This window comes from Vreelandella andesensis, from assembly GCF_003989795.1.
In the GTDB taxonomy this organism is placed as follows: Bacteria; Pseudomonadota; Gammaproteobacteria; order Pseudomonadales; family Halomonadaceae; genus Vreelandella; species Vreelandella andesensis.
In genome coordinates, this window is sequence record NZ_RZHG01000003.1 from 1 (window position 1) to 229139 (window position 229139).

200 protein-coding genes, 10 tRNA genes and 3 pseudogenes are annotated in these 229139 nt (G+C 52.0%); 96 read left to right on the forward strand and 117 right to left on the reverse strand.

Going from position 1 to position 229139, the window contains the following annotated elements; genetic code table 11:
* Positions 1-400: 400 nt before the first annotated feature.
* From ELY33_RS01300 to ELY33_RS01315, 4 genes are all read right to left on the reverse strand, one after another.
* Complete coding sequence (locus ELY33_RS01300; protein ID WP_126942786.1) at positions 401-2206, reverse strand: acyl-CoA dehydrogenase C-terminal domain-containing protein; 1806 nt, start codon at positions 2204-2206, stop codon at positions 401-403.
* Positions 2207-2495: 289 nt separating this feature from the next.
* Positions 2496-3263: an SDR family NAD(P)-dependent oxidoreductase gene (locus tag ELY33_RS01305; protein WP_126942789.1), complete on the reverse strand. Its 768-nt coding sequence runs from the start codon at positions 3261-3263 to the stop codon at positions 2496-2498.
* 16 nt (positions 3264-3279) lie between these two features.
* On the reverse strand, positions 3280-4950 hold the full coding sequence (locus ELY33_RS01310; RefSeq protein ID WP_126942792.1) for an AMP-binding protein: 1671 nt from the start codon (positions 4948-4950) through the stop codon (positions 3280-3282).
* Between the two features lie 189 nt (positions 4951-5139).
* Positions 5140-5703 carry a TetR/AcrR family transcriptional regulator gene (locus ELY33_RS01315; RefSeq protein WP_126942794.1) on the reverse strand — a complete coding sequence of 188 codons (564 nt, stop codon included), beginning with the start codon at positions 5701-5703 and terminating at the stop codon, positions 5140-5142.
* 141 nt (positions 5704-5844) lie between these two features.
* On the opposite strand from ELY33_RS01315, the gene ELY33_RS01320 reads away from it, so the two are divergent.
* The 8 genes from ELY33_RS01320 to ELY33_RS01355 all read left to right on the forward strand — a co-directional run bounded on the left by ELY33_RS01320 (position 5845) and on the right by ELY33_RS01355 (position 12268).
* Positions 5845-7032 (forward strand): acetyl-CoA C-acyltransferase, encoded by a 1188-nt coding sequence (locus ELY33_RS01320; protein ID WP_126942797.1) that lies wholly within the window; start codon positions 5845-5847, stop codon positions 7030-7032.
* Between the two features lie 215 nt (positions 7033-7247).
* Complete coding sequence (gene arsH, locus ELY33_RS01325) at positions 7248-7967, forward strand: arsenical resistance protein ArsH (RefSeq protein ID WP_126943304.1); 720 nt, start codon at positions 7248-7250, stop codon at positions 7965-7967.
* Between the two features lie 15 nt (positions 7968-7982).
* On the forward strand, positions 7983-9053 hold the full coding sequence (gene arsB / locus ELY33_RS01330; protein WP_126942800.1) for an ACR3 family arsenite efflux transporter: 1071 nt from the start codon (positions 7983-7985) through the stop codon (positions 9051-9053).
* Positions 9054-9064: 11 nt separating this feature from the next.
* Entirely contained in the window at positions 9065-9733 is a 669-nt protein-coding gene (locus tag ELY33_RS01335) for an NADPH-dependent FMN reductase (protein WP_126942803.1), read from the forward strand.
* A 46-nt stretch (positions 9734-9779) separates the two neighbouring features.
* Positions 9780-10187 carry an arsenate reductase (glutaredoxin) gene (gene arsC / locus ELY33_RS01340; protein WP_126942806.1) on the forward strand — a complete coding sequence of 136 codons (408 nt, stop codon included), beginning with the start codon at positions 9780-9782 and terminating at the stop codon, positions 10185-10187.
* A 33-nt stretch (positions 10188-10220) separates the two neighbouring features.
* Complete coding sequence (locus ELY33_RS01345) at positions 10221-10514, forward strand: CC/Se motif family (seleno)protein (RefSeq protein WP_126942809.1); 294 nt, start codon at positions 10221-10223, stop codon at positions 10512-10514.
* Between the two features lie 115 nt (positions 10515-10629).
* Positions 10630-11976: a permease gene (locus ELY33_RS01350; RefSeq protein WP_208644181.1), complete on the forward strand. Its 1347-nt coding sequence runs from the start codon at positions 10630-10632 to the stop codon at positions 11974-11976.
* A 58-nt stretch (positions 11977-12034) separates the two neighbouring features.
* On the forward strand, positions 12035-12268 hold the full coding sequence (locus ELY33_RS01355) for a thioredoxin family protein (protein WP_126942812.1): 234 nt from the start codon (positions 12035-12037) through the stop codon (positions 12266-12268).
* Between the two features lie 30 nt (positions 12269-12298).
* Here the strand turns inward: ELY33_RS01355 and ELY33_RS01360 are convergent, their stop codons facing one another.
* Positions 12299-12817, reverse strand: a complete 519-nt coding sequence (locus ELY33_RS01360; RefSeq protein WP_126942815.1) for a DUF2867 domain-containing protein — start codon at positions 12815-12817, stop codon at positions 12299-12301.
* A gap of 119 nt (positions 12818-12936) precedes the next feature.
* Here ELY33_RS01360 and ELY33_RS01365 point away from each other — a divergent pair, with 119 nt between their 5' ends.
* Positions 12937-13869, forward strand: coding sequence for a TIGR01777 family oxidoreductase (locus ELY33_RS01365; RefSeq protein WP_126942818.1), 933 nt, complete (start codon positions 12937-12939; stop codon positions 13867-13869).
* On the opposite strand, the gene ELY33_RS01370 is transcribed toward ELY33_RS01365, so the two are convergent.
* A complete protein-coding gene (locus ELY33_RS01370; protein WP_126942821.1) occupies positions 13851-15299 on the reverse strand; it encodes a DUF2867 domain-containing protein in 1449 nt (482 codons plus the stop codon). The genes ELY33_RS01365 and ELY33_RS01370 overlap by 19 nt on opposite strands.
* Positions 15300-15611: 312 nt before the next feature.
* On the opposite strand from ELY33_RS01370, the gene ELY33_RS01375 reads away from it, so the two are divergent.
* The 7 genes from ELY33_RS01375 (at position 15612) to ELY33_RS01405 (ending at position 22993) form a co-directional block, all read left to right on the forward strand.
* Positions 15612-16796 (forward strand): thiolase family protein, encoded by a 1185-nt coding sequence (locus tag ELY33_RS01375; protein WP_126942825.1) that lies wholly within the window; start codon positions 15612-15614, stop codon positions 16794-16796.
* Positions 16793-17344: a sigma-70 family RNA polymerase sigma factor gene (locus ELY33_RS01380; protein WP_126942829.1), complete on the forward strand. Its 552-nt coding sequence runs from the start codon at positions 16793-16795 to the stop codon at positions 17342-17344. The genes ELY33_RS01375 and ELY33_RS01380 overlap by 4 nt, the downstream gene beginning before the upstream one ends.
* Before the next feature lie 89 nt (positions 17345-17433).
* Entirely contained in the window at positions 17434-18444 is a 1011-nt protein-coding gene (locus tag ELY33_RS01385) for a permease (RefSeq protein ID WP_126942831.1), read from the forward strand.
* A gap of 14 nt (positions 18445-18458) precedes the next feature.
* Entirely contained in the window at positions 18459-18695 is a 237-nt protein-coding gene (locus tag ELY33_RS01390; protein WP_126942835.1) for a thioredoxin family protein, read from the forward strand.
* A gap of 226 nt (positions 18696-18921) precedes the next feature.
* A complete protein-coding gene (locus ELY33_RS01395) occupies positions 18922-19443 on the forward strand; it encodes an arsenate reductase (azurin) small subunit (RefSeq protein WP_126942838.1) in 522 nt (173 codons plus the stop codon).
* Positions 19444-19458: 15 nt separating this feature from the next.
* A complete protein-coding gene (locus ELY33_RS01400; protein ID WP_126942841.1) occupies positions 19459-21936 on the forward strand; it encodes an arsenate reductase (azurin) large subunit in 2478 nt (825 codons plus the stop codon).
* A gap of 157 nt (positions 21937-22093) precedes the next feature.
* Entirely contained in the window at positions 22094-22993 is a 900-nt protein-coding gene (locus tag ELY33_RS01405; RefSeq protein WP_126942844.1) for a cation diffusion facilitator family transporter, read from the forward strand.
* A gap of 267 nt (positions 22994-23260) precedes the next feature.
* On the opposite strand, the gene arsA is transcribed toward ELY33_RS01405, so the two are convergent.
* The 5 genes from arsA to ELY33_RS01430 all read right to left on the reverse strand — a co-directional run bounded on the left by arsA (position 23261) and on the right by ELY33_RS01430 (position 27643).
* On the reverse strand, positions 23261-25000 hold the full coding sequence (gene arsA / locus ELY33_RS01410; protein ID WP_126942847.1) for an arsenical pump-driving ATPase: 1740 nt from the start codon (positions 24998-25000) through the stop codon (positions 23261-23263).
* A complete protein-coding gene (locus ELY33_RS01415) occupies positions 25001-25174 on the reverse strand; it encodes an arsenic metallochaperone ArsD family protein (protein WP_126942850.1) in 174 nt (57 codons plus the stop codon). It lies immediately after the preceding gene.
* Between the two features lie 54 nt (positions 25175-25228).
* Positions 25229-26038, reverse strand: coding sequence for a universal stress protein (locus ELY33_RS01420; protein ID WP_126942853.1), 810 nt, complete (start codon positions 26036-26038; stop codon positions 25229-25231).
* A gap of 72 nt (positions 26039-26110) precedes the next feature.
* Positions 26111-27196 (reverse strand): ACR3 family arsenite efflux transporter, encoded by a 1086-nt coding sequence (gene arsB / locus ELY33_RS01425; RefSeq protein ID WP_126942856.1) that lies wholly within the window; start codon positions 27194-27196, stop codon positions 26111-26113.
* 96 nt (positions 27197-27292) lie between these two features.
* On the reverse strand, positions 27293-27643 hold the full coding sequence (locus tag ELY33_RS01430; RefSeq protein ID WP_126942859.1) for an ArsR/SmtB family transcription factor: 351 nt from the start codon (positions 27641-27643) through the stop codon (positions 27293-27295).
* Positions 27644-28011: 368 nt separating this feature from the next.
* Here ELY33_RS01430 and ELY33_RS01435 point away from each other — a divergent pair, with 368 nt between their 5' ends.
* A complete protein-coding gene (locus ELY33_RS01435) occupies positions 28012-28902 on the forward strand; it encodes a bile acid:sodium symporter family protein (protein WP_126942862.1) in 891 nt (296 codons plus the stop codon).
* Positions 28903-28990: 88 nt separating this feature from the next.
* Here the strand turns inward: ELY33_RS01435 and ELY33_RS01440 are convergent, their stop codons facing one another.
* Positions 28991-29413 carry a hypothetical protein gene (locus ELY33_RS01440; RefSeq protein WP_126942865.1) on the reverse strand — a complete coding sequence of 141 codons (423 nt, stop codon included), beginning with the start codon at positions 29411-29413 and terminating at the stop codon, positions 28991-28993.
* A gap of 190 nt (positions 29414-29603) precedes the next feature.
* Here ELY33_RS01440 and ELY33_RS01445 point away from each other — a divergent pair, with 190 nt between their 5' ends.
* The 6 genes from ELY33_RS01445 (at position 29604) to ELY33_RS01470 (ending at position 36835) form a co-directional block, all read left to right on the forward strand.
* Positions 29604-30668 (forward strand): 4Fe-4S binding protein, encoded by a 1065-nt coding sequence (locus tag ELY33_RS01445; RefSeq protein ID WP_126942868.1) that lies wholly within the window; start codon positions 29604-29606, stop codon positions 30666-30668.
* A gap of 94 nt (positions 30669-30762) precedes the next feature.
* Entirely contained in the window at positions 30763-33249 is a 2487-nt protein-coding gene (locus tag ELY33_RS01450; RefSeq protein ID WP_126942871.1) for a molybdopterin-dependent oxidoreductase, read from the forward strand.
* Positions 33250-33290: 41 nt separating this feature from the next.
* The gene (locus ELY33_RS01455; protein WP_208644182.1) at positions 33291-34052 is read left to right on the forward strand and encodes a 4Fe-4S dicluster domain-containing protein; all 762 of its coding nucleotides are present in this window, start codon (positions 33291-33293) and stop codon (positions 34050-34052) included.
* Positions 34049-35254 (forward strand): NrfD/PsrC family molybdoenzyme membrane anchor subunit, encoded by a 1206-nt coding sequence (gene nrfD / locus ELY33_RS01460; RefSeq protein ID WP_126942874.1) that lies wholly within the window; start codon positions 34049-34051, stop codon positions 35252-35254. The genes ELY33_RS01455 and nrfD overlap by 4 nt, the downstream gene beginning before the upstream one ends.
* 64 nt (positions 35255-35318) lie before the next feature.
* Entirely contained in the window at positions 35319-36263 is a 945-nt protein-coding gene (locus tag ELY33_RS01465; RefSeq protein ID WP_126942877.1) for a molecular chaperone TorD family protein, read from the forward strand.
* 92 nt (positions 36264-36355) lie between these two features.
* Entirely contained in the window at positions 36356-36835 is a 480-nt protein-coding gene (locus ELY33_RS01470) for an FKBP-type peptidyl-prolyl cis-trans isomerase (RefSeq protein ID WP_126942880.1), read from the forward strand.
* A 75-nt stretch (positions 36836-36910) separates the two neighbouring features.
* Here ELY33_RS01470 and ELY33_RS01475 read toward each other — a convergent pair whose 3' ends face one another.
* The 9 genes from ELY33_RS01475 to ELY33_RS01515 all read right to left on the reverse strand — a co-directional run bounded on the left by ELY33_RS01475 (position 36911) and on the right by ELY33_RS01515 (position 47084).
* The gene (locus tag ELY33_RS01475) at positions 36911-38074 is read right to left on the reverse strand and encodes an MFS transporter (protein ID WP_126942883.1); all 1164 of its coding nucleotides are present in this window, start codon (positions 38072-38074) and stop codon (positions 36911-36913) included.
* On the reverse strand, positions 38071-39282 hold the full coding sequence (gene arsJ, locus ELY33_RS01480) for an organoarsenical effux MFS transporter ArsJ (protein ID WP_126943314.1): 1212 nt from the start codon (positions 39280-39282) through the stop codon (positions 38071-38073). Before arsJ ends, ELY33_RS01475 begins: the two co-directional genes overlap by 4 nt.
* A 16-nt stretch (positions 39283-39298) precedes the next feature.
* A complete protein-coding gene (locus tag ELY33_RS01485) occupies positions 39299-40330 on the reverse strand; it encodes an ArsJ-associated glyceraldehyde-3-phosphate dehydrogenase (RefSeq protein ID WP_126942886.1) in 1032 nt (343 codons plus the stop codon).
* 168 nt (positions 40331-40498) lie between these two features.
* A complete protein-coding gene (pstB, locus tag ELY33_RS01490; protein ID WP_126942889.1) occupies positions 40499-41338 on the reverse strand; it encodes a phosphate ABC transporter ATP-binding protein PstB in 840 nt (279 codons plus the stop codon).
* A gap of 25 nt (positions 41339-41363) precedes the next feature.
* On the reverse strand, positions 41364-42530 hold the full coding sequence (gene pstA / locus ELY33_RS01495; RefSeq protein ID WP_126942892.1) for a phosphate ABC transporter permease PstA: 1167 nt from the start codon (positions 42528-42530) through the stop codon (positions 41364-41366).
* Between the two features lie 15 nt (positions 42531-42545).
* A complete protein-coding gene (gene pstC, locus ELY33_RS01500; RefSeq protein WP_126943317.1) occupies positions 42546-43802 on the reverse strand; it encodes a phosphate ABC transporter permease subunit PstC in 1257 nt (418 codons plus the stop codon).
* A gap of 168 nt (positions 43803-43970) precedes the next feature.
* Entirely contained in the window at positions 43971-44981 is a 1011-nt protein-coding gene (locus tag ELY33_RS01505) for a substrate-binding domain-containing protein (RefSeq protein WP_126942895.1), read from the reverse strand.
* A 125-nt stretch (positions 44982-45106) separates the two neighbouring features.
* Positions 45107-45838 (reverse strand): sulfite exporter TauE/SafE family protein, encoded by a 732-nt coding sequence (locus ELY33_RS01510; RefSeq protein WP_126942898.1) that lies wholly within the window; start codon positions 45836-45838, stop codon positions 45107-45109.
* A gap of 52 nt (positions 45839-45890) precedes the next feature.
* Positions 45891-47084, reverse strand: coding sequence for a Bcr/CflA family multidrug efflux MFS transporter (locus ELY33_RS01515; RefSeq protein WP_126942901.1), 1194 nt, complete (start codon positions 47082-47084; stop codon positions 45891-45893).
* Between the two features lie 177 nt (positions 47085-47261).
* On the opposite strand from ELY33_RS01515, the gene tal reads away from it, so the two are divergent.
* Entirely contained in the window at positions 47262-48200 is a 939-nt protein-coding gene (tal, locus tag ELY33_RS01520) for a transaldolase (RefSeq protein ID WP_126942904.1), read from the forward strand.
* 175 nt (positions 48201-48375) lie between these two features.
* On the opposite strand, the gene ELY33_RS01525 is transcribed toward tal, so the two are convergent.
* The 8 genes from ELY33_RS01525 to ELY33_RS01560 form a co-directional block, all read right to left on the reverse strand.
* A complete protein-coding gene (locus ELY33_RS01525; protein ID WP_126942907.1) occupies positions 48376-48891 on the reverse strand; it encodes an STAS domain-containing protein in 516 nt (171 codons plus the stop codon).
* Positions 48881-50074 carry a PP2C family protein-serine/threonine phosphatase gene (locus ELY33_RS01530; protein WP_126942910.1) on the reverse strand — a complete coding sequence of 398 codons (1194 nt, stop codon included), beginning with the start codon at positions 50072-50074 and terminating at the stop codon, positions 48881-48883. Before ELY33_RS01530 ends, ELY33_RS01525 begins: the two co-directional genes overlap by 11 nt.
* A gap of 8 nt (positions 50075-50082) precedes the next feature.
* Positions 50083-50883 (reverse strand): MlaA family lipoprotein, encoded by an 801-nt coding sequence (locus ELY33_RS01535; protein ID WP_126942914.1) that lies wholly within the window; start codon positions 50881-50883, stop codon positions 50083-50085.
* A 75-nt stretch (positions 50884-50958) separates the two neighbouring features.
* On the reverse strand, positions 50959-52080 hold the full coding sequence (locus ELY33_RS01540; protein WP_126942917.1) for a beta-ketoacyl-ACP synthase III: 1122 nt from the start codon (positions 52078-52080) through the stop codon (positions 50959-50961).
* Positions 52081-52187: 107 nt separating this feature from the next.
* Complete coding sequence (gene hrpA, locus ELY33_RS01545) at positions 52188-56099, reverse strand: ATP-dependent RNA helicase HrpA (protein WP_244208550.1); 3912 nt, start codon at positions 56097-56099, stop codon at positions 52188-52190.
* 201 nt (positions 56100-56300) lie between these two features.
* On the reverse strand, positions 56301-57971 hold the full coding sequence (locus tag ELY33_RS01550) for an AMP-binding protein (RefSeq protein WP_126942923.1): 1671 nt from the start codon (positions 57969-57971) through the stop codon (positions 56301-56303).
* A 200-nt stretch (positions 57972-58171) separates the two neighbouring features.
* Positions 58172-58957 (reverse strand): class II glutamine amidotransferase, encoded by a 786-nt coding sequence (locus ELY33_RS01555; protein ID WP_126942926.1) that lies wholly within the window; start codon positions 58955-58957, stop codon positions 58172-58174.
* A gap of 33 nt (positions 58958-58990) precedes the next feature.
* The gene (locus ELY33_RS01560; RefSeq protein WP_126942929.1) at positions 58991-59416 is read right to left on the reverse strand and encodes a hypothetical protein; all 426 of its coding nucleotides are present in this window, start codon (positions 59414-59416) and stop codon (positions 58991-58993) included.
* A gap of 62 nt (positions 59417-59478) precedes the next feature.
* On the opposite strand from ELY33_RS01560, the gene ELY33_RS01565 reads away from it, so the two are divergent.
* Positions 59479-61575: a S9 family peptidase gene (locus ELY33_RS01565; RefSeq protein WP_126942932.1), complete on the forward strand. Its 2097-nt coding sequence runs from the start codon at positions 59479-59481 to the stop codon at positions 61573-61575.
* Between the two features lie 138 nt (positions 61576-61713).
* Complete coding sequence (locus ELY33_RS17770) at positions 61714-61881, forward strand: hypothetical protein (protein ID WP_167470026.1); 168 nt, start codon at positions 61714-61716, stop codon at positions 61879-61881.
* Between the two features lie 53 nt (positions 61882-61934).
* Here the strand turns inward: ELY33_RS17770 and ELY33_RS01570 are convergent, their stop codons facing one another.
* The 8 genes from ELY33_RS01570 to grxD form a co-directional block, all read right to left on the reverse strand.
* Positions 61935-62393 carry a YcgN family cysteine cluster protein gene (locus tag ELY33_RS01570; RefSeq protein WP_126942935.1) on the reverse strand — a complete coding sequence of 153 codons (459 nt, stop codon included), beginning with the start codon at positions 62391-62393 and terminating at the stop codon, positions 61935-61937.
* Positions 62374-63003, reverse strand: coding sequence for an acyl carrier protein phosphodiesterase (locus tag ELY33_RS01575; protein ID WP_244208539.1), 630 nt, complete (start codon positions 63001-63003; stop codon positions 62374-62376). The genes ELY33_RS01570 and ELY33_RS01575 overlap by 20 nt, the downstream gene beginning before the upstream one ends.
* 52 nt (positions 63004-63055) lie before the next feature.
* Positions 63056-63349: a YcgL domain-containing protein gene (locus ELY33_RS01580; RefSeq protein WP_126942938.1), complete on the reverse strand. Its 294-nt coding sequence runs from the start codon at positions 63347-63349 to the stop codon at positions 63056-63058.
* Entirely contained in the window at positions 63349-64479 is a 1131-nt protein-coding gene (gene rnd / locus ELY33_RS01585; RefSeq protein WP_126942941.1) for a ribonuclease D, read from the reverse strand. Before rnd ends, ELY33_RS01580 begins: the two co-directional genes overlap by 1 nt.
* Positions 64480-64531: 52 nt before the next feature.
* On the reverse strand, positions 64532-65137 hold the full coding sequence (gene recR, locus ELY33_RS01590; RefSeq protein WP_126942944.1) for a recombination mediator RecR: 606 nt from the start codon (positions 65135-65137) through the stop codon (positions 64532-64534).
* A gap of 3 nt (positions 65138-65140) precedes the next feature.
* Positions 65141-65467, reverse strand: a complete 327-nt coding sequence (locus ELY33_RS01595) for a YbaB/EbfC family nucleoid-associated protein (protein ID WP_009722726.1) — start codon at positions 65465-65467, stop codon at positions 65141-65143.
* A gap of 55 nt (positions 65468-65522) precedes the next feature.
* The gene (gene dnaX / locus ELY33_RS01600) at positions 65523-67490 is read right to left on the reverse strand and encodes a DNA polymerase III subunit gamma/tau (protein WP_126942947.1); all 1968 of its coding nucleotides are present in this window, start codon (positions 67488-67490) and stop codon (positions 65523-65525) included.
* Between the two features lie 152 nt (positions 67491-67642).
* Positions 67643-67993 carry a Grx4 family monothiol glutaredoxin gene (grxD, locus tag ELY33_RS01605; protein WP_126942949.1) on the reverse strand — a complete coding sequence of 117 codons (351 nt, stop codon included), beginning with the start codon at positions 67991-67993 and terminating at the stop codon, positions 67643-67645.
* 221 nt (positions 67994-68214) lie between these two features.
* Here grxD and argF point away from each other — a divergent pair, with 221 nt between their 5' ends.
* Positions 68215-69135: an ornithine carbamoyltransferase gene (gene argF / locus ELY33_RS01610; RefSeq protein WP_126942952.1), complete on the forward strand. Its 921-nt coding sequence runs from the start codon at positions 68215-68217 to the stop codon at positions 69133-69135.
* A 128-nt stretch (positions 69136-69263) separates the two neighbouring features.
* Here the strand turns inward: argF and ELY33_RS01615 are convergent.
* Positions 69264-69339, reverse strand: a tRNA-Ala gene (locus ELY33_RS01615).
* Between the two features lie 207 nt (positions 69340-69546).
* On the opposite strand from ELY33_RS01615, the gene uvrY reads away from it, so the two are divergent.
* The 7 genes from uvrY (at position 69547) to nadB (ending at position 75168) form a co-directional block, all read left to right on the forward strand.
* Positions 69547-70197 (forward strand): UvrY/SirA/GacA family response regulator transcription factor, encoded by a 651-nt coding sequence (gene uvrY / locus ELY33_RS01620; RefSeq protein ID WP_126942955.1) that lies wholly within the window; start codon positions 69547-69549, stop codon positions 70195-70197.
* Positions 70198-70243: 46 nt separating this feature from the next.
* The gene (uvrC, locus tag ELY33_RS01625) at positions 70244-72058 is read left to right on the forward strand and encodes an excinuclease ABC subunit UvrC (RefSeq protein WP_126942959.1); all 1815 of its coding nucleotides are present in this window, start codon (positions 70244-70246) and stop codon (positions 72056-72058) included.
* A gap of 97 nt (positions 72059-72155) precedes the next feature.
* Positions 72156-72704, forward strand: coding sequence for a CDP-diacylglycerol--glycerol-3-phosphate 3-phosphatidyltransferase (pgsA, locus tag ELY33_RS01630; protein WP_126942962.1), 549 nt, complete (start codon positions 72156-72158; stop codon positions 72702-72704).
* Between the two features lie 83 nt (positions 72705-72787).
* Positions 72788-72862, forward strand: a tRNA-Gly gene (locus tag ELY33_RS01635).
* An 87-nt stretch (positions 72863-72949) separates the two neighbouring features.
* A tRNA-Cys gene (locus tag ELY33_RS01640) sits at positions 72950-73023 on the forward strand.
* Between the two features lie 42 nt (positions 73024-73065).
* Positions 73066-73152: transfer RNA gene (locus ELY33_RS01645), tRNA-Leu, on the forward strand.
* A 357-nt stretch (positions 73153-73509) separates the two neighbouring features.
* The gene (gene nadB, locus ELY33_RS01650) at positions 73510-75168 is read left to right on the forward strand and encodes an L-aspartate oxidase (protein ID WP_126942965.1); all 1659 of its coding nucleotides are present in this window, start codon (positions 73510-73512) and stop codon (positions 75166-75168) included.
* On the opposite strand, the gene ELY33_RS01655 is transcribed toward nadB, so the two are convergent.
* On the reverse strand, positions 75145-75456 hold the full coding sequence (locus tag ELY33_RS01655) for a hypothetical protein (RefSeq protein ID WP_244208540.1): 312 nt from the start codon (positions 75454-75456) through the stop codon (positions 75145-75147). The genes nadB and ELY33_RS01655 overlap by 24 nt on opposite strands.
* Positions 75457-75502: 46 nt before the next feature.
* Positions 75503-75796, reverse strand: a complete 294-nt coding sequence (locus tag ELY33_RS01660; RefSeq protein WP_126942968.1) for an FAD assembly factor SdhE — start codon at positions 75794-75796, stop codon at positions 75503-75505.
* Positions 75797-76001: 205 nt separating this feature from the next.
* Between ELY33_RS01660 and ELY33_RS01665 the strand changes: the two genes are divergently transcribed.
* The 3 genes from ELY33_RS01665 to lapB all read left to right on the forward strand — a co-directional run bounded on the left by ELY33_RS01665 (position 76002) and on the right by lapB (position 77936).
* Positions 76002-76298: an integration host factor subunit beta gene (locus ELY33_RS01665; protein ID WP_126942971.1), complete on the forward strand. Its 297-nt coding sequence runs from the start codon at positions 76002-76004 to the stop codon at positions 76296-76298.
* Positions 76299-76430: 132 nt separating this feature from the next.
* Entirely contained in the window at positions 76431-76736 is a 306-nt protein-coding gene (locus ELY33_RS01670) for a lipopolysaccharide assembly protein LapA domain-containing protein (RefSeq protein WP_009722714.1), read from the forward strand.
* Entirely contained in the window at positions 76737-77936 is a 1200-nt protein-coding gene (gene lapB, locus ELY33_RS01675) for a lipopolysaccharide assembly protein LapB (RefSeq protein WP_126942974.1), read from the forward strand.
* An 11-nt stretch (positions 77937-77947) separates the two neighbouring features.
* On the opposite strand, the gene pyrF is transcribed toward lapB, so the two are convergent.
* On the reverse strand, positions 77948-78646 hold the full coding sequence (gene pyrF, locus ELY33_RS01680) for an orotidine-5'-phosphate decarboxylase (protein WP_126942977.1): 699 nt from the start codon (positions 78644-78646) through the stop codon (positions 77948-77950).
* Positions 78647-78934: 288 nt separating this feature from the next.
* On the opposite strand from pyrF, the gene ELY33_RS01685 reads away from it, so the two are divergent.
* On the forward strand, positions 78935-79219 hold the full coding sequence (locus ELY33_RS01685) for a ComEA family DNA-binding protein (protein ID WP_126942980.1): 285 nt from the start codon (positions 78935-78937) through the stop codon (positions 79217-79219).
* A gap of 167 nt (positions 79220-79386) precedes the next feature.
* On the opposite strand, the gene prpF is transcribed toward ELY33_RS01685, so the two are convergent.
* The 5 genes from prpF to ELY33_RS01710 all read right to left on the reverse strand — a co-directional run bounded on the left by prpF (position 79387) and on the right by ELY33_RS01710 (position 86269).
* Entirely contained in the window at positions 79387-80577 is a 1191-nt protein-coding gene (prpF, locus tag ELY33_RS01690; protein ID WP_126942983.1) for a 2-methylaconitate cis-trans isomerase PrpF, read from the reverse strand.
* A gap of 148 nt (positions 80578-80725) precedes the next feature.
* The gene (gene acnD / locus ELY33_RS01695; protein WP_126942986.1) at positions 80726-83365 is read right to left on the reverse strand and encodes a Fe/S-dependent 2-methylisocitrate dehydratase AcnD; all 2640 of its coding nucleotides are present in this window, start codon (positions 83363-83365) and stop codon (positions 80726-80728) included.
* 33 nt (positions 83366-83398) lie between these two features.
* Positions 83399-84526: a bifunctional 2-methylcitrate synthase/citrate synthase gene (gene prpC / locus ELY33_RS01700; RefSeq protein ID WP_126942989.1), complete on the reverse strand. Its 1128-nt coding sequence runs from the start codon at positions 84524-84526 to the stop codon at positions 83399-83401.
* A gap of 59 nt (positions 84527-84585) precedes the next feature.
* Positions 84586-85482 (reverse strand): methylisocitrate lyase, encoded by an 897-nt coding sequence (prpB, locus tag ELY33_RS01705; RefSeq protein WP_126942991.1) that lies wholly within the window; start codon positions 85480-85482, stop codon positions 84586-84588.
* A 43-nt stretch (positions 85483-85525) separates the two neighbouring features.
* Positions 85526-86269 (reverse strand): GntR family transcriptional regulator, encoded by a 744-nt coding sequence (locus tag ELY33_RS01710; RefSeq protein ID WP_126942993.1) that lies wholly within the window; start codon positions 86267-86269, stop codon positions 85526-85528.
* A 252-nt stretch (positions 86270-86521) separates the two neighbouring features.
* Between ELY33_RS01710 and pabB the strand changes: the two genes are divergently transcribed.
* The gene (gene pabB / locus ELY33_RS01715; protein WP_126942996.1) at positions 86522-87880 is read left to right on the forward strand and encodes an aminodeoxychorismate synthase component I; all 1359 of its coding nucleotides are present in this window, start codon (positions 86522-86524) and stop codon (positions 87878-87880) included.
* Between the two features lie 115 nt (positions 87881-87995).
* Positions 87996-88616 (forward strand): phosphoadenosine phosphosulfate reductase domain-containing protein, encoded by a 621-nt coding sequence (locus tag ELY33_RS01720; RefSeq protein WP_126942999.1) that lies wholly within the window; start codon positions 87996-87998, stop codon positions 88614-88616.
* Positions 88617-88778: 162 nt separating this feature from the next.
* On the opposite strand, the gene cysB is transcribed toward ELY33_RS01720, so the two are convergent.
* Positions 88779-89753: an HTH-type transcriptional regulator CysB gene (gene cysB / locus ELY33_RS01725; protein WP_126943002.1), complete on the reverse strand. Its 975-nt coding sequence runs from the start codon at positions 89751-89753 to the stop codon at positions 88779-88781.
* Between the two features lie 298 nt (positions 89754-90051).
* Between cysB and trxA the strand changes: the two genes are divergently transcribed.
* Positions 90052-90435, forward strand: coding sequence for a thioredoxin (gene trxA, locus ELY33_RS01730; RefSeq protein WP_126943005.1), 384 nt, complete (start codon positions 90052-90054; stop codon positions 90433-90435).
* A 96-nt stretch (positions 90436-90531) separates the two neighbouring features.
* Here the strand turns inward: trxA and ELY33_RS01735 are convergent, their stop codons facing one another.
* Positions 90532-91632 carry an AI-2E family transporter gene (locus ELY33_RS01735; protein ID WP_126943008.1) on the reverse strand — a complete coding sequence of 367 codons (1101 nt, stop codon included), beginning with the start codon at positions 91630-91632 and terminating at the stop codon, positions 90532-90534.
* Positions 91633-91823: 191 nt separating this feature from the next.
* Here ELY33_RS01735 and ELY33_RS01740 point away from each other — a divergent pair, with 191 nt between their 5' ends.
* Positions 91824-92657: an SIMPL domain-containing protein gene (locus ELY33_RS01740; RefSeq protein WP_126943011.1), complete on the forward strand. Its 834-nt coding sequence runs from the start codon at positions 91824-91826 to the stop codon at positions 92655-92657.
* Here the strand turns inward: ELY33_RS01740 and serS are convergent.
* Positions 92596-93873: a serine--tRNA ligase gene (gene serS, locus ELY33_RS01745; RefSeq protein WP_126943014.1), complete on the reverse strand. Its 1278-nt coding sequence runs from the start codon at positions 93871-93873 to the stop codon at positions 92596-92598. The two genes, ELY33_RS01740 and serS, sit on opposite strands and share 62 nt — an antisense overlap.
* A 229-nt stretch (positions 93874-94102) precedes the next feature.
* On the opposite strand from serS, the gene ELY33_RS01750 reads away from it, so the two are divergent.
* Both ELY33_RS01750 and ydiJ read left to right on the forward strand, forming a co-directional pair.
* Positions 94103-94225: a DUF4202 domain-containing protein gene (locus ELY33_RS01750; RefSeq protein ID WP_244208542.1), complete on the forward strand. Its 123-nt coding sequence runs from the start codon at positions 94103-94105 to the stop codon at positions 94223-94225.
* A gap of 88 nt (positions 94226-94313) precedes the next feature.
* Positions 94314-97418, forward strand: a complete 3105-nt coding sequence (gene ydiJ, locus ELY33_RS01755) for a D-2-hydroxyglutarate dehydrogenase YdiJ (protein ID WP_126943017.1) — start codon at positions 94314-94316, stop codon at positions 97416-97418.
* A 31-nt stretch (positions 97419-97449) separates the two neighbouring features.
* Here ydiJ and trpC read toward each other — a convergent pair whose 3' ends face one another.
* The 5 genes from trpC to ELY33_RS01780 form a co-directional block, all read right to left on the reverse strand.
* Positions 97450-98253, reverse strand: coding sequence for an indole-3-glycerol phosphate synthase TrpC (gene trpC, locus ELY33_RS01760; RefSeq protein WP_126943020.1), 804 nt, complete (start codon positions 98251-98253; stop codon positions 97450-97452).
* 9 nt (positions 98254-98262) lie between these two features.
* Positions 98263-99282 carry an anthranilate phosphoribosyltransferase gene (gene trpD / locus ELY33_RS01765; protein WP_126943023.1) on the reverse strand — a complete coding sequence of 340 codons (1020 nt, stop codon included), beginning with the start codon at positions 99280-99282 and terminating at the stop codon, positions 98263-98265.
* 36 nt (positions 99283-99318) lie between these two features.
* Complete coding sequence (locus ELY33_RS01770; protein WP_126943026.1) at positions 99319-99924, reverse strand: anthranilate synthase component II; 606 nt, start codon at positions 99922-99924, stop codon at positions 99319-99321.
* A 95-nt stretch (positions 99925-100019) separates the two neighbouring features.
* Positions 100020-102827, reverse strand: a complete 2808-nt coding sequence (fdhF, locus tag ELY33_RS01775; RefSeq protein ID WP_126943029.1) for a formate dehydrogenase subunit alpha — start codon at positions 102825-102827, stop codon at positions 100020-100022.
* Positions 102824-104563: an NADH-ubiquinone oxidoreductase-F iron-sulfur binding region domain-containing protein gene (locus ELY33_RS01780; RefSeq protein WP_126943032.1), complete on the reverse strand. Its 1740-nt coding sequence runs from the start codon at positions 104561-104563 to the stop codon at positions 102824-102826. Before ELY33_RS01780 ends, fdhF begins: the two co-directional genes overlap by 4 nt.
* 276 nt (positions 104564-104839) lie before the next feature.
* Here ELY33_RS01780 and ELY33_RS01785 point away from each other — a divergent pair, with 276 nt between their 5' ends.
* Positions 104840-105757, forward strand: a complete 918-nt coding sequence (locus ELY33_RS01785) for a metal ABC transporter solute-binding protein, Zn/Mn family (protein ID WP_126943035.1) — start codon at positions 104840-104842, stop codon at positions 105755-105757.
* A gap of 15 nt (positions 105758-105772) precedes the next feature.
* Here the strand turns inward: ELY33_RS01785 and ELY33_RS01790 are convergent, their stop codons facing one another.
* Entirely contained in the window at positions 105773-106441 is a 669-nt protein-coding gene (locus ELY33_RS01790; RefSeq protein ID WP_126943038.1) for a phosphoglycolate phosphatase, read from the reverse strand.
* 124 nt (positions 106442-106565) lie between these two features.
* Here ELY33_RS01790 and ELY33_RS01795 point away from each other — a divergent pair, with 124 nt between their 5' ends.
* On the forward strand, positions 106566-107864 hold the full coding sequence (locus ELY33_RS01795) for an NAD(P)/FAD-dependent oxidoreductase (RefSeq protein ID WP_126943041.1): 1299 nt from the start codon (positions 106566-106568) through the stop codon (positions 107862-107864).
* 9 nt (positions 107865-107873) lie between these two features.
* On the opposite strand, the gene rpe is transcribed toward ELY33_RS01795, so the two are convergent.
* Positions 107874-108575, reverse strand: coding sequence for a ribulose-phosphate 3-epimerase (rpe, locus tag ELY33_RS01800; RefSeq protein ID WP_126943044.1), 702 nt, complete (start codon positions 108573-108575; stop codon positions 107874-107876).
* A gap of 219 nt (positions 108576-108794) precedes the next feature.
* Between rpe and cysP the strand changes: the two genes are divergently transcribed.
* Genes cysP through ELY33_RS01820 form a run of 4 tightly spaced genes read left to right on the forward strand, consistent with a single transcriptional unit; the run spans position 108795 to position 112614 of the window.
* Positions 108795-109832, forward strand: a complete 1038-nt coding sequence (cysP, locus tag ELY33_RS01805) for a thiosulfate ABC transporter substrate-binding protein CysP (RefSeq protein WP_126943048.1) — start codon at positions 108795-108797, stop codon at positions 109830-109832.
* 9 nt (positions 109833-109841) lie between these two features.
* Positions 109842-110696 carry a sulfate ABC transporter permease subunit CysT gene (cysT, locus tag ELY33_RS01810; RefSeq protein WP_009722676.1) on the forward strand — a complete coding sequence of 285 codons (855 nt, stop codon included), beginning with the start codon at positions 109842-109844 and terminating at the stop codon, positions 110694-110696.
* Complete coding sequence (gene cysW / locus ELY33_RS01815; protein ID WP_009722675.1) at positions 110696-111523, forward strand: sulfate ABC transporter permease subunit CysW; 828 nt, start codon at positions 110696-110698, stop codon at positions 111521-111523. Before cysT ends, cysW begins: the two co-directional genes overlap by 1 nt.
* Entirely contained in the window at positions 111520-112614 is a 1095-nt protein-coding gene (locus ELY33_RS01820) for a sulfate/molybdate ABC transporter ATP-binding protein (RefSeq protein ID WP_126943051.1), read from the forward strand. The genes cysW and ELY33_RS01820 overlap by 4 nt, the downstream gene beginning before the upstream one ends.
* Positions 112615-112689: 75 nt before the next feature.
* Here the strand turns inward: ELY33_RS01820 and ELY33_RS01825 are convergent, their stop codons facing one another.
* Entirely contained in the window at positions 112690-113304 is a 615-nt protein-coding gene (locus ELY33_RS01825) for an alpha-ketoglutarate-dependent dioxygenase AlkB family protein (RefSeq protein ID WP_126943054.1), read from the reverse strand.
* A gap of 223 nt (positions 113305-113527) precedes the next feature.
* Between ELY33_RS01825 and ELY33_RS01830 the strand changes: the two genes are divergently transcribed.
* The gene (locus tag ELY33_RS01830; RefSeq protein WP_126943057.1) at positions 113528-114121 is read left to right on the forward strand and encodes a YajG family lipoprotein; all 594 of its coding nucleotides are present in this window, start codon (positions 113528-113530) and stop codon (positions 114119-114121) included.
* A gap of 149 nt (positions 114122-114270) precedes the next feature.
* On the opposite strand, the gene ELY33_RS01835 is transcribed toward ELY33_RS01830, so the two are convergent.
* The 3 genes from ELY33_RS01835 to ELY33_RS01845 all read right to left on the reverse strand — a co-directional run bounded on the left by ELY33_RS01835 (position 114271) and on the right by ELY33_RS01845 (position 116043).
* A complete protein-coding gene (locus ELY33_RS01835) occupies positions 114271-114903 on the reverse strand; it encodes a thiopurine S-methyltransferase (protein ID WP_126943060.1) in 633 nt (210 codons plus the stop codon).
* 53 nt (positions 114904-114956) lie between these two features.
* Positions 114957-115628 carry a TIGR04211 family SH3 domain-containing protein gene (locus ELY33_RS01840; RefSeq protein ID WP_126943063.1) on the reverse strand — a complete coding sequence of 224 codons (672 nt, stop codon included), beginning with the start codon at positions 115626-115628 and terminating at the stop codon, positions 114957-114959.
* 85 nt (positions 115629-115713) lie between these two features.
* On the reverse strand, positions 115714-116043 hold the full coding sequence (locus ELY33_RS01845) for a DUF1820 family protein (protein ID WP_126943066.1): 330 nt from the start codon (positions 116041-116043) through the stop codon (positions 115714-115716).
* Between the two features lie 235 nt (positions 116044-116278).
* Between ELY33_RS01845 and ELY33_RS01850 the strand changes: the two genes are divergently transcribed.
* Genes ELY33_RS01850 through ELY33_RS01860 form a run of 3 tightly spaced genes read left to right on the forward strand, consistent with a single transcriptional unit; the run spans position 116279 to position 120416 of the window.
* Entirely contained in the window at positions 116279-117502 is a 1224-nt protein-coding gene (locus tag ELY33_RS01850) for an ATP-grasp domain-containing protein (protein WP_126943069.1), read from the forward strand.
* Between the two features lie 36 nt (positions 117503-117538).
* Positions 117539-119566, forward strand: coding sequence for a hypothetical protein (locus ELY33_RS01855; RefSeq protein WP_126943324.1), 2028 nt, complete (start codon positions 117539-117541; stop codon positions 119564-119566).
* 40 nt (positions 119567-119606) lie between these two features.
* A complete protein-coding gene (locus ELY33_RS01860; RefSeq protein WP_126943072.1) occupies positions 119607-120416 on the forward strand; it encodes a TlyA family RNA methyltransferase in 810 nt (269 codons plus the stop codon).
* Positions 120417-120487: 71 nt separating this feature from the next.
* Here the strand turns inward: ELY33_RS01860 and mscK are convergent, their stop codons facing one another.
* Positions 120488-123838 carry a mechanosensitive channel MscK gene (gene mscK, locus ELY33_RS01865; RefSeq protein WP_126943075.1) on the reverse strand — a complete coding sequence of 1117 codons (3351 nt, stop codon included), beginning with the start codon at positions 123836-123838 and terminating at the stop codon, positions 120488-120490.
* 177 nt (positions 123839-124015) lie between these two features.
* Between mscK and ELY33_RS01870 the strand changes: the two genes are divergently transcribed.
* From ELY33_RS01870 to ELY33_RS01885, 4 genes are all read left to right on the forward strand, one after another.
* A complete protein-coding gene (locus ELY33_RS01870) occupies positions 124016-125035 on the forward strand; it encodes a phospholipase A (protein ID WP_126943078.1) in 1020 nt (339 codons plus the stop codon).
* Positions 125036-125115: 80 nt separating this feature from the next.
* Complete coding sequence (locus ELY33_RS01875) at positions 125116-125448, forward strand: ElaB/YgaM/YqjD family protein (protein WP_126943081.1); 333 nt, start codon at positions 125116-125118, stop codon at positions 125446-125448.
* Entirely contained in the window at positions 125448-125852 is a 405-nt protein-coding gene (locus ELY33_RS01880; protein WP_126943084.1) for a phage holin family protein, read from the forward strand. The genes ELY33_RS01875 and ELY33_RS01880 overlap by 1 nt, the downstream gene beginning before the upstream one ends.
* A complete protein-coding gene (locus ELY33_RS01885; RefSeq protein ID WP_126943087.1) occupies positions 125827-126126 on the forward strand; it encodes a YqjK-like family protein in 300 nt (99 codons plus the stop codon). The genes ELY33_RS01880 and ELY33_RS01885 overlap by 26 nt, the downstream gene beginning before the upstream one ends.
* Positions 126127-126223: 97 nt before the next feature.
* On the opposite strand, the gene ELY33_RS01890 is transcribed toward ELY33_RS01885, so the two are convergent.
* Positions 126224-127408, reverse strand: a complete 1185-nt coding sequence (locus tag ELY33_RS01890) for a BaiN/RdsA family NAD(P)/FAD-dependent oxidoreductase (RefSeq protein WP_126943090.1) — start codon at positions 127406-127408, stop codon at positions 126224-126226.
* A 192-nt stretch (positions 127409-127600) separates the two neighbouring features.
* Between ELY33_RS01890 and ELY33_RS01895 the strand changes: the two genes are divergently transcribed.
* Together ELY33_RS01895 and ELY33_RS01900 are read left to right on the forward strand one after the other, a co-directional pair.
* Complete coding sequence (locus tag ELY33_RS01895) at positions 127601-128668, forward strand: efflux RND transporter periplasmic adaptor subunit (RefSeq protein WP_126943093.1); 1068 nt, start codon at positions 127601-127603, stop codon at positions 128666-128668.
* A complete protein-coding gene (locus tag ELY33_RS01900) occupies positions 128668-131808 on the forward strand; it encodes an efflux RND transporter permease subunit (RefSeq protein WP_126943096.1) in 3141 nt (1046 codons plus the stop codon). The genes ELY33_RS01895 and ELY33_RS01900 overlap by 1 nt, the downstream gene beginning before the upstream one ends.
* 70 nt (positions 131809-131878) lie before the next feature.
* On the opposite strand, the gene ELY33_RS01905 is transcribed toward ELY33_RS01900, so the two are convergent.
* On the reverse strand, positions 131879-132292 hold the full coding sequence (locus tag ELY33_RS01905; protein ID WP_126943327.1) for a DUF3617 domain-containing protein: 414 nt from the start codon (positions 132290-132292) through the stop codon (positions 131879-131881).
* Positions 132293-132504: 212 nt separating this feature from the next.
* On the opposite strand from ELY33_RS01905, the gene ELY33_RS01910 reads away from it, so the two are divergent.
* On the forward strand, positions 132505-132714 hold the full coding sequence (locus tag ELY33_RS01910; protein WP_126943099.1) for a zinc ribbon domain-containing protein: 210 nt from the start codon (positions 132505-132507) through the stop codon (positions 132712-132714).
* A 10-nt stretch (positions 132715-132724) separates the two neighbouring features.
* Here the strand turns inward: ELY33_RS01910 and ELY33_RS01915 are convergent, their stop codons facing one another.
* The 4 genes from ELY33_RS01915 to ELY33_RS01930 all read right to left on the reverse strand — a co-directional run bounded on the left by ELY33_RS01915 (position 132725) and on the right by ELY33_RS01930 (position 136888).
* Positions 132725-133567 (reverse strand): ABC transporter permease subunit, encoded by an 843-nt coding sequence (locus ELY33_RS01915; protein WP_126943102.1) that lies wholly within the window; start codon positions 133565-133567, stop codon positions 132725-132727.
* A complete protein-coding gene (locus ELY33_RS01920; protein WP_126943106.1) occupies positions 133567-134475 on the reverse strand; it encodes an ABC transporter permease subunit in 909 nt (302 codons plus the stop codon). The genes ELY33_RS01915 and ELY33_RS01920 overlap by 1 nt, the downstream gene beginning before the upstream one ends.
* A gap of 31 nt (positions 134476-134506) precedes the next feature.
* A complete protein-coding gene (locus ELY33_RS01925; RefSeq protein WP_126943109.1) occupies positions 134507-135691 on the reverse strand; it encodes an ABC transporter ATP-binding protein in 1185 nt (394 codons plus the stop codon).
* 93 nt (positions 135692-135784) lie between these two features.
* Positions 135785-136888, reverse strand: coding sequence for a polyamine ABC transporter substrate-binding protein (locus ELY33_RS01930; protein ID WP_126943112.1), 1104 nt, complete (start codon positions 136886-136888; stop codon positions 135785-135787).
* A 345-nt stretch (positions 136889-137233) separates the two neighbouring features.
* Here ELY33_RS01930 and ahpC point away from each other — a divergent pair, with 345 nt between their 5' ends.
* On the forward strand, positions 137234-137791 hold the full coding sequence (ahpC, locus tag ELY33_RS01935; protein WP_479694250.1) for an alkyl hydroperoxide reductase subunit C: 558 nt from the start codon (positions 137234-137236) through the stop codon (positions 137789-137791).
* A 229-nt stretch (positions 137792-138020) separates the two neighbouring features.
* Positions 138021-139577: an alkyl hydroperoxide reductase subunit F gene (gene ahpF, locus ELY33_RS01940; protein WP_126943118.1), complete on the forward strand. Its 1557-nt coding sequence runs from the start codon at positions 138021-138023 to the stop codon at positions 139575-139577.
* 120 nt (positions 139578-139697) lie between these two features.
* Here the strand turns inward: ahpF and ELY33_RS01945 are convergent, their stop codons facing one another.
* From ELY33_RS01945 to hemA, 5 genes are read right to left on the reverse strand one after another with little or no spacing between them, the layout of a single operon-like run.
* Positions 139698-140453 carry a HesA/MoeB/ThiF family protein gene (locus tag ELY33_RS01945; protein ID WP_126943121.1) on the reverse strand — a complete coding sequence of 252 codons (756 nt, stop codon included), beginning with the start codon at positions 140451-140453 and terminating at the stop codon, positions 139698-139700.
* A 4-nt stretch (positions 140454-140457) separates the two neighbouring features.
* Entirely contained in the window at positions 140458-140958 is a 501-nt protein-coding gene (locus ELY33_RS01950; RefSeq protein WP_126943124.1) for a winged helix-turn-helix transcriptional regulator, read from the reverse strand.
* A 33-nt stretch (positions 140959-140991) separates the two neighbouring features.
* Positions 140992-141852, reverse strand: a complete 861-nt coding sequence (gene prmC / locus ELY33_RS01955; protein WP_126943127.1) for a peptide chain release factor N(5)-glutamine methyltransferase — start codon at positions 141850-141852, stop codon at positions 140992-140994.
* Positions 141852-142940 carry a peptide chain release factor 1 gene (gene prfA / locus ELY33_RS01960; RefSeq protein WP_126943130.1) on the reverse strand — a complete coding sequence of 363 codons (1089 nt, stop codon included), beginning with the start codon at positions 142938-142940 and terminating at the stop codon, positions 141852-141854. Before prfA ends, prmC begins: the two co-directional genes overlap by 1 nt.
* On the reverse strand, positions 142937-144247 hold the full coding sequence (hemA, locus tag ELY33_RS01965; RefSeq protein WP_126943133.1) for a glutamyl-tRNA reductase: 1311 nt from the start codon (positions 144245-144247) through the stop codon (positions 142937-142939). The genes prfA and hemA overlap by 4 nt, the downstream gene beginning before the upstream one ends.
* Before the next feature lie 320 nt (positions 144248-144567).
* On the opposite strand from hemA, the gene ELY33_RS01970 reads away from it, so the two are divergent.
* The 8 genes from ELY33_RS01970 (at position 144568) to ELY33_RS02005 (ending at position 151831) form a co-directional block, all read left to right on the forward strand.
* Complete coding sequence (locus ELY33_RS01970) at positions 144568-146358, forward strand: tetratricopeptide repeat protein (RefSeq protein ID WP_244208543.1); 1791 nt, start codon at positions 144568-144570, stop codon at positions 146356-146358.
* A gap of 79 nt (positions 146359-146437) precedes the next feature.
* Positions 146438-147091: a lipoprotein insertase outer membrane protein LolB gene (gene lolB / locus ELY33_RS01975; RefSeq protein ID WP_126943136.1), complete on the forward strand. Its 654-nt coding sequence runs from the start codon at positions 146438-146440 to the stop codon at positions 147089-147091.
* A 17-nt stretch (positions 147092-147108) separates the two neighbouring features.
* A complete protein-coding gene (ispE, locus tag ELY33_RS01980; RefSeq protein ID WP_126943139.1) occupies positions 147109-147969 on the forward strand; it encodes a 4-(cytidine 5'-diphospho)-2-C-methyl-D-erythritol kinase in 861 nt (286 codons plus the stop codon).
* A gap of 80 nt (positions 147970-148049) precedes the next feature.
* A complete protein-coding gene (locus ELY33_RS01985) occupies positions 148050-148991 on the forward strand; it encodes a ribose-phosphate pyrophosphokinase (protein WP_208644183.1) in 942 nt (313 codons plus the stop codon).
* Positions 148992-149087: 96 nt separating this feature from the next.
* On the forward strand, positions 149088-149735 hold the full coding sequence (locus ELY33_RS01990) for a 50S ribosomal protein L25/general stress protein Ctc (RefSeq protein WP_126943142.1): 648 nt from the start codon (positions 149088-149090) through the stop codon (positions 149733-149735).
* A gap of 161 nt (positions 149736-149896) precedes the next feature.
* The gene (pth, locus tag ELY33_RS01995; protein WP_126943145.1) at positions 149897-150478 is read left to right on the forward strand and encodes an aminoacyl-tRNA hydrolase; all 582 of its coding nucleotides are present in this window, start codon (positions 149897-149899) and stop codon (positions 150476-150478) included.
* A gap of 109 nt (positions 150479-150587) precedes the next feature.
* Positions 150588-151679, forward strand: coding sequence for a redox-regulated ATPase YchF (ychF, locus tag ELY33_RS02000; RefSeq protein WP_126943148.1), 1092 nt, complete (start codon positions 150588-150590; stop codon positions 151677-151679).
* Positions 151680-151754: 75 nt separating this feature from the next.
* A tRNA-Met gene (locus ELY33_RS02005) sits at positions 151755-151831 on the forward strand.
* 75 nt (positions 151832-151906) lie between these two features.
* Here ELY33_RS02005 and ELY33_RS02010 read toward each other — a convergent pair.
* Positions 151907-153211: a M18 family aminopeptidase gene (locus ELY33_RS02010; RefSeq protein ID WP_126943151.1), complete on the reverse strand. Its 1305-nt coding sequence runs from the start codon at positions 153209-153211 to the stop codon at positions 151907-151909.
* Positions 153212-153349: 138 nt separating this feature from the next.
* Here ELY33_RS02010 and ELY33_RS02015 point away from each other — a divergent pair, with 138 nt between their 5' ends.
* Positions 153350-155449, forward strand: a complete 2100-nt coding sequence (locus ELY33_RS02015) for a carboxy terminal-processing peptidase (protein ID WP_126943154.1) — start codon at positions 153350-153352, stop codon at positions 155447-155449.
* A gap of 78 nt (positions 155450-155527) precedes the next feature.
* On the opposite strand, the gene ELY33_RS02020 is transcribed toward ELY33_RS02015, so the two are convergent.
* From ELY33_RS02020 to ELY33_RS02035, 4 genes are all read right to left on the reverse strand, one after another.
* On the reverse strand, positions 155528-155890 hold the full coding sequence (locus tag ELY33_RS02020) for a metalloregulator ArsR/SmtB family transcription factor (RefSeq protein WP_126943157.1): 363 nt from the start codon (positions 155888-155890) through the stop codon (positions 155528-155530).
* Between the two features lie 213 nt (positions 155891-156103).
* A tRNA-Asn gene (locus ELY33_RS02025) sits at positions 156104-156179 on the reverse strand.
* A gap of 39 nt (positions 156180-156218) precedes the next feature.
* A tRNA-Asn gene (locus tag ELY33_RS02030) sits at positions 156219-156294 on the reverse strand.
* Positions 156295-156363: 69 nt separating this feature from the next.
* Positions 156364-156439, reverse strand: a tRNA-Asn gene (locus tag ELY33_RS02035).
* 197 nt (positions 156440-156636) lie between these two features.
* Between ELY33_RS02035 and miaB the strand changes: the two genes are divergently transcribed.
* The 5 genes from miaB to lnt all read left to right on the forward strand — a co-directional run bounded on the left by miaB (position 156637) and on the right by lnt (position 162173).
* Positions 156637-157980: a tRNA (N6-isopentenyl adenosine(37)-C2)-methylthiotransferase MiaB gene (gene miaB, locus ELY33_RS02040; RefSeq protein ID WP_126943160.1), complete on the forward strand. Its 1344-nt coding sequence runs from the start codon at positions 156637-156639 to the stop codon at positions 157978-157980.
* An 86-nt stretch (positions 157981-158066) separates the two neighbouring features.
* Positions 158067-159146, forward strand: a complete 1080-nt coding sequence (locus ELY33_RS02045) for a PhoH family protein (RefSeq protein ID WP_126943163.1) — start codon at positions 158067-158069, stop codon at positions 159144-159146.
* The gene (ybeY, locus tag ELY33_RS02050; RefSeq protein WP_126943166.1) at positions 159143-159604 is read left to right on the forward strand and encodes an rRNA maturation RNase YbeY; all 462 of its coding nucleotides are present in this window, start codon (positions 159143-159145) and stop codon (positions 159602-159604) included. Before ELY33_RS02045 ends, ybeY begins: the two co-directional genes overlap by 4 nt.
* Positions 159605-159784: 180 nt before the next feature.
* The gene (locus tag ELY33_RS02055) at positions 159785-160678 is read left to right on the forward strand and encodes an HlyC/CorC family transporter (protein WP_126943169.1); all 894 of its coding nucleotides are present in this window, start codon (positions 159785-159787) and stop codon (positions 160676-160678) included.
* Positions 160679-160715: 37 nt separating this feature from the next.
* Positions 160716-162173, forward strand: a complete 1458-nt coding sequence (gene lnt / locus ELY33_RS02060) for an apolipoprotein N-acyltransferase (protein ID WP_126943172.1) — start codon at positions 160716-160718, stop codon at positions 162171-162173.
* A gap of 195 nt (positions 162174-162368) precedes the next feature.
* On the opposite strand, the gene ELY33_RS02065 is transcribed toward lnt, so the two are convergent.
* Positions 162369-163850, reverse strand: coding sequence for a metal-dependent hydrolase family protein (locus tag ELY33_RS02065; RefSeq protein WP_167470027.1), 1482 nt, complete (start codon positions 163848-163850; stop codon positions 162369-162371).
* Between the two features lie 298 nt (positions 163851-164148).
* Here ELY33_RS02065 and ELY33_RS02070 point away from each other — a divergent pair, with 298 nt between their 5' ends.
* The 4 genes from ELY33_RS02070 to ELY33_RS02085 are packed head-to-tail and all read left to right on the forward strand — an operon-like array spanning position 164149 to position 168929.
* The gene (locus tag ELY33_RS02070; RefSeq protein WP_126943175.1) at positions 164149-165570 is read left to right on the forward strand and encodes a TolC family protein; all 1422 of its coding nucleotides are present in this window, start codon (positions 164149-164151) and stop codon (positions 165568-165570) included.
* A complete protein-coding gene (locus tag ELY33_RS02075; RefSeq protein WP_126943178.1) occupies positions 165567-166580 on the forward strand; it encodes an HlyD family secretion protein in 1014 nt (337 codons plus the stop codon). Before ELY33_RS02070 ends, ELY33_RS02075 begins: the two co-directional genes overlap by 4 nt.
* Positions 166567-167712: an ABC transporter permease gene (locus ELY33_RS02080; protein ID WP_167470028.1), complete on the forward strand. Its 1146-nt coding sequence runs from the start codon at positions 166567-166569 to the stop codon at positions 167710-167712. Before ELY33_RS02075 ends, ELY33_RS02080 begins: the two co-directional genes overlap by 14 nt.
* Positions 167712-168929 (forward strand): ABC transporter permease, encoded by a 1218-nt coding sequence (locus ELY33_RS02085; protein ID WP_126943184.1) that lies wholly within the window; start codon positions 167712-167714, stop codon positions 168927-168929. Before ELY33_RS02080 ends, ELY33_RS02085 begins: the two co-directional genes overlap by 1 nt.
* A gap of 119 nt (positions 168930-169048) precedes the next feature.
* Here ELY33_RS02085 and phaC read toward each other — a convergent pair whose 3' ends face one another.
* The 5 genes from phaC to prmB form a co-directional block, all read right to left on the reverse strand.
* Positions 169049-170902: a class I poly(R)-hydroxyalkanoic acid synthase gene (phaC, locus tag ELY33_RS02090; protein ID WP_126943187.1), complete on the reverse strand. Its 1854-nt coding sequence runs from the start codon at positions 170900-170902 to the stop codon at positions 169049-169051.
* A 93-nt stretch (positions 170903-170995) separates the two neighbouring features.
* Positions 170996-171406 (reverse strand): phasin family protein, encoded by a 411-nt coding sequence (locus tag ELY33_RS02095; RefSeq protein ID WP_126943191.1) that lies wholly within the window; start codon positions 171404-171406, stop codon positions 170996-170998.
* A gap of 155 nt (positions 171407-171561) precedes the next feature.
* On the reverse strand, positions 171562-171978 hold the full coding sequence (locus ELY33_RS02100; RefSeq protein ID WP_126943194.1) for a hypothetical protein: 417 nt from the start codon (positions 171976-171978) through the stop codon (positions 171562-171564).
* 60 nt (positions 171979-172038) lie between these two features.
* The gene (gene aroC / locus ELY33_RS02105; RefSeq protein WP_126943197.1) at positions 172039-173130 is read right to left on the reverse strand and encodes a chorismate synthase; all 1092 of its coding nucleotides are present in this window, start codon (positions 173128-173130) and stop codon (positions 172039-172041) included.
* Between the two features lie 13 nt (positions 173131-173143).
* A complete protein-coding gene (gene prmB / locus ELY33_RS02110) occupies positions 173144-174103 on the reverse strand; it encodes a 50S ribosomal protein L3 N(5)-glutamine methyltransferase (RefSeq protein ID WP_126943200.1) in 960 nt (319 codons plus the stop codon).
* Positions 174104-174326: 223 nt separating this feature from the next.
* On the opposite strand from prmB, the gene ELY33_RS02115 reads away from it, so the two are divergent.
* A complete protein-coding gene (locus ELY33_RS02115; RefSeq protein ID WP_126943203.1) occupies positions 174327-174893 on the forward strand; it encodes a Smr/MutS family protein in 567 nt (188 codons plus the stop codon).
* An 18-nt stretch (positions 174894-174911) separates the two neighbouring features.
* On the opposite strand, the gene ELY33_RS02120 is transcribed toward ELY33_RS02115, so the two are convergent.
* Positions 174912-175955 carry a patatin-like phospholipase family protein gene (locus tag ELY33_RS02120; RefSeq protein WP_126943206.1) on the reverse strand — a complete coding sequence of 348 codons (1044 nt, stop codon included), beginning with the start codon at positions 175953-175955 and terminating at the stop codon, positions 174912-174914.
* 34 nt (positions 175956-175989) lie between these two features.
* Positions 175990-176868 carry an alpha/beta fold hydrolase gene (locus ELY33_RS02125; RefSeq protein WP_126943209.1) on the reverse strand — a complete coding sequence of 293 codons (879 nt, stop codon included), beginning with the start codon at positions 176866-176868 and terminating at the stop codon, positions 175990-175992.
* 531 nt (positions 176869-177399) lie between these two features.
* Between ELY33_RS02125 and ELY33_RS02130 the strand changes: the two genes are divergently transcribed.
* Together ELY33_RS02130 and ELY33_RS02135 are read left to right on the forward strand one after the other, a co-directional pair.
* Positions 177400-177840, forward strand: coding sequence for a LexA family protein (locus ELY33_RS02130; protein ID WP_126943339.1), 441 nt, complete (start codon positions 177400-177402; stop codon positions 177838-177840).
* Complete coding sequence (locus ELY33_RS02135; protein ID WP_126943212.1) at positions 177837-179183, forward strand: Y-family DNA polymerase; 1347 nt, start codon at positions 177837-177839, stop codon at positions 179181-179183. The genes ELY33_RS02130 and ELY33_RS02135 overlap by 4 nt, the downstream gene beginning before the upstream one ends.
* Here the strand turns inward: ELY33_RS02135 and ELY33_RS02140 are convergent.
* Together ELY33_RS02140 and ELY33_RS02145 are read right to left on the reverse strand one after the other, a co-directional pair.
* Complete coding sequence (locus ELY33_RS02140; protein WP_126943215.1) at positions 179145-180608, reverse strand: sodium-dependent transporter; 1464 nt, start codon at positions 180606-180608, stop codon at positions 179145-179147. The two genes, ELY33_RS02135 and ELY33_RS02140, sit on opposite strands and share 39 nt — an antisense overlap.
* 147 nt (positions 180609-180755) lie before the next feature.
* On the reverse strand, positions 180756-181979 hold the full coding sequence (locus ELY33_RS02145) for a YbfB/YjiJ family MFS transporter (protein WP_126943218.1): 1224 nt from the start codon (positions 181977-181979) through the stop codon (positions 180756-180758).
* A gap of 186 nt (positions 181980-182165) precedes the next feature.
* On the opposite strand from ELY33_RS02145, the gene ELY33_RS02150 reads away from it, so the two are divergent.
* Positions 182166-183506 (forward strand): M20/M25/M40 family metallo-hydrolase, encoded by a 1341-nt coding sequence (locus ELY33_RS02150; RefSeq protein ID WP_126943221.1) that lies wholly within the window; start codon positions 182166-182168, stop codon positions 183504-183506.
* A 322-nt stretch (positions 183507-183828) separates the two neighbouring features.
* Positions 183829-184650: a MipA/OmpV family protein gene (locus ELY33_RS02155; protein WP_126943342.1), complete on the forward strand. Its 822-nt coding sequence runs from the start codon at positions 183829-183831 to the stop codon at positions 184648-184650.
* 97 nt (positions 184651-184747) lie between these two features.
* Here the strand turns inward: ELY33_RS02155 and ELY33_RS02160 are convergent, their stop codons facing one another.
* Entirely contained in the window at positions 184748-185434 is a 687-nt protein-coding gene (locus tag ELY33_RS02160; RefSeq protein ID WP_126943224.1) for a type 1 glutamine amidotransferase domain-containing protein, read from the reverse strand.
* Positions 185435-185572: 138 nt separating this feature from the next.
* Between ELY33_RS02160 and ELY33_RS02165 the strand changes: the two genes are divergently transcribed.
* Entirely contained in the window at positions 185573-186355 is a 783-nt protein-coding gene (locus tag ELY33_RS02165; RefSeq protein WP_126943227.1) for a CLCA_X family protein, read from the forward strand.
* Between the two features lie 307 nt (positions 186356-186662).
* Here ELY33_RS02165 and ELY33_RS18005 read toward each other — a convergent pair whose 3' ends face one another.
* The gene (locus ELY33_RS18005) at positions 186663-186782 is read right to left on the reverse strand and encodes a CcdB family protein (protein WP_244208544.1); all 120 of its coding nucleotides are present in this window, start codon (positions 186780-186782) and stop codon (positions 186663-186665) included.
* A gap of 178 nt (positions 186783-186960) precedes the next feature.
* Between ELY33_RS18005 and ELY33_RS02170 the strand changes: the two genes are divergently transcribed.
* Positions 186961-188241 carry a tyrosine-type recombinase/integrase gene (locus tag ELY33_RS02170; RefSeq protein WP_244208545.1) on the forward strand — a complete coding sequence of 427 codons (1281 nt, stop codon included), beginning with the start codon at positions 186961-186963 and terminating at the stop codon, positions 188239-188241.
* A 331-nt stretch (positions 188242-188572) separates the two neighbouring features.
* Here the strand turns inward: ELY33_RS02170 and ELY33_RS02175 are convergent.
* Positions 188573-189353, reverse strand: a pseudogene (locus tag ELY33_RS02175) (Abi family protein).
* A gap of 145 nt (positions 189354-189498) precedes the next feature.
* Here ELY33_RS02175 and ELY33_RS02180 point away from each other — a divergent pair.
* A pseudogene (locus ELY33_RS02180) lies at positions 189499-189849 on the forward strand (RNA-guided endonuclease InsQ/TnpB family protein); the annotation flags it as partial.
* Positions 189850-190147: 298 nt separating this feature from the next.
* Here ELY33_RS02180 and ELY33_RS02185 read toward each other — a convergent pair.
* The 6 genes and pseudogenes from ELY33_RS02185 to ELY33_RS02205 all read right to left on the reverse strand — a co-directional run bounded on the left by ELY33_RS02185 (position 190148) and on the right by ELY33_RS02205 (position 197971).
* Positions 190148-190807 (reverse strand): hypothetical protein, encoded by a 660-nt coding sequence (locus ELY33_RS02185; RefSeq protein ID WP_208644187.1) that lies wholly within the window; start codon positions 190805-190807, stop codon positions 190148-190150.
* A gap of 101 nt (positions 190808-190908) precedes the next feature.
* Entirely contained in the window at positions 190909-193950 is a 3042-nt protein-coding gene (locus ELY33_RS02190) for a two-partner secretion domain-containing protein (RefSeq protein WP_167470029.1), read from the reverse strand.
* 18 nt (positions 193951-193968) lie between these two features.
* Positions 193969-194103 (reverse strand): annotated as a pseudogene (locus ELY33_RS18350) (ESPR domain-containing protein); the annotation flags it as partial.
* 65 nt (positions 194104-194168) lie between these two features.
* Positions 194169-195863, reverse strand: a complete 1695-nt coding sequence (locus tag ELY33_RS02195) for a ShlB/FhaC/HecB family hemolysin secretion/activation protein (RefSeq protein ID WP_208644188.1) — start codon at positions 195861-195863, stop codon at positions 194169-194171.
* A gap of 384 nt (positions 195864-196247) precedes the next feature.
* Positions 196248-197525 (reverse strand): Y-family DNA polymerase, encoded by a 1278-nt coding sequence (locus tag ELY33_RS02200; protein WP_126943236.1) that lies wholly within the window; start codon positions 197523-197525, stop codon positions 196248-196250.
* On the reverse strand, positions 197522-197971 hold the full coding sequence (locus tag ELY33_RS02205; protein WP_126943239.1) for a LexA family protein: 450 nt from the start codon (positions 197969-197971) through the stop codon (positions 197522-197524). Before ELY33_RS02205 ends, ELY33_RS02200 begins: the two co-directional genes overlap by 4 nt.
* A 153-nt stretch (positions 197972-198124) precedes the next feature.
* Between ELY33_RS02205 and ELY33_RS02210 the strand changes: the two genes are divergently transcribed.
* The 6 genes from ELY33_RS02210 (at position 198125) to radC (ending at position 201884) form a co-directional block, all read left to right on the forward strand.
* Positions 198125-198463 (forward strand): hypothetical protein, encoded by a 339-nt coding sequence (locus tag ELY33_RS02210; RefSeq protein ID WP_126943242.1) that lies wholly within the window; start codon positions 198125-198127, stop codon positions 198461-198463.
* An 87-nt stretch (positions 198464-198550) separates the two neighbouring features.
* Positions 198551-199519: a DUF932 domain-containing protein gene (locus tag ELY33_RS02215; RefSeq protein WP_126943245.1), complete on the forward strand. Its 969-nt coding sequence runs from the start codon at positions 198551-198553 to the stop codon at positions 199517-199519.
* Between the two features lie 124 nt (positions 199520-199643).
* Positions 199644-199838: a hypothetical protein gene (locus ELY33_RS02220; RefSeq protein WP_126943248.1), complete on the forward strand. Its 195-nt coding sequence runs from the start codon at positions 199644-199646 to the stop codon at positions 199836-199838.
* Positions 199839-199901: 63 nt separating this feature from the next.
* Positions 199902-200651, forward strand: a complete 750-nt coding sequence (locus ELY33_RS02225; RefSeq protein ID WP_126943251.1) for an ERF family protein — start codon at positions 199902-199904, stop codon at positions 200649-200651.
* Between the two features lie 33 nt (positions 200652-200684).
* A complete protein-coding gene (locus ELY33_RS02230; protein ID WP_126943254.1) occupies positions 200685-201296 on the forward strand; it encodes a lambda exonuclease family protein in 612 nt (203 codons plus the stop codon).
* Positions 201297-201470: 174 nt separating this feature from the next.
* Positions 201471-201884 (forward strand): RadC family protein, encoded by a 414-nt coding sequence (gene radC, locus ELY33_RS02235; RefSeq protein ID WP_479694251.1) that lies wholly within the window; start codon positions 201471-201473, stop codon positions 201882-201884.
* A 234-nt stretch (positions 201885-202118) separates the two neighbouring features.
* On the opposite strand, the gene ELY33_RS02240 is transcribed toward radC, so the two are convergent.
* The 14 genes from ELY33_RS02240 to ELY33_RS02300 form a co-directional block, all read right to left on the reverse strand.
* Entirely contained in the window at positions 202119-203201 is a 1083-nt protein-coding gene (locus ELY33_RS02240) for a sensor domain-containing diguanylate cyclase (protein WP_126943260.1), read from the reverse strand.
* A 219-nt stretch (positions 203202-203420) separates the two neighbouring features.
* On the reverse strand, positions 203421-207140 hold the full coding sequence (locus tag ELY33_RS02245) for an EAL domain-containing protein (protein WP_126943263.1): 3720 nt from the start codon (positions 207138-207140) through the stop codon (positions 203421-203423).
* A 71-nt stretch (positions 207141-207211) separates the two neighbouring features.
* Positions 207212-208903, reverse strand: a complete 1692-nt coding sequence (locus ELY33_RS02250; RefSeq protein ID WP_167470030.1) for a methyl-accepting chemotaxis protein — start codon at positions 208901-208903, stop codon at positions 207212-207214.
* 536 nt (positions 208904-209439) lie between these two features.
* Positions 209440-211161 carry a methyl-accepting chemotaxis protein gene (locus ELY33_RS18185; protein WP_279629860.1) on the reverse strand — a complete coding sequence of 574 codons (1722 nt, stop codon included), beginning with the start codon at positions 211159-211161 and terminating at the stop codon, positions 209440-209442.
* 710 nt (positions 211162-211871) lie between these two features.
* Positions 211872-212591 carry a M48 family metallopeptidase gene (locus ELY33_RS02260; protein ID WP_244208546.1) on the reverse strand — a complete coding sequence of 240 codons (720 nt, stop codon included), beginning with the start codon at positions 212589-212591 and terminating at the stop codon, positions 211872-211874.
* Positions 212588-215740 (reverse strand): type I restriction endonuclease subunit R, encoded by a 3153-nt coding sequence (locus ELY33_RS02265; protein WP_126943268.1) that lies wholly within the window; start codon positions 215738-215740, stop codon positions 212588-212590. The genes ELY33_RS02260 and ELY33_RS02265 overlap by 4 nt, the downstream gene beginning before the upstream one ends.
* A 41-nt stretch (positions 215741-215781) precedes the next feature.
* Positions 215782-216270 (reverse strand): PIN domain-containing protein, encoded by a 489-nt coding sequence (locus tag ELY33_RS02270; protein ID WP_126943271.1) that lies wholly within the window; start codon positions 216268-216270, stop codon positions 215782-215784.
* On the reverse strand, positions 216245-217336 hold the full coding sequence (locus ELY33_RS02275) for a helix-turn-helix domain-containing protein (RefSeq protein WP_126943274.1): 1092 nt from the start codon (positions 217334-217336) through the stop codon (positions 216245-216247). The genes ELY33_RS02270 and ELY33_RS02275 overlap by 26 nt, the downstream gene beginning before the upstream one ends.
* A gap of 93 nt (positions 217337-217429) precedes the next feature.
* On the reverse strand, positions 217430-218749 hold the full coding sequence (locus ELY33_RS02280) for a restriction endonuclease subunit S (RefSeq protein WP_126943277.1): 1320 nt from the start codon (positions 218747-218749) through the stop codon (positions 217430-217432).
* Complete coding sequence (locus ELY33_RS18025) at positions 218742-219878, reverse strand: N-6 DNA methylase (RefSeq protein ID WP_244208547.1); 1137 nt, start codon at positions 219876-219878, stop codon at positions 218742-218744. Before ELY33_RS18025 ends, ELY33_RS02280 begins: the two co-directional genes overlap by 8 nt.
* Positions 219808-220491 carry a type I restriction-modification system subunit M N-terminal domain-containing protein gene (locus ELY33_RS18030; RefSeq protein ID WP_244208548.1) on the reverse strand — a complete coding sequence of 228 codons (684 nt, stop codon included), beginning with the start codon at positions 220489-220491 and terminating at the stop codon, positions 219808-219810. Before ELY33_RS18030 ends, ELY33_RS18025 begins: the two co-directional genes overlap by 71 nt.
* 139 nt (positions 220492-220630) lie before the next feature.
* Positions 220631-221290: an inovirus Gp2 family protein gene (locus tag ELY33_RS02290; protein WP_167470031.1), complete on the reverse strand. Its 660-nt coding sequence runs from the start codon at positions 221288-221290 to the stop codon at positions 220631-220633.
* Between the two features lie 313 nt (positions 221291-221603).
* A complete protein-coding gene (locus tag ELY33_RS02295) occupies positions 221604-221801 on the reverse strand; it encodes an AlpA family transcriptional regulator (RefSeq protein ID WP_208644189.1) in 198 nt (65 codons plus the stop codon).
* Positions 221802-221880: 79 nt separating this feature from the next.
* Positions 221881-223491, reverse strand: a complete 1611-nt coding sequence (locus ELY33_RS02300; protein WP_126943283.1) for a helix-turn-helix domain-containing protein — start codon at positions 223489-223491, stop codon at positions 221881-221883.
* Between the two features lie 284 nt (positions 223492-223775).
* Between ELY33_RS02300 and ELY33_RS02305 the strand changes: the two genes are divergently transcribed.
* Positions 223776-224528 (forward strand): hypothetical protein, encoded by a 753-nt coding sequence (locus ELY33_RS02305; protein WP_126943286.1) that lies wholly within the window; start codon positions 223776-223778, stop codon positions 224526-224528.
* A gap of 325 nt (positions 224529-224853) precedes the next feature.
* On the opposite strand, the gene ELY33_RS02310 is transcribed toward ELY33_RS02305, so the two are convergent.
* From ELY33_RS02310 to ELY33_RS02340, 7 genes are all read right to left on the reverse strand, one after another.
* Positions 224854-224941: transfer RNA gene (locus tag ELY33_RS02310), tRNA-Ser, on the reverse strand.
* A gap of 93 nt (positions 224942-225034) precedes the next feature.
* Positions 225035-225553, reverse strand: coding sequence for a YiiD C-terminal domain-containing protein (locus ELY33_RS02315; protein ID WP_126943289.1), 519 nt, complete (start codon positions 225551-225553; stop codon positions 225035-225037).
* 5 nt (positions 225554-225558) lie between these two features.
* On the reverse strand, positions 225559-226119 hold the full coding sequence (locus ELY33_RS02320) for a nitroreductase family protein (RefSeq protein WP_126943292.1): 561 nt from the start codon (positions 226117-226119) through the stop codon (positions 225559-225561).
* 46 nt (positions 226120-226165) lie between these two features.
* Positions 226166-226999, reverse strand: a complete 834-nt coding sequence (queF, locus tag ELY33_RS02325; protein ID WP_126943295.1) for an NADPH-dependent 7-cyano-7-deazaguanine reductase QueF — start codon at positions 226997-226999, stop codon at positions 226166-226168.
* 75 nt (positions 227000-227074) lie between these two features.
* Complete coding sequence (locus ELY33_RS02330; RefSeq protein WP_126943298.1) at positions 227075-227848, reverse strand: ABC transporter permease; 774 nt, start codon at positions 227846-227848, stop codon at positions 227075-227077.
* Positions 227845-228807, reverse strand: coding sequence for an ABC transporter ATP-binding protein (locus ELY33_RS02335; RefSeq protein ID WP_126943301.1), 963 nt, complete (start codon positions 228805-228807; stop codon positions 227845-227847). The genes ELY33_RS02330 and ELY33_RS02335 overlap by 4 nt, the downstream gene beginning before the upstream one ends.
* 164 nt (positions 228808-228971) lie before the next feature.
* Positions 228972-229046, reverse strand: a tRNA-Gly gene (locus ELY33_RS02340).
* Positions 229047-229139: the final 93 nt, after the last annotated feature.

Sequence of the window (229139 nt, forward strand, 5' to 3'; positions counted from 1 at the left end):
GCGTATTCTACGCATTTCCTGGTGTTTGTCAATCACTGTTTTAGTGAAGGGAGCGAGAAAATTGACGAAGCGAGCGAAGCTTGTAGCCCGCAACCGTATTTCTAACCCTCTGACAAACCAAAGGTTTTCACCTTTGAACTAACAAATAAACACCGCTGGTAACGCTGTGCGTCCCCGGCAGCGGATGCGTACTCTACGGATTCGCCGCCGCGTTGGCAAGTGGTTTTGCGAAATATATTGAAATAAAAAAGCGGCAGACATTGTTCTAAGGTCAAAGCTGCCGCGAACCACCGATCAGAACGCCTGAACAAAGAGTATTCAGTTACCGATACTTATTAACTGTCTTTTCAAAAAAGCGTGCTAAAGACCGGCCTTAACGGGCATCTCAAATATAAAGCGGTTAGATCTCAAAACCCAAGCCAAAGTCATCGCTTGAGATTGCCATCAGACTTCCAGCGCCTGCTTGGATCATCTGAGCATGCGCTTTCGTACGTGGCAATAGCCGCTGATAGTAGAAGCGTGCAGTATTCAATTTAGCGGCATAAAACGCCTTATCGTCGCCATCTATCGAAACTAACGACTGCTTAGCAGCCCGCGCAAAAAGGTAAGCTAACGTGACATAGCCGGAGTACATCAGATAGTCGACGCTGGCCGCCCCTACTTCTTCACGATCCTGCATGGCTTTCATGCCCACACCCATCGTCAGTTCGCCCCACTCGGCATTCAGCTTCGCTAGTGGCTCAACAAATTCTTTTAACGCAGCATTATCGGCTTCCGTCTTGCAGAACTTATGAATTTCTTTGGTAAATGCTTTTAGCGTCTCACCCTGGCTCATTAGCACCTTACGACCAAGCAGATCTAGCGCCTGAATACCGGTAGTACCTTCATAAAGGCGAGTAATACGCGCATCGCGCACTAGCTGCTCCATACCCCACTCTTTAATAAAGCCGTGCCCACCAAAAATCTGCACGCCCTCATTGGTGCACTCAAAGCCCACTTCAGTAAGAAATGCTTTCACGATAGGCGTTAGTAGACCGAGCAAGGTTTCAGCATGTTCTTTCTCTTCACCCGGCTGACCATACTCAACGATGTCGAGCATTTGAGCGGTATATAGCACTAGCATACGGCCACCCTCGGCAAATGCCTTTTGGGTTAGCAGCATGCGGCGCACATCCGGATGCACAATAATAGGGTCTGCTGCTTTATCAGGTGCCTGAGCACCAGACAGTGCACGCATTTGCAACCGATCACGTGCGTAACTCAGTGAGTTTTGGAAACTGGCTTCAATTAAGCCTAGGCCTTGAATACCTACCCCGAGACGCGCTGCGTTCATCATAGTGAACATGCATGCTAAACCTTTATTGGGCGCCCCAACTAAATAGCCGATCGCTCCGTCAAAGTTCATCACGCAGGTAGCATTACCATGGATGCCCATTTTGTGTTCAAGTGAGCCACAGGTGACACCGTTACGATCACCAGGATTGCCTTCAGCATCGGGCAAAAATTTAGGCACTACAAAAAGTGAGATCCCCTTCGACCCCTCAGGCGCATCAGGTAGCTTTGCCAATACAAGGTGAACGATGTTTTCTGCCAGATTATGGTCACCAGCAGAGATAAAGATTTTGGTACCCGTTATAGCATAAGCACTCTTGTCGTGAGGCACCGCCCGCGTTTTGATCAAGCCAAGATCTGTACCACAGTGCGGCTCAGTAAGACACATCGTACCCGTCCAAACACCCTCTACCAACTTAGTGAGATAGGCTTCTTTTTGTTCGTCAGTACCATGGTGCCTAAGCGCATCGGCAGCACCATGGGAAAGCCCTGGGTACATACCCCATGCCAAGTTAGTGCCACAGATCATTTCAGACAGCATCATCGCCAATGAAGGTGGGAGGCCTTGTCCACCTTGCTCAGGGTCTGCCGCCAAGCTCGGCCAGCCACCTTCTACATATTGCTGATAAGCCTCTTTAAATCCTTGCGGCGCTTTCACTTCGCCACCCTCTAACAGACACCCCTCTTCATCACCACTTTGATTAAGCGGCAGTAGCACGTCACGAGCAAAACGCGCGCCCTCTTCAAGAATCGCATTCACAACGTCTGGAGACGCGTCATCACCACACGGAAGTGCCGCATAGTGGCGGGGATAGTCAAACATTTCGTCGGTTACGAAACGCATATCACGAAGGGGGGCTTGATAGCTGGGCATGATGTCACTTCTCCTAAACAGGGGGCTGAAAGCGGCTTATGTTTTCGAAACAGCACAAATCTCAAAAAAACACGAGTTTTAAAAATAATACAAATTTCGAAAATCAGCTTTCAAACGAGTGTTTGAAAGCTAGCGCGCACCCAGCTTATAGTCAAGCGGTCGTTTGAATATAACATTCAAAATCACTACAACTTTGGTCGCCTATACGCTAAGGCTTTATTTTTAGATTAAAAAAACCTGCCAGCAAAATGCTGGCAGGTTTTTTGGTGAAACACACTTTCTGACCTAATTATTGCATTCGAATGCCGCCATCCAGCCGAATCACTTCACCGTTCAACATCGGATTAGTGATGATTTGCTCAGCCAATTGGGCAAATTCATCAGGTTTACCCAACCGCTTTGGAAACGGTACCGCGGCGGCCAGAGCTTGAGCCGCTTCGTCAGGAATTTCACTCATCATGGGTGTTTCAAAAACGCCTGGCGCAATCGCTATAACGCGAATGGCATGGCGCGATAGCTCTCTAGCCGCTGGCAGGCTCATTCCCACTACACCCGCTTTCGAAGCGCTGTAAGCACATTGGCCCACCTGCCCATCAAATGCCGCTATAGAGGCTGTGTTAATGATCACGCCACGCTCGCCGCTTTCATTAGGAGTATTTTTAGCCATGGCAGCCGCTGCCAAGCGCATGACATTGAATGTGCCCACTAAATTGATATTGATCGTTTTTGCGTAGCTTTCCAAATCTGCGGGGTTGCCATTGCGATCAACCAGCTTGGCCACGCTCACTACGCCAGCACAGTGAATAACACCAGAAAGGCCGCCAGCACCTCCCATCCTAACTGCTTCATCAATTGCCTGTTGCATTTGCTCAGCAGAGGTAATATCGGCTATGCAGGCCGCTGCACAGTCGCCTAAGCGCTCAGCGTGTTCTGTCACGCTATTATTCATATCGCACAGCACAACGTTGCCACCAGCAGCCACTAGACGCTCTGCTGTTGCTGCGCCTAGCCCTGAAGCAGCCCCTGTAATTAAAAACGTACAATCCTTTACCTGCATTTCATCTTTCCTTTCATTATTTGTCGTTGCGTGCCTGCTCAGTTGCTTGGGCACGAAGCTTGAAGCGTTGGATCTTACCGCTAGGCGTTTTTGGCAGCTCATCGACAAACTCAATGACCCTTGGAAATGCATGAGTAGAAAGACGTTCACGCACTTGCTGACGTATTTCATCGGCAAGCGCATCGCTAGCTTCATATCCCTCACGCAACACGATATAAGATTTAATGATCTCACCACGAATGTCGTCTGGCTGACCAACCGCTGCAGACTCAGCGACCGCTGGGTGAGCCATCACACTGTTCTCAACATCTGTAGGGCCAACCCGGTAACCTGCTGTGGTGATGATATCGTCATCACGTCCCGCAAACTGAAATGACCCATCCTCATTGCGAATAACCACATCACCTGTTAGATAGTAACCGTTCACAAACGGGTCTTTTTCTTGCCAGGTATATCCTTGGAAGAAGTGGGCAGGTGAGTTTTTAATATCCACTGCAAGTACACCCGGCTCGCCGGGCGGGAGTTCGTTATATTCGGCATCCAAGATGGCCAAACGGTAGCCAGGCATTGGCACACCCATCGCACCCGCATGTTTGGGGTGGTCAAGGGAGTGATGGTTATTACAGGTCATACCGGTTTCTGTTTGACCATAGTGATCCATAACTGGACATCCCAACGACTTCTCAACCCAAGTCACTACTTCTGTATTTAGAGGCTCGCCTGCTGAGCTTGCCGCGCGGAGCTCCAGCGTTTGGTGAGCATCATCGAAGAGCCCTGACGCTTTCATTAAACGATAAGCCGTAGGCGCAGCAGCGAAGTTAGTAATATGATGGCGCTTCATGAAGGCTAAGGCACCCTCAGCACTGAAACCGGCCTCACAAAAGTGCGTGGTAACACCTAAAAGTAGCGGCCCAGCAATCGCGTAATACAGCCCGTATGCCCAACCAGGATCAGCCATATTCCAAAAACGGTCGTCGTTACGAAGATCTACTGCCAACTCCATGTAAAGCGCAAACGCGGTCATACCGGAAAGCGGCACGGCCACACCTTTTGACTTGCCTACAGTGCCGGAAGTAAACATCTGAAGAAAAGGTTCTTCGGGGGCAAGACGAGGTGGTTTTCCGCTCATTGACGTATGCGTCAACGCAGTCTGCCAATCATGGTCATCAGGGTGCTCACTTGTGGCACCACCTACCGCTAAGACAGGAGGGCACTGGCTTAGCCCATCAAACTTATAACGGTTAATATGATCGGTAATTACCAGCTTAGTGTCAGCGCGTCCCAACCGATAATCCACCGCGTCCGGGCCAAACGCGGTAAATAGCGGTTGATAAACCGCACCAATTCGCCATGTAGCAAGAACAGCCACCAGCAGCGCTCTTGAACGCGGTAGCATGCAGGCAATACGATCTCCTTCGCCAAGTCCTTGCGCTTTAAACCAGCCAGCAAGCTTGCCACTCTGCTCATCTAGCTCTGCGTAAGTCATTGTATGGGTTTCCCCATTAATGTCTTCGTGCACTAGCGCAAGCACATCACCTCGCCCCTGGCGCACATGACGACCACAACAAGCCTCAAAGGCGTTGAGACAACCATCCTGATGGTCATCCAGCCTGGCAATCATGGTGTCAACCGTAAAACTTTCCAGGAATGTCGTATATGTTGGTAATGACGCTGATGTTGCTGTCATGGTGGCTCTCTTATGTTGTTAGTCGTGAGCAGTTGTACGCAAACAGACAGGCCAGGGTTCCGATTTTATGCATTATTATTGTCCGTTTACGTTAACGGAAACCTTGCAGTTAAACTAACGCTAAAAGTATTTACGCAGTAGCGCAAGCAATCAGCGTCGCAAACGGATTAGACGTTGGTCGAGCGAGTATTAACGAGCCATAATCATGGCGACCAGTTCATCGGCTAAATCATCAGGTGTACGCGGCCCACTAGGGTCATACCAGCGCACTGTCCAATTTAGCGCACCCAGTATAAATCGTGACACCAGAAAGCGGTCACCGTGAATAAGTCCTGCGGCCAACGCATCGTCGATAACGTCTACCCAAAGTGCTTCGTAAGCATCCCGTAAATGGCTTAAGTGAGCACTCGCATCAGGGTCTAGCCGCCGCCATTCAAATAGTGCGACCACATGAGCATTGCGATCAGCGAAAAGCGTTTCCAGATGCGCCCGAGCCATAGCATGCAGGCGCGCCTCAGGATCATCATCACATTCTTGCAGCGCTGCTTTAGCAATATTGAGAGCATTCTGAGTGCCCTCCTCTATTACCACGGCCAAGATTTCCTGCTTATCTTTGAAGTGATGGAACAAGCTGCCAGACTTGATACCCATTTCTTGTGCCAACATACGCACCGTTGTGCGATCAAAGCCTTCTTGGACGAATAGCTGAGCCGCTAAACGTGTCAATTCCTTGCGGCGGGGAGAAGCATTCATTACATTCATGTCATTTACACTAGCGCTTGCTTGGTTACTAAGGAGAAGACCACAGCCCCGCCGATGGGTCAACGCATCACTCGTTCTTAGCCAATAATGACAGGCAAGATAATCACAACAAATCCGTCAGGAGACGCAAAAATGAATAACACCACCGAGGTTGTATTTTTATCCGCCACCCGTACCCCAATGGGCGGCATGATGGGTAGCCTTTCCAGCATGACAGCCCCCGAACTTGCAGCCGTTGCAATTCGCGCAGCTATAGAACGCGCTGGCATCGAAGCATCGGCTATTGAAGAAGGCATTATGGGCTGTGTTCTGCCCGCCGGCGTAAAGCAAGGGCCAGCCCGCCAAGCCATGCGTCAGGCAGGCATTCCCGACGCTAATGGCGCAACCACCATCAATAAATTGTGCGGTTCTGGCATGAAAGCCACCATGCTAGCTCACGATTTGATCAAAGCAGGAACAGGCGAAATCCTGCTCGCAGGCGGTATGGAATCGATGTCTAATGCCCCACACGTACTCACTAAAGCGCGTAGTGGCTACCGCTTGGGTCATGGCGAGTTGAAAGACCACATGTTCCTAGATGGCTTAGAAGATGCAGAAACTGGCAAACTGATGGGCGTCTTCGCTCAAGATGTTGCTTCAGACCGTGGCTACACTCGCGAGCGCTTAGACGACTTCGCTATTGCTTCCTTAGAGCGCGCCATGGACGCCACCAATAACGGCCACTTAGCAGCTGAAATGGCACCGGTAACGGTAACCACTCGCCAAGGTGAAACACTGGTTGAGCATGACGAACAGCCCTTCCAAGCCAAACTGGATAAGATCCGCCAGTTGCGCCCTGCGTTTGCCAAAGACGGTACCATTACTGCCGCCAACGCCAGCTCAATTTCCGACGGCGCATCAGCGCTTATTTTAGCAAGCCATGAGGCCGCAAAGCGCCATGGTGTGAAGCCACTGGCAAAAATGCTTGGCCATACCACCCACTCCCGCCATCCAAGCGAATTTACTATTGCGCCGGTAGGTGCCATTGAAAAGCTGATGAAAAAACTTGGCTGGAGCGTTAACGACGTTGATCTCTTTGAGATTAACGAAGCGTTCGCGGTCGTCACGTTAATAGCCATGGATGACTTAGGGCTACCCCACGATAAAGTCAACGTATTTGGCGGTGCTTGTGCTCAGGGGCACCCAATTGGCTCAACAGGCTCGCGTGTCATTGCAACGCTCATTCATGCCCTGCGTACCAAGGGGGGCAAGCGCGGCATTGCCAGCTTGTGTATTGGTGGCGGCGAAGCCACCGCCGTCGCCGTTGAACTCATCGATTAATACCATCAGCCCCTCCGCGCCTTGTGCCTAGTTGCAGGCACGAGGCGCATAATCGTAGGCATTAACCCTCGCCTAACGACCTATGCAGCGCACGCATTCATCAACGATAACCTAAAAAGTTAGTTTCAGGCTGAGTCGTATCGCTAGAAATATACGAAAAAACATATATCATGAGCATCAGCAATTTCCCCTTCGATGTGAAAGAGACACCTCTAATGGCATTACTTGACGATTTACCTAACGTGGACAGCAGCCTGTTTAAAGCACCCAATCATGAAGCGCTAATGCTTCCTCCAAGCGACCAGCCAGCGCCCAAAATACTGCTACTCTACGGCTCCCTGCGTGAACGCTCGTTTAGCCGGCTGGCAGTTGAAGAAGCCGCTCGACTACTCACTGCTATGGGCGTTAACACTGCGATTTTTGACCCTCATGGCTTGCCTCTACCTGATGCTGAAGACGCTAGCCACCCTAAAGTGGAGGAACTGCGCACACTGGCGCAGTGGGCCGATGGTATGGTGTGGTGCTCACCTGAACGACACGGTGCGATGACCGGCATTATGAAAGCACAAATTGATTGGATTCCTCTTTCGCTAGGCGGCGTTCGCCCCACTCAAGGTAAAACCCTTGCTGTAATGCAAGTATGCGGCGGCTCACAGTCGTTTAATACGGTGAATCAGCTGCGCATTTTAGGCCGCTGGATGCGCATGGTGACGATTCCAAACCAGTCATCAGTGCCTAAGGCCTTTATGGAATTTGATGACAACGGCCGCATGAAACCTTCACCATTTTATGACCGCATCGTTGATGTTATGGAAGAGTTAGTGAAATTTACCCTACTGGTTCGCGAGCGCAGCGATCTTCTAACCGACCGTTATTCTGAGCGTAAAGAGAGCGCTGAGGAAGTCTCAAAACGCGTCAATCAACGTGCCATTTGATCAGGGAGTTGTTTTATGACGACCCAGAGCAATTCTTCACCCACCAGCGCCGATATGGGACTGTTTGAACGCTACCTTTCTTTATGGGTAGCCATTGCCATTGTCGCTGGAATTGCGCTTGGGCAGTTCGCACCAGCGGTACCCGACGTATTATCGCGCTTTGAGTACGCTCAAGTGTCCATTCCTATTGCCGTACTCATCTGGGCAATGATTTTTCCCATGATGGCGCAAATCGATTTCAGTGCGATTGCTGGGGTTCGTCGCCAGCCCAAAGGCCTGACCATTACCACCACAGTTAACTGGTTGATAAAGCCCTTTACGATGTTTGCTTTGGCTTGGCTGTTTTTCATGGTGATTTTTCGGCCTTTTATTTCTGAGGAACTGGCCAGCCAATATCTGGCGGGTGCCATACTCCTGGGTGCTGCGCCTTGCACTGCCATGGTATTTGTATGGAGCTACCTCACCCGAGGAGACGCAGCCTATACCCTTGTTCAAGTGGCGCTGAATGACTTGATCATGCTGTTTGCCTTCGCGCCGCTTGTGGTGCTGTTACTAGGCATCTCAAATATCCAAGTGCCGTGGGACACGGTTATTTTATCCGTGGTGCTGTACATCGTGATCCCACTTGCAGCTGGTTATTTCACCCGCAAAACATTGATCGCCAAACACGGTGCCGAATGGTACGACAACGTGTTTATGAAGCGCGTCGGCCCAATCACGCCCATTGGTTTAATCATTACCCTGGTACTACTATTTGCCTTTCAAGGCGAAGTCATTCTGAATAATCCATTGCATATCGTATTGATCGCTATTCCACTGATTATTCAAACATTTTTAATCTTCTTCATTGCCTATGGCTGGGCTAAAGCGTGGCGTGTGCCGCACAATATCGCTGCCCCAGGCGCAATGATCGGTGCTAGCAATTTTTTCGAGCTGGCAGTCGCCGCTGCCATTGCGCTGTTTGGCTTACAGTCAGGCGCCGCGCTCGCTACTGTGGTCGGCGTTTTAGTTGAAGTGCCACTCATGCTAGCGCTGGTGAGAATTGCCAATAAAACCCGCCATCACTTTCCAGTCAACTCGCAATAGGAGCTAACGAAATGGCACATTACTTAATTTTCCTCGGTTCAATTCGCACCTCTACGCCACCCGCCCCTGCTCGCCTAGGCGAGCGGGTAGCCCAAGCATGCCTACGCCTGCTCAGCTCGCTACCCGATACGACAGCAGAAATAATAGACCCGCTAACGTTAGACCTTAACGGCCCTTTTAAACCACACTTTGCTTATGCAAAAGCAGTGGTTCCCGACGACCTTGACGCCCTAGCCGATAACATCGAGCAAGCCGATGGCTACGTGATGGTCAGCCCCGAATATAACCACTCCATGAGCCCGGCACTGAGTCATTTGCTGAATCATTTTGGCGCATCACTATTTGCGTTTAAGCCCAGCGCCATCGTGACTTACTCTATGGGGCAATGGGGAGGTGCACGCGCCGCCGTTAGCATGCGCGCATTTCTATCTGAGCTTGGCTGCTTGCCAGTGTCAGCCATGATCCATATACCCAAAGCTCAAGAAGCGCTGCACGACGATGGCCAATTTGCCCAGGAGCAAGAGCGCTGGGAAAGCTATTTTGGGCGCACGCTAGGCCAATTAACGTGGTGGGCAGAAGCAGCCAAGGCGCACAAAGCCGAGCAAGACCCCACGATGTTATCACCCGCTTTTAATACATCTCCTGCTCAGCGCAACGCACCTGCGACTAAAAAATCTTAACAATAGCCTGTTATCACTCCTTCAATTTACCGAGAGAAAATCCATCATGTCAGTAACGATCTACCACAACCCTAACTGCGGTACTTCGCGTAATACGCTGGCAATGATCAAAGCGTCGGGCGAAGACCCCGAAGTGATTTACTACTTAAAAACGCCACCCAGTCGAGAGCGTCTGGTTGCGCTACTAGCGATGATGAACATATCGCCAAGAGAACTTCTGCGCCGTAAAGGCACGCCCTATGATGAGCTTAACTTGGATGATCCCTCTTTCAATGATGATCAGCTCATCGACGCCATGATGGCGCACCCGATTTTGATCAACCGCCCTATCGTCGTTACGCAAAAAGGTGCGCGACTATGTCGTCCATCAGAGCAGGTATTGGATCTACTAGAACAGCCTGTTGCACACTTTACCAAAGAGGATGGCGAAACCGTCTACTCTCGAGCACGTTAATGCAAATGCCAGAACCACAATACGGGGGGAGCAATGAGCAATGTTATTGATATCGACAGCAATGCCGTCGCCTTCATCAAACAACAAGGCGGCGTCGTCACTGTTCGACTATCCCCCCGCCACGTATGCTGCGGAGGCATCGCCAATCTGGCAGTTGCTGAAGCGCGACTCCCAGATAATACCCAGCACTTTCAACATCATATTCAGGATGATATTTCGGTCTATATTACCCCTGATCTAGCGGCTCAGGGGCTGCGCATTGGCGTTGAAGGCTGGTGGAAGTTGCGCCACCTTTATGTGGATGGTGCCGCCATTCAATCAAGCTAAATAACGCACAAATAAAGTAGCAGCATCACACTAACAGCCAAATTGAACTGGATAACATACGAATATCCATATATTTTTATAACCATATCGCTTTCAGGCCTATACGAGGTATCCCATGTCGGAGCCTAGCCCATCTTCCTCCTTCGCCGGTCGCCTACTTACCCTTGCCAAGGAGAACCCCACCCAAGTGCGCTGGCTTGCTGCTGTTGTAGGAATTTTCCTGCTGATCTATTTCCTACCCGCAGGAACAGCGCGCTTCGATAATGCCGTGCTGGAGGGAATCCGGCTGACACACTGGTATGCGCAAGAACACGTTATCCTTTGCTTACTGCCGGCTTTTCTAATCGCTGGTGCAATGGCTGCTTATCTGAGCGAAGGCGCTGTAATGCGCTACCTTGGGCCTAATGCTTCCAAGCCTGTCGCCTTTGGTATGGCCTCGGTTTCTGGCACGCTGCTGGCCGTTTGTTCTTGCACAGTGTTGCCGCTTTTCGGCGGCATCTATCGCCGGGGCGCAGGCCTGGGGCCTGCGATTGCCTTTCTCTATTCAGGTCCAGCCATCAATATTATGGCCATTGTGGTGACGGCCAAAGTACTTGGATTGGAACTTGGCTTAGCCAGGGCAATCGGTGCGATTGTATTCGCCGTGGTTATCGGGGTTATCATGCATTTCATATACCGTCGCGAAGAGCAAACTCGGGCAACTAAAAACAGTCGCGGCTTCAGTGGTGAACTTTCCCGCCCCCTAGGCCAAATTGGAATATTTTTCGGTTTGATGGTGGGCATCCTGGTCTTTGCCAACTGGGCAGCAGCCGACAACGCTGCCTGGATGACCATTTATACCTATAAATGGCATATCACTGCCGTACTTTCTGGGCTTTTCGCTCTGCTACTGATTCGCCGCTGGAACTGGCCGCTTCATCAAGTAGCGGTGCTGGCAGGTGCTGTAGCCATCGCTGCCTTACTAATGCCCAGCGTACCTGAGCTGGCGTTCGCAGTCGGTATTATTGGCCTTATGCTGATTGCCACCCTGCGAGATGACGACCGCGAGTGGGCAGTGCAGAGCTGGGAGTTCACCAAACTGATTATGCCACTGCTACTGGTTGGGGTATTCGTGGCTGGGCTGCTTCTGGGCCGCCCAGGTGAAGAAGGGCTGATCCCCTCAGAATGGGTAGTACTCGCAGTGGGTGATAACGGTTTACGCTCTACCTTCCTCGCCTCGCTGTTGGGAGGCTTCATGTATTTTTCAACCCTTACCGAAGTGCCCATCGTTCAAGGCTTGATAGGTAATGGTATGGGCAAAGGCCCCGCACTGGCACTGCTGCTGGCAGGACCAGCACTATCACTGCCCAACATGCTGGTGATTCGCACCATCATAGGCACCCAGAAAACCCTCGTTTACTGCACGCTGGTCATAGTGATGGCGACGCTGTCCGGCTATCTTTACGGTCAGTTATGGCCTTGAGAAATACCACCACTAACCTTGTTACAGGGTCAGTGTTTAAACAAAAGGAGTGGATTCCATGAAACTCAAGATATACGGCAGCGGCTGCAAGAAGTGCCAGCAACTTACCGCCAATGCAAAGGAAGCCGCCGAGGCACTCGGCTTAACAGTAGACATCGAGAAAATTACCGACGTGAACGCCATCATTGACGAGGGCGTAATGCGTACACCTGCGTTGGGTGTCGATGACAACATAGTAATTGAGGGTAAAGTAGCCAGTGCGGAGGAGATTCAGAAACTGCTAAAGACATAGCTCTTTATTCAACCCTTGACGGTGCTGTGGTTAGGTGTAGAAACGCTCATCGAGGTGCGTCTGCTCGGCACGACGGCAAATCTCGCCAGTCAGGCGTTTGAACAGCACAAGATGTGCAGGCATCATCGCCATCCAATAGATTTGCCCCGCGATACCGTCAGGGTTCCAGAAGGCAGTCGCGGTTACTTGAGTGCCGCTGACCACAGGGGCGATGCTGAACTCCAGCACGCCACACCCTGGTGCCTTCATGCCAAATTCCAACGCCAGCAGTGTCGGCGCATCAGCAACTCGCACCCGCCAGCTATCAATGTGATCCCCAGCTTTAATCGGGCGGCCTAGTGGTCGACCACGGCGTCTGCCTGGCCCGCCCACTGCGGAGTCGAGCCACTCGCGGATGGTCCAGAGCCCGTTCATAGCGTAATAGCGATTGTCGCCGCCGATGGCCGAGACAACCCGCCACACGGCATCCTTCCCAGCGCGTGTGACGGCGTCGCCACCCGCATGAAGAGGATAGCGACGATAATTATAACGCGGCGTTTCATCTAGCATTAGAAAACCCTTACAAAGTGTACTTGTGCCGATCAGCTATATTAGCACTAAGGCTGGCTTGAATTGGTCCAGGCAAATTACTCTATACGTTCATCGAAAAGGCACATAACCAGTGGCATATGACCCAAAATAAAATAGTCATTACCGGAGCGACGGGGTTAATTGGCAGCCGCCTCACAGAAAAGCTGGCAGAACGTGGCACCCCGGTGACGGTGCTAAGCCGGCACCCGCGAGCTGCCAATAACCGATTTCCTTCCGCTCGATTTCCAAATGTTACGGTGACGGGCTATGTCCCTTTTAATCCTGACACTATCGCGCCTGCGCTCTCAGGTGCATCAGCGGTCGTACATTTGGCGGGAGAGCCTATTGCAACTCGCTGGACACCAGAAGTGCGTGCCGCTATTCGTAACAGCCGCGAAATAGGCACTCGTGCGCTTGTCACGGCGATCGCAGGTATGAACGACCGACCGGCGGCGTTAATCTCAGCCTCCGCCTGCCGCTATTATGGGGTAAACGCCCATGCACGTTTTGCCGAAGACAGCCCTCCCGGCCCAGCGGGTGACTTTCTAACCGACACCACGCATCGCTGGGAAGCCCAAGCGCAACGCGCCTCAATGTTCGATGTTCGCGTGGTCATTTTGCGTTTCGGGATCACGTTAGCGGTGACTGAAATGGGACGCGCTACCCTCAAACGACTGCATCCGTTTCTGGGTGGGCGTGTCGGTTCTGGACAACAATGGGTTAGTTGGATTCATCGCGAAGATGTCGTTGACATTTTGTTGCGTGCGCTTGATATGACCGAAATGCGCGGAGCTTACAACGCAACGTCCCCTAACCCCGTAAAGATGACTCAGGTGACGGATGCTTTCGGACACGCGTCACGTAGCTTCTTTCGCGTGCCGGTTCCCTCTATGGTGATTCGGCAACTTCTCGGCGACGGTGCGACCGTTATTCTTGACGGTCAGAAAGTACATCCCGATCGGTTATTAGCAGAAGGATTCCACTTTCGCTTTCCACAGATCGGCCCAGCGATCTATGACATCCTGTCCTGAGTCGCGGCTCGCGCTAAGCCGTTTAAAAGTGCACGCAGCATGACCATGTGCACCGGCCAGGACAAAAACCAGTACAACAACCCCCACACCCCGGCAGGATGCCAATGTAATACCAGCGTAATGCGTGATCCGTCGGTTGTGTTGGGCGCAACGGCGATTTCCATCCCGCCCTTGCCTAGCACGCACAGCTGCGAGGTCAGAATCAGCCTTACGCCAGGTTGTACGCTATGCACACGCCAAACGTCGAAAACCTCTTCTTTAATAAATGCCCGCGCCTGCCTACGCGGCCCTGGATGTCGACGGCCCATCAATCGGTTTACTGCTGCACGCAGCCGCCAAACAAGTGGCAGGGCAAAATGTCCTTTCCCCTGAGCAGTGAAACCTTCAAGTGCCCGCCATACTGATTGTGGCGGCGCTGCACAGTCCCGCGTTAGTGTCATGCGCTTACCGTAAAAACTGATGTCATGGCGATAGCCACGCAGATCGAAAGCGCCCTCTCGCCACTGCTCGCCAGACAATATTTGACGCTCAGCTGACAACGCTGCCGCCACCGCAGCATCGAAACCCAGGCATATCCGCGGCACGAGTGCTCGAAGGCTTGTGTCATCAGCATACAGGTCATGCCTAAGACCCCCAATCAATGCGCGCGCTAAAGGCGCGGGCACGCCAGTGACCAAACTCATCCAGTAACTTGACAGTTTCGGGGTCAGCAGTGGCACAGGCACAATTAACGGTTTGCGCCGCCCAAGCGCTTGGGCAAGCTGGCCCATCATAGCCGCATAGGTCAGTCGTTCTGGCCCGCTGGTTTCGAATACCTGGCCTTCTGCCTCAGGCCGCTGCGCAAGCTCCGTAAGATCGTTAAGCAGGTCGCCCAATGCCACTGGCGGCGATGAAACACTTACCCAGCGCGGCGCTACCATGATTGGCAGATGCGCCACCAAATCACGCATTACCTCAAACGCGGCCGAGCCAGGCCCGATGATGATACCTGCCCGCAGTTCAATCACTGGCACCGAACCCGCGCGCAAAATTTCGCCGGTTTCGACCCGGGAGGCTAGGTGCTCCGTATCGGCGCGTTCGGGTGCAAGACCACCCAAGTAAACAATGCGTTTAACACCCGCCGCTGCGGCTGCCTGAGCGAAATTACCGGCTGCCTCCCGGTCACGCGTAGGAAACCCACGTCCTCCCGCCATTGAATGAACAAGATAAAAAGCCACCTCAACGCCTTCAAGAGCCGGGGCCAACGTAACAAGATCAAGCGCATCCGCACGCACCTGATCGACACCACTCCATCCCTCGGCATCCATTGATGAACATCGCCGTGCAGCCGCACGCACGCGCCATCCTCGTGAAATAAGGTGCACTACCATGTTACGACCAACATAACCGCTTGCCCCGAAAACAAGCCAGAGCGGGTTAGGCGCGCTCATGCGGATCTTTAGACGTCGTTTGCCATGTAACGGGAACCGAAACAAGCATTGCCATCATCCACCTTTTAGGTAAAAAAGAGACTCAACATCACTGCACTCATTACACCACTACCCGAGCGCCGGAAGGAAACCTTTACGTACGTAGTTCACTACAAGTTGATCTCTACACTCGCCCTAGGGCTGGGTTGCTTCTCGCAAGCTAGACGAATCATCAATGGATTTGAAGCGTATCGCAGATAAATTACATATGGCGTGCTATATATTAAGGTGTATGAGCTTATGCATTTCACTTATCGACACGAGGAGTTCGACATGCCATCTCGCGACGTCGTTATCTGTCATCCCGTTCGCACTGCTATCGGCACCTATGGGGGTAGTCTCAAAGACACGCCTGCACCCGACCTCGGCGCACGAGTTATTCAGGAGACCCTTTCCAGGTCAGGGCTCAGCGCCGACAAAGTGCAATCATTGATCATGGGCCATGTTCTTCAAGCGGGATGCCGCATGAACTCTGGCCGCCAGGCGGGCATTGGCGGCGGGCTTCCTGTGGAAGTACCTGCGCTTACCGTCAACCGCGTCTGTGGCTCCGGAGCTCAGGCCGTCGCGAGCGCCGCCATGGAAATTTGGAGCGGCATGGCCGATTGTGCTATCGCCGGCGGCATGGAGAACATGGATCGAGCGCCCTATGTGCTTCCCCAAGGCCGCTGGGGCGCGCGTATGGGTGACGTCACCATGTACGACACCATGCTCCTCGATGGCCTCAATGATGCTTTCAGTGGCAAGCACGCCGGCTGGCACACCGAGGATTTAGTCAGCCGCTACAATATTTCCCGCGACGACCAGGACGCTTGGGCACTGCGCTCCCAGCTGAATTTTTCCAAGGCCCAGGAGGCCGGCCACTTCGACGCAGAAATCGCCGCGGTGGAACTCACCAGCCGCAAAGGCACCACGATGTTCACCCGTGATGAGCACAACCGTGGTGATACTACCGAGGAATCTTTAGCGAAGCTCAAGCCTGCCTTTCGCAAAGACGGCACCATCACCGCCGGCAACGCCCCCGGCCTGAACAGCGGCGCGTCGGCGATGATCGTCGCCGAACGCGACTGGGCTGAAAAACAGGGCCTCACGCCCATGGCTCGCTTGGTGGCTTTCGGCATTGGTGCCGTAGAGCCCGACTACTTCGGCATTGGCCCAGTGCCAGCGGTGAAGCAGGCACTTGAGCGCGCTGGCTGGTCGGTGGGCGACCTGGATCGGGTAGAGATCAATGAAGCCTTCGCCGCTATTGCCCTGGCCTGCCAGCGAGAACTTGGCCTGCCCGAAGAGATCGTTAACGTGGAGGGAGGTGCCATTGCCCACGGCCATCCTATCGGCGCTAGCGGTGCGGTGCTGACCACACGCTTGTTGCATGCCATGCAGCGCAACGGCGAACGTCGCGGCATCGTCACTTTGTGTATCGGCGGTGGTCAGGGCATCGCGCTGGCGCTGGAAAGCCTATGACGGCCAAGTCTCAACGATACCCCTGTATCGAGACCGCCTGGCAGACTCACCGAGATGAACTTCGTGGCTTTCTGCTCAAGCACAGCGGTGATCGCGATGACGTCGACGATCTCCTTCAAGGGATCTATATCAAAGCGCTGACCCACCGCACCCGCTTTTGCGAGTTAGACTCACCGCGAGCTTGGCTTTTCCGTGTAGCCCGACATCAATGGATCGATGACCAGCGCCGCGCAAGGCGCTGGTCAGGCGGAGAGCCACCCGAGATAGCTGAGGAACTGCAGAAGACATCACCGCTGGAGAGCCTCGCTGACTGCATCTACCGTGCGCTGCCAGACTGCTCCCCGGAAGATGCCGATATTATCCAGCAGTGTGACTTGGAGGGTACGCGGCAGGCCGACTATGCAACACGTCACGGCCTGGGCTTGCCTGCCACTAAGGCGCGGCTGCGCAGGGCACGGCAACGGCTGCGTGAGCGACTGATTGAACAGTGCGATATTATCTTTGATGAGCAAGGACGCGTCTGCTGCCATGGCGCTCTTCGAAAATAGGTAATGTTTTTCGCATCAAGGCTGCATCTTTTTGCCTCCTGCTGCGTCTTCTTGTGTGACAACGCCTATCACACAGGGAGCTGATTGAAATGTTGGAGGTTTTTACCTGGCTGGCCGATTGGCTGGTCTACGGGGTCGCAGGCCTGAACCCTGAGAGCAAACTCGGCACCTCACTACACTTTTTCGTTGAGGACACCACCAAAATATTCGCGCTACTGGTGGTGATGATTTACGTGATCGCGCTAATGCGCGCATCGCTGGATCTCGAGCGTGTAAGGCACTATATCCAGCAGAAAAACCGCTTCGCCGGCTACGGCCTGGGCGCCGGTTTTGGTGCCATAACGCCCTTCTGCTCCTGCTCAAGCATCCCCCTGTTTCTGGGCTTTACCAGTGCAGGGATTCCGCTGGGCATCACCATGGCCTTTCTGTTCACCTCGCCGATCATCAACGAGGTGGCGGTGATCATGCTATGGAGCCTGCTCGGCTGGGAGTTCACTCTGGTCTATATTGCCATCGGCATGGGGGTCGGTATCGGTGGCGGCATGATCCTCGATGCCCTTAAAGGTGAGCGCTGGTTGAAGGATTTCGCTGCCAAGGCCTATCAGCAAGCCGCTGAGGCACCGCTAAGTGACGAGCCGGCACCCGAGGCGCCAACGCTGACCATGAAGGATCGCCACACGTTTGCCTGGAACGAACTCAAGGAAATCGTCGAACGGATTTGGAAATGGGTCATCATCGGCGTCGGCTTAGGTGCCGCCCTTCATGGCTTCGTGCCGGACGGCTGGTTTGCCGACAACCTGGGCAGCGGTCAATGGTGGAACGTACCTGTTGCCGTGCTGGCCGGACTACCGCTCTACTCTAACGCCACCGGTGTCATTCCAGTGATGGAGAGTTTGATACTCAAGGGCCTGCCGGTGGGCACCACCTTGGCCTTCTGCATGAGCACCGTAGCGGCCAGCTTCCCCGAGTTCATCATGCTCAAACAGGTCATGAAGTGGCGTCTGCTGGCCATTATTTTTGTCATCCTACTGGTCAACTTCATGATTGTTGGCTGGGTAATCAACCTGCTGAGCCCCTGGCTATTCAGCGGATTTCACTAAACGGGAGAGAGACCATGAAGAAAATCGAAGTATTAGGTACTGGTTGCAAGAAATGCGTAACAACCGCCGAGCAGATAGAGAGCGTGGCAGGCAAGTTGGGTATCGAGATTGAGGTGGAGAAGGTGACCGATCCTGCTGCCATCATGGGCTATAAGGTCATGTCGACTCCGGCCGTCGCCATCGACGGTAAGCTCGTTCACAGCGGCAGTGTGCCTGATAGTGGCAAGATCGAAGCCATGCTTAAAGCCTGAGCACAACACCACGGGACCCGCGGCGATACATCATTAAGCGGGTCCTCTTTCCAAGACATTTCCCAAGACACTTCCCAAGACATTTCCCAAGACACTTCTCTAAGACCATCAGGCCTTGCAGGCCCATCGGGATGAACTAATCTGAAAGTATTTCAAATATAGATATATCACTCTTGAAACGCCCCAGATTCAGGCTTTCCTAACAACAACACCGGAGTGCCAAACAATGTCACAGTTGAGTCGCCGTAACTTTCTGAAGTTGACAGGTAGCAGTGCCGCTCTCGGCACTCTCTCGCTATCACCCATTGCTCAGGCGCAGCAAGAAAGCCCTTCCTCCCCCGCTGGCAGCACTACCCTTCCCTATCCGCGGGACGTGGTCGCACAGCTCAGCGAATTGAGCGTCAACCAACCTGTTTATTTCAACTATCCCGACGACCGTTCGCCCTGTGTGTTGATCCGCAAGGGCCGCGAGATCAAGGGAGGAGTGGGCCCGGACAGAGATGTAGTCGCCTATAGCACCCAGTGCACGCATATGGGCTGCCCGGTCAATTACGATCAGGAGGCAGAGACCTTCAAGTGTCCCTGCCACTACAGCATTTTCGACCCAGACAACAGCGGTCAGATGGTGATCGGGCATGCCACTGAGAGTCTTCCCCAAATCGTCCTGGAGTACGATGAAGCCGAAGACGCACTGCTTGCCGTATCAGTCAATGGGTTGATCTATGGCCGCCAGGCCAACATCATCTGAACCGGGAGAATAACAATGACACAATTTAAAGACCGCATCCCCCTACCCCCAGCGGATGCCCAAAAAACCAATATGGCCTGTCACTTCTGCATCGTTGGTTGTGGTTATCATGTCTACAAGTGGCCCGCCAACCAGGAAGGGGGCCGGGCTGCTGACCAAAACGCGTTAGGGCTCGATTTTACCCGCCAACTTCCTCCCATGCAGATCACTATGACGCCAGCGATGGTCAACCAGATCCAGGATCATGATGGCCGCCAGCACAACATCATGATCCTCCCCGACAAGGAGTGCAGCGTTAACAAGGGGCTATCTTCGACGCGCGGCGGCCAGATGGCCAGCGTGATGTACTCAGAAAAAACCCCAATCGGCGAGCGGCGGCTTAAGTATCCATTGGCGTATAGCGGAGATGACTGGTCGGAAACTAACTGGGAACACGCTATGGCCCTGTATGCCGGCTTAACTCAGCGTATTCTCGACAACGACGGACCTGACCAGCTTTACTTCAACCTCTTCGACCATGGCGGCGCAGGCGGCGGTTTCGAGAATACCTGGGCAACCGGCAAGCTGATTTTCAGTGGCATGCAGACAAAGATGGTGCGGATTCACAACCGCCCCGCCTACAACTCTGAATGTCATGCCAGCCGCGACATGGGTGTCGGCGAGCTCAACAACAGCTACGAAGACGCGGAAGTCTGCGATGTTATTTTCTCCATCGGCGGCAACTCCTATGAGACCCAGTCAAACTGGTTCCTTGCTCACTGGGAACCAAACCTAAGAGGTTCCAACGTCGCCAAGAAGCGGGAATGGTTTCCTGATGAAACGGTCGGCAAGGGTAAAGTCATTCTGGTCGACCCGCGACGAACGCCCACTGTGGCTATCTGTGAAACCGTTGCCGGGAAAGACAATGTGCTCCACCTCGCCCTCCAACCGGGCACCGATACCGCCCTGTTCAACGGGCTGCTGACCTACGTGGTTGACCAGGGTTGGCAGGACCAGGGGTTTATTGACGAGCACACTAGCGGCTTCGATGAGATGCTCGCCGCCAACCGCATGGAACTCGATGAGTGCAGCCGCATTACCGGCGTGGATCGAGCCGATATCATCAAGGCCGCTGAATGGGCTTACAAGCCGAAAGCCAGCGGCCATGCCCCGCGCGCCATGCACGCCTACGAGAAGGGAGTGATCTGGGGCAACGACAATTACCGGATTCAGTCCGCCATTGTCAATCTTGCTGTCGCCACCCACAACGTTGGCCGTCGCGGTACCGGCGTCGTGCGCATGGGCGGCCACCAGGAAGGCTATACGCGTCCGCCCTACCCAGGCGGACGCCCTGCCCCCTATATTGATCAAGAACTGATCAAAGGCAACGGCATGATGCTGACGGTCTGGGCCTGCAACGCCTTTCAGACCACCATTAACGCCGAAACCTACCGTCAGGTCATCAAGCGTCGTGCTGCGATCGTCAACCAAGCATTGGCCGAGGCGCGTGGCGCTTCCACCGATGAGTTGATCGATATTGTCTATGACGCTGTCAAAAACAAGGGCGGGCTGTACATCGTCGATATCGACCTCTACCGCACCAAGTTCGCCGAATATTCGCATCTGGTACTGCCGGCGACCCACCCCGGCGAGATGAACCTGACCTCTATGAACGGCGAGCGTCGGCTGCGGCTGTCCGAACGTTTCATGGACCCTCCCGGCATCGCCAGGCCAGATTGGCTGATTGCGGCCAACATGGCCAACGCCCTCAAGCAGCGCTATGAGGAGACAGGCAACGTCGAGATGGCTGAGCGTTTCGCCGGGTTCGACTGGACGACCGATGAAGACGCCTTTAACGACGGTTTCCGCATGGCCCACGAGAAAGAAATTGACAGCCAGGGTGGACCGACCGGGCACCTGGCTACCTACGAGCGACTGCGCGCAGCGGGCAATAACGGCGTGCAATTGCCCATCAAGGCGTATCAGGACGGCAAACTCGTAGGCACCGAGATGCTCTACACCGACAATAACTTCGATACCGATGACGGCAAGGCACATTTTCAACCATCGCCCTGGAACGGTTTCCCCGAGGTGATTGAGCGCCAGAAGGAGCAGTACGACTTCTGGATCAACAGTGGTCGAACCAACCAAATCTGGCAGTCTGCCTACCATGACCAGCATCTAGCCTTCCGCAAGGGCCGCTACCCCATGGCGCCGATCGAAATCCACCCCCAAGATGCCGATTCTTTGGGTATCGCCAACGGCGATATTGTCGAGGTTTACAACGACTACGGCGCAACCACTGCCATGGCCTATATAGAACCCGACTTGAAGCGAGGCCACGTCTTCATGATGTTTGGTTATCCCAACGGTGTTCAGGGCGACGTTATCAGCGAATGGACGGATCGCAACCATATTCCCTATTACAAGGGAGCCTGGGCTAACCTTCGTCGGATCGGGGCGAACCCGGCCTATCTTCGGGATGTGTCCTTCAAGCGTCGACGCTATTCATGAGGTCTGTACACTTTTGCCGATAAGCAAGGTGTTAGGGCGAGAACGAGGAACGATTTGATATGAGTGAACTGCTGGTCAGTGAGGAAAGTGGGATACCTATGCCCCGATGCAGATTTAATGTGGTTCACAATGGTGGTCTGGTCGCTGAGTTACAGGCATGACGGATTCCCACGAACACAACCCAATCAGTTTCGGTAAGGCGTTTGTCATCGGCATAGCACTTAACGTGGGCTTTGTGCTTATTGAAGCTTTCTATGGCTGGAAGACTGGTTCCCTAGCGCTACTAGCCGATGCTGGCCACAACCTGAGTGATGTAGGGGGACTGATGCTGGCATGGGCGGCCTTTGGTGCCGCTCGCCTTCCTTCAAATGCCCGCCACACTTATGGGTGGAAGAGAGGCTCGATCCTAGCTAGCTTCACCAACGCCATCATCCTTCTGGTGGCGATGGGAACATTAGCCTGGGAAGCCGTGCAGCGACTGCAACTGCCTACCACCATAGATGCAGGGACAGTCATGGTAGTTGCGGGAATCGGGGTGGTCATTAATGCTGTGACGGCCTGGCTATTTCTTGCGGGGAGTAAGCATGACCTAAATATTCGCGGTGCGTTTCTTCACATGGCTGCTGATGCACTGGTATCGGTGGGCGTAGTAGTGGCTGGTGGTCTTTATCTTTGGCAGGGCTGGAGCTGGATTGACCCCGTCGTCAGCTTGCTGATCGCGCTCGTTATTGTGGTAGGCACCTGGTCTTTGTTGCGCCGATCGCTGCACTTATTGTTCGATGGAGTGCCAGATGGCATTGATACAGAAGCAATACATCAAACTCTGTTGGGGCTTCCCGGCGTGGTTGGCGTCCACGATCTGCACGTTTGGGCAATGAGTACGTCAGACAATGCACTTACCGCTCACCTAGTGATCGACGATAACCTACACAACCACGATGCCCTACTGGAAAAAGCCACCACGATGCTGCATGACTGTTTTGAAATACGCCATTGTGTGCTGCAACAAGAATCCAGAGTCTACGCAGCAAACTGCCCCATTAAAGAGCAGTGCTAGTAGCTTTCCGCCACTGACCTGCATCGAAATCCAGACGGTGCAGCCGAGTATATTGAGCATGGCATTGGGCCAACAAGCGGCACGCCGCTTACGACTACCCAATGCCCACATAAGTGCTATGACCGTTTAAAGTGCTATGACCGTTGAAAGTGCTGTGACCGTTGAATTCAGCGGTCAACAGCCAGTGTCGTCATGAACGGTCTAGCGATCCAAGCCCCCTCTTGAGTCGAGTCACTACTCGCAAACAGGTGGGTGCTACCCGAGCAGCTAACCCGCCACAAGCGCTCGCAGCTTGTTTGCACCCACAGGATCCTCCGCCAGCATAGGTACAACGGCATAACGGAGGCTAAGCGCTTCTTGCACACGCGTAATCTCCGAAGCCTCCGTCGCGGCCCGAGCAACAAGGAGCGGGTGTGTCGTTTCGGTAGCAGCAAGACTAGCGTTGACTACCCAAGCGTAGGGCGTAATCTCCGCTCTCTTGAGGTCTTCCTGTAACCGCGCCGCTTCTAGCACCGGGGTGGTTTCCGGCAACGTTACAATAAGCACCTTCGTCTGCGACGGGTCTTGCAGCCGCATCATTGGTGTGACCATACGTGCACTTGTTTCGCTCGCATGGCGCAAAATATCCCGGTGGTAGGAACCCGTTGCATCAAGTAGCAACAGCGTATGGCCGGTAGGCGCCGTATCCATCACCACAAATTTGCGTCCGGCTGCACGAATTACTCTTGAAAAGGCCTGGAATACGGCAATCTCCTCTGTACAAGGCGAACGTAAGTCCTCTTCCAGCATCTTGCGGCCCTGTGCATCAAGGCTGGCACCACGGGTCGCCATAATGTGATCGCGATAAACCTGCGTTTCCACTTCGGGGTCAATGCGACTAACCTCTAAGTTGTCGATATCGCCCGCCAGGGTTTCGGTCAGATGCGCGGCCGGGTCGGTGGTGGTCAGCAATACCTCGTGGCCACGGGCAGCCAGTTCCACGGCAACGGCCGCTGCAATGGTGGTTTTGCCCACGCCGCCCTTGCCCATGGTCATCACTAGGCCTTTACCGTCGGCCTCAATGTCGTCAACCAGGCGGGACAAGGGTGGCAGATTGTCCAGGGCGCGCCTGGGTGCGTCGGAGCGCAGGGTTTCAACCGGCTGATTCATCCGCCGCAGGGCATCCAGTCCTACCAGGTTTTCAGGGCGCAGATAAAAACGCGTTTGCGGTAAGCTCGCAAGCGCCGTACTGATTCCATTGATAGCGTCTACTTCTCGACCAATCATACTGTCGGCAAGCGGATCGACCAGTGCATCCTCCGGCATTACACCGTTAATCGCTAAATGCTGATTTTGGATGCCAATATCGGCCAATTCGCGGTACGTTCTCGCCGCCTCGGATAATGAGCTAGTACGTGGCCTAGTAACGAGGATTAGTCGCGTCAAGTCAGCATTCGAGAGACTTTCCACCGCTGTAACATAACGCTCACGTTGCTTTTCCAGCCCAGCTAGTGGCCCAAGACATGAGGCATCACCACCGGATTCCAAAAATCCGCTCCAGGCGCCAGGTAACTTGAGCAGCCGGATGGTGTGGCCGGTCGGTGCCGTGTCGAAAATGATGTGGTCGTAGCGCTCGATTAGCGCTTGATCGGTCAACAACGCCGTAAACTCATCAAACGCCGCAATTTCCGTGGTACAAGCGCCTGACAACTGTTCTTGAATACTGGCGAGCGCTTTTTCAGGCAGAGTATTGCGTATCGGCCCGATGATCCTTTCGCGGTACTCTTCTGCGGCTGCCTCTGGATCTATTTCCAGTGCCTCCAGGTTAGGCACATCGGCGATTAACGTGATGTGATTGCCTATCTTGATGTCGAACACCTGACCAACGTTCGAGGCGGGATCGGTACTGACCAGTAAAACCCGCTTTCCATCGTCAGCGAGATTAACGGAGGTAGCACATGCCAATGAGGTTTTACCGACGCCCCCCTTTCCGGTAAAGAAGACGAATTTAGGCAGATTTTTGAACATTTACGTCACCCTTAGCAGCAGGAGCTTTTCGTGTTGGATGAGCCGCACCGTCACGCCCTGGCTCTTCAGCCAATCCAAATCAGCGGCAAACGTTATTAGCTGTTGATCGACGTCGGCGCCGCAAACGCCGGTTGCGCAACACATGGGTGGGTCATAAACCGTTATCGTGGTCATACTAATATCGCCTATTAAAATCTGAATAGTAAGAAATGGCGGTGGCTCGACGGCTTATGATTCAGGCTTGCTCGGTACGACCAGTACGGGACAATGGGCATCACGCGCAATGTTCTCGGCGGTACTGCCGAGCAAAAACTCATGAATCCGATTGCGCCCCCGCTTCCCAATGACCACTAAATCGGCAGCTTCCCGATCCGCTTCAGCGGTAATCACATTGCGCGGATCGCCATCAAGAATTCTCGTTTCTAACCCCTCTATTTGTTCGGCGAGAGTGTTCAGGTGGCGCTGAGCATCTTCAATCTCACGGTCACATCCTTCAGAAGCACAGGCGGCAGTCACCGCGAGGGTGCGTTGGAAGTACGCAGCGAGCTTGCCCGCCATTTCTTCGGCCCCTGTAACCGCTTGGGAGCCGTCTGTTGCTAACATCATCAGCCGAAAATCTCGGCTGCCCTGATCTTCGGCAATCGGTTCTAGCCACAGAGGACGCTGTGTAAGGCGGGCAGCATCCAGTGCGGTACTACCCAAGAAAAACTCATGCCAACGGCTATATCCACGACAGCCCATTAATACCAAGTCAGCGTTCAGCTCTTGCGCCGCTTCAGCAATCACGGCACCCGGCTCACCGGAGCGAACCTGACTCTCGATACTCAACGCCGGAGTAGCCAGTTCACTGGTTAGATCAGCCAACTTAGCTTCATAGTGGGCGCGATGGGTTTCCTCAGGACTGGCTGGATATCGCGTACTAAGGACATACATTAGTGTGACGCGGTTAGTGCCCCAGGCAGTCAGCTTTTCAAGACGCTGCCTGAGCAAAGGCCATGCGGGAGAAAAATCGACGGCAACGAGGATATGTTTGAACATGAGTTACTCCTTACGACTGTTGTGCACGCGTATTTATAGGCACAGGCAAGGGTTACCCGTGCACTTCTTTGATCAGGTTTTCACCTCTTCAGCCTCAGGGAAATAATGGCGCGTTTTATTGGCGATGCGCACTAAGGCCAGCATGATCGGCACTTCAACTAATACACCCACTACGGTTGCCAGGGCCGCACCGGATTGAAGTCCGAACAGTGCGATCGCCACAGCTACCGCCAGTTCAAAGAAGTTGCTGGCACCGATCATGCCAGCTGGCGCGGCGATGTTATGCGGTACCTTCCATGCTTTGGCCCAGCCATACGCGATAAAAAAGATAAGGAAGGTTTGGATGATCAGCGGAATCGCAATTAGCAAAATGTGCAACGGATTGGCGATGATCACGTCTCCTTGAAAAGCAAACAGCAGTACCAAGGTGATAATCAAACCGATAGGCGTCACTGGCGCTAGGCGCTTCATAAAGACATTATCGAACCATTCAATACCGCGCCGTTTAATGACCGCCTGACGCGTTAGGTAACCAGCACCTAAAGGAATCACGATATACAGCACGACGGACAAGATAACGGTGTCCCAAGGCACCTGGATATTCGATACACCAAGCAGAAAGACTACGATGGGCGCGAAGGCAAACAGCATAATCAGGTCATTCAAGGCAACCTGCACCAGCGTGTAGGCAGCATCGCCGCGGGTAAGATAGCTCCATACAAACACCATCGCCGTACAGGGCGCTGCGCCCAACAGGATCGCGCCCGCTAGGTATTCGCTGGCCTTATCAGCCGGGATGAACGGCTCAAACACCACCATCAGGAAAAACCAAGCAATCGCAAACATGGTGAAGGGTTTGATCAACCAATTAACCACCGTTGTAATCACCAAACCTTTGGGCTGTCGGCGCACCCCCAAAAGAGAAGTGAAGTCGACTTGAACCATCATCGGGAAGATCATCGCCCAAATTAGTATAGCGACAGGTATCGATACCTGTGCGTATTCGAAGCGTGAAAGGGTTTCGGGAACAGCGGGCGCGAACTGACCCAGTAGGATTCCCGCAACGATAGCCAATGCTACCCATAAAGAGAGGAAACGCTCAAACAGCCCCATACCCTCTGTGGCACTTGGGGCTTGTGAAACCTGCTTCGTACTCATACCACTACTCCACTTCAAATTAGCTTACGTTAATCGCCAGCATTAGCGTGATTTTCTACATTAGGGCTGTGATAGATCAAAAGCGGCTTGGCCAACTCATGACTCATTCACTAACGGTGAGCAGTTGCTCAAGGAGGATGCGATTGGCTCGCAAACATCAGGATGGCCAAAACAACAGTCATGTACCAAGAACTGAATCATCACCTGCATGTGGCTCATGTTGGCTCGATAGATAATCGAACGGCTGTGGCGCCTAGAAACCACCAACCCTGCCTGAGACAGCACAGACAAATGCGCAGACATTGTGTTATGCGGCACGTTTAGCTGCTTAGCGATCTCGCCTGCCGGAAGTCCTTCTGGCTCATGTTGAACCAGCAGCCGGAATGCCTTCAGGCGAGTTTCCTGTGAAAGCGCAGCAAAGCTTTCTATTGCGTTTAATGAGTCCATATGTCTAAGATTATGGACATATAACATTTTTGTCAATGAATATAATCGCTGAAACCATTCTCGTAGAAATAACAACCAACAAAACAGGCCCTACCGCGGTATGCTGCAGCTGCGCACATAGTGCTAAAATCTAGATGGATTTTTTCTCATACACCGCACCGATCTACTTTAGAATATTTGACGTGTGTCGGTGACATGCCCTTTTTATGGCGAAATGTTACTTTCCAATTCTTCTGATCGTTTATTTTAACTAAAATGCTCAGCATTAATTTTGCTTACTTTGACTGAAGATTACTAAAAAGGCTTTTAACACGCAGGTTATCCTCTGGCTCATGCTCTTATATTAAAAATGCTTATAAGGATTCAGAATGTCTCCTGAAGGGTTGTCACAAATAGTACTTCCATGGGTGCTAGCCAGCGTGATGGCAGCTATGGGACTTAGCCTTACGAAAAATGACTTTTCTCAAACATGGCGTCAACCACGTCGATTATGGCTTGGCACGGGTTTACAAATTATTGCCTTACCATTGTTAGCCTGGGGCGTTGTGGCCTTACTTCCCCTCTCTCCCTCGGCTGCGGCTGGGTTGCTTTTAGTGTCTTTAGTACCAGGAGGAGCAACCTCGAATATGTTTAGCTACCTAGTTCAAGGGGATCTCGCTTTATCAGTCAGCTTAACAGCTATTGCCGCTTTTTTAGCTCCTTTTACCCTACCCCTGATCATGGGCTGGAACTTGGAAATGCTAGGATTGAGCACTCCAGAACTAAACCTCCCTTACTGGCCAACCGTCGGTAAACTTCTACTAGTAACGCTGGTACCTGTAATGGCGGGCATGCTACTAAGGCAAATAATAGGAACCCCATTGCTAGAGTGGTTGCTACCTAAAATAAGAAAAGTAACAGGCGCGGCCATGATTGGGGTTATCATCGCGCTCTTTGTCAGCTTTTCGCCACGTTTGCCTTCATTATTTAGCATTGAAACGCTATCGGTATTGCTACTTTGCATAGTGAGCATGACGCTAGGTCATATAGTTGCAAGCTCCTTACGCCTTCCTAAGGCTAGCGCAAGAGCTATCACCGTCGAAATAGGTGTGCAAAACGCGGGTGTAGCAATGATGGTGGCCTTTAACATATTAAAACAGCCAGAAATTGGTTTGGTGCCACTACTTTACGGCTTGTTAATGAATATGCCGGTTATTGTATGGATACTCACCTGCTTGTGGATTGACAAACAGCGAAGCTGCACTCTGAAACGTACATAATTAAGCGCACTATCCGTATGACATTTTTCACACGTTGCATTGCAAAGTGATTAGTGGAGCACCGCGAAACTATTATTTTGCACCTTACTTAATTACCAAACTGCTCGGTCAATGATCCTTGATATCGCCACCCTTCAGGCACTCGTAATTCATGACGTTGACTGTTTACCAAGCGGCACATAGCCACCTCTGGTGGCGTGCCACCAATACCGATATTAGCCGTCTCGAATACTAGCCAGTCACATTGCGTGATGAGCCCACGTTTCTGGTCCGCGAAAGCGATATCTTCAAAATGCCCATCCCACGTAAACCCTAGCCCAAGCGCGGCTAGTTTATCAGCTAACTGACGAACCTCAGCGGGTTCAATCAAGCTGATGCCTACCAGTTCATTATCTGAACTGACGTCGCACGACGGCAAAGCCGCTTTAAAAGTCTCCCATCCACCTACGACCTTTTCATCTATCGCTGAACCTCGAACAAGAATCGTCGTTGCCTCGACCAATACCGCCATTTTTGTGCTCCTACCGAACTTCAGAATTTATGTGAGTAACAATCAAAAATTGATCCAAATCAAGTTTCCATATTTTGCTGCGCTAAGTTCGACTAATGTTGATGGCTGCAAATCTAGACATATGCCAAAGTGAATATGAATATATTAACCATAACAAAAAAATATTATTCATCGATGACCAACGGTACGTATGAAACACTCAGAAATGTCGCTCTTCAAGCAATTCACTAGAATCGGCCCAGGTGTCGCTGTCTTAGGTTGGCTCCCGTCTCGCTGCCTAAAAACGCCGCCCCATCCGCTTGAATGCGATAAGTGTACAAATGCCTGTCCTGTTAGCGCGATTGTTTTTCAAGATATTGAGAACAGTGGCGAACTCACACTTACTATCAGCGACAACTGCCACGGCTGCTCGCAATGTGTGCCTGCGTGCCCTACCGAGGCTATTTTTAGTGCGGAAACCACCGCTCTGATATCTAAACAAAAAGCACATCAAACGCTAGATTTAACTTGCCATCGCGCCGTGAACCAAGACAACAGCGGGCATCACATACACTGCCTGCGTTCTCTTGGTGAGGATGTTTTAGCAGAGCTTGGCGCGAACGCCCTTCCCGAAATTGTGACACTCTATATTCCTGATAATTGCAGGGGTTGTGATGCAGCGCCCATCGAGCCGAACGATGACTGGCTGGAAAATGCAAACGCAATATGTCATCTCACTAATGTGGCCGCACAAAGCCCCTACCAACCACCGCGCAGTGCGATAAGTCGTCGAGACCTGTTGCTTGGGAGGCCTACAGCAAGTTTGCCCAACATCCCTTTTGATGATGCAGCGCCTAAAGCCCGACGCTTGCAACGTCAAGCAAACGCCGCACAAACACTTGGCCCCCACGCATCGCCTTCCTATTTAAACGTGTTACTCGATACGGACGCATGTGTTGCCCATGGCGTTTGCTCAAAAGTGTGCCCAACCCAGGCTTTGACAGAGGATGACGGTGCACTGGTTTTTAATCCACCGGAATGTATCAGCTGTGGTCACTGCGTATCCGCCTGCCCAGAAAAAGCGCTAACAGCCTCCAGTAGCGTCAATGGCAACATCGTGACTCTTCGACAATCTGAACATCCGACTTGTCGCTCATGCGGTCATCTATTTCAACAACGCAACACATCAAACAATGAAAACACGATGCTGACCTGCCCCGCTTGCCAACGTGAAGCCATGCTTATGCAGGAAAGTTTCCATGATCTTTTCCATTAATGATTACACGCTAACAGCTACTTATCCTTAAGCACTGGTGGCTTTGCGATAAGACTCGCACTGATACAGCGAGCCGTACCCTGAGGGAGACTCCATGAAATTATTTGAAACGCTGGTAAACCGGCGGCGGTTTTTGCAATCATCAGCCGCCGTTGGGGCTTCTGCCGGGGCCGTCACTACAGGCATTACCGGGTTAAAGGGGTTTAGCGCAGTGAGTGAAGCGCGAGCACAAGCACCGCGGGGCGAAACCACTATTACCAAAAACGTTTGCGCACAATGCCCTGCTCGATGTGGTATCGACGTTTACACCACAAATGGCCGCGTGCATGGCATTTATGGCGATACCGGTAACCCTATCGCGAATGGCAAACTCTGCCCCAAAGGACATTTGGGCAGCTATTTTCTTTACGACCCTGACCGCTTCAAAGGCCCGATGAAGCGCACCAACCCTAATAAAGGCCGCGACGAAGACCCTGGGTTTGTTCCGATCTCTTGGGATGAAGCACTGGATACTGTCGCCGGTCGTTTGAACGACCTTCGCCGCAGAGGGGAGTCACATCGTTTTTCGATGTTTTATGGTCGTGGATGGGGCGCTTCTGACGCTGGAATGCAAGGTGACTTTGGGAAGCTATACGGCACACCCAATGCGGCCATCGGCCACTCATCCATGTGTGCGGATGGATCTAAAAAAGCCAAGCACGCAACCGATGGCAACAAGTCTTATAACTCCTACGATTACCGCAATACCAACTATTTGCTCATTGTAGGGGCTAGCTTTCTTGAAGCTTTCCGCCCCTATAACAACGTTATGCAAATGTGGGGGGAAATGCGTAGTAAAAGCCCCAAGACGCGCGTTACTACCGTCGATGTACGCATGAGCCCCACCATGGCGGCATCAGATCGGGCGCTTTATATCAAACCAGGCACCGACGGCGCGTTTGCCTTAGCCGTTGCCCATATCATTTTAAGTGAAGGGCTTTGGGATCGCGAGTTTGTCGGAGATTTCAGAAACCCTAATATGCGATTTATTCCCGGGCGGCGTATTGCTGCTGCCAGCTTCAATGAAAAATGGGTGCATGGCATTGCCGACTGGTGGAATGAAGAATTAATCGATCGCACCCCCGAATGGGCAGAAGAAGTTACTGGCATCAGTGCCAATGACATACGCAAAACCGCGATTGAATTTGGCTCAACGCGTCCTGCCGTCGCCCTGTTTGAACGTGGCGCTACCGGTCACTTCAACGGCACCTACAACGGTATGGCGATTCATAGCTTGAATGCGTTAGTCGGTTCACTATTTGCTGAAGGCGGCCTGGGTTATCAGCAAGGGCCTTCCTATGGCGCGTTACCTGCCGACGCCAATAATTACCTTGATGATTATGCCCGCAACGGCGCATGGAAAGAACAGCCACGCATCGACATGAAAGGCACTGATCGCTGGCCCATGGTGGACAACATGATGCAGGAGGTTGCGCCCAACCACCTCGCAGGCGACCCCTATAAAATCGACACGGCGATGTTCTTCTACACCAATCCTATCTGGTCGGCACCGAATCCAAAGGTATGGGAAGAAGCACTCAAAGACGTTTTTATTATCGACACATCACCCTTCCCGGGTGAAACCGCTATGTACGCCGATATTGTGCTTCCAGACAGTACCTACCTGGAACGTCTGCAAGACATTCCCACTTATCCCTTTGAAGGCTGGCCGATGGCGGCGCTGCGCGTTCCTGCCGTTGAGCCGATTCACGATACGAAAATGTACGGCGACGTCATTATCGAGCTGGGTAAACGTATCGAGGGCCCTACGGCAGATTATTATCACGCGCTGGGGAGTATTGAAAATGTGGTTCGTCACCTGGCCGCCGGCTTTGCAGACGATCCTGGTGACAACGGCGTTGATAGCTTTGAGAGTTGGAAAGAGAAAGGCGTGTGGTACAAGAAACCTTATAAGTGGCGCCAGATCCGTGGCGAATTCTATGAATGGGATGGCCAACGCTATAGCCGCCAGTTAAGTGAAGCGGAGGTACAAGAACACCTCTTCAAAACGCCATCCGGCAAGTTTGAAGTGCGCTCAGGCTACCTGGAACAACACGCGGCTTATATTGAGCGTGAAATGGGCATCCCAAGTGAGCGTGTTGGATTGGTTCAGTGGGTTGAGCCGAGATACAGCGGCGGTGATGGCGACCTGCATTTTATTACGCCCAAAACACCGCTACACGCTGAAGGGCGTGGTGCCAATATTCCCCAGCAAATGATGGTTCACCAGCCCATTGTGGGTGGCCGCAATACGGTTTATTTAGAAGTCCACCCACAAACCGCAAAAGATCGCGGCATCCGTAACGGTGACCGTGTACGCGTTACTTCCGACATCGGCAGCATCGAGGCCGAATGCCGCTTTGTGGCCGCGCACCGACCGGACACTTTGGTACTTCCCTTTGAGTATGGCCATTGGGCGCAAGGGCGTTGGGCTAAAAACCGAGGCCCTGGCAATTCCAGCGAAATCACCACCAACCAGTCAGATCCCATCTCCGGCCTGGCAAGCTATTACACCGGCAAGGTAACGCTTGAGCGCGCCTGATACCAATAACCCTGACCGAATAGATTGAGAGGAGAACGACTATGGCAAAGTGGGGAATGGTCATCGACCTGGATAAGTGTACTGGCTGCCAAGCATGTACCACCGCGTGCTCGATGGAGAACAATACGCTACCAGGAGAAACCTGGCAGGACGTTCTCTTTTACAACGCTGGCGAATATCCGAGCGGCCAAATGAAATGGTTACCGCGGCCATGTATGCAGTGTGAAAACCCCTCTTGCGTACATGTCTGTCCAACTCGCGCGACCTATAAAGATCCTGATGCAGGCGGCATTGTCTTTGTTGACTGGAACAAATGCATTGGTTGCAAATACTGCATGATTGCCTGCCCCTACGGCGTGCGCTTTTATGCTGATGAAAAACCACTGATTGAACCAGATATCCGCGACGTTTTTCCGGGTGAAAACGCCCAGTTATGGAGTCCTCCCTACCAGAGTCCTGATGAAGACTGGCGCCGTGGGATTGGAATCCAGCCAAAAGGCGTAGTGTCCAAATGTACTTTCTGCTACCACAAGGTAAAAAACGCGCCTGAAGGAACCGCGGATCTCGACGAAGACAATCCTGACGTTAAAGAATACGTTCCTGCTTGCGTGCGCACCTGCGCACCTAAAGCGCGTTATTTTGGCGATCTTGATAATCCGGAAAGCCACGTTAACCAGCTAATTGGTGACAAGCACGGTGTGCGCCTTAAAGATCATACCGGTAATAAACCGCAGGTCTATTACCTGGGCGCTGGCGCGGGCGTACCTGCCTTTACACCTGCAGACAGGGAGAATGACGCATGACCACACAACAACACAAAAATGCCCTCCAAGGCCCACTAGGATGGGGGCTTTTAGTCGTTGCAATGGCAGTGCTACTGATTAGCTTGGGTTATGCATTTTCTCAAATCATCGCGAATGGCCATACATCATTCAATACAAGCTCTGCTCTACCCTGGGGCCAACCCATTGCTACTTATGTTTTTTTTGCACTCGGATCATCTGGTCTGGGGCTAATTGCATCTTTACCGTTAGTATTCGGTTTTAAGCAGTATTACCCGATCGCGAAACGTTGCGTATTCCTAGCCTTTGCACTGCTCATATCAGGAATGATCGTACTAGCACTAGAGCTTGGCCACGTGTTCCGTATGTTGTGGGTCATACCTGCAAACCTGCAGGTGCAATCCGCCATGTTCTGGATGGGGGCTTTCTACGCACTCGACTTACTGTTTTTGCTATGGAAGTTCAGCAAACTTCAAGGTGGCCACTGGGATAGTAAAACAGCAAAACAGGTAGGTATTGCGTCGTTTGTTGGTGTTCTACTGGCTAGCGGTAACCTAGCGCTCATCTTTGGCATGATGAGCATGCGTCCTTTTTGGTTTGATCCGCTTATGCCCGTTTACTTCTATGTCACCGGTATCACCACCGCTGTCGCAATATTGGTGCTTCTAACGTACTTAGCTTATGCCTTCAAACAGACACGTATGCCCGCTCCACTGCAGGCACTTTTAACAGGTCCGCTTCCCAAATTATTTGCAGCATGCGTGGGGGTTACGCTTTTGCTCATCGCCGTCCGAGCCATCACCGGCTTATATAGCAATAATCCTGAAATTAACGTTGTATGGACCGATTACTTATTTAAGTCAGGTGTATACATTGCCGCATTGCTGATTGGTCTTTTGCTGCCTTTTGTTATCTTGCTTAGCAAACTACGTAACAGCATGGGTATACAAGTAGTTGCTGCATTGCTAGTGACAGTCGCTATGTTTGCAGAACGGCTCTACTTTGTGGTGGGTGGTCAGGTAGTCCCGCTTTTCAAGGGCACATGGATACCTGATCTCATTAGTTACACGCCCTCTGCAACGGAGTGGTCATTGACCTTTATCGGCTTTGCGTTGTGCTTTGTGATTTACCTGCTAGGTGAAAAGTTTTTAAATTTAGGTGATATGCCAAGCCAAATGATTGATCACACAACGCCGCGAAAACCCATAGAAGCCACGGCATAAATCGTTCATCGCAATAAACACGGGAGAAGAGGCAGCTTATTTTTAATAAGCTGCCTTTACTATAATGAAATCAACAACCTTTCCTGACTTGATACCCCATGCAGAGTTTGCTCTGTGCATGGCTCGCGCGACTCAATGCCATTTTGCCAATATCACACTCGCTGAGATGCAAGGCCCACTTATCGAGGATTTGCGACAGCTCTCAAATGTGCTGCCTACGCTTGAAGCTGGGCAGATTGACGCTCTTGAGCATGCTTTTAACGCCTTGACAGGTACCCAGCAGCTACTGCTCGGTTACAGTAAGCTTTTTCTTGCGCCGCCTGCTCCGGCACCCTTAAATCTTGGTGCCTACCTGGACGGCAGCTTAATGGCGCGAAGTGTACAAGCAATGGAAATGCTTTATCGGAAGTATGGGTTGGAGCGAGATAGTCACTTTCGTGAACTCCCTGACCATCTATCGCTTAACCTGCAATGGCTTGCCTGGGTGTTTAGCGAAATTGCCGAATCTGAGCAGCACAATGCACACAACGTAACGGCCATTAGTGATGCGGCGGCCATGCTACGCGACTTTAGCCTGCCTGCGCTTGAGGGTATTCGACGTAAAGTGGTTGCTGCTTCTGGCGATACCGTTACTCAACCTTGGCGCCTATTGGTTGAGCTGATCCAGTCTCAGTTAACAAATGATCTGAATATCTTGGCGCCATATACCGCTCAGTCCATTGCTAACACATCTATTGCTAACACGTCCCTTGCAAAAGAAACACTCGACAGCGATCTATCAATGGCGCAAGTGCATACATTTGAAACCAGCGACGCCCCCAAAGAACAGCTAATTTGTCGCAGCTGTGGCTCATCTTTTGAAAGCTCCCCCGTCCTTGCCGAGATGCGTAAACGCCTTCAGGAGGCAGGTGTCAGCGCTGACCACATGAGCCTTTGCTCGCGCTGCCAAAACAGCGATAACAATGCAGCCATGAAGCCACCTGGTTCCAATATCAAGGCGTGGCAATAGCGAGTCATATCCGACAACTCAGTCAACCTTAACTGGTGGCTTGGCAGATTTATGACATTATCAAGCAAATCGACGCTGAGACCTGTGTAACCATGAATTCCATACACCCGCACTGCGAAGTTATCGCTGCATATACGCTAACCGATGCCAACGGCGATACGCTTGCCGCATCCACACCGGAAACCCCGCTACGCTATATACACGGTGCTGGACAGATGATCGCGGCGCTAGAGACCGCAATATCAGGACATCAAGAAGGGGACGAGCTTAACGTGACGCTCACACCCGAGCAGGCTTACGGCCATCATCGCCCTGAACTTGTTTTTGAAGCAGTGCGTGAGAACCTGCCAGCTGGCAAAGCGATTCACGTCGGCATGACATTGACACCAGGCGGCCAACAAGGGAAATTTTCATTAAAAGTGGTAGCGCTAACTGAACGAGGCGCTATCCTCGATGGGAACCACCCGTTAGCAGGTAAAACCGTCACTTGGCAGATCAAAATATTAGCCGTTAACCCATCAAAAAAAGACTGGCAAGAAGAGCACCAGCCGATCAAGTGGGTCAATGTATAAAAGAGTCATTCGCTGTGATCAAAAACTTAGAATTATCTGCCAAATCTAACCATCAACATTGAGCAATGGTCGACACTACACCCCTTGCCCACGTGGAACGCGAACAAACAGTAGCACTAGCGTCGCCCCTAGCATTAACAGAGCCGTCAGCCACAGCGCACTAGCACCACTTTGTTCAATTAGCAGGCCAAACAGTAACGGCGCGAGTGCTTGTGAAGCACGCGCGGGGGCAATAATCAGCCCTTGTCGTTGGCCGAATCCCTTGGGGCCAAATAACGCCAGTGGCAATGTGCCGGAAGCAATGGTCATCATGCCATTGCCCGCGCCATGTAGTAACGCAAAACCGGCAGCGGGCATACCAACTGCCGTAAATAATGCCGCGCCTAAGGGGTGTAGCGTTGTTGCCACACGCGCTGCCACCAGCGGATGACAATGCCTTAGCAAGATAAATTCACCCATGCGGGCTGCCACTTGCGCAGGCCCAACCAGCGCAGCCGCAGCAACCGCGACGGAGAGTGACGCACCGCTCTCTTGTAGAAGTCTGGGAAGGTGCGCCGCCATGGCCGTAGAAACAAACCACCCAGCAGCAAACACATAGGCTAACAGCAACATGGTTAAGCGAGGACGACCAGGCATCGGTGCACGTTGATCAGCCTCATTAACGTCGGCAATACTGGCCGCTTTAGGCAGGCGAAAATTCAAAGGAATGCCGATCAACAAATGCGCCACTGCCCAGCTAGCACAGGCAACTCGCCAGCCTCCTTCGTTTTCTAACCAAGCAGTAAGCGGCCAGCCAATCGTACTGGCAAACCCAGCGACCAATGTGACGCCAGTAATCGATGCCCTGGCTTGACGGCCCAGTAACCGACCCAAGGTGGCAAACGCGGCATCGTATAACCCCATCGCCATTCCAATCCCCGTCACCAGCCAGGCAAGCATCAGCGAGCGTATGCCCTGAGACATGGCCATCATGCCAAGTCCCAGGGCCATGACGCCATTTGAGGCCATCAACACGCCTCGTCCGCCCTGCCTGTCGATCCAACGGCCAACGCTAGGCCCAAGTGCCGCAGTAAGTAGCAAGGCAGCGGAAAACGCGCCAAATATCCAGTTGGTTGAAAGCCCCAATTCACGCGCCATCGGCACGGCAAGAATGGCGGGTAGATAATAACTAGAGGCCCAAGCGAGGGTTTGAGCACTGCCTAACGTGAGCGTTAAACCAAACCTGGACGAAAGAGTCATGCGGTTTGTCTAGGCAGCGCCAATGCCATCGCTGAACTGGCTGCCACTAAGGCTGCCGATACCCAAAGACAGGCGCTCAGCCCGTATGCCATGTACAACCAGCCTGACAGCAATGTTCCCACCAAACGTCCCATGGCGTTAGCCATATAGTAAAAACCGACGTCCATAGAGACGCCATCGGCACGGGCATAATGAACAATCAGGTAACTGTGCCAGCTGGAATTAATCGCAAACAGCACCCCGAAGGCGAGCAACCCGACGACTAACCAGCCTACTTGGGCTAAGGGCAGCATCGCTAACAGAACTGCCAGCACCGCCAGCGCCGCCGCCCAGCCAGCGGTTAGCGCACGGGCATCCCCTTTAATTAACCGAGTCAGCTTAGGTGCCTGGGTTTGCACACCGCCGTAGCCAATAATCCACGCTGCCAGCAACCCCCCTACCGTCCAGTGGGTCCAGCCGTGCTGATCATATAAAAACACCGGCAATGCCACTACAAACCAGACATCCCTTGACGCGAACAGGCAAAAGCGCGCCGCCGAAAGCACGTTGATGGCACGAGATTTGGAGAAAATCTCCGAAAACTTGGGCTTTACTTTCTGGCGCCCAAGATCTGCTTTTAGACGCCATAATGAGACCAGTAACACTGCGCCGAGCATTACCGCCATGACAATCACCGCACCACGGAAACCAATCAGCGTCAGCAGTACCCCACCAATGAAAAAACCCAGGCCCTTTAGTGCATTTTTAGAGCCGGTAAGCATCGCTACCCAACGGTAAAGCGAGCTATTGGCGTTAGCACTGTCTTTGGGCACCAGTACTTTGACCGCACTTTTAGCGCTCATTTTATTTAAGTCTTTGGCAATCCCAGACAACGCCTGAGCCGCCATTACCCAAACTACCGTGAGCATGCCCGCAGGCACCATCAGCATCGCAAGCGCTATAATCTGCAGCCCTAATCCCACATTCATCGTGCGGTTTAAGCCTAGCCGCGCGCCGAGCCAGCCACCGACCAGGTTCGTTACCACGCCAAAAGCTTCGTAGAACAGAAACAGCATGGCGATTTGCAGCGGCGAATAACCTAGCTGGTGGAAATACATCACCACCAGCATTCGCAGCGCGCCATCGGTAATGGTAAACGCCCAATAGTTACCGGTGATGAGCATGTACTGGCGCACCTCGAAAGGTAACGCCTTTACTCGGGCCTGCATTTTCAACAACGGCGAATCAGCCACGGTTCACCTGCGCACTACCCACCATCAGCGCCAGTTCGGCCGTACGGTTGGCGTAGCCCCACTCGTTGTCATACCACGCGTAAAGCTTAAGCTGGGTACCGTTAATCACCATGGTGGAGAGCGCGTCAATAATCGAACTGCGGGGGTCGGTGCGATAATCAATAGAGACCAGCGGGCGCTCTTCATAGCCTAAAATACCGGCAAGTTCTCCCTCTGCGGCTGCCTTCAGCGCTTGATTAACCTCTTCCACCGTGACATCACGCTCAAGTTCAAACACCATATCGGTGAGCGATGCGTTGGCCAGCGGCACGCGAATGGCGTGACCATTCAGCTTACCTTCCAGCTCAGGGAAAATTGCGGTGATCGCTTTCGCAGAGCCCGTCGTTGTCGGAATCAAACTCATACCGCAAGCACGGGCACGACGCAGGTCTTTATGCGGCGCATCCAGAATTGTTTGAGTGTTAGTAATGTCGTGTACCGTGGTCATTGACCCGTGGCGAATACCGAAGGTTTCTTGGATCACTTTAACCACTGGCGCCAAGCAGTTAGTGGTGCAACTGGCAGCGGTGACGATTTTATGCTGAGCAGGATCGTAAAGATGGTCATTAACGCCCACCACCACGTTCAGCACACTGGCTTCTTTCAACGGCGCACTGACCACCACGCGGGCAACGCCCTGATCAAGAAATGCTTGAAGCTTGGCGGTGTCTTTCATTTTACCCGAGCACTCGATGACCACGTCACAACCTGACCAGTCACTATCAGCAATCGCTTTGTTGGCGCTAAACGCGACTGATTTACCGTCCAAAACAATTGCGTCATTAGAAGCGGTAATTCCTTTGCCGGGCGACCAGTGGCCGTGTACTGAGTCAAACTCAAGCAGGTGAGCGAACGTTGCTGCATCGCCGCCAGGGTCGTTAATACGCACAAGTTCAACGGCCCCTGCTTCAACCTCAGCCCATAGACTGCGCAGCGCCAGCCGACCAATACGCCCAAATCCGTTAATACCAATACGAAGTGCCATGGAAACTCCCTCTCAATAGTCAGTGCAAACACTAGTCAGTGCAAACACTAGTCAGTGCAAACACTAGTCAGTGCAAAAAACCTTAACGCTAACATGCGAAAAATCATATATTTAAAGCAAAAAAAATACCTGCAGAATAGCGCGTGCTAGCCTGCAGGCAGTGCTTGGTTAACCGTAGCGACCGGAGATATAGTCTTCGGTTTTCTTCTGCGCAGGCGTTGAAAACATCACCTTAGTATCGTTGTACTCAATAATTTCCCCTAGGTGGAAAAATGCCGTGTAGTCCGCTATACGTGCCGCCTGCTGCATATTATGCGTCACAGTGATAATGGTGAACTGCTCTTTCAGCTTATCCATTAGATCTTCGATCGTCGCTGTTGAGATCGGATCCAATGCTGAAGTAGGTTCATCCATTAAAATCACGTCCGGCTGCACCGCAATGGCGCGGGCAATGCACAAACGCTGCTGCTGACCACCGGACAATGAGGTGCCTGGCTCTTGTAGCTTATCTTTCACTTCGTTCCAAAGACCTGCATCACGCAGTGCTTTTTCAACAAGCTCGTCCTGCTCGGCCTTGCGACTTACTAAGTCATGCATACGCGGTGCATAAGCAACATTTTCGTAAATCGATTTCGGAAAAGGATTTGGCTTTTGAAAGACCATACCAACACGACGGCGCAGGGCCACTTCATCCATTTTGGCGGCATTAACATCACGGCCGTCGATTTCCACCAAACCTTCTGTATGAACACTGGGGATCAGGTCATTCATGCGGTTTAAGCAGCGCAAAAAGGTTGATTTACCGCAGCCTGAAGGGCCAATCAACGCAGTAACATTTTTCTGAAAAAGATCAATATTTAGATCTTTTAACGCTTGTGTTTTTCCATACCACAAGTTGAGATCACGAACACGAATACTAAGGTCGTGACACGCTTTATCGTTACGCGTGTAGGGCTGACCAATGTCCGGGTTCGTCTTATAAGTTACGTCGGGCATTTGAGCACTCATAGTAAATTCCTTTGAAACGGCAGCCTTACCAGCGGCGTTCGAATTTCTTTCGCAGTAAAACAGCGGAAGCATTTAGAGAGATTAGCACGGCCAAAAGCACTAGAATGCCGCCCGCCGTTTTTTCAACAAAGGCATGATCAGGCTCATTGGCCCAGGTAAACACTTGCGCAGGCATCACCGTTGCAGCTTCTGTAAAAGAGGCCGTGACATCGGGAATAAACGCCACCATACCCACGATAATCAGTGGCGCGGTTTCACCCATAGCCTGTGCCAAGCCAATGATGGAGCCGGTCATAATTCCTGGCATAGCTAGCGGCAGTACGTGGTCTTTCACCACTTGCCAGCGCGAACAACCGACCCCAAACGCCGCATGACGAATTGACTCAGGAACACTTCGCAGCGCTGTACGTGTCGAGATAATGATTACCGGCAGCGTCATCAATGCCAACGTCATACCGCCAACTAACGGTGTTGAACGCGGCACACCGAAAAAGTTAATAAAAATAGCAAGGCCAAGCAAACCGAACAAAATGGAAGGTATAGCAGCCAAGTTATTGATGTTGATTTCAATTAATTGAGTAAGACGGTTATCGGGCGCAAACTCTTCCAGGTAGATTGCTGTCATCACACCGATAGGAAAGGCAATAGCAAGAGTAACGATCATGGTCATCACCGTACCGACCACTGCTGACATGATCCCGGCCAGCTCTGCCATTTTAGAATCACCGCGAGAAAAGAAACCAACGTTAAACTGCTGCTCGATTTTGCCTGTTTCAACCAGCCGATCAATTCTCTCCATCTCCTCATCATCAAGGCGAACGCGGTTCCCCTTGAGATACTGATCCACTTCACCACTGGCCAGCACCCAACGCTGCACAGTTGTACCCAGCAGGGTGGGATCGTTGCGCATTTCAAGTGGAATTGTACGCACCACGCTGCGACTGATCAGCGTTGAGAAGTCTCGATTAACGGCAGCTCGCCCAGATTTTGCGGCATCTTCGCTGTAGTTAATTTCTACATTGATCATCGCCTGCTTGAAGGCTGGCAAGCCCTTATTCAGCATGTCAGCAAAGAAGATCAACAAAAATGCTGCGGCTAACGCTAGCGCCCCCATTGAGTAGTATTTCAAGCGCATTGACTTGCGGTGGCGACCTTTGAGCTGCTGGCTGATCTGATCGAATGAATCGTTCATTGAGATATCCTAGCGTTACAGATTATTGACGCGGTATTTTTCGCGGAAGCGACGAATCATGATGACTGACACAAGGTTTAATGACAGCGTCACCACAAACAACACCAGACCCAACGCAAAAGCGGATAGCGTTTCGGCGCTCTCAAACTCCAAATCACCGGTCATAGCAGCGACGATTCGCACCGTAACGGTCGTCATTTCTTCTAACGGATTGATGGTGAGATTGGGTCGCATACCCGCAGCCATGACCACAATCATCGTTTCACCCAGCGCCCGAGACATACCCAGTAGTGAAGCAGAAATGATGCCCGGCAAGGCAGCGGGGATAACAACATCGCGAATGGTTTCACCTTTGGTCATTCCCAGTGCCAATGACCCTTGGCGCATACTGTCGGGCACTGCGTTAATAACGTCGTCAGAAAGCGATGAAATAAATGGAATGATCATGATGCCCATGACGATACCGGGCGCTAACGCGTTATTAAAGGAAGCATCTAAGCCAACGGTTTCAGCCACGCGAACAATAAAAGGTGCCACCGTAATCGCCGCGAAAAAGCCATAAACAACCGTGGGAATACCCGCAAGAATTTCCAGCATAGGCTTGGCAACTGCTCGTACTCGACTAGGAGCATACTCCCCCATATAAATGGCTGAAAGCAGGCCTACCGGCACAGCCACGGCCATGGCAATGGCCGTAATCATGAAAGTACCCGCAAACAGTGGCACCGAACCAAACTCAGCGCCGCCGCTAGCACCATCGCCGCGACCTGCAGCCATTAGAAAGCTGTTACCGGGTGCCCAGGTGGTTCCAGTAATAAAGTCCCAGAAGCTATGCATCTGGAAGAAGTTAAGCGCCTCACCAACGATCGATATCAAAATACCGAGGGTGGTCAGAATCGAGATAGTGGCCGCCCCTGCCAGCACCCAACGTATCACCCGCTCGATGGCCTGGCGTGCATGGAAGTTGGCGCGAACCAACACCATACCCACCGCAAGACCGATGGCGGCTAACACCAGACTTGCCAAGAGTAATGGAAAAGTCGGGATATCAGCCCCGATCAGCAACATAACAAAAGCGCCCAACGCACTCAGCAAGATCGCAGGACCTGCGGTTGCGACAACGGCGAACCAGGCATACTGGTCAGGCTGAGAAAACATGGCGGTGCCAGAGGCGCGAACTTGAGTCGCTTTTTTACGCGCGATAAAAAAAGCCATTAACCCAAGCAGCAAAAGCACGCTACAAAAGATCAAAAAGGGGTGATTGGTCAGCATCATGGGTGTCTCTGGTTAGACAATGAATCAACTCAGCGCATGGTGAGGCATAAAGATGACAGCAATATGACAGAGCAACGACGATACAAAGGAAAGCCGCCAGAATGATGGCCTAAAAAAAGAAAACCGACGCCACTTGGCGTCGGTTTTCACATTTATCGCAACCGCTTACTTGAGCATATCAACGGTCAGTTGCTTACGATCAGCCAGGTCAGCCTGAACGCGCTCCAATGCCTCAGCGGTCGGCAGAATCAGACCGATATCCTTCAACAGGCCACCCTCGCCAATCATCATGTCAGAAACAAACATTTCGGCGTAGTCATACATGACCGGAACGTCATCCGCGTGCTGATTCTTAATATAGAAGAACATGGTACGCGCGACCGGGTACTCTTCAGAGGCGATGGTGTCGGGCGTCGGGTCAACACCGTCGATGCTGGAACCAATTAGTACATGGTCGTTTTCTTCCAGGAAGGAGTAACCGAAGACACCGAACGCCGTGCTGTCTTGCGTTAGGCGTTGAACAATCAAGTTATCGTTTTCGCCACCGTCGATCCAACCACCGTCGGTACGCAGGTCAGAATACGCTTCACCATATTCCGGGAAACTCTCGGAAGCAGCTTCCATGACCAGCTCATCAAAAGAATCACGGGTTCCAGAAGTCGTCGGTGGCCCCACAATCACGATTTCACGATCCGGAAAAGAAGGATCAATCTGATTCCAGTTGGTGTAAGGGTTTTCAACTAACTCCCCATCAACGGGCACTAATTGAGCGGCGGCCAGAAAGATTTGCTCACGGGTAACCGGCATCGGCTCGTTATCAGCCGTTTGCGCGAAGGCTATACCGTCACTTCCGATGAAAACTTCCGTGATGTCAGTTACGCCATTTTCTTCACAGCGCTCAAACTCGGATACTTTCATGCGGCGAGACGAGTTTGTAATATCCGGCGTACCTTCACCGACACCATTACAGAACAATCGCATGCCGCCACCTGAGCCTGTACCTTCAATGACTGGTGTTGGGTAGTTGGTAGTGGCGCCGAACTCTTCAGCGACAAAGCTGGAAAACGGATAAACGGTACTGGAACCCGTAATGTTGACTTGTTCACGGGCTTGAGCAACACCGGCAACGCTCATGATGGCAGCTGCTAACACGGTAGTTTTTAGAATACGGTTCATGCGAAATACTCCTGTCGATGTAAGGTTTTGGCCTTCGCAAGACGTACTTTGCACCGCTTCGATGACAGCTTTGTGACACAGCATGCAATCACATAATTTTTTCTAAGGACAACTTTGCACTCGTATTAAATTAATAGCCCCAACGCTGCCAGCATACATAGCCCAAGCGTAACGCCTTGCAGCAAGCGCCTATCCAACCGATGCGCAACCGCATGTGCCAGCATATTACCAATCAGCACCGCCGGCAGAAACGTCAACGCCAATTTAAAATGCCAAGCCGACACTTGGCCTGCAAGCGCTAGCGTGGTGAGCGTTAAAAGCGACGTCAAAATGAAGAAAGCGGCTAAATTGCCGCGCAGTTGGCCTAGCGGAAAGCCATGCATTAGCAAGGCGATGGGTGGGCCACCCATGGCTGCCACCGTGCCGAAGATGCCTGAAAGCACGCCTGCAATGAACAGGGTCAGACGGTTCACTGGCGGGTGAAAACGAAACAGCGTTACTACCACGGCAAAAAGCACAATCGCGGCAATCAGTTTTTCAAGCACTACGATCGGGGCCGCCAGTAATAACCAAACACCCAGCGCATTCCCCGGCAAGCAGCCAATCAATGCAACGCCAATTGCACCCAGGCGAATTTCTTGCCAGTAATGGCGCACCATCAGCAATGAAACAGTGAATACAAACAGCACCAGAACAACCGGCACCAAACGCGGCTCTAACATCAATAATAGCGGTGCCGCAATAATCGCCAAGCCAAAACCGGTTGCACGCTGTACAAATGCACCCAGCATTAATGCGGCCGAACAGGCCAACCACACATTAAGCGGCATGTTAATCCACGCCTGTAAACTATGCATTTGAATCGATCATTTTGGCCTTTCGAGTGAGCAAATCTATCAGAACGAGCCATCAGTACGAATCATCGTAGACGGGTTTTCTTGTCAGTTTTCGGACGCCGATATTACCCAGCAGAGCGGCGCCTAACATGGTAAGCACCATTGGCCAAAGGTGTTCTACTTGAAACAAGCCCACCATTACGCCTGCAATTGCCCCGCAGCTAAACTGGATACCACCTAGCAAGGCAGTCGCTGTGGCACTGATATGCCCGAAATAATCCAACAACGCAGAAATGGCATTAGGCGTGATCAAGCCAATCATGCCGGTAAACAGCATAATGAGAGGAACCACAACATATAGCGACGCCAAATTAAGTGCCGTTGCAATAACTAGCCCCACCGCTGCAATTAATTGAATCGTTAACCCCAATCGTAAATTCTGTTGTGGCGAGCGCTTGCGCAGCAGATGAATATTGACGCGATTGGATAGCGCAATCACAAGGACATTAAGGCCAAACACCATTGGGTAAACGCTAGGCGATAGTGAAAAGTAGTCTAGGTATAAAAATGGCGAAGCGGTTACAAAAGCAAACAGCCCAGCGAATGAAGCGGCAACGGCGCAAATGTAGCCCATCCCCTCTTTATGACGCAGTACGCTGGCATAGTTACGGATAACTTGCCGTGGCGAAGCAGCGGGCAAGTTAATATCTCGCGTTTCGGGTAAGCGCGTACCTAACAGCCAAAGCAAAAAACCTGCATAGGCAGCCAAAAATACAAATATCAGCCACCACCCCGCAATGTGTAGCAAAATACTGCCCACAGCAGGTGCCACCAACGGCGCAAGCATCATGATCATGGCCATCGTCGACATCACTTTAGCCGCTTCGCGTCCGCTGAAGCAGTCACGCACTATCGCTGCAGAGTTCACCACACAAGCACCGCCACCAAGTGCTTGAATAAATCGCCATACCAGCAAAGAGGACAAACTATCAACGGTCGTAATCATTAAGCTCGCGAGCATAAACACCACCAAGCCGCTGAGCAAAACGGGCTTACGACCTACCCTGTCCGATAACGGCCCGAAGCACAGCTGACCTATGGCGAAGCCAAATAAAAACATACTGATAGAGAGCTCAGTATGATGAATACTCGCGTTGATATTTTCTGCCAGTATCCCCATGGCTGGTAAATACGCATCAATCGCAAACGGCGCAAGCGCTGTATTGGCCGCCACCAACAGCGCCACCCGACGAGGATTAAGTTCCATAAACACCCTTGAAGTAGGCATTAAACAGCGGAGAATGCCGCTGAATAGATAGGCCGCTAATCATAATCGATTTCAATTCATTTGTCGGTCTCTGTTCGTCGTGCAATGCCCTTGCTAAAGTACCCTAACGACAGCTATCTCAACGACAACTATCTAAAGACAACTAAGGAGCAATGCATGGCCGCTAGCCTATTAACCCAATTAAAAGAGATGACCACGGTTGTCGCTGACACCGGTGACCTTGAGGCTATCCGCCGCTTTCAGCCGCAAGATGCCACCACCAACCCCTCGCTCATCTTGCAAGCTGCCCAGCAAGAAGAGCGTCGTGCGCGTCTTGCCAGCATTGCTAAAGAAAGCACCGACTTAGAAGATGCTGTCGATCGCGTCGCGGTCGATATCGGCAGCGAAATCAGTGAGCTGGTGCCTGGCTACGTTTCAACTGAAGTCAGTGCCCGACTATCATTCGATCGTGATGCCACCATCGCCAAGGCGCACTCGCTGATTGAGCGGTACGCCCAGCATGGCGTAGGCCCGGAGCGCATCTTGATCAAAATGGCATCGACCTGGGAAGGTATTCAAGCCGCTCGCCAGCTTGAACGCGACGGCATTCGCACTAATTTAACCTTGTTATTTGGCTTTGCCCAGGCACAGGCCTGTGCAGATGCTGGCGCAACGCTGATTTCACCGTTCGTAGGCCGTATTCTCGACTGGCATAAAGCCAAAAACCCTGATGAGGACTTCAGCGGTGCCAATGATCCAGGCGTGCAATCTGTTAAGCGCATTTACGACTACTACAAGGGCCACGGCTACCCCACCATCGTGATGGGCGCAAGCTTTAGAAACGTGGGTGAGATTCAGGCACTAGCCGGCTGTGATCGTTTGACGATTTCCCCTGCCCTGCTCAACGAGTTAGACGAGTTGCAGGGTGAGTTACCGCAACAGCTCATTCCCAAAGCGGCTAGCAGCGCACCAAGTGAAGCATTATCGCAGGCAGATTTCCGTTGGGCGATGAACGAAGACGAGATGGCCACAGACAAGCTGGCGGAAGGTATCCGCAAGTTTATGGCTGACCAACGAAAACTCGAAGAACTGCTGAGCAAGCTTCGCAGTAGCTAATTCGATTTCGCAGCAACTCATTGGATTACTTTCGCCTCAGCCGGGCTGATCCAGATTTATACGGCAAGAAAGCAAAAAGGCCCTCTAAGATCTTTTCTTAGGGGCCTTTTCTAGCTCTAGTAGACGCATAGTTCTTGAAACATAGCCCTTGAAACATACGGTTCACTGAAGCGCCTTAATGAACCCTTGAGTTTTGCGCTTCGAGCATTTCGACCAGCGGTTGAAACTGTTCGCGGTTATGATCGTTCATGTGCATCAAAATTCGATGGGCTTCTAGAATACGGTCACGCAGGCCTTCTTCATCCGCGGGCTCAGCGGGCAAGTCTTCTAGTGCCGACGTTAGTCTCGACGCTTGCTGCAAAGGCGCTTCCATTAGCGTGAAAAAGCGCGCGAACCCCATCACATCGAGCATTTGCCGTACATCTGGATTATCAGCAATGATAGTGGGGGGATGCGCTAAGCGCCCTTTTACCGCCATCGCTACTTTGGCGAGAAAGCCCAGCGCAGTTGAATCAACATTCGTTGCTTCGCGCAGGTCAATCATCACCGCCGTTAACCCAGGCGTTTCTGCCAAGCGCTGAGCTTGGCTATCAAGCGTGGCGCACAGCGTTAAACGCACGTCACCACATAATTTTAAAACAAAAACACCGGAATCGAACGCCGCCTTGATGCGGCCCTCTTCAATCAGCATGACCAAATCCGCTCACCATCATGATTGTCAGGTCATCGGGTAAAGCACTGCGGTCTTGGTTAGCCTCTTCATCCGCGTCGTCTTCAATAAGAAGGGAGTTAGTGTTGGCTAGCCGGTCGCGCAACTGCTCAAGCGTGACACTTTCGCTTACTAATTGCTCAAGTTCCTTGAGCCGCGTGTCGAGTGTCTTACCCGGCAAGCATTCCAATACACCATCTGAACACAGCCATAAATGAAAATCGGCCGGTAAAGCACAGCTGAGTGAAGGATACTCTACATCTGGAAAAAGACCTACTGGCATTCCCTCACCTACCAGACGCACTAGCTTACCACCTGACACAAGCAATGGCATTGGAAGTTGCGCGCCGAGGGAATAGTGAAGTGTTCGCGCCTCATGGTCAATGACACCAACAAACAGCGTTGCGTGTTTGCCAATATCGGTATCCTGCAATTCTCGATTTAATGCCGCCAACCAGTTTGGAGCCAGCCGTTCTGGCGATTGACCATCCCATTCATTAAGCCACCGGTTACAGAGATATTTGAGCAACACAGTAACAAACGCAGAGGATGCTCCATGGCCCGACACGTCCGCAAAATAGAAGGCGCTATAGCGATCGTTATAGCGCTGATAGTCAAGAAAGTCTCCCGACAAATACAGCGATGGGGCAAACCAATAGTCGTAGTAAACACCGTTGATTATTTTGGGATGAACAGGCAGTAAACGGCGCTGAATATGGCCACCGCTCTGTTGATCCATCCGCAGCAATGCTAGGTGCGTTTCCAGGCTTTCATTTAATTCTGCCAGCCGCTCTCTATCTCGGTCTCGTTCCTGAGCCAATGTATGAAGCTCAATGGCTTTGCGAATCATGCGGCGCAACAATTCCGCGTGGCGCAGCGGGTGAACAATGTAGTCAACCAAGCCAACATCAACGGCCTTGATTAAGTCCGCATCCTGACGAGAATCACTAACGACTAAGGTAGGCAGGCGATGCGTTAATTGCGACCACTGCTGACGCGGCACCGACCTTGCATGAGCTACAATAAGTGCGGTGTCAGCAGGCAAATTATCAATATTTTCCGCTGCAAATACCCATAAGCCATCACACGTAATCGCTTCTGCTAGCGCGTCACGCTCTTTTCCCGGCTCATCGATCACCGCGATCAACTGCTTGGAATGATCCATATTAAGCCTCAATCGGCGAAATCGTCGTCACCAAAGTCGGTACCGTCAAATTCAAAATCGTCCATGGCAAATGGGTCATCCCCAAGCTCACCATCCTTGATTTCAAACTGGCGGCGTTGTAAGAAGGCATCACGGACAAATCGGTAGCGGTCGCCACTAATTAACGCTTCTTGATCAAGTAGCCTTGCGCGAATGTGGATAATATCCAGTGCCGTCAAGCCAGCTCTAAGTGTGTGGTCATCCATATAAGTAATCGGATGAGCTGCAATATCAAAGGGTAGCCCCGTGGTATCTCTTAATGTCCCAGGGCCGAGCAGCGGTAACACTAAATAGCGAGAGTCATTCCACCCCCACACCGCCAACGTTTGACCGAAATCTTCCTTATCAGCATTAATTTCCATCAAGGTGGCGTAATCCAGCAACCCACCAATACCCACGGTTGAGTTGATTAAAAAGCGCGAGGTGGCAAGCCCTGCATTAGCCGGTTTGCCCTGAAGCAGGCTATTTAATGCGGTACGCACTTCACCAAGGTTGGAGAAGAAATTACTCACTCCGGTTTCCACGGGATCGGGTGTTACTATCTGATAACCTTTCGCCAATGGCTTTAGTGTGTAGCGGTCTAATACGTCATTGAACGTAAACACGCGACGATTAAACCCTTCCCAGGGGTCTTCAAGATTGGCTTGTTCGCCAACATTAGCCCCGGAACTAGCACAGCCACTCATGCTTAATACGGCTAGCAGCAAGACAGGCAGTCCCTTGTGGCGCCAGCTTAACGCGCCTTTATGCTTTGCTAATAACCCAAGCATGATAATTCCTCTTTCAACATGTGTGGCGTGCAACTCGTCGCGTCTCACGCCTTAAAACAATAAACAAAAGCACTGTTATTTCCGGCGTACAACAATGCTACCTGCGCTGTAACCTGCGCCAAACGAACAAATCACACCAATATCGCCACTTTCCAACTGCTCACGATGCAGGTGAAAGGCAATAATCGAACCCGCTGAGCTAGTATTAGCATAGCGATCAAGAATAATAGGCGCTTGGGATTTGCTAGGCTCAGTACCCAGCACCTTACGTGCGATCAGATCATTCATATGCTGGTTAGCTTGGTGCAACCACATACGCTTCAAGTCGCTTCCAGAAAGTTCTAAAGAAGCCAAATGATTCGAAATCAGTTGAGCCACCATAGGGCACACTTCCCGGAAAACCCGTCGCCCCTCTTGTACAAATAACTTGTCTAACGCTAGTGGGTCACTGTCAGTGACGCGATTCAAAAAGCCAGCGTTGTTACGAATCGCATTCGAGAACTTGGTAACCAAGCGCGTACCTAATAGTTCGTACTGCTCATCAGCCACGGCGCAATCACTGCTTTCCAGCACCATTGCGGTACACGCATCGCCAAAAATAAAGTGGCTATCGCGATCTGTAAAGTTAAGGTGTGCCGAACAGATCTCGGGATTTACGATAAGCGCCCGCTTTACACTACCAGACTTAATCGCATTGGCCGCTGTTTCAAGCGCAAACGTGGCAGAGCTGCAGGCCACGTTCATATCGAAACCGTAACCGCTAGTCCCTAACACTTGCTGAACTTCGACGGCAACGGCTGGATAGGCACGCTCTAGGTTTGAACACGCCACGATGACAAGCTCGATATCAGTGGCATCGACGTTCGCCGCCGATAACGCTTGTTGTGCCGCTTGAGTAGCCATATCACATTGGATAGACGTTTCGTCATTGCTGCGTGCTGGAAGTTTAGGCCGCATACGCATCGGGTCAAGAATTCCCGAAGCATTCAACACATAACGACTTTTAATACCCGATGCCTTTTCAATAAACTCACTACTGGAGTGTGACAACGGCTCTCGTTCACCACGGGCGATGGCATCAGCATACTGAGCATTTTGGCTGTCTACCCACATGTTAAATGCTGTTACCAGCGACGCGTTATCAATGGCGTGTTCCGGCGTATAGAGTCCTGTACCGGTAATCACCACATGTGTCATGCCTATCTCCTTATAGCGGCTTGCTGAGAGTCGCTGACTGTCAATCGATATTGTCATTTTGGTGCATTTGCTTAAAGCGTGAGCCTATTATCGTATTACAGCATGCGTTAAACGCTAATAATCTCTTCCCAACGCTTTTCAAGGCGCTTCACAGAGACGGGCATTTTAGTACCCAATTGCTGGGCAAACAGCGATACTCTGAGCTCCTGAATCCACCACCCAAATGCCACTAACTCTGGGTCTTCCGCGTCGCCTCTACGTTCGCTTTTACGGCGCGCGTCGAACCGGGTTTCTAACGCTTGGACATCGTTCATCAGCATTTGGTCGCGACTTCGCTCGCGCGCTGCTTTTTCAAGTCGAATCAACGCAGCTTCTGTATAGCGAGGATACTCCGTTAACCACTCGCCTGCATCGCGAATGAAACCAGGGTAAACCAAGCGCTGCATCTGCGCGCTGACATCGCTGTACACAAGTGCCAACGCAAAGTTGAGTTTCCCTTTTAAAATCTTAGTCACTGCCAAATGCCCTTTCAGCGCGGCCTCGACATCGGTCAACAGCGTTTGCGCATGTGCCAGCAAGTTTGCTTCAGAGGTTTTCAACCGCTCTTGAAGGGCGTTCTCTGAACGCGGCAGAGGATGCTGAGCCACTACTTGAGTAAACACCGCCAGTAGAAGATCATCAACCAACGCATCTTTGCTACCTACCTTCGCAAACAACAGCGCGCATTTCTCCACGCCAGGCAACCGCTTAATAGCTTTCACCTGTTCCGGCAGTTGAGAAATCGCCAAACGAGCTACGCCCATTTGATGAGCCGCTGCCGCTTTTGCGGGATGGTCGAAAAGCGCCACTTTAAAGCGCTCGTCTTCTGCAACCAAGGCTGGATAAGCCTCAACACGGATACCCGCCTGGGTCGTCACCCGAGATTCAGGAAGCGGCTCGCTCGGCAGACCTTCAAGCGCCGGGGCCTGACTAGCCTGCTCTGATAACGCTTGGGCACCCATACTGGCAGCTTCTTCAAAGCGTCTTTCCAAGGCACGCACGTCGCGCCCTTGGCCCAGCGTTTTGCCTACGTGATCAACAACGCGTAGGTTCATGATCAAATGAGGTGCTATCAGGTCTAGCCGCCAGTCGTCAGGGTGCACTCGCGTGCCCGTCCGCTGCCGAATAAACTCACCAAGCGCCTCAGTTAGAGGGCGCTTATCAGGCACTAGCATTTCCAGCGCCGCATCAACCCAGTCGGGAATAGGAACCACTTGGCGACGAATGCTTTTCGGCAGTGATTTAAGCAGCGCAATACACTTTTCACGCAGTAAGCCCGGCACTAACCACTCAAGGGCATGCACAGGCAACTGAGGCAACATAGCAGCGGGCACCGTCAGCGTAACGCCATCGTCTTCTGCATCAGGGTCAAAGTGATAGCTAACCGGGTAGGCAACGCCTGCCAACACAAGGTGGTCAGGATACTGCGCCTGCGTAACGTCGTCGGTATCCCGCGCTTTCAGCGCATTAATATCGAATTTTAATAAATCAGGAGACTCGCGCTCCGCTTGTTTACGCCAGTGCTCAAACCCTTTGCCATTAACAATATCGTGAGGGAGTCGTTCATCGTAAAAAGCAAATAACGAGTCCTCGTCGACCAGGATATCACGCCGCCGCGCACGGTCTTCCAGCGCTTCGACCTCTTCGATCAGCGCTCGGTTGTGGGCAAAAAACGCCCCTTTGGTCTGAAACTCGCCTTCTACTAACGCGCGGCGAATAAACAGCTCACGGGACTCTTGAGGGGCAATGGGGCCGTAATGCACTCGGCGGCGGGCAACAATGGGCAGACCAAACAGCGTTACTTGCTCAAACGCGACCACCTGGGCACGCTTCATTTCCCAGTGAGGCTCGCAGTAGCTGCTTTTCACTAAGTGCTGCGCTTGAGGCTCAATCCATTGGGGGTCGATTTTCGCCACCGTACGGGCGAACAGTTTAGTGGTTTCAATTAACTCAAACGCCATTAGCCATTTCGGCGTTTTCTTTGCCAGCCCTGAACCAGGGTGAATCATAAACTTGCGATTGCGCGCGCCTAGATATTCACGATTTTCCAGCAGTGTCCCCAGATTAGAAAGCAACCCAGATAATAATGCTTGATGCAGTTTACCGGACGTTTTGCGGCGCACTTGCTTGGCCTGCTCTTCGCTTTCGTCTTCATTTTTGGGCGGTGGCGCAGGGACGTTGATGTCCATATCGCGCAGCAGCTGACGCAACTGGCGAAACGTGTCGTGCCATTCACGCATACGGAGATAGTTAATATAGTGCTCGCGGCACCAGCGACGCAGCTGGTTGCCAGAGAGTGCTTCACGGGCATTTTCGATGCCGTGCCAAAGGTTGAGGAGCGCGACAAAATCGGAATCAGGGTCATGCCAGCGCTGATGCGCCTGATCTGACGCTTGGCGTTTATCGGCAGGCCGATCGCGTGGGTCTTGTATTGCTAGTGCCGATACGACAATCAACACATCGCGTAGGCTGCCTCGTTCAGCACCTGCTAGCACCATGCGCGCTAAGCGTGGGTCGATAGGTAGCTTGGCCAGCTTGCGCCCCAGCGGGCTAAGGCGATGCTGATCGTCTACTGCACCCAGTTCAAACAGCAAGCGAAAGCCATCTTTTACAAACCGACTGTCAGGCGGGTCAACGAAGGGAAATTCTTCAATACTGCCAAGCTTCAGCGCCAGCATGGAAAGAATAACCGACGCCAAATTGGTGCGCTGGATTTCTGGATCGGTAAACGCCGGCCGCGATAGGAAGTCTTCTTCATCATAAAGACGAATGCACACCCCTTCCGCGACACGCCCACAGCGACCTTTACGCTGGTTAGCGCTGGCCTGGCTAATGGGTTCAATCGGTAACCGCTGTATTTTTGCACGGTAACTGTAGCGGCTGATGCGTACCAAGCCCGGGTCAATCACGTAGCGAATCCCCGGCACCGTGAGCGACGTTTCAGCCACGTTAGTTGCTAACACAATTCGCCGCCCTCGGTGAGCGGCGAAGACACGATTTTGCTCTTCGTTGGAAAGCCGCGCATAAAGCGGCAATATTTCAGTGCCTGTTAAATCGACTCGTCGCAGGGTATCGGCCGTCTCACGAATTTCACGCTCACCGGGTAAAAACACCAGCACGTCACGCGGACCATGCAGCCAGCCCTTTTCACGCTCGATGGTTTCGATTTCACGCACTGCATGCAAGATACCTTCTTGAAGGGTGCGGTCATCTTCATCCTCTTCGCTGCGCGCCAGCGGTCGGTAATGGACATCGACAGGAAACGTGCGACCTGATACTTCCACCACGGGCGCAGGGGTTTTAATACTGCCAAAGTGGGCAGCAAAGCGGTTCACATCGATGGTGGCGGAGGTAATAATGATTTTTAGATCAGGACGTTTCGGCAGCAGGCGCTTTAAATAGCCTAGCAAAAAGTCGATATTAAGGCTGCGCTCATGAGCTTCATCGATGATTAGCGTGTCATAACGTAGCAGCAATGGGTCATGCTGCGTTTCTGCCAGCAAAATACCATCCGTCATCAGCTTTACGAGCGTGTTAGGAGAACTTTGATCATTAAAGCGTACTTGGTAGCCCACCTGCTCGCCAAGCGGGACGCTCATCTCTTCAGCTAACCGACCGGCAACGCTGCGTGCCGCTAACCGACGTGGCTGGGTATGCCCAATCATCCCTTTGCGGCCACGGCCAAGCTCTAAACAAATCTTAGGCAGCTGGGTGGTTTTACCCGACCCCGTTTCTCCCGCTACGATCACCACCTGATGGTCACGGACAGCTGCTAGGATATCCTCACGCCTTTCTACGACGGGCAGCTCGGCAGGGTACTCCAGCGCTACCTTTAATGCTTCGCGGTTGGCAAGCAGGCGCTTAGCTTTTTCAAGATCGCGCTGAACCTGCTGAACACCGTGGTCAATCGGCTTACTGTCTCGTTGCCGCCGCTTAAGACCTGCCACACGACGCGCAAGCTGCTGTGCATCACGCAGCATGACATGGCTTATCTCCTCATCTAATACGGTGAGTGAATAAGCGTTTTGGGCGTCAGCATGGGAAGATTGCGTGTCGGTGGTCACGTTAGGCTCGGTTTCCGTCTCAGAATAAAATCGGCCCACTGCATGAGTGGGCCGACTAGTGTAACGCTTTCGATAACAGGACGCCTAACAGCCACCGATCGCAAATCCATTAAGCGCTTAAGTGTTGTTCATTTCCTGATCGCGGAGCTGCCGCCGCAGTACCTTGCCAACGTTGGTTTTGGGAAGCTCGTCACGAAATTCTACGTACTTAGGAACTTTGTAGCCGGTTAGCTCTTTTTTGCACCACTTGCGCAGCGTCTCAGCATCTAACTCACTGTTTTTAGTAACAACAAATAGTTTGATCGCCTCTCCTGCATCTTCATCTGGCACGCCAACGGCCGCCGACTCCAACACATCGGGATGCGCTGCCACCACATCTTCTATCTCATTTGGGTAGACATTAAAGCCGGATACTAAAATCATATCTTTTTTACGATCGACGATTTTGATATAGCCATCCTCTTGCAATACGGCGATATCACCGGTGTGGAACCAGCCATTTTCATCAATGGAATTGCGTGTTTCATCTTCACGCTGCCAGTACCCTTTCATCACCTGAGGCCCTTGCACGCAAAGTTCACCAGGCTCTCCCATTGCAACATCATTGCCGTCTGCGTCTATGACTTTTACAGCCGTACCTGCTACCGGTATACCAATAGTACCTAGCTGTATAGCGTTAGTGGGGTTAAAGCTAACAATGGGTGATGTTTCTGTCAGCCCGTAGCCCTCAGCAATCGGGCAACCTGTCGTTTCTTCCCAGCGTTTAGCAGCCGCTTTGGTAAGCGCCATACCGCCCGAAATAGTCAGCTTCAGCTTCGAAAAATCGAGCTGCTTAAAGTCATCTCGGTTACACAGCGCATTAAACAGCGTGTTCAGACCAATAAACCCGGTAAACGGCAAGCCTTTAAGCTCTTTAACAAAGCTTGGTAAGTCGCGGGGGTTAGTAATCAATAGCGAGTGGTTGCCTGTTTCCATCAAGAACAAACAGTTAACGGTAAACGTGTAGATGTGGTAGACCGGCAATGGCGCAACAATCAGCTCTTCACCATCGGTAAGATGCTCACCGATAGCGACACGCGCTTGGAGCATATTGGCCACTAAGTTCTGATGAGTCAGCATCGCGCCTTTGGGCATGCCAGTGGTGCCGCCCGTGTACTGTAATGCAGCCACATCATCCATGGTGCGTTGCACCTCAGTATGATGTAACGACGCGCCTTTTTTTAGCGCATCGCGGAAGCCAACGGCGCTGGGTAGCGAATAGGCAGGCACCATTTTTTTAACGTGCTTAACTACGGCATTAATCAGCCAGCGCTTTGGCACATCATGCAAGTCGGCAAGCTGGGTGACCAAGACGTGTTGGATATCCGTTTTATCCAGCACCTTCTCTAGCTTATCTGCCATATTGGCCAAAATCACAATGGCTTTGGCATTTGAGTCTTTAAACTGGTGCGCCATTTCCCGTTCGGTATACAGCGGATTAGTATTAACGACGACAAGACCAGCCCTAAGTGCTCCAAACACCGCAACGGGAAACTGGAGTACGTTGGGCAATTGAATAGCTATTCGGTCGCCAGGAACCAAATCGGTTTCATGTTGCAACCAAGCAGCGAAATTGGCAGACAAACGATCAAGATCGGCAAATGTTAGGGTTTTGCCCATGCAGCTAAATGCAGGTTTGCTGGCAAAACGTTTAACTGCTGAATGAAAGACATCCGTGACTGAGTTGTACTGATCCAAGCCTTCAAGCGCTGGGCCACGAAGTACGTGGGCATTGGCGTGTTCGCTCATGGGCAATCTCCGCTATCCGTGTCGATATTTGACCGACCTTGTTATTGTTGCGTGACTTATTGTTGCGTGACTAAGTGGCAAGCCTAAAAAGCCAACCATATACGACAGACAGCGTGCTGTAAAACGATCGATTGAAACTGGCGTTTCAACTTTAGCTCAACACAAGTCTCTACTGCTGTCGCTCACGCTATGTCGCCGCCCTATTTGCTGTGGCCGTAACTCGCTTCGATTTCTCCATCGCGCCATACCAGTAATTCGCCAGGAACCATTCGCTGCCACGCTTCATTTTGGGTAAGGGGTTCAGTGGCAATCACAGAAACGATGTCGTTAGGCGTTGTGTGCTCGATGAAGTTAACCGTCATCTCAGCATCAGAAAGTTCAGCCTCACCAAAGGGCGCGCGGCGGGTAATATGCGCCAACTTGGTCGAGCAATAGCTGTATAAGTAAACGCCATCAGATAACAGTAGGTTAAAAACACCTAGCCCGCGTAACGCTTCGCATAGCCCGTGCAGACGCTCCCATAATAAGTCAGGAGACGCAGGCGGCGTGGGAAAGCAACGACGCAGTTCGCCCATTAGCCAGCAGAAAGCGTGCTCACTGTCCGTATTACCTACCGGGGTGTACGCACCTAATGGCAGCTGCTGCCAATCGCTCAATTGGCCATTATGGGCGTAGCACCAGGGTCGCCCCCACATTTCACGGGTGAACGGATGTGTATTTGCCAGCCGCACACCGCCTACATTTGCTTGGCGAATATGGCTAATTACGACATTGGACTTGATGGGATATTCACAGATTAAACGGGCGATGGGGGAGTCAACCGAGGGGTGGGGGTCACGAAACTCACGATAACCGCCCTCCTCGTAAAACGCGATACCCCAACCATCGCGGTGAGGCCCGGTGCCCCCACCGCGGTGTAAAAAGCCGGAAAAGCTAAAACAAATATCGGTAGGTACATTGGCGCTCATGCCTAGTAATTCACACATCGGCTGGCTCCATCATCATTCCTTGACCACGCATCAGTTAATCACTGGTTCTCGGCGGCGGGCTGGTTGAGCATCTTCTTCCTCAGACTGATGCTGATTTACGGTTTCATACGGTTCGGGCCTGCGCCACCACCACAGCGCAAGGCCAATGCACGCACCTAAAGCAACGCCTAAAATCAACCACAGCAAACCGCCACTTAATGCGCTAACGTTACTTTCAAGTAAAGCAACCGCAGACACCATGGCTGCCGGCGCCCAGCCGGTATAAAATTCACCCTCTTCTATCAACGGCAAACGATAGCTTGCAGGCATCCACATGGCGCCCGCCACACACCAGCTAATTAACAATCGCAGTAGACGAGGCAAAAAAGCCAGCGCAAAGTAGACAGCGACCAACGCAAACAGTGAAAGCGCGTAATAACTTAACCACAGCAGTGACATTGAGTCTTCAAACAGCATAATACCCCTCATGTGGGTGAAGCCACCCGACGTTGATTTCCCGTTATGGTACCTATCAATTTATGAAAGCACAGCCAGGTATGCACAAAGGCTCGCCTGTCGCGGAGCATTATCGCGCTAATTCCCCAGAATGGCACTGGTTAGAAGAGCGTGACGCGCCCGATGTATCGCTTTTTTTAGAAGCCGCTAACCGTCAGCATGATGAATGGTTTGCCCCTTTAAAGCCGCTGGCTGAAACACTTTACCAAAGCCACTTAGCGCGTCGTGAATTGGCAGTGACCAGCATTAAGACAGCGCTTGATCACTTTACGTTCTGGAGCAACACCGGCGCCGAGGACGATTACCCTTGCTGGTGGCGCCATCCTAACAACCAACCCGATGCTCATGAGTGTTTTCTTGACGTACGTGAGCGCGCCGCTGACCAGCCTTTTTATGACATGGGCGACATGGCACTTTCTCCTAATGAACAGTGGCTTGCCTGGACAGAAGATACCCAAGGGGATGAACGTTTCACACTGTGGTTAAAAGCGTTACCCGACGGTAAACCGCAGCACTTACTTAGCGATATTGGCGCTAGCGTGTGTTGGGCAGAAGATCAAACAACCCACGGCGCAACGCTGCTATTTACACGTTTTGATGACACTCAACGCCCAGACTCTATCTGGCGTGCGTGGGTTTCATTTGCCGAACCAGAGCGCCTTGCTGAACCGACATTAGTCATGCGTGAGAACGACTCGGAATACTGGATTGGAATTGGCAAAACACGCTCGAGGGCGTGGCTATTGATTGAAAGCGGTTCGAAAGACACGACAGAGATTCATGGCGTGCCCGCAGATCAGCCCCACGCACTACCGGTGTGCCTGCATGCACGAGAGCCCGGCATTGAAGCGAGCATCGATCACCGCCCTGGGACATTTTATCGCTTACAAAATTTATCAGGCCCACATTTTCAGCTCGATTTCAAAAGTGAAGCTCAACAAGCTAACAACGCTTCAAAGTGGCAACCATTGATCGCTCACCGAGATGACACCACCTTAGAAGGCGTCGATGCATTTGATTGGGGGCTGATCATCGCTGAGCGAAGCCATCATGATGCCCAGGTCATGTTACGCCGCTTAGTGCTGGATAAAGACCATAACCTGACGTTAGATAACCATATCGAACTACCTGAAACGCCCTGCTCGCAGTTGCTGGAAGATTCGCCTCACTTCGATGCCAACACGGTACATCTTCGTGAAGAATCGTTTACTCGCCCTCCTAGTTGGTATGCGCTAAACCTTGATAGCGGTGAGCGGACGTTGCTCAAGCAAGTAGCCGTTTACGGCCAATTATTGCCCGACCAACTTGTCAGCCGTCGAATATGGGCAACTAGCACGGATGGCGAACGCGTTCCGGTATCCATCGTTATGCGCGCCGACTTAGCCGGCCAACCATTACCCACGCTGCTATACGGCTACGGTGCCTACGGCGAAGCGCTTGACCCCTGGTTTTCGATTGCTCGGCTTGAACTACTGGAGCGCGGCGCTGCGTTTGCAGTCGCCCACGTACGGGGCGGCGGCGAACGCGGCGAACCCTGGTATCTAGATGGCAAAATGGCTCATAAAGAAAACAGCTTTAACGACTTTTTAGCTGCCCGCGAGGCGCTAGTAGACGAAGGGTTCAGCCAGCCAGCGCGGATGGTGGCTTACGGCGCAAGCGCGGGCGGATTATTAGTCGGCACCTGCATTAATCGCAAGCCTGAGGCGTTTTGCGCAGCGGTATTAGATGTGCCGTTCCTGGATGTACTCCGCACCATGCAGAATCCAGAGTTACCGCTTACCACCGCCGAATACAGTGAATGGGGCAATCCTGAAGATCCAGAAGTTGCCAAGCGTATCGCTGGCTACTCGCCTATCGACAACATTCGCCCCCAGCACTACCCAGCCCTATGGATAGAAGGCAGCTGGTTTGATACACGCGTTAGTTACTGGGAACCTGCTAAGTTTTATGCCCGCGTTACCCAGGCACAGCAAAGCAATGCTCCCGTGCTACTGCATACCGACATGAGCAGCGGCCATGGTGGTGCATCAGGCAGGTTCAAAGCCTGGCGAGACACAGCCCGCCAAGATGCGTTTGTTCTGTGGGCACTTGGGTTAGCCGAATTAGTCGAAGGCTCCTAATGAAAGAAGCAGCGTCCAGGCGCTGCTTTTTTTGCAAGAAATTAATTTATGGAAATACTTTCCATAAATTAATTTCTACGCCATACTGCTCATACGCTATGTAGACAAATGTCTAATTAAAAGGCCTAGGAGCAAATCATGAACTATCAAGAACAGTTTCCAACCATTTGGGATACCCAGCCAAAAGCATTAGCGTTACCCCGTCAGTCGGGCACGCGTGAAAGTACCGCAAAGCCACGACCCTCTCCGTTCAAAGAAGCGTTTTTAACCATTTGGGATAGCACTAAAAGCAAAACCGCCAACTAACGTTTTACCATTAGCTAGCGGTTATTAAGTGCCAGGGAGGGCTACTGCCGAGTTTAGGACATCGGCAATACAGCAATAATATGTTCTTCCAGTAAGCGTTCTGGTACGTCGTCCTGAGAAACTGCAAAGCTTCTTACGCTTACGCCTTTACGGTGAACGCGCTCAGCATCATTACTCAGCAGCGGATGCCATCCAGCTAGCTTGCGTCCCTCGGCAACACGCCGATAGCCACAGGTCTGTGGCAGCCAAGTAAACTCTTTAACGAGTTCAGGCGTTAGCTGAGTACAGTCGGGTACGCTATCGAAGCGATTTTCATAGTCACTGCACCGGCAACTGTGAATATCCAGCAACCGGCAAGCAACGTTAAGAACCGCCAATTCTTGCGTGTCATCGTCGTGGAGCTTCAACAAGCAACATTGGCCGCAGCCGTCGCATAACGCCTCCCACTCTTGAGGTGTTAGCTCTTCCAGTGAATATCTTTCCCAAAAGCGCTCACGCATAGCGGTCACCATTACTGCTTCCCTTTACTTTCAACATGTCGGAACAATTTCCCTCAGTGCCACCGCTGCTGGTTAGTGTGTCACGACACTCTTGCCATAGCACTGTGAAGTCGGCTGATAAGCAAGGGTAGTCTTCGTAAAGCCAAGGCACTAACTCAGCTAAGCGGTTAGGCCCCGATAGCCGCTGACCAACACCCGCTACTGCACGACAGGTAAAGTCAAAATCAGCGTAACGGTGCAACCAATCATGCTTAACCATCAACGGCATCATAGTAGATAGCCGCTGCGGCGCAGGCCAAGCCTGTAACAACTGATAGCAACGCTCGATTAGCTGATGTTGCTGCTCACCCGCCTGCTGGCGAGCAAGGAAATGATCCCACACAATGTCTAACGCGATACCAACATAGCGCCGTTGAGCTGCTGGCGCACGCCGCTTTGCCTCTAAAACGTTAGGGTGTCGATCAATCCAAGCATCTACCCGGCGATGATGACGGATGCCACCAGCAACGTCTGGCGGCCAAGCCGTCAAGTCCTGCCCCTTCACACCGTCAGCAATCAGATTTCCGTAAAGAAACTCATCACTACCAGGATGGGAAAGCCAAGCATGGGCAAGAAAGTTCATAGCAAAGAGTTCATAGCAAAGGGTTCATAGCAAAGAGTTCATGACAAAACGTTCATTCGCGGTTAGCCGCCAGTGCGCGATGAACGTCTAGTAAATAGGGCTCTTTAGCAGGCGGCATCTGCAGGTAAAAGCCTTGCTCTTGAATGGATGCCATCACATCGGCAACGTTAACCCGAGCTAACGTCTTTTCGGCCGTCAGTATCATAGTAAGTACTGGCACTGGCTTACCGAACGTTTCCATCAATGCTTCTGGCACTGACGACATTCCTTTGCGCTTGTCAACGTAGAGATACATTTCGTCTTTACGTGAGCTTTTAAAAATCTCACAAAGCAGTTTCTCACTCATTACGATGACTCCTCCAGCGCCTGATGAATTTCTTGAGTTAAATACGCATGGCGCCAACCACCAGGAGTGGTTAATGGCTGATTAGCGAGCTGCTGCATCACAAGCGCCTCAATATCCCGACGCCGCAGCAACATCTCAGGCGCGACTTGCAGCTCAGCCGCTTTCTCTGTCACTACTTTTTTAAGTGCTTTAAAGCGCCGTTTAAATGAAGGGTGCATCGGGTCTGGCCAGCGCGCTGGCAAATCATCGTTAGAACAATGCTGAGCCTGCTTAACCAATGCCAATAGCGTATCGCCCTCTTTCTTAACCAGCGGCGGCTTAACACCCTCAATCTCTGCTAGCTCATAACGATTTTTAGGCATTTTTTCTGCCACAGCAAACAGCAGCTTATCGCTAACTAACCAATTACGCGGCAAATCCCGGCGGCGGGTTTCCCCTTCACGCCAAATGGTCATTAAGCGATAAGCTTCAAGCTGATGAGGCTCAAGGCGCCACAGCTGCCGCTGGCGGGTATACCATTGACCATCGCTTTCGACACTGCGGCCCGCCTGCTCGATAAGGCTAGCGCACTCATCGTCAAGCCATACGCGCCGTCCCAGCTGCTCAAGCTTTTCAGCTTGAAATCCCCAAACCTTCAGTAAATAGATAACGTCTAACGCCGCATATTCACACTGGGAAGGCGTTAAGGGACGCTCTAACCAGTTTGAACGCGTCTCCTCTTTAGGTAGCGTTTCCCCCATCCAGTGCTCTACCAGTTTTTGATAGCCCATGCCGGGGATTTCACCTAAAAAGGCCTGCGCTACTTGCGTGTCTACAAGGGGCGCCGGCAATACACCAGCCCAATGCTGGAAAACCTCTAAATCTTCGCTGCAAGCATGCAGTAGCTTGATTGCACTGTTTTGCAACAAATCGCGAAAAGCTTCGGTGCAAGGCGTACTTAACGGATCAACTAAATACGCCATCTCACCGGTGGTGAACTGGATAAGTGCTGGCACCGGGAAAAACGTGTTTTCACGGAAAAATTCCGTGTCTAAGGCAATGACATTGGCACCGGCGACTTGCTTGCAAGCAGCATCTAAGGCATCGGCACTATCAATCCACTGATACAACGAGGGGGCTAAAGAGGACAAAGCAAGCTTCCGGGTTGGCACAATCGCAAAAGCGCTTGCGTTTTTATAAGAGTCAATCGCTGGCGAAAGGCTGGCGACCATTAAAGGCGCGGCTTAGCGTACCACCGTCTACATACTCAAGCTCTCCGCCCATGGGCACACCATAGGCGAGACGAGAGAAAGAAACGCCATAGTGAGCAAGTTGGGCGGCAATAAAGTGCGCCGTCGCTTCACCCTCCACCGTGGGATTGGTGGCAAGCACCACTTCGCGAATGTTGCCTTCCGCAACGCGGCTTTCCAGCAAATCCAGACCAATCGCATCGGGGCCAATGCCATCCAACGGAGACAGATGACCGTGCAACACAAAGTAGCGCCCCTGGAAGCCACCCGCCTCTTCAATAGCCAACTGATCAGCAGGTGACTCCACAACACACAAGAGTGAATCGTCACGGCGAGCGCTTTCACACAGCGCGCAGGTTTCCGCTTCGGTCAACGTGCGGCAGCGCTGGCAATAACCAACTTCTTCAATGGCCCGCTGAATTACCGCGGCCAACCGCTGCCCGCCTGGGCGCTCTCGCTCTAACAAGTGCATGGCCATTCGTTGGGCCGTTTTCGGACCGACACCTGGAAGTACGCGAAACGCGTCCATCAGTTGTTCAACAAGCGGGGAAAAGCGCATGGTTTAGAACGGCATCTTAAAGCCGGGCGGCAAGTTTAAGCCTGCCGTTGCTTCTTCCATCTTCGCTTTGGAGTTTGCTTCCACTTTGCGAACAGCGTCATTCACGGCAGCAGCCAGAAGGTCTTCCAAAAGCTCTTTGTCTTCTTCAAGCACGCTAGGATCAATGGTGACATTGGTAACATCGTGGCGACCATTCATGGTGATTTTCACCATACCGGCACCCGCTTCGCCATGCACTTCAGCTTTCGCAGCTTCTTCTTGAACCTGCTGCATCTTCTCCTGCATTTCTTGGGCTTGTTTCATTATGTTGCCCATTCCACCTTTAAACATGCGGTTATCTCCTAAAGAAACAAAAATATAAGAATCGCGAGTCAATCATCCAAGACTAGGAACGTCTGTCAGACGCGGGTTTAACGGTTGACTCAATGAGAGTAGCCCCAAATGCCTGCTGCAGCTTCTGTATATTGGGGTCGCGGTGTAATAGATCAACAGCCAATGAATGACGCTCTTTCTGCTGGCGCTCTTCTTGCTGACGCGGTGTTTCAAGTTCAGACACCAAGTCAGCCACGACGAACTCGATACGCCGAGGTAGACCATAACTGCTTAGCGCTCGTTCAATACGGCTGTTGTGCACATCGGCCTGCATAGCAGATTGGCTTGGGTCGAGGCGCAGCACTAACGTATGGCCATCATCACTTTCAAGCTGACAGTGCGCGGCTAGATTACGCGTAAGCCCCCCCAGTCCAAGGGCACTGAAGCATGCCAGCCATCCCACATGGTCGAGGCGATCACCAAGAGCTTCCTGAGTATTGGCAGCATTAACAGAATTATTAGAAAAATCTGGCTCTGGCTCTGGCTCTGGCTCTGGCTCTGGCTCTGGCTCTGGCTCTGGCTCTGAAGAAAGCATGGCGGCACTCTCTACTTCGTCAAGCGACCAGGGTGGCGCTTGGCTGGAAGAAATACCGTCAGGCTTGTTTAACTCTTCGGCTGGAGCAGGGGCTGCACCACTCGCCTGCACCGCAGCTGACTCAGGCGTTGTTACCTGATTGCTTGGCAGTGCAGGCTCAGGCTTTTTTGCCGCTGGCTCGTGGGTAGAGGCCGGCTCAGCTGCGCTGCTATTGTCAGAAACAAGTGTTTGCGAAACAGCTTCGTGTGAGGCCGCTTCTTGTTGAGAGACCGCTTCTTGAGATTCAGCGTTACCGGTGGGTTCGCGGCGCAGTGGAAGTGGCGTGGCAGACGGTTTGGGTACGCCTTGGGGGCGAAACGCCAACATACGCAACAACGTCATTTCCAGTGCGCTGCGCAGGTCAGGTGCATGCACCATGTCACCACGCCCTTGAATGCCAATCTGGTAATAAAGCTGAATATCCTCAGCAGTAAAGCGGCTGGCTAACTGCTGAATCAGCGCTCGATCACCGTGACTGTTATCCACCGCATCTGGCACCATCTGCGCCACCGCCAAACGATGCAAAACGGCGCTTAATTCATCCAACACTGCGGCGAAATCAGGCCCTTGCTCCGATAACTGCGCAACCTCGGTTAGCAGCCGTTGAACATCCACATCAGCTAATGCTTCCACCAGTGCCAACACATGGCGATGATCTAAGGTGCCGAGCATAGCAGCAACATCCGCATGCCGAATCGCCCCTTGGCCAAAGGCAATCGCTTGGTCAGTTAAGCTCATCGCATCGCGCATAGAGCCTTCTGCGGCCTTGCCTAACAGCCACAGAGCACTCTCATCATATTCAACGCCCTCCTCACCCAGCACATAGGTTAAGTGCTCAACCACCCGCTCAGGGGGCATATGCTTAAGCGTGAACTGCAAACAGCGGGATAGAACGGTGGCAGGCAGTTTCTGCGGGTCTGTGGTAGCCAGCAGAAACTTCACGTGGGGTGGCGGCTCTTCCAGTGTTTTAAGCAGTGCATTAAAACTGCTGGTCGACAGCATGTGTACCTCGTCAATTAGGTACACCTTATAGCGCCCTTGCGTTGGCGCGTACTGCACGTTGTCGAGCAGCTCACGGGTATCTTCAACCTTGGTGCGCGAAGCAGCATCAACCTCAATCAAGTCAACGAACCGACCTTCATCAATCGCCCGACAGCTGTCGCACTGACCACAAGGCGTTGAGGTAATTCCTTCATCACCGCGGCCATTCGCGGTGCAGTTAAGGCATTTGGCCAGGATACGCGCAAGGGTAGTTTTGCCCACACCGCGAGTACCCGTAAATAGGTAGGCATGATGAAGACGGCCCTGGTCGAGGGCATTGACCAAGGCGCGCTGAACATGGGCCTGGCCCACAAGCTCGTGGAATGTACGCGGCCGCCATTTGCGGGCCAGAACCTGATAGCTCATTGAGCACTACTTCCTTTGGCGGGCTAACTGTCGATGCGAAAAAAGACACCATTCTAGCGGCTGTGCTGCAGCCCGCCAACCGCTCAGCCCAATAGACCGGCAACCCACTAGACCGGCAACCCACTAGACCAAGCGGTGTAGCGCAGTAAACGTTATGCGTTGTCGCCACTTTCGGCAGTGCCTGCACGCTGAGCGGCTTCTTTAATCAGCTTCTCAAGCTCACCGCTTTGATGCATTTCAATCACGATATCGCAACCACCAACCAATTCGCCTTCCACCCAAAGCTGCGGAAAAGTTGGCCAGTTAGCAATTTTCGGTAGCTCAGCGCGAACATCTGGATTGTCCAGCACGTTAACAAAGGCAAAACGCTCACCGCAGCCCATTAACGCCTGTACCGTTTGTGCAGAAAAACCACACTGCGGCAACTGAGGCGTACCTTTCATGTAAATAAGAATGGGGTTTTCACTAATTTGGCGCTGAATATTTTCGGCAGTCGTGCTCATGATGTGCTCCTAAAACAAGTGATGTTATATCGCCAGTTTACGCAATTCGTTAACTAGCTTTAACCCTACTAGCCGAAGATTACCTTTTGTAGCTGCGCACGCTAATACTTGAGCAAACTACTCGGCTTTACCATGTGGGACCTCATTCTACGCATGCCGAGCGCGTTGCGCATCCCCTGCTGCATCGCTAGGATAGTGTTTTTGCGCGGAGAGATACCATCATGGCGACACGCCATTTCTTAACCTTGCTGGATTTAACCCCAGATGAGCTGGCGTACCTGATTCAGCGTGCGATTAAAATCAAGACCGAGCTCAAGGCTTACGGCCCCATCTATACGCCTCTGCCCAACCGCACGCTGGCGATGATTTTTGAAAAATCATCTACACGTACCCGAGTATCGTTCGAAACCGGCATGGCACAGTTTGGCGGTCACGCACTGTTTCTCTCTCCCCGCGACACCCAGCTAGGGCGCGGAGAACCGATTGAAGATACCGCCCGCGTGCTGTCCGAAATGGTCGATGCAGTGATGATTCGCACCTTTTCACACGCAGGTTTAGAAACTTACGCCAGCGCCAGCAGCGTGCCCGTCATTAACGCCTTAAGTGATGACTACCACCCCTGCCAACTGCTGGCAGATGTGATGACGTGGACTGAGCTGCGTGGCAGCATCGAAGGACGCACGGCTGTTTGGGTTGGCGATGGCAATAACATGTGTCACTCCTGGATTAACGCTGCACGCCAGTTTGGCTTTCAACTGCGCGTTTGCTGTCCGAAAGGTTATGAACCTCGTGCCGATATTATGGAAGCCTCTGGAGACTGCGTGACGTTGATTCACGACCCCATTGCGGCTGCCAAAGGAGCAGACTTAATTACTACGGATGTGTGGGCATCCATGGGACAAGAAGAAGAGCAGGCTAAGCGCGAAGCAGACTTTGCAGGCTTCCAGGTCACCGAAGCAATGCTTGATAGCGCGCAACCTGATGTGCTTTTCTTACACTGCTTACCTGCCCACCGCGGCGAAGAAATCAGCACCACCCTCTTGGATGATCCGCGCGCTGTCGTATGGCAAGAAGCGGGGAACCGACTGCATGCCCAGAAGGCGTTGATCGAGTTTTTACTACTGGGTAAAATATCAGCTTAATAGTCTGTTAGAACGAGCTTCCATCCGCAGAAGCGTCCAAACAAAACGCCCCGTTACCTAGTGGTAACGGGGCGTTTTGTTTGAATTCTGAGTTTTTTTTAAAAATTTACAGGGCAAGCCTATAAAAATGGTGGAGCCTAGCGGGATCGAACCGCTGACCTCAACACTGCCAGTGTTGCGCTCTCCCAGCTGAGCTAAGGCCCCACGTGCGTAACTCTTCACTTCTTCAATTACTTACCGAAGCAGGGGGCAAAATATTACGCTAGTATTTTGCTTAGCGTCAAGCTAATGATGAACAAACATCAACTAAATTCTCCTTTGGTGAGAGCTGTGGCACTCTATGTCGTGCAACATGTCGTGCTAAGCGGCGTTCGCCCACCACTACGATGATTTTATGCAGGAGCCAGCACCTTGATCAAAGTTTTAATCGCCGATGATCATCACCTGGTGAGATCCAGTATTGCTCACCTGCTAAACGAAGAGCGCGATATTAAAGTCGTGGGTGAAGTTGACGATGGCGAAAACGCAGTAGCTCAGTGCCGTCGCTTAAAACCTGATATTGTCGTAATGGATATCCGCATGCCCGGCATCGGTGGGCTTGAAGCTACTCGCCGTATTCATAGAACAATGGAAGACGTAAAAGTACTCATCTTAACCGCTCACATGGAAGACAGTGCCTTACGGCTAATGCTAGAAGCAGGTGCGATTGGCTTTCTTAGCAAAGGGGCTGACCCAACGGAAATGACCGACGCTATCCGCCAGGTCTTTCATGGCAGGCGCTACGTCAGTAAAGAAATCGCTCAACGATTGGCGCTTTCCCATTTTACTGACGAAGACAATCCGTTTAGGCACCTGTCGCATCGAGAGCTACAAATCGCCCTTATGGTTGTCAATTGCCAGCGCGTTCAAGACATTTCAGACCGCTTGCACCTTAGTCCCAAAACAGTGAATACCTATCGCTATCGGCTATTTGACAAACTACATGTTGCCACGGATGTAGAACTTACCCATTTGGCACTGCGCCATGGTTTGGTCGAGGGCTTTGACGCCAACCTGGGATAGACCTACCATCGCAGCTTCTGTTGCCTAGAAGCGCCGATACCCAGCCATGACCTTTGATGCCAAGCAGTTTTTAAGCTCTGTCAGTGCCTCGCCCGGTGTTTACAAGATGCTGGACGAGCACAGCAACACTCTTTATGTTGGCAAAGCCAAGCGCCTGAAAGCTCGACTTGCCAGCTACTTCCGTGGCCAGCTTAATACTAAAACCCAGGCGATGGTGGCGCGAATTGCCGACATTCAGATCACCGTTACCCGCAGTGAAACCGAAGCACTCCTGCTAGAGCAGACGCTCATAAAAGAACTGCGTCCGCCGTATAACATTCTGTTGAGAGACGATAAATCCTATCCTTTCGTATTTGTGACCGACCGACACGCCTACCCTGCGCTTGAATACAAGCGTGCGCGGCAGCGCAGAGGAGATGGCCGCTACTTAGGTCCTTATCCAAGTAGCGGGGCGGTAAGAGAAAGCCTAGCGCTGATGCAGAAAATCTTTCGCATCCGTAACTGTGAAGATAGCGTCTTTGCCCACCGCTCTCGACCATGTTTGCAATACCAAATTCAGCGCTGTAGCGCGCCCTGCGTCGACTACATTTCAGAAACGGATTACCGCCGCGATGTTGAACATGCGGTGATGTGCCTAGAGGGCAAAAGCGAGCACGTCACTCAGCTGCTTAGCGAGGAAATGGAAACAGCCAGCCGCGCATTAAATTTTGAAGAAGCAGCCAGGCTGCGCGATCAGATACAACAGCTGCGCCAGTTACAGCAACGCCAGTTTGTCGATAATGAAAACGGTGATGCCGATGTCTTTGCATTAGCCCAACGGCCAGGCGCGTTAGGCGTATCAATACTTAGTGTCCGTGATGGCCGCTTATTGGGCGCTCGCCATCACACCCCTAAAAATGACCTCGATCTGCCACCTGACATGCTGCTGACAGAGGTCGTTAGCCAGTATTATTTTGGCCAACCGCACAACGTACCAAGTGAAGTAATTACCAGCCACCCACTTGAAGATAGTGCGCTGATCGCCGAGGCGCTTTCACAGCAAGCAGGCAAACGGATTCGCGTTACCAGCCAAGTTCGCGGCCATCGCGCTCAGTGGCAGCATCTGGCCATGACGAACGCCGAACAACAACTTGCTTCGCAGCTGGCTAACAAAACACAGCTGACGCAGCGCTTTGAAGCACTGCAAAAAGCACTTTCGTTAGACAAAATGCCCGAGCGCCTAGAGTGTTTTGACATTAGCCACAGCCATGGAGAAGCAACCGTTGCTTCCTGTGTGGTATTTGATCATCAAGGCCCTCGCAAGAGTGACTATCGCCACTTCCGTATTGAAGGCGTTGCCGCCGGCGATGATTATGCGGCTATGCAACAAGCACTAACCCGCCGTCTCAAACGTGTGAAAAGTGGTGAGGCAGTAGCACCTGACATTTTGATCGTCGATGGCGGCAAAGGTCAGCTAAACATGGCTCGCAGCGTGTTAACCGAACTGGCCGTTACCGATATCGTTTTACTCGGCGTTGCCAAAGGATCCACCCGTAAAGCGGGGCTAGAAACGCTTTTTCTGGAAACCACCGACAACCCCTTACCCCTTGACCCCGCTTCGCCTGCATTGCATCTAATTCAACATATTCGCGATGAATCTCATCGTTTTGCCATTGCAGGCCACCGCGCCCAACGTGACAAAGCGCGCCGCACCTCAACACTGCAAGACATTCCCGGCATAGGCCCAAAAAGACGGCGCGAACTCTTACGCTTCTTCGGCGGCTTGCAGGGCGTTCAGAAGGCTAGTCGCGATGAGTTGGCACGCGTTCCCGGCATCAATGCGTCGCTCGCTGAAATAATTTACCAATCTCTTAATGGATAAACCTACTGTTACCATGGATGCTAAGCATCAAGGGGGATAGAATGGCCCCCACTGTACTCCGTCTCCCATGATTCTCCGGCAAGGATCGCGCCCTGCGATGAACATACCCAACATACTTACTCTGGCAAGGATCGTTTTTATTCCACTGTTGGTAGTGCTTTTTTACCTACCATTCAACTGGAGTATGCCAGTCGCTGCAGGCTTATTCGCCTTGGCATCTATCACCGACTGGTTGGATGGCTACTTAGCTCGCCGCTGGAATCAATCAACGCCATTTGGCGCGTTTCTTGATCCCGTGGCGGATAAATTGATGGTCGTCGTTGCACTGGCGCTGCTCATTGAGCGCTTTGACACACTGGTATTAACACTGCCTGCACTGGTCATCATCGGCCGCGAAATTGTCATTTCAGCATTGCGGGAATGGATGGCCGAAATGGGCAAGCGAGGCATGGTCGCAGTTTCTTGGATTGGAAAGCTTAAAACAACGCTGCAGATGGTTGCCCTGCTCATACTCCTGGCCTTCTCCCCCGGACATCAGTTTGCATTTATTGGCATCGTGGTTCTTTACGCTGCAGCTATTCTTACGCTGTGGTCAATGGCGCAGTACCTTAAAGCGGCCTGGCCTCACTTGAGCCGCTCAATGTAATCAACTCTCTACACAACTAACCTTCAGATAAATTCATTAATTGACAAGCTCGTAGCGATGCGTATAATTCGCCATCGAGTCGAGCGGGAATAGCTCAGTGGTAGAGCATCGCCTTGCCAAGGCGAGGGTCGGGAGTTCGAATCTCCTTTCCCGCTCCAACTTGGATAGCGTGGTAAAGCAAGAGAGGGTCGTGAGCTGGAACGCCAGTCCGATCGAATCTCCTTTCCCGCTCCAACGACTTGTAAGGCTGGATGGCAGAGTGGTTATGCAGCGGACTGCAACTCCGTGTACGCCGGTTCGATTCCGACTCCAGCCTCCATTTTGAGTATGGCGATGAATAGTAATATTCCCGCAATACACTGCCCGGATGGCGAAATTGGTAGACGCAAGAGACTTAAAATCTCTCGGAGGTAACTCCGTGCCGGTTCAAGTCCGGCTCCGGGCACCATAGCTTGTTAGCATCTCCCCAACCTGTCTATATTTTAAAGCAATTATGAATGTCATGCGTTTAAATTGCTCTGAAAGCACATAACAGCATTTCTTTTCGCTCTCTTCTCAGCACTTCTAGTTTATTAATTCTCGCATTTTATCCGTTAATTCAATAGCTCGATCCGCTGCACATTAGCTCCCCTCTAAACATCACACCACAATTCTTAACCGCTATCTATATACGCTTAAAGCAATTTCTCGCATACTCTCATCGCCAATCCACAGCAGTCACGCTATGATGCCTTACGCTGTTGTTTACAGCGTGTTAAGCGTTTAGCACCTATTGCGTTTGAATGTGAAAAGAGGAACTGGCCCCATGAGCACGCCAACATCCGACGTACTTATTATCGGCGGCGGCGTCGCCGGCCTAACCTTAGCCCTTGAAGTTGCTGACCACCTTTCGGTGACTCTGGTTAGGCCTGCTCTGGACGACCAGGGAGCCAGCCGCTGGGCGCAAGGCGGAATAGCCGCTGTACTCTCGCCAGACGACGATTTAGACGCTCATGTGCGGGATACCTTAATTGCTGGCGATGGCCTTTGTGATGAGGACGCTGTTCGGTTTACAGTGACTCACGGCCCAAGCGCCATTCAGTGGCTAATCGATAACGGCGTCCCTTTCACGCCAGACCCAGACCCGAGCGCTCGTTACCCTTATCATTTAACACGGGAAGGTGGCCACAACGCGCGCCGCATTATTCATGCTGACGATGCGACTGGCCGCGCGGTAGTCGACACGCTCCACGAAAAAGTGGTGGCTCACCCTAATATTTTTCAGCGTAGCGACTTAACTATCCTGCACTTAATCAGCGATACTGAAGGCCGCTGTGTTGGCGCGAAAGGCATTGATCACCAGCAACACCAACAAGCACTTCTTGCTAAGCACACCGTACTGGCAACAGGCGGTGCAAGTGGCCTTTATCGCCACACCACCACCCCCTCGCCAAGTAGCGGAGAAGGCATGGTGATGGCTGCTGAACTGGGTGCCAAACTCATGAACCTTGAGTTTCAACAGTTTCACCCTACCTGCCTATTTGATCCAGAAGGCCCTGCTTTTTTAATTAGTGAAGCTGTCCGAGGCGAAGGCGGGCATCTGCTAAATGAGGCCGGACACCGGTTTATGCCCGATATTGATGCTCGCGCCGAACTGGCACCCAGAGACGTGGTTGCCCGAGCCATCGACTCACAAATTCAGCAAAGTAGCCAAGGACATGTGTGGTTAGACATCAGCCACCTTGGAGAAACAGCTATCCGTCATCACTTCCCGACTATTTTAGCTCACTGCGCTTCTCGAGGGATTGACATCGCACGCCAACCGATTCCAGTGGTTCCTGCTGCCCACTACAGTTGCGGCGGTGTTGCAACCGACCATCACGGGGCAACCAGCGTCACCAACCTCTACGCGATTGGTGAGGTTGCATACACAGGGCTGCATGGCGCAAATCGCATGGCCAGCAATTCATTGCTGGAATGCCTGGTATACGCTAGAAGCTGTGCAAAGTACTTGCTAACACCAGAGCAGCGGGCAAAGACGGCACCAGAACAGCCCGACTGGCTACAAAGCGACTGTCTACAAAGCGACTGTCTCGATACTATGCCGCTTTTAAACCAAGATTCATCTATTTCTTTGGCAACCCTCGCTAGTGTTCGTAGCCAACTGCGCGCCACCATGAGCCAGTACGTTTCCATTGTTCGTAGCAACCAGGGGCTAACCATTGCTCGGGATGAGCTGAATGAACTTGAGACCCAGCTTAACGACGTGTTCAAGGACGGACTGGAGAAAACTACTGGGAAGCGTCACCCTGAAAGCGTTCGTCTGCAACAAGCGCTTTGGCTTGCAAAGTTGACGGTATTAGCAGCACTTCAGAGACACGAGTCACGCGGGTTGCATTACTCTATCGACTGGCCTGAACATCAGAAAAACACAGCGGCTTCGGAGATATCACTAGAACATCTATCGCCCAGGACTATGGCATAAACGGCGCAGCGCCCGCTGATCGTGTGCTGACAAACTATCGGGCCACAGCCAAAGCCGCTGCGGCCCGATATGAAGCCCGATTAACCAAGGGCCTACGTAATCAGCTTGAACGGGATGTTCATTCTCAAGCTCTCCCTCTGCTGACAACCACTGAGCGCTTAACTGGTAGCCGTTTTTTATAACCCGCAACTCACCAGTAGGTTGATAGCGATACTCTTGCCGTAGCAGCAGTACTGCTGCTACGGCCCCAAGTATTGCTATCAATGGGTCAACAAGCCATGCCGTCACTGCACACAATCCAAATGCCAACAATGTGTGGAAAGTGCATTGAATTCTAGAGCGTGCGATAAGCAGAGTTATCGGTATTTTCTGCATGTTCTACGATCATCTGTACGATGCGCTTTAACGCTGGCTCCTCGGGCCATTCACGACGCATCAGCCATCCAAAAAGATCCTGATCCTCTTCCTCGATTAAACGTTGATAAGCTAACTGCTCATCTTCACTCAACTCATCAAAGCGGTGCTCAAGAAACGGAATCAGCAGCAGGTCTAGCTCCCACATGCCACGGCGAGAGTGCCAATAAAGCCGTTTGCGCAGTACGGCTGCGGGGGAAGTATCGTCGTTCAACGTCAGCCTCTCCGATAACAAAATGAACTGCCAGTATACCTAAGCCACAGGGTCGCGCCAGCGCCTCACTTCGCCTATGCTGATATTCATTCTAGAACCTTGTTTTATCTGAATTGTTTTATGCTGTTATGCGCAGTATGCTGAGTCTGTTGTTATCGAGGTCGCAAGCGTATCACGGCCTTTAAAGTTCGCAGGGAGCCAACCGATGACCAAATCTGAATTAATCGAACAAATTGCGATGCGTCAACCGGAGCTATCCGCCAAAGAAGTAGAAACGGCGGTGCGTATTATTCTAGAGGATATGACCGATGCTCTTGCTAGCGGGGGACGAGTTGAGATCCGAGGGTTCGGCAGCTTTTCGCTACACTACCGAGAACCGCGTGTTGGGCGCAATCCCAAAACAGGGGATCCGGTAGACTTGGACGGCAAGTACGTACCGCACTTCAAACCTGGCAAAGAGTTGCGCGAGCAAGTAGATACAAGCCGTGCACTTGGCTATTAATGAACTAAACGAGGCTACACAACCACGGCGTTTTTAGCAGCATATCTGGTTACCTGACTTATACGGGATGACGCCGCGCCACGACTCATACACAATAGAGCCATTATGAATGTCACTGACTAGGAAACTCTCATGCGTTGGATCAAAGGGCTGATTCTAGCCGTCATATTGCTGGTTGTTCTACTGGTAGGCATTTTATTTGCCGTCAACAATCAACAAACCATTGCCTTAAACCTGATTTGGGCAGAACTGCCACCTGTTTCACTCTCTGTATGGCTGCTAGCAACGTTAGCTCTCGGCGTTATCTTAGGCATGCTTGCCATGCTAGGTGTTTATGTACGCTTGAAAGCGCAACTAGCACGAAGCGAACGTCATAATAAGCAACAACGTAAAGAGTTAGACCGCTTACGCACCCAGGAGCTTAAGGAACTGGCTTAAATGTATGATGCCGTGTTGCTAGGCGTTCTGTTGGCAGCCATTGCAATCGGCTTTGGCCTGGGTGTGCATTACGCTTCCCGCCGCCGCCAGCACACACACGACTCTCGTTCACCGGATTTATCGAGAGAATACTTTGTCGGGCTGAATTACCTGCTTAATGAGCAGCCCGACGAAGCCATCAACACCTTTGTTAATGCTCTGGACATAAACAGCGATACGGTAGAAACCCACATCGCGCTTGGCAAACTGTTTCGTGCACGAGGAGAAGCAGACAAAGCCGTCAGCATTCATCAGAATCTACTTGCTCGTCCAGCCCTCTCCACTAGCACAAATGAACATGTTCAGCTTGAGCTAGCACGTGACTTTATGGCGCTGGGCGTGCATGACCGCGCTCAGCGAATGCTAAGAGCGCTACTGGATAAATCAGTCAATGAAATTTACCGCCAGGAAGCTAAGCGGCTACTAATTGATTTACTTGAGCGCGAAAAAGACTGGCAGGAAGCGCTCGACGTAGCGCAATCGCTGTTAAAACAACAGCCGGCTATGTGCAGACCCGCAGCTCACTGGCTATGTGAGCTCGCTCAGGAAGAGATACACCAAGCAAGTCGAGCCCTCGCCCGCAAGCATTTAAAAAGAGCACTTCAGCTGGATGAGCGATGCGTCCGCGCGACGTTGCTCCTGGCCGACCTGGAGATGGATAATGGGCATTACACACGCGCCATCGAGCGTCTGAACCATATTCCCCAGCAGGATGTTGCACATATTCCCACCATGCTGCCCGCCCTTAAGCATGCCTATGAGCGCAATAACGATACTCAAGGATTTGAAACGCACCTTTATCAACTGCTGGGACAGGCGCCATACACTAGCATTATTATCGCTTTAGGAGAGCATGTTCATCAAAGAGACGGCGTAGATAGCGCCATTGAACGAACGGGCGAGTGGCTTAGAGAGGCCCCAAGCTTAGGGGGGCTAGATTACTTAATCGATCTTTATCATGAAAGCCAACGCCTAAGCGGGAAAAACCCACCAGACACGCGTTTGCTGCTGTTAAAGCACCATACCAATGCGCTTTTAGAAGGTAAGCCTCGTCATCGCTGCCGCCGCTGTGGCTTTGCCAGCGATGGCCTTGCGTGGCAGTGCCCTAGCTGCCGTCGCTGGGGCACCATCAAGCCTATTACCGGGGTTGATGGCGAGTAAACTAATTACTATCAGCCCGCCAATTCGGCTTCAATGGAGGCTAACGCCATCATTGGCTCTTTGGCCTGGGTAATCGGTCGCCCAATCACTAAGTGTGTACTGCCAACACGCATTGCATCGCTTGGCGTCATAATACGCTCCTGGTCATTAGCCGCAGCAAAACTAGGCCGTATTCCTGGGGTTACCTTCAAAAAATCGTTGCCAAAGAGCGACTTGATTTGCGCAGCTTCTTGAGCTGAACAAACAACGCCGCCTAGTCCGCTCTGCTGAGTTAATGCGGCTAAACGTAAGACATGCGCTTCTGGCGTGTCATCAATGCCCGTCTCACGTAGGTCCTCAGCTTGCATACTGGTTAACACGGTAACAGCGATAAGATGTGTGCTTAATCTATGATCATCTAAACGCTTGGCGGCCGCCTCCATCATCTTGCGGCCACCGCAAGCATGAACATTAACCATCCACACGCCTTGCTCTGCCGCCGCCTGCACCGCGCCTGCCACCGTATTGGGAATGTCATGAAATTTTAAGTCTAAGAAAATTTCAAAACCACGACCATGCAAAGCTTCCAGCACCGCGGGGCCACTGCGGGTAAACAGCTCTTTCCCCACTTTTACCCGACAGCGCTTAGGATCAAGCTGGTCTGCCATGCATAAAGCCGCATCAAGAGAAGAATAATCCAAAGCGATAATCAAAGGGGAATCAGTAGCCACTGCGCTTAACTCCATGTTTCATTTGGCAGCATTATAACAGTCATCCCACCCCTGCTGTGTAAGCGATTAACCATTATCAGAGAGTAAAAATCTTACAAACATCATGGTTAATGTCTTACAGCACTTCTCCTGTAAACGTATTAGTTTAACCAAGGCAAAGGGACATGGAAGAAACAGGGAGCCTCTTTGCTTACGCAAACCGCTGCAACCTATCACTACTTAAGACAACTACCCTGCATAACTATCTATAGGTAGGCGGCTCCAGGGAAATCTATGAGGATGCTAATAATGCAAACAACGCTAAAAGGACTATTTGCTGCACTGCTATTCAGCTTGAGCCTAGGTATTTCGAGCCTCGTTTTGGCACAAGACATAGCACCTATTAATGTGAACACAGCGGATGCTGAGCTACTTGCCGAACTACCTGGTATCGGCCCCAGCCGCGCAGCAGCCATCATTGAAGAGCGCGAAGATAATGGTGCGTTTGCTGATGCAGATGACCTTACCCGCGTAAGCGGCATTGGCCCTGCCACGGTTAATCGTATGCGCGATCAAGTGGCAGTTGAAGAGTAAGTCGCTAAAGAGTTGCTAAAGAAGAGATAAGCGTAAAACTCATATCACATCACACTGAAGCCGCCGCTTGGGGTCTCCTAGCGGCGGTGAACGCTACAAAAATGTGTGTGATTCAATGCTTTTGAAGTCTGCCTCCCTGCCCCGAAGAAACCCCGCGTTAGCGCTATTTAAACATTCATTAAAAAGCTATCACCGGGTATTCGTACGGAACCTTCCATTAACACCCGTGCGCTTCGGCTCATCACGGCTTGATCGATCTGCCAGCGCCCGTCTGCCAAGCTAGCTTTTGCACCGACGCGCAATGCGCCTGAAGGATGCCCAAAGGTAACGGCTTCACGCGCTTCACCACCTGCGGCCAAATTGACTAACGTGCCTTGAATAGCTGCTGCTGCACCAATGGCAACCGCTGCAGTTCCCATCATTGCGTGGTGTAGTTTACCCATCGAGAGCGCTCTCACAACAAGATCAATGTTATCCGCGCTTACCGCTTTGCCGCTGGAGGCCGTATAGCTAGCAGGCGGAGCAACAAAGGCTACCTTCGGCGTGTGCTGGCGACTGGCCGCTTCATCAAGGTGCTTAATCAAGCCCATACGCACGGCACCATGAGCACGAATCGTCTCGAACATAGCGAGCGCTTTAGTGTCGCTATTAATTGCCTCCTGAAGCTCACAGCCGGTATAGCCAATATCCTGAGCGTTAATAAACACGGTGGGGATACCAGCATTAATCAGCGTGGCTTTCAGAACGCCAACGCCGGGCACCTCCAAATCATCAACCACGTTGCCCGTTGGGAAAATTGCCCCCTCCCCATCAGCAGGCTCCATAAAGGCTACGGGGATTTCAGCGGCAGGAAAAGTTACGCCATCTAACTCAAAATCGCCGGTTTCCTGAACCTGACCATTAACAATAGGGACTTGAGAGACAATGGTCTTGTTGATGTTGACCTGCCAAATACGCACCTCAGCGATACCGTTTTCCGGTATTTTAGCGGGATCAATTAATCCATTGGCAATCGCATACGGGCCTACTGCTGCTGACAAGTTACCGCAGTTACCGCTCCAATCTACATACGGCTTATCAATAGAGACTTGGCCAAACAGGTAGTCCACATCATGATCTGGCGACTTACTTTTAGAGAGAATCACTGTCTTGCTAGTGCTGGACGTTGCGCCCCCCATGCCATCAATTTGTTTTTCATAGGGATCAGGACTGCCAATCACCCTCATTAATAGTTTATCTCGCGCCGCCCCCGGCACTCTAGCCGCCTCGGGTAAGTCATTCAGGGTGAAGAAAACCCCTTTACTGGTGCCCCCGCGCATATACGTAGCAGGAATACTAATTTGTCCAACATGAGACATAAACAACGCTCCCCAGCCATTCTTAATGGCTATTCTCAATAACCATGCTCAATAACCATGTTCAATAACAACATGCCGAAAAAAGAGCCCGGCGCTTAGCGACGGGCTCTTTCAGTTATCGCCTTGGCGCTAGTAAACGCCTGCTTGGCTACGCCGCGGTGGACTCAAGAAAGTCCTGGGCGAAACGCTGCAATACTCCACCAGCGGAGTAAATCGTCACCTCTTCGGCAGTATCAATGCGACAGATCACCGGTACACGCTCGGTCGTACCGCTCAGGCGATGGATAATCAGCGTTAGCTTGGCTCCTGGCTGAGGCGCACCTTCCACGTCAAAAACTTCAGTACCGTCTAATTGCAACGTTTTACGCGAAGTACCCTCTTCAAATTGAAGCGGCATCACTCCCATGCCAATTAAGTTGGTACGGTGAATACGCTCAAAGCCCTCGGCCACAATGGCCTCAACACCCGCCAGTGCAACGCCTTTGGCCGCCCAGTCCCGCGAAGAGCCCTGGCCATAGTCGGCACCCGCAATAATGATTAGCGGCTGCTTACGCGCCATGTAGGTTTCAATGGCTTCCCACATTCGCGTCACGGTGCCTTCGGGTTCAACACGTGCCAGCGACCCTTGCAGAACACTACCCTGCTCATCGTGTACCATTTCGTTAAACAGTTTGGGGTTCGCCAATGTAGCCCGCTGGGCGGTTAGATGATCGCCGCGATGGGTCGCGTAGGAGTTAAAGTCCTCTTCGGGCAGGCCCATCTTATCCAGGTACTCACCTGCGGCGCTGTCCAACATGATCGCGTTAGAGGGCGACAAGTGATCGGTGGTGATGTTGTCCGGCAAAATCGCCAATGGGCGCATGCCTTTCAAGCCGCGCTCTTTCGCCATATTGCCTTCCCAATAGGGCGGGCGACGAATATAGGTACTTTGGGGCCGCCATTCGTAAAGCGGGCTCACCTGAGTGCGGGCACTTTTGTCGAGGTCAAACATTGGGATATAGGTTTGACGGAACTGTTCCGGCTTCACAGAGGCCTTCACAATCGCATCGATTTCGCTATCGTCGGGCCATATATCTTTCAGCGTGACAGGGTTACCGTCATGATCGATACCCAGCACGTCTTTCTCAATATCAAAGCGAATAGTGCCCGCAATCGCGTAGGCAACCACTAATGGTGGCGATGCCAAAAATGCCTGCTTGGCATACGGGTGAATACGTCCGTCAAAGTTACGGTTACCAGAGAGCACCGCCGTCGCATAAAGATCACGGTCGATAATCTCTTTCTGAATCGTCGGGTCCAGCGCACCCGACATACCGTTACAGGTCGTACAGGCGTAAGCCACTACGCCAAAGCCAAGGTTTTCAAGCTCATCCATCAACTTGGCTTCTTCTAAATACATTTTGACGGTTTTCGAACCAGGCGCCAGCGACGACTTTACCCACGGCTTACGGGTTAGCCCTAAGCGATTGGCATTGCGGGCAATTAAGCCTGCCGCCACCATGTTGCGCGGGTTAGAGGTATTCGTACAACTGGTAATAGCAGCAATGATAACCGCGCCGTCTGGCATTCTGCCCGCCTGCTCGTCTGCACGCGCTTTATCCAGATCGATAGCAATACCGCGCTGAGCCAGCTCCGAGGTGGGCAAATGCGCATGCGGATTTGAAGGCCCTGCTAACGTGCGGGTAACGCTTGAAAGATCAAAACGCAGTATCCGACCGTACTCAGCCGTTTTTAAGCTATCGGCCCACAGCCCCGTATGTTTTGCGTAGGCTTCGACCAATGCAACCTGCTCATCTTCACGCCCTGTGAGCTTGAGATAATCAATGGTTTGGTTGTCGATGTAGAACATCGCCGCCGTGGCACCGTACTCTGGCGTCATGTTGGAAATGGTCGCTCGGTCGCCTACGGTTAACGCGTCGGCACCTTCACCGTAAAATTCCAGGTAGGCACCTACCACGCGCTCTTTACGCAGGAATTCGGTAATCGCTAACACCATATCGGTGCTGGTGATGCCTGGCTGCAGCTTGCCGGACAGTTCTACACCGACGATATCAGGCAGGCGCATCATCGAAGCACGCCCAAGCATGACACTTTCGGCTTCAAGACCACCAACGCCGACGGAAATGACACCGAGCGCATCGACCATCGGCGTGTGGCTATCGGTACCGACACAGGTATCGGGGTAAGCAATACGCACGCCTTGTTCATCAGGGCGGCACTGCACCACCGGCGACATTTTCTCCAGATTGATCTGGTGCATTATGCCGTTGCCTGGGGGAATTACATCGACGTTCTCAAAAGCCACTTTGGTCCAGTTGATGAAATGAAAGCGATCATCGTTACGGCGATCTTCCACCTGGCGGTTTTTCTCGAAGGCGTCTTTCTCGAACCCAGCGTGCTCAACGGCCAATGAATGGTCAACGATCAGCTGCGTAGGCACCACAGGATTTACTTTAGCTGGGTCACCACCCTTCTCAGCAATAGCATCCCTAAGGCCAGCGAGGTCAACCAACGCGGTTTGCCCCAAGATGTCGTGACACACGACGCGTGCCGGGTACCAGGGGAAATCCAAATCTTGTTTACGCTCGATGAGCTGCTTCAATGCGTCGGTTAACAGCGCTGGGTCGCAGCGGCGAACCAGCTGCTCAGCCAACACTCTAGAGGTGTAGGGCAGCGTCGCGTAGGCGCCGGGCTTGATATCTTCAACGGCTTGGCGCGCGTCGAAAAAATCTACCGGAGCCCCTTCTGCCGTCACGCCTGGCAGCGGCTTGCGATAATTCGTGTTCATAATGCCTCTCACTTAATCACGGCCCGTTGAGGGTTAGTCACGCGCCTCGATAGGTACCCACTCGCTCTTCTCAGGACCAGTGTAGTCGGCGCTGGGACGAATGATGCGGTTATTGGCGCGCTGTTCAAACACATGGGCTGCCCACCCCGTCAAACGGGACATCACGAAGATAGGCGTAAACAGCTTGGTCGGAATATCCATGAAGTGGTAAGCACTGGCATGGAAAAAGTCCGCGTTGCAAAAGAGTTTTTTCTCCCGCCACATGATCTCTTCACAGCGCACAGAAACCGGATATAGCACGCTGTCGCCTACGTCATCGGCTAGCTTTTTCGACCACTCTTTGATGATTTCATTACGCGGGTCGGACTCGCGATAAATCGCATGGCCAAAGCCCATGATCTTCTCTTTGCGCTCAAGCATACCGAGCATTTCGCGCTCGGCTTCTTCCGGCGATGCCCAGTTTTCGATCATCGCCATGGCCGCTTCGTTAGCCCCCCCATGCAGCGGGCCGCGCAGTGAACCAATCGCACCAGTAACACACGAATGCATGTCAGAAAGCGTCGACGCGCAAACCCGTGCCGTGAAGGTAGATGCATTGAACTCATGCTCGGCGTATAGAATCAGCGATACATTCATTACCCGTGCATGTAACTCAGAGGCAGGCTCACCGCGCAGCATATTCAGGAAGTGACCGCCTACCGAGGCATCGTCGGTTTCGGTATCAATGCGAACGCCGTCGTGGCTGAAACGGTACCAGTAGCAAATAATTGAGGGCAGCACCGCTAACAGCCGGTCAGATACGTCCTGCTGCTGGTCGAAGCTCTCTTCTGTTTCCAGGTTGCCAAGCATAGAAGTACCGGTGCGCATAACATCCATCGGATGCGCGTCCTTCGGGATTTGCTCTAGTACGGTTTTCAGCGCATCGGGTAAACCGCGAAGTCCCTTCAACTTGGTAATGTAGCCATCAAGCTCAGCTTGGTTCGGCAGCTTGCCTTTCAATAACAAATACGCAACTTCTTCAAACTTCGCCTTTTCGGCCAATTCTTTAATATCAAAACCACGGTAGGTTAATCCGGAACCCGTTTTTCCTACCGTGCATAGCGCCGTAGCACCAGCGCTTTGACCACGGAGTCCTGCGCTATTTTGTGGTTTATCAGCCATGTCGTGTCTCCCTTTAGCTCTTTTTGTATGTTTTACGTTATTGATTATATTAGTAACTATTAAGCGTCTTTCTGCTCGACAAAGAGCGCGTCGAGCTTTTGCTCGAAATCGTGATAATTCAAAAAGTCGTACAGCTCATCGCGGGTCTGCATGAGGTCGACGACCTCTTTTTGGTGACCGTTATCCAAGATGCTTTGGTACACCTTCAGAGCGGCAGCATTCATGGCGCGGAAAGCAGACAGCGGATAGAGCACCATCCGACAGCCCACCTCGCCCAGCTCCTGCTGGGAGAACAGCGGCGTCGCACCAAATTCAGTAATGTTAGCCAGAATCGGCGCATTGACGCGCGAACAGAACGCACGATAATCATCCAGCGTATGTACGGCTTCGGCGAAGATTGCGTCTGCCCCTGCTTCCACGCAGGCATTAGCGCGATCGATGGCAGCGTCTAGGCCCTCTTTCTGAAACGCATCGGTACGGGCGATCAGGTAAAAATCAGAATCTAATTTGGCATCCGCAGCGGCTTTGATGCGGTCCACCATTTCCTGCTGGGAGACAATGGCTTTATTCGGGCGATGGCCGCAGCGCTTTTGAGCCACTTGGTCTTCCAGATGAACAGCAGCAACACCTGCGCGCTGCATCTCTTTAACGGTACGAGAAATATTAAAAGCACCGCCCCAGCCCGTATCGATATCCACCAGCAACGGAAGGTCGGTAGCGCCGCAGATACGATGCGCATCTTCCACCACGTCGTTCATGCTGGTCATACCCAAGTCCGGCAAGCCAAAAGACGCGTTAGCCACGCCGCCGCCCGATAGATAAATTGCTTGATGCCCCACTCGATCGGCCATCATCGCGGTATACGCGTTAATCGTGCCTAGAATCGGCAGTGGGCGGTTCGCTTCTAACGCAGCACGAAAGCGAGCACCTGGCGTGAGAGTAGTTGAAGTGGACATTGGCATGGCTCCTTTAAAAGGCTTGGCGGATAGGCGTATCGAACTAATCCGCTGATGGTGTTGATTGTTGTTCAAGAATAGCGGCGTAACGGTCGGCGACGTTGGCCCGAGAAGCACTAACGTGGCGTCGCATCAGCAGCTCAGCAAGCTCAGCATCACCAGCTTCAATAGCATCCACAATGCGGTGGTGCTCTACAAAGGCGAGTTGGGGCCGCTTACCGCTGGCGCTGAATTGGGTGCGGTAAAGACGCACCAGGTAGTAAAGATCATCGCAAAGCAAGTTCATCAGCATCTTATTATGGCTGCCTTGAACAATGCGATAGTGGAAGTCGAGATCGCCTTCGCGCTGATAATAAGCTTCGCCACGCTTGAGATCTGCCTGCCTTTCATGAAGCGCAAGCACTTCTCGCAGCCCCCTGATCTCTTCAGCAGACATATGCTCGGCAGCCAAGCGTGCGGCCATGCTCTCAAGCGCTTCGCGCACATCAAACAATTCAAGCAGCTCTTTCATAGAAAGCTTAACGACTCGCGCGCCCACGTGTGGAACACGTTCAATTAAGCGGTGCGCTTCTAAACGGCGCATAGCTTCGCGCAGCGGCCCACGAGAAATACCGTACGTTTTAGAAAGCCCCGGCTCGGTAATTTTGCTACCCGGCGCCAGCTCTCCACGCACAATGGCATCTTGCAGCTGATGAAAGACCCGTTCAGCCAACGTTCGAACTTCTGGGGAGACCCGATCATTGGGCGTATCAGCAGTAGAACGAGAAAAAGTAACAAGTGAGCTCATGGTTAATTGTCGACAATTATGAAGTGAGAGAACTTTAGCTTGTCACATTTATGCCGTCAACTGGTCAAAATGGTCGATTTTATTCGCCTTTCGTGTAACTCAATTATTTATTCTTGGCTTAATGTCAACAATCATCCTTTTTTCGTTAAATATATTAAAACTATCGTGAGAAAGGCGTCAGCACTGGGCACTGGTGTGATCAATTAACGACCTCTAGAATGCGATGCCTTACATTGGCTAGGCGTTTGTTTCATGACATCGGCATTGACCATTAAAGCCATGCCCTACTTTTCTACGCCACTGGAGACCTTTGCTCGCCTGCGAAAGCGTCATGGTGCGGTGTTGCTTGATAGCGGCCGCCCTTCAGCGAATGGGCGTTACGATATTATTAGTAGCGATCCGTTAGCCACGCTAGAAGTCATGCCAAACGGGCAAACCCACTTCACGTCAGCGCAACTTGAACTTCCTGCAGCACTCGCAGGCGATATGACCGCCCAGCAGCAGTGGATGCTCGAACAGCTGCCCAATGCAGACAACACTAGCGATCTGCCGTTTTTAGGCGGCCTGATTGGCTACTGGAGTTATGACCTAGGACGCAATCATCTTGCGATACCCAGCCGCCAGCCCAGTGTCACTAATTTGCCTTTAGCACGCCTTGGGCTATACGACTGGTGCATTACCTTCGATCACGAAATGCAAACCGCATGGCTCATTGCATCAACGTCACGCCAACAACAGGTTCTGAAGTGGCTTACTCGCTCACCTGCCAGCTTTGAAAAAGACTTTCAACTAAGCAGCCCCTTCCAGGCTGAACTTAGCCAAGCGGATTATACCGAACGTTTTAATGCAGTTCAGCGCTACATTCGCGCTGGCGACTGCTATCAAATTAACCTTGCTCAGCGATTTACAGCGCGTTACGAGGGCGATGAATGGCAAGCTTATCTACGCCTGCGTAAGGCAACACCGACGCCCTTTTCAGGCTTTATGGCATGGGAAAACCAAGCGGTGCTGTCACTTTCCCCTGAACGCTTTATACAGTGCAGAGACGGGCAAGTGGAAACACGTCCAATCAAAGGCACACGACCAAGAGGCGGGTCGCCGGAAGAGGATATCGCCCTAGCAGAACAGCTATTAAGCAGCACCAAAGACCGCGCCGAAAATGTCATGATTGTGGACTTGCTGCGCAATGATTTGGGGCGAGTTTGTGCCCCTGGGTCTATTCGTGTACCGCAGCTGTGTCAGCTGGAGAGCTATCCCAACGTGCATCACCTGGTAAGCGTCGTACAAGGCCAGCTCGCCACACACCACTCGCCACTGTCTCTTCTTACCGCCGCCTTCCCTGGTGGCTCTATTACTGGCGCACCTAAAATACGCGCCATGCAAATTATCGACGAGCTGGAGCCTTGTCAGCGTAGTGTTTATTGCGGAAGCCTTGGCTACATTGATAAACGAGGCAGCATGGACACATCCATTGCTATACGCACCATGGTGGCAGATGCAGGCAGGTTGCATGTTTGGGGTGGGGGTGGATTAGTCGCCGACTCCAAAGCAGACGAGGAATACACGGAGACATTGGACAAAATCTGCCATCTTATTAGCGCTCTGGAATAAAACGCATCTTTTTTAAATCAAAAAGTAATATAAAAGCCAAACCAAACGGTATTGGGGCTAAGCCCACTCACTTTGGTAGCCTAGTGTCATAATCGTTCTTATGACAGGAGGCAGCATGTCCTCAGCGCTTGACAACATTAACCGTGATTTTGCCAATAATCCCCAAGGCCTGATTGAATGGGCGTTTAGCCAAGGCAAGCGCCCTATTTGCACAACCAACTTTCGGCCATTTGAAGCAGTGATTCTGCATATGGTGACCCAGGTACGCCCCGACATCCCCATCATTTGGATGGATAGTGGCTACAACACTGAAGCCACCTACCAATTCGCCGATGCCTTAATCCAGCGGCTGAACTTGAACATGGTCAGCTTTATTCCAAAGCGAACTCGCGCCCACCGTGAAGCACTAGAAGGGGCAATGCCTACTATTGACGACCCACGCCATGCGGCCTTTACCGAAGAAGTGAAAATTGAGCCGTTTGAGCGCGCTCTGCGGGAAATGCAGCCAGACATATGGTTCACCGCCCTAAGGGCAGAGGACACACCAGAGCGGGCTAAAATGCAGCCTGCCAGCCGTAACAGCGGTGGCTTGTTGAAAATCGCCCCGCTGCTTCAGTGGACAGCAAAAGATATGCACTACTACCTTGAGGCTCACGACCTACCTAACAACTTTGACTACTTTGACCCTACCAAAGTGGAAGATAAACGTGAGTGCGGCCTTCACTTACAGCACTGATATTGATAAAACGCACAGCGCTTATTAGTAACACTGTTTATTAACCACAGCTCTTATCAAACAGCTCTTATCAAACAGCTATTATTAAACAGTATGGTATCGAACAGTGAATAGCGCCCAGGCATTAAGATTAAGCGCTATTCATTGTCTATCTGGTTGCTCCTAATGTTCAGGAAGCTCGACTCCCTCAAACAGCCCGTGCTCAAAGCGTGGGCCAGCTAACAAGGCCTCGTCTACCAACTCCCGGGTAAGATGCGGTGCAAAGCGAGCCAAGAAGTCGTACATGTAGCCGCGCATAAAGGTGCCACGTCGGATACCAATTTTAGTCGTAGAGCTAGCGAACAAGTGGCTTGCATCCAGCGCCACCAAATCCTCATCTAACACTGAATCAATCGCCATGTGGGCAACGATACCAACGCCCATTCCCAGCCGCACATAGGTTTTAATCACGTCGGCATCGGCGGCCGTTAACACCACATTCGGCGTTAGCCCCTGGGCCTTAAACGCATCATCTAGCTGCGATCGGCCTGTAAACCCAAACACATAAGTCACCAGTGGATGTTCGGCCAGCGCCTGAAGGGTTAGCGGCTTATTAATCGATGCCAGCGGGTGACCTTTAGGCACTAAAACGCAGCGATTCCAGCGGTAGCAAGGTAGCAACACCAAGTCAGTAAATAATTCTAGAGACTCTGTGGCAATCGCAAAATCGGCCTGACCTTCGCTAACCATCTGAGCAATTTGCTTCGGTGTGCCCTGCTGCATATGTAGTGCAACATCAGGGTATTTAAGCGTGAACTCACTGATGATGGGGGGCAGCGCATAGCGTGCTTGGGTGTGAGTGGTCGCAATCGACAAACTGCCTCGACACTCATCGCTGTGCTCTTGAGCTACTTGTTTGATATTTTCTGCCAGTTTTAACACCTGACCTGCCAGCTCAATAATTGACAGCCCAGCTGGGGTTACGCGGGTAAGGTGTTTTCCGCTGCGGGCAAAAATCTCAACACCTAGCTCATCTTCGAGCAAGCGTATTTGTTTAGATATACCTGGCTGCGAGGTAAACAAACTCTGCGCGGTTGCTGACACATTCAGGTTATGTCGATTGACTTCCCAGATGTAGCGAAGTTGCTGTAGCTTCATATCCTCACCTTATTATCTATGCAGGAAGCACGTTAAAGCGCATCCTCGCGCCGCTGCTGACTTGCACCATCCGCGAAGCACTTTGAGGTCACGTACTTGGGGATGAAACGCCTCATGCACATAATTTTGAATAAAAAATAATCTTATAATTCACTTATAGTATAAAAATTAGACGCTACGAACACCCCTTTATTTTTCATACTGGCTGTCAAAACGTCATAGGAAATTTGCCAGCACCTTCCACGCCCGCTAACATCTGCCAACTTGGCGCAGTAAACGCGCGCTAGTAAAATACGTAATGACCGTTGCTCCATTTGAGGCAACGAAACAGCAAGAGCAACGCAAACGGGAGAAACAAATGGCTAACAATGTTGATGTCACCAACGCCAATTTTGAGCAAGAAGTCCTCAACGCCGAACAGCCAGTCCTACTGAAGTTTTGGGCTCCCTGGTGCGGTCCCTGTAAAGTAATGGCGCCTGTGGTGGATGAAGTTGCTGTCGAGCGTGGTGATAACCTGAAAGTGGTTAGCGTGAACGTTGACGATGCGCCTGAAATTGCTGCAGAGCAAGGTGTACGCGGCGTTCCGACAGTGATGCTATTTAAGTCAGGCACGAAAGTGGCTTCGCTGGTAGGTGCTCAGTCTAAATCTCAGCTGACCCAATTTATCGATCAAAATGCCTAACCCGCGTTAAGGTTACCGCTGGCCTTGCCAGCGGTAACTTTTTACACGTCATTTTCTGAACGTCCCCCTTTCCTTTTATTATTGACGCTTCGGCGACTAGCTCTCTCTGCGCTTCCACGGTGGACGACGTGCATCGCCAAGACGCGTGCGTTTCTGCCCTCCCGGCCCCAGCAAATGGGCAATCCAGCGAGTCTGGGGATGGCTATCCAAGGCAATTTTTAACGTCATTGTCAGAACGACTGATAACAGCATCCCTGCAGCACCAAAGATCCAGCCCCACACCACCAATGAAAGAAACGCTACAAATGTCGACAGCCCCAATGCCTGCCCCATCACTCGCGGTTCAATTAAATTACCCAAGACAAAATTAATCACCAAATAGGCAGATGCTAATAAAAGCGCCTGCAGTGCGCCGCCATCCTGGGAAACCAGCAATAGTAATACGGGAGGAATCGCCGCCAAGGCCGAACCGATATTGGGAATAAAGTTAAGCGCAAACGCCAGCACCCCCCACAGCAGCGGAAATTCTACGCCTACTATTACACAGGAAAGCCACACTAAAACCCCAGTGGTCAAGCTGATAACGGTCTTCACTGCTAGGTAGCGTTTTAGCGTTAAACTAAACTCGCTAAACCGCTTTAGACTCGGTGCTGGATTCTCAAGAGCGCGCGACACTTTATCTCGGAAATTTAGCGTTTCGAACAGCATGAAAATGACTAATAATCCGATAATACTGCCCTGCATAAAGAGATTGCCGAGCTCACCTAATAGCGCCGTCACCCAAGACCCATCGTCTTTCATGGCAAACACATTACTAAGCTGATCAGGATCAATAGCTAGCCCACGGCGAGAGAGCGCGTTCAGCAGATTCCAATAATGTTCATACAAACGCGATTCGATATCCGGTAGCGTCTCAACAAAAGTGCTAAAACTGTTTACTACCAACAAGCCAATTAAGGGAATAAATCCCAGCAGCACCATTAATGTCAAAAAAGCAGAAGCACGCATGCTTAAGCCGCAGCGGTTTAGCCACTGAACAGGCGACGTACATACAACAGCAATAAATACCGCTAATAAAAGGGGCACCAGAAGATCCGCCCCCGCCTTCATACCCGCAATAATAACCACGAGCGCGGCAAGCGCCAGGGTCGCATTCAAAGGAATACTACGATAATCCTCATCCGATAGCTTCGACATAGTCCTTTCCTTAACGTGTTATCTGCACACCATGGCTGCTCGCAAAATATTGCACACACCGTGACAATATTAAGCAACTATTTTCATCTACTCTAAGCAAATGAACTTTATTGTGCTTCGCTCTTCCAAGCAGCGTCACACTCTACGTTAGTTAACTCTCATCATTGGCTCTCTCGGTAAGGTAGTCACCTATGAACTTGGCAACTCCACATCTGAAACGTTTACGCTACGGCTTACTCGGTAGCGCGCTTCTCACCCTCCTCGCAACATCTGCGGCTCTCGCTGCACCACCCACCCCACCCAGCCTGCATGTCCAAGCACAGTCATGGGTGGAAGTAGCGCCTGATAAAGCGACTCTCTCTGCACGGCTATGGGAAAACACGCCAGCGGTTTCCACTTTGGAAGACACCGACAGTGTCGCACTGAGCGACGCCCGCAAACGGCTTGAAAATCGAGCCAGCGAGCTAATTAAAGCGATGGAAAACATCGGCATTGAACAACGCGCTATCAATGCAGGTTCACTTAATGTTTATCCTGAACACGTTGCTGGCCCGCGCAACGATGAGGGTGAACAAGAAACACTGATGCGCACCCGCTTAGAGCGCCCTTTCAATGTTGAGCTTACCAATATAGACCAATTGGGCGAGGTATTTGACGCATTGATAGGTGCTGGCGTAAACACGCTGGACGGCGTTCAGTTTGATCTTCAAGACCGTGACGCGGCCACCGATGAAGCGCTAACCAAAGCACTAGCAAAAGCCCGCCATAAAGCGGACTTGATGGCCAGTACGCTAGGCGTAAGGCTTGGCCAAGTGCAGCGCATTGAAGAAACTCAAGCCCCCATTTTCCAACCCCGCATGATGGCCATGCGCGCTGAGAGCGATGCGATGGGCAGTGGCTCAGCTAGCGACTACCGCCCCGGCACCATTCGTATCGATGCCGGGGTTAACGTCGAATGGACGCTTAGAGGGCAAGACGCTCGAGCCCGCCCAGGTAGGGTTGCAGAGGAGCAGGAACCGCAATAGAACCATCTGCCTGCTGATGGTTTTCAAGCACCGCCAGCAGGCACCGGCCCACCGCCAAGCCCGAGCCGTTCAGCGTGTGCAGTAACTGTGGTTTTTTAACCTCCGGATGACGGAAGCGAGCTTGCATGCGACGCGCTTGGAAATCTTCGCAATTAGAGACCGAAGAAATTTCCCGGTATGTTTCTTGGCTGGGCAACCATACTTCTAAGTCGTAGGTCTTCGCCGCCCCAAAGCCCATATCGCCAGTGCACAGCGTCACTACCCGGTAAGGTAATTCTAATGCTTGAAGAATCGCTTCGGCATGGCCGCGCATCTCTTCCAGGGCTTCATAGCTCTTTTCTGGCTCAACAATCTGCACCATTTCTACTTTATCGAACTGATGCTGGCGAATCATGCCGCGCGTATCGCGCCCATGGGAACCTGCTTCACTGCGGAAACAAGGCGTATGGGCAGTCAGCTTCATGGGCAATGCCGACTGATCCACAATCTCATCCCGCACGAAGTTAGTTAGCGGCACTTCCGACGTTGGTATCAGATGGTATTCCCGCTCGTCATCCAACTTGAACAAGTCTTCACCAAATTTCGGTAGCTGGCCGGTGCCCATCAGCGAATCGCGATTCACCATATACGGCACATAGCACTCTTCATAACCGTGCTGCTGAGTTTGGGTGTCAAGCATAAACTGCGCCAGCGCCCGGTGTAGGCGCGCAATCGGGCCGCGCATAACCGCAAAGCGAGCGCCTGTCAGCTTAGCCGCCAGCTCAAAGTCGAGATAGCCAGACTTCTTGCCAAGATCAACGTGGTCAAGCACCTCAAAATCAAATTCTCGCGGCGCCCCCCAACGGTGAAGTTCAACGTTATCGTTTTCACTTTTGCCCTCTGGCACGCTTTCATGGGGAAGGTTGGGAATACCGCTGATAGCATCGTCCCACTCTTCCTGCACCTCGGCCAGTTCCTTCTTGGCGTTATCCAGGCGCTCGCCTAAATCGCTCACCTCATCCAGCAACGGCTGAATATCGTCACCGTTAGCCTTCGCTTTACCAATCGCTTTTGAACGCATATTGCGTTCGTTTTGCAGCTGCTCAGTTTGGGTTTGCAACTCACGACGGCGCGACTCCAGCGCTTGCAGTGCCGCTTTATCAAGTTCGAAGCCCCGCCGGGCCAGTTGTTGCGCAGCCGCATCAAGATCACCGCGCAGCAGTTTTGGATCGAGCATGAGTTATCCCTTGGCCTGAAATCAGTGGAACACGGCGTACACTACCCGTGATAAGGGAGCCTATTGTAGGCAAAAGCACGGCAGGGGGCTATCGGGATTCAAACTGTGCGTGGTCCCCCTGTGCGGCTAGGTTGTTCAAACGATTATTACAGTGGCGCTGTTCAGTCTGGCATCGTAAGCAAAGTACAGCCGCGAAAGCTGAGTAGCGGGCGAAACGACTGCACAGCTGATGCGCGACACTGGTTATTGCGCCGCTGACGCCGAACGAACCGCAACAATTATCCGCAAGGGAAGTCTTGGTCGCGACTCCGATGTGCAAGCGCTAGTAAAAGAAGCGTTTGGCAGCGAATAAAGCGCACCACCAAGATGCAGAGCCGTGGTAGCTGCGGTAAAGTAGTGTCATCCCCTATCCGCTCCCAGCAGTGACGGCTTGATCAACTATGATTGCATCTTTGGATTCTCGTACGGCCCCGTTTAAACGCCTAAGCACCCATTATGTGCGCTTTCTCGAAGCCTTGCGCGCCCGCGGCTTTGAAGGCGAGATTGCCCCTGATTACGCCAACCGTACCGTGCTGGCGACGGATAACTCGATTTACCAGCGCCTGCCTCAAGCGGCGGTGTTTCCGAAGCATGCAGAAGATCTTGAGCGTCTGGCCAAGCTGGCGGCGGAACTGCCCCACCGCGATATTGTGCTCACGCCGCGGGGGGGCGGCACGGGTACCAATGGCCAGTCGTTGACCGACGGAATCGTGGTCGATGTTTCCCGTCATATGAATCAGATTCTTGAGATCGATGTAGAGGCACGGCGGGTACGCGTTCAGGCAGGCGTAGTGAAGGATCAGTTGAACGCCGCCTTAACGCCCCACGGGCTGTTTTTTGCCCCGGAGCTATCGACCTCTAACCGCGCTACCATCGGCGGCATGATCTCCACCGATGCCAGCGGTCAAGGCAGCTGCGAGTACGGTAAAACCCGTGACCACGTGCTGGAATTGGATACAGTTCTGCTGGGTGGTCAGCACTTGCACAGCCGTGCGTTAACGTCGGACGAAGAGCAGTCTGAGTGCCAGCAACCAGGTATTCTCGGCCGCGTGTACACCACCGCCGCCACGATTATTGACCAGCAGCGCGAGCTGATTGAGGCGAAATTTCCGCCGCTTAACCGCTGCTTGACCGGCTACGACTTGGCTCACCTGCGGGAAACGGACGGCCAGCTGAATTTGAATAGCCTGCTGTGTGGTTCGGAAGGCTCGTTAGGCTTTTTGAATGAAGCAGTGCTCAATGTACTGCCGATTCGATCGTTCTCCACCCTGGTTAACGTGCGTTATGCCAGCTTTATGGAGGCGCTGCGCGATGCCAAAGCGCTAATGACCGCTAGCGCACGCCCTACCTCAATTGAAACCATCGATGACACCGTGCTGCAGCTGGCCATGGAAGATTTTGTTTGGGACAGCGTGGCAGAGTTCTTCCCCGCCACCAGCAGCACGCCAATTCGCGGCATTAACCTGATTGAGTTTAACGACGATGATGAAAGTGCCCTTGCTGAACGCGTTCGTTCCTTTACCGAGCACCTTGGCCGCGATGCGACCGTCGAGCGTTTAGGTTATACCTTGGCCGAAGGCCGCCCGCAGATTCAAAAAGTTTACGCCATGCGCAAGCGTTCGGTGGGCTTGCTGGGGAACGTGCAGGGTGAAAAACGCCCGATTGCGTTTGTAGAAGACACCGCCGTACCACCAGAACATCTGGCTGATTTTATTGCTGAGTTCCGCGCCGCGTTAGATGCTCGACAGCTTTCCTACGGGATGTTCGGCCATGTGGATGCGGGGGTGCTCCACGTGCGCCCAGCGCTGGATATGAAAGATCCCGAGCAGGAAAAACTGATTCGGGAGATTTCCGATGAAGTAGTGGCACTCACTCAGAAGTACGGCGGCTTGTTATGGGGGGAGCATGGCAAAGGCGTACGTTCAGAGTACGGCCCTAAATTCTTTGGCGAGCTGTACCCCAGCCTGCAGCGGGTCAAAGCCGCGTTTGATCCACATAACCAATTAAACCCGGGCAAAATCGCGTCTCCCGCCGAAAGCAATGACCTGATCGCCAAAGACAGCGACCCTGAGCTGTTAACCGTCGATGGCGTTCCGATGCGTGGCCAGTTGGACCGCACCATTGATGAGCGTGCCTGGCAGGCTTACGACGCGGCGGTGTATTGCAACGGCAACGGTGCCTGTTACAACTACGATGTTGACGACCCTATGTGCCCTTCCTGGAAGGCCACCCGCGACCGGGTGCACTCGCCCAAGGGCCGTGCCAGCCTGATGCGTGAGTGGCTGCGCCTGCAGCAGGCGGCAGGTATTGATGTGGTGGAAGAGTCACGCAAGAAAAAAGCTGAGCGTACCTGGGGCTTTATCAAAAGTTTCCCTAAACGTGCCATGAACACCGTTAGCACACAGCAACACCACGACTATTCCCATCAGGTGTATGACGCCATGGCAGGCTGTTTGGCGTGTAAATCCTGTGCGGGGCAATGCCCGATTAAAGTCAACGTGCCGCAATTCCGCTCGCAGTTTTTAGAGGTCTACCACGGCCGCTATTTACGCCCGCTGCGCGATTACATAATCGGTGGCACCGAGTTCATGCTGCCGACACTGGCCAAGGTCGCGCCGTTGTACAACAGCCTGCTCAACCAGCGCTGGGTGGATAGCCTGATGCGTAAAGGGCTGGGAATGAGCGACTCTCCGCTACTCTCCCGTGCCAGTGTGAAGAAACAGCTGCGCGCCTGGGGCGTCGCAGAAGCCACGCCCACCTCGCTGGTACTGCTTACTGAGCAGCAGCGGGCTAACAGCGTGATTATCGTTCAAGACGCTTTCACCACGCACTTTGAAGCCAAGCTGGTGATGGATGTGGTGGAGTTGCTCTCCCGGCTTAATCTGAGGGTATTTGTGATGCCGTTTTCCGCCAACGGAAAGCCGCTGCAGGTACAGGGATTTTTGGGTGCCTTTGAGCATACGGCGGAAAAGCAGGCCAAGCGCCTGCGGGCGTTGGCCGAATTTGAGGTGCCGATGGTGGGGATCGACCCGGCGATGACGCTGACCTACCGCCAGGAGTACGTCAAAGCCTTAGGTGCCGAGCAGGTGCCCAGCGTGCTGATGCTGCAAGAGTGGCTGGCCACCCGTACCAATACGTTAGCGCCTAGCCAGCTCACGCTCACCGACCCAGGCTTTAAGCTGCTGTCTCACTGCACCGAAAAAACCAACGCCCCAGGCAGCCCCAAAGCATGGCAACAGGTGTTTGCGGCATTTGGCTTGCAGCTTGAGTTAGCCACCACAGGCTGTTGCGGCATGTCCGGTACCTACGGGCATGAAACCCGTAACGTCGAAACGTCGAAAACCATTTATGCCCAGTCCTGGCAACCTCAGGTGGAAGCAGACGACAACGCGGGCAGGCTACTGGCAACAGGCTACTCCTGCCGCAGCCAGGTGAAACGTTATTCGGCGCAAACGTTGCCTCACCCGCTTCAGGCACTGCTTACGTTCCTGAAGCAGGCAAGTTAATAAACGTAATAAACGTTTCAAACACCGTTGATTAAAAAAATAGCCGTTTGAGGGCCAGACCTGGGTCCTCTTCGCGCATAAAGGCTTCGCCGACCAGGAAGCCATTCACCTCGTGGTCACGCATAAGTTCTACATCATCGAGGGTATGGATACCGGACTCCGTGATAACTGTCACACCCTCGGGGATGCGTGGCAGAAGGTCCAGCGTGGTGTTAAGGCTAGTCTCGAAAGTATGCAGGTTGCGATTATTGATACCAACCAATTTTAGATCCAGCGCCAGGGCTCGCTCTAGCTCAACAGCGTCGTGCACTTCGACAAGCACATCCATGCCCAGGTCATTGGCCTGCTGATGCAGATCACGCAGTTGAGTATCGTCTAGGGCAGCCACAATCAGCAAGATGCAGTCTGCTCCGATAGCACGGGCTTCGGTTACTTGATAGCGATGGGTGATAAAATCTTTACGAATGACAGGAAGGTCACAGGCGTCTCGGGCAGCGATCAAAAAATCCTCATGCCCCTGGAAAAAATCCGCATCGGTCAACACTGATAAACAAGCCGCGCCGCCCTCGGCATAACGTTTAGCGATCTCATCGGGATGAAAATCTTCACGTATCACGCCTTTGGAAGGCGAAGCTTTTTTGATCTCAGCGATGACTGCCGCGTCGCCTGCGGCAATCCTGGCATTTAGCGCATTAATAAAGCCACGCGGGGCACTCTGTTTGTCGGCCAGCGCCAGCAGATCGGCTTCAGATACTGCCTGTTGGCGCTCGGCTACTTCTTCGTCTTTACGCGCCAAAATACGCGTTAAGATGGTTGGTGTTGTCTGGTCAGTCATTAGATTTTTTTACCCTTTAAAGACGCTAGTAAAGTGTGAAAGCTCTCGAAGCTTCTCTAGCGGTAACTTTGAGGCTTGGGCATCCTGAGCAACCATCACACCCTCTTTTAAGCTATCCGCCACACCAGAGCAGTAAAGTGCTGCCCCAGCGTTGAGCGCTACTATATCTGCCGCAGCACCCTCACCACTCAATGCGGCTTTCACTAATCTCAGGCTGTCTTCAGCACTGTTCGCTTTTAGTGGCGCTAAGCTTTGGCGCTCAATTCCTAGCTCTTCCGGGGTAATGGTGTACTCAGTAATTTCGCCATTTTGTAGTTCAGCCACGCGCGTCGGTGCCGCCAGCGAAATTTCATCTAACCCGTCTTCAGAGTGCACCACCAGTACGTGCCGACTACCAAGCTTTCGCAGCACTTCGGCCATCAACGGCACCAATTCAAGCGAATAAACACCCAGCACTTGGTTAGGCGCACTGGCGGGGTTAGTCAATGGGCCAAGGATGTTAAACAAGGTCCGCACCCCCATCTCTCGGCGTGGACCAATCGCGTAGCGCATGGCCGGGTGGTGATTAGGAGCAAACATAAAGCCCACGCCCACCTGCTCGATACAACGAGCCACTTGCTCAGGCTTAAGGTCAAGATAAATACCCGCAATATCAAAAAGGTCTGCACTGCCCGACGACGATGAAACGCTGCGATTACCGTGTTTGGCAACATGTGCGCCCCCGGCAGCGGCCACAAAACTGGCTGCCGTAGAGACATTGAACAAGTTAGCTCCATCGCCGCCAGTCCCCACGATGTCCACCACGTTATCGGTCTGTAACTCAACACGTTTCATTAAATCGCGCATGACTTGAGCGGCGGCGCTGATCTCCACAGCACTTTCGCCTTTCATGGCAAGGCCCACCAGCAGGCCGCCAATTTGCGCCTCGGAAGCTTCGCCGGTCATAATCTGGCGCATTAGCGTGTGCATCGCATCGAAAGAGAGGTCTTCGCGGCGCATCACCGCGTTAATTGCATCTCGCATTTGCATGAACAGAAAAGCCCCTAAAGCGTAAAAAGTTGGCAATCAGCCGCGTTGTAAAAAATTGGCCAATAACGCATGGCCCTGGCGTGTGAGTATTGATTCAGGATGAAACTGAACGCCTTCCACATCCAAAGTGCGGTGCCGAAACCCCATAATTAACCCCGGGGTGACGTCATCATCTGCCGTCCAGGCGGTGATGTCGAAGCAATCAGGCAGGCTTTCTTGTTCCACCACTAACGAGTGGTAACGGGTGACTTCAAGGGGATTTTCCAAACCGTTAAACACACCCTGCCCAAGGTGGATCACTGCCGAGGTTTTGCCATGCATCACCTGAGGCGCCTGTACCACTTTACCACCGTAAACCTGTCCAATCGCCTGATGCCCAAGACAAACTCCCAAAATAGGCAGCCTACCCGCGAAGTGGGCAATAGCCGCCAGCGATATGCCCGCTTCATTAGGGGTACATGGCCCAGGCGAAATAACCAAATGGGTAGGCGCTAAGGCGTCAATTTGTTCAAGGGTAAGCTCATCGTTGCGATAGGTCACTACTTCAGCTCCCAGCTCACCCAAGTACTGGACGATATTGAATGTGAAGCTATCGTAGTTATCGATCATCAACACACGCTTCACTGCCTGCACTTGCGCCATCGCCCCACTTACTCCGTCACATTAATAAAACCACTTTGTGGGGATGATACCCCATGCTAAGCATCACTTGCAGAGCTAAGGACTCGCTGACACATTCACCTTTCATTTAAAGGCGCTAACCGACAAGCCGCGTATTTGAACGCCGGTATTTTACCGTAGGGGTCAAGTGCTGGGTTGGTCAGTAAGTTGGCCGCTGCTTCAACATAAGCAAACGGCACAAACACCATACCCTCGGGTATTTTCGAATCCATTCTGGCGGTTAGCGTAATCGTTCCTCGTCGCGTTGTGATCGTCAGCTTTTCTCCTGGTGCAACGCCTAGACGGTTTAGTTCACCTGGAGAGAGGCTGGCTACGGCGTCGGGTTCTAGCGCGTCTAACACGTGGCTACGTCTTGTCATGGAGCCTGTATGCCAGTGCTCTAGCTGTCGACCGGTGGTTAATACCGTGGGGTAGGCATCATCCAACGGTTCATCCGGCGGCAAGGGGTGCGTAGGGGAGAATTTGGCTAAGCCACCGCTGCGTGGAAAAGCGTCGCTAAACACCACGTCCTGGCCAGGCAAATCATCCGCTGGGCATGGGTAAGTAACCGAACCTTCCCGCGCCAGCCGCTCCCAGGTGATGTGATTAAACGAGGGCATGCCTTGCTGCATTTCTACGAACACTTCCTGGGGGTGGGCATAGTTCCAACCTAGCCCAAAGCGCTTGGCAATCTCCTGGATAATCCACCAATCCGGCTTAGCGTCTCCCGGTAACGGCAGCGCCGCGCGGCCTAACTGCACTTGGCGGTTGGTGTTAGTCACGGTGCCATCTTTTTCAGGCCAGGCTGAAGCCGGCAGAATGACATCAGCAAACTGGGCGGTTTCAGTGACGAAAAGATCCTGCACTACCAAGTGCTCCAGCTTGCCAAGCGCCGCCCTGGCATGGGTCAGGTCCGGGTCAGACATCGCTGGGTTTTCACCTAGGATATACATTCCGCGCACCTCGCCAGCGTGGATAGCGTTCATTACTTCCACCACTGTCAGCCCGGGCTCATCGCTAAGCGGCGAGTTCCATAGCGCTTCAAAGGCGGCTCGCAACTGGCTATCCCCCACCGGCTGATAGTCAGGCAGCACCATGGGAATCAGCCCAGCATCCGAGGCACCCTGCACATTGTTCTGCCCGCGCAGTGGATGCAGGCCTGTGCCTGGACGGCCTGTGTGGCCACAAGCCAGCGCCAGTGAGATCAAGCAGCGGGCGTTGTCGGTGCCATGGGTATGCTGAGAAATGCCCATACCCCAGAATATCATGGCTTTCTCGGCGTTGGCATAGCGCCGCGCCACCTCTCGAAGAGTATCAGGCGCAACGCCACAAAATGCGCTCATGGCTTCAGGAGTGCTGTGGGCCACGCTCTGTTTCAGCGCTTCAAAGCCTTCCGTGTGGGCGTCAATGTAGGCTTGGTTATAGAGGCCTTCAGCAATGATCACGTGAAGCAATGCGTTGAACAACGAAACATCGGCACCCGGTGTAAAACGCACGCTTAGGCTGGCATAGGCATCTAATGCCTGCCCGCGAGGGTCGAGAATAATAATCTCAGTGCCGCGTTTAGCGGCTTGTTTGAAAAATGTGGCGGCCACTGGATGATTGACTGCAGGGTTACAGCCGGTAAGAATCACGACGTCTGCTTCTAAGGCTTGCATAAACGATGCCGTCACCGCCCCAGACCCCAGGCACTCCATTAGCGCAGCCACCGAACTGGCGTGACACAGCCGGGTGCAGTGATCAACGTTATTGCTGCCAAACCCTGTACGCACCAGTTTCTGGAATAGCCAAGCTTCTTCATTGGAACACTTGGCACTGCCAAAGCCTGCCAATGCTTTCGGGCCATGGGCAGTTTTAAGGTTGATTAAACCGCTCGCTGCAACCTCTAGTGCTTCTTCCCAGCTGGCCTCCCGGAAGTGACTAAGCGGCTTAGCAGGATCAAAACTCGCGTCGAGAGCCTTTGGCACACCAGGTTTACGCAGCAGCGGTTTGGTGAGCCGTGCCGGATGGCTGACATAGTCAAATCCAAAGCGTCCTTTCACGCATAAACGGCCCTGGTTGGCAGGTCCATTGCGCCCTTCCACGTAAGCCAAGGAGTCGTTATTAATATGGTAAGTAAGCTGGCAACCCACGCCACAGTAGGGGCAAACGGAATCAACCTGACGCTGACTTTCTGAATCACCGTGCCCAGCCGCATTTACCAGCGAAGCAGGCATTAGCGCACCCGTCGGGCAAGCCTGGACACACTCGCCACAGCCCACACAGGTGCTGTCGCCCATCGGGTCGTTAAAATCAAACACAACGGTGGCGGACGCGCCGCGCTGAGCCAGACCAATCACGTCGTTGCTTTGCACCTCACGGCAGGCACGGACACACAGGTTGCAGGTAATGCAGGCGTCTAAATTAACCTGCATAGCCGGGTGGCTGATATCCGGCTGGTGGATAGAGGGAGCCGCCGCCGCGTGAGTCACTGGGACTTTACGGCGCGGCGGAAGCCATGCTTTCACGGCATCGTCATTAACCGATAATTGCTCAGCCATCGCCCAAAAATGGCTCGAGCGGTCAGGACTTTCCGCTCGGGTTGGCTGGTCTGCCATGAACAGCTCCAGTACGGTTTCACGAGCCTGCACTGCGCGGGAAGAACTGGCGCTGCGCACCACCATGCCCGGCATTGCGTCCCGTATACAGCTGGCGGCTAAGGCGCGCTCGCCATCAATCTCGACCATACAAACCCGGCAGTTACCGTCGGCACGGTAACCCGGGGCCTCTTTGAAACAAAGGTGGGGAATAGTTTCTCCGGCACGTTTGGCAACCTGCCATAGAGTCTCACCGGGATAGGCAATAACCTCGTGGTCATCCAGGATAAGCGAAAACTCAGTAGTCATGGCGCGTCCCCTTCAGCCGCATCGCTGACAATAATCTGCTGTTTAGCAAGGATGGAGCGAAAATCTTTTAGCAGCCCAAGAACTGGGTTCGGTGCGGCTTGGCCTAAACCGCAAATCGACGCGTCCTGCATAACCTTGGCAAGCCGCGACAGTGCTTGCACATCCCAATGATCGCCCTCAAGCAGGGTCAACATCTTTTCAGTACCAACCCGGCAGGGAGTGCACTGCCCACAGGATTCATCTGTAAAAAAAGCCAACAAATTAGTGGCAACGGCCTGTAAATTATCGTGCTCGGAAAGCACCACAATAGCCGCCGAGCCAATAAAGCAGCCGTGCGCATTGAGGGTGTCGAAATCTAACGGAATATCCGCCTTGCTAGCAGGCAAAATACCTCCGGATGCTCCGCCGGGAAGGTACGCGGCAAGCACGTGCCCCTTAGCCATACCACCGCAATACTCATCAATTAGCTCACGTAGCGTAATACCTGCAGGCGCAAGATAAACACCAGGTCGATTTACCCGTCCGGAAACAGAAAAGCTGCGCAGGCCACTTCTGCCATTGCGCCCCTGCCCAGCAAACCACTCAGCCCCCTTCTTCCAAATGAGGGGTATCCAGTAAACCGTTTCAACGTTATTGACCAATGTCGGGCGGTCGAATAACCCTTGTTGGGCGACATAGGGAGGCCGGTGGCGAGGCTTGCCGGGTTTACCTTCAAGCGATTCAATCAGTGCCGACTCTTCGCCACATATGTAGGCCCCTGCGCCACGACGCATGACAATAAACCCAGGTGATACCAGCTGGGCTTCTTCCAATTCGGCAATCGCCTCATGTAGCACGCGATGAAGCCCTGGGTACTCATCGCGCAGGTAAATATAGAGCCGCTCGGCCTCTATCGCCCAGGCACTAACCAATGCTCCTTCCAAAAATTGGTGTGGGGCTTTTTCAAGGTAGAAGCGATCTTTGAAAGTGCCAGGCTCACCCTCATCCGCGTTAATCACACAGTAACGCGGCCCAGCCCCTTGGCGCACTGCCTGCCACTTTTTGAAAGTGGGAAAGCCAGCCCCACCAAGCCCGCGAAGCTGGGATTTTTCTAACAGTGTGCTCAGCGCATTGACGCTTACGTGACCATTATGGCATTGCGCTAGCAATTGAAAGCCGCCCTCTTGCTGATAGGCGGCTAGACGCTGCCAAACAATCGCTTCTGGGTGAAAGTGGCCAGTATCGACCACAGCCTCGACACCGTCCGCCGTGGCATAAAGCACGTGGTGGTGCCCGACTTCGGCAACCGGCGCATGGTTACAACGCCCCATGCAGGGAGCACGAATGACACGTACGCAGTCAGGGTCAACGCGCGCTTCAAGTGCTTGATGCAAAGCACTCGCGCCAGCCAACTGACAAGAAAGCGAATCACACACGCGAATAGTAGTATCGGGAGGAGGCACTTGGTGGTCATGAATCACATCGAAGTGAGCGTAAAACGTAGCGGTCTCGTACACCGCCGCCATAGGCAGGTTCATGTACGTTGCTAAGGCACGCAGTTCGACCAGGGATAAATAGCCGTGAGCATCCTGGATAGCGTGCAAATGTTCGATTAATAAGTCGCGGCCCTTAAGAGCCGGGAGGCGACGCTCGTCACCTAATAGTTCCCGTAACGCCGCCAGCGCTACGGGTGCCACGACGCGCCCCTGGGGGAAACCACGACGTCGGCGTGAGGTCACACCAATTTGAGAAGTCATTGCACACTATCCAAAAGAGCTGTTTATAAGAGCTGTTTTTAAGCGCTAGGTTAGATCATATAAGGGCTAAGCTTGTTGTTAGATGGGTGCCCTATGAGCTGCTGTTTTTGTTTGCAGACCTTTTAACAGCATAAAGGTTAACCCCGCATGGCGAAACTGCAGACGACATCTACAAACGCGCCAATGGTTCAAACGGTTTGGCATCACAATGAAACTGGCAACAGGCCTATACTATCTTTATTATCTGCCGACTTTTTAACGCGTTAGGAGCGTGACATGAACAATCGAGCACACTGGATAATCACGCTCGTATTGATGACGACTGTCAGCAGTACTCACGCGCAGGGGAACACCTCATTTAACGTTATCGCTTCGTTTTCAGTCATTAAAGATTTAATAAAGCGCGTGGCGGGAGACAGCATCAGCATTACAACCATTGTGCCAGCAGGTGAAAACGTTCACCGATGGGAGCTTCAACCGCCAAATGTCTTGGCCATTGAGAAAGCTGACATTGTTTTCTACAACGGATACGGACTTGAACCATGGATACGGCATATTGAAGCGATGGCAGACGATTCGCTCACGCTGACAGCCCTTGCAGAAAGCGCCGATTATGAGCCGCTAATGATACCGGTAGGTCAATATAAAGATGATTCTGACCCGCATATGTGGATGGACCCAAAGGGGGCAGCTGCTTATGTTGATGTGATAGAAAAAACCCTTATTAAGCACTACCCCGAGTACGCTGATGCCTTTACCACACGGGCTACTGAGACTCGTGAAGCATTGGCGCTATTAGATCGACAGATCAGAGAGCGACTGGAAGGCATACCGCAAACCAACCGCATGCTCACCACCAGTGAAGCCTCCATGGCCTACTTCGCCCGCGCGTACGTTTTTGAGTACGCGGCCATTTGGGGAATTAGCAGTGAGACGATTGGCAGTGCGCAAGCAATGGAAGCAATGAGTGTGCATCTTTCCCACAAGCGACCGCCGGCGCTGTTCTATGAAAGTACCTCGCCCTATATTCACATGGATGCGCATGCCCGAGAAACAGGACTTACACTGGCAGGGCCCTTATACGTAGACACCTTGAGTGATGCCGACGGCCCTGCCTATAACTACCCTGCCATGCTGCGCCATAACGCTGAATTACTGCATAAATACCTAGGCGGCGCACGGGCAGAAAAATAGCCTCGGCAGCGTTTTTTATTCGGTTAGCGCCAGCAATGAACTAATGATCAGGTCAGGCTGGCTATGCTCGATTGGCTCACCGTGGTTATAGCCGTAAGGTAACGCCACGGTGGTAAAGCCAGCGGCCTTGCCCGCAGCAATGTCGTGGCGCGAATCACCCACCATAACACTTGCCGAAGGTGGAGTATCTAGCCGTTGAGCCATATAGAGTAGCGGCAGCGGGCTGGGTTTTTTCTCGGCCAGACTGTCGCCGCCCAAGCAGTGCGTAAATAGCGGCAATAGATCAAAGTGACCTAAAATTGGGGCAATAAATCGTTCCGGCTTGTTGGTAATCAATACCAGTGAATAGCCTGCCTTGTACAAATCATGCAGTGCTGTTCGCACCCCTGGGTAGAGCTGAGTTAGCGCATTGGGGGCAGCCGCGTAATGGCACATGAAAGCCTCATAGGCAGTGGCTTGCAATGCCTGCCCCGGAGCAACTGATAATGCCCAAGTTAGCGCCCTTTCAATAAGTACCTGAGCGCCATTACCTACCCAGTCGCGTACACGTTCTTCACCGGGCACAGGTAGTCCAACGTCATCGAGCGCATGCCGAACCGCCACCGCCAGATCCGGAACCGAATCAATCAACGTGCCATCTAGATCAAATGCTATTAACCGCTTACCCTGCAAAATTGCATGCACGTCGCGCTCTCCCCAAAAGTCTTTCTCAGACACGCTATTAAATTTTATTATCTTACCTGCTTAGCACGTCGCCAGACATACGGGAAAGTTCTATGCTGAGACTATCTTATGTAAGGAGAAAGCAATGGCCATTCCTCGAATTGTGATTGTCGGCGGCGGTGCCGGTGGTCTTGCCCTAGCAACACGTTTAGGGCGTACCCTGGGAAAAAAAAAGCGTGCTGAAATTGTCCTGTTAGATAGCAATGCCACCCATGTATGGAAACCATTGCTGCACGAACTTGCCACTGGGGTATTGAACTCCAGTATGGATGAGGTCGATTACCGTGGGCACTCTTCCGCGCACCATTACCGTTACCAGCGCGGCTCGTTAAATGGCCTAGATCGCAAACAAAAAGTCATTCATCTAGCGCCCATTAAGGATGAAGACGGCGATGAAGTCCTTCCCTCTCGGCAGCTGACTTACGACTATCTAGTCATAGCGCTCGGCAGTATTTCCAATGATTTTGGCACAACAGGCGTTGCTGAACACTGTCACTTTATTGATTCACCTCAGCAGGCTAAAGCGTTTCAGCGCGATATGATCAATACCTTTTTGCGTTATACCGATCCAGCGCTGCGCCAAAACGCTGAACTGACCATTGGCATTGTAGGCGGTGGCGCCACAGGCGTAGAGCTTTCTGCCGAGCTTCTGGACGCTTCACGCTTGCTTAACGCCTACGGCGTAACTGCCATTGACCACCAAACAATCAGCGTACACCTCATCGAAGCTGCACCCCGCCTGCTACCAGGTTTATCCGAACGTATTAGCGAAACCGTGCAACAAGAGCTTAAAAGCATGGGCGTAGCCGTCCACGTCGGCACCGCTATTCAAGAGGCTCAGCAGTATCAGTTGGTGACCGGCGATGGTGAGGTTATCAAAACGGACCTGAACGTGTGGGCAGCCGGCATTAAAGCACCGCCCTTTTTGGCTGAACTAGACCTAAGCACGAATAAGAAAAATCAAATTAATGTTCTTCAAACGCTGCAGAGCGTCGATGACCCCTATATTTTTGCCATAGGCGACTGTGCCAACTGCCCCCAAGGCGAAGACAGCACCGTACCACCTCGCGCCCAGGCTGCTCATCAACAAGCCAAAGTACTGGCCAAAAACCTTGTGCACTGCCTAGAGAGCAAACCCCTGCAAAATTTTACGTATCGCGATCACGGCTCGTTAGTGTCGCTTGCCCGCTACGATGCCGTAGGCAATCTGATGCGCAGTTCCGCGTCTCGTGGACTATTTTTGGAAGGCTGGTTAGCGCGCCAAGCCTACGCTTCGCTTTACCGAATGCATCAGCTCTCTATTCATGGCGCGCCAAAAACAGGGTTGGCGTGGCTGGTTGATAAGCTAAACCGTTATTTAAAGCCCCGCATGAAATTGCATTGAGCTTATCGCTTAACCGTTGGCTTTTGCCAACTCGGCACGCATTTGCTGGATAACACTATCGTAACCGTGCGGATCGCTTTTCTGGTGAGCACTAAAAATAGCCGAGCCAGCGACAAAGGTATCAGCACCTGCCGCAGCGATATCAGCAATGTTATCCACTTTAACACCACCATCGATTTCTAAGCGGATAGGGCGACCTGAGGCATCAATGCGTGCCCGTGCTTCACGCAATTTATCCAGCGTACCAGGAATAAATGACTGGCCGCCAAAGCCCGGGTTGACGCTCATCAGCAGCACCATATCGATTTTTTCCATGACATAATCCAGGTATGACAGCGGCGTCGCCGGATTAAAAACCAGCCCTGCTTTACAGCCACTATCACGAATCAGCTGTAGCGAACGATCCACATGCTCAGAGGCTTCTGGGTGAAAAGTGATGTAACTTGCCCCAGCTTCGCTAAAATCACCAATCATCTGATCCACCGGCTTGACCATGAGATGCACATCAATCGGCGCCGTCACGCCATGCTGACGCAGTGCTTTGCATACCATCGGCCCAATCGTCAGGTTCGGCACATAGTGATTATCCATGACATCGAAATGGACAATATCGGCTCCAGAGGCCAACACGTTGTCGACCTCTTCACCAAGACGCGCGAAATTAGCGGAAAGAATCGAAGGGGCAATCAGGAAGTCCTGCTCAGCGCTCATAGTGCATTCCTAGGTTAACAGGGGAAAGAAAGGCAAACATCTTAACAGAGCCACCTACGAAGCCCCATCCTCATGCCGTTAAAGCCTAGTCACTACATCTACGCGTATCTTTAAATACATATTTCTAAATAGAATATAAAACATAATTGTAATTCCACAATCACAGGTTTACCCTTACTCACATTACGATTACACCGCCCCCTATGTAAGGAGCCTGCAATGATGCGTTCTACTTTTTCCCGTACTGGCCTTCGCCGCAGCCTGCTGGCCGCTGCTATTGGCACGGCTGTGGCTGCCACCGCAGTTTCCAACACGGCAATGGCCCAAGAGCGCGAACTACTAAACTCTTCTTACGATATCGCCCGTGAATTATTTTCAGCTATCAATCCAGAATTCCAAGCATGGTGGCAAGCAGAGCATGGCGAAGAGATTGCCATTAGCCAGTCTCACGGTGGTTCTTCTGCACAAGCCCGCGCGATCATGCAAGGCTTGCGTGCGGATGTCGTCACGTTTAATCAGGTGACCGATGTTCAAGTACTTGCGGATGCAGGCTTAGTGGCGGAAGACTGGCAGGAAGCGTTTGATAACAATGCGTCTCCTTACTACTCCACTACCGCGTTTTTAGTGCGTAAAGACAATCCAAAAGGTATCGAAAGCTGGGATGATCTCGCCAATGAGGACGTGCAAATCGTTTTCCCAAACCCAAAAACATCGGGTAACGGACGCTACACCTACCTAGCCGCCTGGGGATTTGCCGAGAACGAATTTGACGGTGATGAAGAGCAGATTCAGGACTTCATGCGCACTTTCCTGCGCAATGTTGCAGTGTTCGATACCGGTGGCCGCGGTGCAACCACTAGCTTTATCGAACGTGGCATTGGCGACGTACTGATCAGTTTTGAGTCGGAAGTGAACAACATCCGTAGCGAATACGGTAGCGACGACTACGAAGTCATTGTGCCGCCGGTCAGCATACTTGCCGAGTTCCCCGTCGCAGTTGTCGGTGAAAACGCAGAGCGCAATGGCAATAGCGACCTTGCACAGAGCTACCTTGAGTACCTTTACCGTGAAGACACTCAGCGTTTACTAGCGGGCTTTAACTATCGCGTTCACGATGAAACGGTCGTCGCCGAATTTGCCGACCAATTCCCCGACACCGAGCTGTTTGAAGTTGAAGACGTGTTTGGCAGCTGGGAAGAAGCAATGGAGAACCACTTTGAAGGTGGTGCCCTTCTTGATCAACTGCAACGTCGTTAACGGACGCCTATGAGCCAGCTAGCATTATGGCGGTCCGGCAGCGCACGCGTGCTGCCGGGCTTTGGCCTGTCTATGGGGATCAGTGTTCTGTTCATTTCGCTGGTACTCCTTCTACCGATCACCGGGCTATTTGGCCAACTGGCAGGGCTTAGCCTTGCCGAATACTGGGCCATTATTACCGAAGGCCGTGTGGTGGCCAGTTACATGGTCACCATAGGAGCAGCAGCCGTCGCGGCGCTTGTTAATGCCGTGTTTGGATTACTACTAGCCTGGGTGCTGGTCCGCTATGAGTTTCCCGGCAAGCGTCTTTTAGATGCCTTAATGGATTTGCCCTTCGCGCTCCCCACGGCGGTAGCAGGTATTACTCTAGCGACGCTGTATGCGGGCAACGGCTGGATGGGCAGCTTATTAGAACCGTTAGGGTTTCAAGTCGCCTACACCTGGGTAGGTATTGCACTGGCCATGGCGTTTACCAGCATTCCGTTTGTAGTTCGCACCGTGCAGCCGGTACTGGAAGATTTACCCGCAGAAGTTGATGAAGCAGCGATGTCGCTTGGTGCAACCGATGGCGTAGCGTTTCGACGTGTGATCATGCCGCACCTGTGGCCAGCACTGGTTACCGGCACTGGGTTAGCCTTTGTGCGCTCGCTGGGTGAGTTCGGGGCAATTATTTTTATTGCGGGTAACATGCCCTACGAAACCGAAATCACCGCGCTGATGATTTTCGTCAAACTGCAAGAGTACGACTACGCGGGCGCCTCCGCGATCGCCTCTGTCGTGCTCTTTGTGTCACTGGCTTTACTGCTGGCGATTAATATTTGGCAAGGACGCTTTGTGCGCCGCTTGCATGGAGGAAAAGGCTGATGCGCAGAATTGGTGATGCACCCGCCGTGCGGCGTTTACTTATTGGCGCCGCACTGTTGCTGTCAGCGCTATTTTTGCTGCTGCCCTTGGTGGCAATTTTCGCCCAGGCGTTTTCCCAAGGCGTGATGGTGTTTTGGGCCAACGTTAGCAACACGTTCACCTTGCATGCGATTGGCTTGACGCTGGTCATTGCACTACTGACCATTCCAGTGTGTTTAGTATTCGGCGTCGCACTGGCGTGGCTGGTAACCCGCTTTAGCTTTCCCGGGCGGCGTATTCTGCAAACGCTGATTGATATACCTTTTGCCGTTTCTCCCGTAGTGGCCGGGCTTATTTACTTGTTGCTTTATGGCCGCAATGGCTGGATTGGCAGCTGGCTAGACACCCACGATATTCAACTAATGTTCGCTTGGCCCGGCATTTTAATGGTGACCATTTTCGTCACCTGCCCCTTTGTGGCACGCGAGCTAATTCCGCTCATGCAGGCCCAGGGCTCGCGAGAAGAAGAAGCGGCCGTGACCCTGGGCGCCGGCGGCTGGACGACCTTTCGGCGCGTCACGCTGCCTAACATTCGCTGGGCGTTGCTGTACGGGATCATTCTCACTAACGCTCGTGCCGTGGGTGAATTTGGTGCCGTTTCGGTGGTCGCAGGTGCCATTCGCGGGAAAACAAACACGTTACCGCTGCATTTAGAGCAGCTTTATCAGGATTACAACGCGGTAGGCGCGTTTGCTAGCGCCGCACTTCTGGCCCTTATTGCCCTGTTAACTCTTGCGGCCAAGGCAGGCCTGGAATGGCGCGCAGCGCGCCAGGAGGCATTTTTATGAGTATTCGCTTACAAAACATCGCCAAGCACTTTGCCAATACTCAAGCGCTTGAGCCGATCAATCTGGACATTCATGAAGGCGAACTAGTCGGCCTACTTGGCCCGTCTGGCTCAGGCAAAACCACACTACTGCGTATCATTGCGGGTTTGGAAAGCGCTGATCGCTCTCCGCAACCGGGTAAAATATTGTTCGGCGACCGCGATGTAACCAATGTCCACGTTCGCGATCGCCGCATTGGCTTTGTCTTCCAACATTACGCGCTATTTCGCCACATGAGCGTATACGACAATGTGGCCTTTGGGTTAACCGTGATGCCCAAAAAACGCCGCCCTTCCAACGGTGAGATTCGTGCCCGCGTATTTAGGCTGCTGGAGATGGTTCAACTACAGCATTTAGCTAACCGCTTGCCTGCCCAGCTCTCTGGTGGCCAACAACAACGTGTGTCGCTTGCACGCGCCCTGGCCGTTGAGCCGGACGTGTTGCTATTGGATGAGCCGTTTGGTGCGCTGGATGCCAAGGTACGCCAGGATCTGCGACGCTGGCTACGCCGCTTGCATGAAGAACTTAACTTTACCAGCGTGTTTGTTACCCACGATCAAGAAGAAGCGCTGGAGCTCTCTGACCGTGTCGTGGTAATGAGTAACGGACGTATCGAGCAAATTGATACACCTGAAGCACTCTACCGTTCGCCTATTAACCGCTTTGTGTTTGAGTTTCTTGGTGACGTTAACCATTTAGAAGGCAATGTACATCAGGGTGTACTCACCTGCGGTGACGCTCGCCTGAATGTTGACTTGCCTGACGGTAACGAAGAGCTATTACTGCGCCCTCACGAAGTGCGCCTTGCCGAGCAACCTAGCGCAGAAAGCCACCTTCCAGTAACTATTACAGCCATTTCGCCAGTAGGCGCTGAAGTGCGGGTTGAGCTGGAAGCCGACTGGCTGGCCAAGCCGTGGCTTGCGACAGTGCGCCATGCTGATTTTGAGCAGCTTCAGATGCGTCGTGGGCAGCGCCTTTTTGCCCATCCACGCCAGTGGCATCGCTTTCCCAACGCGGAGTCAAAAGTAACGGAGCAAAGCCGCGTCGCTTAGTGCATTTCAACTGCAAACAGAGACGGCAGCTTTAGTTAGTGAATGCTCAGGCTGCCAACCTGTGGCAGCAAAAGGCTAGCGCATTTGCCTAAAGGTAAGGCTCACCCGAGGTTCAACATCTTTCTTGGTTTTAGGAAGACTGTGCAGCCAGTTAGCTTGGGTAGAGCCTTTCATGATTAATAAACTACCGTGCTCTAGGACAAGTGATGCCTTCTCACCTGTGCCTTTATGTTTAAACAAAAACTTCCTTTCGCCGCCTAGGCTCAGCGCAGCGATTACTCCGTTCTCAACAAGGTCTTTTTCAGCATCACTGTGCCAACCCATACCTTCTGCGCCCGAATGGTAAAAATTACACAGGCACGAATTAAATACGTCACCGCAGTGACTTTCCACTACCTGCTTGATCTCTTGTAAAAAACTAGGCCACGCTGACGCCATCTTTGTATATCCAGAGTACGTATATGAGACTAGCTCATCCGCGTACCAGGCTATTTTCCTCTTTGTAACGATCTCTTTCCCGTAAATAAACGAGCGATCATGCTCCCAACTGAGCTCGCTTCGGCACTTTTCGAAATAAGCATCGGCGGTGGCCTTATCTAAAATTTTGCCGTAGTAATGAACCGCCCCCTCCTGTGGAAGTAGATTGATCAATTTCATGTCGTCATTTTCAAACAGATCTGTAAGCATCATAGTTATGCCTATTTTGTGCTGACCACATAGACAGCAAGAAACGGATCTTCCCATAACAAAAAAGAAGGCGATACTGAACCCCACGAGGCTACCCCCTTTTGACTATTAGCAAACCTTGAAATGGGCATAGCATTAAAGCAACAGAACACCCCACATCACCCGAACATACCGCCAGCGCAATACCCGCGTTATACTGGCGTTTTAGCCATAGCGGAGAAAGACCATGCGTCGGCGCCATTTTTTACACCTTTCTGGTGCGCTGCTTACCAGCATTTTGCTAGTGGGCTGCGCTAGCCCTCAATACCTTCAACTAAGCCCAGAACGCAGCGCCAGCGTGCCGCAAACAGGCGCTGGCCAACAGGTCACGGTAATAACTGCCGATGCTAGGGAAAGTGAAGTAATTGGGACTCGTTCGGGTGGCAATATGTCTACCGCGCAGATTACCGTAAGCAGTCATGAGCTGATACCTCAGTTGCAAGCCGAAGCGGAACGCGCTGTGCGCGATATGGGGTTCACCCCTACTCGCGACGCTGCCCAAGGCCGCCCAAGTGTGACTTTAGAGCTCTCAAGCCTTAACTATGCGAAAGGTGAAAGTGGCCAACCGCTGATTGACGAAGCGCGCCTTGAAGGGGTTTTCCGGGCGATCGCCCAAAATAAAGGCACAACGTATACCGGCACTTACACCTCGCGACGCACCCAAGGCTATGCCATCAAGCCCGGCGAAGATGCCAATACACGTATGTTAAACGACCTGCTCAACGATGGTTTGAACCGTGCATTTAGCGACCCAGAGCTAGGCCGATTACTCGCCCGCTGAACAATTAGTTCTGGCGATTTATGCTAATAACTCTGCCCGCCTAGCGGGCAGAGTTATTAGGAGACAGAGTTATTAGGAGACAGAGTTGCTAGGAGAAACAGTTGTTAGCAAAAACAGTTGTTAGCTGAAAGAGTAACTAGCAAAAAAAGTTATATGTGCGGCCCACGACGCTCCAGCGCCCAAACGCTTTCACTACGGCCACGCTCATCAGCTCCTCTGTTTTCAACCAGTTCAACGCGAAAGTTGGGCACAAACAAACGCTCAATTTCACTGTTGGGCACGCTATAAGGAGGGCCTGCATTGCTTTCATCGTGGGTTAACCCCACTAGCAACCCTCTAGCGCCAGGCGGCACCAGCTGGGCCAAGTGGAAAGCATAGCGCTCTCGGGTGGCGGGAGGCAGTGCAATTAGTGAGGCTCGGTCATAAAACGCCCCCACTTCTGCCGCTTGTTTGATGTGCAAATGAAAAAAATCACCGCACCACAGCTCGACGCTACCTTGGCGTGTCACGCTGAATCCAGCTTGGTTATAACGCGACACGCCTGCATCGCGCTGCGCTAGAAACTGCTCTATCGCTTCAGGTGCTAGCTCAATACCCAGCACTGGGTGCCCTTCGTCTGCCAGCCAACGCATATCCAGGCTTTTTCCGCATAATGGCACAAGCACTTTGGCCCCAGGCGTCACATTGAGCGTAGGCCAGTATTGAACCAACGCAGGATGCGTGTCAGACAAATGAAAGCCGATACGACCCTCCTGCCAACGTTGCCGCCAGGGGTTATCCATCGTGGTTACCTCGTACTCAAAATTGACGCGCAACGCTTGTTTTAAAAACCGTCTTAAAACCAGCGATCACTCTTTTTACGACGACGCGGTAAATGAGGAACAATTAAGCCGACCAGTAATCCAGCCCCAGCAACCCCACCGCCGTACATGAAATAGCGCATTAGCAAGTCTTCTTCCTGCGTATCTAAACGCGCTTGAAGTGCACGAACTTGCTGACGAGACTGCTCTGCTTCGTTATCTAGCTCGCGGTTACGCGCTTCTAAGTCCACGATACGCTGTTCACGTATATCGAGTGTTTCCGTCATAGAAGAAACGCGCTGCTCCCAGGTATCGTTAATGCCATCTAATTCTTGGGTAAGCTCGTCTACTTGCGTTTGTAATACGGGCAGTTGCTCACGAGCACTGGGTGTTTGTTGCAACTCACTGCTAAGCACCCATACCACATCGCCGCCATTGCCACGAACGCGGGTGTAATTCCCACTATTTTCAAGCACTTCAACCTGCTCACCTGCATTTAGCGTTCCGACTATACGGTAACCGTCCGTTGGGCCACTGCGCACATAAGTACTTAATTCATCGCTGACCCAGGCTCGGCTATCAGATTGCGCAAACACAGGGGCAATCCCAACGCTCAGCAACACACCAACAGTGGCGGCGTAACAACTGCTACGAAATTTATTTTTACTACTAAGTTTATTTATACTACGAAGTTTATTTACTGGCATGACGTCATGTCCTGATCATAAAACGCGCGTGGCCGACGAAGCCAGTCGCGCGTATCGCTCAAAGCGGCGCGCATGTCTTAGGCGCTTACCCTTCCCCGCGAGGCGGCAGTGAGAAGGGACGAGGAAACTCTGCGACGCGGGCATCGCTTTTTACAGCCTTTAACGGGCCTTCACGTTCGACTTCATCTATACGCACAATGGCGTTAAGCGGCAGATAACTACGCTTCACGCCTTCTAAGGTGCGCTGTAATTTTTCCGCTCCTGGATCGACAACAACCCGCGACGCATCTTCAAAGACAAACTCCTCGACTTCAATAAAGCCCCAGAGTTCGCTTTGAAAGATTTCTCTGACGTATAAATCCCAGATTTCACCTTGCTGGTGAACCACCACACGGTAGATCGGCTTGGCCGCCATCTTGGCCTATTCCTCTTGCCACTTGAACATAATATTAAAAAGCCTAGCCTAACATACTCAGCGGTTTGCCCTTTAGTACGCTTTCATCAAAAGCGCCTATTTTTGGCGATTCTCACCTTCTTCTCACCTTCTTCTCACCTTCAGAGACTGCTAATTAGCCGAGAGGAGGCCCTATCGTGTATGGTGAGGCGGGTTATACGGCAACATTATTCACTCACCCACAGGAGTCATCACCATGCAAAAGGATCCCAATAAGGGCTATATCGCCTTATTAGGTTGGAGCCTTAATGCGATCGAAGCGGCAGAGAATTTTGACCGCCGTTACATCGTAGTTGCACCCGACTGGGCTGAGGAGTACTGCCAAAAACATGATATCCCCTACGTCCCATGGAATTTCGAGCGCCTCAACGATCGCTCAATCGAAATTTCTGAAACGCTGAGGGAGAAAGGCGTTGATGTTGCTATCCCACTTTATGAAGAAACCGTTGAGTGGGCAGGTGCTATCAACTCAGTGTTACTGGACAATCCGCGCATTTATGGTCAGTCGTTGTTGCTGCGCGACAAAGCATTAATGAAACGTCGCGCCCAGCTTGGCGGTATTCGTGTAGGTATTTTCGAAGAAGCCCACGATAAAGAAGACGTTATTCGCTTTCTCAAGCGCGTCAACCAAACGCTACTTAAGCTCGATGGTGATCCCAACGATCCCATTCACCTGAAAGCGTTTGATAAGGCTGGCTGTCTCGGTCACCGGATAATTCGTACGCCTGATGAGGTCGATACGATCCCTGACGAAGAATTCCCAGTCCTGATGGAATCTCACTTAGACGGCTGGGAGTTTGCCGTTGAAGCCTGGATTCACAACGGCAAAATCGCTTTTCTAAACATTTCTGAGTACGTGAAACTTGGCTACTCAGTGTTCGTACCGGCATCCCCAGAGCTTGAGAAGTATCGCGAACAGATCAAGGCGCAAATCGAAAAGCTGATAAAAGCATTTGATATTGAGTTTGGTCTTATTCACCCCGAGTATTTTGTGACCAGCGATGGTGAAATGTACTTTGGCGAAGTCGCTTACCGCCCACCCGGCTTTAAAGTTTTCGAGCTTCTGGAACGCGTTTACGGTTTTAACGCCTATCAAGCGTCTATGCTGGTATTCGATCCTAAGAGTACAATAGAAGAAGTTGCCGCCTTCTTCCCAAAAGAAGTGGTGAATGCAGATGGATTCGCGGGCTGCTTTGGTGTCTACCCCCGTCGCCGGGTTGTTAGCCGCCTGGAGATCCCTGAAGAAACAGAGGATCACCCCTATTTTGAATCTCATGAACTAACGTCACCGGTTGAAGAAACCGTCACTAAACGTACCGCGTTTGGTACCCACTGGGGCTTGGTCTACTTTAAAGGCGAAGATGCATACACACTCCGTGATTTGCTTAAACGCCAAGAAGACCTCGACTTCTATGTATAATCCCCGCTACGGCTGGGATAAGGAGTCAATGTGACGATGAATCAAGAGGCGTCTTCAACTGAAGATGGCAAGCTCAACGGATTACTGAGCAAATTTGATGATGCGGTGCGTCTGCTTTCGCAAGCGCCCGCTTTTTCTAAACCGGCAAAACTGCCCCGCGTAATGGATACTGCGCGCCGAATCTTGATGCAAGAGGGTGGCTGCGCTGCCCTCGAAGCACGTTCGGCGGTTTTTGAATCCGCCGGCGTGTTTGCAGGTTCTGATTGGGAAACCCCTCAGTTCTTAGTGCCCACCCTCACTACTTTCTCTTTGAAAAGTGCTGATGCCAATGTGGTGGTTATTGAGGCGCTTAGCGAACTGCGGCTTTTAGCGGTCGCCAAAGGCGATTACCTACACACATTGGTATCCCAAGAGCATGCGCACCGTTATTTAACTCAAGTCATGGCTATTAATCTATGGCTGCTGTTTAACGCACCAAGCGAGGCAGAACGGGAGACCCAGGGGCGATTAGCAACGATCCCCAGGCAACTGTTTAAGCATTTAGCTGATCGCATTGGTTACGAACATGTTATTGATCAACTAATCGATGAAATATGGCGCATTTTAAAACAGCGCCCTATTCAAGTTGATGCCATAAAACAGATGATTACCCAAATCGCGTTGTGCCAAGTCAATCCAGACATAGATTTGGGATCAAGCGGTCAAGGGGCTGACAGGCTGGTTAGTTCGCTTTACGGACCGACCCAAGCGTGCCGTGAAGACCCCGGTGTTGATCTGTACCGTGAGCGGTTAGAGCGTATGGATAACGCTGCACTGCAAGCAGAATCCACTGGTTTCGCGCGTGCGATGCACGACACAGGACTGGTATCGCCCTACCACACGGTACTCATGCGCTATTTGCTGGAAGAGGGAGACCACCTGCTATCAGAGGCACTAGGACTCTCATCGACCGGGCGCGACTGCCTGCTCTGCTATCGTGAGCTGGTGCACGCTCTGATTCGTGGCGGTGTTTACCCTGCCACAGCCCAGGCGGTTTATGGCTTAGCATTGTTACTTGAGCGGGGCATTCTCTATCAACCCCCTGTCGCTCCAGCGATGTGGCGACAACTCAATCTGAAGCTTTCAGAGTGGTCAGAAGCACGATTGAGCATCGCTTATGGTGACGTGGCGTCACCGCGCGCACGTTTGATCGAAGGTGTGCTTTGCATGTTAGGGCTGCCGCTAGGCGTAGGTCAGGGCAATAATCCTACCTGCCAGTCAGCGAGAGCGCTCTCTATGTGGGCCTACAACGACCCCGACTATTTATTGCAAATGGTGGCCTGGGCTGCCCGTGATGACGAAATCATTATGCATTTCGAGGGTCAATCAATCTCTTCAATGGAGAGTGCGTCTGGCGTTGCATCTGAACTGCCGATGGATCTAGATCCAGCCTCCCTGATTGTTGTTCCTCATTTAGACCGTATTTATGCTGAAATGGGCAGACGCTGCATCGGCCGTGAAGGCGACCCCCATCGCTGGGTTAATCCAGAATTTCACGGGTGGTGGTCGGGACGCGGCTTTAGTATTAACGTTGATGTTGCCAGCGGCCAACTTATCGGTGTCGATAGTTTTATCCGCCATTTCTACGCGAGCTATCATCCTTACTACAACGGCAACCAGCCGCTGATTCATCCTCAACCCGCTGGCATTGCCGTCACTGACAGTGCTGCCCGTTTCATTGGTTGGCATGCGATTACTATTTTGCGCGCCTCGTTAGATCCCAACGATACGATGAGAATTTATTTTTACAATCCCAATAACGACAGTGGTCAAGATTGGGGTGACGACGTCAAAGTCAGCACTTCAGGTCATGGAGAGCGCTTTGGCGAAGCCTCGCTACCTTTCGCACAGTTCACGTCTCGATTATATATTTACCACTATGACCCGCTAGAACGTGGCGAATTGGCAACGGTAACGGATGAAGAGCTTGAGTCTGTTAAAGGCTATCTGCATCGCAGTTGGGGTGCTAGCCGCTTACCCCCTACTGAGCTTCAGGCAGATGAGGGGCCATACTCCCCATCGTAAGACTCGCTGAAAGCGCTTGATAATTGCCATATTGACAACAATGACTCAATTAACTCGATTAGACCAATTACTGGTCAGCCAAGGGCTGGCCAGTTCCCGTACGCGCGCGCAACGATTAATTCGCAACGGGCGCGTGTATCTTAAAAACGGCACGCCGCTCAGCAAACCATCCGAAAAATGGCCGCTGGATACTCCGCTTCATATCGATGAAGACCCAGAGGAACGCTACGTTTCCCGCGCAGGTTTAAAATTAGAGGGCGTTCTTACCGCAATCAACATGCGCCTGGAAGGACGCATTGTGTTGGATATTGGCCAGTCGACGGGGGGCTTTACCGATTGTTCACTCCAGTTTGGTGCTAAGCATGTCATCGGTGTTGAAGTGGGCCACACACAGTTAGCCGAGCGCTTACGTGGCGACCCAAGGGTCATGTGTCTGGAGGGTTTAAATGCTCGCCATATGACGTCATCGGCAGCCCTTCAACAAGCAGTGGCGAAATACCCTATTGATATTGCCGTGATGGACGTTTCGTTTATCTCACAAACGCTAATTTTGCCAGAGATTGCCTCTCTTTTACCCACAGGAGGGCAACTGCTTTCACTGGTGAAGCCACAATTTGAGCTGGAACCAGGCGCATTGGATAAGCGGGGCATTGTGCGTAACGCTAGCCGTTATGCCGACGTGGAGCAAAAAATACGCGATGCTTGCACAGCGTGTGGATTATCCATCAACCACTGGCAGGAAAGCCCGATTACCGGTGGTGACGGTAATCGGGAGTTTTTACTTTTAGCGACTAAACACCAAGCGTTAGTCACTAAGAATCAAAAGCTAGCCCTTAAAAACCAGCCCTAAAAAACCAGCACTCAAAAACTAGCACTTAAAACCAGCACTCAAAAACCAACTTAGCCATCCACTAAGGACAGTCATTGGCTCAGGTTAGTAGGCGGCAGCCGGCTAGCTGACTGCACGTTAACTGATTCACCTCGGTCCCGGTGCAGCCATACATCCATTTGCTCAAAGGCTATCTTTATCCCCGCCTCACGGAACATCTCGTCAACCCGACAGTTTACTTCGTCGGCAGCAAATAAGCGGTCAAGCAAATCGTTAACGAAAATGCGCAGCTCAAAATTCAGGCTGTGCGGGCCGTAGTTGAGACACAAAACCTGAGGCTCTGGATCTTCTAGCACGCGTGAGTTTTCGTCGGCGGCTTGGCGCAGCAGCGTATGCACTAAAGGCAAATCAGACCCATGGGCAACGCCGTAAGTCAGCACGACGCGGGTCACATTATCTGATAGTGACCAGTTGATAAGCTGATCCGTTACGAATGTTTTATTCGGGATGATAATTTCTTTTCGATCAAAATCAGTCACAGTGGTGGCTCTTATGCGAATCCGGTTCACCGTACCGTGAAGATTTCCAAGCGTAATAGTGTCACCGATTCGAATTGGGCGCTCAAACAGAATAATCAAGCCAGAAATAAAGTTGGCAAATATCTCTTGTAACCCAAAGCCTAAGCCCACACTCAGCGCTGCCACCAGCCACTGCAACTTATTCCAGGAAACGCCCAGTGTCGCTAGCCCCATCACGACACCCGTACCAACAATGGTATAGGAGAGCAGTGAGCTAATGGCATAAGCGCTGCCCTGCTTTAATGACAAGCGTGAAAGCACCATCACTTCTAATAAGCCGGGCAAGTTGCGCGCCATAATAAACGTAACAGCAACCACCAGCAGCGCAGTAAAGACATCCGAAATCGATAGTGCATCCCCGACCAAGTCACCTTCTTCTGCATCCCATATCGAAACCTGATCTAGATAGCCTAGCACTGCCAATAAGTCAGCCCACACCAGGTAAAGCAGGGCGCTAAAACCTATTAACAAAATTAACTTTGATAAGCGCAATGATTGCGAGTTGATTTTCTCCATATCTAATGGTGGTTCTTCAACGACCTCCAGCCCCCCTTCTGCGCCCTCTTGCACTTGTGCCCGTCGTCTAGCGAGTGCCCGACGATAGGCTAACCGCCGTGCTGCAACTGCCAAGCTACGCACTACTGTGGCCTCAACAACAACCCACAAGCCCAGCAGATAAAGAGTGATCGCAAAACGAGCCACCAGCCGTAACGCTGTGTACTCATACCCCCAGACCACAAGACCAAGGAGCACCAGCGGTACCGACGCCATCGCAAGCCCCAGTACTAAGCGAAATAACCGCACACCGAAAAATGGCACATGGGATAGGATTAATAGTGCCAACCACCAACTCATCGCTATTAAACCAGCGGCAAAAAGCCCTATTGCCACCGGACGTAATGCCAGCGGCGTTTCCATTTGACTAGAGAGTGCAGCAATAACGACCACGGGCGCTAGCGCCAGCCCTAACCCTCCAAGAAGTTTACGCAACCGCGCTGTATAAGCGGGTGCCCAGGTAAAATGCCGTTCAGCAACGCCATCATGCACGAGAAGCCGGCGACCCCAAGCCACAACTACCCAGCTAAGCGCCAGCTGCATCAGCGCTGGCGAAACACTGCTTGCCAGTGCACCTTCAGCTTTACTAAGGGCAATGCCAATACCCGCCAACCCTAACGGTCCAGGCAACGCTAGCAGCGCATTTAATAGCACCGCTTTTGTCGTGTGTAATTGGGTATCACTTTTCAGTCGGCCAATTTGTGAATGAATAAGCGCCAGCCGCGACTTGGTTCGACGGCGCAGCCCAATCAGAACCACACCGAGTAAAACGAACGGCATACCAATCAACATTCGCCAAGAAAAACCTTGCCACTGAGTAGGCAAAATCGCTCGCCACTCTCCTTCTCGCCACTCCAGCTGAAGATTATGAGGAATTTGTCGCAACCAATTAAAATCCAGCGGACGGCTATTGGCTACCCAAAACAACTGCTCGTCGATGGTTATCCGTAAATCACGGGTCGTCGCTAATAGCTGTTGTTGGTTCAGTTGAAGTTCAATAGCGGCGCTCAGCAAACTGCCGTAAGACTGCTCAAGCTGTTCAACCAGTTCACGACGTGACTGATAAAGGCGCGTTAAGGAATCCACCAACCCTGGGGTGACATCGACTCCCGCTTCCTGCAAACGTTGAGCAGCTAAGCGATCACTTTGGCGCAACTGATCACGCTGACGAATCAGGTCAAATTGCTTCAAGCGTAAATCAGCAATTTCATCCTGCAAGTCTCGTCTTGGCGCGACTAAAGGTAGCGATTGGCGCTGTTCCCGAAGAATACGCGACAACAGCTGGCTACCACGAATGGCTTCAATTTGTTCATTTAGGGTGCGCTGAAGTTGTCGCGCATGATCCAGCTGACGCTGCACTTCAATGTTTTCACGTATAATACCGTTCGCTCGATCTGTAGCTCGAAGCAACTCAAGACTCAACGTTTGATTTGTTTGCTGAGCATTAAGCACCACAGGATGCCCTTCGGCGATTAGTGGGTCACTCTTAGCTGCATCTGCAATAGCTTGCTCAGAAAGAAGTCGCCGCTGGCGATCAATCACCCCTTGTAATAGGTTAAGCTGCTGCTCCTGATGGTCTATTTGCAGCTCAATGAGCTCTCGGCGCTCTTGAGCCAATTCACGCAACCGACTGTTGGTAGCTAGTTCGCGCTGATTAAGATTCACTTCCTGCTCGGCAAGAGCGCGCTCAATGCGCCATTGAATTAATTGTGCATCATTGCGGGCCGATAGCTGCCGATCACCCAGCAACGCCTCTCGCTCATCAGACTGGCGACGTAAGCTCTCAGCTCGTTGTAACGCATCTGATATTGCTTGCTGGGCACGCTCTGGCAGTGTTTGCGCTGCCAACAACTGCGAGTTGACTTCGGCTAATTGGCTTTGAAGCTGCTGAAGCTCTACCACTGCCTCGGCTTGCTGCGCCTCCAACTCATTGAGCGGTCTGCCACTCAGATCTTCCACGGACAGCTGGCGACTGTCCTCTTCAGCTCCATTTAACTCACGCTCGAGGCGAAGCAGTATTTCGGGGGATTGGGCGACGCGTTGCTCCAGCGTTTTAAGGCGTTCTTCAACCGCATGAAGGCGCTCATAACTTTGCAATGCAGCCGATAACGCTGTCACAACCTGAGTTTGCTCAGCGGTTAATTCACCCTCCTGAGACTCAAGCTCGGCTAATCGCTCAGATAATTGTGCTTCAGAGGGGACTTGATCAAGCAATGTCGCTTGAGCTTGCACAACCTGCGCACCCACACCTGTTAACAATAGATAAATAAAAAATAGCCAGGAAAGTGACTTCAGCGAATTTTTGACCACGTTACATATGCCTCGTCGACATGGATATTACTCCATTCAGGAAGACCGTCATTGTCAGGCGTTCTGACTCCTTACGCAATGTAACGCGTTTGACGAGCAGGAAGTGTTGACTTACACAACGGGCGTGTTAGAAGAGACTCTGAAAAACTGTCTTTTATTTATTTGTGAGCCATGTTGATGGTCATTCGAAAACTATTATTAGCAAGTTTAATTGTATTGCTAGGCACTGAAAGTGCCTTTGCAGAGACACGCGAGGAAATCGAAGCGCGTATCCGTGCACTCAACACAGAACTTTATCAGCTGCACCAACAGCTGCAACATGTTGAAGACCCAACAGGAAGCAAACCAACTGCCGCCCCACAATTGCTTCCGAAAGAAATGGCACTTGAGGATCTCAGTGAGCGTCGTCAATTTGAGCAAGAGTCATCACGTAATCCGTTCGCGATTACGACTCATCGGCTTAACTACCTTTTGCCCGTTAGCTATAACGCCAATCAGAATATCGAAAATTTTCGTAGCGTTTCTGACGGCACCTCTCCAAATGACGTCGAAGTAAAATTTCAGTTTAGTGCTAAATTCAACCTCGCAGAGGATGTGTTCGGCGACATCGGTGATGTCTATTTTGCTTACACGCAGCGTAGCTGGTGGCAAGCCTATAACACCGATGCCTCTTCTCCCTTTCGGGAAACCAACTACGAACCAGAAATTTTTATTGATTTCGATAACGCCTGGAGCGCACTAGGCTGGGTCAATACGCGTAACCGTTTCTCCTTCATCCACCAGTCTAATGGCCGCTCAGATCCACTGTCGCGAAGCTGGAACAGAGTTTATATGGAAAGTACCTTCCAACGCGGTGACTGGGCACTTTCCTTAGTTCCGCACTGGCGCGTACCTGAATCAGAAGAAGACGATGACAACCCAGACATTGATCGCTTTGTCGGCTATGGCGACATTCGGCTAGCCAAACGACTTAACGGCAACCAAGAGGTGGCAGGCCAGCTGCGCGGCAATCCAAGTGACGGAAATTATGGTACGCAAATAGACTATAGCTGGCCTGCTTTTAATAATGTGCGCGCCCATTTGCAGTACTACTACGGCTATGGAGAAAGCATGATTGACTACAATAATCGTGTGCACCGCCTCAGTATTGGCTTTAGCTTAAACCCCCTGTTCAGCGCCACTGGGCTGAACCGTTAGTGCTTGAGGTTGTCTTATAGTGAACGGCTGCTATGCTTGGTTTGTTACTTATTCATATTCACTCGTCAAAGGATGACATCATGGCCAAACGTAATACTGACACCTCTGCTCGTGCTGACCAGTTGAAAGAAGATCTCCGCCACCTGAGTGAAACTGTCGAAGAGTTGATGAACGCCACATCAAAAGATGCAAGTGGTGAAATGCGCGATCTTCGCGAGCGTGCAGAAAAGCGATTGAAAGATACGCGAGCGCGCTTAGAAGCACGTGGCGAACGACTTTATGAGGACACCCGTGAAACGCTGTCTCACCAAGTAGACAACTGTGATCGCTACGTGCATGAAAATCCATGGGCTAGCATTGGTATTGGTGCCGCAGTGGGCTTGATGGTGGGTATGCTTCTCGGTCGTCGCTAATGGCTTTAGGGCCAACTCAACGCGTATTCTCTGCCGCTAAACGCCTGCTGAAATCATTAATTGCTAATGGTGAAACTAGGCTCCGTTTGGCGGTTTTAGAGTTAGAAGAGGAACGCGCTCGTCTGCTGACCCTGCTATTGTTGGCGGGAGCAAGCCTGCTGCTGTTGTTATTAGGCGTCGCAACACTTACCGCACTAGTTGTTGTCTTGTTTTGGGACACTTACCGACTTACTGCGATCGGTGTCAGTGCCGGCGTTCTTATAGCCTTGAGTTTTTTACTGGCAATTATGGCTATGCGCCAAGCGAAACAACATACGCTTCTGAAAGAAACGCTTAAGCAACTCGCCGCTGACCGGGCTTTGTTGGAGGTGAATGAGGATGACTCGTCCCAACACCACCGTTAATCTACCCAGCCGAGCTGAACGTAAAGCTGTGTTGTTGGCTGAATTAGAGCAACAGCGTATCGATATTTTTATTGATAGTGATACGCTGTCAAAGGCGGCTCTGCCGTTAGACAATAATTTGCGCAGCCTTAAAATTCCTTTATATGTGATTGGTGGTGTTGCCGCTTTTCGCATGTTGCGCCATCCCGGTGGTGCAATGGCAATGGGCAGAAAAGCACTGGCAGGCTATATGTTGGTAAGAAAGCTCAAACTATTTGCTAAAATAGCTAGCTGATCTACTGCTCGCGATAATTCGCAGAAATGTCTATCGAGCCGTTTTTATAAACGCTGATTTATAAACGCGCTACTAATTCACGGCTCGGTTTTCTTTACTAGCACGCCTGTCCACAGGCAACACCACTTGCCCAAGCCCACTGAAAGTTATACCCCCCCAGCTCACCCGTGACATCTAACACTTCCCCGATAAACCTTAGCTGTGGTAAGTCTTTTACTTCAAACGTTTTCGATGAGATCGATTCCGTACTTATCCCGCCCATCGTTACTTCAGCGGTACGCCACCCTTCTGTCCCTGACGGCTTTAACTGCCATTGGTTTAGCCGCTGTGCCCAAATATCAAGCGCATCATTGCTGTACTCTGCAATGGGGCTGGCAAGAGTGTTATCCGGATACCACTCCAGCAGCGCATTGGCAAAACGCTTTGGAAAACGCTCTCCCAACCAAGTAGACAACTGACGTTTAGGTGTCGTTTGACGCGCATGACGCAAAGTATCAGCGGCATGTTCACCGGGTAGTAAATTAATGTTGAGAGCATCGCCCGGTTGCCAAACGCTGGAAATTTGCAGCATTGATGGGCCAGACAGACCTCGGTGTGTAAATAGCATTGGCTCGATAAAGCGTCGCTCTTTGCAGCTAACCACACAGGGCACACTGACACCAGAAAGCGCTGCTGCGCGCTCTTTCCAACTATCACTTAATGTGAACGGCACTAATCCCGGGCGGGTAGGTAGAACGTCTAACCCAAACTGACGGGCAATATCGTAACCAAACCCTGTTGCCCCCATTGTGGGTATCGACAAGCCGCCCGTAGCCACCACTACCGTGCCAGCGTCAATGTTTCCCATCGACGTGGCTAAGCGCATGCTATCTCCCACTCGCTCGACCTTAGAGATTGACGTGCTAAGCGCCACCTCAACCCCCGCCCACTCGCATTCAGTCAACAAGACACTAACAATTTCTTTAGCAGAATTCGCACAAAACAGCTGACCAGGGGCTTTTTCTACATATTCAACACCATGACGCTCTACCAATGAGACAAAATGCTCAGGTCGATAACGCTTTAGCGCTGAAATACAAAAATAGGGATTTTCTGAGTAAAAATGCTGAGAGGTAGTACCAAGGTTGGTAAAGTTGCAACGTCCACCTCCAGACATCAATATCTTCTTGCCTGCCTTGTTGGCATGGTCCACTACCAGTACACGACGCCCTGCATAACCCGCTTGAGCCGCACACATTAAACCCGCGGCACCTGCACCAATGACGACGACGTCATAGACCATAAAGTATGAGCTCCAAGCATAAAGGGGACAGCATTTTAACAGGTAAATAGCTTAAAATTACTGTACATTTAGAATCAAATGTACAGATTATGTATATCTATTTAACAATTTACCACTGCTTGCACTTTCGCTCTCTAAAGCGGCGGCTCCTCAGTGGTACTACTCGACATAGTTAATAACACTGAGACACACATGCTTGTTTGTAAACGCATCTTCTTCTTTTGGTTGTTTAGCCAGATATGGACCACCCCTTTGTTGGCACAGTCTACGCCCTCTGTTATTGGGCACTACGCTGCTATAACAACCTGGTCTGATCCACTTGAAGCGTTAGGCACACTGAGTGCTGATGAGAGCGTAACGCTCTCAGCCACGGTAACTGACACGATTGCCGAGATTAACTTTGAAGATGGTGAACAAGTAGAACGCGGAAGGCTTCTAATTCGCCTAGAAGATGCTGAAGAGCAGGCTCAGCTAAGGGCTGCTCAAGCTCTCAGTGATGAACGTCGTAACGCATTAGGCCGGGCAACCCAGCTGCAACAGCGCAATCTAGCCCCCCGTGCTGACGTAGAAGATTCTCAGGCTCGTTTACGCCAGTCACAAGCCGACGCACAGGCATTAGAGGCTAGGCTATCAAATTATCGTTTGCATGCCCCTTTCAGCGGGCGTGTCGGCTTTCGTAACGTCAGTATCGGAACATTGGTGACGCCAGGTATGGCGCTAGTCACCCTTGATAAGCTCGATGTCATGAAGCTCGATTTTACAGTACCTGACGTATTTTTGGGGCGTCTATCCGCGGGTCTCAAGCTCAGCGCTAAGACGGCGGCGTTCCCAGATGAGGTCTTTAGTGGTGAAATTTCCAGCATCGGAACCCGCATTGATCCTATCACCCGTAGTGTTAGCGTTCGCGCTGACATGGTAAACCCAGGGCTTCGTCTGCGACCTGGTATGTTAATGGAGGTCGTGGTCCAACAGCGAATTCGCAACACCCTGGTACTTCCTGAAGCAGCTATCGAACCCAGTGGTAACCGCCACTTTGTGATGTTGATTGACCAGCAGGATGGGACCCCGCGCTTAGAACGGCGAGAAGTTGTCATTGGTGAACGGCGAAGCGGTGAAGTAGAGGTGCTGGACGGTATCAGTGCAGGCGACCTCATCGTGATTCACGGCTTACAGCTCGCTCGAGATGGCCAGCAAGTCAGGTTGCTAGGCATCGCTGATGAAGAAACAGGTATTCGCTCGCTGCTAGAGGCGGATCGCTAATGCGCTTATCAGACATTTCGGTTCAGCGTCCGGTGCTGGCGATGGTGATTGCAGCACTGATTATCGCATTTGGTTTGCTGGCACTGAACCGCTTGCCATTACAAGAATATCCCACGGTTGACCCACCCATCGTTAGTATCGATACCCGTTACCCAGGCGCATCTGCAAGCGTTGTAGAAACACGCATTACCCAAGTGCTGGAAGACCGTATCGCTGGAGTAGAAGGGATTGAGTTGATTACCTCGCAAAGCGAGGATGGTCGTTCGCGAATTGAAATCGAGTTCGCTATCACCATGGATATCAACGCTGCCGCTAACGACATCCGCGATCGTATCTCTGGTGCGCTGCGCAATCTTCCAGATGATGCCGACAATCCTGAGGTCACCAAAGCCGACAGTAGTGAGACTGTTGTGATGTGGCTAAGTCTCTCCGGTGCGGATTACTCCATTACTGAACTGACCGATTATGCCAACCGCTTTCTGGTTGACAGCCTGTCGGTTCAGCCCGGCGTTGCAAGGGTGCGTGTAGGCGGCGGCAGTGATTATGCGATGCGGGTTTGGCTGGACCGTAACGCACTCGCAGCACGAGGACTGACCGTCGGCGATATCGAAGAGGCACTACGCGCTGAAAACGTTGAGCTGCCCGCAGGCTCAATTGAGTCGAAGGACCGCCAGTTCATCGTTCGTTTACCGCGCAGCTTTGCAACCGCTGATGATTTTCAACAGATTGCTTTAATTGAGGGTGCTGATGGCTATCTAGTTCGCCTAGGCGATGTGGCTCGAGTCGAGATAGGTTCGGTCGAAGACCGCTCGGTGTTTCGTGCCAATGGAGTTCCTATGGTGGGTCTGGGCATGATCATGCAGTCAACGGCGAACGTAGTGGAACTTTCAGAAGCCGTTCAGCAGGAGCTTGAACGGCTTCAGGGCACCTTGCCTGAGGGTATGTCTCTCAGCCTTAATTTCGATGCTTCCGTGTTTGTTTCTGGTGCCATCGAACAAGTAGTGATAACGCTGTTTATCGCCATGGGATTGGTCGTCGTAGTGATGTTCATGTTTTTAGGAAATCTGCGCACAACCCTGGTACCTGCTGTGACAGTTCCCATTGCCGTCATTGGGGCGTTTACCGCCCTGGCCGCCATGAACTTTTCGATTAACCTACTCACGCTGTTGGCGTTAGTGCTAGCGATTGGGCTAATTGTTGATGACGCAATTGTGGTGCTTGAAAATATTAATCGGCGTATGCACGACTATGGGGAAACGCCATTAGTCGCGGCATTTCGCGGAACACGGCAAATCGCTTTCGCGGTGATTGCCACCACGCTAGTTCTAGCAGCGGTTTTTGTCCCTCTCAGCATGCTGCAAGGCGACATTGGCCGGCTATTTTCTGAGTTCGCGCTTACCATGGTAGCGGCGGTTATTATCTCGACGCTACTCGCCCTCACCCTCACCCCAATGATGGCTTCTAAAATTCTTAAGCCAGGCATGCACGATAGTCGAATCGGTCGAGGCGTACAGTGGTTACTGAGTGGCACTCAACGTCGTTACCAGCGCGCGTTAGAATTCGTGCTTACGCTTAAATGGCTGGTCGTCGCCCTGTTTTTCTTATTAATAGCGGCCACTGCTTGGCTGGCAAGCGTGCTGCCTAATGAATACACCCCGCAAGAAGATCGCGGCAATTTCATTGTCCTTGTCAACGGCCCTGAAGGCGCAACGTTTGACTACATGATGGATTATATGGACGAGATAGAGGCCAGACTAACGCCTTTCGTAGAAAGTGGTGAGCTTGAACGTATTGTGGTTCGTGCACCGCGCGGTTTCGGTAATATCGAAAATTTCAACAGCGGCTTTATTATCGTCAATATGGCTGACTGGGGTAGCCGGCGCAGCGCCTGGGAAATCATGGCCGAGGTTCGTCAGCAACTACGCACGCTACCGGGTGTTCAAGCCTTTCCTGTTATGCGACAAGGCTTTGGACAACGCACGCAAAAGCCTGTGCAATTCGTACTCGGGGGCGGTACTTACGAGGATTTAGCCCGTTGGCGGGATACTCTGGTTACTCACGTTCGTGAAAATAACCCCCGTATTACCGCTATCGAAAGTAATTACGACGAGACACAGCCCCAACTTCGCGTTGATATCAACTATGAACGCGCTGCTGCGCTAGGCGTTACTGTCGCTGAGATAGGCCGAACGTTAGAAGTACTGTTGGGTGGCCGCAACGTGACTCGTTATGTGGATGATGGTGAGGAGTACGATGTCATCCTTGAAGGTGATCGCAGTGGTCAAAACAGCCCTCGTTCGCTGAATAATATTCAGGTGCGCTCGGCACGCTCTGGAGAGTTGATTCCACTGGCAAGCTTGGTAACGCTTTCCGACTTTGCTGGTGCCAGCACGTTGAACCGCTTTGATCGGGTTCGCGCGATCACTATTGAGGCGAACCTAGCCGATGGTTACCCCCTTGGCGAAGCGCTGGAATACCTGCAACAAGCCTCCGATAGCGTCCTGCCTGAAAAAGTACAAACGAACCTTGCGGGGCCTTCTCGCGATTTTCAGCAGGCCAGCGGCGCGACTATGTTCTTATTAGTGCTGGGGGCCGTGGTGGTTTATCTGGTACTCGCCGCTCAGTTTGAGAGCTTAATTCACCCCTTTGTTATCATGCTGACTGTCCCGCTAGCCATGAGCGGTGCACTGCTTGCGCTGCTGCTAAGTGGACAGTCACTCAACATATATAGCCAAGTAGGCTTAGTACTGTTAATTGGCTTAGCAGCTAAAAACGGCATATTAATTGTTGAGTTTGCCAACCAGCTGCGCGACGAAGGACAAAAATTTCGCTCTGCTTTGGTGGAGGCGTCAGTAACCCGCCTGAGGCCGATTTTAATGACCGCCGTTACCACGATGGCGGGCGCAATACCGCTAATATTGTCAAGCGGCCCGGGCGCGGAATCACGACTGGTCATTGGCACCGTTATTATGGCGGGCGTCGGCTCTGCGACCGTGTTTACCCTGTTTGTCGTGCCCGTGGCCTATGACCTGCTTGCACGTTATTCAGGTTCGCCAGGGGCCGTCAAGCGCCAGCTAGAAGAAGAAATAGCCAACGCCCCGACCGCTCACCATACGCCGTTAAAGATTCCCGAACGCTAAGGAAGGCATTAACGGCAAAAGGCGCCACATGGCGCCTTTTTTAGGTCATGAAGATGCGCCAGCTGACGACTCAGCCGCAGCTACCAATACGCTCACCTTCAATCGCTGTATTCATGGTCAGCTCACCCATTGGCGACTGAGTAAATATACCCACGTTGCCTTCAATCTGCTGACCCATAAAACGCATTTCACCGTCGATCGTCGCTTCGCCACCCTCTGCTCGGCATACCATGCTGTAGGAAAGACCATCGGCACTCATATCCTGGTTAAGCAGCTCGCAGCCCTCTTCCTCTTCAATAAAGCCAAATTCAGAACTATCCAACTCTTCTTGGGTAATGCACTGACGCTCAGTCTCCGTTTGATCCGGAATTTGCATATCGCCACTCATGCTGGTCACGCTGACAAACTCCCATTCGCCAGGCGTGACATTAGGAGTTTCTGCCTGAGCAACCATCGGGAAGGCCAACAAGGCCGCTACTGCCATGTGTCGTATCATCGTCGTACTCATCTCTAGGTGGCTTTAGTAATAGGTTATTATCCTACCTGAATCATCGCTCGTATGTCCTATTGGACAGGCCCACTGCTACACTATTCACTACAGAGTTGTTATCACCAGGGCGTTTCATTTCCAGAACGTTTCATTTCAAATACTTTGCAATGAAAAAACGCTAGCAATCACATTAAGGGGAAATAGCTATGCAGGATGACGCGCTAGTCAATCATGACTTTTACTGCCCCTACTGCGATACACCACTTACATTTCTGATCGACACCTCTCAAGGTAGCCACGATACTTGGGAAGATTGCCACCAATGCTGCGCACCGATTCAATTACATATCATTGTCTCGCTAATGACCGGTGAACTAGAAGCAGTGCTTACCGGTCGAGACGACGATGTGCTTTAGTACCCTGCCGCTATGCGTTCTCAGCTTTTCGTATCAGCGCTTTTCGCTTTGCTTCACCACGGCGCATGAAGTACCACGCCAAAAGCGTTGCTAGTGATACTGTCAATATAATTAGTGTTGCCAGCGCATTAATCTTAGGTGACACCCCCATGCGTACCGACGAAAACACCACCATGGGCAGCGTGTTCGCACCAGGGCCTGAAACAAAGCTGGCAATAACTAAATCATCTAGTGACAGGGTAAATGCCAGCAACCACCCTGCGGCTAATGCAGGCGAAATAACCGGCAGTGTAATAAAAAAGAAGGTCTTCACCGGCGGCGAGCCTAAGTCCATGGCAGCTTCTTCGATAGAACGATCAATTTCACGCAAACGGGCTGCCACCACCACCGCAACATATGCACTACAAAACGTCGTGTGAGCGATCCAGATAGTCGCCATACCACGGTCAGCCGGCCAGCCGATCAGTTGCGCCATCTGCACGAACAACAGTAATAACGACAGCCCCGTAATGACTTCCGGCATTACGAGCGGCGCGGTGACCATGCTCGACAGTGCTGTTTTACCCCTAAAGTGGCCATATCGCGTCATTACAAAGGCTGCCACTGTACCCAGGCATACCGCCATACTGGCCGCTAAAAAGGCAATTTTCAGACTCGTCCATACTGCGGAAAGAATCTGTTGATCACGAAATAGTTCGCCATACCATTGCGTGGAAAATCCCGCCCATACCGTCACTAGCCGCGAGGAATTGAAGGAGTAAACCACCAACACTACCATCGGCAAATAAAGAAACAACAAGCCCAGCACCAGCATCACGGAAGTAAAATTTGGGCGTCGACGCAGTCTCAGCATTATTCAAGCTCCCGTGACTGGTAACGATGGAACCACACGATGGGAATTAGCAGCAGCAACAGCATCACCATGGCTAACGCCGAGGCAACGGGCCAATCGCGGTTCAAGAAGAACTCTTCCCACAGTACTTTACCAATCATTAGCGTATTGGGCCCCCCCAGCAGCTCAGGAATAACGAACTCCCCCACCGCGGGAATAAACACCAGCATAGAACCTGCGATAATTCCGCCCATAGAGAGCGGCAGCGTGACCTTGATAAAGGTATTAAGCTTACGCGAGCCTAAATCAGACGCCGCTTCTAGCAATGAGTTATCCAACCGCGTTAAGTGGGCGTAAAGCGGCAGCACCATAAATGGCAAGTAGGCGTACACAATGCCGATAATGACAGCGAACTGAGTGTTCATCATGCGTAGCGGAGAATCGATTAGTCCTAACCCCAGCAAAAAATTATTGATTAAGCCGCTATTACTTAAAATCCCCATCCAGGCATAGACGCGAATCAAAAACGACGTCCACGACGGCAGCATCACTAACAGCAGCAGAATTAGCTGCCAGCGCCCAGGAGCACGGGCCATTGCGTAGGCCATCGGGTAGCCAATCAACAAGCATATAGCCGTTGCTACAAAGGCAGTTTTAATCGAGCCCCAGTAAGCCGCTATATAGAGAGAGTCCGACAACAAAAACAGATAGTTGCCCATATTCAAAAAAATATTGAGCGTTTGGTCAGCATACTCAACCAGCGGCCCATAGGGCGGTATAGCAATCGCTGCCTCCGAAAGACTAATCTTTAGGACCAGCGCAAACGGCAACAAAAAGAACAGCGTAAGCCATAAAAGCGGCAGCGCGATAACCGCACGACGGCCTAACTGCAGCCGCTTTATAACGCCTGCAATACGGGATGACATCATGATAGGCGATCTCCTGTCAGCCACTGGGGCATTAGCGATTCAGTACGATAGCACTATGGTTTTCCCAATAGACATACACGCTATCCTCCCAGGTTGGGCGATCACCACGCCGCTCAGTATTGGCCATACTTACTTTGATCAGTTGCCCAGAGGCTGTACGCACGTAATAAAGCGAGTAACCGCCCAAGTAAGCGATATCATCAACCTTGCCTGCTTCCCAGTTGTACTCCCCTGATGGCTGCTGTCGGGTTAGCCAGATTTTTTCAGGGCGAAGCGCAGCCCACACCCGGCGATCTACTGCCTGGGTGGTAATGCCATGATCAATATAGATCGGCCGAGATAATGCGGGTGCTGCAATGCGGCAGTGATCCGCAGCGTCTTCGACGATTTCACCTTCGAACAGGTTTACTGTGCCCACAAACTCCGCCACCATTCGGCTGGCCGGACTTTCGTAAATATCGACCGGCGAGCCGACCTGCTCGATCCAACCGTCGGCCATAATCGCCACCCGGTCAGCCATGGTCATGGCTTCTTCTTGATCGTGGGTAACCATGATGCAGGTAACACCTACCTGCTCAATGATCTCAACAACCTCGAGCTGCATTTCGGTTCGCAGCTTTTTATCCAGCGCCCCCATTGGCTCATCCAGCAACAGCAGTTTGGGGCGCTTAGCCAGCGAACGTGCAAGAGCAACCCGTTGACGTTGCCCACCGGAAAGCTGATGCGGCTTACGCTTAGCAAAGCGCTCCATATGAACGAGTTTGAGCATTTGTGCAACACGGGCGTCGACGTCGGCCTTTGTCAGCTTGTCCTGCTTAAGTCCAAAGGCGATGTTTTGCGCTACCGTCATGTGCGGAAATAACGCGTAAGATTGAAACATCATATTGATTTGACGTTTATGCGGCGGCATCGCAGTGATATTTTCACCGCCAAGCAGAATCCGCCCTTCACTGGGCGTTTCAAGACCTGCCAGCATTCGTAGTAACGTCGACTTACCTGATCCCGACCCACCCAGCAACGCGAAAATTTCACCGCGTTTTACCTGCAAATTAACATCATCGACTGCAATCGCATCGTCGAAGCGCTTACTTAAGCGCTTTACCTCGAGCACAATATCTTCAGCAAACCTTGGTGCTTTTCCCTGAGCGCGCTGAGCGGCGGGGGGAATAACCGCAGGAGAGGATGACGGCTCGTTCGACAGGGGCGTAGTGACCATTCGCCACTCCCATCAAAAGGCCCGGAAACCGGGCGTTAAGAAAGTAACAGCGAGCCAAGCAGTTGCTCGGTTCGCTGTTAAACGATGACTAAATTAACGGCCTGATTTAACGCGATTCCAAATACGCGTACGCGCACGCTGAACGTCTTGGGGTTTCTCTACTGCAACGTAAAGATTTTGCATGACATCAGTTTCAGGATAGACAGCGGGATCATTTAATAGCTCGTCAGATAGGTATTCAGCTGCGGCTGCATTGGGATTGGCATAACGCACGTATTCACTAATTTCGGCCGCAATTTCAGGCTCTAAAATAAAATTAATAAATGCGTGAGCGTTTTCAGTGTTAGGAGCATCGGCAGGCACCGCCATCATATCAAACCACAGCGCAGCACCTTCTTTAGGAATGCTGTAGCCAATGGTGAAATCACGACCAGCTTCTTCGGCACGATCAGCCGCCTGGAAAATATCACCAGAATAACCTGCTGCCACACAAATATCGCCATTGGCTAAGTCGGAAACGTAACGCGACGAATGGAAGTACGTCATGTTGTCGCGAATGTTTGCAATTAGCTCACCACCCGCCTCAAGGTCTTCAATGTTTTCACTCAGCGGGCTCAAGCCAAGGTACGCCATAGCGGGAGAAAGCATTTCATCGCCAGAGTCCAGCATGGCTAACCCACAGCCTGCTTCGCTAAGCTTAGTGGTAATTTCTGGATCAAATAACAGTGCCCAGCTATCAACAGGTGCGTCATCGCCTAAAATTTCGGTAACACGGTCAACATTGTAGCCAAGCCCGTTGGTGCCCCACATATAAGGCACAGAGTATTCACTGCCTTTATCGATGCCTTCTAAATTACTCATCAACTCAGCATCGAGATTACCCAGATTGGGCAGCAACTCATGATTCAGTGGCTGATAAACACCTGCTTTTAACTGTCGCGTAAAGTAATGGGTAGAAGGAACCACGACGTCGTAGCCAGAACGACCAGACAAAAGCGCAGCATCTAAAATTTCATTGCTGTCGTAAACATCATAGATCACTTCAATACCGGTGCGCTCGGTGAACTTTTCAAGCGTTTCAGGGGCGATATAATCGGACCAATTGTAAACTCGCACTTCATTCGCTTGGGCACTTGCAGCCGCTACGGCCAAAGAAAGGGCCGTAACGGCCACTGAAAGTTTGTGAATATTCCCCATCTCACTACTCCTTATAAACCGATATCAAAAAAGTTATCCATTAACGGCTAGGTCATTCAGTCGACTAGCTTACGCCAAAATATCAGCAACAACTGCGGCTGCTATGTCAGACGAGCGAATTTTGCGTTGCAGCGACGTCTATCGCAAGTCCATGTGAAAAATTCTTGTATTCTGCTGACCGCAACCCCACCCGTAGGCTAGTCAGCGATCAAAAACACACACCCATAGCTTAAAACTATTGAACAGATGCATTATTACAATTTTAGCTATTAGTCGTAGTCGGTTAGTATCAGCTGCATGTTTTCCCACTACCATTCATTTATTTTGGAGACGCTATAAATGTCCTTGATCAATACAGAAGTAAAACCGTTCAATGCGACTGCTTACCTGAACGGCGAATTTATCGACGTAACGGAAGCAGACTTAAAAGATAAGTGGTCTGTTTTCTTCTTTTACCCCGCTGATTTCACCTTTGTTTGCCCGACAGAACTTGGCGACTTGGCTGACAACTACGCTGAGTTTAAAAAACTAGGTGTTGAAATCTACAGCGTTTCCACTGACACCCACTTTACCCACAAAGCGTGGCATGACAGCTCTGAAACCATCGGCAAACTGCAGTACCCAATGATTGCAGACCCGACTTTACGAATCTCTCGTAACTTCGATGTGTTGATTGAAGAAGCAGGCCTTGCAGAGCGCGGCACTTTCGTTATTGATCCTGACGGTAAGATTCAGATCGTTGAAATCAACGCTGGCAACATTGGCCGCAATGCCGAAGAGCTACTGCGCAAAGTGAAAGCCGCCCAGTACGTTCGTGAAAACCCGAACGAAGTATGCCCAGCTAAATGGAAGGAAGGCGAAGAAACTCTTGCTCCGTCTCTGGATCTCGTAGGCAAAATCTAAACGGCCTACTACTGTCGACTTAAGACTGTCGATTTAAGACTGTCGGTTTAAGGTTGCCCCTTAGGTTTAGGCAGCACGACACCCGGGGTTTCCCCGGGTGTTCTCACTTAAGTACCCGTAACGCAACCATTGCTCTCCCTACTGCGCTTTCTATTGCCGCGTTATGCCGAAGGCTGCGAGTGTTTTAGGTCGAGAACTCATTACTGCTGACTGCGAGGAAGCCACTGTCATGCTGGACGCCAATTTAAAAAATCAGTTGAAAGCTTATTTAGAAAAAGTGACTCAACCGTTCGAGATCGTTGCGTCCCTCGATGACGGTGCAAAGTCACAAGAACTGTTAGGCCTGCTGGAAGACATCAGCAGCCTGAGCGACAAGATTACGCTGCAAACTGATGGCCAGGATAATCGCACGCCGTCATTTGCCATTAACCGCCCCGGTGAAGAAACCGGTGTAGTATTTGCAGGCATTCCTATGGGCCACGAATTCACTTCGTTGGTTCTGGCGTTGCTGCACGTGGGTGGGCATCCACCAAAAACGTCTGAGGAGCTGCTAAATCAAATCAAAGCACTCGACGGCGAAATGCTCTTTGAGACGTATTATTCACTTTCGTGTCAGAACTGCCCAGATGTTGTTCAAGCGCTCAACTTGATGGCGATCTTCAATCCAAACGTTCGCCACGTTGCGATCGATGGTGCACTGTTCCAAGGCGAAGTTGAAGCTCGGGAAATCATGTCAGTTCCCAGCATCTATTTAAATGGCAAACCGTTTGACCAGGGGCGCATGACCCTAGAGCAGATTATAACGAAGGTGGATACTGGCGCTGCTGAACGCGAAGCCAAGAAACTTAGCAAAAAAGCCGCCTTTGACACGCTAGTGATAGGTGGTGGCCCAGCGGGCGCATCAGCGGCAATCTACTCTGCCCGTAAAGGCATCAACACAGGCGTTGCGGCAGAACGCTTTGGTGGTCAGGTGGCAGACACCATGGGCATCGAAAACTTTATTTCAGTCAGTCATACCGAAGGCCCCAAACTGGTGAGTGCTTTAGAAGAGCACGTCAAAGAGTATGAGGTTGACGTCATGAACCTTCAGCGCGCCACATCGTTTAAAGCGGCCGAAAACGAAGGTAATTTACACGAAATAATGTTTGAGTCCGGCGCTAAGCTGAAAAGCAAAACGCTGGTACTAGCGACAGGTGCACGCTGGCGCGAAATGAATGTGCCTGGCGAGCAACAGTATCGTAATAAAGGCGTTGCCTACTGCCCCCACTGCGACGGCCCGCTATTTAAAGGGAAAAACGTGGCTGTGATTGGCGGTGGCAACTCTGGCGTTGAGGCGGCTATCGATTTAGCTGGCATTGTCGGCCACGTCACCCTAATCGAGTTTATGGGTGAAATGCGTGCAGACGCAGTGCTGCAGAAAAAGCTTAAGAGCCTGCCCAACGTCGACATTATTCTAAACGCCCAAACCACGGAAGTGACGGGCGACGGCAGCCGCGTTAACGGCTTAACTTACAAAGATCGCAACACCGATGAGCTTAAAACCATCTCGCTAGAAGGTATCTTTGTTCAAATTGGTCTTATGCCTAATACCGAATGGTTAAAAGGGTCGCCAATCGAGATGTCGCCTCGTGGTGAAATTATCGTCGATGCTCACGGTATGACATCGGTGCCCGGCGTATTTGCCGCAGGCGACGTCACGACGGTGCCCTACAAACAGATCATCATCGCCATGGGCGAAGGCGCAAAAGCATCACTCGGTGCATTTGACTATTTGATTCGCCACTAATTTGATTCGGTATTAACTAGCCTGCTGGGCGGATCCCCTGCTGTTCTTTAGGCTGTTTCTTTTGACGTAAAGACCGTGACGTCACGCCCGCTGCCTAGCGGGCGTTTTTTTATCGTCGTGTTAACCGGAGCAACCACACACTGAGCAAGCTGGGTCACGCGGCACCTGAAAGTGACGCCATTGCCCGCTTAATCCTTCAAAGGTAGAAAGTCCTTGGTGCGGCTTTCCTGCCCCGCTTAACAACTTAAAAGCTTCTATTGCTTGAAAGCAGCCGATCAAGCCAACCAGTGGCGCCATTACGCCGCTTTCGGCACAACTCAACGTTTCATCTTGGCTATCACCAGGAGGATACAAACACGCATAGCAAGGGCATGCTGGATCGCGAGGGTCAAAGACGGCTAACTGCCCAGAGAAGCGGATTGCCGCCCCAGAGACAAGCGGCACGCGGGCCTGATGAGCAGCGGCATTAATCGCATAGCGGCTCGAAAAACGATCGGTGCAATCCAACACGACATCTACCGACGCCGCCAATGCCTCAAGAGCCTCGCCAGCAGCGTGCTGCTCCAAAGCAACAACATGACACTCAGGGTTAAGCGCTTGCATGCTCGCTTTCGCTGAACACGCCTTATTGGAGCCGATACTTGCCTGCTGGTGAGCAATCTGGCGCTGCAAATTTGACAACTCTACTGTGTCGGCATCAACAATGGTAATAGTGCCCACGCCAGCGGCAGCTAAGTAAAGCGCTACGGGGGAACCAAGCCCACCAGCCCCAATAATCAGAGCATGAGAACTTCTCAGACGCTCCTGCCCCTCAATATCAACCTCGGGTAGCATAATTTGGCGGCTGTAGCGCAGCAGCGCCTGATCATCCATCATTAGGTTACTTATCCTCAAATTCCTCGAAATCGGGTATGTGTAAGCTGAAACTCTCTTTCACTTCTTCCATAACCACATAGCTTTTAGACTCTTTCACTCCAGGCAGCGTCAGTACAACATCACCTAGTAGCTGTCGGTAAGCTGACATTTCAGGAATGCGGCATTTCAAAATGTAATCGAACTGACCGGACACCAAGTGACACTCTTGGATTTGCGGTAGTTGCTCTACCGCCCGACGAAACTCATCGAACACAGCAGGCGACTGCGTTTCCAAGCTGATCTCCACAAACACCAATAGGTTGGCTTTTAGCGCTTGCGGGTCAATGATGGCTTGATAGCCGCGAATGATGCCCGCACGTTCAAGGCGTTTAACACGCTCTAAACAAGGGGTGGTGGATAAGCCGACTTCAGCGGCAAGGTCAACATAGGAAATTCGCGCATTTTCCTGCAAGCAGCGCAAAATTTTAAGGTCGATCCGGTCCAGCGTTCTATTTTTTGGTTTCATGGCAGGATCCAATACTGATGAATCAGGCGGTCATTAAAGGTAACCCAGGGTAACCCGTTCATGACCTCCAACGTCTTGCACACTTTCAACGTTTTGGAAGCCAGCACGTGCTAATGCAGTACGCACGTTGCCTGCTTGCGTATAACCGTGCTCCAGGGCAAGCAAGCCGTCTTGAGAAAGATGAGCACGCGCAGTGAAGATCAGATGCAGTAAATCAGCCATGCCGTCAGCATCGGCCACCAACGCTGATAATGGTTCAAAACGCACATCTCCAAGGCGTAAATGCGGGTCATCGGCAGCAATGTAGGGCGGATTACTAACAATAATATCGAATGTCGTCGCTTGGGAAGACTGACCTAAGGCACTAAACCAATCGCTCACCACGAACTGAGTATTAGTTATCTTCAGCGCTTGCGCGTTACGCGTTGCAAGTGCCACCGCTGCTGGACGAATATCTGCCCCTATTACCTGCCAATTAGGTTTTTCACTGGCAAAGGCAAGGGCAATAGCGCCAGTGCCGGTACCGAGATCTAGCAACCTTCCCACTGCCGCCTGGGCGCGCACCAGCACAGCCTCTACCAAAGTTTCTGTATCAGGTCGTGGTATCAGCGTTTCTGGCGATGTCGCAAGCCGCAGACCCCAGAATTCCCGCTCACCGGTCAAATAAGCAACGGGCATTCCCTGGGCACGTGCGGCCACCAACGCATCGAATCTCGCCTGCTCCCAGGAAGGGCACTCACGGTCTCCCCACGTATATAGCCACGTCCGGTCGTGGCCTGTTGCGTAACTGAGAAGTATCTCTGCATCAATCCTAGGGGAAGGCGAACCTACCGCTTGCAGTCGCGTCGTCGCTCGCCGTAAAAGCACATCGAAAGTCGGAACATCAAGGCTCATTAAGCGTCCTGAAGGGCCGAAAGCTGTTCTGCTTGGTATTCGTGGATCAGCGGTTCAATAACATCATCAAGCTGCTCACCCGTAATAACTTCGGTTAATTTATAAAGTGTTAGGTTAATACGGTGGTCGGTAATCCGGCCTTGGGGAAAATTGTAAGTACGAATGCGCTCGCTACGATCTCCCGAGCCCACCAAGGAGCGGCGAGCATCCGCCTGCTCTTGACGCTGTGAATCAACCGCATTGCGTTTTAGTTTGGCTGCTAGCAGCGACATCGCCTTTGCACGGTTTTTGTGCTGACTACGCTCTTCCTGACACTCCACCACCACGCCGGTAGGCAAGTGAGTAATACGGATAGCAGAATCTGTGGTGTTGACGTGCTGACCGCCCGCACCGCTTGAACGGTAAGTATCAACGCGTAAGTCCGAAGGATTAATATCGATATCACCAACGTCGTCCACTTCGGGCATGACCGCCACCGTACAAGCAGACGTATGTATCCGACCTTGCGATTCCGTCGCTGGCACCCGCTGTACGCGGTGGGCGCCAGATTCAAACTTCAGACGCGCGTAAACACCGTCGCCTTTCACCCGAGAAATAACCTCTTTGTAGCCACCCTGCTCACCGTGACTTGCACTGACAACTTCAACGCGCCAGCCACGTTTTTCGGCATAACGTGAGTACATACGAAACAGATCGCCAGCGAAAATAGCGGCCTCATCCCCACCCGTGCCAGCACGTACTTCCAAGAACACGCTGCGGCCATCATCCGGGTCTTTAGGAACCAGCAGGCGTTTCAGCTCACTATCTAGCGCTTCGAGCTGCTCGTGCCCATCACTGATTTCCATTTCCGCCAGTTCGCGCATATCAGGGTCGCTGTCGCGGCTTAACTGCACGGCTTCTTCGATGCTTTTTTCCACTTCACCGTAACGCTGCCAGGCGGCGACCAGCGCTTCTAATTCAGCGTATTCACGAGAATAGTCGCGAAAGCGCTGCTGGTTATTAATCACCTCAGGATCAGACAGTAGCATTGCCAGCTCTTCAAAGCGGTCGGCAAAGCTATCTAGGCGTTGGCGCAATGTCTCTTTCATGCGGGTGTATCATCCTTCTGGCGTTTTACCGCGGCCATTGGTTGCTCAAAGGCAGGCTTAGCAGGCAATAGTATATTGGGCGCGGCATTCAGCAATTCGTTATTTTCTTGGGAGGCAGCGTCGCGCAAGGCAAGCGTGGGCTGGTGCATTAAACGATTTGCCAGTTGGTGGGCTAATCGTTCAATTATCTTGGCAGGATCTTCGCCTTTTGCTAACCGCTCAAGGGCTTGTTCACGAGAGTGGTCACGAATGGCCTCTCCATGAAGGCGATAGTCGCGAATGAGTTCACCACCATTACGGATTCGGCGTTCATGCTGCCAGCTGCCCACTCCGTGCTCAATGAGTGATTCAGCTTGATCAGCGGCGACTTGACGGTGACGGCGATTCTCTTCGATGACCTCTTGTAAGTCATCGACGGTATAAAGAAAGACATCTGCAAGTTCACCTACTTCTGGCTCAATATCACGGGGTACCGCAATATCCACCATAAACACAGGACGGTGGCGGCGCTTTTTCAGCGCACGCTCTACCATGCCCTTCCCTAGAATAGGTAGCGGCGAAGCAGTTGAGGATATGACGATATCAGCTTGCTCTAACGCCTCCGGTATCTCTGACAGCGTAATAGCAGAACCACCCAGCGGAGCAGACACTTGTTCGGCACGTTCACGGGTACGATTGGCTACCGTTAGATGCCGCACCCCGGCTTCATGAAGATGACGCGCGACCAGTTCAATGGTTTCTCCTGCCCCGATCAAGAGGGCTCTGGCGCGGCTAAAATCATCAAAAATACGGCTCGCCATGCTGACAGCAGCGTAAGCCACCGACACAGGATTTTTGCCAATGCCGGTTTCAGTGCGCACCTGCTTGGCTACTGCGAAAGTGTGTTGGAATAAACGCTCCAATTCGCCACCTAGGCCATTAGCTTGGCGAGCCTGCTGATAAGCATCTTTCAACTGACCGAGTATCTGTGGTTCGCCCAGCACCATAGAATCCAGGCCAACGGCGACACGCATCAAATGACGCGCAGCATCGTTGTCAAGATAATGATAGGCGCAGCGGGAAAGGTCTTCGACGCGCAAATTATGAAAGCGCCCAAGCCAATCCAGCACGGCGTGCTCACCGGCGGCATCCGTCACGCAGTAAAGCTCGGTACGGTTACACGTCGAAAGCACAGCCGCTTCGCTGATTTGTGGCAGGTTACGCAGTTCCGTCAACGCGCTTTCCAGCTGCGTTGGCGTAAATGCAACCTGCTCACGTACGGCCACGCTGGCAGTACGATGATTTATTCCCAGGGCAAGAAGCGTCATGCGTTATGCGTCTTCGCTAGTGGATCGGTCGTCACGTCATTTGTCGATCTGAATGTCTGAAGCTTGCCAAAGCAAGTCTAAAAGAGTGGGTAGATGCAATGAGTAATGCTATGACTAAGGACTATGAGCAAATACTATGAGCAAATGCTATGAGTAACTACCATGAGTAGATACCATGAATAGATACTATAGATTGCACCACCCACCTCGTTTTCAAGGTGAAATATTCTATCACAGCACAGCATGTTCTGGCGCACACCACTTTGCCGCAGGCAGCCAAGCCGCTATGCTGAGCATTCGGCCACCTGATCGAGAGACGCATGCCCCTTCGCGCGACACTACTGGGTCACCCCCTATCGTTACTGGGTTTCCCCCTACTGCCCTTGGCCGCCACGCTATTATTGAGCGGCTGCCAGTTTTCCCCTTCCCAAGAGAATGGGGTTCAGCATAGTGCTCACGACCCCATGCAATCAGCGCCGCCGATTACCCGCGGGCTGGATGCCGAGGGCCTTCGCTCACTATTAGCCGCAGAACTCGCAGGGCAACGGGGCGATTATCGCTACGCTAGCCAAGGCTACTTGGACGCCGCTAGACGCTACAGCAATCCGGCATTGGCCGAGCGTGCCACCTTTGCAGCGCGCTTTGGCAATGATGCTGCATTAATGGAAGCGTCAGCGATTCGCTGGCGTGAATTAGCGCCTCAGGCAGAGCTTCCGAATAGGCTGTTGGCAACACTTTCGTTACAACGGGGAGATTGGCTAGATAGCCTAGAGCAGCGCCTAGCGATCGCTCAAGCAGGAGGCAATGGTGAAATAGCCGCTTTTTCCGAAGCAGCGGTGGCCGAAGAGGCACCATTGAACCTGCTGATTCAGCCACTGCGCGATTATCTTGCCCAGCCTAGCGCCCAACAAAATGAATTCTATAGCGATGTGTTACTTGGCGCCGCACTGATCGAGTCAGCGCTGGGGCAAACGCGTCAAGCGCAACAGCATCTTGATCAAGTCACTCAGCGTTCACCCGACTCTGCCGCGTTGTGGCTTGCTAAGGCTCGGCTAGCATCAGAAACAGGCGATCATCGTGGTGCTCAGCGAGCCGCTCAACAGGGGCTAGACTTAGCGCCGGATGATGTTCGTTTTATATTAATGCTGGCCCAGGCTGAAATTCGCCTGAACAACATTGCCGCTGCGGAAGCCCAAACCAACGCATTGCTAGACACCCATGGTGGTAACGAAGAATTACGCATTGCTCTGGCACAACTCTACCTGGAAGAAGGCCATAGCGAACCAGCGTATCGGCTGCTGCAGCCCCTTGTAGGTCAAGATAGCGCACCTGAAATTGTTTACTTCTTATTGGGCGCCATTGCTCAATCCCAAGAAGAAGTCGATAACGCGCTGCTGTATTACAGACAAGTACAAGGCGGCAACGAATTTCTACCTGCCCGAGCCGCCGCCGCGCGCATGCTGATTGAAAATGATCGCCTACTCGATGCTCGTGCGATGCTTCGCATCGAACGAATGCGCCACGATGCCTACTTCGGCGAGTTGGTAATGCTAGAAATACAGCTACTTGATGAATTTAATCTGCAAGAAGATGCGTCAGCACTGCTTGATAGAGAAATTACTCGTACGCCAGATGACACCAGCCTGCTGTACTTAAGGGCAATGCGTGCTTGGGAAGCGGGCAATATCGAAGCGATGGAACGCGACCTGCGCCAGATACTGCAAACCGAACCCGATAATGCTGATGCATTAAATGCGCTGGGCTACACACTTGCAGATCTGAATCTACAGGGGCGTCTAGAAGAAGCGCGAGATTTGATTGAGCGTGCCTATGAAAAAGATCCCAGTAATCCAGCAATACTCGACAGTATGGGTTGGGTTTATTTTCGGCTTGGCAAACCCAACGATGCGCTTGCATGGCTAGAAAGTGCCTATGCACAGATGCCCGATCAAGAAATCGCCGCTCATTTAGCCGAAGTGCTTAACGCTTTGGGGCGCAGTGAAGAAGCACGCCAACTGATCGAGCGAATTCTTCAGCGGGCAAGCTATCACCCACAAATCGATGACTTACTGAAGCGCCATCCTGAACTAACCCCAGTAAGCACACCCTAATACGGCACCCTTATATAAAGACCTTATATAAAGACCATATATAAAGATAGTTTACGCAGTACTGACATGGAGCCAGTTTATGTTGATCAATTCCCTGCCCGCGAGCCGCTTCTCGATATTCGGTCGCTCTACTCGCTTACTAATCGCCGGCATTGCTTTATTAGCGCTTGCCGGCTGCGCCACACAAGCCCCCGTTGACGATGGCGGACGCCAAGCCGGGCAATGGGAGCGCCAGCAGGCGGACGTTGACGCCTTCGATACCTGGACACTTGTAGGCAAAGCAGGGCTTCGCACCCCCCAAGAAAACAACAGCGCTAACCTAGACTGGAATCAACACCCCCACTATTTTCGCATGTTGATCAGCGGCCCCTTTGGCGGTGGACGTAGCGTGCTGGAAGGCCGTGAAGGACGCTTTTCACTGACCACTAGCGATGGTCGCTTTGAAGCAGAAACACCAGAAGCCTTAATGGAAGAACAGCTTGGATGGTCATTGCCAGTTCGCGCCATGCCCGACTGGGTTCGCGGCCTACCGGGCGACCACGCCAGCTACCAGTTAGAAACAGACGAACTCGGCTTCCCTAACCATTTACAGCAAGATGGCTGGGAGATCGACTACCGTGACTGGGAGCAAGTTGAGGGTATGTGGTTACCTCGCCGACTCGTGATGAACTACGGCGACCTTCGCATCACCCTGGTGGTTAATCAGTGGCAATCCACTAATCAGGACGCCTAGGCCAGTTGAGAGCGCACATGCCTGCAACAATTCCAGCGTTGACACTGCCTGCACCCGCTAAGCTAAATCGTATGCTGCATATCGTAGGCCGTCGCCAAGACGGCTACCACGAGCTGCAGACGCTTTTTCAGCTGATCGATTTGTGCGACTACCTTACTTTCATGCCGCGCAATGACAGTGCCATTACTCTTTCTAATGACCTTAGTGGCGTCGCCCACAACGACAATTTAATCGTGCGGGCTGCTCAATTACTGCAGCAGGCAAGCGGCACCCACCAAGGGGTTTCAGTCACCATCGAAAAGAATCTACCAATGGGAGGCGGCCTTGGCGGTGGAAGCTCTAATGCCGCGACTACCCTGGTCGGGTTAAACCATCTGTGGAAGCTAGGGCTGAGTAATGCAACGCTTGCGAAACTAGGGCTGACGCTGGGAGCCGATGTGCCGGTGTTTGTTCACGGTCATAGTGCTTGGGCAGAAGGCGTCGGCGAAAAGCTTACGTCTGTCACTCTAGACACGCCTTGGTTCGTGGTCATTCATCCAGGCGTTAGCGTCTCGACACCTGCAATCTTCCAAGACCCAGAATTGACACGCGACAGCCTCCCCATTACTATGGCGCGCGCACTGCAGGGGGGAGCGCCCGAGTGGCGTAACGACTGCGAAGCTATCGTCAAAAGACGCTATCCGCCAATTGCGGAAGCATTGAACTGGCTCACGCAGCATGCACCTAGTCGGTTGACCGGTACCGGCGCCTGCTTGTTTGCGGCTTTTGATTCACAGCTAGCCGCGCAAGCCGTCGCACAAATGGCAGGTCAACATTGGTATTCATGGGTAGCGCGCGGACTCAACACCTCTCCCCTACAAGATGCTCTGGGCCGCTGAAAGCGCCCGGTCATCGTATTAGATTGCAAGATGATCTGCGTTTTCTCCCCTGATCCCCAACACTGCAAAGGTGGCTGCGCGTGTCAAAATTGATGGTTTTCACCGGGAATGCCAATCCCGAACTCGCTCAAAAGATTGCCGAGAGCTTAGACAGCCGTATGGGTAATGCCACGGTCGGTCAATTTAGCGACGGCGAAATCGCGGTCGAGATCAATGAAAACGTGCGTGGTAAGGATGTGTTCATCCTGCAATCCACCTGTGCCCCCACGAATGATAACCTGATGGAACTGATTCTGATGGTGGATGCCCTGCGTCGCGCCTCAGCTGCCCGAATTACGGCGGTCGTTCCTTACTTTGGTTATGCTCGCCAGGATCGTCGCGTACGCTCTGCCCGCGTTCCCATCTCAGCCAAAGTTGTCGCTGATATGATGGTAAAAGCAGGTGTTGATCGCGTTATGACGATGGACCTGCACGCCGACCAAATCCAAGGTTTCTTCGACGTACCGGTTGATAACGTTTACGGCTCGCCCATTTTGTTAGACGACATCGAGCGCCAGAACTATGAAGATCTCGTAGTGGTGTCTCCCGATGTGGGCGGCGTTGTTCGCGCTCGCGCTATCGCCAAACAGCTAAACGCTGATCTTGCCATTATCGACAAACGTCGCCCTCAGGCTAATCAGGCCCAGGTGATGCACATCATCGGTGAAATCGAAGGCCGCACTTGCGTGGTTGTCGATGACATGATTGATACCGCTGGCACGCTTTGCAAAGCCGGTGAAGCGTTGAAAGAGCATGGCGCTGCACGCGTTGTCGCTTATGCAACACACCCGATTTTGTCTGGCCCTGCGGTCGACAATATCACCAACTCGGTGCTGGACGAGGTCGTCGTGACCGACACCATTCCGCTTTCTGACACTGCCCGTCGCAGCGGAAAAATTCGCCAGCTGAGCGTTGCGGGACTCATCGCGGAAGCTATTCGCCGAGTCAGCAACGAAGAATCCGTTAGCGCGATGTTCCATTAATCGCCTGACGCAGTTGCCCCCTATTGGGGCCCTGGAAGCGTCGTCGTCTGGTCGCGGTCGGCGGCGTTTCCTTACTTAAACCAAGAGGCAAATTTCATGTCTGATTTTATCCTGAAAGCCAGCGTTCGTAACGACCTGGGGAAAGGTGCGAGCCGCCGCCTGCGTCGTGCGAACCAACAAGTACCGGCCGTTATTTACGGTGGTGAAAAAGGCGCTCAATCTATCTCTGTAGAAAAAACCGCTTTCTACAAAGCGATTGAGGACGAGTCCTTCTTCTCCTCGGTAATCAAACTGGTCATTGACGGCGCTGAAGAGCAAGTGGTTGTTCGTGACCTGCAGCGTCACCCGTTCAAGCCGCTACTAACCCACGCTGACTTCCTGCGTGTTGATGCCACCCACGAAATCACCATGAACGTGCCGCTGCACGTTGTTGGCGAAGAGACGTGTGTCGGCATTAAAGACCAAGGTGGCGAACTGCACACTCTGGCCAACGAAGTCGCTATCAGCTGCTTGCCGAAAGATCTTCCAGACTTCCTGGAAGTCGATATCAGCAACGTCGAGCTAGGCACTACCCTTCACCTGTCTGACCTGACGTTACCAGCAGGCGTTACGTCTGTTGACTTGTCTCACGGTGAAGAGCATGACAACGCCATCCTAAGCGTCACGAAAGTTAAAGTACGCGGCGGTGACGACGAAGACAGCGAAGGCGAAAGCGAGAGCGAAGAAGAGCCCAGCGCTGAGTAATCGCTAGTCACGGCGCTGCCAGCTGATGCTTTTCAACGCCGACTGGGCCATGCCCGCATGGTTCAGGAATGATAAAATCAAGCGCTTCGGCGCTTGATTTTTTTTTGCGGTCTGACGTGACGTCGAAAATTTCTTCAAGAAATTTTTTATGAGGTGGGACAATGAGCCAGGTAACGGCCATTATTGGCCTGGGCAACCCCGGTGCAGAATACGATGCAACTCGCCATAATGCGGGCTTCTGGCTAGTAGATGCGATTGCACGCAGCGCACAGTCGGAGCTTCGCCCGGAAAAGAAGTTTTTGGGCCTATACGCCAAAGTACGCGTTGGCGATCATGAACTACACCTTCTCAACCCCACGACGTTTATGAATCGTAGCGGCGCTGCCGTCGCGGCGCTTGCACAGTTTTTTAAGCTAACGCCTGACAATTTATTGGTCGCTCATGATGAGCTAGACCTTCCGCCAGGGCAGGCACGCTATAAAAACGGCGGTGGCCATGGCGGTCATAACGGCCTGCGAGACATCATTAGCGCGCTGGGTAACCAGAAACAGTTTCACCGGGCAAGAATTGGCATCGGCCACCCCGGAGATGCACATCAGGTCGTTAATTATGTGCTTGGCCGACCCGGCAAAGCCGAACGGGAAGCCATTGAAAGCGCTTTAGATGAGTGTCTGGCGACGTTACCACTCGCACTCTCTGGCGATTGGGCTAAAGCCATGAACCGCCTTCATAGCGTAAAATAGCAGCATACTTTATATGCACCCCTAACATCAGGCGTTCTAGCACGCCCTTTTTTTCAATATTGGCAGGCGCTTCGCTTATTGCGCTGCCCTAGCGGCCAGGAAGTAATTTATGGGCTTTAACTGCGGTATCGTCGGCCTACCTAATGTAGGCAAATCCACGCTCTTTAACGCGCTGACCAAATCAGGTATTGATGCAGAAAATTTCCCGTTCTGCACCATTGAGCCTAACGTAGGCATCGTTCCCATGCCTGACCCGCGCCTTGATAAGCTTGCCGAAATCGTCAAGCCGCAAAAAGTGCTGCCGACAACAATGGAGTTTGTCGATATCGCAGGCTTAGTCGCTGGAGCGTCCAAAGGCGAAGGCTTAGGCAACAAGTTCTTGGCCAATATTCGCGAAACCCAAGCTATCGCCCATGTCGTGCGCTGCTTTGATAATGACAACGTGATCCACGTTGCCAATCAGGTTGACCCCAGATCAGATATTGAAACGATTAACATTGAGCTAGCGCTTGCCGACTTAGATACCGTCGAGAAAGCCAGCCAACGCCTGACTCGCTCAGTGAAAGGCGGCGACAAAGACGCTACGGCCACAAAAGCCATTCTTGACCGCATTCAGCCTCACCTTGCTGAAGGTATGCCGCTGCGTAGCTTTGGTCTTGATGAAGACGAGAAACGCCAAGTTAAAAGCTTTGGCTTCTTAACGCTTAAACCCACGATGTACATCGCCAACGTTAATGAAGACGGGTTCGAGAACAACGCTTACCTGGATATCGTTAACGAGATTGCTGCTGAAGAAGGTGCGGTAGTCGTGCCAGTGTGTAACCAGCTTGAAGCGGAAATAGCGGAGCTAGATGACGAAGAACGCAGCATGTTCCTAGCCGAAATGGGCATGGAAGAACCAGGGCTTGATCGCGTTATTCGCGCAGGCTATGCCCTGCTTGGCCTACAAACGTATTTCACTGCTGGCGTTAAGGAAGTACGCGCCTGGACAGTAAAAGAAGGTGCCAGTGCTCCGGAAGCCGCCGGCGTGATCCACACCGATTTCCAGAAAGGCTTTATCCGCGCCGAAGTGGTTGCCTACGAAGACTTCGTCTCACTCAACGGCGAGCAAGGGGCTAAAGACGCTGGCAAATGGCGCTTAGAAGGCAAGGATTACATCGTTAAAGACGGTGATGTCATCCATTTCCGTTTTAACGTCTGAGAAGCAGTCGTTTGATAAATAAAAGAAACGCTTGACGAGCGACCGGCCACTGAGTAATATTCGCCCCCGTTGAAAGGCTACGTAGCTCAGCTGGTTAGAGCACATCACTCATAATGATGGGGTCCCCTGTTCAAATCAGGGCGTAGCCACCAAGCCTCACTTAAGTAATACAAAAAAGCCCGCTGACGCATTGCCAGCGGGCTTTTTCATTATTTAAGCATTTGCCGTCAACGCAGAACCGGACGGTTTAAAAATACCACTAATGCCCGTGTCAGGTAGTCAACATCCCGAGTGCCTGCTGTTTCACGCACAGAATGCATTGCCCACTGAGGAAGCCCCACGTCAATCGTTGGCACACCCACCTCAGTAGCCGTAATCGGCCCAATAGTGCTACCACAGCCCATATCTGAGCGAGTAACAAAAGACTGCACGGGAACATCTGCCTCACGGCACACGTCTCGGAACAGCGCACCCGTGACGCTATTAGTAGCGTAACGCTGGCTAGCATTCACTTTAATGACTGGCCCAGCATTAATTGCAGGCCCATGATGCTCGTCATGCTTGTCCTGAAAGTTTGGATGCAATGCGTGAGCGTTATCACAAGAAATCATCAATGATGACTGAATCAACTGAATCAGCGACTCTTCCGTCGCGCCCCCCACCTGAGCATTTAAACGCTTTAGCACATCACCCAGAAAAGGCCCCTGGGCACCGCATGCACTTGTGCTACCCACCTCTTCATGATCATTGGCCACTAACAAGGCTCCTTGGCTAGCATCGCACTCAAGCATTGCCTCAAGCCCTACAAAACATGACAGTAAGTTGTCCAGCCGCGCACTGGCAACTAGCTCCTGACGCAGCCCTACCAATGACGGTGGCTGCACGTCGTAAAACCCCAACTCAAAGTCGACCACTTCCACAGCGCACAAGCCGTGCTGTTCTTCTAACCAGCCCACTAGCAAGTCGCTAAGCTCGGCGTTATCACTCTGCATCACTACGGGCGACATCTGCGTTTGCGGGTTAATAACACGCCCAGCATTAACCTCTCTGTCTAAATGAATCGCCAAACTAGGCACCATGGCAATCGGCCGATCTATATTAAGCAGCACACTTTCCAAGTGACCATCGGCGTGACGCACATGCACACGCCCTGCCAACCCCAGGTCACGATCAAACCAGGGTGCCAATAGCACACCGCCATATACCTGCACCCCTAACTGCAACCAACCTGCTGCATGCTGGGTGGCATTAGGTTTTAAACGCAGCCCGGGGCTATCTGTATGCGCCCCCAACATACGCAGACTGGTTAACTTCTCAGCAGGCAGCTGAAATGCAATCACTGACGAATCGTTGCGCGTCACGTAATAACGCTTACCTGGCTTAAGCTGCCAGTTAGTCGTCTCCTCAAGGCGAACAAAACCCGCCTGCTCCAGGCGCTCAGCCATGCAGCGAGTCGCATGCCAAGGCGTGGGCGACTGGTGCAGAAACTCACACAGCCGCGTTACACGATCTGCGTTGAAAGCTTCGGACATAGAAATCCTCATAACAGTAATGATTGAGTATCACAGGGTAAATGACCTGCTACAATGTTCCCTCGGCCTACGCAACTCATAGGCTATCTGCGGGTCTAGGGTAGGATGAGTGTACACAAATTCGGGAGAGCTTGACTGATGAGCTTGTTTGCAACGCTTTCGCGCTCGGTTGCCCTTGCTGTGATGCTGGTAATTACTAGCCCCGCAGCACTGGCGCAACTTGAGCCGACCGACGAACAACGCCAAGCGGCAATGGAAGTAGCGGATTCACTTCGTTATGGACATTATGCTGATATTAACTTCGACGAGCAGTGGTCAGAGGAGGCTTTCCAACGCTATCTAGACATTCTGGACGGCCAACGCTCCTACCTATTGAACATTGATATTGAGCCCTATCGCCATCTAGAAAGCGACATGGCAGAAGCGCTTTTCGATGGAGACCTTGACGATGCGTTTGCACTTTATAATCGCCTCAGCGAACGTCACACCGCCCGCTTAGAGTGGTTACTTAAGCGTCTTGATGAAGGGCTTTCCTTTGAATTCGAAAGCGATGACCGCTTAGAAGTCGATCGTGAAGATGCCCCTTGGGCAACCCTCGAGAGTGAATTAGACGAACTGTGGCGCAAACGGCTCAAAAACGATGCACTGACACTTGCCCTTTCCGACCAGGATGACGAGCAAATAGAAAGTAATCTGCGTCAGCGTTATGAAGGGCAACTCTCACGTTTACGCCAGTCTGAGTCAGAAGACGTCTTCGGGTTAATCATGGCAGCAGCATCTAGTTCGATCGACCCCCACACCGGCTACCTCTCCCCTCGCCAAAGCGAATCGTTTGATATTCAAATGAGCCTTTCACTTGAGGGTATCGGCGCACTACTTCAAGCCGACAGCGAATACGTCAAAGTATCTAGCCTAGTACCCGGCGGCCCTGCCGACCGTGCTGGCGTGCTTGAACCCGCTGACCGAATCATTGCCGTCGGCCAAGAAGAAGGCGATATGGTCAATGTGGTGGGCATGCGCCTAGACAATGTCGTTGACCTGATTCGTGGCCCTAAAGGCTCCGTCGTACGCTTAGACGTAGTGCCCGCCCAAGCGGTGGACATGACCCGCTCACAAATTGTTGAAATTACCCGCGATACTGTCAGCCTGGAAGATCAGGCAGCGAAAAGCGAAGTAATTAACATTGAGCGAGATGGCAAACCTCATCGCATTGGCGTGATTGACGTTCCGACGTTCTACGTCGATTTCGATGCCTGGCAAGCAGGCGAAGAGGAGTACCGCAGCACCACCCGCGACGTCGCCCGAGAAATCGAAAGCCTTAAAAAAGAAGGCGTTGAAGGGATTGTTCTAGATCTTCGCAACAACGGTGGCGGCGCACTTCAAGAAGCTAACTCATTGATAGGCCTATTTATCGACCGGGGCCCCACCGTCCAGGTTCGTGATGCCCAAGGTCGTATTCAGCTCTATGGCGATACCGAAGCGGGCACGTTTTATGATGGACCGCTGACCGTATTGGTTAACCGCCTTTCTGCTTCAGCATCAGAGATTTTTGCCGGCGCCATTCAAGATTATGGCCGCGGCATCGTAGTGGGCACCCCCACCTTTGGCAAAGGAACCGTGCAAACGCTGAATGACCTTAGCCACGGGCAAATTAAGCTTACCCGCGCCAAATTTTACCGAATTTCAGGCGACAGCACTCAAAACCGCGGCGTTAAACCCGATATTATTTTCCCTAGCCTGATTGACCCAGAACGTATCGGCGAAAGCAGCCTTGATAACGCACTTGCGTGGGATACCGTACAGAATGTTCAATATCGCCGCTACGGCTCCCCAGAGAATGCGCTCGCAGAACTGATTTCTCAACACGAAGAACGCGCTAAGGAAAACCCTAACTTCCGGTATCTAGAGCGCCAGTCCGCCCTAGCCCGCCAGTTACGTGAACAGCACACCAGCGTTAGTCTAAACCGCGAACAGCGCCAGCGAGAGCTGGAAGCTCAAGAAGCCGAGCAGCTTTCACTTGAAAACCAACGCCGTCGCGCCTTAAACCTATCGGAACTGGACGAGTGGATGGACGCACGCAGCGATAGTTCGCAGCCCGAAGGCAGTGAAGCAGACACTGCTAATGAGGATGATAAGGATGAAAACATGCCGGCTGACCGCGCCCATGTACTAGAGGCTGCCGAAATCTTACTCGACTATGCCAACCTTCAGGGCTCACAGAGAATGGCTAAGCGTTAAGCCACTACTGACTACTGTACTACTGACTACTGTTAGAAGCGCCGACCTACGGATCGGCGCTTTTTTATTTCCTAACAGTTAACATAACGCTGCTCGCCGAGTCGGTCGGTCTCCCATTTTTGCTAGTCGCAGAGTCAGCGCATGGAGACGTACCGCACTACCTTCAGCACCCGCTTCGATAATTTCTTGTGCCCATCCTGGTAGCTCAGGTGACAAGCGGTAGTAAACCCACTGCCCTTCACGCTGATCGATAAGCAACCCACACTGGCGCAACTGGGCCAAATGACGCGACACTTTAGGCTGCGATTCTTCCAGTGCATACGTCATTTCACACACACAAAGTGACTGCTCTTTGGCGATCAAGAGCACCAGCATTAACCGCGTTTCATCACCTAGACACTTAAATACCTGCAGCGCATGCAGGCTGGCAGCTTTTCCCACGGACACCTTCCTAAACAATGAGTAAATGAAACAATCTATACATCCCTGACCGTCAGACACAAAAAATCACTCAGGATGCCATAGAGCATTGAGTGTTATCATAAACATCAAATAAACAATAAGCAGTAGATACGTGAAGCAGTCGATTCACGCTAGCGGCTGCGCGAATATCGTTCAAAAGATAAATAGAATATAACGTAAGAAGAAACTAGATGGCTCCCCGAGCAGGACTCGAACCTGCGACCCAATGATTAACAGTCATTTGCTCTACCAACTGAGCTATCAGGGAACGTTTACCGTAAACGGTAATTAGTGCAGAACAGCAATTTGGCTCCTCGAGCAGGACTCGAACCTGCGACCCAATGATTAACAGTCATTTGCTCTACCAACTGAGCTATCGAGGAACATTACATTTTGCTGCTGTGTCTAGAGTGAAGCCACTAAGAAATCAAGCGTAGCTCGATTTTATACGTTGGCTCCTCGAGCAGGACTCGAACCTGCGACCCAATGATTAACAGTCATTTGCTCTACCAACTGAGCTATCGAGGAACTGCGTAAACACGGTGCGTAGTATACTGATAGAAACGCTCGGGTCAAGCATCGATTACAGTTGAACGCTAGCCCCAGGTTTCTTGTATCCGTATAATGCCCATACTCAATGGCAGCACGTTACACTGCCTATTACGATTGCATTCATGTTTTCATTCATCCCTCGTCCCCCGACGACTCATAGATGACAGGTACCGATGGCGAAGAAGCTCTTTATCAAAACGCACGGCTGCCAAATGAACGAGTACGACTCCTCGCGTATGGCAGATCTGCTCGGCGAATCTCACCAGCTGGAATTGACCGATAACGAAAAAGAAGCTGACGTTATCTTGTTGAACACCTGCTCTATTCGCGAAAAAGCGCAGGACAAGGTGTTTCATCAACTGGGTCGCTGGAAAAAGCTAAAAGACGCCAATCCTGACTTGGTGATTGGTGTTGGCGGCTGTGTGGCAAGCCAAGAAGGTGAAGCGCTGCGCAAGCGCGCACCTTTTGTCGACATGATTTTTGGTCCGCAAACGCTTCATCGCGTGCCCAAAATGCTGGACGCGCGCAGTAACAATCAGATTGCGGCTGTCGACGTCACTTTCCCAGAAATCGAAAAATTCGACCATCTGCCACAACCGAAATCTGACGGCGCAACCGCCTTTGTGTCTGTCATGGAAGGCTGCTCGAAATACTGCACATTCTGTGTGGTGCCCTACACCCGTGGCGAAGAAGTTTCTCGCCCCTTTGAATCGGTTATTGATGAAGTTATTCACTTAGCCGACCAAGGAGTGCGAGAAATTAACCTGCTTGGCCAAAACGTGAATGCTTATCGCGGTGAAAACGACGATGGCGATGAAATCGATCTCGCCGAGCTAATCGCCTGCGTCGCCGCAGTGGATGGCATTGATCGGGTGCGTTTTACGACGTCTCACCCAGTGGAGTTTACCGATAGCCTGGTAGACGCCTTTGCTGACATTCCTGAATTGGTAAGCCACTTACATCTACCCGTACAGTCAGGCTCTGATCGTATTTTAAGCGCAATGAAGCGCGGCCATACCGCAGAAGAATACATCGAGAAGATGGAGCGTATTCGTGCCAACCGCCCGGACATTAGCTTCTCTTCTGACTTTATTATCGGCTTCCCTGGCGAAACGGAAGAGGATTTTGAAGCAACGATGGATCTGATTCACCGTATCGGCTTTGATCACTCTTTCAGTTTTGTTTACTCAGCACGCCCCGGCACCCCAGCGTCTGGCTTGCCGGATGAAACACCGGAAAGTGTCAAAAAGCAGCGCCTCGCTATTTTGCAGGAGCGGATTCTGCAGCAGACTGCTCAAATCAGCCGCCGTATGGTAGGCACTACCCAGCGAGTTCTGGTATCCGGATTCTCGCCGAGAGACCCTGGTCAACTCTCAGGGCGCACTGAAAATAACCGCGTGGTTAACTTCCGTGCAGCCAATCCAACAGAATTGATCGGTTACTTTGTAGACGTGGAGATTACCGAAGCGCTGCCCAACTCATTGCGCGGTGACCTCGCCTCTCCCGAGCGTTATTAACTGCTCGCTTATCCTAGGTAATTGCCCCGGCACGGCTGGGGCAGTAAGCTGAGTCTCACATACACCAACTAATGGGTTTCTTACTCTTGAGCCAGCCATCACCTCAGGCCAATCGCATTATCACCCTAAGCCTTGAACCCAATGATCCGCAGCGGCTTGCCAGCCTTTGCGGCCAACAGGACGAGCACCTAAAGCTGATTGAAAGCCGCCTGGACGTGACCTTGCGCAATCGCGGCAATGTGTTCCAGCTGGCCGGTGCCGCCAACCGCATCAAAGCCGCTGCTAACGTACTTGAGCACCTTTATCGTGAAACGGCGGCAGAAGAGCTTGAAGCAGACACGGTTCACTTATTCCTTCAGGAATCTGGCTTAGAAGCGCTAGAAGAAGAGGATGATAGCGATATCAGCGGCGACGACGTGATTATGCGTACCCCGCGTACGATGATTAAGCCTCGCGGGCTTAATCAGCAGCGCTACGTACAAAGCATTCGCGAACACGATATCAATTTTGGTGTTGGGCCTGCGGGTACGGGAAAAACATACTTGGCGGTGGCGGCGGCGGTAGAAGCGCTAAATCAGCAGGAAGTGCGGCGTATTCTACTGGTACGCCCGGCGGTAGAAGCAGGCGAAAAGCTCGGTTTTTTACCCGGTGATCTTGCCCAGAAAATCGACCCTTACCTGCGCCCGCTCTACGACGCCCTGTATGAGATGATCGGCTTTGAGCAGGTCGCCAAGCTTATTGAGCGTCAGATAATCGAGATTGCCCCGCTGGCATATATGCGTGGGCGTACGCTGAATAACGCCTACATCATTCTGGACGAAAGCCAAAACACCACCCCAGAGCAGATGAAGATGTTTCTGACGCGGATTGGCTTTGGCTCAACGGCGGTCATTACCGGTGATATTACCCAGGTGGACCTTCCACGTGGACAGCGCTCCGGCCTTTCTCAGGTGCTGGATGTTCTTAAAGACACCCCTGGCATCGGCGTGACCCACTTTGCTGCGAAAGATGTTGTGCGTCACCCGCTGGTTCAGCGGATCATAGAGGCCTATGACGAGTTTGAATCCGAACAGGAAGTGCAAGAGCGCGCTCGCCGTGAAGTACGCCAGCAGGAGCGAGAGGCCCGCATGCAAGCGCTTGAACGCGCAGGAGAGTCACCACGATGAGTGACATCGTGATTGACCGCCAGGCGGCCATCAATGAGCCGTTGCTTCCTACCCTTGAACAGCTCACCCACTGGGTGAGCTGCGTCTTTTCACGGCATCCGGATGATGAACGCTTAGAGTTGACGATTCGCTTTGTGGATGAAGCGGAAAGCCAAGCGCTCAATCGAGATTATCGGGGTAAAGACAAATCAACCAACGTGCTCTCGTTCCCTTTTGAGAATCCGCCTGGTATTTCCCTTCCTTTGCTAGGCGACCTGATTATTTGCCATGCCGTTGTGGCCCACGAGGCCAGCGAACAGCAGAAGCTTCTTGAACATCATTACGCGCACATGGTGGTACATGGCACGCTGCACTTAATGGGTTACGACCACATTAAAGAGCAGGAAGCAGACGAAATGGAGCAGCTTGAACGTGAGCTCCTTGCTAGTCTCGATATTGCTGATCCTTATCACGAGTAAGCTGTTACCCTGGCCAATAATTATTTTTAGGGTGGTGTATCCCCCCACTCAATGATAAAACGACAGTCGGTTTACCCGCAGCTACCTTCATATAGCTGTCTGCACATGCTGTTTTGACGTACTGTTTGCACATAACTATCTGCACATAACTATTTGCACGTAATAGAGAGATTAGACGCAATGAGCGAAGACCGATCGAGCAACTCAAATCAAAAATCCTGGCTCGAGAAACTCTTTGGCGCCCTTTCCGGAGACAATGACGAACCTAGCTCGCGCGATGAGCTAATGACGTTTTTACGCCACACCGCAGGAAAACTGAAGCTTGATCAAGACGCCATCATGATTATTGAAGGCGCGCTTGAAATTAGCGATCAGCAGGTGCGTGAAATTTTGATTCCCCGCTCTCAAGTGTCGGCCATTGCCCTTGACCAAACCAGCGATGGCTACCTGCCATTAATTCAAGAAACCGGTCACTCCCGCTACCCGGTCATTGGCGAAAATCTTGACGATGTCAAAGGCATCCTGCTGGTTAAAGACCTGCTTCCTCTGCTCTCTCAAACGCAAGAAAGTCGCGATGCCTTTAAGCTAGAAGACGTCTTGCGCCCGGCAATGTTCATTCCTGAGTCCAAACGTTTAAACAGCTTGCTAAAAGAATTCCGTGATACCCACAACCACATGGCAATCGTAGTGGATGAGTACGGCGGCACAGCCGGTATAATTACCATTGAAGATATTCTGGAGCAGATAGTCGGGGATATCGAAGATGAGCACGATACCGATGAAGAGGACGATATCCGCACGCTGGAAAACGGCCACTTCGCCATTCGAGCCCTCACGCCAATTGAAGATTTCAACGAACGTTTTGGCACCGAATTTTCTGATGATGAATTCGATACGGTAGGAGGTCTTGTGATGCAGCAATTTGGTCACTTACCAGGCCGTGGCGAACATACCAGCCTGGGCGGCTGGCGGTTCATCATCCTTAATGCTGATAATCGGCGCATACGGTTGCTGGAAGCTTATCGCGATGACGAAAGTGAAAACGCTACCGATAGCGATGATCGCGACAACTAGCCAACCGCCCACTTCAACCTGCCGATAGGATATCACCATGGGGTTGACGCCCACCTTTGCACTACAGCTGCTGGCTGCCCTCGTGGCCGGCGGCTTTACGACGCTTACCGCTTCACCGTTTGAATTATGGTGGCTTGGGCCTATCGCCATTGGTCTACTCTATGCTGGCCTGCACACCTTAAGCCCCGCACAAGCAGCGCTAAAAGGCTGGCTATACGGCGTAGCACTGTTCGCCAGCGGAACATCGTGGGTGTATGTGTCTATTCATGATTACGGCTACACCGGGGTTCCCCTCGCTGTATTTCTGACTACTTTGTTTGTAACCGTATTAGCGCTCTTTTTTGCCGGTACGTTTTGGCTTTATCGTCGATTTTGCAGCCCGCGCTGGGCACTGGCTAGCTTTGCAGGCGCCTGGGTGCTGGGGGAAGTGCTACGCACCTATTTGTTTACCGGTTTTCCGTGGCTACTGGTTGGCTCCAGCTATGTGGATTCACCGCTGGCTAATTGGGCGCCGGTAGGCGGCGTTTATCTGCTTTCCCTGCTGGTCGTGCTCACAGGCACTTTAGGTGCTGAATTGTTGCGACGCCAATGGTGGACAGCGCTGCCGCTCGCCGCTATCTGGCTTGCCCCCTTGGCACTGCCTTCTCTCTGGACGACACCAGCGAGCGAGCCCACTCGCGTTGCGCTACTTCAGGGTAATCTACCCCAGCTGTTAAAGTGGACCCCCGAAGGCCAGCGCGTAGCGGCAAATACCTACAGCGATTTAACCCGCCGCGTCGCGGATGAAGCCGATCTTATTTTATGGCCCGAAACCGCCCTGCCGATGATCGACAACCAAGCTCGCCCGGTATTGGAACGCGTTCAAGCCAACTTACCGCCAAGCACAGCGCTGCTTACCGGCATTGTCCAACTCGACGAGAACAACCGTTATTTCAATAGCGTGATTGGTGTTGGCAATGTCGAGGGCAGCTATCAAAAAGAGCATCTAGTTCCGTTTGGCGAATATCTGCCACTTGAAAGCGTACTGCGAGGTGCCATCGACTTCTTTGACCTACCAATGTCGAGTTTTTCTAAAGGCGCCTCTGAGCAAACGCCGATGCAAGCTGCTGGTGTCACAATTGGCAATGCCATTTGCTATGAGATTATCTACCCACAATTGGTGGCACGCCGTGCAGCAAACAGCGATGTAATTGTGACGGTATCTAATGACACTTGGTTTGGCGCCTCCATTGGCCCGCACCAACACCTGCAAATGGCCCGCCTGCGCGCACTAGAGAATGGTCGTTATGTAGTGCGCGCTACCAGCAACGGCATTACCGCCATTATTAACCCCCGTGGCGAGGTGGTCGATAGCGCAGCACAATTTGAAACCACTTACCTCACCGGCGAATTTTACGCCATGAAAGGGGTAACGCCTTTTAACCGCACCGGCAGCTGGCCTGCGTGGCTATTCGCTGGTCTGATACTGTTGCCGGGGTTAATACGCAAGCGTTAATTAAGAAAAACGTAGCTAACGTTGCGCGTAGCCAAGCAAATATCTCACCTCCCCAAGAAAACCAGTGTTCTCTTGTGGGAGGTTCAGTTAGCGTGTTTGCATCTCAAAGATCACACTTACTTTTTTAAAAAACGGATTAACAATAAAAATTTTTTTAACCAGCACTTTTAAAGCGTTTGTTTACTACCTTATTTTTTATAACTCATCTTTGTAAACGCGGCCGCCTTTCATAATCATACGCAAATTGCGCTCTGGATCGTTCAGAAAATCAAGATCACGGCTTGGGTCGCCATCAACCACTAAAAGATCGGCTAGAGCACCTGGCTCAATGCGCCCAAGTACACCCGGATAAGGATTACGCGGGCCTGAAAGCGATAGTAGATCTCCGTTATCTCCCGTTGCCATTGCCAACACCGTTAGCGGATCATAAAAGCGCGTTAACTTAGCCAAATGCCGAAGTTGGTTCGGCGTATTTTTAGGGCTGAAGAGAATGTCGGTTCCCCAGGCGGTTTTAACATTAAACCGCTGTGCCATTTCGTAGGCGCGAACAGTACCTTCCGCTACTTGGCGCTGAGACTCTCGGCGGGCTGCGTCAGGATAAACATTGGCATCTTCATCCTGCAGGAAAGGCTGGAGACTCCACCATGCGCCTTCTCCTGCCATCATTCTTACCGTCTCTTCGTCTGCTAGTTGACCATGCTCGATCGACTTAACACCGGCTCGTAGAGCCCGTTGAATGCCGCGAGGCGTGTAAACGTGCACCATCACGTAGGTGCCCCAATCACCCGCTGCCTCAACCGCTGCCCGAAGCTCTCGTTCAGTAAACTGAGTACTGTCTAACGGATCGTAAAGCGATGCCACTCCGCCACCGGCCATCAACTTGATCTGAGAGGCCCCAAGCATCAACTGTTCACGCGTGCGCCTGAGCACTTCGGCTTCGCCATCTGCAATCACTGCAACGCCCTGACGCTCCGCCTCGCTTAACGGCGTTGTACTACCACGGGGTATATCATGACGCATTCTGAAATCACCATGCCCCGAGGTTTGAGAAATCATCGCCCCCGCAGGAAACACCCGAGGGCCATTAACAATGCCTTCATCAATAGCACGCTTTAGCGCAAACGAGGGGCCACCTACATCCCTAACCGAGGTAACGCCGCGCATTAAGGTCCGCTCTGCTTCCCTTGCTGCCACCAAATGCACATAGCCAATATCAGCGGTCATTGCCTCCATCTGGGAAATAGCGGCTAAGGTAGTGTGCCAATGGGCATCAATTAAACCAGGCATCAACACTCGACCGCCGCAATCAATAACATTGATACCTTCCTCCTCACCACTGCCTTCTAGAATGGCGTCGATCCGGCCATCCTCTACCCTGATGGATACGCCATCACGCAGCGGGCCACCGCTACCATCGAACAATTTTAAATTGGTTAACAGTAAAGGGCCGTTATGAGCTTTTGGCTGCTGCCCGACGGCAAAGGGCACATGCAAGCCTGCAAAGAGTGCCATTACCGCAGCCGCTCCCCCAATCATCTGTCGACGGGTTATTTCTGCCATCACGCGCTCATGAAAGCGTTGTAATATCGGCGACCCACAGCAACAAGCACCATGACGATGATCTGTGTGCGCCCCGGTTAGCACTGGCGAAAATGAAGAACGGGCAATAGGTGGCATGGCTAGCGCCTCCGTCAGCAGTAAGAATTAAGAAGTACAAGCAACTTGCTTTAGGCCAGTCGACTTGCCATGAGTTAGCACTGATCAATATATAGCAAACTAATCAGCGAGCAATTACATAACAGTTGCTTTATCGAAAACGCGCAACATAAAGTAGCGAGCTAACGTAAATAATCATGGCAAAAAGCACCGTTCAACGCACAACTAACGAACTTCAACAATCTTTTCTCTGCTTATTGTCATTAGCACCTAAACTATGGTTTAACCGTTAAAGTAAATAACAAGGAGGTGATGAGTTGTGAAAAGCTCAAGCATTTTTTTATGGGCATCATTACTTGTGATAATCACTACATCACCTAGTCAATCTGCTCAAGCACAGCCACTTACCTTAAAAGACGCTTGGGAACAACTCCGTAGCCAAGATGACGACGTTGCCGCAGGCCAGGCTGCACAGCAACGCGCTGCAGCACTTCTCTCTACCCGCCATCATTTACTACTTCCTCAAATAGACCTTCTCGGCTCTTATACTCACCTTGATAACCCCATTGAAGTAGATGCACTTGCCCTTAACCCACTTAGCAGTGCGGCAGATACAGTGCCAGGCCAGTTACTCGTTGATCTTATTGGTGGCCCCAATGCATTCCGCACACCGGTCACTAGCCGCAATATTGCAAGAAGTTCATTAGCCATGTTTTGGCCGATCTATACAGGTGGCAAGATCACCTCCGCACGGGAACTATTAACACTGGAAGAGCGAGAGGCTTCTTTATTGCTTGAAGAGGTTTACCGAGTCCGCTTCATGGATTTAGTAACCTCTTATTATGGGTTAGTGATGGCAGAGCGAACGCTTAATACGCAGCAGCAAGCTGAAGACACTCTAGCCCACCATTACCGTTCGGCCCGCGCACTTGAAGACCAGTTTCAAATTGCGCGAGTGGAACGCTTAGCCGCCGAAGCAGCTTACGATCGTTCTCGCATCACCACGCGCGCCATTCGCGAACAACGTGATAGCGCTCAGCAAGCCTTAGCGTCGTTGGTGCACTATGAACTGTCGGGCAATCTTTCAGCAGCCCCAACGCCTTCATCTCCCTTGTTTACACTCAGTTCGCTGCCACCAATTGGGCATTTTCAGCCTGGGCTCGCCGACCACCCTGTTCTCAGGCTATTAGCCAACACCCAGGCGCAGGCTGAAAGTGTAGTTGAGGCAAGCCGTGGACTTTACCACCCAAATGTTTACATGTTCGGTAGCTATAACCTCTATGAAGATGATTCGTTTGCAAGCAACCTTACACCCGACTGGTTAGTGGGCGTCGGCGTCAGTATGCCGTTGGTAGACCGTGGCGGTCGTAGTGGCAAAGTACAGGCCGCCGTCAGCACAGTATCAGAACTACGCTACCGCCAACAGGCGGCCTTCCGCAAACTAGAGCTGTTACTCAATCAACAATATCGCGAAGCGAATCAATCACTTGAAGAGTATCGCGACCTTGCCAGCACAGTGGCGTTGGCAGAAGAGAGCCTTCGCCTGCAAACGCTAGCTTTTTCAGAAGGCGTTGGCCGGGCACTGGATGTAATTGATGCCCAGACCTTCCTTTCTACAACGCATACGCGTCGCGATGCTGCCGCCTTCAGATTCGTAATGTCACTTGCTCAGCTACTCAGCATCACTGGCCAACAAGAATCACTGTTTGACTATCTCAGCGAAGGAAACCCTATTCCGTGACCAAGCGTAGATTACTTATCCTGGCGGTATTGGCCATTATCGCCATCGCCATATCGGTTGTTTTTTGGCGCACCTACAGCACGCCTGTACCGCGCTTACAGGGCCAAATAGAAGCCCGTCAATACATGGTCTCTTCTAAAGTGCCGGGGCGCCTTGCTGAAGTTGAGTTTCGACGCGGCGATAGTGTCAATGTCGGCGATGTCGTGTTTCGAATCGATAGCCCTGAACTTGAAGCTAAACTGACGCAGGTCGATGCACTCGATACGATTAGCCGCTCGCTGGCGCAGGCGGTTGAAGGTGGCACACGAGAAGAGAAAATAGCCGCTGCTCGCAGCGAGTACCAAAAAGCGCAGGCGGCTGAAAGCATGGCAAGAACAACGTATGAACGCACACGCGTATTAGCCGAGCAAGGCGTAGTGGCCCGCCAACGACTAGATGAAGCCTTTACACTGCTTCGCGTCGCTGAACAAACCCGCATCACAGCAGGAGAGCTACTTCGCTTGGCCGACGCTGGCCCTCGTGAAGAGGCGCGCTCTGCCAGCCGCGCTGGCGAAGACATAACCGCTAGCCTACGCGATGAAATCAATGAACTACTTGAGGACTCGCTGGCAATTGCGCCTCACAAGGGCATTGTCAGTAATGTATTGCTAAACCCAGGTGAGCTGGTTCCGCAAGGTTTTCCAGTGGTAATGATTACTGACCTAGATGAAGCCTGGGCACTGTTTAATGTGCGCGAAGATCTGCTTCAGCATTTCTCGCAAGGCAGCGAGTTCGATCTTGATGTTCCCGCTCTTGGCCAACAGGCACGTTTTAAAGTGAGCCATATTGCAGCGCTAGGCGACTTTGCAACATGGCGCGCCACTGTTCCCGGTCGTGGCTTTGATATGCGAACATTTGAGATAGAAATGCAGCCTATTGAGCCTATTTCAGGCCTAAGGGCAGGCATGAGTGTCTTGCTAGCTTTACCTTCTGAGGATGCGCAGTCAGGTAGCCAACATGGAGCCGAATAAGCTTACTGGCTGTCGGGCGCTTCGAAGCCAGCCGTGGCTGTTTGCTCTGGTTGGTTGGCTGCCTCCGCTAATGACATTGCTATTTATCGCTGTATTTGAGCTTGGCACCCCGCAATCACTTCCTGTGGGCGTTGTTGACTTAGACCACACCTCTGAATCACGCGCATTACAGCGCTATCTGGATGCCAGCCCTGCTCTCGATATGCGGCATCCCTACCCTTCTGCACGCGAGGGATCAGAGGCATTTCAACGGGCAGAAGTGTTAGCTCTACTGATCATTCCCCAACATTTTGGACGCGATCTACGCATGTCTCTCAGCCCTAAGGCCGTCGCTTTCTATAACAGCCAATACCTGCTGGCAGGCAAATTCATTTCTTCCGCACTCACTCAATCGAGCATGAATTTTGCCGCCGAAGCAGGTGTCGTCTTGCGACTTGGCCAAGGGTATGCGTTACCACAAGCAGTGGCAGCAGCAGCCCCCGTGCGCCCACAAATAACGTCACTTTATAATTCGGGTATGAGCTATGCGCGCTTTTTAGTCACCACGATCACACCCGCTCTTTGGCAAATTGTGATTGTTGTCGCTACGCTGCTTACACTTTGCTGGCGATTAGAAAAAGCACCGCTCCCAGATACGTTCTCTGCTAGAAGTTACGCGCTCTGGCAACTACTAATGCCTATCTCGTTACTGCTTTGGTTTCAGGGGCTATTAATGCTCGGCCTGTATAGTTACTTTCTCGGTTGGTCGCCAGAAGACAGCATTGTTTGGTTAGCGGTCGGGATGGCCCTAATGGTGCTGGCTGTTCAGAGCATGGCGACGCTAATTCTCTCCGCGGTAGCCAACAAAATACGTGCGCTGAGCCTTTGCGCCGCTTATCTAGCGCCGGCCTTTGCCTTTATGGGAATTACCTTCCCAAGGGGCGATATGAATATGCTGGCACGAGTTTGGGGCAACTTAATGCCCTCCACTCATTATATTGAGCTCCAGGTAGCCGTGGCTGACCACGGAGCACCGCTAGCTACTTTACTGCCGCCTTTATTGATATTACTGCTGTTCCTGCTGCCATTCCCCTTGGCCATTCATGCCCTACCCAAACAATTAACCATCAACCCTGCTGAGCAGGTGTCCTAATGAATGTCTGGCAACGTTTTTGGCAAGCGTGGCAGGTAGAGATTGCGAATATTTTTGCTGATAAGGCTGTGCTGCTCGTTATTGTCGGCGGTTTACTGTTTTATGCGGTTCTTTACCCACTCCCTTATCATAAAAATGTGCCGGGAGAGCAAGCGGTGGCGGTGGTGGATCATGACCACACGCATCTAGCGCGGCAACTGATCCGCATGGCAGATGCGGCTCCTCAAATTCGAGTCGCCGCCCAGCCTTCCAGCATGGCGGAAGCAGAAGCCTTATTGGCTAGTGATGACGTTCATGGACTCCTGATCATTCCTTCTGGCTTTGAACGCGATGTCTATTTAGGTCGCCCGACCAGCCTCTCATTTGCAGGCGATGCCAGTTACTTTCTGATTTACGGCAATGTTGTCGAGGGCTTACTGACAGCGGCTACAACACTAAGCGTACAAACCCAACTCGTTGGTAGCTTAATGAAAGGGGAAAACCCTGCGCAGATCCCCGGTCAAATCATGCCTATGCGAATCATCACTAAACCCGCGTTTAATCCTACGTCGGGTTATATCAATTATATTGTGCCCGCGGTCTTTGTATTAATTTTGCATCAAACATTGTTAATTGCCGCTGGTAGCGTGACCATCAAAGATCGCGCACGCAGGCGTTTAGGGCAAACTGCGCCATCGCTTGCCTTAGCGCTGCCACTTCGGCTCTTCACCTTCATGCTGATCTACCTACTATTTGCCATGCTCTATTTCGGCTTTTTCTTTCAGCTTTATGGCGTGCCCCATGTTGCTGCGCCTAATGAACTACTTGCCTTTAGCGTGCTGTTCTTCATGAGCGCAACGCTGTTCGCCATTTGGCTTGGTTATCTTCTGCCGCGACCGGAATTTCCTACTGTCCTAGTGCTTATTTCGTCACTACCGATCGTCTTTACCGCTGGGTTTGCCTGGCCTGCAGAAAGCCTACCCAAATGGCTAGATACCCTAACTCTGCTAATTCCAGTAAAACCTGGCATACAAGGCTTTTTGGCGATTAACCAAATGGGTGCTCCGCTTCTTAGCATCGGGCGAGAAATCAGCATACTGGTTGGATTATGCGTTGTGTATGGCGGGTGGCTTTGGTGGCTCGCCTGCCATCAACGCACGTCGAACTCAGCGCGGCGAATGGCGATAGAAACGAAAACAATAAGAAGCGAAAATAACAACAGACGAAAGCGGCGGTGAATATCTCATTAGGGTTAACCGTATGAGACATCACCGCCGCTTCTTACCGTTCTAAACGTTACAGATAGCATAACAATAAAAAACGGCTTTTCATCAGCCCATCATTTTATGGTGGCAAATCATTCCGTGGCAGGAAGTTCACCCAACACTTCAGGTATTGTCATTTTCACGTAACGCCCAGGGGCGCTTTCAATAACGCTAAGCTCACCTTCACCGGGCTGACGCGCTGTCACCATTTTTTCTGGATCAGGGTCAGCATAGCCGTTCTCGGTTACCCATGCCTGCCAGTGTGGCCACCAGGAACCTTCATTAAACGATGCTCCCTCTTGCCACGCTTCATGTGTTTCTGGCAGCGCATCGTTAGTCCAATAACCGTATTTATTTTTGTACGGCGGGTTCACAATGCCAGCAATATGGCCAGAACCACCCAACACAAACGTCACCGGCCCTTTAGGCAACAGAGCGCCATAATAAGTACTGTTCCACTTAGCAATGTGATCTTCTTTCGTCGATACGAAATAGCTTGGGGCAGATATTTTACGAAGGTCAATCTTCACCTCGTCCAACTCAATGCCGTCCGGCTCTACCAAGCGATTTTCTAAGTACATATGGCGTAGGTACCACGCATGGGTACCTGCTGGTAGGTTCGTACCATCGGTATTCCAATACAGCAAATCAAACGCCGCGGGAATCTCACCTTTTAAGTAATTATTGATATAAAACGACCAGAAAAGATCATTTTCACGCAATAAATTAAAGGTATAGGCCATCGAGCGGCCATCTAAATACCCCTTCATTTCTAGCGTGTTTTCAATTCCTTCAACAACGCGTTCGTTGAGGAATACGCCAATATCACCGGGGTCACGGAAATCCTGCAGCGTCGCCATGTAAGTAACGGACTTCACCTTGCGGCCGCGTCGCGTGCTTGTCAGATAAGCCACCGTTGATGCCGTTAGTGTGCCGCCCACACAATAGCTCAATAGGTTAACTGACTTCTCTCCACAGGCTTGTTCAATGGCATCCATCGCGCTGATGGGGCCCATTTGCATATAATCAGCCCAGGTAATGTCGCGCTGCTCTGGGCCAGGGTTACGCCAGGAAATCAAAAATACGGTATGCCCCTGATCCACCATCCACTTAACCAGTGAATTGTCTTCTCGCAGGTCAAGGATATAATACTTATTGATCCACGGCGGAATGATCAATAGCGGTGTTTTAAAGGTTTTTTCCGTGGTGGGCGTATATTGAATCAGCTGAATCAACTCATTCTCATACACCACCGCACCGGGGGTGACGGCAATATTATCGCCGACACCGAAGGCACTTCGATCTGTCATGCGCACGTTAATACCTTCAGCGGAATTCGCTAGGTCTTCTCGCAAGCGTGTCAAACCATCGACCAAATTCTGACCACGAGTTTCCAGCGTGCAGCGCATAACTTCAGGGTTGGTCGCTACGAAGTTAGTAGGCGACATTGCGCTTACCAACTGCCGAGCATAAAACACCAGTTTACGCTTTTGCGTCGGCTCTAAGTTATCCAGACCTTCAATGAGTTCCTCTACCATCTGCGAAAATAGCAAATACTGCTGCATAATCGCTAAGTAGTAAGGCTCTTTTGTCCAGGCATCGTCTTTAAAGCGGCGGTCGCCTTTTGCAGGTGTCACCAATGGCGTCACCTGCTCGCCAGCCATCGCGCGTACACCCTGTTGCCACAGTAGCCACTGATCTTGCAACAACCGTGACTGAGTTTGCCACATTAGGTTGGGGTTACTCATCAGTGACTTAGCGGCAGCTTCAAAGCTTTCGCGCATGTCACTTTGAACAGAGTCAGCAGCTTCACTAGGAACAATGCGTGACAGCAAATCCTCAAGCAGGCCTTTGTACTGTTCACCAATACCATCGAGCTGCGTTTTCCATACTTCCAGCTCTTCTTGAGAAACACCTTGAGACGGCATTTTCCACTCTGACAGCATACTCACTCTCCCCTCACCTGCTTGGCAGTCTCTGCCCAGGCACATCATCCAAAAGAACGCGGCGCCTTGAAGGCGCCGCGAACATAATTGCGTTTAGCTTTTACGTGAAGATTGGCTAGTCGCTTTAGCAGGCTGCTCGCCTTTCGCGGCGGCAGTCGCTTGCTCGTTCATTTTCTGCCCAGCTTCGCTAAATAGCTTTTCCATTTCGGTCTTAAACTGCATGCTCATCTCACCCATGACGCGCGCGTCTTCTTGCATCTGCTGAGAAAGCTCATTCATCACTTCGGCTTGTTTGGTGCCGAAATCACGCAGGCCTTCTGCATCGTTAATTTCAGTCGCGCTACGAATGCGTTCGGTACCCATCTGGCTATAGCGTTTCATCGCTTCTAGCTGGTATTGGGTCATCTTTTCCATGTTGTTGAGCATCAGCGAGTTCATCTTACGCATTGGCTCAAACATTTTACGAGTTTGCTCGCTGAAGGCGTCCATTGTTTTATCTTGCATAGTGTCTGCTCCTGTCTCTCGTTCCTTGGCATGAGCCTGGAGTGGCTCATCACATGGCAAAATTGCTGCGCTGCAAAAAGAGTAATCTCTACAATGCTGCTTTGCAACATTCTTAGCAGCACGCTCTACAACACAACACATTTCACATTACATTTCTATCCTTTAGCGCGCGAACGCGAAGAAGCTGCCGCATTCGATTTGGCGCTTCTCGCACTGGATGCGCTTTTACCTGTCGCTGCTGGCTTAGCTTCCTCTTGCTCCTGGGATTCGCCTTGATTCGTATCGCCACCCTGTTCGGTACTGCTGCCCGAGGTTCCCGCTTTGCGCAACATATCCAACATCATCTGTTGGTACGTGCCAAAATTAGCCAGTCCCTGCGATACCCCCTGCTGCATCATCGGCTGCTGCATGAAAGGACGCATTAAACTCATGGGGTCATAACCATCCACCCCTGACTCCATTTGCCGCTGAATATTTTCCAGCAGGCTTTGCTGAAACGCTTCAACGTCCGGCAGCCCTAATGATTGGCGAAATTCGTCCGGTGTCAGGTCAAATTCGACATTAATTTTCATAGGCAACTCCTTAACCATCTTTCTAGAGTGTAGCAGCGTTACGCTAAGCGCACCGTGCTGTTATTGTTGTTTTAAACGCGGTGTATCAACGCTAACATCGCCATTCTGTCCACGATGACGTAGCCAATGATCTAACAACGTGATTGCCATCATCGCCTCGGCAATAGGCGTTGCGCGAATACCGACACAAGGGTCGTGGCGGCCTTTCGTTATTACCTCAACTGGCTGGCCATGTACATCAATTGAGCGCCCGGGCGTGGTAATACTTGACGTTGGTTTCAACGCTAAGCGGGCAACAATTGGTTGGCCGCTGGAAATCCCCCCAAGTACACCGCCTGCGTGATTAGACAAAAACCCTTCCGGCGTCATTTCGTCACGGTGTTCACTACCACGCTGGGCAATGCAGCCAAATCCAGCACCAATCTCTATCCCTTTTACCGCATTAATGCTCATTAAGCCATGCGCTAGGTCAGCATCTAAGCGGTCAAATACCGGCTCGCCTAACCCAACCGGCACACCGTCAGCAATTACTGTGATTTCGGCACCCACGGAGTCCTGATCGCGACGAAGCTGATCCATATAGACTTCAAGCTCAGCCACTTTGTCCGGGTCGGGACAGAAGAACGCGTTTTCGCCTACCGCGTCCCAGGTTTTGAAGTCGATACTGATTGGCCCCAACTGACTCATGTAACCACGAATTTGAATCCCTTGTGCTGCCAATACTCTCTTGGCGATAGCGCCAGCGGCAACCCGCATCGCGGTTTCCCGCGCGCTAGAGCGCCCGCCGCCCCGATAATCGCGATGACCATACTTGTGATGGTACGTGTAGTCAGCGTGCGCAGGCCGGAATTGATCTTTGATTTTAGAGTAGTCGTTGGAGCGCTGGTCGGTATTCTCAATCAGCAAACCAATCGACGTTCCGGTGGTTTTGCCTTCAAACACGCCAGAAAGAATCCGCACCTGATCCGGTTCTTTGCGCTGAGTGGTATGCCGTGAGCTACCTGGGCGACGGCGATCTAAATCCAACTGAAGGTCGTCTTCACTGATCGGCACACCCGGTGGGCAGCCGTCAACGATAGCGCCTAACGCGGGACCGTGGCTCTCTCCAAACGTGGTAACGGTAAATAGCTTGCCAAACGTATTGCCAGACATGGGCGTTAGTTCCTCACGCAAAAGACGCCGCATGGGCGTCGAGTTCAGCGGCGCTCAAGGCAAAAACACCCTGGCCGCCACGCTCGAATTCAAGCCAGATAAAGGGCACTTCAGGGAAAGCAGCCTCCACATGGCGGTCGGAATTGCCAACTTCAACAATCAGCCAGCCCTCGTCAGTCAAGTGCTGATGCGCGTCACGCAGAATGCGTCGCACAATATCTAAACCATCGCTGCCAGCGCCTAATGCCAAGGCAGGTTCGTGGCGGAATTCAGCGGGCATGGTGGCTAGGTCGCGCGCATCAACATAGGGCGGGTTAGATACGACCAGATCAAAACGCTGACCTTCCAGGCCATCAAACACGTCGGATTCGACAGCCCGCACGCGATCACCAACGTCGTGACGCGTGATGTTTTGGCGAGCAACCGCTAAGGCATCCTGGCTAATATCTGCCAACGCTACCTCGCTGGTGGGCAGCACTAATGCAGTGGCGATACCAATACAGCCTGAGCCAGTACACAAATCCAATACCCGAGCAGGCGGTTCTTCAGGGAACCATGCCGCAAAGCCATCTTCAATCAGCTCGGCAATAGGCGAACGTGGAATTAAGACCCGTTCGTCAACGTTGAACGGGAACCCCGCAAAAAAAGCCTCGCCGAGCAAATAAGGTAGCGGACGGCGAGTCGTTACACGCTCTCGCGCCAAGCGAATAATGCGTTCGCGCTCTAACGGCAGCAGGCGTGCATCCAGCACCGCCGGGTCGACATTCCACGGCAAGTGCAGTGCGCCCAAGCAAAGTGCAACGGCCTCATCCCAAGGCGATTCAGTGCCGTGTCCATAGTGCAACCCCGCCAGATAAAATTCGCTGGAGACCCAGCGTAAATAATCGCGCAGTGTAAAAAGCTCACTCACTAATGCCGACTCCGGCAACGAAAGCATTGAGTGATAGGTCTCATCATTAAGGTGCGTGGTCACAGCGGCTCCTGGCGTATAGAAGGTCATGATGCGATTGTACCTTTGACGCCGCTCTGTTCACAGCTCACGATCCACAGTGTCAGTTCGTAACACTGACGATTCACAGCAGCGGTTCACAGTAGCGATTCACAGTAACGGTTCACAGTAACAACAGGCTCGCTATACTGTACGCTTCTCAATTATGCTTATCTGTTAACACTTCATTTCTCTATTTGAGCCGACCATGACGCGACACCTGCCCAACGACGACGACATCAGTGCCTTTCGCCAAGCGCTGCAGGCAGCAGGCGTGCGCCGTATTGCCAGCAATCAAGCCAACCCCGGCAAGCTTAAGCGAAACGATATTGATGCCCTACAAGCACGGCGACAAGCGGCGATAGAAAGCAACGCGCTGCAAGCCAGCGGGCGCACGTCTGATGGCCGAGTTGAGGCGGTGCGCCCGTCAGAATATTTAGAATTTAGCGTGCCCGACCTGCCCTGGCGTACGTTTAGCCAGTTAAAGCGTGGTCAAACGGCGTGGCAGGCGGGGCTGGATTTACACGGCTATACCCTGGAAGAAGCCAGGATAGAGCTTGAGAGCTTTTTGCGTGATGCCGCCGCACAAGGCATGCGCTGCGTTCTAGTCGTACACGGCAAAGCCTGGGGCACCACATCAGACTTCCCTGTGCTCAAAAGCCACACTAACGCGTGGTTAAGAGAATGGCCCGGCGTCTTGGCGTTCTGCTCCGCTACCGATATCGATGGCGGCACAGGCGCGGTATATATTCTGTTGCGCAAGCGTGGGCAGTAAGCGGTCTCTTCGCTAAGGCTACTCGGAGGCATCCGAGACAATAAGGCCAGGCATTCGTCGCTCCAGCGCTTCATCGGCTAAATGACGACCTAGGCGAATTAATTCTTTAGCGCGGTGAAACTCGTAAGTACTGCAGACCGTTTTGGGAATTTCGATCAATACATCCGGCGGATAGCCTGCGATTTTATACTTTGCGAGCGCCGCCTGAGTGATATCAAACGACTCTAGAATCATATCGAGCTTGCCCCACTCGCGCTTACCGTGCAGATCAACCGTCTCGTCAATGTCACTCTCTTCGCCATTACCTCCCCCAAGCCCATCCCACAGCCGCCGCGTAGTGGCGCGCACATCGTCCATCCAACTGCCAATATTGGCATCGCGGTCGCGTTCTAACGCGGTGCGGCTGTCATTGCTGCCTTCGCTGGGTAACAGCTCCTCTAAGGTAATCGGTTGCGGGCTGTGCGCTGTCACGTTAACCGCCACCACAAAATCTGCTTCGTGGGCGGCTAATATCGGCATTATCGGCAGCGGGTTCAGCAAGCCGCCATCAACGAGCACCTGACCACCAACATGTACCGGTGTAATCACCCCAGGGACGGCAATAGAGGCACGGATTGCTTGGAGCAAAGGACCATTTTGAAACCACACTTCACGCTGACGAACCAGATCCGTCGCGACAGTCGTTACGGGAATAGGCAGATCTTCGATTAACCTATCGCCGACCAACTCTTCTAGTTTGTTCATAACTTTATTCGCCCGCATGGCACCCATTGGGCTCCAGGTCACATCGACCAGCTTAAGCACATCTAAATAATCCAGGTTACAAACCCACTCACGGTACTCGGGCAGCTTTCCAGCGGCATAAATACCTGCAATTAGCGCGCCCATGGAACAACCAGCAATAGAGATTATTTCGAAGCCGCGTGCTTCCAGCGCTTCAATAACACCGATATGAGCGTAACCTCTGGCTCCACCACTACCCAATACCAGGGCGACATTATTACCGCCATTTATGCGGCTGCTTGCCACAGGTTTTTCCGTAACATGCGCTACTTTCTTCATCGCCATCTTCCTAACGCTGGTCACCAGATACCCGCTATGCTTGCTGACTAATTATGCCTGCCACGTGATGAACGGCCTGGGGATCAAGATGCAAATGATGACCGCCCGCTAACACTTGGCGCGTTAACCGTGGCACCGCTTGGCGCGCTTTTTCCGCCCAGTCCCGCGCACCAAGAATCCCTCGCTCTCCTTCTATCAATAGCACCGGAGCCTGAATCTCCGCCAGTAATGCCAGCACTTGCTGGGGCGTAAAGCGCACCAAGGAAGGCTTTAATAAACGGCTATCGGTGCGCATTTGCACGTGCCCATCGGCAGTAGCCTGGGTGTTTCGTTCGACAAGTGGCGTTGCAGTAATGCTGTCTAGCGGTGTGACTCCTCCTGCTACCCGGGCGGCGACCGCACTCTCAACATCTGGGTAGCGAGGTGGGCGGGAAAGCGGCCGTCGATGGGCGATAAGTCCTTTTCGCAACTGACTGGCGGTTTCTTCTAAAGGCGTATTAAGCGCCCCCAAGCCGTCTAACAAGATCAGCTTTTCTACTCGTTCAGGCAGTGCCGACGCCACCAGGCAGGCCACTGCTGCTCCCATCGAGTGAGCGAGCAGCGTCGCCTTTTCGATTTCCAGTGACGTCATGGTATCCAGCACATCGTGGGTATAGTCCCATAGCGCGTAGTCGCTTCCAGCAGGCGCATGGGCCGAATGCCCGTGACCGCGAAAGTCGATCGCAACAATGCGAATATCCAGCGCTTTCACTAGCAACGGTGCCAGCCGGGTGAAACTTGCCGCATTGTCTAACCAACCATGCAGCGCCACCCAGGTAGGCGCAGTGCTACGCCCCCAGCTAAGCGCCGCCAGCCGCCCTTTAGCCAGGGAAAGCGACTGCGCAGCGGTACCGATGTGGGTCGATTCATTCATAAACAGGATCTCTTTAAAGCCGGATAACCGAGCAATGTCATACTCGTCAGATGACGCTCTACGGCGTAAACGTTACCATGCTAAGCGCAGCGCATCTGCCGCTTTTATGCGGATATCGTTCGCTTGCTACTACTGTCTCGTATTGCTCTTAACGATGATAACCAACAGGAAAATGGCTATGAAACCACGTCGTGACACCCGCGCTCGCAATCTTGTGTTCTTAATTACCGTGATAAGTGCTTTGGTGGTTGGCTTGTGGCTTGCCCGCTGAGCCAATAGCGTTACAAGCTTCCAGCCTTAGGTGGCGCTTGCAATTTTTCCTTCATGAATAAATACTGTCTATAAGTACTGTTTATACATACAGCTAATAAGAACAGTCCATAAGAACTGTCTATAAAAACTGTCTATAAAAACAGTCTATAAACACCCTATTTATTCATGAGGATGCCGACGATGCCGTCTCAACCCGCCTATTTTGCAACGACCATACCTGCTACAACCATACCTGCTACAACCATGTCTGCTACAACCATGTCTGCTACAACCATGGCTGCGACAGCCTTGCCGTTAACATCTCAGCCGCTGCCCTTTCCATCGCTATATGGCCGTGCGGGGTTTAGCGGCTTTCCTTCACCCGCTCAAGATTACGAACCACGCACGTTAGATCTCAATGAGCGGCTGATTAAACATCCCACCCACACGTTCTACCTCACAGCCACAGGTGACAGTATGGAAGGCTGGGGGATATTCGAAGGCGATTTGTTAGTGGTTGATCGCAGCATACCGCCGCGATTAGGACATATTTTGGTCGCCATGGTTGACGAAGAAGTGCTGATAAAGCGTTATGCGCTCTATCAAGGCACACCACACCTTTGTTCGGCACACCCCCATTACCCACCGCTCCCTCTAGAAGAAACAAATTGCCAGCTATGGGGCGTGGTACGCGCCGTGGTGCACGAGTATTTGCCATGATCGGCCTTGTTGATGTCAATAACTTCTATGTTTCCTGCGAGCGTGTTTTTAACCCTGCGCTTGAAGGCAAACCTATTGGCGTTATGTCTAATAATGATGGCTGTGTGATTGCTCGTTCAGCTGAAATGAAAGCGATGGAAATCCCCATGGGCACCCCCTCCTTCCAACTGGAAGGCCTGCGCCGACGTGGAGAAATCCACCTGTTATCTTCTAACTATGAGCTGTATGGCGATATGTCTGCACGGCTTGCCCAGCTACTTCGGGATTCCTGTCCAGAGGTCGCGCCATACTCTATTGATGAAATGTTTATCTACCTGGATGGCTTCAACGACGCCCAATGCCAAACCCTTGGGGAAGTTTTGCGCCGGCGTATTCGCCGCTATTTAGGGCTGCCCGTTTGCGTGGGGCTTGCCCCCACTCATACACTTGCCAAGCTTGCTAATCACGCCGCTAAAAAGCAGTCACACTATCAAGGGGTCTGCCTACTCACCGCCAACAGCCCTACCACTGCCGCACTGCTGAAACAGCTGCCGGTAAGTGATGTATGGGGCGTCGGCAGACGCATCGCCGAACGGCTCGCGGTGAGCGGTATTCACACTGCATGGGAGTTACGAGCGTGCGACCCGAAGCAGTTGCGGAAGCGATTTTCCGTGGTACTCGCGCGTACAGCGCTTGAGCTAGGTGGCACGCCCTGCCTAGAAATGAATGCGCTAGAACAGCCACGTCAACGCATCATGACGTCGCGCTCGTTTGGTAAAGCAACCAGCCTAAAAGCGGACCTACACGCGGCACTGCGACGCCACGCCCAGCGTAGTGCCGAAAAACTGCGCCAGCAAAAAAGTCTTACTCGCGCCGTGCTGCTGTTTTTAACGACCAACCGCCATCGTAAAGACCAACCACAACTTTCGCCCAGCGCAATGATTCCGCTAACGTCGCCAAGCGACGATACCCGTATTATTTTAGAGGCTGTCCGCGAAGGCCTTGAACAGATGTATCGGCCCGGTTTCAAGTTTGTGAAAGCCGGCGTCATGCTTTTGGACTTAGTGGATGCGCAGCAATATCAGCTTTCACTGTTACAGTCCTCCACCAAAGCACACCCTCACTTAATGAACACCATTGACACGATCAATAAGCGCATGGGGCAAGGCACGATTCGGTTTGGAATGACGGATGCGGAAGCGCCATGGCAGTTGCGCTGCGCGCACCGCTCAAACCGTTACACCACCTGTTGGGACGAGCTCATGGAAGCAGGCACTCACCCTGGCGCTATTGCGGCCGCCAGGGTGAAGCATGAACAACAGCGGTTAGCGCGAGCGCAACACTGGGTACAGTCGCGGGTTTAACGCCTCTCCAACCAGCGCGAAAAACACTAAGACCGCCAGCAGTATCGGCCAGTGAACAGCGAACGACACTGGGTAAAGGCCCAGTGCGTCGACAAAAATAACCAAAATGCCCAGCGGACTGACATAGCGCACCATGGTTAACCATAGTGCATAAGGCAACGGCGCAAGGCCCAGTTCATCGCGGAATGTCTCGCTTTTCAGCACAAACCCCGCCAGCAGTACCATGCCTAGGCCACCCAGTGGCATCATCCAACGAGAGGTCAAATAATCCAGCCAATCAAAGAAGTTTTTACCCGCCAGTGTCCAGTCAGCCCCCAGATTAAACGACAGCATCGCCAGCGTGCTGATTAGCCACAGCACAATACCCGTCGCCCAGGACGCTGATTTCCGAGTCATGCCTTTGTTATCGCATAACCACGAGACCGTGGCCTCCACCATCGAAATAGACGAGGTCAACGCCGCCATTGAGAGCATTAAGAAAAACAGAATGCCAAATAGCGTGCCCATCGGCATCGCCTGGAAGGCCAACGGCAAGCTCATAAAGATGAGCCCAGGCCCTTCACCCGGGTCCATTCCGTTGGCAAAAATGACCGGGAAGATCGCCAAACCCGCCATCAGCGCGACCACCGTATCGGCCACCGCCACGCTTACCGTGGTGCGGCCAATCGAGGCACCTGTTGGCAGGTAACTGCCATAGGTAAGAATCGCCCCGGAGGCGAGCGACAACGTGAAAAAAGCATGGCCCAACGCCGCCAGCATGCCTTCACTAGAGAGACTTAATGCATTGAACGAGAATAAAAAGCTCACCGCCTCGCCAAACCCACCGGAAAACACCCCGAAGATAATCAGCAGAACGAGCATGAGCACCAACCCTGGCATCATCCAACTAACATTTTTCTCAATGCCCTCCTGAACACCTTTTCCCACAATCACCATCGTGAGTAGCGTCACCAAGGTGCTCCATCCGCCCAAAGTAAATGGGTTAGCGTTATTGGCGGCAAACACCACTGCCATGTCGTCAACGCTGGTGCCAGCCAACCCACCGGTCAGCATTTTCCATAAATATGAGAACGACCAGCCCGCTACCACGACATAAAACGACAAAATCATAAAGCCGCAGAGCATGGCCAACCAGCCAATTAGCGACCAGGCAGAAGAGCGGCCAGACTCATTGACGACGCGGCGTATCGCATCAATGGGGCTACCACGACCACGGCGACCAAAGGCGATCTCGGTCATCATTACTGGCACGCCGACGGCAAAAATGCACGCTAGATAGACCAGCACGAAAGCCCCGCCGCCATACTCCCCGGTGATGTAGGGAAATTTCCAAATATTGCCAAGCCCCACCGCCGAACCGGTGGCTGCCAACACAAATCCCCAGCGGCCCAGCCACTGAATGCGAGGTTGCCCAGAAGACGCCATGACCTTCTACCTTGTCAGAAAAAAGCGCCTATCCTAGAGGATTTTATAACTAAAACCCAAAATTCTTACTGGCACCACTTTGCTGGCACCACCTTCTTAGTAACACCACCTTCTTAGTAACACCACCGCTCTACCACCACGTAGACATCAAGCCACCTTCAACGCTTTGGCCTGTGCATCTAACCGCTGAGCGGTTTGGTCGATCTGCCGCAACCAGATTAATAACAGCGCTCCTAAGGTAACAAAACCACCGGCCAGCCATAGCCCCAGGTAATAATTGCCGAAAGACTCCGCCAACATACCCGTTAACGCTGGGGCAATAATTTGAGCAGTGCCATAAGCCAGCGTCATTCGTCCCATTAATCGGGCGGGGCTAGCCGGATACAACCTGCCCGCCATCGTAAGCACCAAACACACACAGCCCAAGAAGGTGCCACCATAAAGCACCGCACTTAATAACACGCCAGCCAAGCTTGACGTGATCGCAGGCAATACAATGCCCACCGCCTGAATAAGCATGGCCACAATCAGCGCGCCTAAATAACCGATACGCCGAGCCACTAAGTCCCACAGCATCACCGCAGGCGCCGCGGCCAACCCCACCAATGCAAACACCCAATTGCCTGCGCCAGCCAAAAGCGGCTCACGTTCAACAATCGCCACAATAAACGTCGCACTAATCACATAGCCGTAACCGGCACAAAAATAGGCTGGCAACATCAACCGCATAAAGGTACGGCTGGGCGGTCTGGCCGGTTCAACATGGTGAGCAGTATCGCCAAGCCGGGGTTTTACAGGGCGTGGCAACCATCGCCAGGCAGGCACTAACAACACAACACCCAACGCACTAAAGCCCCACCACTGGGCCTGCCAGTTAAGCGAAAATGCCAGCATTATCTCAACCGCCAACGCCGCCACCACAATGCCAATGCCCACACCCGCAAAATGAATGCCTAACTCACCCCGCTGACGATGTTGAATCAGCCAATGCAGAATCAGCCCCGACGCCAGCAGCATGGAACCGCTACTCGACAGCCCTGCAATAAAGCGCAGCCCTGCCCAGAGCCAAAAGTGTTCCGTTAGGGCCATACCTGCTGTGCTCAGCACCGCCAGTAGCAAACCAATCCTAAACAGCGTGTCTTTGAGATACACCGTTCGAATTGACGCCGCCAGTACCGCACCTAGCATATACCCCGCATAGTTGAGCGCTGCCAGCCAACCGCCATTGGCATCGTTAAGCCAACTCTGCTGCTGCATCATCGGCAGTAACGGGGTATAAGCAAAGCGCGCAACACCAATGCATAGGATTTGGCTAAAAACACCAGCCAACAATACTTTAAAGCGCTGAGATTGAAGACTAGCAGTGGTCATAAACACTTCCTCGTCAAGGCGCTGCCGTTTGTATCGCCAGAATTTTTATATTCATTTTTAATGAATTAATCATACGCGGATAAGTCCACGGCACCATCGCCCAAACGTGGTAGGTACAATCAGCGCATCTGCATCAAGAATCTGGCAGACTAGATAGCGATAAACACCCAACGGAGAGTGCTTAACATGAGCAACAGCGCCAAACCCTGGACGCAGCCAATGCCCGACGCGCAGTTCAACATAATGCGCGACATTCTTGCCGCCCCGAGTCCCGTAGGCCTAGAAGGTGCCATGACCTACGGCGTACTGAAACCCTACTTTGACAGCTTCGCGCCAAGTGACTGGCATCTGCATCAATTTAAAGGCAACGCTGGTGTAGTACTGGACACCCACCCTGGCCGCGATGACATGTTTAAAGTGATGATCATCGGCCATGCGGACAAAATCCGCATGCAGGTTCGCTCGATTGGCGAAGACGGCAAAATCTGGATCAACACCGACTCCTTCTTGCCTACCGTGCTTATCGGCCATGAAGTGAAGCTGTTCAGCGAAGACCCAGACGCCTCTGGCAGCTACCGCTGCATTCAAGGCGGCACGGTAGAAGCCCTTGGCGCTATTCACTTTTCTGACCCGGCGCAGCGCGATGGCAGCAAAGGCATCAAAAAAGAGCAGATCTACCTGGACCTACAGATCCACGGCGAAAACAAAAAGCAGCAGGTGCTGAATCTGGGCGTTCGCCCAGGCGATTCAATTATCTTCGACCGTCCTATTCGCCCTGGCTTTAGCCCAAACACCTTCTACGGCGCTTACCTGGATAACGGCTTGGGCTGCTTTGTCACCGCAGAAGTAGCAAAGCTAATCGCTGAAGCTGGCGGCACCAAAAAAGTACGCGTGCTATTTGCCATTGCCAGCTACGAAGAAATTGGCCGTTTTGGCAGCCGCGTATTAGCTGGCGAACTAAAGCCAGACGCATTGATTGGTGTCGACGTTAACCACGACTACGTGGCCGCCCCCGGCATTGGCGACAAGCGAATGCAGTCGCTAGAAATGGGCAAAGGTTTCACCATGGCGGTAGGCTCTATTGCCAGCGAACAACTTAACCGCATTATCGCCAGCGCCGCTAAAAAGCAGGATATTCCCCTGCAACGGGATATTGTCGGCGTGGATACTGGCACTGACGGCATGGCAGGCGTGCTAGCGTCTATCGACAGCGCAGCCACGTCGATCGGCTTTCCGATTCGCAACATGCACACCATTTCCGAAACCGGCAATACTCAGGATGTGCTAGCGGCAATTCACGCGCTAACCCACACGTTGAAAGCACTCGACGCCCTGCCTGACCTTCAGCGGGAATTCCTAGACAACCACCCGCGGCTTGACCAAGCCAGTCCGCTTAGCCACCAAGGCAGCGACAAGCCTGATGGCGATACCTCTGATAGCGACAAGCCTGATAGCGACAAGCCTGATAATGCTCCTGCTAATGACAAAGACAAAAAAGCTGCAAAGCCAAAAAAAGCGAAGAAATAGCATAACGAAGAACTAGTGTAATAACCCCCCGGCCAGTGCACTGGCCGGGGGATTATTGGGTCTTACTCGATCTTTCTTCACAAATATCCAATTCATGTGTCTTTGTGCACCACAAGTATTCCCTGCCTGCTTCCTTTTAACGTCTCCCTCCGCTATACGCACAAAATTCGCCCTGTAGCCGTTGAGTTATCCAACCTACGCTATAAAACAGAAAATAGTTTCGTGTCATGGGCCAAACAAACCTTTAGTTCGCTTGCAGTGTCTTGAAACAAAAACATACAATCACGCACGTTTGCATAATTAAAAGGACGCTACCGTGACCATGCCCCCTACCAACCTCGTGCAGCAATGCACTGCTTATAAGCCTTCCGCTTATCAGTACCAGCCTTCTCGTCGACTAACTCCGCTGCTAGCGGCTGCCTTTAGCATCGTGATATCCGCGCCAGCCTGGGGCGACAGCTGGGAAGGCAGCGTAGGCGCAGGAGTTACCTATGCACCTGACTATCTAGGTAGTAACGATTATGAAACACGGCCATTGCCCGTTGTTAACCTAACTTATGGCGACCAGCTCTCGATCAACTTACGCAACGGGATTGAGTGGCACGCTATCCGTAACGGCAACTGGACCGCGTCTCCGTTTATTGGCTACACCTTTGGACGAGACAATAAAGGCGATATCAGCCAGTTTGAAGAAGTCGATGGTGGCGCAACGCTGGGCTTACGGGTTAGCTATCAGCAAGGGTTTTGGCGTTATAGCGTTGCAGGCAGCACGCCGGTAAGCGGCGATGTTGAAGGGGCAAAATTTTCAGCCAATGCCGCCCTGCGCATGCCCGTTAGCGAACGGACGCTCTTTACGATAACGCCCAGCGTTACCTATTCAAACGAGAAATGGACCGAATCGCTGTTCGCTGTTTCCACTCAAGACAGCCTTCGCAGCGGTATGGCTGCCTACACGCCAGATGGTGGCTATTGGCGAATGGGAGTAAATACTAGCCTTAGTTACGCTCTCACCCCTGAATGGACAGCCACTGGCTTTGTTGGCGCGGCGTATCTCACTGGCAGCGCTGCCGACAGCCCGATTGTTGATGAGCTAGGCAGCGATTGGCAAGCTCTCACCGGGGTAACACTAAGCTATCGTTTTTAAATAGGCCGTTGTTAAACTTCCCAAGCGACGCTGAATAAATGCAAAACGGCGAGCATAGTGCCCGCCGTCATAGTTTCCTGCACTAAAAGCGTATTGGTTAACGCGCCAGCCACGCCATAAGCGCTTCAGCGGTGGCCGCTGAGGAAGGCGGGTTTTGGCCAGTAATCAATTGGCCGTCTTCACGCACGTAAACCGCAAAGTCGTCCGCCTTGCTGTAAATGCCGCCACACTGCTGCAACGCATTTTCCACCAAATGCGGCACAATCGCCGTCAGCCCCACGGCATCTTCTTCGCCGTTGGTAAAGCCTGTGACTTGGCGCCCTTTCACCAGGGGCTCACCACTACTGGTTTTTGCATTAATCAACACGATGGGCGCATGGCACACCGATGCCACGGGCTTGCCTTGGGCAATAAAGTTTTCAATCAATTGGATAGAATCTTTATCGTTCACCAAGTCCCACAGCGGGCCATGGCCGCCCGGATAAAACACAGCATCGAAATCATCAGCATTCATATCGCTAAGGCGATGCGTCGCGGCTAGCGCCGCATTCGCTTCATCATCTTGCTTAAAACGCCGCGTTTCATCGGTCTGGCTATCGTCTGCGTCGCTTTTCGGGTCAAGCGGCGGCTGGCCACCGTTTGGCGAGGCCAGTGTCACTTCTGCACCCGCGTCTTTAAAGATATAGTACGGCGCCGCTAGCTCTTCTAACCAAAAGCCGGTTTTTTCGCCGGTATCTCCTAGCTGATCGTGAGAGGTCAGCACCACCAAAATACGCTTGCTCATCAGATGACTCCTAATTGTGAAAAGCGCAATAGTTTCTTGCGTTCACTACTTTACCTTGGGGCAAGTTTTCTTGGTTGCAAGGCAAAGCGCCTTAGATAAGATAGACCAGTGACTCCCCTTTTATTCTAGCGAGACGCCGTGAGCATTGAAGCGCGAGAGTTTTATCGCCAAGGGCCAATGCACCGCCCAGAGCGTGCCAGCAGTTTTGCCCTGATCCGTCGCCAGTTCGATTTTCGTTCGATTGAAATAGGCCGCTGGGTGACCACCGCCGAACGCGACCGCGCCGCCGAGCTTTTTCACGATGCCCTATGTGATTTAATGCTGATACTGCATGGCAATGAAGCGCTGATTTCCCTGCGTGGCTCGTTAGCCCTGCAGTACGGTAGCGGCGGCAGGCCCGGCGTTTCAGCCCATTACGACCCCAGCCAGCGCAGCTTTTCGCTAGCCAAGAACGCAGGACCTGGCAGTATTGCCCACGAATGGTTTCACGCCTTCGATCATTACATTGCCCAGAAGTGTTTTAACAACATGCCCGCTAGCGCCTTCGCCTCGGCGGCATGGCTAGCAGATGCTATTCCCATTAACCACCCGCTCAACCAGCGCTTACTCGCCTGCTTCCACGCCATTCTGCTTCACCCCGACGGACAGCAGCCTAGCGCGCTTTTCAACCACTCAGCCATCATGGACAAAGCACAAGGCCAGCTGTATTACAGCAAGCCAGAAGAGCTATGCGCCCGGGCCTTTGAAGCTTTCGTGCAAGACGCCACCATCAAAAACCACTTCCTGGTGAAAGGCACAAAAACCTCTCCCGAGGCAGAACACGGCCTGTACCCACAAGGAGAACAGCGGGAACGCATCAACGCGCTGTTCAGCGCCTATTTTGCCAGTTTGGGGAAAGCACTCAGCAAAGAGAGCCCTTAATAAAACGAAGGTGTGCGAAACGTACCAATGGCGACTACGCTTCATTGACACTCATATCTCAAAGGAAGAGAAACATGCCGTCTACTACTACGATCGTGGTTATCATTGTTGTCATCGTTGTCGTCGCAGGTATCGGTTTCAGTGGCATATTTCCCTTTTAAAGGAAACTGATACCAGACTCACCGTGGCCTCCTGATCACCGTTTAAAGGGTGATCAGGAGGCCGTGGATGGTACGGAATTGAAAGGCAGAAGATTCATAAGTGTTAGGCGATTGCTCCACGCAGCTGAAAAATAGGCCTCTTTGCATCAAAGGCCCAAAAACGACATATCCAGCGCTGGGGAGATTTCAAACCACTGCTCAGCAAGACTACCAACACTAGCGTGAAATTCGCCTTTGGGAACGGCAGCCATATACTGAGTGGCCATTATTAGCTCCTAACATCGTGCAAACCGCATGTGGGTAACTAAAAAAACAGGCATAAAAAAACCCGCTGATTTCTCAGCGGGCTTCTTCTATATTCTTTGGCGGAGGGGGAGTCCGCTAGATTGATATCCACTATCATCTACTGAAATATCCAATCTTAAACAAAATCATAGGGTTGAATTGCATCTTTGTCTATTGAAGTCTATGGTAATCTTTAACATATGGGGGACTACTTGGGGGACTGATCCCCATTTATTAGAGAGGTACGCCGTGGCAATACACAAGCTCAGCCCACGCAAAGTTGCTACTGCTGAACCGGGCAAACATGAAGATGGTGGCGGGTTACGTCTAGTTGTATCTAAAAGTGGAGCTAAGAAATGGGTACTTAGATTTACTTTAAGAAGTAAGCGCCGAGAAATGGGGCTTGGCAATTTCCCTAACACTGGCTTAGCTGAGGCACGTCGTAAAGCAGAAAACTATAGAAAGATGGCCAAAGAAGGCACTGACCCAATTCATGCTCGCGAGCTGGAAAAGCAGCAACAGTCGACCCCTACGTTTACAAATTGCGCTGCACGTTATATTCAGTCGCACCGTCGTAGCTGGCGAAATGCTAAGCACGCTCGACAATGGGTTAGTACATTAAAGACTTACGCAAGACCAGTCATTGGCGAAATGCCTGTTGATGAGATCGACACCCACCACATACTCAATATACTTAGTCCTATTTGGTCAACTAAAACTGAAACCGCAAAGCGTGTTCAAGGCCGAATTGAGAATGTGCTGGACTTTGCTTCAGCACACAAATATCGCGATGAAGCCAACCCAGCTCGTTGGCGTGGTCATCTAGATAAACTGTTGGCAAAACCATCTAAGGTTCAGATGGTTACTCATCACCCTGCAATGCCCTACGAACAAGTGGCTAAATTCATGGTGGCTGCACAAGATTACAGCAGCATGTCATCAAAAGCGCTGCAGTTGCTGATACTGACAGCAACACGAACGTCGGAAGTTCTCAATGCTGAATGGCATGAAATTGATCTTGTTAACGCTACGTGGACAATTCCTGCTAAGCGCATGAAAGCTAGCCGCGAACACCGTATCCCCCTCTCCCACCAAGCTTTAGCGCTGATATCTAACCTTCCAAGCGTTAAAGGCAATTCATTTGTTTTTCCGGGCATGAAACCTGGTCGCCCTCTTTCAAACATGTCACTGCTGCAGTTTATGCGAGGCCTTGGTTACGGCCCAAGCGGTGACAAAGGCAACTATGTACCTCATGGCTTTCGTTCAAGTTTTCGCGACTGGACAGGTGAGGTGACAAGCTATCCACGCGACGTTGCTGAGATGGCGTTAGCGCATGCTATAGAAAACAAGGTAGAAGCCGCCTATCGGCGTGGTGATCTTTTTGAAAAGCGCAGGGCAATGATGCAGGACTGGGCTGATTACATCTATTTAAGAAACTAAGTAGCAAAAACTTTTAATAAACCGCAGCTTATTAAAAAATAACACCATTTATTGGAAGCGTATAAGGAATCATTTAGCCATGCATTTTAAAGTGTGTATGCGACCGTTGTTTCAATTCTAGCGGTAGCCGCAACCTTTATTATGCGGGGCTTAAGGCGTCTTCGTTTTAAGACATCCAAACTTCCCCCGTATACATACACTGACTTATCGACTTTGAACGTGCAAACACTTACTTACCCGTCGCATTAGGAAAATCGACACATTATGCTAATTCTAATTAGTTTTTGCCGGAAGTGTACACGCCAAACTATGAGTATGCCAATTGGCATACTCATAGCTTCGTGCGATATCTCTGGGAATTTGCAATAGCTTGGCCAACCTTTCGTGCCAGCGAGTATGGGGGGCTTACCTGCTGCATTAGATGATGGAGCGCTGCCAGCACCACACTTATCCGGGTGTGTGAAGTGCCACGGCGTAAATACTCTGGCCAGGAAAAGCTTCGCTGTTTGGGAATTTCGGGTTTGATACCGAGTTCACGATTCCACAGCCTCGAATAATGAGCACAGATCTTACACACAGAGGTTAACGTGTGTAGCCAAGACTCCAGTAGAGGCGCAGGAACGTTTAGGCGACGACCAATGACTTTTCGATCAATATCTTTAGCCAAGCCTTGGTAGAGGTGAGACAGCTCACCCAGCGTCAGCTCTTCAAGCATTGCCCACCCAGGCATAAGTCTGGGTTCGCGTGCATAGCTTTCCTGAGCGCGGCGCTTAAGTAGCTGTTTTTTCCTTTGCTGGTCGGCTTGCGTCAGTCTTTCAATACGTGCCGCCTCACGCTGGTAGTCCTTCAACGCATTGCGTTGGGTGCTATCGATGCTTTTTAGTAAACGTTCATGATCATAACGGTTCTTGAAAAGCTGAATGCTCAAGTACCAATGGGCGCCGTAGGTGGGGCCCATGTGGTTTGAGATAGCTGCTCTGGTGGCGACCTCTAACCGTTCGACGGCATCACCGCAAACGCCGATCAAAGTCATACAGGCGGCTCAGTTGACGAAGCCCTATGCCCTTTCGAAACCTATTGTCAGCATCATCAGAGATTTGGAAAGGCCGCATATAAGGCGTTAGGCGGAAAAACTCACTGCTTCCAGGAAAAGCCTAGCGCGAGCTTCGTCATTTATTTGCAGGCCACGCGCCTTGAGCAAGGCAAGTTGTTCAGACACTGTGGTGGCAGGTTTGCTGAACTGCCTCTGATGCTCTCCAAAAAACCTCTCGCGCTCTGATTAACGAAAACCAAGTGTTGTGCGTTGAGTCGCTGAACATCACCGGCACGATCAAAAACAAACATCTCGCTAAAGCGATCAGCGATGCGGGCTGGTGTGAGTTCATCCGCCAGCTTGAGTACAAGGCGAGTTGGTCAGGTCTGCAACTGGTGCAAGTGAGCCAGTGGTTTCCTAGCAGCAAGCTGTGCCACGGCTGCGGGCACAAGATCGAAAAGCTGCCCCTTTCGCAACGACACTGGCACTGCAATGGTTGTGGTGAACCTACTGACCGTGATCACAATGCAGCCAGGAATATCCGAACCGCCAGGCTGGCGGGGGTAGCCTGTTGAGCGACTGGAGCGGGGCATCGGACTAGCCGCTGTCTAGTGAAGGCGTGTCGAAGCAGGAAGGTTATGGGGCGACCCAAGAACTCTCGCCCTCCTCTCCGGTTGTAAGCCCCGATGTCTGAAAAAAAGTAAGCCGATGCGGAGTGTCAGCATATCGGCGATCTGCCCGATGGGTGCATTGATATCGTAAGGCGCACCTTCCCCAGCATTATGTTGCAATCAAGCTAGAAGATCATTAGGTGAGTTAAGCAAAAACATTAAGATTCTAAAATGGCAAAGGAGCGATTAGCCACTCATCACCTCACTCTACCTTGTAGTAGGATTCAAAAACAGCGTGATTCGGGCGTGTTTCAGGCAGCACATAGACGATGCCATTCGAGTTCTTGAATGCGGTGCTTACCAAGGTTGTATAAAACGTTTTGGGCACATTGATGCAGCCATAGGATATCCGCTTGTCGTCTGCATGAGGTGACGCCAGTCGCTCCTCCCGGCGCTCCCTGGGGGTGCCGGCTACGACCGGATGAAGGGAAATGGCGGTTTCATAATCTATCCAGAGTATCTCGCCACCCTTGAGGTTGCGTCCTAACGAAGCTACAAAGCGTCCTGCTGGCGTCGTACGCTCTTCCGGAAGAATGCTCGCCAGAGCACGCTCACCAATACCCGGCACTGAATCGTCCCCCACCGCCATTCCTAGCAAGGCGGATGACTCTCCACGGAGTTGGCCTTCGGCATTGAACATGAAAACCTTTGCCTCTCGCTTGTCAATAATCATATAGGGCATGCCGAGATTATCCTCTGAATCGATAATCCAGTTAACTATGGCTTTCACTTGCTCTGATGCATGTTCAACGGTGAATCGTAGCGCTGAATTTGAGGCGTCATGGGAATTTGCCTGAGCAGCTTGAGGTACGATAAAAGCAATTATTAGCCACCATAGACATAGGGTTTTCAATCGATTCAAGGACATGCCTCCTGCGGCATTTTTCAACGGTTAGGTCATGCACAACGGCTACCAGCGCCTTGATAGCGCTGGTAGCCGTTTATTTTCCTAATATCTCAGGTTTAAAAGCGATCTTGCTTGGGCTCATAGACTGGCGGCACATAGGCATCGATGGGCGGCGCGAGGTCGATTTCCGCTGTCAAATCCAGGCGCTCTAGCTGCGATGTAGGCATATTAACGGCGGCGGTCGCAAAGGTCAGCGCTAGCCCTTCGCTGATATTCTCGGGCAAGTCGCCGTTCTCATCTTGAAAAGAGATAACTGGCCTGAGGGCCTCTTCAGGCAATTCAGACAATGCTAATGCTGTTGCCAACGGCAAGCTCGGCTCTGATCCATCAGGGTTGGTGGTGCTTGGATCTGTCGTGCTGGGGTCAGTAGTGCTGGGGTCAGTAGTGCTGGGGTCAGTAGTGCTGGGATCTATCGGATCAGTCGTGTCTCCTGGAACAGTCGTGTCAACCGGATCGGGAGTTGGCTCAACCGGATCGGGAGTTGGCTCAACCGGATCGGGAATTGGATCAACCGGATTGGGAGTTGGCTCAACCGGATCGGGAATTGGATCAACTGGATCTGGAGTTGGCTCAACTGGAACTGGAGTTGGATCAACCGGATTGGGAGTTGGCTCAACCGGATCGGGAATTGGATCAACTGGATCTGGAGTTGGCTCAACTGGATCTGGAGTTGGATCAACCGGATCGACCATCGCAGCGGTAACCAACAGCGTCCCATCGACGTAGTTGATGTCGTAGTTGTCAGAATCGAAAGTGCCACCGTTAGCATCAGCGGGCGTAATCGCATAAGGGCTGCCATCCACACTGGCCGTGGCAACTGTGCCGTCACTGGTTAGCGTGACGCTGGTCACTGTTTCCGCATTCACCAGCCCATCAGAGGTAAACGCTTGTGGCGAAAGCGGATAAGTTTCTCCGAAGACCTTGGTGCCATCATTAGCGGTAATGGTCAGCGGCGCTGGGGTGACATCCGCCCGGGTGACATAGGTTCCCTCCGTAGTACCGAAGGGGGCAAAGAGAGCGTAGGTTTCATCAGCAAAGCTGGTTTCATACGTAATCAGCTTCTCGTCGCCCACATCCTTGGTATCGAACAGGGCATTGCTCGTCGTGTCTAGTGAAACGGGGGGCTGTGCGCTGGTGATATCAGGTTCAAGGCCGCTGACGGTAGCGGCACGCGTTCCGTCGTACACCTTGTCTTCGCCCAGGCCGAATACCCAGGCCTTGGCATCCAACTCTCCGCCACCGGTAAGATTATCGTCGTAGGCTTGGATTTCGGCACCGGTGGTAGCGTAACTAGCGGGATTGAAGCGAATGCTCAGATCGCCCGTACCGATGGTGATGCAATTGATGCCGCAGGTAATCAGGACGGTGCCTGCATCAGCCCCCGGTCCGGTACCGTCATTGTCAGCAACCAAAATGACATCGCCGGTCGTCACGGTCACATCGGCACCCACATTGACATCCTGCCCGGCGAGCGCCGTCAGGTTACCAGTGGTGATCGTTGCAGCAGCCGCCAGCGTCACATCATTTTTCGCGTCGAAGGTGAGGTTGCCAGTGGTGGTGGTGACGGCAGCATCGACGTTCACATTACGTTCAGCGTTGGCTACCAGGCTACCGTCAGTGCCGGTAATCGCCGCGCTGATATTGATATCACGATCAGCGTTAAGGGTCAGAGTAGTCTGATCGGTCCAGGTGATGGCATCCATAACGGTGATATCGCCGTTACCGGTGCCGCTAGCCCCGCTGTTTTCCGTGGTCACAGTGATGTTGCTACTGCCCAGGCCAGTGACAAGGTCGGCGATACTGATATTGGCCTCGTTGACCCCGGAGTTGGGTTCAAAGACATTGCCGTTTATTGTGGCATCGGAAGTTGCCGCATTGGAGATGGTGATATCGGCCGGGTCAAGCAACCACATGCCCACGGTGCCATTGGGTGCACGGGTGTCTATCCTGATATCCGCCACGTCTAGCCAGCCGCCGGAGGTCTCGATCAGGCCACCGTCACCCGATTGCGCGCCACCGCGGGCGCTAATGCTGCCGTAGGCGCGGGTTGAGTTATCTGCCCATAGCACGACCGTGCCGCCGTCACCGCTGGTGTTGGCATTGGCGTTAATAGTGCTGTCAGCGCTCATGTAAGTTGCGCTGGCATTCTGCACCGAAGGGTCCTTACCCTCGTAGCCACCGCCGATCAGCACGGCGCCGCCGCCAGCATCGCCGGACGCATCAATCTCTGCGTAAAATAGACCAACGTGGCGGGCCGTAGCGGTGACGCTACCCCCGGTCTCACCGGCTTCGCTACCTGATACATCCAGAGTACCGCCAACGTTCAGGGTACCGCTCTGCATGTCACCTGTCAGCATGATAGCGCCTTCGCGGTTTTCAATGCTTTGGGCGCGGATCACCCCAATGTTGTTGACCGCCGACTGGAACAGATCGCCCGCCGATTGAGCGGTCATCAGAACCTTGCCGCCATCGGCTTGGATCATCCCACCATTCTGCACCAACGCATCCAATGCACCCTGGTTGACGGCCACGTTCAACAGGCCGTCGCCAGCGACATCGAGAGTGATCACCTCGCCCGCCGCCAGCGCCACAGTACCCAGATTGGCCTGAAGAGTGCCCTGATTACTGACATTTGCACCGAGCAGGGCGATATAGCCGCCATCCGCATTGATCGTGCCCTGGTTGACAATACTGCCGTCACCTGCCCTGATAAAGTTGTACATTCCTGCCGCAAAGTCACTGTCGCTGATGGCCAGTGTAGAGGCCACCAGGCCACCGACATTGACCGAAGAATTGGTGCCAAACAGGACGCCGTTGGGATTCACCAGGAAGATCTGTCCGTTTGCAGTGAGAGTGCCCATGATGGTCGAGGGATCTGACCCCAGCACCCGATTGAGGGTAATCGAGCTACTGTTGGGTTGGCGAAAGTTCACCGCCTCTCCCGAGGCAATATCGAACGCCTGCCAGTTGATGGCGGCATTCTGGGTGGTTTGGCTAATATTCGTCACCGTCGCATCGCCGCTGATAGTGGCACTGCCGACTGACACCTCGCCTCCCACCGGTAAGGCCCAGGCGTTGCCGGTAACAGCCAAGAACATGGAGGCGATAAGAAGCCTCAGCGGGAATTGGACGCTGCTTGTTACAATGCTGCTAGTGCTGGAAGTTTTCCTGCCCCCACTTTTAGCTAACTCGGATCCTGCAACAAAGGTGCCGATATTTTGTTTCCAGATTGATTGGTAAATCCTGTTCATGATGGTTTTCCAAGTATGTTGCACGACTTGTTAATTGAGTAAATGCAGTTGTCTAGGTAAAGCGATCAGAAATACTTGACCAGCTGTAACCAAAACTGACCGTCTGAATCTGGTGCTGAAGAGGCTTCTTCATTACCCAACTTATGGGCGTAGTAAGACTTGACGGAAAAATTGTTGTAGTCGAACCAGTTCAACCCCACACCCGCTCCGCTCAGCGTTCGGCTATTATCAACATCATCCCACGGGTCTTTGTGAACAGTAACCGCGCCCGCATCGACAAAACCGATAAATTGCACGTGGCCAGGCACTTGTTCGGATAGGCTGGTCAGCAACATCCGGGCTTCAAGGGTGGCTAGATAGCCCTCATCGGCAAAGGCTTCACCTTGGGGATAGGCGCGCACGCCATACATACCGCCAAGTGACATTTTTTCCGAGATATCAAGATTGCCTGAGGCGAACTGGGCGCTTAACGAGCCGTAAAGAGAGAAGATGTCGTTAAGCTGCTGCAAACGCATGACGCTCAAACTCATCTTGTCGAAATGGCCGTTGCTTCTCGCGGTAATATCATCTACATCACGAACGGACGGCGTTTCAATGTCGATTTCCCCAGTATGCCAAGCGATAGAAGCGGCAGTCAGGCCTCCTGCACCCAATTCGTCGCGATGGTCACCATGAAGGCTCGTGGTCACCACATCGGCATTTTTTTCGCTAACCATAGGAAGGAAATCGTAGCGGTCTTCGAAGGTCTTGTGGTCGTAACTAAGCTGCGCGTAAAGATTGGTCTGGCGTGAACGAATCAGCGGGTAACGACCGAACACACTGGTAATTTGTGCATTACCTTCGGCTCCTAGGTCGCTAAAATTCTTGCCCAATTCATACTCAAGATGGCTATAAGCGACGCCAGCGGTCGCCTTGCCAAACTGCATCTGGTAGGCAGCTCTTGCATAATCAAGGCCGTCGAAGCTGCTCAGTACGCGAAGACTGGCGACATCGCCTCGTCCTGCAAGATTGTTGACATGAACTGTTCCGCCCAGGCGCTCTTCGCCGGTGTAATAGTTGCCTGCGTTATCGGCATCGATACTGCCTGTCACCCGCTGTCCGGGGGTAACATCGACGATCAGGTCAGCCGCGCCCACTGATTCACCCGGCACCAGGGTCGATTGGACGTTGACACCGGGAATGTCTGACAACAATAGAAGACGGTTCTCGAGAGGCGCTCGGTTGATCACTTCGCCACTGTCGAGGCCAATGAGCAGATCATTGGCCAGACCATCAGAGAGATTGCTCTGATTTCGTAGGGTGATATCACCGTAGCGCCCTTCCACCACGGTGATCGACACCACCCCATCTTCGATTTGTTGTGCAGGTAAGTAGGCTTGCGCGAGAAAATAACCGTTGCGATGATAAAAATCGGTGATCTTTGAGGCCATTCCCTGCAGCTCAAGTAGGCTGAGCTGTGTGCCTGGCCTAAAGTCGGTAAGGGCGAGCAGCGCCGTTTCGGAATACAGGCTCTGCCCGCTTAGCTGCAGTGAATTGACTTCGATCCTCGCCGTGCCGGCGGTTCCCGTCACCGGTGCCTGAGGCTGTTGCACATCTATTTCCGGGGCAGCTCTTTCCACGGTAGGGGAAGGGGGGATCAGTTGAAGCTGACCACCGGCACTAGGTAGCTCTCTACCAGGAAGTTGTGTGCCGGGAAGTTGGGCGGCAGCAATACCTGGAATTAGCGTGAGTATTGCTAAGGAAGTCAGCTTTTTATTCACTGTGTTCGCCTTGGTGTTTTCTATCCGCACTTAAGTCGGCAATAAGTTAAATTAATAAAGGTGGGGTTATGCGGAAAAACAGAGAAAATAAAGCACTGGTTAGAAACCTCATGCTTTAATAAGGCTGAACTTACTCTTCTTTGGACAATTTAGCACTCGTTATCGCACGCAGATTAACCAAAGGCAATTTTGATCCGTCTCCTGCTCCGCTTTTTCCGATAATCTAAGCTTGTACTAGGCATACAGGAAGGCCTATGAACACAGCATGAACCGACAAACAGCTTTGCCACGCAGATAACTGAGTTTTAGCCACTTGTGGCTTAGTGAAAATTTACGTTTCCAACGTCGTGCTGAAAGGGCCTGAGCTTAAATCCCTCGGTTGACCTATCTAACCTTTAGTAGCTCATTCCACTGTGTGGTGTAACGAGGCGTGCGCCGTTCACTGCGCAGCGCCCAAGCATTGCCTTTACGGGGTAAACCAAGTTGCACCGCCCCCTTTCCCAATTCCCTATTGAGCTTGTCCATCGTGGCCATCAGGCGCTCGCTACGCTTGGCCTCTTCGTCGGTTTGCGGGGTCTCAGTAAGTGTTAGCTGCCGGTTGGCCTTAGGGGATAGATCAACCAGCATGAGACCGGCTTTGTGATAGGCGTATCCTTTGCGCCAGAGTCGCCTTAGGCCTTGCACCGCAGCGGCGATAATCTCCCGGCTATCATCGGTAGGTCGCTCCAGGGATATCACGACACGTTGGCGGTATTGCGGTAAATCGGTACGAAACGGGTTGGTGCGGATAAACACCATGACGGCGCTGGTCACGCTGTGTTGCTTGCGCAGCTTTTCACCCGCCCTGGCGGCATGGTGTCGTAATGCTTCCCTTAGCTGATGGGGATCGTTTGTTAGTCGTCCAAACGAACGGGAGACCATGATCTGCTGTTTGGGCTGGCTCATGTTATCTAGCTGAATGGAAGGTTGCCCCCGCAATTCCCAGACAATGCGCTCCTGCACCACACTAAAATGCCGCCGTATGTGTTTCGGGTCTGCTTCACGGAGATCCCAGGCAGACTCAATGCCCATGACGCGTAACCGCTCGCCGGTGCGGCGTGCCACGCCCCATAGATCGGTCACCGGCAACTGCTTCAACAACGCCTTGGTAGACGGACTCTCAGCGAGTAACTTGCACACGCCTTGGTCTTTATATGCTGGGTGCTTTTTAGCGGCATGATTGGCAACCTTGGCGAGCACTCGCGTAGGTGCGAATCCTACCGACACCGGAATACCCGTCCACTGCTTAACGGTATCGCGCAGTGCTTGGCCCCGTTGCTCCAGCGTGTCTATCTCAAAGCCCTGAAACCCCACAAAGCTTTCATCAATGGAATACACCTCTACATGGGGTGAAAACTCACCCAGCACCTCGGTTACCCGCTGGGACATATCGCCATACAACGCATAGTTGCTGGATAGCAGCACGGCTTGGCGCCGCACATCTGGCGTTAACAGGTGCATCGCGGCCCCCATTTCCACACCCAGCGCTTTTAATTCGTTGGAGCGTGCAACGACGCAACCATCGTTATTAGATAGCACCCCCACGGGACGACCTTCCAATGACGGGCTGAAGACCCGCTCGCAGGAGACGTAGAAGTTATTGCAGTCAACCAGGGCCATCATGGCAGCGTGGCCCCTGGGAAGCTGTGAAGCACATGGGTCACGACGCCCCACACGTGGGATTCACGACCATCAATAGGAATCGGGGGATATGCAGGGTTACTGGCCCGAAGGTAGGTACGCTGACCCACTCGCTCCAAGCGTTTTACCGTGAGCTCACCGTCCACGCAGATAACGATGATGCGACCTGGCAGTGCTTCCAGACTGCGATCAACCACCAATAAGTCGCCATGGTGAATACCGTCGCCCAGCATAGAGTCGCCCTCCGACCTGACAAAGTAGGTCGCTGCCGGTCGTTTCACGACGTACTGGTGTAGATCCAGATCGGCATCCAAGTGGTCATCCGCCGGTGACGGAAACCCCGCGCGAACGGCACTGGAATAAAGCGGTAACGGTAATGACGAGGCCATGGCATCTGCCTGGCCCAGCAGTGACACATTCAATGACATCATAGGCTCCTTATTTAACTGTATAGATGAACAGTATCAATAAAGAGCCCCACTGAAGCAACCATTCAAAGGTCAACGCTAAAAAATTATAGACCTATATCACTCCTATGAATCCACCCACGAATCGCTTCGTGATGCATAGGAGTATTGCCAATGCCCCCACCATGTCAGCGCTGTGCCGCTACTCGCTTGATTAATCTTGATACCGCCCAACGCATTAGCGTTGTCAGCGGGTGTTTAGTGGGCGGTGCAATCGGCGCCTTACGCGCGACGGCGGCGACCTCATCGCTTTCACTGTCAACGGCGCGTTTTCCGCTCGCCAAACTCCCGGCAGCCATGATCGGTGCGATTACAGGAGGCCAGTCAGGTATCCGAGTAACGTCGTCGTTATTTGCCCAGTGGCTGCCACCCGGCACCGGCACCCCCTGGCTGTGCCTTGCCTGTGGGCACACCTTTCGACAGTCCTATCCCCCTTTGGCCGCGGCTCACTAAGTTGCGCCTGTTTGGTTTTTCCTTGTTCTCACTTACCGCATAGCGCTGGCCTTTGTCAGCGCTTTTTTTATGTCTGGAGACTCACTCATGGCTCATCTCGTTGAACAAATGGCTTACGTTGGTGCGGCCCCTTGGCACGGTCTGGGGCAACAGCTATCCCGTCAGCAACCGTTAGAGGTCTGGCAGCAACAGGCCGGTATGAACTGGCACATTGAAGAAGCCCCGGTGCGCTTTATTGCCGAGGGTGCCAGCCACCTCGGCAGCATTCACTCGTTCCCCGAGCAGAAAGTGCTCTACCGCTCAGATACCAAGGCACCACTGTCTGTGGTGTCCCAGCGCTACAAGGTGGTGCAGCCCGAAGATATTCTGGAGTTCTACCGTGATCTGACGGAGTACGCCGGTTATGAGCTGGAAACCGCTGGGGTGCTTAAAGGTGGGCGTAAGTTCTGGGCGTTGGCACGCAGTGGCTTAAGCACGTCGCTGAAAGGCCAGGATGAGGTCAATGATTACCTGCTGTTGGCCACGTCTTGTGACGGCACGCTGGCCACCATGGCGACCCCTACCACGGTACGTGTGGTGTGTAACAACACGCTGCAGATTGCCGTGGATGGCACGTCGCAGGCGGTGAAGGTTCCCCACCGGTCAGAGTTCGATCCCCGTGCGGTAAAAAGCCAGCTGGGTATTTCTGTTTCCCAATGGAACGACTTCATGTACCGCATGAAGGCGTTAGCGGAACGTAAGATCGATCACCGCGAGGCACAGCAGTATTTTCAGTCGGTACTCTGCGGTATCGATAAGCCGATAGACGACCCTTCCAAGCTGCCTAACTACCGAGCACTTAATAAGGTGCAGAAGCTTTACCACGGCGAAGGCCGCGGCTCCCACCTCGACACGGCCAAAGATACCGCCTGGGGACTGCTCAATGCGGTCACCGAGTACGTGGATCACGATAAGCGTGCGCGCAGTAACGATACCCGCCTGGATTCCGCGTGGTTTGGGCAAGGGGCGCAGCTCAAACAAGAGGCATTGGATGCTGCCTTGGCGCTGGTTTCTTAACTACGCACATGCCACTGCCCGCAGGCTATTAACGTAATGATAACCACACCCTCCACGGCATAGACGCCCAGCCCCTAAAAAGGCTGGGCGTTTTGCTGTGGGGCTTATGTTGCGAGGGACGACTATGCGCTTTATCTCTGATGCCATTGAAATGGCACTCATACGACTGACGAAACAGCTGTTAGATCACAACGCTCATAGCGCGACATCACTAGTGTGTGCCAAAGGCGAGTTTTACCGAGCGGAAGTACGCTTAGAGCGAATCGATCCTACCGACATTGCCTATCACTTACCCAATGAAACTGTTCACGCTCAGTGAGTTAACCACCGTATGGGCGTTATTCGCCCAGTGTTCTTCAATTGACGTTACAGGAGGTGCCCCGTGGCACAACGTACTCATGTAGTAAATCGCGAAGCAACGAACACATCCCTCCAGGCCGTTCCTGCTAATTCAACACCGGCGCTTGCCGATAGCACCGCGATCATTCAGGTGATCGAGCGTGCCGCGCTTAACCCCGACGTCGATATCGACAAAATGGAGCGCTTGCTGCAAATGCAGGAACGCGTGATGGATCGCCAGGCCATGATGGCCTATAGCACCGCCATGGCGGCGATGCAGACTGAGCTGCCCAGCATTGAAGAGCGGGGTAAAACTAACAACGGCTTTTACGCCACGCTGGAAGATATTGTCGATACCGTGCGTCCCATTATGCAGAAGCACGGCTTTGCGGTGAGCTTTCGTATTCAGACACAGGAACGCGGCATTCAAGTAACGGGTGTACTGATGCACAAGGATGGCCACCGCGAAGAGACCAGCATGCTATTGCCTGCGGATATGAGCGGTAACAAAAACGCGGTGCAGGCGTTTGGATCTTCTACCAGCTACGGCAAGCGCTATGTGTTGTCTGCACTGCTTAATATCACTACACGGGGCCAAGATGATAACGGGAGCGCTGCCGGTGGCATCAGGCTGGTAACGCCATTCCAGGCGGGGCAAGTTCAGCGGCTGATCAGCCAATGCCCAGCGACCACGCAAGAGTGGTTCAGCGGCAAGTACGGTTCGGCAGTGCAAGTACCCCAAAGTGACTTCGATAAGCTGCGGGCATCTCTTACTAAGCGCATCGTGAAATAACCCATTATCTAGCGCAATCAGCGGAGGTTGTTTATGCAAGTGCTCAACATGGAGCAAGGCTCCCCTGAATGGCTGGGGGCGCGCTTAGGGCGCATCACCATGTCGGAACTCAAGACCCTACTGGTCAACGGCAAAGGCCCCGGTGGATTTGGCACTGGGGCCTTGTCGTATATGCACCAACTGATTGGCGAACGCATCACTGGCGAGCTGGCCGAGCCGTTTCAAGGCAATGCTCACACCCGAAGGGGCCATGAGCTGGAAGGCGTGGCCCGAGAGCTTTACGTCGATGCCACCGGTGAGCCAGCGCCACAGGAAGTCGGCATCATCCTTAACCACGACGTCGGCTATTCGCCTGACAGCCTAGTCGGGGCTAATGGCTTGCTGGAGATCAAGACCAAGCTGCCCAAGTTCCAGATCGAGGTGCTGTTAAGCGGGGAAATACCAGCGGAACATGTGGCTCAGTGCCAGGGTGGGCTGTGGGTCAGCGAGCGAGAATGGATCGACTTTGTGAGCTACTGGCCGGGTATGCCGCTGTTTATCAAGCGCGCCTACCGCGACGACATTATGATCCGCACCATTGCAGAGCGGGTCGAGGCCTTTTATGAAGAGATGGAGCGGCGTATCAGCCAAGTAATGGCGGCGTGATCCAGCCACTGATCCAAAACACTCACACACTATTAACGACATAGATGCCGGGGCCACCACCCCGGTATTTTTATTTTTTTGGAGGTAACCATGACTCATTCCAAACTGAAAGCCGGTGAAGTGGCAGGCACTTATCACGTGACAGCGCCGGTCACCGAAACCGACATCATCACCATGGCCAAGCGCTTTGCGCGGCGTAAGCTCGCCAAAGGCCGCAAGATATCCCAGCCTTCGCAAGCGTTTGAGCATCTACAGCTACTGCTTCAGGATTATGAGTACGAGGTGTTCAGCGTACTTTTTCTCGATAGCCAACATCACGTGATCCGCTTTGAAGAGCTATTCCGAGGCACCATTGATTCTGCCAGTGTTTATCCACGCGAAGTGCTGAAAGCGGCACTGGCCTACAACGCCGCCGCTGTCATTCTCGTTCATAACCACCCTAGCGGCGATCCTGAACCTAGCGATGCAGATCGACGCATTACTGAGCGACTTAAAGAAGCACTTGGGCTGATGGAAATACGAGTGATTGATCATGTAGTGGTGGGGAGTGATGGGTGTAAGTCATTTGCGGAAATGGGGTATTTGTAGGTGAATGCTGAGATAAAATGGGGCTGCCCAGCGAGGCAGCTCCATTAATTAGGCAAACTTTGTTTTTTGGTTAAAACGGTAAACTGCCAAGAGCTGAATTTAAGACGACACTGATATAACGCCACATTTAGCTTCCGTAAAACTTAGGCAGCTACTGCAGAATTTGTTCTGCTTTCCCATAGATGAAAAGCATTCTTCTTAAATTACCTTGTGAACTAGTTTTGTCGCTGGGTTCTACCCAAACTGACATTGAGAAGGTGGTTCTTCCATTTCAAAAACTGTTCGATTACGGCCCTGTTTCTTGGCTCGATAGAGAAGCTCGTCAACTCTCTGCAAACTGTTATTCACGGTACTGGCGTTTGTCAGCGAACAAACACCAATGCTCGCGGTGATATGTAGGGGTAAAGGTGTGTCATCCAGCATGGGTGTGATGACCAGAAGTTGGTGAAGTCGCTCTGTAGCATATTGCGCCTCTTTCACCGTGGTCATCGGTAGCAAGACTAAAAACTCTTCTCCGCCCCAACGGCTAATGACATCAGCCTGGCGAAATGCTGTCTGACATAGCTCAGTAAAGCGTAAAAGCACCTTATCCCCCGCTTGGTGGCCAAGGGTATCGTTGACAAACTTGAAGTGATCTAGGTCGATGAGCATAAGCGAGGCGAAGTGAGTGCCGCGCTGGATCAGCGCCAGTTCTTGATTGAGACGCTGCTCAAAAGCCCGGCGATTGAGCAAGCCGGTAAGCGGGTCAGTACTGGCATACTTGGTCAGTTCGTGCCGCGTTATCTTGAGTTCACGTATTAATTCGGCTTGCTCGCGTTGGGCGAGCATCAGCTCCATGTGTGCCATCACTTGATTGGCGAGGGCTTGGAGCGCGAAGCGTTGGCGTTCCGTCAGCTCGCGGGGCTGGTAGTCGAGTACACAGAGCGTCCCCAGCGGATAACCATCGCTACTTTCCAGCAGCGCACCTGCGTAAAAACGCAGATGGGGTTCGCCGGTTACCAAGGGATTATTAGCAAAACGGGGATCCAGCGTCGTGTCGGTTACAATGAATAGCCCCGGTTGAAGAATGGCATGCGCACAGATCGAGATATCCAGTGGAGTTTCCCGCACGCCTAACCCTTTTTCTGCTTTAAACCATTGCCGATCGCGATCAATGAAATTAATAACAGCAATAGGAGCCTCACAAATTATTGAAACCACTTCAACAATGTCATCAAACGCTGGTTCCTCAGGGGTATCAAGGACCTGATAGTTGGCCAACGTCAATAAACGCTTCTGTTCCTGCTCGACTGGACAAAGCTTGACTTTTTTAGACATAAACAAAATTGCCTTTTAGTAAGGCCATCGTATTAATCATGGTTACCGGGGCATGTATCGTAATCTTGTAATAAATCATAGTAACGGCAGACTTATCCCTATCATACTTGGTATACCTGACATTCTTTAATTGATGACCTTCGACCCGGTAGGAAGCAGTAAAAATGATGCTAGGGATAATGGCAACGACCCTTATGCCAAATCCAAGTATTGAGCCGTTCATTGGTTGGCCGGGTTTACGGTAGCAATGGTTTTCAAATAATGTTCGAAGTCTTTCGGTGACAAAGGCCGACTGTAGAGGTAACCCTGAAATACATAGCAGTGCTCTTGTATCAAGAAATCTTGAATTTCTACTGTTTCTACGCCCTCAGCTAGCACGTCAAGACCCAAGCTGTTAGCAAGCGCAATGATCGTTTGGACGATAGCCACATCGTTGCTGTCGTCAGGAAGATCCTTAACGAAACTTTGGTCGATTTTGAGCACATCAAGCGGTAGCTGCTTGAGATAAGCCAGAGATGAATAACCAGTACCAAAGTCATCTAGAGCAAAGCTGATGCCCAATTTACGCAAGGCATGCATTCTTTCCACGGTCTGTTCCAGCTTATCGAGGAGAAGGGTCTCCGTCACTTCAAACTGGAGCTTGGTAGGATCGATTCCGGTCTCGTTGATGACGGTGACGACATCATTAACAAAATCTCCCTCATGGAACTGTCTTACGCTAACATTAACCGATATTTCCAAGTCGCCAAGAACATTCAGTTTCATCCAGTGTGCCATTTGCTCACATACTTTCTTAAAAATCTCCTTCCCAAGAATGCCGATTAAACCGATCTCTTCGGCAATAGGGATGAAGTCTCCTGGCGGGATAAGACCTTTCTCAGGATGAAGCCAGCGCACTAAAGCTTCTGCCCCCACACAACGCCCCGAACTGTCTATCTTAGGTTGATAATAAGGAATGAATTCATTCGCCTGAATCCCCGCTAGAATACCGCCTTCAAGCCATGCTCTTGCATCAGCTTTCGCTTGCATCACAGGATCAAATAGAACGACGGCATTGCGATTCCGATGTTTAACATCATAGAGGGCAAGGTCAAGGCGCTTCATCACCTCTTCCAAGCTGTCGCTGTCTAGCCCCACCAATGTGGCCCCGATGCTACAGGTACGTCGCATACCCAGACTCTCGGTTTCATAGGGTTCATTGAGTAGCGCACGCACTCTCTCTGCGGCTAGCTGAAGTTGATGGGTAGCTTCTTCTTGTAAAGGGGAAAGATGTTCCAGCAGAACCGTAAACTCATCGCCACCTAGACGTGCGACATGGAGCCCGTCATTTTCAAGGCTTTCGAGACGGCGGGCTACGGCTTTGAGAAGCTGATCCCCTCGATTATGCCCCCAAGTATCATTGAGGACTTTAAAGTGGTCCAAATCAATGAGCATCACCCCTGCGTAAGCTTTGGTTTTATGCTGGGTTGTAATGATGCTATCAAGCCGTTTCTGGAAAAGTCGACGATTAGGCAAATGCGTCAGCGTGTCGTGAAATGCCAAAAACTCAATCTGCGCTTCGCTCCGTTTTCGGTCTGTCACATCGCGGAAATAGACCGAAAGCCCTTTGTTTGATGGGTAAGCGTGAATTTCAAGCCACGTGTCTAAAACAGCAAAAAAATATTCGAAGTGCCGAGTAGCCTGCTCGGTCATTGCCTGACGAAACTCGTCACCAGCGTGAGATCCAGTTATTTCGGGAAAAATCCCCCAAAGAGGTTGGTTTAGTACGACATCACGAGGCTTGGCTAATAATCGTTCGGCTTCAATATTGAAATATTGAAAATTCCAATGCCTGTCCAGCGTAAAGAAACCGTCGGTGATGCTCTCCAACGTTTGCGTCAGCGTGTTGGCTGACTGAGTAAGCTCCTCCTCCAATACTTTACGGTCATGGATGTCCAGCCCACTGCCATACCACTTGTTGACTTGGCCGTGCTCATCAAGAGCGGGCACGGCACTGACCCGATACCAGCGATAGTAATTATCGCTTTTGTGATATAAGCGAAAATCGATGTGATAGTTTTTTTGCGTAGCAACGGCATCTCCCCACACCTTTTTGCACCGTGCCACATCATCGGGATGGAGGGCATGAATCCACTTTCCCTCAAGTAATACACCATTGCTGATGCCGGTGACCTCTTGAAGACGACGATTAGCATAATCTAGACGACCATCGGCGTCAGCAGTCCAAACAATCGTTGGCATCGCCTCCGAAAGCTGCCTGAACCTTTCCTGACTATGCACCAAACTCTGTTCAACGCGGCGTTGATCAGTGATATCTTGAAAAGCGCCCTGAACCTTAAAGACCGCATTGGCCTCATCACTTATACAAGCCCCAATGACGCGAACCAGCCGCTGATTGCCTTTAGCTGTGAGGATCTCGGCTTCCTCATCGAAAGGCATGCCCGTACTTATGCAGGCTCGCCCCCGTTCAGCAATACGCTGCTGATGCTTGGGTAGATAAAAGGCGAGCGCTTCATCGAACGTTAACCGGGAGCCATAAGGCAGTTCATGGATGTCGCATACCTCATCCGAAAAGTGCAGTTTATTACTCTGCGCGTCGTAGCTCCATCCTCCCAGATTAGCCATTTGACCAGCAATTGATTGCAAGTGAGTAACCTGCCGTCTTTCTCGTTGGTCACGTTCTCGTCGTGTAGCCGAAGCCAACGTATGAGTGAGACTCGATAGCCCCTGTAATCCACTGTCATTAAGCGGCGTCTGGCCCTTATTAAAGACATATAGCAGACCCCAGCATCGGTTTGGCTCTTGTATCGGGATGCATAGGGCCTTAGTGAGCTGAGGCCACTTTTTTAACGTCTCACGCAGCGTTGACGGAAGTTCATCGATAGCACACTCACTATTTTCCATTGCAGCTGTGGCAAGCATGTCGCCGTTCAGCGTTAGATTCTCTGGCCAGACTATGTTTAGCGTGCTGGTGGCCGCCACCACGGTGCCTTGATGTCTCGACGAATCTAATTCGACCAGCAGCGCCGCCTCGAAGCCGAAGAGGTTAATGGTCAATTCGACCGTCTGCCGGTAAAGCTCGTTAAGAGACGCGCCCTTTAGCCCCGCCTGACCAAATGCTGCCAGTGAAGCTTGTAGCTGCGCATGAAAGGCCATTGACTGTTCTGTCTTTTTTCGCTCGCTAATGTCGATTACCGAGGCGAGTGTGTGTGGCACACCATCAATCGTTATTGGGGCAAGCCCGACTTCTAATGGAAAAAGGCTCCTATCTTGACGCTGCCCCTGAAGTTCTCGTTGCGGCATCATTAAGCGTGCCTTTGGGTCTCGTGCAAAGTCATGACGATGATGGGGGTGCTGTGCCCTAAACTTTTCGGGCACAAGCATATCAACCGGCACCCCTTTCAGTTTGCCAGGCAAGTAACCGAAAGCCTGCTCAGCGATCTTATTGGCGGATTCGATGAGACCACCGGGGCCTGTTAACATCAAGCCAACCGGGGCGGCTCGCAGTATCGCTTCCATATGCTGTAGGCGCGCTGAGTTGGCGTTAACAACACGCTGGATGGAAACGTAGAGTGCTCTATTATCTGCCTTATCTCGCACATGAGAGATGCTCCACTCGACTTGATAGGGAATACCGTCCTTGCGATAGTTGATGGTGGAACCTAAAAAGGGTTCCTGACATATCAAGGACTCGCGTAATGCCTCCAATACCTTCGGATCTGTTTCAGGCCCTTGAAGCATGCGAGGTGTTTGCCCGAGAAGCTCCTCAACCTCATAGCCTGTCATACGGCAGAAGGCAGGGTTGGCATAGAGAATACGTGGACCAGGAAGCTCAAGCTCGGTGGTGGTGACGATCACAGCATCAGGTGAGTTCCACATCGCTGCTTCGAAGAGCGAGCGGTCCCAGGCGTGAAGCATTGGATCGTCGGATAAGTTCATAACAGATGCCTTCGTATGCGAGAGTTCGGTTTCTAAACAACATTTTTTGCTTTCTACGAAAATGGTCCCGACTACCTATGATTGACAAAGGGTACCCATTCATCATCCCCAGGCGAGGACGTTAAAGGTTTTGGTAAAGACCTATAAGCAGACGATGGAATACTTGATCCAGAACGACTGGTTTCGGCCGTCAACTCTCGCCCGTTGGGCTTAGTACGAAACGCACGAATGGCATTGACCAGTTGTATTGTCTGACTCTCTAGTGCTTTGGTCGCATCGGTGGTTGATTGCAATTGCAGAGCACTTTGTTGAAGACTTTGTTCCATCTGATTGATAGCATCGCCAATTTGTGAAATGCCATGACTTTGCTCGCGAGAGGCGGCGGTAATCTCTTCCATAATCGTGTGTACTTGACGACTAGCGACTTCCACACGGCCAATTGCAGACTCGGTTTCCGAGACTACTTGAGACCCTCTCTCTATTTCCTTATGAGACGTGTTGATGAGGCGATGAACCTCTTTGGCGGCGTCTGATGATCGACTTGCTAAATTGCGCACTTCTGCGGCAACGACCGCAAATCCTCGACCTTGCTCTCCTGCACGGGCGGCCTCAACGGAAGCATTGAGGGCAAGAATATTCGTCTGAAAAGCAATGGAGTCTATCGTTGACACCATTTCGCTCATTTGCTGGGCGCTGGCAGCAATCGCAGACATTCGCTGAACAACCTGGTTCATGGCTTCACCAGCTGACTCAACCTCCTTTACATTAGAGAGTGAGAGCACGCTGGCTTGATGAGCATTGTCCGCGTTTTGCTTCACCGTAGCGGTTAGCTCTTCAGTACTGGCAGCTGTTTCCTGTACAGATGCAGCCTGATCGTCGCTGCGCAGGCCAATTTCCTCGTTGCTGGTGCGAATGTTGGATACGGCTGGTCGTACTTTGTTGATTCCGGCATTCACGTCTTCAACAATTCCGCTAAGCCCTTTCTTCATGGAGGAAAGCGCTTCCATTAATTCGCCGATAGCATCATGACCATGCTCTGGCACACCCACGGTGAGGTTGCCAGCTGCCACTTGCAGCACAAAACGCCGCGACTCGCTCATGGCCTTGGCCACCCGCCGCTGTTGGGTCAAACCGAGCACAACAACAATCAGCGCCATGATACCCGCCACAGCTAAGACGAGAGGGTTGTTGTCTCTCAAGCCTTGAGGAATGGCAAACGCCATAATGCTGGCTAGCGAAAAGGCGGTTAACCAATATGTGTGGGCCTTAGTGGATACCACGTTAAGTCGACCAAGGGAGGCTAGAAAACCTCTGCGCAGTACAAGTCCCCGGTAAAGTCGATATCGCTTGCCCGCTCCCTCACGCCATTCACGATAGACACGTTCAGCATGTTCGACTTCCTTAGGCTCTGGGCGAACACGAAGAGAAGCATAGCCAATTATATTTCCAGCTTCTTCAATAGGTACAACGTTAGCGCGTACCCAGTAATGGTCACCATTTTTACAACGGTTCTTGACCAATCCCGTCCATACATGGCCCAGTTTGATGGTGTTCCAGAAATCAGCAAACGCGGCAGGAGGCATATCGGGATGTCGTACGAGATTGTGATCGGCATCAATCAGCTCATCCAAACTGAACCCGCTGATCCTGACAAAAGCCGGATTAGCGTAGGTAATTTTGCCCTGAAGGTTGGTACGCGAGATCAGCAAATCAGATTCGCTGAGCTGAACTTCGCTCTGAGTCACAGGAAGGTTTGATCGCACGGATGAGCCTCGATTACGAGTGGTCAATCTTAATGAGTATTTTTGTAAATCTTATCGATCATTAAAAATACTTTGAACTTGGTACTAAAGTCGGACGGTAATTCATACTTAAAATAATAATTTGATCTGTGTCAAGAAGTACGCAAATAACATTATTCTTGTGAGTAAATTACGTCTACTATAAAAGTGTTAGTCAAATGCTTATCTACATGCATTATTTGTATGAGCTTTGGAAAGGTTAAGCCGTTACTTATTTAGGCTAGACACTTTGCAAAGCGTCTGTTGCCAGATAGTCCGCGCGCTCTACAAGCGTTCCAAAATCAAATATAAAATTTTTTGAGTAAATTTTCCGCTTTCTAACATTAGTAGGAAGTGCTCATTCCCAACGACCCGTACAGCGGTTTGCTAATTCATATCAATGGGCTCTAAGAAACGAAATACTCTGCCAATTACTTCACTAACGTAGCATGCGCGCCTCGCAAAACGTTATGGTCATCAGCGACAATGTGTCTGCGCTTAAGCTTCCAAATATGCCATCAGAACTCTTCCCATTCATCCGACGAGAGTCTATGCGATGAGTCGTTATGAGAACGTTGTTGTTTCGGTGTGGACGACGCTACCTGAGTGGCGCCAATGCCAATTCTAAAACGTTCTTCAAACCTGCCCGCTTCAGCACTACTCCTTGATGATTCGGCGTTGTATTGGCCTGCCGTCAGCTGAAAAACGGCCACGGCGGCTTCCAGACGATCAGCCTGCTCATCCAATGAAGCCGACGCCGACGACGCCTTCTGAACGAGGGCGGCATTCTGCTGTGTTACTTGATCCATCTCGCCGACGGCTTGGGCGACCTGTTCAATACCGTCGCTTTGTTCCTGGGAGGCAGCGGATATTTCGTCCATGATGTCGTTAACGCGACGAATCGCACTAACCACTTCTGTCATCGTACTGCCTGTCTGCTCGACCAAGGCTGAGCCTTGCTGGACTTGGGCCACCGAACTCTCAATGAGCGTTCTGATTTCTTTCGCCGCTTCTGAGCTACGGCTAGCAAGATTACGTACTTCGCTTGCGACCACGGCAAACCCTCGGCCTTGCTCTCCTGCACGGGCGGCCTCAACGGAAGCATTGAGGGCAAGAATATTGGTCTGAAAGGTAATAGAGTCGATAACACTGATAATATCCGACACCTGCTTTGAGCTGCTGGCAATGTCATGCATAGTTTTCACCACACGAAGCACCTCATCACCACCTCGCTCGGCGGTGCTCGACGCTTGTTGAGCTAAGCCGCTGGCCTGCTTTGCGTTCTCAGCGTTCTGTTTTACCGTTGCGGTCATCTCTTCCATGCTAGCAGCGGTCTGCTGAAGAGCAGAAGCCTGCTCCTCTGTCCGTGAAGAAAGATCAGCATTGCCCCTGGCTATCTCGCGCGTGCCAACATGAATCGAATTAGCGCTCTCACGCACACTGAGAATAACGCTAGATAAATTGTCGACCATACGTTTCATGGCAAATAGCACGCTACCATCATCCTTGTCTGTGCGGGTTTGGATGACGATATCTAGGTTCTGGTTTGCTACCTGGCTCGCTATATTCGCTACGCGAGCAGGCTCGGCGCCCAGTTGGCGACTGAGACGGGAAATAATATACCAGGCCAATAAAATGCCTATCACCAGTACGACCGCGATGGCGGCAATGAATGCCAATCGCATCGTATCGTATTGCGCCAACCCTTGATTGTATTCACGCTCTGCCACGTTGAGCTGAACCGTCATGAGTTCATCGAACTTCTCAGATACAGGATCAATACTTTGGTAAAGGTTATTCACGATAAGATCATCTAAAGCAGCAAAGTCCTGCCGTTGAATGATATTTGCTAACTGTGCTTCTACATTATTAGCGCTTTCGAGCAACGGTTTTAGCTCCGTAACTAGGCGTTCTTCTGCTGCAACCAACTCCGTGCCCAAATAGGCTTGCCACTCTTGTGTAATCGTGACTTGTGCCTCGGCCAAATTACGGGATGCTTGTTCCCACTGAATATTCCCGTTGCTAACTTTATGAGCGGTATCAACGATATTGATGGCATATGCCTCGACGATGGTCGATAGCTGTTTTACAGGCACCACGCGGTCTTCATAGACCGTTTTGAGGCTATCCAGCGTGGCTTTTTTCCCCGTCACTCCTAAGGTGCCAATGATCAGTATGGCAATACTAAAGACACCCACTAATACTGCCAGCTGATGCGATACCTTCATATCGTTAAGCATTAGTAATAACCTTTTTTATTACTAAAAATAATTAATTTCCCAATAATAAATTAGCACTATTACTGATGCTTTTACACTAAAGAAAAATTAAAATTCAATAAAAATCCGCGAATCTTTAGTTTAACAATAAAAAAAATTATTTTTAGACTAAAATCGCATAAAGGAAGTAATCTATAATGTTTTTTGAAGCCTGAAAACACTTAAAAGCTAGCATTGCAGTCATTGCTAAATAAGCTACAGTGTATATTGAAAATTTAGATCTGATCACAAAGTGAAGAATGCAGGAGCCGGATCTTCCTTTCTCAATATTCGTAGATGACCTGACTGTCCGGTTAGGCTCAATTTGACCTTACCTAGCAATAGTAAACACAGGGTTTAAGCGAACATTTGGTTTCAAAAAAGATAGGGAGATGGCCATGGCAGGGAAAAAATTTATTCTATTGGTCTGATTGAAGACGAAAACATCAGTAACGAGCTTGGCAGCGCCACCGTCAGCAGCAGTAAGCTCTGAGGTCAGCACATGAGATCGCTACAATAGTTATGGCTGTAGTATTAAGGTATCAAAAGGTTTTGGTAGTTATCCACGTGCCCATATTCACCGGGAAGGGACTTACCGGGCGCACATGCAGAACATCTAAAAGACTGCTTTGGATCAAAAGCTGCGCCGACGTTACACAAGAAAACTGGCACAAGTGGTAATTGAAAAACCATTAAAACCTCACCCTCTCCGCATTCTCCCTTAACCACTCACGGCACTGAGGATAGTCCGCCATCACCCGCCCCATCTCATTCCAGAACTCAGGGGAGTGGTCGTGGCGGATAAGGTGGCAAAGCTCGTGCATCACCACGTAATCCACCATGCGGTTGGGGGCCATCATGATCTGCCAGTTAAACTCCAGCTTGCCCTTGGCGGTGCAGCTCCCCCAGCGTGATTTGAACGTGCGAATGCCTATGTCCATTGGTGATACACCGACCACCGGGGCGAAGCGCGTCACTTTCTCTTTTATTTTTTGTTCGGCTTGGCGTTTGTACCAGCGCACCAGGGCGTTGCGCACCATGGATTGGCGTTGTGTACTTTGGGGTAGCGTGACCAGCAGCCTGCCGTGTAGCAGCTTTACCGGGGCAAAGGCACCGGTTTCTATCTTGAGGCGGTAGTGGCGGCCTAGATAGGGAAAGGCTTCGCCGGAGACAAACTCTCGGCTACTGGCAGGCGCAGCCAACTGGTGTAGGGCCATTTTTTCTTTGATCCAGCGCCGCTTGTTGGCCAGCAACTGATCGATCTTTTCTAGCGAGGTGTCGCTGGGCACTACGATAGACACCGCGCCTTCTTCCACTCGGATATCCGCCGATTTACGGCGATTGGTGCGGATGATTTCGGCAATAAAACCCGAGGCCACTCGGTATTCGGTTGGATGCGCCATAGCGGTCATGGGGTTGCTTTACCGAAACGGTGCTTGGCTAGTTCCATAAAGCGGTCTTGCACGACGGTGGCCAGGGCCTTGTCCGCGAAGGAGCCGTCTAAAACGGCTCGTTTGATCTCTTTTTTCATGCGCTTGACCTGATCCTGCTTATCGAAAAAGTCGACGATCTGGGTGGCTTCATCAAACATATCCACAAGGTGCTGGCTGATCGCTTTGATCTCATCATGCACCGCTTCGCTAATGGCATCTTCCCCGGCGTGGTGGGTCACTTCCGCCATCAGGATGTTGTAGAACGCGAACTCGGTTTCACTCAGCCCTAGGGCATCGGCTTCTTGCTTATGCTCGGTGTCGATGGTGCTGACCATCTGCAGCAGTAGTTCTAGCTGCTGATCCCACTTGCCTGCCGTTTTTTCGATGATATCGCGTAGGCGTAGGCTGAGCGATTTGTAATACTCGGGGTCTTCTTCCAGGTTGACGGTGATGTGGTGCTTGATCGCACTCTCAATCTCGGACGCTTTAGATTCCGGGGATTTGATCTGCTCCACGGTTTGTTTGAAGTTGGCGTCCATCAAATCGACCGGTGGAATCTTGGGGTCGACGCCTGTGCTGATGATGTGGTCTTCCACCAGCTTACGCACTTTCTCCCCTACATCGGCAAGGTTAAGGCCTGGATCGCGGTAGCGGTTTCTTGCGGCGTTCTGTACCTTACCCCAGAATTTTAGATCAGGCACAAACGGCTTGGCAGCCGTATCGGGCAAGATGATATCCATCTGCTTAGCAAAGGCTTTATAGGCCAGCTCAAACTGCTGGCGTTTGTCTTCGTCTTTGAGAAACAGGACGTAGGCATCGATATCCTTCTCTTTCAGCCCTGCAAATAGCTTGGCCACCCGCGTATGGGCCGCTTTAAGTTTGGGGATCTCGTCTTTCAGGCTATGGTAAGTGCCTTCCGCGTCATCGTTACTGAACATCTCCAGCGCTTCGGTGAGCTGGTCGGATAACCCGTAGTAATCGACGATAAAGCCTGCTTGCTTTGCCCCCTTACCATTAGGGGAAGAGCAGGTGCGGTTAACCCGCGCAATCGCCTGCATCAGCGTGTGGTCTTTTAGACTGCGGTCGATGTACATCGCCTGGGCAATCGGCGCATCAAAGCCGGTGAGCAGCATATCCTTCACGATCAAAAAAGCCGTTGGGTCTTCACTTAACGGTTTGGTGAAGTTGCCGATGACCTGTTTCTGGCGGGCTTTATCGGTGTACTGCGCCAAATAAGCGGGGTCGTTGTGGCTGCCGGAAACGATAACCTCAGAAGGCGGGGCATCCAGTTCGTCTAAGGTTTTCTTGAATAAGGTGGCGGCGTAGCGGCTACCCACCACAATCATCGCCTTAAAGCCGTTGGGCTGAATATGCTCCCGGTAGTGTTTCAGCAGGTCGATACATACCCAGCGGATGCGGGCAGGTGCCTCGCGTATCGCGCGTTCCACCCCGTACTTTTTCTTGATCTCTTTTTTTTCGTCGTCGCTGTAATCGCGAAAGTACTCTTCGAAAAGCGAATCCAGCGAATCGCCTACTACATCGGTCAGTACCTGACGGCCTTCGTAGAGAATACGCACCGTGGCCCCATCAGCCACGGCTTCGTTGATTTTATATTGATCAATATAGCCACCAAACGCCTGGTTCATTTTCTGGGTTTTCAGCAAGGGCGTGCCGGTAAAGCCGATCTTGGGGGCATTGGGTAGTGCGGCGTTGATGGTGGCAGCGAGGTTACCAAACTGGGTGCGGTGGGCCTCATCGGCCAGCACAATCACTTTATCGCTGGGGTTTAGGTTGGTGAAGTCGCCCTCGGCTTCGGCTTCCTGAAATTTCTGCACCATGGCGGTGACGATATCGGATGAATCGCGCTGTAACAGGGTTTTCAATTTTGCGACGGAACTGGCGTTGTGCACAGTTTCATTCTGGGCATCGCGGAAGGTAGCGGAGAGCTGGTTATCCAGCTGTGTACGGTCGGTGACGAACACCAGCTTATATTGCTGGAGTTCTGGGTCGCGACGCATCTTCACCGCCAGCATGACCATGGTGAGCGACTTACCTGAGCCTTGGGTATGCCACACTACCCCAGATTTTTCCTTACGATCCCTACCTACTTTAAGGCGCCCAATGACCTTATTCACTGCGCGGTACTGCTGATAACGGGCAATTTTTTTGATCAATCGCCCGTCCACGGCTTCAAATAGCGTGAAGTTTTGGATCAAATCAAGAAAATGTGCGGGCGAGAAAAGCCCCGCTAAGAGACGTTCTTGGGCGTTGATTTCTGTGTCGGCCGATAGGCCTGCTGCAACACGCTGCGCTTCTAGCAGGTAAGCCGGAGAGGGTACATCCGTTACTTGATAGGCAGTGGCGGCAGGTAGTGATTGCGGTGCTGCCTGAGCAGTAGCGCGCGACTGGCGGATATCGGCATCGGTAAACGGGTAGGCGTCTTTCCAATCGCCATAATGCTGAGCGCTTGAGCTAATCGTACCGACCCGAGCCTGATCCCGGCAGGTCGATACCATGAGCTGGTTGTACCAGAAAAGCTTTTGAGCGCCTTCTTCATCTTCGGGGTAACGTAGGTTGGCGTAGCGCCGTAACTGATCAATACCTTGCGCTAGGGCATCGGCAATATAAGGCGACTTACACTCAATCACCGCCAACGGCAGGCCGTTCACGAAGCAAACGATATCCGGGATGATGTTCTGATTGAGGCCTTCAATCTTGAATTGGTTGGTGCAGAGAAAGTCGTTGTTGTCAGGCTGCTCGAAATCGATGATTTTGACCGTCTGGCCCTTTCGCCCCTTACCTACATCCTGCTCTACCGACAGATAGTTGACCAACTGCTGATAGGTGGCGTGGTTGTACTCCATCAGCCCTGCGTGGTGGGGGTGAGTAATTTCACGCATCACCTTGCGCAGGTTCTCTTCGCTGATCCAGGGGTTTAAGCGCCGCAGAGCAGCCTCAAGCCGTTTAACGAGCACGACATCGCGGTAGTAGCCACGTTCACCAGTAGAAGGGGCACCGTCAATCGGCAGCACAGGGGATAAATTTGCCCCAGGAACATAACGCCACCCCAGTTGCTTAAGCTGGGCAATAGCAGGTAGCTCGACCTTTTCGACTTCATCCTGAAACAAGGTAAGTATCCTTTGTCATGCTTTTTGCTCAGCCTAGCATGCTACCGCCAACGGTTCAGCCGTTTACGGCATTCAGCCTCCGGTAATCGGGCACCTGCCTTCAGCATGCTGTCTAACGCATCGGCGAGCTGTTGCGTCGAGAGCAAGGCGTGGCGTTCCAGTTCATCCAAAATCCACAGCACACCCCGCACCTCAAGCTTGCCTTGTTGACCGGACTTGCGCAGCGCACCGTCACCGGTTAATAGCGTCCAGCCACGTTCTCTGGCCAGAAAATAGCAGGACACATCGGCCAAAGAAGAGTTGCCCAGGGTTTGGCGAAGTCCAAAAAGCGACACCACCTCATCGCCACTTAAGCCTTCTATCATCAGCCCCAGATCCGTCAGCTGCTGGCCGGGTGGCTGCCTTAACTCTCGCCATACAAAATCCGTGGTGACAAATTGGTGGGGCAGTGCAAAGACGGTTGTTAGCAGGCCACTACGATGAAGATCGATCCAAATATTGGTATCAGAGACAAGTATTTTCGCTGACATGCGCGGCGCCACCTGTCTGTCCGTTGGCCATTACCTCCTGGATATCCCTCAGGCCGGTATTGAGTAATTCCGCTGCCCGTGAGGGAGTCACCAACCCTTCCGCAAGGGCCCGGTAAACCAGCTGCCGCAGGCGGTAAGAAGTCTCTGATGGCAAAGGGTTAGGCTCACTGGAGCGGTAGCCCTGCATTGACCAGTATTTGACGGTGCTTTGGTAGAGGTTCGGGTTGATGATATTCAGGTCATGCAGGCGCCGTAGAATCGCCTGAATAGAAATGCCCCACTCCTGTTTGGCCAGCAAAAACTCATCGAACAGTACACGCTTGCGGTGCTCGCCGAAAATGGCGCGTACCTGGCTGGCAGGAAACAGAAAGGCACCGGCAAAGCGGTGGCAGTTGTTCTCTTCTTCCCGAGTGCCGTGAATGGCTTCAGGCATGGCCATCACTAGGTGGCCTAGCTCATTGGCGAGATTAAAGCGTTGGCGTTCACCGGGGCGGTCAGTGTTGCTCACAATCACCGCATCCGCGCCATCATTGACCAGCACACACAAGCCGTCGAACTTTTGATGGGCGTGCAGGCCCACCACCTTGATGTCGTTTTCTTCCAGGGGTTCGGTCAGGTTGGCAATGGGGTTTAGCCCCAGGTTCCAGGCGTTGCGCAACGCTTCCGCCGCCTGTTCGATCTCTTCAGCATTAGCTACCGCAAAGCGGCGATGCCATTGGGTAAAGCCACGGCTACGTGGCTCAGTCTCGAACACGCTTTCTGCCGCTAAATAGCGCTCAAGATGCTCGCGCACTTGCTCTTTAACGGCTTCCTGCTGGCGTTTGCCAAAAGCGGAGTGCTTGCGGAAATCGACCGCGCCAAGTGCCACCGAATCCGGGCGGAAAAAATACTCAGGGCTAACCCCCAGCACATCAGCGAGCTGGATTAAGCGAGTGGAATTGGGCGCGTCCTTGCCCTGCTCAAATTTGGACAGAGCCTGCTTGGTAATGTCCCCCAGCTGGTCGGCCACCTGCTGCAGGGTCATGTTCTTGAGGACACGCGCACGATGCAAGCGATCATGCAGCATGAGGGGGCACCTTGATGAGAAGTAATTGAGTTGACAAGTATGGGTTAAAATTCAGACCTGTCAACTCATGGCGAGGCGGTTGAGGGGGGAATATCAGGCTTCGGCTAGCTCGCGGGCCTCTACCTGTACGCGGACTTTGCCCGTGAGTAAGTCTTGCATCAAGGCTCTTTTGATATTTATTTTCCCAGCTAATTTCTCTTCAAGTAGACGCTGCTTTTGATCAATTGCACCCAAATTTTTACAGATACATTCTTGCTCAGCGATAGATGGCAACAGAACTGGGAACATCTTTAACTGACTTGAGTTTAGACTTGCGAGGTTAGTAGTTTGTTTGGCACAACCGAGGTAATAGCTCTTACCATACTGACTGCCGGACAAATAATTAAAAAACTCAGGAAGAAGCTGATCTTTCATCGTTCTAACGACAAAAACATGATTCTGATGAACGCAGGGGCTTATCAATCCTTTCCAAATGGCACCGCGCCCAATCTTATCAAAGTCCCCTCCTTCGTTTACCAATACATCATCGGGCTGCAAAGAAAAACGACTCAATCGCCCCTTGTCGATTTCAATGTACTTTATTTCAGTTAGATTAAGATAGCCGTCTTGAACATTTGCCACCCTAAGGTAAGGAACACTTATCATGTCACCTTTAGAGTTTGAGTTTTTTGCAACTCCTGTTTGAACAGCTGCAACTTCTTCAAGCAATACACAATCCCATCTCACAGGTATCCGCCCCACCGGCGAGTCCTTGAATTCAGTATGACCAATACCCTTAGTCAGCAGCTCTTGCATCATGCCGGCTTTCAGGTCTTTCAGCTTGTCGATCTGGGCGCGTGTTTTTTCAATCACCTCATCGACGGATGACAGAATGGCGGCGATTTTTTTCTGTTCGGAGAGTGGGGGAAGCGTCGCTCGAAGCCTTTTCACACTAGAAGAGGAAATCTCCGAAAACGTGCTGCCAGCAGACATTCTTTCTAACTCAGGTCGTATCCAAGTAATATATTGATATATGTAGTCCGCTAAGGCATTTTTTTTGCAGCGTAAAGACTGAAATCCTTGGTTGGTAGCCATTGGAACAGTGTTAATCGCGACATAACCAATACTGGCCCGGCTGGTCATTAAAACAGTTCCAGGCGGATGGAGCTTCGCAGAGCTTTTTTCTAAACCCTTGAGAGTGATGCTTTCTTTAGTTTTTGAGATGTACTTTGAATGACGTGTTGTAATTTCAGTGGGGGAAGCCCAAGGTATTTCACCATTCCAATATTCTTCAACTGACCTATCAGGTGTGCCGCCACCTACGGTATCGCAGAAGTCAGATAGCTCAGCTGAAGTCCATCCCTTAGGCACCGAATTTACCGCTCCAGTGCATCCAGCGCTCGCGGTATTTGTGAATCCCTTCAGGTCACTCATACCCCAGCTCCTTCAGGTACCCCTTCATCACGCTTTCGGCTTTGGCTACTTTGGCATCCAGTTCGTGCAGCGATACCTTGTACTTATCCCACCAGCGTTCTAGCTGGCTGATAATGGCAGCGCTGTTGTCAGCATCGGGGGCTTCCTGCTGGACGATGTCACGCAGCTGCTCTTTGCTGTCGATGGCAGGCTTGAAGTCAAAGTAGGCTTCATCACGGCGATCAAATACGCAGCGAACATCAAAATCTATCAGGATCTCTTCGCGAATATATTCGCTTTCCACTTCCCGCACGGGGATGCCGCCGTGGAGGATGGCGCGCACATCAAAGATTTCTGGCGGTGGGCTGGTATCGGCGTAGCGGCGGATGTTCAGGTTGTAGTCGTTCTCGGCAATCTCTGCCAGGGTGACGACTTTGGAGTAGCGCTTGATCTCGGCGTAATCGTCAAAGGTAGCGACGATCTTTTCGATATCCTGCTGACGCAGCTTGTTCTGGTTCTTGCCTTCTTCAAATTCCAGCTCGCTGTTAATAAACAGCACCTTGCCTTTACGTTCGGCAGGCTTTCGCTTGTTGATGATCAGCAGGCTGGCGGGAATGCCGGTGCCGTAGAACAGTGCTGGAGGCAGGCCAATCACTGCCTCCAGAAGGTCATCATTCAAGATGCCCTGACGGATAGCTTTTTCACTGGCACCCCGGAACAACACACCGTGGGGCATTACCACGCCCATCATGCCCTCGGCATTCAGGCTGGCGATCATGTGCTGCACAAAGGCCAGGTCGCCGGAATCTTTCGGCGGCGTGCCGTAGGGGTAGCGGCCATAGGGGTCGTTATCGGCTTCTTCCTTGCCCCATTTCTTCAAGCTGAACGGCGGATTGGCAAGTACCCGGTCGAAGGTCATCAGCTCACCGCCTTGGGTGTGCTGTGGGTCGCCTAGCGTGTCGCCCTTGCGAATATCGGCGCTGTAAACGCCGTGCAAGAACATGTTCATCTTGCAGATGGCCCAGGTGTTCAGGTTCATCTCCTGGCCAAACAGCGAGAGGTTGGCCGGGTTTTCACCATTAACAGCTAGATGATTGCGGGTTTGTACCAGCATCCCACCCGACCCCGCTGTGGGGTCGTATATGCGCATGCCCGCATGAGGCTTGAGGCTTGAGCAGTGATACCAGTAGCTGCACCACTTCAGAAGGCGTATAGAACTCACCGCCTTTTTTACCGGCGCTGTCGGCGAACATCTTGATCAGGTATTCGTAGGCCGTGCCTAGCAGGTCAGGGCGCTCGAAATCCTGGTTGCGTAACCGGTAGCGACTGAAATGGCTGAGCAGATCCCGCAGCTTTTTATCCGAAAGCTTGTTCTTAATGTTGAAGTCGATAGACACCAGCACGCCTTCCAGCGTGGCGTTGTGCTCTTCAATGGCTTCGGTGGCCTTGTTCAACTCCGAGCCAATATCGTGCTTGAGATCTTTGATGGCACCCCAGCGAGCAACAGGTGGGATGTAGAAAGTTTTGTCGTACTCGTCTTCATCATCAGCCAGCTCACGCGCCTGGGCCTCGCTTTTGCCTTTGCTGAGGTAATACTCAACCACCGACTCCTGGGCTTCCTCAAAAGCATCCGACAGGCGCTTCAAGAACATCATGCCAAAGATGTAATCCTTGTACTCGGACGCATCCATATTGCCGCGCAGGATATCGGCAGCTTCCCATAAGAAGGATTCCAGCTGTTGCAGCGTAACGGTGTGGCTCATTGATGGTTCCATGTATGGCAGAAACAGTGGTCATGGCTGATAGATAGCCCCCACAAAATTGTGAGCCGAGTTTAGCGGTGTGGGGGCATGCGAGCAAAGAGCTGCTTAGCAGCCTTGCTAAATGGTCATGATGAGATTTTCAGTTACGACTGGTTCCAAATGCTCGTAAACCTAATCCGTACTGTTTTGTATTCGCTTTGCAAAGGTAAGAGGCGCGGTAGAACGCCTCCTGAAAGCTGCTCATATCACCTCGGTTGACCCAATAATACGGATTGTCAGGCACGTGTACCCAGGGCTCTTGAGGATTCCAAGCGACCCCTAGCGCGCTATACCAAGCGCGTGAGATGCGGCTGATAAGGTTTTCATTGGGAGAGCATGCCTTACCAGGCATGTGATAGGCGTCACGGTTAAGCAGGAGCAATAAGTGGTAGTGCGGCTTACCGTTAATGCCGATTTCCCGGCTCCACACGTATCGCACTTTGGTATCTGGTACCCAGCCGTTCTGACGCTTCTGTTCCCGGTCGTGCTTAATAATAGCCTTAAAGGAGGCGGTGAGCCTTGCGATAAGGCCTTTATGATCCTCTAGCGTCATTTTGTCGCTTATCTCCGTAGGGATGACAGGATCAATCCGGAAGGCTAGCATGCGTGGGTAGTCAGCGAGTGCCTTGTGCATCGTATCGTAAAGGGCTTGAAGGTACTCACTTGCCATTGGCAGGTGGTCCTCTTGGATACGTAGCCCATTAAAGATAGGGGTATAGGCGAAGTGCAGGTTAGCGTTTGAGTGACGTGGTGGTAGCATTTTAATCTCCTTGATAGGAAAGATGGCCCATGGCTTCTGCGGCATGGGCGTTTATGACAGGCACGACGAATCCTCCAGCAGGTGCTGGATTCAATGCGTTGATGATGTCTTGATGATTAGCCTTTCGTTGGATGCTTAGGTACGGGGCTTGATGCCCCTCCCTCTACCCTTTGATTAGCTTAATAATAATTAAACAAGGGTCAGAAAGATTGATGGCAGTTCGACGGATGTAGGTGGGCGCTAGCGTAAGCGAGTAGCGGCTAGTGGATAATCAACTCTTCAATTAAATTAGCAAAAGCTAAATAATTTGATATTAGGCAGCATCGTCATCTCTACGCTTAATGCTGTCGTTTATCCAAGTATCGATTTCACTTTCGACCCAGGCAACGGCCCGTGTGCCCAGCTTGATTGGCTGTGGAAACTGCCCAAGGTTGATGTACTTGTAGATCGTCGATCTGGCTAGCCCTGTGCGTTCCATGACGTCTTTGATGCGGATCAGTTTCATGCTCATGACGAACTCCTGTTATTCGTTCATGACATGAGGAAGCTGAGTATTTTTTAATTGGAGAGTAGCGCTAGCGACGTGAAGCCTATTGGTCGGCAGGCTCCGGTGAAACTGCCGTTGAATCATCTGGCTTATCGTTGATGGCTGAAAGGCAATCCTGTTGATGCGTTTGCCAATACGCTTTCAGGTCACAGAACTTCAACGTGTCAAAGATAAGTCTGTCTGGAAGATAGGAAACGCCATTGGTATGCAAAGCATGCCCGCACAACGCCCAGCCGGGTGAGGGGCGACCAAGGCGATCCCGTGCGGGCGTTAGCGTGTAATATAACTCGTCAAAGTCAATCTCATGGTGCTTGTCGGCATGCCGCCTTAATTGTCTATGAAGAGTCTTCGCTAGATGATGCGCGAGCTGGTGGCGCAATGCTGACGCCGGGTCGACTAGTGCATCGGGGGCGTTGGGTAAGGGGTCGTCATCCCATAAATATAGCCATTGCGTCGATAGCATTTGCATAGCTTCGGCATGGACATGGGCGCGCAACCATTCTGCCTGCGAGGAGTTACACTTTTCAGTGAACATACAGACAGTTGAGGATAGGTGGCGCAGTGGGGGCAGAAGCTGTGTTGCGTGTGAACGAACCTCTTCGTTCTTATTAAGCTTTACTTCAAGTTTCTCCACCAATTTTAACCGGTTAGAAATATAAGCAGGCATGTCTACTTGATCTGACCATTTTGTACCGGCAATCGCGGCATTAAGCTTGTTAAGTTTCTCGATCAGGATCTCTTCATATTTCAAGGAAACTCCATAAGCCATCAGGGCATCAATGAGGCCATGATTCAATTCGGTAGCCGCATTCTTGCTTGGCGGTGGTGTAGGAAAGATCAATTTTACGGAGTTACTCTCTGGCTTCCCGAGCAGCGGATGGGAAAGGCCCAACACGTAGATCGAGGTCATGCGTTTACCTAGCAGCTTGCCTGCCTGGCCCGGTTGGTGATGAGCGATAACACCGAGCGTTTTGAGCTTTTTAAGTTGGCCCGCAAGCTGACTGGACGACATGCCCGTCAAGCGTTGCAGAGTGATAAGACCCATGTCGGTCAAAATGCCAAGCACCTCTGAGCGCGCTAACAACACCATCAGCACCCAACGATTGGCCCTTGTCAGTTGCTCTTTGCGTCGATGGCTATGGTGTAAATTCGGTTGCCTAACTGACAGCGGTATTTTTGTTTTTTCCCCATATTCTCCAGTTGATCCCTGCGATGAAGATTCTGCATGAGTAGATGTCTCTTCGTGGCCCGCCGATGAAGCCGTGACCTTTGCTACGTACTTTGACGAGGCCTTGGCCGGTAAGCTGACAGCAAGCGGATCATATTGACTGATGTAATCAATGCGGTCTGATAAAGAAGGCTCTTCGTTGGGCAGGGCTTTCAAGGTTGAAAGCAACGTTGGACTGACACGGTATCTATAGCTTGGTCGCCCCCTTCCCTTTGCTACAGGGATTGCTTCGATAACGCCCTCATTTTTAAGTCTAAGCAGCGTTTTCTGCCCCTGCCGAAGTGGCATCTTCAAGTGGGTTAACAGAGCTCTCACCGTACCGTCGATAGGCGCATGTAACCCTGTATAGCGTTCCCATTGCCATAGAAACCAGCGCGCTTCTATTGGGAGATTGATATCTTCATAATAAAACAGCTGATAGCCCATTGCCCCCACCTAGTCAACAAGTAGCTTTCTAATTTATCCTCCTTAAAAATACCTTTTTAAGGAGTACATAAAAGTAAAAAAATTCTTCATTACTATGTGACACTACTACGTCACACTACTTTGTTACACCACTATGTCACACTACTTTGTCACACCACTATGTCACACTACTATGTTATAATTCAGCCGATGCATTGAGACGACATGATAAGCGGCTTATACTCATTGAACTCCTGCTAGCCACATTTCTCACTCACTGCTGACATACGTGACCATATTGTTTTATGACAACATCTCCTCATACGTGGATTGATCACAACAACCCAGCTCAGCTGAAATGGATAGCCAACTACCTCAGTCGCACTCAACCTGACTTTTCACTAGCGTTCATGGGTGATGACTTTGCGCACCCTGAACGGGCTGACCATTTAATCACTGAGATTAAAAATCACATGGACTCCCCCGCGTTTCGGGAGCAATACGGAAAACTGCGCAATGCATGGCGGCAGAAAAAAGTGCGTCAACAACGTGATAAAAAGTCGGCAACTTTTGTGTTGCCTGTAGCCACCTTGACGACGCTAGAAAAGCTCGCCAAGAAGCACAACCACTCTAAAGTAAAGGAATTAAGCACAGTAATTAGCGACGCCTGGCACGACCATCTGCGTGCGACAGAAATCGCCCACAAAGCTAATTCAACCTACCGGCAGGAATTAAAAAACCAACGCGCAAGCTACGAGCAGCGCGAACAGGCATATCAACGAGTGGTTGAAAAATTATTGGCGGCAGTGGCAGAGCAAATTGATAAACGTTGCGCCTTGGAGGCGAAAATAGGGGGAGCGGACAGCTCGCCTCTAGAGTCTGGTGACATAGCAACGTACGAAGCATTAATAGAGCCACACAAAGCCGCTATAGAACCCCATTTAACGAACCTAACGCTCGTTCGCTTCAAAGGCGAGTCGCTATCGAAGCAACTAGCGAACCTAGTCCAAGCGCGAAAAAAGGCTGCTGAAGCTCCGAAAATACCTGGCGAGCCATAGCGGCTCGTGGAACGGCCGTGTTAATGGCGCTTTTGCGCTTTATTTATTAATAGACTCATGAACGATTATGTCGTGCCGACATTAACTCTTCGATACAAGAGTGGACAAAATAAGGCAAGGGTGGAGGGATCAGTAATAATATTGAAGACGTGCTATCTGATAAAGAAATGGCAAATTTGCTCGACTGATAGCCTCATCAACGGCAAACCTTGTCTCATAAAATATTAAGCTTCGTATAATAGAATTTAATGGGGGACTAACTGGGGGACTGGTGCTTTTTAAGCAACAAAAAAGCCGCTGAAATCAGCGGCTTAATCTATGTTTTTGGCGGAGGGGGAGGGATTCGAACCCTCGAAGCCTTTCGACTTACACACTTTCCAGGCGTGCTCCTTCGACCACTCGGACACCCCTCCGCGTTTTTGTTCAGTTGTTAAGGCGCTGCCTTTCCAAACAGAACGGCACATATTTTATGGTCTAAGACCTAAAATAGCAAGTCTTATAAAGATTTAAGCAACAGGCAACACGGCATAGCGCCCGCTGGCTTCCAGACAGAGCGTGTCGCCGCAGTAGAGCTGTTGGGTCAGTGCAATACTCCCCTTCCCCCGGGCATTAAGCTTTTCCGCTAGCTGTGCGGGGCCCTGGGGGTCGCTAGGGGCGCAAATTATGCGGTAGTTGCCGGTGACAGGCGCAAGAAAGCGCTGGCGGGCTTCGGCTACGACGACATCTTGCGCCCGCCCATGGGCACGTAGCCACAGCGTTACCCAACACCAGCCTTGTAACGTTGTTTGCGCCGTTAGCGCACCGCCAAAGCCTGTCCCTTTGTCGTTAAGGTTGGGGCTAAGCGCTAGTTGCCATGTTAGTGCCCCGCCCTCTTGGGCAGTGCCTTGGGTCATACGCTGAAGTCCCAGTGCGCCCACCATGGGGATTGCTTCCCCTAGCCACTGCTGAAAGGCGGCAAGGTCTTCCTGTGTCTCGGGGAGTGGCAATCGGGGGTAAGGCACTCCGGGCTGGCGTGGCTGGCTCATCACCATTAATCCCAACGTTCTACAAAGTTTTCCACATGGTGCTGAGGTAGCGGCTTATGGCGGCCCGCTAAGCTACCTATATAGATAAAGGCGACGACCTCGTCATCTTCATCTAGCGATAGGCCTTTACGCACCACGGGGTCAAAGGCATATTTACCGCTGCGCCACATGGCTCCCAGCCCTAGCGTGTGGGCAGCTAATAATATGCCGTGAGCAGCGCATCCGGCTGAAATCACCTGTTCCATTTTCGGCACACCAGGAATTTCCGGGGTTACTTTAGCGATCACGGCAATAATCATCGGTGCGCGCAATGGCTTTTTACGCGCGGCATTTAGCGTGTTGTCGCTAGCACTGGGGTCTTCTTGAAACTCTGCTTCGGCAAATAGCTCTCCCAAGCGTTCGCGACCTTCGCCAATAAATTCAATAAACCGCCAGGGGCGTAGCTCTTTATGGTCTGGAGCACGCAGCGCAGCTTGATAGATAGCGCTGAGCTGATCGGCACTGGGCGCAGGCTCGGTGAGTTTACCCATAGAACTACGTTCGTGAAGCAGCGTGAGTGCGTCCATGATGACTCCCCTTATATTCATCGTTGAGCGCCAGTAGCGCCGTTGTTTACTGCCTTGCTAGGCGCAAGGGGCTGGGCGGCGTTAACCCTGGTGTTGCTCGCCATGGGCTGATATCAAGCCCACCACGACGTACATAGCGTGCCAGCACCAGCAGTTCTTCCGGTTTGGCCAGTTGCATCAGGTCGGTAAAAATATGCTCAACACAGTGTTCGTGAAAATCCTGATGTTGACGGTAACCGATTAGGTAGCGTAGCAGTCCTTCACGGTCGATTTTAGGGCCTTTGTAGCGAATTAACACACTTCCCCAGTCGGGCTGACCAGTTACAGGGCAGTTTGATTTGAGTAGATGGGAATACAGCGTCTCTTCAACGATCACTTCGCCCACCGCCAAATGCGCTGCACTGGGCGTGTAATCACTGACATCGATGTCCAGATCGTCCAAGCATTCGCCGGGCAAGCGCTGGGGAACAAGCTCGCTGTCATCCACACCCAATAGCTCTACGCTAACTGAGCCCCCCGCTGCCGCCGCCAGGTCGCGAAGCAGTGTGCGCTGCACGTCTTCTCGGCTGGCAAAGCGCGTTTGGTTAAGGCTATTGAGGTAGAGCTTCCAGGACTTGGACTCAATCAGGTTCGGCGAATTCGCGGGCAGACGAAAACGGGCAACCGCTACGATGGGTTTCCCACGGCCGTTTAGCCAGGAAACCTCAAAGGCGTGCCACTCATCTTCCCCCACAAACGGCAGTTTATCATCGTCAATACCCAACGGGGCACGGTTGGCAGCACGGGGAATAGGATATAAAAGACCGGCGTCATACTGCTCTGGATAAGCAGAATCGCGCCCCAGAGGCGCATGTTCTAGGGTATCGGGGCGATGTGCCATTACTTATTGCTCTCTATTAGTACTGTCTAATGAGTACTGTCTATTGAGTGACGCCTACTGGGCGTTATCACACGGTTAGCTGCGAATGCCTTTGCCCCGCTCTAGCATGGTGAGCGCCACCATAAACAGCCCAACAATAAAGGCAAGAATAGCCGCCAGCGCCCAGGCTACCGGAATATCGGAGACACCTAAAAAGCCGTAGCGGAAGACGTTCACCATATACAAAATTGGGTTGAGCATTGAAACGCCCTGCCAAAAATCAGGCAGCATCGAAATCGAGTAAAACACGCCACCTAAATACGTTAGCGGGGTCAAAATAAACGTCGGCACGATGGAGATATCGTCAAATTTATTAGCAAACAGCGCGTTAATAAAACCGCCGATGGAAAACAGCGCCGAGGTTAATACCACCACCAGTACCGTGAGCAGCGGATGCTCGACGGTTAAGCGAGTAAAAAACAACGATACCAGCGTGACAATTAACCCAACACCCAGGCCCCGCGCCATGCCGCCCAAAACAAAGCCGGACAGAATCACCCAGTTAGGCATAGGCGAGACCATCATTTCTTCAATAGAGCGCTGAAACTTATTGGAAAAAAAGCTAGAGGCCACGTTGGAATAGCTGTTGGTAATCACCGACATCATGATCAGCCCTGGCACAATGAAGTCCATATAGCTGAAGCCGCCCATGTCGCCAATGCGCGAACCAATCAAATTACCGAAGATGATGAAGTACATGGCCATGGTAATTGACGGCGGCAGCAGGGTTTGTGGCCAAATGCGTGTGAAGCGCTTTATCTCTTTAAGCACTAGCGTCCACAGCGCGATCAGGGTTTGCGTTGCATTCATGCCCGCGCCTCCTGTTGCCCACGCTGATCAATGGCTTGCTGACTGCTTGCCACCATGGAAACAAACATCTCCTCTAAGCGGTTGGCGCGGTTGCGCATAGACACCACCGTTAGCCCCTGTTCGCTTAAGGCACTGAACACATCGTTAAGCTGCTGCCCACGATGAATCACCAGTGAAAGCTGGGAAGGCTCGATCTGTTGTACTTCAAACCCTTCAATGACAGGGGCTTGCTCAATCGGCGCGGACAGGTCAAGCAGGAAGGTTTCAGTATTCAGCTCTGTCAGCAGTTCACGCACGCTGGTGTTACGCACAATTTCGCCTTGATTAATGATGGCGATATTTCGACACAGGCTCTCGGCTTCTTCGAGATAGTGCGTAGTAAGAATAATAGTGGTGCCTTCATCGCGGTTAATACGCCGCATGTATTCCCACATACTACGCCGCAGCTCGATGTCGACCCCCGCGGTTGGCTCGTCAAGGATCAGCAGTTTCGGGCGGTGCATCAGCGCACGAGCAATCATCAGGCGGCGCTTCATACCGCCTGAAAGCATACGCGCACTGCCATTGCGCTTATCCCACAACCCAAGGTCACTAAGCAGCTGCTTGGCGCGGGGCAACGCCTCTTTGCGGGTCATACCGTAGTAACCCGCCTGGGCCAGGATAATATCAATGACCTTTTCAAACTGATTAAAATTAAATTCCTGGGGCACCACGCCAAGCTGGTACTTGGCCTTCGCGAAGTCTTTATCGATGTCGATGCCAAAAATCGTCACCTTGCCTGCCGACTTCTGCACCAGCGAGCAAACTACACCCAGCGTGGTCGACTTGCCCGCCCCGTTAGGCCCTAACAATGCAAAAAAATCGCCCTGCTGGACGTCTAAATCAATACCTTTTAACGCTTGAAAGCCGTTGCCATACACTTTCGTGAGGCCACGGATAGACAGTGCCGGTTCGGCCATAAACATGTCCTGTCAGCAAAATGGGGAGCACAAAACGCGCTAGACGAAAAGATATCGGGGCAATCATATGTTTTTTCAAGCCATACAGATGCCAGGCACGCAAAAGACCGCCATTAATTGTGCGGTGTAAAACTTAAAGAACAAGGGGATACAAGGTGTTTGCTTGGAGCGGGAAAAGAGATTCGAACTCTCGACCCTCGCCTTGGCAAGGCGATGCTCTACCACTGAGCTATTCCCGCATATAACAAACTTTACTGCGAAGCCGTGCGAGATGGCGTCCCATAGGGGGTTCGAACCCCTGTTACCGCCGTGAAAGGGCGGTGTCCTAGACC

What these genes read in the sequence shown, in the direction of transcription:
- ELY33_RS01515 (WP_126942901.1), bottom strand. Translation starts at nt 47,084, where the DNA reads ATGGAACTTAATCCTCGTCGGGTGGCGCTGTTGGTGGCGGCCAATACA.
- ELY33_RS01825 (WP_126943054.1), bottom strand. Translation starts at nt 113,304, where the DNA reads ATGATGCTTACAGATCTGTTTGAAAATGACGACATGAAATTGATCAAT.
- ELY33_RS02125 (WP_126943209.1), bottom strand. Translation starts at nt 176,868, where the DNA reads ATGAATGAATCGACCCACATCGGTACCGCTGCGCAGTCGCTTTCCCTG.
- ELY33_RS02210 (WP_126943242.1), top strand. Translation starts at nt 198,125, where the DNA reads ATGCCCCCACCATGTCAGCGCTGTGCCGCTACTCGCTTGATTAATCTT.
- prpC (WP_126942989.1), bottom strand. Translation starts at nt 84,526, where the DNA reads ATGGCTGATAAACCACAAAATAGCGCAGGACTCCGTGGTCAAAGCGCT.
- ELY33_RS01720 (WP_126942999.1), top strand. Translation starts at nt 87,996, where the DNA reads ATGTCCTCAGCGCTTGACAACATTAACCGTGATTTTGCCAATAATCCC.
- ELY33_RS02335 (WP_126943301.1), bottom strand. Translation starts at nt 228,807, where the DNA reads ATGGCCGAACCGGCACTGTCTATCCGTGGCCTCACGAAAGTGTATGGC.
- ELY33_RS01455 (WP_208644182.1), top strand. Translation starts at nt 33,291, where the DNA reads ATGGCAAAGTGGGGAATGGTCATCGACCTGGATAAGTGTACTGGCTGC.
- trpC (WP_126943020.1), bottom strand. Translation starts at nt 98,253, where the DNA reads ATGACTGACCAGACAACACCAACCATCTTAACGCGTATTTTGGCGCGT.
- ELY33_RS01550 (WP_126942923.1), bottom strand. Translation starts at nt 57,971, where the DNA reads ATGAGCGAACACGCCAATGCCCACGTACTTCGTGGCCCAGCGCTTGAA.
- ELY33_RS01780 (WP_126943032.1), bottom strand. Translation starts at nt 104,563, where the DNA reads ATGACTTCTCAAATTGGTGTGACCTCACGCCGACGTCGTGGTTTCCCC.
- phaC (WP_126943187.1), bottom strand. Translation starts at nt 170,902, where the DNA reads ATGCTGTCAGAGTGGAAAATGCCGTCTCAAGGTGTTTCTCAAGAAGAG.
- ELY33_RS01990 (WP_126943142.1), top strand. Translation starts at nt 149,088, where the DNA reads ATGTCTGATTTTATCCTGAAAGCCAGCGTTCGTAACGACCTGGGGAAA.
- ELY33_RS02095 (WP_126943191.1), bottom strand. Translation starts at nt 171,406, where the DNA reads ATGCAAGATAAAACAATGGACGCCTTCAGCGAGCAAACTCGTAAAATG.
- ELY33_RS02270 (WP_126943271.1), bottom strand. Translation starts at nt 216,270, where the DNA reads ATGTCAGCGAAAATACTTGTCTCTGATACCAATATTTGGATCGATCTT.
- ELY33_RS01785 (WP_126943035.1), top strand. Translation starts at nt 104,840, where the DNA reads ATGAACAATCGAGCACACTGGATAATCACGCTCGTATTGATGACGACT.
- pstB (WP_126942889.1), bottom strand. Translation starts at nt 41,338, where the DNA reads ATGAGTGCTCAAATGCCCGACGTAACTTATAAGACGAACCCGGACATT.
- ELY33_RS01845 (WP_126943066.1), bottom strand. Translation starts at nt 116,043, where the DNA reads ATGGCGGCCAAGCCGATCTACCGTGTGGTGGTTCACCAGCAAGGTGAA.
- argF (WP_126942952.1), top strand. Translation starts at nt 68,215, where the DNA reads ATGGCGACACGCCATTTCTTAACCTTGCTGGATTTAACCCCAGATGAG.
- ELY33_RS02120 (WP_126943206.1), bottom strand. Translation starts at nt 175,955, where the DNA reads ATGAAGAAAGTAGCGCATGTTACGGAAAAACCTGTGGCAAGCAGCCGC.
- ELY33_RS02240 (WP_126943260.1), bottom strand. Translation starts at nt 203,201, where the DNA reads ATGTCTAAAAAAGTCAAGCTTTGTCCAGTCGAGCAGGAACAGAAGCGT.
- ELY33_RS01735 (WP_126943008.1), bottom strand. Translation starts at nt 91,632, where the DNA reads ATGTCGAAGCTATCGGATGAGGATTATCGTAGTATTCCTTTGAATGCG.
- fdhF (WP_126943029.1), bottom strand. Translation starts at nt 102,827, where the DNA reads ATGACTACTGAGTTTTCGCTTATCCTGGATGACCACGAGGTTATTGCC.
- ELY33_RS02055 (WP_126943169.1), top strand. Translation starts at nt 159,785, where the DNA reads ATGAGCGAAGACCGATCGAGCAACTCAAATCAAAAATCCTGGCTCGAG.
- ELY33_RS01890 (WP_126943090.1), bottom strand. Translation starts at nt 127,408, where the DNA reads ATGGTCTATGACGTCGTCGTCATTGGTGCAGGTGCCGCGGGTTTAATG.
- ELY33_RS01470 (WP_126942880.1), top strand. Translation starts at nt 36,356, where the DNA reads ATGAATTCCATACACCCGCACTGCGAAGTTATCGCTGCATATACGCTA.
- arsA (WP_126942847.1), bottom strand. Translation starts at nt 25,000, where the DNA reads ATGTTCAAAAATCTGCCTAAATTCGTCTTCTTTACCGGAAAGGGGGGC.
- ELY33_RS01850 (WP_126943069.1), top strand. Translation starts at nt 116,279, where the DNA reads ATGCAAAAGGATCCCAATAAGGGCTATATCGCCTTATTAGGTTGGAGC.
- ELY33_RS01305 (WP_126942789.1), bottom strand. Translation starts at nt 3,263, where the DNA reads ATGCAGGTAAAGGATTGTACGTTTTTAATTACAGGGGCTGCTTCAGGG.
- ELY33_RS02080 (WP_167470028.1), top strand. Translation starts at nt 166,567, where the DNA reads ATGGAGCCGAATAAGCTTACTGGCTGTCGGGCGCTTCGAAGCCAGCCG.
- nadB (WP_126942965.1), top strand. Translation starts at nt 73,510, where the DNA reads ATGAGCACGCCAACATCCGACGTACTTATTATCGGCGGCGGCGTCGCC.
- ahpF (WP_126943118.1), top strand. Translation starts at nt 138,021, where the DNA reads ATGCTGGACGCCAATTTAAAAAATCAGTTGAAAGCTTATTTAGAAAAA.
- ELY33_RS01880 (WP_126943084.1), top strand. Translation starts at nt 125,448, where the DNA reads ATGGCTTTAGGGCCAACTCAACGCGTATTCTCTGCCGCTAAACGCCTG.
- ELY33_RS01900 (WP_126943096.1), top strand. Translation starts at nt 128,668, where the DNA reads ATGCGCTTATCAGACATTTCGGTTCAGCGTCCGGTGCTGGCGATGGTG.
- uvrC (WP_126942959.1), top strand. Translation starts at nt 70,244, where the DNA reads ATGACCTTTGATGCCAAGCAGTTTTTAAGCTCTGTCAGTGCCTCGCCC.
- ELY33_RS01300 (WP_126942786.1), bottom strand. Translation starts at nt 2,206, where the DNA reads ATGCCCAGCTATCAAGCCCCCCTTCGTGATATGCGTTTCGTAACCGAC.
- hrpA (WP_244208550.1), bottom strand. Translation starts at nt 56,099, where the DNA reads ATGCTGCGTGATGCACAGCAGCTTGCGCGTCGTGTGGCAGGTCTTAAG.
- ELY33_RS01925 (WP_126943109.1), bottom strand. Translation starts at nt 135,691, where the DNA reads ATGGTCACTACGCCCCTGTCGAACGAGCCGTCATCCTCTCCTGCGGTT.
- ELY33_RS01945 (WP_126943121.1), bottom strand. Translation starts at nt 140,453, where the DNA reads ATGATGGATGATCAGGCGCTGCTGCGCTACAGCCGCCAAATTATGCTA.
- ELY33_RS01575 (WP_244208539.1), bottom strand. Translation starts at nt 63,003, where the DNA reads ATGAACTTTCTTGCCCATGCTTGGCTTTCCCATCCTGGTAGTGATGAG.
- arsB (WP_126942800.1), top strand. Translation starts at nt 7,983, where the DNA reads ATGACGACCCAGAGCAATTCTTCACCCACCAGCGCCGATATGGGACTG.
- prpF (WP_126942983.1), bottom strand. Translation starts at nt 80,577, where the DNA reads ATGTCTCATGTTGGACAAATTAGTATTCCTGCTACGTATATGCGCGGG.
- ELY33_RS01435 (WP_126942862.1), top strand. Translation starts at nt 28,012, where the DNA reads ATGTCTCCTGAAGGGTTGTCACAAATAGTACTTCCATGGGTGCTAGCC.
- acnD (WP_126942986.1), bottom strand. Translation starts at nt 83,365, where the DNA reads ATGAACACGAATTATCGCAAGCCGCTGCCAGGCGTGACGGCAGAAGGG.
- ELY33_RS18025 (WP_244208547.1), bottom strand. Translation starts at nt 219,878, where the DNA reads ATGCGCATATACGACCCCACAGCGGGGTCGGGTGGGATGCTGGTACAA.
- ELY33_RS18005 (WP_244208544.1), bottom strand. Translation starts at nt 186,782, where the DNA reads ATGGCCACTCAGTATATGGCTGCCGTTCCCAAAGGCGAATTTCACGCT.
- pth (WP_126943145.1), top strand. Translation starts at nt 149,897, where the DNA reads ATGAGCCAGGTAACGGCCATTATTGGCCTGGGCAACCCCGGTGCAGAA.
- ELY33_RS01580 (WP_126942938.1), bottom strand. Translation starts at nt 63,349, where the DNA reads ATGAGTGAGAAACTGCTTTGTGAGATTTTTAAAAGCTCACGTAAAGAC.
- prfA (WP_126943130.1), bottom strand. Translation starts at nt 142,940, where the DNA reads ATGAAAGAGACATTGCGCCAACGCCTAGATAGCTTTGCCGACCGCTTT.
- ELY33_RS01380 (WP_126942829.1), top strand. Translation starts at nt 16,793, where the DNA reads ATGACGGCCAAGTCTCAACGATACCCCTGTATCGAGACCGCCTGGCAG.
- grxD (WP_126942949.1), bottom strand. Translation starts at nt 67,993, where the DNA reads ATGAGCACGACTGCCGAAAATATTCAGCGCCAAATTAGTGAAAACCCC.
- ELY33_RS01835 (WP_126943060.1), bottom strand. Translation starts at nt 114,903, where the DNA reads ATGGATAACCCCTGGCGGCAACGTTGGCAGGAGGGTCGTATCGGCTTT.
- ELY33_RS01540 (WP_126942917.1), bottom strand. Translation starts at nt 52,080, where the DNA reads ATGACACATGTGGTGATTACCGGTACAGGACTCTATACGCCGGAACAC.
- ELY33_RS01920 (WP_126943106.1), bottom strand. Translation starts at nt 134,475, where the DNA reads ATGATGTCATCCCGTATTGCAGGCGTTATAAAGCGGCTGCAGTTAGGC.
- ELY33_RS02155 (WP_126943342.1), top strand. Translation starts at nt 183,829, where the DNA reads ATGCCCCCTACCAACCTCGTGCAGCAATGCACTGCTTATAAGCCTTCC.
- ELY33_RS01320 (WP_126942797.1), top strand. Translation starts at nt 5,845, where the DNA reads ATGAATAACACCACCGAGGTTGTATTTTTATCCGCCACCCGTACCCCA.
- ELY33_RS01485 (WP_126942886.1), bottom strand. Translation starts at nt 40,330, where the DNA reads ATGGCACTTCGTATTGGTATTAACGGATTTGGGCGTATTGGTCGGCTG.
- ELY33_RS01860 (WP_126943072.1), top strand. Translation starts at nt 119,607, where the DNA reads ATGACTCAATTAACTCGATTAGACCAATTACTGGTCAGCCAAGGGCTG.
- ELY33_RS01535 (WP_126942914.1), bottom strand. Translation starts at nt 50,883, where the DNA reads ATGCTTGGGTTATTAGCAAAGCATAAAGGCGCGTTAAGCTGGCGCCAC.
- prpB (WP_126942991.1), bottom strand. Translation starts at nt 85,482, where the DNA reads ATGTCCACTTCAACTACTCTCACGCCAGGTGCTCGCTTTCGTGCTGCG.
- ELY33_RS01820 (WP_126943051.1), top strand. Translation starts at nt 111,520, where the DNA reads ATGAGTATTCGCTTACAAAACATCGCCAAGCACTTTGCCAATACTCAA.
- aroC (WP_126943197.1), bottom strand. Translation starts at nt 173,130, where the DNA reads ATGTCTGGCAATACGTTTGGCAAGCTATTTACCGTTACCACGTTTGGA.
- ELY33_RS01885 (WP_126943087.1), top strand. Translation starts at nt 125,827, where the DNA reads ATGACTCGTCCCAACACCACCGTTAATCTACCCAGCCGAGCTGAACGT.
- nrfD (WP_126942874.1), top strand. Translation starts at nt 34,049, where the DNA reads ATGACCACACAACAACACAAAAATGCCCTCCAAGGCCCACTAGGATGG.
- ELY33_RS02275 (WP_126943274.1), bottom strand. Translation starts at nt 217,336, where the DNA reads ATGCTGCATGATCGCTTGCATCGTGCGCGTGTCCTCAAGAACATGACC.
- ELY33_RS01345 (WP_126942809.1), top strand. Translation starts at nt 10,221, where the DNA reads ATGAGCAATGTTATTGATATCGACAGCAATGCCGTCGCCTTCATCAAA.
- ELY33_RS01670 (WP_009722714.1), top strand. Translation starts at nt 76,431, where the DNA reads ATGCGTTGGATCAAAGGGCTGATTCTAGCCGTCATATTGCTGGTTGTT.
- ELY33_RS01385 (WP_126942831.1), top strand. Translation starts at nt 17,434, where the DNA reads ATGTTGGAGGTTTTTACCTGGCTGGCCGATTGGCTGGTCTACGGGGTC.
- tal (WP_126942904.1), top strand. Translation starts at nt 47,262, where the DNA reads ATGGCCGCTAGCCTATTAACCCAATTAAAAGAGATGACCACGGTTGTC.
- trxA (WP_126943005.1), top strand. Translation starts at nt 90,052, where the DNA reads ATGACCGTTGCTCCATTTGAGGCAACGAAACAGCAAGAGCAACGCAAA.
- ELY33_RS02135 (WP_126943212.1), top strand. Translation starts at nt 177,837, where the DNA reads ATGATCGGCCTTGTTGATGTCAATAACTTCTATGTTTCCTGCGAGCGT.
- ELY33_RS01770 (WP_126943026.1), bottom strand. Translation starts at nt 99,924, where the DNA reads ATGGCGCAAGTGCAGGCAGTGAAGCGTGTGTTGATGATCGATAACTAC.
- arsJ (WP_126943314.1), bottom strand. Translation starts at nt 39,282, where the DNA reads ATGCAGGCCCGAGTAAAGGCGTTACCTTTCGAGGTGCGCCAGTACATG.
- ELY33_RS01370 (WP_126942821.1), bottom strand. Translation starts at nt 15,299, where the DNA reads ATGAGCGCGCCTAACCCGCTCTGGCTTGTTTTCGGGGCAAGCGGTTAT.
- ispE (WP_126943139.1), top strand. Translation starts at nt 147,109, where the DNA reads ATGCCTGCAACAATTCCAGCGTTGACACTGCCTGCACCCGCTAAGCTA.
- ELY33_RS01360 (WP_126942815.1), bottom strand. Translation starts at nt 12,817, where the DNA reads ATGCTAGATGAAACGCCGCGTTATAATTATCGTCGCTATCCTCTTCAT.
- rpe (WP_126943044.1), bottom strand. Translation starts at nt 108,575, where the DNA reads ATGAGCGCTGAGCAGGACTTCCTGATTGCCCCTTCGATTCTTTCCGCT.
- ELY33_RS01970 (WP_244208543.1), top strand. Translation starts at nt 144,568, where the DNA reads ATGCCCCTTCGCGCGACACTACTGGGTCACCCCCTATCGTTACTGGGT.
- arsH (WP_126943304.1), top strand. Translation starts at nt 7,248, where the DNA reads ATGGCATTACTTGACGATTTACCTAACGTGGACAGCAGCCTGTTTAAA.
- ELY33_RS01530 (WP_126942910.1), bottom strand. Translation starts at nt 50,074, where the DNA reads ATGGATCATTCCAAGCAGTTGATCGCGGTGATCGATGAGCCGGGAAAA.
- ELY33_RS01375 (WP_126942825.1), top strand. Translation starts at nt 15,612, where the DNA reads ATGCCATCTCGCGACGTCGTTATCTGTCATCCCGTTCGCACTGCTATC.
- ydiJ (WP_126943017.1), top strand. Translation starts at nt 94,314, where the DNA reads ATGATTGCATCTTTGGATTCTCGTACGGCCCCGTTTAAACGCCTAAGC.
- serS (WP_126943014.1), bottom strand. Translation starts at nt 93,873, where the DNA reads ATGCTCGATCCAAAACTGCTGCGCGGTGATCTTGATGCGGCTGCGCAA.
- ELY33_RS02130 (WP_126943339.1), top strand. Translation starts at nt 177,400, where the DNA reads ATGTCTGCTACAACCATGGCTGCGACAGCCTTGCCGTTAACATCTCAG.
- ELY33_RS02010 (WP_126943151.1), bottom strand. Translation starts at nt 153,211, where the DNA reads ATGTCCGAAGCTTTCAACGCAGATCGTGTAACGCGGCTGTGTGAGTTT.
- ELY33_RS02305 (WP_126943286.1), top strand. Translation starts at nt 223,776, where the DNA reads ATGACAACATCTCCTCATACGTGGATTGATCACAACAACCCAGCTCAG.
- ELY33_RS02115 (WP_126943203.1), top strand. Translation starts at nt 174,327, where the DNA reads ATGACGCGACACCTGCCCAACGACGACGACATCAGTGCCTTTCGCCAA.
- cysB (WP_126943002.1), bottom strand. Translation starts at nt 89,753, where the DNA reads ATGAAGCTACAGCAACTTCGCTACATCTGGGAAGTCAATCGACATAAC.
- ELY33_RS01395 (WP_126942838.1), top strand. Translation starts at nt 18,922, where the DNA reads ATGTCACAGTTGAGTCGCCGTAACTTTCTGAAGTTGACAGGTAGCAGT.
- ELY33_RS17770 (WP_167470026.1), top strand. Translation starts at nt 61,714, where the DNA reads ATGAACTATCAAGAACAGTTTCCAACCATTTGGGATACCCAGCCAAAA.
- ELY33_RS01710 (WP_126942993.1), bottom strand. Translation starts at nt 86,269, where the DNA reads ATGAGCTCACTTGTTACTTTTTCTCGTTCTACTGCTGATACGCCCAAT.
- ELY33_RS02245 (WP_126943263.1), bottom strand. Translation starts at nt 207,140, where the DNA reads ATGAACTTATCCGACGATCCAATGCTTCACGCCTGGGACCGCTCGCTC.
- ELY33_RS02015 (WP_126943154.1), top strand. Translation starts at nt 153,350, where the DNA reads ATGAGCTTGTTTGCAACGCTTTCGCGCTCGGTTGCCCTTGCTGTGATG.
- ELY33_RS02280 (WP_126943277.1), bottom strand. Translation starts at nt 218,749, where the DNA reads ATGAGTGACCTGAAGGGATTCACAAATACCGCGAGCGCTGGATGCACT.
- dnaX (WP_126942947.1), bottom strand. Translation starts at nt 67,490, where the DNA reads ATGAGCTATCAGGTTCTGGCCCGCAAATGGCGGCCGCGTACATTCCAC.
- ELY33_RS01915 (WP_126943102.1), bottom strand. Translation starts at nt 133,567, where the DNA reads ATGCTGAGACTGCGTCGACGCCCAAATTTTACTTCCGTGATGCTGGTG.
- ELY33_RS01560 (WP_126942929.1), bottom strand. Translation starts at nt 59,416, where the DNA reads ATGCTGTTTGAAGACTCAATGTCACTGCTGTGGTTAAGTTATTACGCG.
- ELY33_RS01855 (WP_126943324.1), top strand. Translation starts at nt 117,539, where the DNA reads ATGAATCAAGAGGCGTCTTCAACTGAAGATGGCAAGCTCAACGGATTA.
- ELY33_RS02085 (WP_126943184.1), top strand. Translation starts at nt 167,712, where the DNA reads ATGAATGTCTGGCAACGTTTTTGGCAAGCGTGGCAGGTAGAGATTGCG.
- lapB (WP_126942974.1), top strand. Translation starts at nt 76,737, where the DNA reads ATGTATGATGCCGTGTTGCTAGGCGTTCTGTTGGCAGCCATTGCAATC.
- ELY33_RS01685 (WP_126942980.1), top strand. Translation starts at nt 78,935, where the DNA reads ATGCAAACAACGCTAAAAGGACTATTTGCTGCACTGCTATTCAGCTTG.
- ELY33_RS18030 (WP_244208548.1), bottom strand. Translation starts at nt 220,491, where the DNA reads ATGAGCCACACCGTTACGCTGCAACAGCTGGAATCCTTCTTATGGGAA.
- ELY33_RS01475 (WP_126942883.1), bottom strand. Translation starts at nt 38,074, where the DNA reads ATGACTCTTTCGTCCAGGTTTGGTTTAACGCTCACGTTAGGCAGTGCT.
- ELY33_RS02160 (WP_126943224.1), bottom strand. Translation starts at nt 185,434, where the DNA reads ATGAGCAAGCGTATTTTGGTGGTGCTGACCTCTCACGATCAGCTAGGA.
- lolB (WP_126943136.1), top strand. Translation starts at nt 146,438, where the DNA reads ATGTTGATCAATTCCCTGCCCGCGAGCCGCTTCTCGATATTCGGTCGC.
- ELY33_RS01525 (WP_126942907.1), bottom strand. Translation starts at nt 48,891, where the DNA reads ATGCTGATTGAAGAGGGCCGCATCAAGGCGGCGTTCGATTCCGGTGTT.
- ELY33_RS02220 (WP_126943248.1), top strand. Translation starts at nt 199,644, where the DNA reads ATGCGCTTTATCTCTGATGCCATTGAAATGGCACTCATACGACTGACG.
- ELY33_RS01910 (WP_126943099.1), top strand. Translation starts at nt 132,505, where the DNA reads ATGCAGGATGACGCGCTAGTCAATCATGACTTTTACTGCCCCTACTGC.
- ELY33_RS02295 (WP_208644189.1), bottom strand. Translation starts at nt 221,801, where the DNA reads ATGAGCATGAAACTGATCCGCATCAAAGACGTCATGGAACGCACAGGG.
- ELY33_RS01830 (WP_126943057.1), top strand. Translation starts at nt 113,528, where the DNA reads ATGCGTCGGCGCCATTTTTTACACCTTTCTGGTGCGCTGCTTACCAGC.
- ELY33_RS01445 (WP_126942868.1), top strand. Translation starts at nt 29,604, where the DNA reads ATGAAACACTCAGAAATGTCGCTCTTCAAGCAATTCACTAGAATCGGC.
- ELY33_RS02100 (WP_126943194.1), bottom strand. Translation starts at nt 171,978, where the DNA reads ATGAAAATTAATGTCGAATTTGACCTGACACCGGACGAATTTCGCCAA.
- pabB (WP_126942996.1), top strand. Translation starts at nt 86,522, where the DNA reads ATGACATCGGCATTGACCATTAAAGCCATGCCCTACTTTTCTACGCCA.
- ELY33_RS01905 (WP_126943327.1), bottom strand. Translation starts at nt 132,292, where the DNA reads ATGGCAGTAGCGGCCTTGTTGGCCTTCCCGATGGTTGCTCAGGCAGAA.
- ybeY (WP_126943166.1), top strand. Translation starts at nt 159,143, where the DNA reads ATGAGTGACATCGTGATTGACCGCCAGGCGGCCATCAATGAGCCGTTG.
- hemA (WP_126943133.1), bottom strand. Translation starts at nt 144,247, where the DNA reads ATGACGCTTCTTGCCCTGGGAATAAATCATCGTACTGCCAGCGTGGCC.
- ELY33_RS01315 (WP_126942794.1), bottom strand. Translation starts at nt 5,703, where the DNA reads ATGAATGCTTCTCCCCGCCGCAAGGAATTGACACGTTTAGCGGCTCAG.
- queF (WP_126943295.1), bottom strand. Translation starts at nt 226,999, where the DNA reads ATGGCACATCGCCCCGATACCCTAGAACATGCGCCTCTGGGGCGCGAT.
- ELY33_RS02230 (WP_126943254.1), top strand. Translation starts at nt 200,685, where the DNA reads ATGCAAGTGCTCAACATGGAGCAAGGCTCCCCTGAATGGCTGGGGGCG.
- ELY33_RS01565 (WP_126942932.1), top strand. Translation starts at nt 59,479, where the DNA reads ATGAAAGCACAGCCAGGTATGCACAAAGGCTCGCCTGTCGCGGAGCAT.
- ELY33_RS01875 (WP_126943081.1), top strand. Translation starts at nt 125,116, where the DNA reads ATGGCCAAACGTAATACTGACACCTCTGCTCGTGCTGACCAGTTGAAA.
- ELY33_RS01950 (WP_126943124.1), bottom strand. Translation starts at nt 140,958, where the DNA reads ATGAAACCAAAAAATAGAACGCTGGACCGGATCGACCTTAAAATTTTG.
- ELY33_RS01930 (WP_126943112.1), bottom strand. Translation starts at nt 136,888, where the DNA reads ATGGGGAATATTCACAAACTTTCAGTGGCCGTTACGGCCCTTTCTTTG.
- ELY33_RS02205 (WP_126943239.1), bottom strand. Translation starts at nt 197,971, where the DNA reads ATGTCATTGAATGTGTCACTGCTGGGCCAGGCAGATGCCATGGCCTCG.
- ELY33_RS01870 (WP_126943078.1), top strand. Translation starts at nt 124,016, where the DNA reads ATGGTCATTCGAAAACTATTATTAGCAAGTTTAATTGTATTGCTAGGC.
- ELY33_RS01505 (WP_126942895.1), bottom strand. Translation starts at nt 44,981, where the DNA reads ATGAACCGTATTCTAAAAACTACCGTGTTAGCAGCTGCCATCATGAGC.
- ELY33_RS01895 (WP_126943093.1), top strand. Translation starts at nt 127,601, where the DNA reads ATGCTTGTTTGTAAACGCATCTTCTTCTTTTGGTTGTTTAGCCAGATA.
- trpD (WP_126943023.1), bottom strand. Translation starts at nt 99,282, where the DNA reads ATGCAAATGCGAGATGCAATTAACGCGGTGATGCGCCGCGAAGACCTC.
- ELY33_RS01570 (WP_126942935.1), bottom strand. Translation starts at nt 62,393, where the DNA reads ATGGTGACCGCTATGCGTGAGCGCTTTTGGGAAAGATATTCACTGGAA.
- ELY33_RS02320 (WP_126943292.1), bottom strand. Translation starts at nt 226,119, where the DNA reads ATGGACGCACTCACGCTGCTTCACGAACGTAGTTCTATGGGTAAACTC.
- pstC (WP_126943317.1), bottom strand. Translation starts at nt 43,802, where the DNA reads ATGCTGACCAATCACCCCTTTTTGATCTTTTGTAGCGTGCTTTTGCTG.
- ELY33_RS18185 (WP_279629860.1), bottom strand. Translation starts at nt 211,161, where the DNA reads ATGCTTAACGATATGAAGGTATCGCATCAGCTGGCAGTATTAGTGGGT.
- ELY33_RS01665 (WP_126942971.1), top strand. Translation starts at nt 76,002, where the DNA reads ATGACCAAATCTGAATTAATCGAACAAATTGCGATGCGTCAACCGGAG.
- ELY33_RS01440 (WP_126942865.1), bottom strand. Translation starts at nt 29,413, where the DNA reads ATGGCGGTATTGGTCGAGGCAACGACGATTCTTGTTCGAGGTTCAGCG.
- ELY33_RS01595 (WP_009722726.1), bottom strand. Translation starts at nt 65,467, where the DNA reads ATGTTTAAAGGTGGAATGGGCAACATAATGAAACAAGCCCAAGAAATG.
- ELY33_RS01365 (WP_126942818.1), top strand. Translation starts at nt 12,937, where the DNA reads ATGACCCAAAATAAAATAGTCATTACCGGAGCGACGGGGTTAATTGGC.
- ELY33_RS02260 (WP_244208546.1), bottom strand. Translation starts at nt 212,591, where the DNA reads ATGACCGCTATGGCGCATCCAACCGAATACCGAGTGGCCTCGGGTTTT.
- ELY33_RS02300 (WP_126943283.1), bottom strand. Translation starts at nt 223,491, where the DNA reads ATGGGCTATCAGCTGTTTTATTATGAAGATATCAATCTCCCAATAGAA.
- cysT (WP_009722676.1), top strand. Translation starts at nt 109,842, where the DNA reads ATGAGCCAGCTAGCATTATGGCGGTCCGGCAGCGCACGCGTGCTGCCG.
- arsC (WP_126942806.1), top strand. Translation starts at nt 9,780, where the DNA reads ATGTCAGTAACGATCTACCACAACCCTAACTGCGGTACTTCGCGTAAT.
- ELY33_RS02215 (WP_126943245.1), top strand. Translation starts at nt 198,551, where the DNA reads ATGGCTCATCTCGTTGAACAAATGGCTTACGTTGGTGCGGCCCCTTGG.
- prmC (WP_126943127.1), bottom strand. Translation starts at nt 141,852, where the DNA reads ATGAGCCTTGATGTTCCGACTTTCGATGTGCTTTTACGGCGAGCGACG.
- ELY33_RS02330 (WP_126943298.1), bottom strand. Translation starts at nt 227,848, where the DNA reads ATGAATGCAACGCAAACCCTGATCGCGCTGTGGACGCTAGTGCTTAAA.
- ELY33_RS01415 (WP_126942850.1), bottom strand. Translation starts at nt 25,174, where the DNA reads ATGACCACGATAACGGTTTATGACCCACCCATGTGTTGCGCAACCGGC.
- ELY33_RS01740 (WP_126943011.1), top strand. Translation starts at nt 91,824, where the DNA reads ATGAACTTGGCAACTCCACATCTGAAACGTTTACGCTACGGCTTACTC.
- ELY33_RS02065 (WP_167470027.1), bottom strand. Translation starts at nt 163,850, where the DNA reads ATGCCACCTATTGCCCGTTCTTCATTTTCGCCAGTGCTAACCGGGGCG.
- ELY33_RS01355 (WP_126942812.1), top strand. Translation starts at nt 12,035, where the DNA reads ATGAAACTCAAGATATACGGCAGCGGCTGCAAGAAGTGCCAGCAACTT.
- ELY33_RS02140 (WP_126943215.1), bottom strand. Translation starts at nt 180,608, where the DNA reads ATGGCGTCTTCTGGGCAACCTCGCATTCAGTGGCTGGGCCGCTGGGGA.
- ELY33_RS02315 (WP_126943289.1), bottom strand. Translation starts at nt 225,553, where the DNA reads ATGAGCCAGCCACGCCAGCCCGGAGTGCCTTACCCCCGATTGCCACTC.
- ELY33_RS01465 (WP_126942877.1), top strand. Translation starts at nt 35,319, where the DNA reads ATGAAATCAACAACCTTTCCTGACTTGATACCCCATGCAGAGTTTGCT.
- ELY33_RS01750 (WP_244208542.1), top strand. Translation starts at nt 94,103, where the DNA reads ATGCGCGACACTGGTTATTGCGCCGCTGACGCCGAACGAACCGCAACA.
- ELY33_RS01400 (WP_126942841.1), top strand. Translation starts at nt 19,459, where the DNA reads ATGACACAATTTAAAGACCGCATCCCCCTACCCCCAGCGGATGCCCAA.
- ELY33_RS01405 (WP_126942844.1), top strand. Translation starts at nt 22,094, where the DNA reads ATGACGGATTCCCACGAACACAACCCAATCAGTTTCGGTAAGGCGTTT.
- ELY33_RS01310 (WP_126942792.1), bottom strand. Translation starts at nt 4,950, where the DNA reads ATGACAGCAACATCAGCGTCATTACCAACATATACGACATTCCTGGAA.
- ELY33_RS02190 (WP_167470029.1), bottom strand. Translation starts at nt 193,950, where the DNA reads ATGTTCTTGGCTGTTACCGGCAACGCCTGGGCCTTACCGGTGGGAGGC.
- ELY33_RS02200 (WP_126943236.1), bottom strand. Translation starts at nt 197,525, where the DNA reads ATGATGGCCCTGGTTGACTGCAATAACTTCTACGTCTCCTGCGAGCGG.
- ELY33_RS01350 (WP_208644181.1), top strand. Translation starts at nt 10,630, where the DNA reads ATGTCGGAGCCTAGCCCATCTTCCTCCTTCGCCGGTCGCCTACTTACC.
- ELY33_RS01450 (WP_126942871.1), top strand. Translation starts at nt 30,763, where the DNA reads ATGAAATTATTTGAAACGCTGGTAAACCGGCGGCGGTTTTTGCAATCA.
- ychF (WP_126943148.1), top strand. Translation starts at nt 150,588, where the DNA reads ATGGGCTTTAACTGCGGTATCGTCGGCCTACCTAATGTAGGCAAATCC.
- pstA (WP_126942892.1), bottom strand. Translation starts at nt 42,530, where the DNA reads ATGAACGATTCATTCGATCAGATCAGCCAGCAGCTCAAAGGTCGCCAC.
- radC (WP_479694251.1), top strand. Translation starts at nt 201,471, where the DNA reads ATGGCCAAGCGCTTTGCGCGGCGTAAGCTCGCCAAAGGCCGCAAGATA.
- arsB (WP_126942856.1), bottom strand. Translation starts at nt 27,196, where the DNA reads ATGAGTACGAAGCAGGTTTCACAAGCCCCAAGTGCCACAGAGGGTATG.
- ELY33_RS01390 (WP_126942835.1), top strand. Translation starts at nt 18,459, where the DNA reads ATGAAGAAAATCGAAGTATTAGGTACTGGTTGCAAGAAATGCGTAACA.
- ELY33_RS01335 (WP_126942803.1), top strand. Translation starts at nt 9,065, where the DNA reads ATGGCACATTACTTAATTTTCCTCGGTTCAATTCGCACCTCTACGCCA.
- miaB (WP_126943160.1), top strand. Translation starts at nt 156,637, where the DNA reads ATGGCGAAGAAGCTCTTTATCAAAACGCACGGCTGCCAAATGAACGAG.
- cysW (WP_009722675.1), top strand. Translation starts at nt 110,696, where the DNA reads ATGCGCAGAATTGGTGATGCACCCGCCGTGCGGCGTTTACTTATTGGC.
- ELY33_RS01420 (WP_126942853.1), bottom strand. Translation starts at nt 26,038, where the DNA reads ATGTTCAAACATATCCTCGTTGCCGTCGATTTTTCTCCCGCATGGCCT.
- ELY33_RS02290 (WP_167470031.1), bottom strand. Translation starts at nt 221,290, where the DNA reads ATGCTACCACCACGTCACTCAAACGCTAACCTGCACTTCGCCTATACC.
- ELY33_RS02145 (WP_126943218.1), bottom strand. Translation starts at nt 181,979, where the DNA reads ATGACCACTGCTAGTCTTCAATCTCAGCGCTTTAAAGTATTGTTGGCT.
- lnt (WP_126943172.1), top strand. Translation starts at nt 160,716, where the DNA reads ATGGGGTTGACGCCCACCTTTGCACTACAGCTGCTGGCTGCCCTCGTG.
- ELY33_RS01510 (WP_126942898.1), bottom strand. Translation starts at nt 45,838, where the DNA reads ATGCATAGTTTACAGGCGTGGATTAACATGCCGCTTAATGTGTGGTTG.
- ELY33_RS01555 (WP_126942926.1), bottom strand. Translation starts at nt 58,957, where the DNA reads ATGTGTGAATTACTAGGCATGAGCGCCAATGTACCTACCGATATTTGT.
- pgsA (WP_126942962.1), top strand. Translation starts at nt 72,156, where the DNA reads ATGAACATACCCAACATACTTACTCTGGCAAGGATCGTTTTTATTCCA.
- ELY33_RS01430 (WP_126942859.1), bottom strand. Translation starts at nt 27,643, where the DNA reads ATGGACTCATTAAACGCAATAGAAAGCTTTGCTGCGCTTTCACAGGAA.
- ELY33_RS01840 (WP_126943063.1), bottom strand. Translation starts at nt 115,628, where the DNA reads ATGCCAGTAAATAAACTTCGTAGTATAAATAAACTTAGTAGTAAAAAT.
- ELY33_RS01795 (WP_126943041.1), top strand. Translation starts at nt 106,566, where the DNA reads ATGGCCATTCCTCGAATTGTGATTGTCGGCGGCGGTGCCGGTGGTCTT.
- ELY33_RS02150 (WP_126943221.1), top strand. Translation starts at nt 182,166, where the DNA reads ATGAGCAACAGCGCCAAACCCTGGACGCAGCCAATGCCCGACGCGCAG.
- cysP (WP_126943048.1), top strand. Translation starts at nt 108,795, where the DNA reads ATGATGCGTTCTACTTTTTCCCGTACTGGCCTTCGCCGCAGCCTGCTG.
- recR (WP_126942944.1), bottom strand. Translation starts at nt 65,137, where the DNA reads ATGCGCTTTTCCCCGCTTGTTGAACAACTGATGGACGCGTTTCGCGTA.